Source organism: Nonomuraea sp. NPDC050663 (genome assembly GCF_044456985.1).
Taxonomy (GTDB): domain Bacteria; phylum Actinomycetota; class Actinomycetes; order Streptosporangiales; family Streptosporangiaceae; genus Nonomuraea.
This window is the reverse complement of sequence record NZ_JBITGL010000002.1, coordinates 484,718-707,508: the sequence shown is the minus strand read 5'-3', so window position 1 is coordinate 707,508 and position 222,791 is coordinate 484,718. Positions and strand designations below refer to the sequence as shown.

The 222,791-nt window shown below is 71.1% G+C and carries 215 protein-coding genes, 2 pseudogenes and 1 riboswitch (1 of these 218 cut by a window edge); of the genes and pseudogenes, 95 read left to right on the top strand and 122 right to left on the bottom strand.

The window, feature by feature from the left end; all coding sequences use genetic code 11:
- Positions 1-5: 5 nt before the first annotated feature.
- The 3 genes from ACIBH1_RS08030 to ACIBH1_RS08020 all read right to left on the bottom strand — a co-directional run bounded on the left by ACIBH1_RS08030 (position 6) and on the right by ACIBH1_RS08020 (position 4,407).
- Positions 6-1,511, bottom strand: coding sequence for a hypothetical protein (locus ACIBH1_RS08030; RefSeq protein ID WP_397312855.1), 1,506 nt, complete (start codon positions 1,509-1,511; stop codon positions 6-8).
- Between the two features lie 63 nt (positions 1,512-1,574).
- Entirely contained in the window at positions 1,575-2,942 is a 1,368-nt protein-coding gene (locus tag ACIBH1_RS08025; RefSeq protein WP_397312854.1) for a serine/threonine-protein kinase, read from the bottom strand.
- Complete coding sequence (locus tag ACIBH1_RS08020) at positions 2,932-4,407, bottom strand: serine/threonine-protein kinase (protein WP_397312853.1); 1,476 nt, start codon at positions 4,405-4,407, stop codon at positions 2,932-2,934. The genes ACIBH1_RS08025 and ACIBH1_RS08020 overlap by 11 nt, the downstream gene beginning before the upstream one ends.
- Before the next feature lie 60 nt (positions 4,408-4,467).
- Between ACIBH1_RS08020 and ACIBH1_RS08015 the strand changes: the two genes are divergently transcribed.
- Genes ACIBH1_RS08015 through ACIBH1_RS08000 form a run of 4 tightly spaced genes read left to right on the top strand, consistent with a single transcriptional unit; the run spans position 4,468 to position 7,386 of the window.
- A complete protein-coding gene (locus ACIBH1_RS08015) occupies positions 4,468-6,165 on the top strand; it encodes a DEDD exonuclease domain-containing protein (RefSeq protein WP_397312852.1) in 1,698 nt (565 codons plus the stop codon).
- Positions 6,166-6,191: 26 nt separating this feature from the next.
- Entirely contained in the window at positions 6,192-6,479 is a 288-nt protein-coding gene (locus ACIBH1_RS08010) for an Lrp/AsnC family transcriptional regulator (RefSeq protein WP_181608273.1), read from the top strand.
- Positions 6,480-6,530: 51 nt separating this feature from the next.
- On the top strand, positions 6,531-6,971 hold the full coding sequence (locus ACIBH1_RS08005; RefSeq protein ID WP_397312851.1) for a MarR family winged helix-turn-helix transcriptional regulator: 441 nt from the start codon (positions 6,531-6,533) through the stop codon (positions 6,969-6,971).
- A gap of 31 nt (positions 6,972-7,002) precedes the next feature.
- Complete coding sequence (locus ACIBH1_RS08000) at positions 7,003-7,386, top strand: PPOX class F420-dependent oxidoreductase (RefSeq protein ID WP_397312850.1); 384 nt, start codon at positions 7,003-7,005, stop codon at positions 7,384-7,386.
- Between the two features lie 29 nt (positions 7,387-7,415).
- Here ACIBH1_RS08000 and ACIBH1_RS07995 read toward each other — a convergent pair whose 3' ends face one another.
- The 9 genes from ACIBH1_RS07995 to ACIBH1_RS07955 are packed head-to-tail and all read right to left on the bottom strand — an operon-like array spanning position 7,416 to position 17,723.
- Positions 7,416-8,990, bottom strand: a complete 1,575-nt coding sequence (locus ACIBH1_RS07995) for a dipeptide ABC transporter ATP-binding protein (protein WP_397312849.1) — start codon at positions 8,988-8,990, stop codon at positions 7,416-7,418.
- Positions 8,987-9,841 (bottom strand): ABC transporter permease, encoded by an 855-nt coding sequence (locus ACIBH1_RS07990; RefSeq protein ID WP_397312848.1) that lies wholly within the window; start codon positions 9,839-9,841, stop codon positions 8,987-8,989. The genes ACIBH1_RS07995 and ACIBH1_RS07990 overlap by 4 nt, the downstream gene beginning before the upstream one ends.
- A complete protein-coding gene (locus ACIBH1_RS07985) occupies positions 9,841-10,758 on the bottom strand; it encodes an ABC transporter permease (protein WP_397312847.1) in 918 nt (305 codons plus the stop codon). The genes ACIBH1_RS07990 and ACIBH1_RS07985 overlap by 1 nt, the downstream gene beginning before the upstream one ends.
- Positions 10,755-12,371 carry an ABC transporter substrate-binding protein gene (locus ACIBH1_RS07980; protein WP_397312846.1) on the bottom strand — a complete coding sequence of 539 codons (1,617 nt, stop codon included), beginning with the start codon at positions 12,369-12,371 and terminating at the stop codon, positions 10,755-10,757. Before ACIBH1_RS07980 ends, ACIBH1_RS07985 begins: the two co-directional genes overlap by 4 nt.
- Positions 12,368-13,468 carry an LLM class flavin-dependent oxidoreductase gene (locus ACIBH1_RS07975; protein ID WP_397312845.1) on the bottom strand — a complete coding sequence of 367 codons (1,101 nt, stop codon included), beginning with the start codon at positions 13,466-13,468 and terminating at the stop codon, positions 12,368-12,370. The genes ACIBH1_RS07980 and ACIBH1_RS07975 overlap by 4 nt, the downstream gene beginning before the upstream one ends.
- Positions 13,465-14,484: an LLM class flavin-dependent oxidoreductase gene (locus ACIBH1_RS07970; RefSeq protein ID WP_397312844.1), complete on the bottom strand. Its 1,020-nt coding sequence runs from the start codon at positions 14,482-14,484 to the stop codon at positions 13,465-13,467. Before ACIBH1_RS07970 ends, ACIBH1_RS07975 begins: the two co-directional genes overlap by 4 nt.
- Positions 14,481-15,725: an LLM class flavin-dependent oxidoreductase gene (locus tag ACIBH1_RS07965; protein WP_397312843.1), complete on the bottom strand. Its 1,245-nt coding sequence runs from the start codon at positions 15,723-15,725 to the stop codon at positions 14,481-14,483. The genes ACIBH1_RS07970 and ACIBH1_RS07965 overlap by 4 nt, the downstream gene beginning before the upstream one ends.
- Positions 15,722-17,020: an NtaA/DmoA family FMN-dependent monooxygenase gene (locus ACIBH1_RS07960; RefSeq protein ID WP_397312842.1), complete on the bottom strand. Its 1,299-nt coding sequence runs from the start codon at positions 17,018-17,020 to the stop codon at positions 15,722-15,724. The genes ACIBH1_RS07965 and ACIBH1_RS07960 overlap by 4 nt, the downstream gene beginning before the upstream one ends.
- Complete coding sequence (locus ACIBH1_RS07955; protein ID WP_397312841.1) at positions 17,013-17,723, bottom strand: glutathione S-transferase C-terminal domain-containing protein; 711 nt, start codon at positions 17,721-17,723, stop codon at positions 17,013-17,015. The genes ACIBH1_RS07960 and ACIBH1_RS07955 overlap by 8 nt, the downstream gene beginning before the upstream one ends.
- Positions 17,724-17,842: 119 nt before the next feature.
- Between ACIBH1_RS07955 and ACIBH1_RS07950 the strand changes: the two genes are divergently transcribed.
- A complete protein-coding gene (locus tag ACIBH1_RS07950) occupies positions 17,843-19,126 on the top strand; it encodes a UDP-glucose dehydrogenase family protein (protein WP_397312840.1) in 1,284 nt (427 codons plus the stop codon).
- 1 nt (position 19,127) lies between these two features.
- Here the strand turns inward: ACIBH1_RS07950 and ACIBH1_RS07945 are convergent, their stop codons facing one another.
- Positions 19,128-19,823 (bottom strand): TetR/AcrR family transcriptional regulator, encoded by a 696-nt coding sequence (locus tag ACIBH1_RS07945; RefSeq protein ID WP_397312839.1) that lies wholly within the window; start codon positions 19,821-19,823, stop codon positions 19,128-19,130.
- Positions 19,824-19,889: 66 nt separating this feature from the next.
- On the opposite strand from ACIBH1_RS07945, the gene ACIBH1_RS07940 reads away from it, so the two are divergent.
- Positions 19,890-20,468 carry a hypothetical protein gene (locus tag ACIBH1_RS07940; RefSeq protein ID WP_397312838.1) on the top strand — a complete coding sequence of 193 codons (579 nt, stop codon included), beginning with the start codon at positions 19,890-19,892 and terminating at the stop codon, positions 20,466-20,468.
- A gap of 21 nt (positions 20,469-20,489) precedes the next feature.
- On the opposite strand, the gene ACIBH1_RS07935 is transcribed toward ACIBH1_RS07940, so the two are convergent.
- The 5 genes from ACIBH1_RS07935 to ACIBH1_RS07915 all read right to left on the bottom strand — a co-directional run bounded on the left by ACIBH1_RS07935 (position 20,490) and on the right by ACIBH1_RS07915 (position 25,440).
- Entirely contained in the window at positions 20,490-21,029 is a 540-nt protein-coding gene (locus ACIBH1_RS07935) for a DinB family protein (protein WP_397312837.1), read from the bottom strand.
- A 176-nt stretch (positions 21,030-21,205) separates the two neighbouring features.
- Entirely contained in the window at positions 21,206-22,864 is a 1,659-nt protein-coding gene (locus ACIBH1_RS07930; RefSeq protein WP_397312836.1) for a cytochrome bc complex cytochrome b subunit, read from the bottom strand.
- Entirely contained in the window at positions 22,861-23,976 is a 1,116-nt protein-coding gene (locus tag ACIBH1_RS07925; protein ID WP_397312835.1) for a Rieske 2Fe-2S domain-containing protein, read from the bottom strand. The genes ACIBH1_RS07930 and ACIBH1_RS07925 overlap by 4 nt, the downstream gene beginning before the upstream one ends.
- A complete protein-coding gene (locus tag ACIBH1_RS07920; protein WP_397312834.1) occupies positions 23,973-24,782 on the bottom strand; it encodes a c-type cytochrome in 810 nt (269 codons plus the stop codon). The genes ACIBH1_RS07925 and ACIBH1_RS07920 overlap by 4 nt, the downstream gene beginning before the upstream one ends.
- A gap of 13 nt (positions 24,783-24,795) precedes the next feature.
- On the bottom strand, positions 24,796-25,440 hold the full coding sequence (locus ACIBH1_RS07915) for a heme-copper oxidase subunit III (RefSeq protein ID WP_397312833.1): 645 nt from the start codon (positions 25,438-25,440) through the stop codon (positions 24,796-24,798).
- A 202-nt stretch (positions 25,441-25,642) separates the two neighbouring features.
- Between ACIBH1_RS07915 and ACIBH1_RS07910 the strand changes: the two genes are divergently transcribed.
- Together ACIBH1_RS07910 and trpD are read left to right on the top strand one after the other, a co-directional pair.
- Positions 25,643-26,038, top strand: a complete 396-nt coding sequence (locus tag ACIBH1_RS07910; RefSeq protein WP_397313104.1) for a hypothetical protein — start codon at positions 25,643-25,645, stop codon at positions 26,036-26,038.
- Positions 26,039-26,250: 212 nt separating this feature from the next.
- Entirely contained in the window at positions 26,251-27,300 is a 1,050-nt protein-coding gene (gene trpD, locus ACIBH1_RS07905) for an anthranilate phosphoribosyltransferase (protein ID WP_397312832.1), read from the top strand.
- 641 nt (positions 27,301-27,941) lie between these two features.
- On the opposite strand, the gene ACIBH1_RS07900 is transcribed toward trpD, so the two are convergent.
- The 4 genes from ACIBH1_RS07900 to coxB form a co-directional block, all read right to left on the bottom strand.
- Positions 27,942-29,129 carry an Ig-like domain-containing protein gene (locus ACIBH1_RS07900; protein ID WP_397312831.1) on the bottom strand — a complete coding sequence of 396 codons (1,188 nt, stop codon included), beginning with the start codon at positions 29,127-29,129 and terminating at the stop codon, positions 27,942-27,944.
- A 137-nt stretch (positions 29,130-29,266) separates the two neighbouring features.
- Positions 29,267-29,680 (bottom strand): cytochrome c oxidase subunit 4, encoded by a 414-nt coding sequence (locus ACIBH1_RS07895; RefSeq protein ID WP_397312830.1) that lies wholly within the window; start codon positions 29,678-29,680, stop codon positions 29,267-29,269.
- On the bottom strand, positions 29,680-31,353 hold the full coding sequence (gene ctaD, locus ACIBH1_RS07890; protein WP_397312829.1) for a cytochrome c oxidase subunit I: 1,674 nt from the start codon (positions 31,351-31,353) through the stop codon (positions 29,680-29,682). Before ctaD ends, ACIBH1_RS07895 begins: the two co-directional genes overlap by 1 nt.
- A complete protein-coding gene (gene coxB, locus ACIBH1_RS07885) occupies positions 31,350-32,126 on the bottom strand; it encodes a cytochrome c oxidase subunit II (RefSeq protein ID WP_397312828.1) in 777 nt (258 codons plus the stop codon). The genes ctaD and coxB overlap by 4 nt, the downstream gene beginning before the upstream one ends.
- A 199-nt stretch (positions 32,127-32,325) precedes the next feature.
- Here coxB and ACIBH1_RS07880 point away from each other — a divergent pair, with 199 nt between their 5' ends.
- The 4 genes from ACIBH1_RS07880 to ACIBH1_RS07865 all read left to right on the top strand — a co-directional run bounded on the left by ACIBH1_RS07880 (position 32,326) and on the right by ACIBH1_RS07865 (position 36,094).
- A complete protein-coding gene (locus ACIBH1_RS07880) occupies positions 32,326-33,504 on the top strand; it encodes a cysteine desulfurase family protein (RefSeq protein ID WP_397312827.1) in 1,179 nt (392 codons plus the stop codon).
- Complete coding sequence (locus ACIBH1_RS07875; protein WP_397312826.1) at positions 33,501-33,746, top strand: sulfurtransferase TusA family protein; 246 nt, start codon at positions 33,501-33,503, stop codon at positions 33,744-33,746. Before ACIBH1_RS07880 ends, ACIBH1_RS07875 begins: the two co-directional genes overlap by 4 nt.
- 73 nt (positions 33,747-33,819) lie before the next feature.
- On the top strand, positions 33,820-34,239 hold the full coding sequence (locus tag ACIBH1_RS07870) for a CBS domain-containing protein (RefSeq protein WP_397312825.1): 420 nt from the start codon (positions 33,820-33,822) through the stop codon (positions 34,237-34,239).
- 52 nt (positions 34,240-34,291) lie between these two features.
- A complete protein-coding gene (locus ACIBH1_RS07865) occupies positions 34,292-36,094 on the top strand; it encodes a serine/threonine protein kinase (RefSeq protein ID WP_397312824.1) in 1,803 nt (600 codons plus the stop codon).
- A gap of 4 nt (positions 36,095-36,098) precedes the next feature.
- Here the strand turns inward: ACIBH1_RS07865 and ACIBH1_RS07860 are convergent, their stop codons facing one another.
- Together ACIBH1_RS07860 and erpA are read right to left on the bottom strand one after the other, a co-directional pair.
- Positions 36,099-37,085 (bottom strand): carbohydrate kinase family protein, encoded by a 987-nt coding sequence (locus ACIBH1_RS07860; protein ID WP_397312822.1) that lies wholly within the window; start codon positions 37,083-37,085, stop codon positions 36,099-36,101.
- Positions 37,086-37,186: 101 nt separating this feature from the next.
- Positions 37,187-37,540 (bottom strand): iron-sulfur cluster insertion protein ErpA, encoded by a 354-nt coding sequence (erpA, locus tag ACIBH1_RS07855; RefSeq protein ID WP_181608244.1) that lies wholly within the window; start codon positions 37,538-37,540, stop codon positions 37,187-37,189.
- Between the two features lie 113 nt (positions 37,541-37,653).
- On the opposite strand from erpA, the gene nadA reads away from it, so the two are divergent.
- A complete protein-coding gene (gene nadA / locus ACIBH1_RS07850) occupies positions 37,654-38,784 on the top strand; it encodes a quinolinate synthase NadA (RefSeq protein WP_397312821.1) in 1,131 nt (376 codons plus the stop codon).
- Positions 38,785-38,859: 75 nt separating this feature from the next.
- Here nadA and ACIBH1_RS07845 read toward each other — a convergent pair whose 3' ends face one another.
- The 8 genes from ACIBH1_RS07845 to ACIBH1_RS07810 form a co-directional block, all read right to left on the bottom strand.
- The gene (locus ACIBH1_RS07845; protein WP_397312820.1) at positions 38,860-39,477 is read right to left on the bottom strand and encodes an SIMPL domain-containing protein; all 618 of its coding nucleotides are present in this window, start codon (positions 39,475-39,477) and stop codon (positions 38,860-38,862) included.
- Positions 39,478-39,584: 107 nt separating this feature from the next.
- Complete coding sequence (locus tag ACIBH1_RS07840; RefSeq protein WP_397312818.1) at positions 39,585-41,846, bottom strand: protein kinase; 2,262 nt, start codon at positions 41,844-41,846, stop codon at positions 39,585-39,587.
- Positions 41,847-41,850: 4 nt separating this feature from the next.
- The gene (locus ACIBH1_RS07835) at positions 41,851-43,200 is read right to left on the bottom strand and encodes a DUF998 domain-containing protein (RefSeq protein ID WP_397312817.1); all 1,350 of its coding nucleotides are present in this window, start codon (positions 43,198-43,200) and stop codon (positions 41,851-41,853) included.
- The gene (locus tag ACIBH1_RS07830) at positions 43,185-43,517 is read right to left on the bottom strand and encodes an NIPSNAP family protein (RefSeq protein WP_397312816.1); all 333 of its coding nucleotides are present in this window, start codon (positions 43,515-43,517) and stop codon (positions 43,185-43,187) included. Before ACIBH1_RS07830 ends, ACIBH1_RS07835 begins: the two co-directional genes overlap by 16 nt.
- Positions 43,518-43,553: 36 nt before the next feature.
- A complete protein-coding gene (locus ACIBH1_RS07825; RefSeq protein ID WP_397312815.1) occupies positions 43,554-44,099 on the bottom strand; it encodes a hypothetical protein in 546 nt (181 codons plus the stop codon).
- A gap of 16 nt (positions 44,100-44,115) precedes the next feature.
- Entirely contained in the window at positions 44,116-45,000 is an 885-nt protein-coding gene (locus ACIBH1_RS07820) for a M48 family metalloprotease (RefSeq protein ID WP_397312814.1), read from the bottom strand.
- Positions 45,001-45,010: 10 nt separating this feature from the next.
- Positions 45,011-45,289, bottom strand: coding sequence for a hypothetical protein (locus ACIBH1_RS07815; RefSeq protein WP_181608237.1), 279 nt, complete (start codon positions 45,287-45,289; stop codon positions 45,011-45,013).
- Positions 45,286-46,095 carry a PspA/IM30 family protein gene (locus ACIBH1_RS07810; RefSeq protein ID WP_397312813.1) on the bottom strand — a complete coding sequence of 270 codons (810 nt, stop codon included), beginning with the start codon at positions 46,093-46,095 and terminating at the stop codon, positions 45,286-45,288. Before ACIBH1_RS07810 ends, ACIBH1_RS07815 begins: the two co-directional genes overlap by 4 nt.
- A gap of 117 nt (positions 46,096-46,212) precedes the next feature.
- On the opposite strand from ACIBH1_RS07810, the gene ACIBH1_RS07805 reads away from it, so the two are divergent.
- Entirely contained in the window at positions 46,213-46,824 is a 612-nt protein-coding gene (locus ACIBH1_RS07805) for a DUF3043 domain-containing protein (RefSeq protein WP_397312812.1), read from the top strand.
- An 86-nt stretch (positions 46,825-46,910) separates the two neighbouring features.
- Here ACIBH1_RS07805 and ACIBH1_RS07800 read toward each other — a convergent pair whose 3' ends face one another.
- Positions 46,911-47,828: a hypothetical protein gene (locus ACIBH1_RS07800; protein WP_397312811.1), complete on the bottom strand. Its 918-nt coding sequence runs from the start codon at positions 47,826-47,828 to the stop codon at positions 46,911-46,913.
- A 63-nt stretch (positions 47,829-47,891) separates the two neighbouring features.
- Between ACIBH1_RS07800 and ACIBH1_RS07795 the strand changes: the two genes are divergently transcribed.
- Positions 47,892-48,890, top strand: coding sequence for an aldo/keto reductase family protein (locus tag ACIBH1_RS07795; RefSeq protein ID WP_397312809.1), 999 nt, complete (start codon positions 47,892-47,894; stop codon positions 48,888-48,890).
- Between the two features lie 54 nt (positions 48,891-48,944).
- Here ACIBH1_RS07795 and ACIBH1_RS07790 read toward each other — a convergent pair whose 3' ends face one another.
- Complete coding sequence (locus ACIBH1_RS07790; protein WP_397312808.1) at positions 48,945-49,151, bottom strand: hypothetical protein; 207 nt, start codon at positions 49,149-49,151, stop codon at positions 48,945-48,947.
- An 80-nt stretch (positions 49,152-49,231) separates the two neighbouring features.
- Between ACIBH1_RS07790 and ACIBH1_RS07785 the strand changes: the two genes are divergently transcribed.
- Together ACIBH1_RS07785 and ACIBH1_RS07780 are read left to right on the top strand one after the other, a co-directional pair.
- Positions 49,232-49,888 (top strand): SCO2322 family protein, encoded by a 657-nt coding sequence (locus ACIBH1_RS07785; RefSeq protein WP_397312807.1) that lies wholly within the window; start codon positions 49,232-49,234, stop codon positions 49,886-49,888.
- A gap of 76 nt (positions 49,889-49,964) precedes the next feature.
- Positions 49,965-50,810 (top strand): bifunctional adenosylcobinamide kinase/adenosylcobinamide-phosphate guanylyltransferase, encoded by an 846-nt coding sequence (locus ACIBH1_RS07780; protein ID WP_397312806.1) that lies wholly within the window; start codon positions 49,965-49,967, stop codon positions 50,808-50,810.
- A gap of 18 nt (positions 50,811-50,828) precedes the next feature.
- Here ACIBH1_RS07780 and ACIBH1_RS07775 read toward each other — a convergent pair whose 3' ends face one another.
- From ACIBH1_RS07775 to ACIBH1_RS07760, 4 genes are all read right to left on the bottom strand, one after another.
- Positions 50,829-51,524, bottom strand: coding sequence for an ABC transporter ATP-binding protein (locus ACIBH1_RS07775; RefSeq protein WP_397312805.1), 696 nt, complete (start codon positions 51,522-51,524; stop codon positions 50,829-50,831).
- Positions 51,500-52,366 carry an ABC transporter permease gene (locus ACIBH1_RS07770; RefSeq protein ID WP_397312804.1) on the bottom strand — a complete coding sequence of 289 codons (867 nt, stop codon included), beginning with the start codon at positions 52,364-52,366 and terminating at the stop codon, positions 51,500-51,502. Before ACIBH1_RS07770 ends, ACIBH1_RS07775 begins: the two co-directional genes overlap by 25 nt.
- Positions 52,367-52,487: 121 nt before the next feature.
- On the bottom strand, positions 52,488-53,531 hold the full coding sequence (locus ACIBH1_RS07765) for an ABC transporter substrate-binding protein (protein WP_397312803.1): 1,044 nt from the start codon (positions 53,529-53,531) through the stop codon (positions 52,488-52,490).
- A 159-nt stretch (positions 53,532-53,690) separates the two neighbouring features.
- On the bottom strand, positions 53,691-54,485 hold the full coding sequence (locus ACIBH1_RS07760; protein WP_397312802.1) for an ABC transporter ATP-binding protein: 795 nt from the start codon (positions 54,483-54,485) through the stop codon (positions 53,691-53,693).
- A gap of 76 nt (positions 54,486-54,561) precedes the next feature.
- Here ACIBH1_RS07760 and ACIBH1_RS07755 point away from each other — a divergent pair, with 76 nt between their 5' ends.
- Together ACIBH1_RS07755 and ACIBH1_RS07750 are read left to right on the top strand one after the other, a co-directional pair.
- Positions 54,562-55,740, top strand: a complete 1,179-nt coding sequence (locus ACIBH1_RS07755; protein WP_397312801.1) for a phosphotransferase — start codon at positions 54,562-54,564, stop codon at positions 55,738-55,740.
- A gap of 142 nt (positions 55,741-55,882) precedes the next feature.
- Positions 55,883-56,716 carry an adenosylcobinamide-GDP ribazoletransferase gene (locus ACIBH1_RS07750; RefSeq protein WP_397312800.1) on the top strand — a complete coding sequence of 278 codons (834 nt, stop codon included), beginning with the start codon at positions 55,883-55,885 and terminating at the stop codon, positions 56,714-56,716.
- Between the two features lie 286 nt (positions 56,717-57,002).
- On the opposite strand, the gene ACIBH1_RS07745 is transcribed toward ACIBH1_RS07750, so the two are convergent.
- The 3 genes from ACIBH1_RS07745 to ACIBH1_RS07735 all read right to left on the bottom strand — a co-directional run bounded on the left by ACIBH1_RS07745 (position 57,003) and on the right by ACIBH1_RS07735 (position 59,481).
- Complete coding sequence (locus tag ACIBH1_RS07745; protein WP_397312799.1) at positions 57,003-57,878, bottom strand: CPBP family intramembrane glutamic endopeptidase; 876 nt, start codon at positions 57,876-57,878, stop codon at positions 57,003-57,005.
- A 278-nt stretch (positions 57,879-58,156) separates the two neighbouring features.
- Entirely contained in the window at positions 58,157-59,137 is a 981-nt protein-coding gene (locus tag ACIBH1_RS07740; RefSeq protein ID WP_397312798.1) for a hypothetical protein, read from the bottom strand.
- Positions 59,134-59,481 carry a GntR family transcriptional regulator gene (locus ACIBH1_RS07735; protein WP_181608222.1) on the bottom strand — a complete coding sequence of 116 codons (348 nt, stop codon included), beginning with the start codon at positions 59,479-59,481 and terminating at the stop codon, positions 59,134-59,136. Before ACIBH1_RS07735 ends, ACIBH1_RS07740 begins: the two co-directional genes overlap by 4 nt.
- 77 nt (positions 59,482-59,558) lie before the next feature.
- Between ACIBH1_RS07735 and ACIBH1_RS07730 the strand changes: the two genes are divergently transcribed.
- Genes ACIBH1_RS07730 through sucB form a run of 3 tightly spaced genes read left to right on the top strand, consistent with a single transcriptional unit; the run spans position 59,559 to position 63,975 of the window.
- On the top strand, positions 59,559-61,052 hold the full coding sequence (locus ACIBH1_RS07730) for a leucyl aminopeptidase (protein WP_397312797.1): 1,494 nt from the start codon (positions 59,559-59,561) through the stop codon (positions 61,050-61,052).
- Between the two features lie 12 nt (positions 61,053-61,064).
- Positions 61,065-62,441 carry a dihydrolipoyl dehydrogenase gene (gene lpdA, locus ACIBH1_RS07725; protein WP_397312796.1) on the top strand — a complete coding sequence of 459 codons (1,377 nt, stop codon included), beginning with the start codon at positions 61,065-61,067 and terminating at the stop codon, positions 62,439-62,441.
- A 28-nt stretch (positions 62,442-62,469) separates the two neighbouring features.
- The gene (gene sucB, locus ACIBH1_RS07720) at positions 62,470-63,975 is read left to right on the top strand and encodes a 2-oxoglutarate dehydrogenase, E2 component, dihydrolipoamide succinyltransferase (RefSeq protein ID WP_397312795.1); all 1,506 of its coding nucleotides are present in this window, start codon (positions 62,470-62,472) and stop codon (positions 63,973-63,975) included.
- A gap of 73 nt (positions 63,976-64,048) precedes the next feature.
- Here sucB and ACIBH1_RS07715 read toward each other — a convergent pair whose 3' ends face one another.
- Complete coding sequence (locus ACIBH1_RS07715) at positions 64,049-64,639, bottom strand: TetR/AcrR family transcriptional regulator (RefSeq protein WP_397312794.1); 591 nt, start codon at positions 64,637-64,639, stop codon at positions 64,049-64,051.
- A gap of 50 nt (positions 64,640-64,689) precedes the next feature.
- Here ACIBH1_RS07715 and ACIBH1_RS07710 point away from each other — a divergent pair, with 50 nt between their 5' ends.
- Positions 64,690-65,649, top strand: a complete 960-nt coding sequence (locus ACIBH1_RS07710; RefSeq protein ID WP_397312793.1) for a GNAT family N-acetyltransferase — start codon at positions 64,690-64,692, stop codon at positions 65,647-65,649.
- Here ACIBH1_RS07710 and ACIBH1_RS07705 read toward each other — a convergent pair.
- Positions 65,646-66,209: a TetR/AcrR family transcriptional regulator gene (locus tag ACIBH1_RS07705; protein WP_397312792.1), complete on the bottom strand. Its 564-nt coding sequence runs from the start codon at positions 66,207-66,209 to the stop codon at positions 65,646-65,648. The genes ACIBH1_RS07710 and ACIBH1_RS07705 overlap by 4 nt on opposite strands.
- Before the next feature lie 82 nt (positions 66,210-66,291).
- On the opposite strand from ACIBH1_RS07705, the gene ACIBH1_RS07700 reads away from it, so the two are divergent.
- The 9 genes from ACIBH1_RS07700 to ACIBH1_RS07660 all read left to right on the top strand — a co-directional run bounded on the left by ACIBH1_RS07700 (position 66,292) and on the right by ACIBH1_RS07660 (position 74,868).
- On the top strand, positions 66,292-66,696 hold the full coding sequence (locus ACIBH1_RS07700) for an organic hydroperoxide resistance protein (protein ID WP_397312790.1): 405 nt from the start codon (positions 66,292-66,294) through the stop codon (positions 66,694-66,696).
- A gap of 9 nt (positions 66,697-66,705) precedes the next feature.
- Positions 66,706-67,587: a TIGR01777 family oxidoreductase gene (locus ACIBH1_RS07695; protein WP_397312789.1), complete on the top strand. Its 882-nt coding sequence runs from the start codon at positions 66,706-66,708 to the stop codon at positions 67,585-67,587.
- 68 nt (positions 67,588-67,655) lie between these two features.
- The gene (locus ACIBH1_RS07690; protein WP_397313103.1) at positions 67,656-68,375 is read left to right on the top strand and encodes a Type 1 glutamine amidotransferase-like domain-containing protein; all 720 of its coding nucleotides are present in this window, start codon (positions 67,656-67,658) and stop codon (positions 68,373-68,375) included.
- A 14-nt stretch (positions 68,376-68,389) separates the two neighbouring features.
- A complete protein-coding gene (gene lipB / locus ACIBH1_RS07685) occupies positions 68,390-69,070 on the top strand; it encodes a lipoyl(octanoyl) transferase LipB (RefSeq protein ID WP_397312788.1) in 681 nt (226 codons plus the stop codon).
- A gap of 13 nt (positions 69,071-69,083) precedes the next feature.
- Positions 69,084-69,941, top strand: a complete 858-nt coding sequence (locus ACIBH1_RS07680) for a hypothetical protein (RefSeq protein WP_397312787.1) — start codon at positions 69,084-69,086, stop codon at positions 69,939-69,941.
- A gap of 18 nt (positions 69,942-69,959) precedes the next feature.
- Positions 69,960-70,889, top strand: coding sequence for a lipoyl synthase (gene lipA / locus ACIBH1_RS07675; protein WP_397312786.1), 930 nt, complete (start codon positions 69,960-69,962; stop codon positions 70,887-70,889).
- A 92-nt stretch (positions 70,890-70,981) separates the two neighbouring features.
- The gene (locus tag ACIBH1_RS07670) at positions 70,982-73,369 is read left to right on the top strand and encodes a beta-glucosidase (protein WP_397312785.1); all 2,388 of its coding nucleotides are present in this window, start codon (positions 70,982-70,984) and stop codon (positions 73,367-73,369) included.
- Between the two features lie 63 nt (positions 73,370-73,432).
- Positions 73,433-74,107 (top strand): DUF4191 domain-containing protein, encoded by a 675-nt coding sequence (locus tag ACIBH1_RS07665; protein ID WP_397312784.1) that lies wholly within the window; start codon positions 73,433-73,435, stop codon positions 74,105-74,107.
- Complete coding sequence (locus ACIBH1_RS07660) at positions 74,107-74,868, top strand: class I SAM-dependent methyltransferase (RefSeq protein WP_397312783.1); 762 nt, start codon at positions 74,107-74,109, stop codon at positions 74,866-74,868. The genes ACIBH1_RS07665 and ACIBH1_RS07660 overlap by 1 nt, the downstream gene beginning before the upstream one ends.
- 9 nt (positions 74,869-74,877) lie before the next feature.
- Here ACIBH1_RS07660 and ACIBH1_RS07655 read toward each other — a convergent pair whose 3' ends face one another.
- Complete coding sequence (locus tag ACIBH1_RS07655) at positions 74,878-75,378, bottom strand: RDD family protein (protein WP_397312782.1); 501 nt, start codon at positions 75,376-75,378, stop codon at positions 74,878-74,880.
- A gap of 88 nt (positions 75,379-75,466) precedes the next feature.
- Here ACIBH1_RS07655 and ACIBH1_RS07650 point away from each other — a divergent pair, with 88 nt between their 5' ends.
- The 4 genes from ACIBH1_RS07650 to ACIBH1_RS07635 all read left to right on the top strand — a co-directional run bounded on the left by ACIBH1_RS07650 (position 75,467) and on the right by ACIBH1_RS07635 (position 79,867).
- Positions 75,467-76,546 carry a hypothetical protein gene (locus ACIBH1_RS07650; RefSeq protein ID WP_397312781.1) on the top strand — a complete coding sequence of 360 codons (1,080 nt, stop codon included), beginning with the start codon at positions 75,467-75,469 and terminating at the stop codon, positions 76,544-76,546.
- Positions 76,547-76,646: 100 nt separating this feature from the next.
- Entirely contained in the window at positions 76,647-78,071 is a 1,425-nt protein-coding gene (glnA, locus tag ACIBH1_RS07645; RefSeq protein ID WP_397312780.1) for a type I glutamate--ammonia ligase, read from the top strand.
- A 161-nt stretch (positions 78,072-78,232) separates the two neighbouring features.
- Positions 78,233-78,601 (top strand): hypothetical protein, encoded by a 369-nt coding sequence (locus ACIBH1_RS07640; protein WP_397312779.1) that lies wholly within the window; start codon positions 78,233-78,235, stop codon positions 78,599-78,601.
- A 588-nt stretch (positions 78,602-79,189) separates the two neighbouring features.
- Positions 79,190-79,867 (top strand): HIT domain-containing protein, encoded by a 678-nt coding sequence (locus ACIBH1_RS07635; RefSeq protein WP_397312778.1) that lies wholly within the window; start codon positions 79,190-79,192, stop codon positions 79,865-79,867.
- Between the two features lie 11 nt (positions 79,868-79,878).
- Here ACIBH1_RS07635 and ACIBH1_RS07630 read toward each other — a convergent pair whose 3' ends face one another.
- Positions 79,879-80,286: a RidA family protein gene (locus tag ACIBH1_RS07630; protein WP_397312777.1), complete on the bottom strand. Its 408-nt coding sequence runs from the start codon at positions 80,284-80,286 to the stop codon at positions 79,879-79,881.
- Between the two features lie 67 nt (positions 80,287-80,353).
- Here ACIBH1_RS07630 and ACIBH1_RS07625 point away from each other — a divergent pair, with 67 nt between their 5' ends.
- The gene (locus tag ACIBH1_RS07625) at positions 80,354-80,962 is read left to right on the top strand and encodes a TetR/AcrR family transcriptional regulator (protein ID WP_397312776.1); all 609 of its coding nucleotides are present in this window, start codon (positions 80,354-80,356) and stop codon (positions 80,960-80,962) included.
- Positions 80,963-81,167: 205 nt separating this feature from the next.
- On the opposite strand, the gene ACIBH1_RS07620 is transcribed toward ACIBH1_RS07625, so the two are convergent.
- A complete protein-coding gene (locus tag ACIBH1_RS07620) occupies positions 81,168-82,979 on the bottom strand; it encodes a bifunctional metallophosphatase/5'-nucleotidase (RefSeq protein ID WP_397312775.1) in 1,812 nt (603 codons plus the stop codon).
- Between the two features lie 222 nt (positions 82,980-83,201).
- Here ACIBH1_RS07620 and ACIBH1_RS07615 point away from each other — a divergent pair, with 222 nt between their 5' ends.
- Positions 83,202-84,539, top strand: coding sequence for a glycoside hydrolase family 16 protein (locus ACIBH1_RS07615; protein WP_397312774.1), 1,338 nt, complete (start codon positions 83,202-83,204; stop codon positions 84,537-84,539).
- A 69-nt stretch (positions 84,540-84,608) separates the two neighbouring features.
- Here the strand turns inward: ACIBH1_RS07615 and ACIBH1_RS07610 are convergent, their stop codons facing one another.
- The 9 genes from ACIBH1_RS07610 to ACIBH1_RS07570 form a co-directional block, all read right to left on the bottom strand.
- On the bottom strand, positions 84,609-85,508 hold the full coding sequence (locus ACIBH1_RS07610) for an ABC transporter substrate-binding protein (protein WP_397312773.1): 900 nt from the start codon (positions 85,506-85,508) through the stop codon (positions 84,609-84,611).
- Positions 85,505-86,620 carry an LLM class flavin-dependent oxidoreductase gene (locus ACIBH1_RS07605; RefSeq protein WP_397312772.1) on the bottom strand — a complete coding sequence of 372 codons (1,116 nt, stop codon included), beginning with the start codon at positions 86,618-86,620 and terminating at the stop codon, positions 85,505-85,507. Before ACIBH1_RS07605 ends, ACIBH1_RS07610 begins: the two co-directional genes overlap by 4 nt.
- On the bottom strand, positions 86,610-87,527 hold the full coding sequence (locus ACIBH1_RS07600; RefSeq protein ID WP_397312771.1) for an LLM class flavin-dependent oxidoreductase: 918 nt from the start codon (positions 87,525-87,527) through the stop codon (positions 86,610-86,612). Before ACIBH1_RS07600 ends, ACIBH1_RS07605 begins: the two co-directional genes overlap by 11 nt.
- Complete coding sequence (locus ACIBH1_RS07595; RefSeq protein ID WP_397312770.1) at positions 87,527-88,540, bottom strand: ABC transporter substrate-binding protein; 1,014 nt, start codon at positions 88,538-88,540, stop codon at positions 87,527-87,529. The genes ACIBH1_RS07600 and ACIBH1_RS07595 overlap by 1 nt, the downstream gene beginning before the upstream one ends.
- Positions 88,537-89,223: an ABC transporter ATP-binding protein gene (locus ACIBH1_RS07590; protein ID WP_397312769.1), complete on the bottom strand. Its 687-nt coding sequence runs from the start codon at positions 89,221-89,223 to the stop codon at positions 88,537-88,539. The genes ACIBH1_RS07595 and ACIBH1_RS07590 overlap by 4 nt, the downstream gene beginning before the upstream one ends.
- Positions 89,220-90,071, bottom strand: coding sequence for an ABC transporter permease (locus ACIBH1_RS07585; protein WP_397312768.1), 852 nt, complete (start codon positions 90,069-90,071; stop codon positions 89,220-89,222). Before ACIBH1_RS07585 ends, ACIBH1_RS07590 begins: the two co-directional genes overlap by 4 nt.
- Complete coding sequence (locus ACIBH1_RS07580) at positions 90,068-91,072, bottom strand: ABC transporter substrate-binding protein (RefSeq protein WP_397312767.1); 1,005 nt, start codon at positions 91,070-91,072, stop codon at positions 90,068-90,070. Before ACIBH1_RS07580 ends, ACIBH1_RS07585 begins: the two co-directional genes overlap by 4 nt.
- A 71-nt stretch (positions 91,073-91,143) precedes the next feature.
- Complete coding sequence (locus tag ACIBH1_RS07575; RefSeq protein WP_397312766.1) at positions 91,144-92,196, bottom strand: hypothetical protein; 1,053 nt, start codon at positions 92,194-92,196, stop codon at positions 91,144-91,146.
- A gap of 40 nt (positions 92,197-92,236) precedes the next feature.
- Positions 92,237-93,823 (bottom strand): alkaline phosphatase D family protein, encoded by a 1,587-nt coding sequence (locus ACIBH1_RS07570; protein ID WP_397312765.1) that lies wholly within the window; start codon positions 93,821-93,823, stop codon positions 92,237-92,239.
- Between the two features lie 144 nt (positions 93,824-93,967).
- Here ACIBH1_RS07570 and ACIBH1_RS07565 point away from each other — a divergent pair, with 144 nt between their 5' ends.
- Genes ACIBH1_RS07565 through ACIBH1_RS07545 form a run of 5 tightly spaced genes read left to right on the top strand, consistent with a single transcriptional unit; the run spans position 93,968 to position 99,556 of the window.
- A complete protein-coding gene (locus tag ACIBH1_RS07565; RefSeq protein ID WP_397312764.1) occupies positions 93,968-94,984 on the top strand; it encodes a LacI family DNA-binding transcriptional regulator in 1,017 nt (338 codons plus the stop codon).
- Between the two features lie 10 nt (positions 94,985-94,994).
- Entirely contained in the window at positions 94,995-96,287 is a 1,293-nt protein-coding gene (locus tag ACIBH1_RS07560) for an ABC transporter substrate-binding protein (RefSeq protein ID WP_397312763.1), read from the top strand.
- Positions 96,271-97,137 carry a carbohydrate ABC transporter permease gene (locus tag ACIBH1_RS07555; RefSeq protein WP_397312762.1) on the top strand — a complete coding sequence of 289 codons (867 nt, stop codon included), beginning with the start codon at positions 96,271-96,273 and terminating at the stop codon, positions 97,135-97,137. Before ACIBH1_RS07560 ends, ACIBH1_RS07555 begins: the two co-directional genes overlap by 17 nt.
- A complete protein-coding gene (locus tag ACIBH1_RS07550) occupies positions 97,134-97,964 on the top strand; it encodes a carbohydrate ABC transporter permease (protein ID WP_397312761.1) in 831 nt (276 codons plus the stop codon). Before ACIBH1_RS07555 ends, ACIBH1_RS07550 begins: the two co-directional genes overlap by 4 nt.
- Positions 97,965-97,966: 2 nt before the next feature.
- Positions 97,967-99,556 carry an FAD-dependent oxidoreductase gene (locus ACIBH1_RS07545; protein WP_397312760.1) on the top strand — a complete coding sequence of 530 codons (1,590 nt, stop codon included), beginning with the start codon at positions 97,967-97,969 and terminating at the stop codon, positions 99,554-99,556.
- 25 nt (positions 99,557-99,581) lie between these two features.
- Here the strand turns inward: ACIBH1_RS07545 and ACIBH1_RS07540 are convergent, their stop codons facing one another.
- The 3 genes from ACIBH1_RS07540 to ACIBH1_RS07530 all read right to left on the bottom strand — a co-directional run bounded on the left by ACIBH1_RS07540 (position 99,582) and on the right by ACIBH1_RS07530 (position 105,699).
- Positions 99,582-102,188, bottom strand: a complete 2,607-nt coding sequence (locus ACIBH1_RS07540; protein ID WP_397312759.1) for a DUF6493 family protein — start codon at positions 102,186-102,188, stop codon at positions 99,582-99,584.
- A gap of 65 nt (positions 102,189-102,253) precedes the next feature.
- Positions 102,254-105,124, bottom strand: coding sequence for a bifunctional [glutamine synthetase] adenylyltransferase/[glutamine synthetase]-adenylyl-L-tyrosine phosphorylase (locus ACIBH1_RS07535; RefSeq protein ID WP_397312758.1), 2,871 nt, complete (start codon positions 105,122-105,124; stop codon positions 102,254-102,256).
- An 11-nt stretch (positions 105,125-105,135) separates the two neighbouring features.
- A complete protein-coding gene (locus ACIBH1_RS07530; protein ID WP_397312757.1) occupies positions 105,136-105,699 on the bottom strand; it encodes a TetR/AcrR family transcriptional regulator in 564 nt (187 codons plus the stop codon).
- A 54-nt stretch (positions 105,700-105,753) separates the two neighbouring features.
- Here ACIBH1_RS07530 and ACIBH1_RS07525 point away from each other — a divergent pair, with 54 nt between their 5' ends.
- Positions 105,754-106,248 (top strand): HXXEE domain-containing protein, encoded by a 495-nt coding sequence (locus tag ACIBH1_RS07525; protein WP_397312756.1) that lies wholly within the window; start codon positions 105,754-105,756, stop codon positions 106,246-106,248.
- Positions 106,249-106,281: 33 nt separating this feature from the next.
- Here the strand turns inward: ACIBH1_RS07525 and ACIBH1_RS07520 are convergent, their stop codons facing one another.
- Positions 106,282-106,956: a type 1 glutamine amidotransferase gene (locus ACIBH1_RS07520; protein ID WP_397312755.1), complete on the bottom strand. Its 675-nt coding sequence runs from the start codon at positions 106,954-106,956 to the stop codon at positions 106,282-106,284.
- Between the two features lie 21 nt (positions 106,957-106,977).
- On the opposite strand from ACIBH1_RS07520, the gene ACIBH1_RS07515 reads away from it, so the two are divergent.
- Positions 106,978-107,808, top strand: a complete 831-nt coding sequence (locus tag ACIBH1_RS07515) for an alpha/beta hydrolase (protein ID WP_397312754.1) — start codon at positions 106,978-106,980, stop codon at positions 107,806-107,808.
- A gap of 37 nt (positions 107,809-107,845) precedes the next feature.
- Here ACIBH1_RS07515 and ACIBH1_RS07510 read toward each other — a convergent pair whose 3' ends face one another.
- From ACIBH1_RS07510 to ACIBH1_RS07500, 3 genes are all read right to left on the bottom strand, one after another.
- Positions 107,846-108,559 (bottom strand): PaaI family thioesterase, encoded by a 714-nt coding sequence (locus ACIBH1_RS07510; protein ID WP_397312753.1) that lies wholly within the window; start codon positions 108,557-108,559, stop codon positions 107,846-107,848.
- A 189-nt stretch (positions 108,560-108,748) separates the two neighbouring features.
- Positions 108,749-111,178 (bottom strand): collagenase, encoded by a 2,430-nt coding sequence (locus ACIBH1_RS07505; protein ID WP_397312752.1) that lies wholly within the window; start codon positions 111,176-111,178, stop codon positions 108,749-108,751.
- A gap of 87 nt (positions 111,179-111,265) precedes the next feature.
- Positions 111,266-111,610 (bottom strand): MerR family transcriptional regulator, encoded by a 345-nt coding sequence (locus ACIBH1_RS07500; RefSeq protein ID WP_397312751.1) that lies wholly within the window; start codon positions 111,608-111,610, stop codon positions 111,266-111,268.
- 62 nt (positions 111,611-111,672) lie between these two features.
- Here ACIBH1_RS07500 and ACIBH1_RS07495 point away from each other — a divergent pair, with 62 nt between their 5' ends.
- Together ACIBH1_RS07495 and ACIBH1_RS07490 are read left to right on the top strand one after the other, a co-directional pair.
- Positions 111,673-112,542 carry an aldo/keto reductase gene (locus ACIBH1_RS07495; RefSeq protein ID WP_397312750.1) on the top strand — a complete coding sequence of 290 codons (870 nt, stop codon included), beginning with the start codon at positions 111,673-111,675 and terminating at the stop codon, positions 112,540-112,542.
- 138 nt (positions 112,543-112,680) lie between these two features.
- Positions 112,681-113,823, top strand: coding sequence for a TIR domain-containing protein (locus ACIBH1_RS07490; RefSeq protein ID WP_397312749.1), 1,143 nt, complete (start codon positions 112,681-112,683; stop codon positions 113,821-113,823).
- Between the two features lie 29 nt (positions 113,824-113,852).
- Here ACIBH1_RS07490 and ACIBH1_RS07485 read toward each other — a convergent pair whose 3' ends face one another.
- Positions 113,853-115,214 (bottom strand): glutamine synthetase family protein, encoded by a 1,362-nt coding sequence (locus ACIBH1_RS07485; protein WP_397312748.1) that lies wholly within the window; start codon positions 115,212-115,214, stop codon positions 113,853-113,855.
- Positions 115,215-115,392: 178 nt separating this feature from the next.
- On the opposite strand from ACIBH1_RS07485, the gene ACIBH1_RS07480 reads away from it, so the two are divergent.
- On the top strand, positions 115,393-115,938 hold the full coding sequence (locus ACIBH1_RS07480) for an EF-hand domain-containing protein (RefSeq protein ID WP_397312747.1): 546 nt from the start codon (positions 115,393-115,395) through the stop codon (positions 115,936-115,938).
- 151 nt (positions 115,939-116,089) lie between these two features.
- Positions 116,090-116,953, top strand: coding sequence for a terpene synthase family protein (locus ACIBH1_RS07475; RefSeq protein ID WP_397312746.1), 864 nt, complete (start codon positions 116,090-116,092; stop codon positions 116,951-116,953).
- Here ACIBH1_RS07475 and ACIBH1_RS07470 read toward each other — a convergent pair.
- A complete protein-coding gene (locus tag ACIBH1_RS07470; protein WP_397312745.1) occupies positions 116,936-117,880 on the bottom strand; it encodes a DUF5937 family protein in 945 nt (314 codons plus the stop codon). The genes ACIBH1_RS07475 and ACIBH1_RS07470 overlap by 18 nt on opposite strands.
- A gap of 60 nt (positions 117,881-117,940) precedes the next feature.
- On the opposite strand from ACIBH1_RS07470, the gene ACIBH1_RS07465 reads away from it, so the two are divergent.
- The 6 genes from ACIBH1_RS07465 to ACIBH1_RS07440 all read left to right on the top strand — a co-directional run bounded on the left by ACIBH1_RS07465 (position 117,941) and on the right by ACIBH1_RS07440 (position 126,550).
- Positions 117,941-119,134: an MDR family MFS transporter gene (locus tag ACIBH1_RS07465; protein ID WP_397312744.1), complete on the top strand. Its 1,194-nt coding sequence runs from the start codon at positions 117,941-117,943 to the stop codon at positions 119,132-119,134.
- A gap of 66 nt (positions 119,135-119,200) precedes the next feature.
- A complete protein-coding gene (locus tag ACIBH1_RS07460; protein WP_397312743.1) occupies positions 119,201-121,015 on the top strand; it encodes a histidine kinase in 1,815 nt (604 codons plus the stop codon).
- Positions 120,990-122,447, top strand: coding sequence for a BTAD domain-containing putative transcriptional regulator (locus ACIBH1_RS07455; RefSeq protein WP_397312742.1), 1,458 nt, complete (start codon positions 120,990-120,992; stop codon positions 122,445-122,447). Before ACIBH1_RS07460 ends, ACIBH1_RS07455 begins: the two co-directional genes overlap by 26 nt.
- The gene (locus tag ACIBH1_RS07450; protein WP_397312741.1) at positions 122,444-124,135 is read left to right on the top strand and encodes a histidine kinase; all 1,692 of its coding nucleotides are present in this window, start codon (positions 122,444-122,446) and stop codon (positions 124,133-124,135) included. The genes ACIBH1_RS07455 and ACIBH1_RS07450 overlap by 4 nt, the downstream gene beginning before the upstream one ends.
- 13 nt (positions 124,136-124,148) lie before the next feature.
- Positions 124,149-125,918 (top strand): NAD+ synthase, encoded by a 1,770-nt coding sequence (locus ACIBH1_RS07445; RefSeq protein WP_397312740.1) that lies wholly within the window; start codon positions 124,149-124,151, stop codon positions 125,916-125,918.
- Positions 125,915-126,550, top strand: coding sequence for a phosphotransferase family protein (locus tag ACIBH1_RS07440; protein WP_397312739.1), 636 nt, complete (start codon positions 125,915-125,917; stop codon positions 126,548-126,550). Before ACIBH1_RS07445 ends, ACIBH1_RS07440 begins: the two co-directional genes overlap by 4 nt.
- Here the strand turns inward: ACIBH1_RS07440 and ACIBH1_RS07435 are convergent.
- The 7 genes from ACIBH1_RS07435 to ACIBH1_RS07405 are packed head-to-tail and all read right to left on the bottom strand — an operon-like array spanning position 126,531 to position 133,703.
- Complete coding sequence (locus ACIBH1_RS07435) at positions 126,531-127,451, bottom strand: DUF1152 domain-containing protein (RefSeq protein WP_397312738.1); 921 nt, start codon at positions 127,449-127,451, stop codon at positions 126,531-126,533. The two genes, ACIBH1_RS07440 and ACIBH1_RS07435, sit on opposite strands and share 20 nt — an antisense overlap.
- Positions 127,435-127,986 (bottom strand): TetR/AcrR family transcriptional regulator, encoded by a 552-nt coding sequence (locus ACIBH1_RS07430; RefSeq protein WP_397312737.1) that lies wholly within the window; start codon positions 127,984-127,986, stop codon positions 127,435-127,437. Before ACIBH1_RS07430 ends, ACIBH1_RS07435 begins: the two co-directional genes overlap by 17 nt.
- Positions 127,983-129,191, bottom strand: a complete 1,209-nt coding sequence (locus ACIBH1_RS07425) for a hypothetical protein (protein ID WP_397312736.1) — start codon at positions 129,189-129,191, stop codon at positions 127,983-127,985. The genes ACIBH1_RS07430 and ACIBH1_RS07425 overlap by 4 nt, the downstream gene beginning before the upstream one ends.
- Entirely contained in the window at positions 129,188-129,571 is a 384-nt protein-coding gene (locus ACIBH1_RS07420; protein WP_397312735.1) for a hypothetical protein, read from the bottom strand. Before ACIBH1_RS07420 ends, ACIBH1_RS07425 begins: the two co-directional genes overlap by 4 nt.
- Positions 129,568-131,532 carry a hypothetical protein gene (locus tag ACIBH1_RS07415; protein ID WP_397312734.1) on the bottom strand — a complete coding sequence of 655 codons (1,965 nt, stop codon included), beginning with the start codon at positions 131,530-131,532 and terminating at the stop codon, positions 129,568-129,570. Before ACIBH1_RS07415 ends, ACIBH1_RS07420 begins: the two co-directional genes overlap by 4 nt.
- Before the next feature lie 22 nt (positions 131,533-131,554).
- On the bottom strand, positions 131,555-132,160 hold the full coding sequence (locus ACIBH1_RS07410; protein WP_397312733.1) for a TetR/AcrR family transcriptional regulator: 606 nt from the start codon (positions 132,158-132,160) through the stop codon (positions 131,555-131,557).
- A gap of 7 nt (positions 132,161-132,167) precedes the next feature.
- Entirely contained in the window at positions 132,168-133,703 is a 1,536-nt protein-coding gene (locus tag ACIBH1_RS07405) for an MFS transporter (RefSeq protein WP_397312732.1), read from the bottom strand.
- 136 nt (positions 133,704-133,839) lie between these two features.
- Here ACIBH1_RS07405 and ACIBH1_RS07400 point away from each other — a divergent pair, with 136 nt between their 5' ends.
- Positions 133,840-134,652 (top strand): intradiol ring-cleavage dioxygenase, encoded by an 813-nt coding sequence (locus tag ACIBH1_RS07400; RefSeq protein ID WP_397312731.1) that lies wholly within the window; start codon positions 133,840-133,842, stop codon positions 134,650-134,652.
- 7 nt (positions 134,653-134,659) lie between these two features.
- Here the strand turns inward: ACIBH1_RS07400 and ACIBH1_RS07395 are convergent, their stop codons facing one another.
- A complete protein-coding gene (locus ACIBH1_RS07395) occupies positions 134,660-135,880 on the bottom strand; it encodes an MFS transporter (protein ID WP_397312730.1) in 1,221 nt (406 codons plus the stop codon).
- A gap of 165 nt (positions 135,881-136,045) precedes the next feature.
- Here ACIBH1_RS07395 and panB point away from each other — a divergent pair, with 165 nt between their 5' ends.
- Complete coding sequence (gene panB / locus ACIBH1_RS07390; protein WP_397312729.1) at positions 136,046-136,885, top strand: 3-methyl-2-oxobutanoate hydroxymethyltransferase; 840 nt, start codon at positions 136,046-136,048, stop codon at positions 136,883-136,885.
- Between the two features lie 58 nt (positions 136,886-136,943).
- Here the strand turns inward: panB and ACIBH1_RS07385 are convergent, their stop codons facing one another.
- The 3 genes from ACIBH1_RS07385 to ACIBH1_RS07375 are packed head-to-tail and all read right to left on the bottom strand — an operon-like array spanning position 136,944 to position 139,374.
- Entirely contained in the window at positions 136,944-137,216 is a 273-nt protein-coding gene (locus ACIBH1_RS07385; RefSeq protein WP_397312728.1) for a hypothetical protein, read from the bottom strand.
- Between the two features lie 59 nt (positions 137,217-137,275).
- Positions 137,276-138,208 (bottom strand): threonine/serine dehydratase, encoded by a 933-nt coding sequence (locus ACIBH1_RS07380; RefSeq protein WP_397312727.1) that lies wholly within the window; start codon positions 138,206-138,208, stop codon positions 137,276-137,278.
- A complete protein-coding gene (locus ACIBH1_RS07375; RefSeq protein WP_397312726.1) occupies positions 138,205-139,374 on the bottom strand; it encodes a trans-sulfuration enzyme family protein in 1,170 nt (389 codons plus the stop codon). The genes ACIBH1_RS07380 and ACIBH1_RS07375 overlap by 4 nt, the downstream gene beginning before the upstream one ends.
- A 29-nt stretch (positions 139,375-139,403) precedes the next feature.
- On the opposite strand from ACIBH1_RS07375, the pseudogene ACIBH1_RS07370 reads away from it, so the two are divergent.
- The 9 genes and pseudogenes from ACIBH1_RS07370 to ACIBH1_RS07330 form a co-directional block, all read left to right on the top strand.
- Positions 139,404-139,631 (top strand): annotated as a pseudogene (locus tag ACIBH1_RS07370) (GntR family transcriptional regulator); the annotation flags it as partial.
- Positions 139,632-140,064: 433 nt separating this feature from the next.
- Positions 140,065-140,817, top strand: coding sequence for an aminotransferase class I/II-fold pyridoxal phosphate-dependent enzyme (locus tag ACIBH1_RS07365; protein WP_397312725.1), 753 nt, complete (start codon positions 140,065-140,067; stop codon positions 140,815-140,817).
- A gap of 20 nt (positions 140,818-140,837) precedes the next feature.
- On the top strand, positions 140,838-141,479 hold the full coding sequence (locus ACIBH1_RS07360) for an alpha/beta fold hydrolase (RefSeq protein ID WP_397313102.1): 642 nt from the start codon (positions 140,838-140,840) through the stop codon (positions 141,477-141,479).
- Positions 141,480-141,524: 45 nt separating this feature from the next.
- Positions 141,525-142,409 carry an ATP-binding cassette domain-containing protein gene (locus ACIBH1_RS07355; protein WP_397312724.1) on the top strand — a complete coding sequence of 295 codons (885 nt, stop codon included), beginning with the start codon at positions 141,525-141,527 and terminating at the stop codon, positions 142,407-142,409.
- Positions 142,402-143,133 carry an ABC transporter permease gene (locus tag ACIBH1_RS07350; RefSeq protein ID WP_397312723.1) on the top strand — a complete coding sequence of 244 codons (732 nt, stop codon included), beginning with the start codon at positions 142,402-142,404 and terminating at the stop codon, positions 143,131-143,133. Before ACIBH1_RS07355 ends, ACIBH1_RS07350 begins: the two co-directional genes overlap by 8 nt.
- Positions 143,134-143,155: 22 nt before the next feature.
- Positions 143,156-144,631: a histidine kinase gene (locus tag ACIBH1_RS07345; protein WP_397312722.1), complete on the top strand. Its 1,476-nt coding sequence runs from the start codon at positions 143,156-143,158 to the stop codon at positions 144,629-144,631.
- A complete protein-coding gene (locus ACIBH1_RS07340; RefSeq protein ID WP_397312721.1) occupies positions 144,628-145,233 on the top strand; it encodes a DNA-binding response regulator in 606 nt (201 codons plus the stop codon). Before ACIBH1_RS07345 ends, ACIBH1_RS07340 begins: the two co-directional genes overlap by 4 nt.
- Positions 145,234-145,260: 27 nt before the next feature.
- Positions 145,261-145,434 (top strand): hypothetical protein, encoded by a 174-nt coding sequence (locus ACIBH1_RS07335; RefSeq protein ID WP_397312720.1) that lies wholly within the window; start codon positions 145,261-145,263, stop codon positions 145,432-145,434.
- Between the two features lie 77 nt (positions 145,435-145,511).
- Positions 145,512-145,799 (top strand): response regulator transcription factor, encoded by a 288-nt coding sequence (locus ACIBH1_RS07330; protein WP_397312719.1) that lies wholly within the window; start codon positions 145,512-145,514, stop codon positions 145,797-145,799.
- Between the two features lie 379 nt (positions 145,800-146,178).
- Here the strand turns inward: ACIBH1_RS07330 and ACIBH1_RS07325 are convergent, their stop codons facing one another.
- Positions 146,179-146,832 (bottom strand): cyclase family protein, encoded by a 654-nt coding sequence (locus ACIBH1_RS07325; protein ID WP_397312718.1) that lies wholly within the window; start codon positions 146,830-146,832, stop codon positions 146,179-146,181.
- Positions 146,829-147,080 carry a hypothetical protein gene (locus ACIBH1_RS07320; protein ID WP_397312717.1) on the bottom strand — a complete coding sequence of 84 codons (252 nt, stop codon included), beginning with the start codon at positions 147,078-147,080 and terminating at the stop codon, positions 146,829-146,831. The genes ACIBH1_RS07325 and ACIBH1_RS07320 overlap by 4 nt, the downstream gene beginning before the upstream one ends.
- Before the next feature lie 72 nt (positions 147,081-147,152).
- Between ACIBH1_RS07320 and ACIBH1_RS07315 the strand changes: the two genes are divergently transcribed.
- The gene (locus ACIBH1_RS07315) at positions 147,153-148,097 is read left to right on the top strand and encodes a LysR family transcriptional regulator (protein WP_397312716.1); all 945 of its coding nucleotides are present in this window, start codon (positions 147,153-147,155) and stop codon (positions 148,095-148,097) included.
- Positions 148,098-148,182: 85 nt separating this feature from the next.
- Here ACIBH1_RS07315 and ACIBH1_RS07310 read toward each other — a convergent pair whose 3' ends face one another.
- Complete coding sequence (locus ACIBH1_RS07310) at positions 148,183-148,758, bottom strand: hypothetical protein (RefSeq protein ID WP_397312715.1); 576 nt, start codon at positions 148,756-148,758, stop codon at positions 148,183-148,185.
- A gap of 106 nt (positions 148,759-148,864) precedes the next feature.
- Here ACIBH1_RS07310 and ACIBH1_RS07305 point away from each other — a divergent pair, with 106 nt between their 5' ends.
- The 4 genes and pseudogenes from ACIBH1_RS07305 to map all read left to right on the top strand — a co-directional run bounded on the left by ACIBH1_RS07305 (position 148,865) and on the right by map (position 152,944).
- Entirely contained in the window at positions 148,865-150,001 is a 1,137-nt protein-coding gene (locus ACIBH1_RS07305) for a lipase family protein (RefSeq protein ID WP_397312714.1), read from the top strand.
- 94 nt (positions 150,002-150,095) lie between these two features.
- Positions 150,096-150,782 (top strand): annotated as a pseudogene (gene npdG, locus ACIBH1_RS07300) (NADPH-dependent F420 reductase); the annotation flags it as partial.
- Positions 150,783-150,873: 91 nt separating this feature from the next.
- Positions 150,874-152,085, top strand: coding sequence for an esterase-like activity of phytase family protein (locus tag ACIBH1_RS07295; protein WP_397312713.1), 1,212 nt, complete (start codon positions 150,874-150,876; stop codon positions 152,083-152,085).
- Positions 152,086-152,095: 10 nt separating this feature from the next.
- Positions 152,096-152,944: a type I methionyl aminopeptidase gene (gene map, locus ACIBH1_RS07290; RefSeq protein WP_397312712.1), complete on the top strand. Its 849-nt coding sequence runs from the start codon at positions 152,096-152,098 to the stop codon at positions 152,942-152,944.
- Here the strand turns inward: map and ACIBH1_RS07285 are convergent.
- The 4 genes from ACIBH1_RS07285 to ACIBH1_RS07270 all read right to left on the bottom strand — a co-directional run bounded on the left by ACIBH1_RS07285 (position 152,931) and on the right by ACIBH1_RS07270 (position 157,330).
- Positions 152,931-153,305 (bottom strand): hypothetical protein, encoded by a 375-nt coding sequence (locus ACIBH1_RS07285; RefSeq protein WP_397312711.1) that lies wholly within the window; start codon positions 153,303-153,305, stop codon positions 152,931-152,933. The genes map and ACIBH1_RS07285 overlap by 14 nt on opposite strands.
- 100 nt (positions 153,306-153,405) lie before the next feature.
- Positions 153,406-155,370, bottom strand: a complete 1,965-nt coding sequence (locus ACIBH1_RS07280; RefSeq protein WP_397312710.1) for a cytochrome c oxidase assembly protein — start codon at positions 155,368-155,370, stop codon at positions 153,406-153,408.
- Positions 155,367-155,948 (bottom strand): copper resistance protein CopC, encoded by a 582-nt coding sequence (locus ACIBH1_RS07275; protein ID WP_397312709.1) that lies wholly within the window; start codon positions 155,946-155,948, stop codon positions 155,367-155,369. The genes ACIBH1_RS07280 and ACIBH1_RS07275 overlap by 4 nt, the downstream gene beginning before the upstream one ends.
- Positions 155,949-155,992: 44 nt before the next feature.
- Positions 155,993-157,330, bottom strand: a complete 1,338-nt coding sequence (locus ACIBH1_RS07270; protein ID WP_397313101.1) for a helix-turn-helix domain-containing protein — start codon at positions 157,328-157,330, stop codon at positions 155,993-155,995.
- A 317-nt stretch (positions 157,331-157,647) separates the two neighbouring features.
- On the opposite strand from ACIBH1_RS07270, the gene ACIBH1_RS07265 reads away from it, so the two are divergent.
- Positions 157,648-160,488, top strand: a complete 2,841-nt coding sequence (locus ACIBH1_RS07265; protein ID WP_397312708.1) for a BTAD domain-containing putative transcriptional regulator — start codon at positions 157,648-157,650, stop codon at positions 160,486-160,488.
- On the opposite strand, the gene ACIBH1_RS07260 is transcribed toward ACIBH1_RS07265, so the two are convergent.
- The gene (locus ACIBH1_RS07260) at positions 160,481-161,995 is read right to left on the bottom strand and encodes a PucR family transcriptional regulator (RefSeq protein WP_397312707.1); all 1,515 of its coding nucleotides are present in this window, start codon (positions 161,993-161,995) and stop codon (positions 160,481-160,483) included. The genes ACIBH1_RS07265 and ACIBH1_RS07260 overlap by 8 nt on opposite strands.
- A gap of 94 nt (positions 161,996-162,089) precedes the next feature.
- Here ACIBH1_RS07260 and ACIBH1_RS07255 point away from each other — a divergent pair, with 94 nt between their 5' ends.
- From ACIBH1_RS07255 to ACIBH1_RS07245, 3 genes are all read left to right on the top strand, one after another.
- Entirely contained in the window at positions 162,090-164,240 is a 2,151-nt protein-coding gene (locus tag ACIBH1_RS07255) for a xanthine dehydrogenase family protein molybdopterin-binding subunit (protein WP_397312706.1), read from the top strand.
- A gap of 35 nt (positions 164,241-164,275) precedes the next feature.
- The gene (locus ACIBH1_RS07250) at positions 164,276-164,509 is read left to right on the top strand and encodes an EF-hand domain-containing protein (protein WP_397312704.1); all 234 of its coding nucleotides are present in this window, start codon (positions 164,276-164,278) and stop codon (positions 164,507-164,509) included.
- A 61-nt stretch (positions 164,510-164,570) separates the two neighbouring features.
- Positions 164,571-165,935 (top strand): NCS2 family permease, encoded by a 1,365-nt coding sequence (locus tag ACIBH1_RS07245; protein WP_397312702.1) that lies wholly within the window; start codon positions 164,571-164,573, stop codon positions 165,933-165,935.
- Here the strand turns inward: ACIBH1_RS07245 and ACIBH1_RS07240 are convergent.
- On the bottom strand, positions 165,932-166,756 hold the full coding sequence (locus ACIBH1_RS07240; protein ID WP_397313099.1) for an excalibur calcium-binding domain-containing protein: 825 nt from the start codon (positions 166,754-166,756) through the stop codon (positions 165,932-165,934). The two genes, ACIBH1_RS07245 and ACIBH1_RS07240, sit on opposite strands and share 4 nt — an antisense overlap.
- Before the next feature lie 67 nt (positions 166,757-166,823).
- On the opposite strand from ACIBH1_RS07240, the gene ald reads away from it, so the two are divergent.
- On the top strand, positions 166,824-167,933 hold the full coding sequence (gene ald, locus ACIBH1_RS07235) for an alanine dehydrogenase (RefSeq protein ID WP_397312701.1): 1,110 nt from the start codon (positions 166,824-166,826) through the stop codon (positions 167,931-167,933).
- Here ald and ACIBH1_RS07230 read toward each other — a convergent pair whose 3' ends face one another.
- Positions 167,934-168,674 carry a DUF3105 domain-containing protein gene (locus ACIBH1_RS07230; protein WP_397312700.1) on the bottom strand — a complete coding sequence of 247 codons (741 nt, stop codon included), beginning with the start codon at positions 168,672-168,674 and terminating at the stop codon, positions 167,934-167,936.
- A gap of 101 nt (positions 168,675-168,775) precedes the next feature.
- Here ACIBH1_RS07230 and ACIBH1_RS07225 point away from each other — a divergent pair, with 101 nt between their 5' ends.
- From ACIBH1_RS07225 to ACIBH1_RS07215, 3 genes are read left to right on the top strand one after another with little or no spacing between them, the layout of a single operon-like run.
- Positions 168,776-169,384, top strand: a complete 609-nt coding sequence (locus tag ACIBH1_RS07225) for a DUF305 domain-containing protein (RefSeq protein WP_397312699.1) — start codon at positions 168,776-168,778, stop codon at positions 169,382-169,384.
- 17 nt (positions 169,385-169,401) lie between these two features.
- Complete coding sequence (locus tag ACIBH1_RS07220; protein ID WP_397312698.1) at positions 169,402-170,802, top strand: phytoene desaturase family protein; 1,401 nt, start codon at positions 169,402-169,404, stop codon at positions 170,800-170,802.
- A gap of 48 nt (positions 170,803-170,850) precedes the next feature.
- Entirely contained in the window at positions 170,851-172,230 is a 1,380-nt protein-coding gene (locus ACIBH1_RS07215; protein ID WP_397312697.1) for an MFS transporter, read from the top strand.
- Here ACIBH1_RS07215 and ACIBH1_RS07210 read toward each other — a convergent pair.
- Genes ACIBH1_RS07210 through ACIBH1_RS07200 form a run of 3 tightly spaced genes read right to left on the bottom strand, consistent with a single transcriptional unit; the run spans position 172,224 to position 175,899 of the window.
- The gene (locus tag ACIBH1_RS07210; RefSeq protein WP_397312696.1) at positions 172,224-173,270 is read right to left on the bottom strand and encodes a threonine aldolase family protein; all 1,047 of its coding nucleotides are present in this window, start codon (positions 173,268-173,270) and stop codon (positions 172,224-172,226) included. The two genes, ACIBH1_RS07215 and ACIBH1_RS07210, sit on opposite strands and share 7 nt — an antisense overlap.
- Positions 173,267-173,896 carry an SDR family NAD(P)-dependent oxidoreductase gene (locus tag ACIBH1_RS07205; protein ID WP_397312695.1) on the bottom strand — a complete coding sequence of 210 codons (630 nt, stop codon included), beginning with the start codon at positions 173,894-173,896 and terminating at the stop codon, positions 173,267-173,269. Before ACIBH1_RS07205 ends, ACIBH1_RS07210 begins: the two co-directional genes overlap by 4 nt.
- Positions 173,893-175,899 (bottom strand): DUF6421 family protein, encoded by a 2,007-nt coding sequence (locus tag ACIBH1_RS07200; protein WP_397312694.1) that lies wholly within the window; start codon positions 175,897-175,899, stop codon positions 173,893-173,895. The genes ACIBH1_RS07205 and ACIBH1_RS07200 overlap by 4 nt, the downstream gene beginning before the upstream one ends.
- Before the next feature lie 156 nt (positions 175,900-176,055).
- On the opposite strand from ACIBH1_RS07200, the gene ACIBH1_RS07195 reads away from it, so the two are divergent.
- Positions 176,056-176,751, top strand: a complete 696-nt coding sequence (locus ACIBH1_RS07195; RefSeq protein ID WP_397312693.1) for a hypothetical protein — start codon at positions 176,056-176,058, stop codon at positions 176,749-176,751.
- Here the strand turns inward: ACIBH1_RS07195 and ACIBH1_RS07190 are convergent.
- The 3 genes from ACIBH1_RS07190 to ACIBH1_RS07180 all read right to left on the bottom strand — a co-directional run bounded on the left by ACIBH1_RS07190 (position 176,700) and on the right by ACIBH1_RS07180 (position 180,440).
- Positions 176,700-177,353 (bottom strand): response regulator, encoded by a 654-nt coding sequence (locus tag ACIBH1_RS07190; protein WP_397312692.1) that lies wholly within the window; start codon positions 177,351-177,353, stop codon positions 176,700-176,702. The two genes, ACIBH1_RS07195 and ACIBH1_RS07190, sit on opposite strands and share 52 nt — an antisense overlap.
- A 79-nt stretch (positions 177,354-177,432) precedes the next feature.
- Positions 177,433-178,947 carry a serine/threonine-protein kinase gene (locus ACIBH1_RS07185; protein ID WP_397312691.1) on the bottom strand — a complete coding sequence of 505 codons (1,515 nt, stop codon included), beginning with the start codon at positions 178,945-178,947 and terminating at the stop codon, positions 177,433-177,435.
- Complete coding sequence (locus ACIBH1_RS07180) at positions 178,947-180,440, bottom strand: zinc ribbon domain-containing protein (RefSeq protein WP_397312690.1); 1,494 nt, start codon at positions 180,438-180,440, stop codon at positions 178,947-178,949. Before ACIBH1_RS07180 ends, ACIBH1_RS07185 begins: the two co-directional genes overlap by 1 nt.
- A gap of 94 nt (positions 180,441-180,534) precedes the next feature.
- Here ACIBH1_RS07180 and ACIBH1_RS07175 point away from each other — a divergent pair, with 94 nt between their 5' ends.
- Entirely contained in the window at positions 180,535-182,514 is a 1,980-nt protein-coding gene (locus tag ACIBH1_RS07175) for a hydantoinase/oxoprolinase family protein (protein ID WP_397312689.1), read from the top strand.
- Entirely contained in the window at positions 182,507-184,081 is a 1,575-nt protein-coding gene (locus tag ACIBH1_RS07170) for a hydantoinase B/oxoprolinase family protein (RefSeq protein ID WP_397312688.1), read from the top strand. Before ACIBH1_RS07175 ends, ACIBH1_RS07170 begins: the two co-directional genes overlap by 8 nt.
- Here ACIBH1_RS07170 and ACIBH1_RS07165 read toward each other — a convergent pair.
- The 5 genes from ACIBH1_RS07165 to ACIBH1_RS07145 form a co-directional block, all read right to left on the bottom strand.
- Positions 184,078-184,758, bottom strand: a complete 681-nt coding sequence (locus tag ACIBH1_RS07165; protein ID WP_397312687.1) for an adenosylcobinamide amidohydrolase — start codon at positions 184,756-184,758, stop codon at positions 184,078-184,080. The genes ACIBH1_RS07170 and ACIBH1_RS07165 overlap by 4 nt on opposite strands.
- Positions 184,755-185,528 carry an ABC transporter ATP-binding protein gene (locus tag ACIBH1_RS07160; protein WP_397312686.1) on the bottom strand — a complete coding sequence of 258 codons (774 nt, stop codon included), beginning with the start codon at positions 185,526-185,528 and terminating at the stop codon, positions 184,755-184,757. The genes ACIBH1_RS07165 and ACIBH1_RS07160 overlap by 4 nt, the downstream gene beginning before the upstream one ends.
- Positions 185,525-186,520: a FecCD family ABC transporter permease gene (locus tag ACIBH1_RS07155; RefSeq protein ID WP_397313098.1), complete on the bottom strand. Its 996-nt coding sequence runs from the start codon at positions 186,518-186,520 to the stop codon at positions 185,525-185,527. The genes ACIBH1_RS07160 and ACIBH1_RS07155 overlap by 4 nt, the downstream gene beginning before the upstream one ends.
- Positions 186,521-186,578: 58 nt before the next feature.
- The gene (locus ACIBH1_RS07150; protein WP_397312685.1) at positions 186,579-187,547 is read right to left on the bottom strand and encodes an ABC transporter substrate-binding protein; all 969 of its coding nucleotides are present in this window, start codon (positions 187,545-187,547) and stop codon (positions 186,579-186,581) included.
- A 70-nt stretch (positions 187,548-187,617) separates the two neighbouring features.
- Positions 187,618-187,738: riboswitch (cobalamin riboswitch) on the bottom strand.
- Between the two features lie 2 nt (positions 187,739-187,740).
- Complete coding sequence (locus ACIBH1_RS07145) at positions 187,741-188,589, bottom strand: Gfo/Idh/MocA family protein (protein WP_397312684.1); 849 nt, start codon at positions 188,587-188,589, stop codon at positions 187,741-187,743.
- A 57-nt stretch (positions 188,590-188,646) separates the two neighbouring features.
- On the opposite strand from ACIBH1_RS07145, the gene ACIBH1_RS07140 reads away from it, so the two are divergent.
- The gene (locus ACIBH1_RS07140; protein ID WP_397312683.1) at positions 188,647-189,300 is read left to right on the top strand and encodes a hypothetical protein; all 654 of its coding nucleotides are present in this window, start codon (positions 188,647-188,649) and stop codon (positions 189,298-189,300) included.
- Here the strand turns inward: ACIBH1_RS07140 and ACIBH1_RS07135 are convergent.
- The 3 genes from ACIBH1_RS07135 to ACIBH1_RS07125 are packed head-to-tail and all read right to left on the bottom strand — an operon-like array spanning position 189,297 to position 192,137.
- Positions 189,297-190,475 carry a cytochrome P450 gene (locus ACIBH1_RS07135; RefSeq protein ID WP_397312682.1) on the bottom strand — a complete coding sequence of 393 codons (1,179 nt, stop codon included), beginning with the start codon at positions 190,473-190,475 and terminating at the stop codon, positions 189,297-189,299. The two genes, ACIBH1_RS07140 and ACIBH1_RS07135, sit on opposite strands and share 4 nt — an antisense overlap.
- Complete coding sequence (locus tag ACIBH1_RS07130; protein ID WP_397312681.1) at positions 190,465-191,409, bottom strand: phosphotriesterase; 945 nt, start codon at positions 191,407-191,409, stop codon at positions 190,465-190,467. The genes ACIBH1_RS07135 and ACIBH1_RS07130 overlap by 11 nt, the downstream gene beginning before the upstream one ends.
- Positions 191,394-192,137, bottom strand: coding sequence for a phytanoyl-CoA dioxygenase family protein (locus tag ACIBH1_RS07125; protein ID WP_397312680.1), 744 nt, complete (start codon positions 192,135-192,137; stop codon positions 191,394-191,396). Before ACIBH1_RS07125 ends, ACIBH1_RS07130 begins: the two co-directional genes overlap by 16 nt.
- A gap of 44 nt (positions 192,138-192,181) precedes the next feature.
- On the opposite strand from ACIBH1_RS07125, the gene ACIBH1_RS07120 reads away from it, so the two are divergent.
- Entirely contained in the window at positions 192,182-193,060 is an 879-nt protein-coding gene (locus tag ACIBH1_RS07120; RefSeq protein WP_397312679.1) for a TIGR03621 family F420-dependent LLM class oxidoreductase, read from the top strand.
- Positions 193,061-193,071: 11 nt separating this feature from the next.
- On the top strand, positions 193,072-193,641 hold the full coding sequence (locus ACIBH1_RS07115) for a histidine phosphatase family protein (protein WP_397312678.1): 570 nt from the start codon (positions 193,072-193,074) through the stop codon (positions 193,639-193,641).
- Here ACIBH1_RS07115 and ACIBH1_RS07110 read toward each other — a convergent pair whose 3' ends face one another.
- The 6 genes from ACIBH1_RS07110 to ACIBH1_RS07085 all read right to left on the bottom strand — a co-directional run bounded on the left by ACIBH1_RS07110 (position 193,642) and on the right by ACIBH1_RS07085 (position 197,028).
- On the bottom strand, positions 193,642-193,905 hold the full coding sequence (locus tag ACIBH1_RS07110; protein WP_397312677.1) for a sigma factor: 264 nt from the start codon (positions 193,903-193,905) through the stop codon (positions 193,642-193,644).
- A complete protein-coding gene (locus ACIBH1_RS07105) occupies positions 193,905-194,789 on the bottom strand; it encodes a hypothetical protein (protein ID WP_397312676.1) in 885 nt (294 codons plus the stop codon). The genes ACIBH1_RS07110 and ACIBH1_RS07105 overlap by 1 nt, the downstream gene beginning before the upstream one ends.
- Before the next feature lie 28 nt (positions 194,790-194,817).
- The gene (locus ACIBH1_RS07100) at positions 194,818-195,561 is read right to left on the bottom strand and encodes a hypothetical protein (RefSeq protein ID WP_397312675.1); all 744 of its coding nucleotides are present in this window, start codon (positions 195,559-195,561) and stop codon (positions 194,818-194,820) included.
- A gap of 36 nt (positions 195,562-195,597) precedes the next feature.
- Positions 195,598-195,843 (bottom strand): hypothetical protein, encoded by a 246-nt coding sequence (locus ACIBH1_RS07095; protein ID WP_397312674.1) that lies wholly within the window; start codon positions 195,841-195,843, stop codon positions 195,598-195,600.
- A gap of 78 nt (positions 195,844-195,921) precedes the next feature.
- Positions 195,922-196,167, bottom strand: a complete 246-nt coding sequence (locus tag ACIBH1_RS07090) for a DUF397 domain-containing protein (protein WP_181608108.1) — start codon at positions 196,165-196,167, stop codon at positions 195,922-195,924.
- A complete protein-coding gene (locus ACIBH1_RS07085) occupies positions 196,168-197,028 on the bottom strand; it encodes a helix-turn-helix transcriptional regulator (RefSeq protein WP_246377123.1) in 861 nt (286 codons plus the stop codon).
- 162 nt (positions 197,029-197,190) lie between these two features.
- Here ACIBH1_RS07085 and ACIBH1_RS07080 point away from each other — a divergent pair, with 162 nt between their 5' ends.
- On the top strand, positions 197,191-197,670 hold the full coding sequence (locus tag ACIBH1_RS07080; RefSeq protein WP_397312673.1) for an ATP-binding protein: 480 nt from the start codon (positions 197,191-197,193) through the stop codon (positions 197,668-197,670).
- Between the two features lie 76 nt (positions 197,671-197,746).
- Complete coding sequence (locus ACIBH1_RS07075) at positions 197,747-200,137, top strand: helicase-associated domain-containing protein (protein WP_397312672.1); 2,391 nt, start codon at positions 197,747-197,749, stop codon at positions 200,135-200,137.
- 91 nt (positions 200,138-200,228) lie between these two features.
- On the opposite strand, the gene ACIBH1_RS07070 is transcribed toward ACIBH1_RS07075, so the two are convergent.
- Positions 200,229-200,837 (bottom strand): cysteine hydrolase family protein, encoded by a 609-nt coding sequence (locus ACIBH1_RS07070; RefSeq protein WP_397312671.1) that lies wholly within the window; start codon positions 200,835-200,837, stop codon positions 200,229-200,231.
- Between the two features lie 70 nt (positions 200,838-200,907).
- Positions 200,908-201,891 carry a GlxA family transcriptional regulator gene (locus ACIBH1_RS07065; protein ID WP_397312670.1) on the bottom strand — a complete coding sequence of 328 codons (984 nt, stop codon included), beginning with the start codon at positions 201,889-201,891 and terminating at the stop codon, positions 200,908-200,910.
- Between the two features lie 86 nt (positions 201,892-201,977).
- Here ACIBH1_RS07065 and ACIBH1_RS07060 point away from each other — a divergent pair, with 86 nt between their 5' ends.
- Entirely contained in the window at positions 201,978-202,514 is a 537-nt protein-coding gene (locus ACIBH1_RS07060; protein ID WP_397312669.1) for a cysteine hydrolase family protein, read from the top strand.
- A 44-nt stretch (positions 202,515-202,558) separates the two neighbouring features.
- Positions 202,559-203,467, top strand: coding sequence for a phosphotransferase enzyme family protein (locus ACIBH1_RS07055; protein WP_397312668.1), 909 nt, complete (start codon positions 202,559-202,561; stop codon positions 203,465-203,467).
- 8 nt (positions 203,468-203,475) lie between these two features.
- Here ACIBH1_RS07055 and ACIBH1_RS07050 read toward each other — a convergent pair whose 3' ends face one another.
- Positions 203,476-204,072: a TetR/AcrR family transcriptional regulator gene (locus tag ACIBH1_RS07050; protein ID WP_397312667.1), complete on the bottom strand. Its 597-nt coding sequence runs from the start codon at positions 204,070-204,072 to the stop codon at positions 203,476-203,478.
- A gap of 37 nt (positions 204,073-204,109) precedes the next feature.
- On the opposite strand from ACIBH1_RS07050, the gene ACIBH1_RS07045 reads away from it, so the two are divergent.
- The gene (locus tag ACIBH1_RS07045; RefSeq protein ID WP_397312666.1) at positions 204,110-204,445 is read left to right on the top strand and encodes a rhodanese-like domain-containing protein; all 336 of its coding nucleotides are present in this window, start codon (positions 204,110-204,112) and stop codon (positions 204,443-204,445) included.
- An 11-nt stretch (positions 204,446-204,456) separates the two neighbouring features.
- Here ACIBH1_RS07045 and ACIBH1_RS07040 read toward each other — a convergent pair whose 3' ends face one another.
- On the bottom strand, positions 204,457-205,710 hold the full coding sequence (locus ACIBH1_RS07040; protein ID WP_397312665.1) for an ArgE/DapE family deacylase: 1,254 nt from the start codon (positions 205,708-205,710) through the stop codon (positions 204,457-204,459).
- 52 nt (positions 205,711-205,762) lie between these two features.
- On the opposite strand from ACIBH1_RS07040, the gene ACIBH1_RS07035 reads away from it, so the two are divergent.
- Positions 205,763-206,677 (top strand): endonuclease/exonuclease/phosphatase family protein, encoded by a 915-nt coding sequence (locus ACIBH1_RS07035; protein ID WP_397312664.1) that lies wholly within the window; start codon positions 205,763-205,765, stop codon positions 206,675-206,677.
- Here ACIBH1_RS07035 and ACIBH1_RS07030 read toward each other — a convergent pair.
- From ACIBH1_RS07030 to ACIBH1_RS07005, 6 genes are all read right to left on the bottom strand, one after another.
- Positions 206,664-207,455, bottom strand: a complete 792-nt coding sequence (locus tag ACIBH1_RS07030) for an ABC transporter ATP-binding protein (RefSeq protein WP_397312663.1) — start codon at positions 207,453-207,455, stop codon at positions 206,664-206,666. The two genes, ACIBH1_RS07035 and ACIBH1_RS07030, sit on opposite strands and share 14 nt — an antisense overlap.
- Entirely contained in the window at positions 207,452-208,444 is a 993-nt protein-coding gene (locus ACIBH1_RS07025; RefSeq protein WP_397312662.1) for a FecCD family ABC transporter permease, read from the bottom strand. Before ACIBH1_RS07025 ends, ACIBH1_RS07030 begins: the two co-directional genes overlap by 4 nt.
- A complete protein-coding gene (locus tag ACIBH1_RS07020; protein WP_397313096.1) occupies positions 208,441-209,364 on the bottom strand; it encodes a FecCD family ABC transporter permease in 924 nt (307 codons plus the stop codon). The genes ACIBH1_RS07025 and ACIBH1_RS07020 overlap by 4 nt, the downstream gene beginning before the upstream one ends.
- Before the next feature lie 41 nt (positions 209,365-209,405).
- Positions 209,406-210,449 (bottom strand): iron-siderophore ABC transporter substrate-binding protein, encoded by a 1,044-nt coding sequence (locus ACIBH1_RS07015; RefSeq protein ID WP_397312661.1) that lies wholly within the window; start codon positions 210,447-210,449, stop codon positions 209,406-209,408.
- Between the two features lie 80 nt (positions 210,450-210,529).
- Positions 210,530-211,099, bottom strand: a complete 570-nt coding sequence (locus tag ACIBH1_RS07010; protein ID WP_397312660.1) for a DUF1349 domain-containing protein — start codon at positions 211,097-211,099, stop codon at positions 210,530-210,532.
- Positions 211,096-211,860, bottom strand: coding sequence for a spherulation-specific family 4 protein (locus tag ACIBH1_RS07005; protein WP_397312659.1), 765 nt, complete (start codon positions 211,858-211,860; stop codon positions 211,096-211,098). Before ACIBH1_RS07005 ends, ACIBH1_RS07010 begins: the two co-directional genes overlap by 4 nt.
- 129 nt (positions 211,861-211,989) lie before the next feature.
- On the opposite strand from ACIBH1_RS07005, the gene ACIBH1_RS07000 reads away from it, so the two are divergent.
- The gene (locus ACIBH1_RS07000) at positions 211,990-212,310 is read left to right on the top strand and encodes a GroES family chaperonin (protein WP_397312658.1); all 321 of its coding nucleotides are present in this window, start codon (positions 211,990-211,992) and stop codon (positions 212,308-212,310) included.
- Here ACIBH1_RS07000 and ACIBH1_RS06995 read toward each other — a convergent pair.
- Complete coding sequence (locus ACIBH1_RS06995; RefSeq protein ID WP_397312657.1) at positions 212,307-212,747, bottom strand: TIGR02611 family protein; 441 nt, start codon at positions 212,745-212,747, stop codon at positions 212,307-212,309. The genes ACIBH1_RS07000 and ACIBH1_RS06995 overlap by 4 nt on opposite strands.
- 131 nt (positions 212,748-212,878) lie before the next feature.
- Between ACIBH1_RS06995 and ACIBH1_RS06990 the strand changes: the two genes are divergently transcribed.
- The 3 genes from ACIBH1_RS06990 to ACIBH1_RS06980 are packed head-to-tail and all read left to right on the top strand — an operon-like array spanning position 212,879 to position 215,940.
- Complete coding sequence (locus ACIBH1_RS06990) at positions 212,879-213,769, top strand: phosphotriesterase (RefSeq protein ID WP_397312656.1); 891 nt, start codon at positions 212,879-212,881, stop codon at positions 213,767-213,769.
- A gap of 45 nt (positions 213,770-213,814) precedes the next feature.
- The gene (locus ACIBH1_RS06985) at positions 213,815-215,281 is read left to right on the top strand and encodes a histidine kinase (protein ID WP_397312655.1); all 1,467 of its coding nucleotides are present in this window, start codon (positions 213,815-213,817) and stop codon (positions 215,279-215,281) included.
- Positions 215,278-215,940 carry a response regulator gene (locus ACIBH1_RS06980; RefSeq protein ID WP_397312654.1) on the top strand — a complete coding sequence of 221 codons (663 nt, stop codon included), beginning with the start codon at positions 215,278-215,280 and terminating at the stop codon, positions 215,938-215,940. The genes ACIBH1_RS06985 and ACIBH1_RS06980 overlap by 4 nt, the downstream gene beginning before the upstream one ends.
- A gap of 1 nt (position 215,941) precedes the next feature.
- Here the strand turns inward: ACIBH1_RS06980 and secY are convergent, their stop codons facing one another.
- The 6 genes from secY to ACIBH1_RS06950 all read right to left on the bottom strand — a co-directional run.
- Positions 215,942-217,213, bottom strand: a complete 1,272-nt coding sequence (secY, locus tag ACIBH1_RS06975; RefSeq protein ID WP_397313095.1) for a preprotein translocase subunit SecY — start codon at positions 217,211-217,213, stop codon at positions 215,942-215,944.
- 92 nt (positions 217,214-217,305) lie between these two features.
- Positions 217,306-219,951, bottom strand: a complete 2,646-nt coding sequence (locus ACIBH1_RS06970) for a fumarate reductase/succinate dehydrogenase flavoprotein subunit (protein WP_397312653.1) — start codon at positions 219,949-219,951, stop codon at positions 217,306-217,308.
- Positions 219,952-220,617 carry an ABC transporter ATP-binding protein gene (locus ACIBH1_RS06965; RefSeq protein ID WP_397312652.1) on the bottom strand — a complete coding sequence of 222 codons (666 nt, stop codon included), beginning with the start codon at positions 220,615-220,617 and terminating at the stop codon, positions 219,952-219,954. It abuts the gene before it with no gap.
- Positions 220,614-221,384, bottom strand: coding sequence for an ABC transporter permease (locus ACIBH1_RS06960; RefSeq protein WP_397312651.1), 771 nt, complete (start codon positions 221,382-221,384; stop codon positions 220,614-220,616). The genes ACIBH1_RS06965 and ACIBH1_RS06960 overlap by 4 nt, the downstream gene beginning before the upstream one ends.
- The gene (locus tag ACIBH1_RS06955; protein ID WP_397312649.1) at positions 221,381-222,739 is read right to left on the bottom strand and encodes an ABC transporter substrate-binding protein; all 1,359 of its coding nucleotides are present in this window, start codon (positions 222,737-222,739) and stop codon (positions 221,381-221,383) included. The genes ACIBH1_RS06960 and ACIBH1_RS06955 overlap by 4 nt, the downstream gene beginning before the upstream one ends.
- A 12-nt stretch (positions 222,740-222,751) precedes the next feature.
- On the bottom strand, positions 222,752-222,791 hold the 3' end of the coding sequence (locus tag ACIBH1_RS06950; RefSeq protein WP_181608086.1) for a ferredoxin family protein. 188 nt of this gene lie beyond the right edge of the window; 40 of the gene's 228 nt are visible here — the last part of the coding sequence; the start codon falls outside the window, past its right edge; it ends in the stop codon at positions 222,752-222,754.

Sequence of the window (222,791 nt, the reverse complement as noted above, 5' to 3'; positions counted from 1 at the left end):
TGCTGTCAGCTGCCGGTGGCGCCGCCCTTGAGGTAGGCCTCCACGGCCTTGGCGATGGTCATGGCGCCCGCGTCAGCCTCCTTGGGCTCGAAGATCTTCACCTTCGGGCTGTTGTTGGCCGCGTCCACAGGCAGCACCGCCCCGGCGTACGAGATCTCGATCACCAGTGCCCCCTTCCTGACGAACAGGTTCGTGCCCCCGTTGAAGAACTCGTTCTTCCGGTCTCCCAGGTACTGCGAGAACGCCGCCTCTCCCAGCCCCTTGTGGTCGGTGAGGGGCCCCCAGGTCATGCGCTTGTCGCCGATGAAGTCCTGCATCAGCTTCGCCGAGCCGTACTTCTTGGTGTAGAAGCCCTTCGCCGACACGGGGTCGGCCGTGCCTGCGCGGTTGGCGAAGTCGTGGATGGTGATCATGACGGAGGCGAGGCGTTTCATCCCGGCGGAGGCGGGTCCGTTCTGGGTGAGCCAGCGGCATTCGGTCTGCCTGTCGTTGCCGTCCTCCAGGGCGCGGGTGCGCAGCTGGGCGTCGGGGACGAGGGCCGTGGCGGCCTCGGAGGCCGCCTGGCAGAGCGGGGGCATGGCGGCGAGCGTCGACTGCGAGGGGGTGGGGCGGGCGCTGGGCGAGGTGGTGGCGGCGGGTTTGGGTGAGGCGAGCGCGCCGGGGTGCTTGGCCTGCCAGTCGGCCAGGCCCTTGGCGACGTGCCCGATGATGCCGCTGACCTCGCGGACGGCGTTGGCCTCGGTGATGGACTGCTTGGTGTCGTTGGTGAGCACCAGGGCGTCCTTGCGCTGCTGGCCGGCCTGGAAGCGTACTTCGATCGTCATGTCGCCGACGCGGCCGAAGGCCTGGCCGTACGCGTAGGCGAGGACCTTGTCGCGGCGCCAGGTGTACTGCGCGTAGGCGCCGTCGCCGACGCCGGGGATGTCGGTGACGGAGGAGGAGTAGTCCTTCTCGCCCGGTTTGAGGGTGGGTTTGTGGGTCTCGCGGTAGCGGGCGGAGGTGTAGTCGAAGTCGTAGGACTGCTCGGCCATGGCGCGGCCGGTCTTGGCGCCGTCGGCCTTGTGCTGGTCGATCTTGACTTCGATGGTGCGCGAGCGCGTGTATTCGCCGAAGGAGATGTTGAGGTTCTCCCAGGTGCAGTCGAAGTTGACCGTGTAGTCGCTCTCGCGTGAGTCGCCGCGCACGGTGGCGTCGGGCACCAGGCGTTCGACTTCCTGCTTGGGCAGCATGGTGCAGACGTCGGGCGGGGCGGCGGCCACCGCGGCGGCGGGGGCCTGCGAGGTCTTGACGTCGACGACGTCGGGGGTGCCCGCCGGGCTGCTGGTGGAGCGGTTCTCGAGCCACAGGTAGCCGCCCACGCCCCCGCCGACCAGCACGACCACGACCGCGGCGCCAACGGGCAGGATCCAGCCGCGTCGCCGCTGCGGCTGCGGCTGGGTCGGCGGCTGGGTCGGCGGCTGGTAGTACGGCTGCTGCGGCATTCGGTAGGGGTTGGTGGGGGGTTCGGTCACTGAGACTCCCGAGGTAAGCCCATCAGATGGCGACACATGCTAGTAATGGCGCTTGCAGGATGCTTAAAGCTCCTTCGCGATGGTCTGGGCGGCCTTCTGGGCGATGTCGCGATCCTCCGGTGAGAGCCCGCTGTCGCGCCGTACGTCCAGGGAGACCTCGACCAGCAGGTTGCTCAGCCGGAAACGCACGGTGCTCCGCCCCCGGTTCCTGCCGGTCTGGTCGTCGTGCTGGATGTAGGCGGCCTCCCCGACTCCCTGCAGATCGGTCACGTCGCCCTGGTTGACCCGTTCGCCGTCGAAGACCCTCTTGGCCACCTCGGGACCGCTCACCTTGCCCGACGGCTGCTGCGGCCGCAGCCTGAGCGTCAGCGTGCGCTCCGCCGTACTGCGCACGAACCTCTTCCACCCGCACACCCCCGCGGCTCCGCGCGACAGCTCCACGTCGCCGCCGCCGAGCAGGCCCGCGGCCTGCTCGGCGGTGATCACCTCGCACGGATCGGGCGCCGTCGCGAACCGGCCGGTCTCGGCCGGCCGGTTCAGTACGGCGAAGCCGCCCCACGCCAGCCCGCCCGCCACCACGAGCGCGACGGGCGCCAGGAGCCACTTCTTGCTGATCGGCGCCCGCGACGGCCGCAGGGACAGCCTCCGCTCGACCTCCTCGGCGGCGGGCCGGCGCGCCGGATCCTTGGACAGCAGGTCCATGATGAGCGAGCCCAGTTCCCGCCCCGCCCGCTTGGGGAAGGGCGGATCCTGCATGATCACGGCGGCGACCACGGCGGCCGGGATCGGCCGCTCGAACGGGCCGCGCCCCTCGACCGCCGCGTAGAGGGCCGCGCCGAGCGACCACAGGTCGGAGGAGGGCCCGGCGGGCTGGCCGTTGAACCGCTCGGGCGCCATGTAGGCGGGCGAGCCGGCGCTGCTGAAGCCGTCGCTGCTGCCGTAGATGGGGGTGGCGATGCCGAAGTCGGTCAGCATCGCGGTGCCGTCGCTGTCGAGCAGGATGTTGCCGGGCTTGACGTCCTGGTGGAGCATGCCGTGCGCGTGCGCGACCCGCAGGGCCGACAGCACCCGCTGCCCGATGCGTGCCACGTGCTCGGCGGGGAGCGGGCCGTGCTCGGCGATGACCTTGTCAAGGGAGCGGCCGGTGGCCAGATCCATGACGATCCACGGCTGGCCCCCTCGGTCGGCGGGGTCGACGACCACGTCGTGCACGAGGACGATGGCCGGGTCGCGCAGCCGTCCCGCGGACTGGGCCTCGCGGATGGCGCGCTGGACGAACTCCGCCCGCTGGCGCGGGTCGGCGGGCATGCGGACCTGCTTGACGGCGACGAGCCGGTTGAGCATCACGTCGTGGGCGCGCCAGACGGTGCCGGCCCCGCCCTCGCCGAGCCGTTCGAGCAGCCGGTAGCGGCCCGCCAGCTCACCCTGCACGGTTCAGCGCCTGTTCTGTGGCCTTGGCGGCTCTGAGGGCGGTCTGCCGGATGTCGTCGTCGGTGGGCTTGGTCATGATGGTCGTGTAGTCGACGCGCACCACCAGGTTGGCCAGCCGGTAGTAGACGCGCCCGGTGTGCACGCGCCCGTCGGGGCCGGTCATCTCCATGGCGAAGGCCTCCTCGCCCACGCCCTGCAGCCACCGCGACTTGGTGAAGGCCGCCTTCTGCGCCTTGCCGACGCCGATCTCCGGCCAGGACCAGGTGCCCTTCGACTCGCTCCACTTGCGGTCCTGGGCGATCATCAGCGAGCGGGCGCGCTCGGGGGTCATCGCCCACGGGCTGGGCGCGTCGGAGTCCTTCTGCGCCTGCACCTGCAGGCCCATGTTGACCGCCGTCCACCCGCACGACGGCCCCTCGTCGTCGGTGTCGGCCACGCCCTTGGGAGGGTTCTTGGCCGGGAGCATGGCGCCGACCTGCTCGGGGGTGAGCAGCGTGCACAGGTCGACGGGCAGGGTGAAGGCGGTGGGCTTGGCGGGCGCGCGGTTCAGGTACAGGTAGCCGCCCACGCCCGCGGCCACCAGCACGGCGGCGGCCGTCGTCACGATCACGGCGGCTTTCGTACGGCGGGGCCTGCGGCTCAGCCGCGTCGCCTCGGGCAGGTCGACCTGCCGGCCCGCGGCGAGCTGCCGCAGAGCGTGCAGCGCCGCCTGCGTCGACGGGCGCGAGGCCGGGTGGGGCGCCATCATCGCGTTGAACAGCGGCACCCGGCAGGGCGGCGGCGGCCCGCTCAGGGTGGCGCGGATGCGGTCGGCCGCCTGGCCCTCGTAGGCCGGGCGCCCCTCGACCGCCGAGTAGAGCGTGGCGCCGAGCGACCACAGGTCGCTGCCGGGGCCGCCGAGCTCGCCCTCCAGGCGTTCGGGGGCGATGAAGCCGGGTGAGCCGATCATCATCCCGGCCTGGGTGAGCGTCGCCTGGCCCTCCTGGCGGGCGATGCCGAAGTCGGTGAGCACCACGCGGCCGGTGTCGGTGAGGAAGATGTTGCCCGGCTTGACGTCGCGGTGCTGCAGTCCTTGCGCGTGGGCGGCCATGAGCGCGTCGAGCACCTCGGCGCCGATGCGGGCGACCTGCTCGGGGGCCATCGGGCCGTGATCGCGTACGGCGTCGCCGAGGTTGCGGCCGCGCAGCAGCTCCATGACGAGCCACGGCCTGCCGTACTCCTCCACCACGTCGTGCAGCGCCACGATCGCCGGGTGGCGCAGGCTGCCGGTCACCTGGGCCTCGCGCACCGCCCTGGTGAGCATCTCGCGCCTGCTCGCCTCGTCCATGCCCTCGGGCAGGGTGAGCTCCTTGACCGCGACCTCACGGTCAAGGATCTCGTCGCGGGCGTGCCAGACGGTCCCCATACCGCCGGCGCCCAGCTGCCGGATGAAGGTGTAGCGCCCGGCCAGTCGTCCCCCAGACATAAAGGGCAGAGTAACGGACCTGCCAAGGAACTGTCGGTGGCCCCTTCTAAGGTCTTGGTCGTGGACGCGGTTCAGGGCACTCTCGACGAGTTGGGCACACCCCTTCAGGAGGTGACCTTCGTCGTCTTCGACCTCGAGACCACCGGGGGTTCCCACGCCGAGCACGCCATCACCGAGATCGGCGCGGTCAAGGTGCGCGGGGGCGAGGTGCTCGGGGAGTTCGCGACCCTGATCGACCCCGGCGGGCCGATCCCGCCGTTCATCTCCGTGCTGACGGGCATCACCGACGCGATGGTGGTCGCCGCCCCGCGCATCGAGGCGGTGCTGCCCTCCTTTCTCGAATTCATCTCCGGCACGGTGCTCGTGGCCCACAACGCCGGATTCGACACCGGTTTCGTCAAGGCCGCCTGCCAGAGACACGGCTACGCGCCGCCGAAGAACGCCGTGCTCGACACCGTCGACCTGGCGAGGCGGGTGCTGACGCGCGACGAGACCCCCAACCACAAGCTGAGCACGCTCGCGCGCTTCTTCCACAGCACCACCGAGCCGATCCACCGCGCCCTGCACGACGCGCGCGCCACCGTCGACGTGCTCCACGGCCTCATCGCCCGTTCGGGCTCCTTCCAGGTGCACACCTTCGAGGAGCTGAAGTCGTTCGTCCGCGCGCCCACGCCCGAGCAGCAGCGCAAGCGCCACCTGGCCGAGCACGTCCCCCACGCCCCCGGCGTCTACCTGTTCGAAGACAGCCGCGGCGAGGTGCTCTACATCGGCAAGTCGACCAACCTGCGCAACCGGGTGCGCTCCTACTTCACCGCCAGCGAGACCCGCCCCCGCATCCGCGAGATGATCGGCATCGCCGAGCGGGTGCGCCACGTGGTGTGCGCCACGACGCTCGAGGCCGAGGTGCGGGAGCTGCGGCTGATCGGCGGCGCCAAACCGCGCTACAACCGGCGGTCGAAATTCCCCGACAAGGTCGTCTGGCTCAAGCTCACCGACGAGCCGTTCCCGCGCCTGTCCATCGTGCGCGAGCTGCGCGGCGACTCCGCCACCTACCTCGGCCCCTTCCCCAACCAGCAGGCCGCCGACGACGCCCGCACCGCCCTCTACGACACCGTGCCGCTGCGCCAGTGCTCCGACCGCCTGTCGCTCACCGGCGGCCGCCGCGCGTGCGTGCTGTACGAAATGGGCCGCTGCGGCGCGCCCTGCGAGGGCAAGGAGTCGGTCGCCGATTACTCCGCCCACACCGACGTGGCCCGCCGCGCCATGCTCACCGACATCACGCCCGTCTACACCGCGCTGCTGGCCCGCATGGAACGCCTGTCGGTCGAGCAACGCTACGAAGAGGCCTCCCTCGACCGCGACCGCCTCGCCGTCTACGTCCGTACGGCGGCGCGCATGCAACGCCTGACCGCCCTCACCCGCATCCCCCACCTGGTGGCCGCCTCCCCCGCCTTCGACGGCGGCTGGGAGATCCACGTGGTGCGCCACGGCCGCCTGTGCGCCGCCGGCGTCATGCCCCGCGGCGCCCACCCGACCCCGTTCGTCGACTCCCTCATCGCCCGCGCCGAAACCGTCATCCCTGGCCACGGCCCCGTCCACGCCGCCACCGCCGAGGAGAGCGAGACCATCCTGCGCTGGCTGGAGTCACCCGGCGTGCGCCTCGTCCAGGTGGAGGGCGACTGGGCCCTGCCCGTGCACGGCGCGGCGCGTGTGAAGGCCCGGCTCGACCAGGCCTACCAAGGCGGGTATCCGCGCTGAGTCCGGGGGCCGATACAGTGTGGCTCATGGTCACGGCAATCGTTCACATCAACGCCGAGGTGGACCGCATCCCGGAGATCGCCCAGACGATCGCCGAGATCGGCGGGGTCAGCGAGGTGTACTCCATCACGGGCGAGTACGACCTGCTGGCGATGGTCCGCGTGCCCGCCTACGAGCAGATCGCCGAGGTCGTGCCGGGGCGCATCAACAAGGTGCCCGGGGTGCTGCACACCGAGACGCACATCGCGTTCCGGGCGTATTCGAAGCACGACCTCGACGCGGCGTTCTCCATCGGGCTGACGGAGTCCGACTGACCTCGTGTGACGGCGTAACCGTCAGGCCTCTGATGGCATAGCCTCGTCCCCATGGGCATCAAGGCGACCGAGTGGCGGCTCGGCGGTTACATCAAGCAGGCCGAGCAAGCCCTGATCGCCGAGAAGACGCGCGTCCTGCGTCCCTTCGGCCTGACCGTGCCGCAGTATGCCGCACTGCTGTCCCTCTGGCTGGTGCCCGGCGTCTCGGGGGCGCGCCTGGCCAGGTTGTGCCTGGTGACGCCGCAGAGCATGACCACGGTGCTGAAGACCCTGGAGGGCCGGGGGCTCATCGAGCGCACGCCTTCACCCGATCACGCGCAGGTGCTGGTCACCCGGCTCACCCCCGAGGGTGAGGCGCTGATCGAGCGGGCCGATGAGGCGGCGTCGGGCGTGGAGCGGCGGCTGTTCGACGCGTTCTCGGAGGCCGAGCGGGCGCAGGTGCGGGCGCTGCTGGAGAGGGCGACGGAGACCCTTGGAGCATACGAGGGTTGATAACCATCAAAGCTTTGATAGTTTGCTCGGCATGATTCCTGAGACTCATGCCGATCTGCTCGACCGTCCGCTCTTCGCTCACCTGGCCACGCTGATGCCCGACGGAAGCCCGCAGGTCACCCCTGTGTGGACGATCTGGGACGGCGAGTTCCTGCGTTTCACCACCACCCATGACCGGCAGAAGGGGCGCAACGCCGCCGAGCGGCCACAGGTGGCGATCTCGATCAACGATCCCGAGCAGCCCTACCGGTATCTGGAGGTGCGCGGCACGGTCGAGCGGGTGGAGGCCGATCCCGGCGGGGAGTTCTTCGACGTGCTCGCGCGACGCTACGGCCTGCCGTACGACAAGCCGGTGGGGGATGCCGAGCGGCGGGTGGTGCTGGTGGTGCGACCCACCAGGTTCACCCGGCAGTAGACGCCCGGCAGTAGGCGCCCGGCCGTCGTTCAGACCACCTCCCTGAGCGTCGCGGGGGCGGGGACGGCGGCCACGAGTTCGCGCGTGTACGGGTGGCCGGGGTCGAAGAAGATGTCGTCGGCCGGCCCGCTCTCCACGACCCGGCCGTCCTTCATGACCAGGACCCGGTCCGACACGTGATGCACCACCCCGAGGTCGTGGGAGATGAACACCATCGCCATCCCCAGCTCCGCCTGCAGGTCGGCGAGCAGGTCGAGGACCTGCGCCTGCACGGAGACGTCCAGCGCCGAGACGGGTTCGTCGCAGATCAGCACGTCGGGCCGGTAGCCGAGGGCCCTGGCGATGGCGACGCGCTGGCGCTGGCCGCCCGACAGGTCGCGGGGGCGGCGGGTGGCGAAGGACAGGTCGAGGCCGACGTACTCCAGGAGTTCCTCGATGCGCTCCTCAGGCAGGCGGCGGTGGTCGGAGATGAGGCGTGCGACGGTGTAGCGGGGGTCGAAGGAGTCCAGCGGGTTCTGGGAGATCACCTGGATGCGGGGGCGCAGGGGGCGGCGGGACTTCTCGGTCACGTCGCTCCACGGGCCGCCGAGGAGGGTGACGGTGCCCGAGGCAGGCTTCAGCAGGCCCAGGGCCAGGCGGGCGAGGGTGGTCTTGCCGCTGCCCGACTCGCCGACCACGCCGAGCGTTTCCGCGCGGTGGAGGACGAAGCCGATGTCCTGGGCGACCGTGCGCGTGCCGTACGAGAAGGAGAGGCCGGAGGCGGACAGGACGACCTCGTCGGAGCGGGGGCGCCGGGCGGGGACGCGGGTGCCGTCCGACAGGCGGTGGCCGCGGGATGCCGCGGAGGGCACCGCCGCCAGCAGGCGGCGGGTGTAGGGGTGCGTGGGCTCGCTCAGCACGCGGGCGGTGCTGCCCTGTTCGACGACGAGGCCGTCCTTCATGACCAGGATGCGGTCGGCGACGGAGGCGACCACGGCCAGGTCGTGGCTGATGAGCAGGAGTGCGGTGCCCGCGGCCTTGCGCTCGGCGAGCAGGCGCAGGATCTGGGCCTGGACGGTGACGTCCAGGGCGGTGGTGGGCTCGTCGGCGATGATCAGGGGCGGGTCGGCGGCGATGGCGGAGGCGATGAGGACCCGCTGGCGCAGGCCGCCGGAGAGCTGGTGGGGGTACTGGGGGAGCCGGGTGTCCGGGTCGGGGACGCCGACGGCGGTGAGGAGGTCGAGGACTCTGTGCCGTGTCGGCCCACCGGCGGAGCGCTCCTGGCGGCGCAGGGATTCGGCGATCTCCGCCTGGACCGTGCGCAGCGGGTCGAGGGAGACCAGGGCGTCCTGGAGCACGAGGCCGGCGAATCGCCCCCGCACCCCCCGCCACTCCCGCTCCCCGAACCCCAGCGCGTTCTTCCCGCCGAGCAGGAAGCGCGACGCCTCCACCCGGGACCCGGGACCGGCCAGGCCGAGCAGCGACCTGGCGGTCACGCTCTTGCCCGACCCCGACTCCCCCACGATCGCCACGCACTCGCCCGGCTCGATCGTCAGCGAGATCCCCCTGACCACCTGCGTCCCCGCGAACGAGACCCGCAGGTCGTCGATGCTGACCAGGCTCACCCCACGCTCCTCTCGGAAGGCCGGCCTTCGAAGCGCCGCTGCAGGCTCTGGCCGACGACGGTCAGGCTGATCACCGTCGCGGTGACAGCGAGCCCGGGGAAGAACGCCTCCCACCAGGCCACGCGCAGATAGTTGCGCGCCTCGGACAACATGGCGCCCCATTCGGCCGCGGGCGGCTGGGGTCCCATGCCGAGGAAGCTGAGCCCGGCCGCGGCCACGATGGCGGTGCCGAGCCCGATGGTGGCCAGCACCGGCAGCGGCCCGAGCACGTTGGGCAGGACGTGCCGGGTGGTGATCACCCATGGCCGGTGGCCGTGGGTGACGGCCTGCTCGACGTAGCCGGAGCGGCGCACGACGAAGGTCTGGGCGCGCACGACGCGGGCGTAGTTCGGGAGCTGGGCGATCGCGATGGCGACGACGACGTTGGCGGTGCCGGGACCGATGATCGCGATGACGAGCAGGGCGAACAGGATCTCCGGCAGTGTGGAGAGCACGTCGAAGGCGCGGGTCATCAGCTCGTCGAGCCAGCGGGGCGCCAGGCCCGCCGCGAGTCCGAGCAGCAGTCCCGCGGTCAGGGCGAGGAAGGTGGCGGCGACGGAGATGCCGAGCGAGAAGCGGGCGCCGTGGACCACCCGCGCGAGCAAGTCGCGGCCGAGGTGGTCGGTGCCGAACCAGTGTCCGGCGCTCGGCGGGGCGAGCGCCGCCAGGGGGTCGGCCTGGAGCGGGTCGACGGGGGTGAGCAGGGCGGGTACGGCGGCCGCCAGGGCCAGGAGCAGGAGGAACAGCTGGGCGATGACGATGCGGGCGACCGGGCGCGGCGCCCCCGGCCTAGCGGCGAGGACCCCGGCCATCACGCGCTCCGCAGTCTCGGGTCGATGACCCGGTAGAGCAGGTCGAGCACGGTGCTGATCAGCACGTACAGGGCGGCGGCGAGGATGACGATCGCCATCATCACCGGCAGGTCCTGGCCGGTCACCGCGGTCAGGGTGAGCTGGCCCAGCCCCGGCCTGCCGTACAGGGACTCGGTGATGATCGCGCCGCTCAGCAGGCTGCCGGTGAGCATGCCCGCCAGCGTGACGGCGGGCAGCGAGGCGTGCCGGAGCGTGTGGCGCACCACCAGGGCGCTCTCGGTCAGCCCGCGCGCCCGCGCGGTGACCGCGAACGGCTGTTCCTGCGCGCGTTCGAGCCCTTCCCTGAGCACCTGGCCGAGCGAGCCCGCGATGGGCAGTCCCAGCGTGAGCGCGGGCAGCACCAGGGCGGAGGTGTCCCGCGCGCCGGAGACGGGGAACCAGCCGAGCGTGAAGGAGAAGACGAACAGCAGCAGGATCCCCACCAGGAACGGCGGCACCGACACCCAGGCGAGCTGCACGCCGGAGACGGCGCCGCGCAGCCAGCGGCCCCGGCCGGCGGTCGCGACGGCCAGCAGGAGCGCCAGGACGATGCCGGTCGCGGTGGCGGCCAGCATGAGCTCGACGGTGGGGCCGAGCTGGCCCGCCAGGAGGTCGCCCACACCCTGCTGGAGGGTGTAGGAGCGGCCGAGGTCGCCCTGGAGGAGGCGGGCCAGGTAGGACAGGTACTGCACGATCTCGGGCTGGTCCAGGCCCCATTCGCGGGCGATGGCCGCGCGGATCTCGGGGGTGTCGGCGCCGTCGCCGAGCAGGATGGTGGTCACGTCGCCCGGCGCGACGAGCAGCGCCAGCCAGGAGGCGGTGGCGGCGGCCCACATGACGCCCACGGCTCCCGCGAGCCGTACGAGGACGGCCTTCACGTGCCGATCCGCACGTCGTAGGCACTGCGCGGCGTCCCCGACGACGGGTCGAAGCCCAGCCCGCTGACGCTCCGGTGGGCGGCGATCTGGTCGGCCGGCTGGTAGACCGGCAGCACGATCGCCTCCTCTGTCACGACCCGCTGCTGCACCTTCACGTACAGCTCCTTGCGCCGCGCGGGGTCGGACGTGGTCGACGCCTCGGCCAGCCACGCGTCGACCTCCGGGTCTGCGTGCCGGGTCCGGTTGATCGCGCCCTTGGCCGGCAGGATGAGGTTGAGCGCGGCGCCCACGTCGGAGTCGCCGCGCGAGTTCTCGAACAGCTCGTACTCGTTGTCCTCGACCGCCTTGGCGGCGGTTCCGGCATCGACGATCTTCACCTGGAAGTCGATCCCCGCGCTCTGCTTGACCTGCGCCTGGATGGCCTGGGCCAGCACGTCGCGGCGGTCGCGCACGAACGGGGCGGCGGCGACGGTCCTGACGGTGAGCCGCCTGCCGTCCTTGGTGCGGAAGCCCTCGGCGTCGCGCGCCGTCCAGCCCGCCTCGTCGAGCAGTGCGTTGGCCTTGGCGGTGTCGCCGCCGTAGCTCTTCTCCAGGGAGGCGTCGTAGAACGGGCTGCGGCTGCCGACCAGGCTCCAGGCGCGGCTGGCGCTGCCCTGGTAGACGGAGGCGAGCACCTTGTCGACGTCGACGGCTTCGCGGAAGGCCTGCCGTACCCGCTTGTCGTCGAAGGGGGCGCGGGAGACGTTGAAGTAGTAGGTGAAGGAGGTGCCGGTGTTCAGCTCGCTGGCGAACGTCAGCTCGGGGTCGGCCTTGATCAGGGGAATCTCGGTGGCCGGAACACCCTCGGCGACCTGGACCTGGCCGGAGGTGAGCGCGCCGACGCGCACGGAGGCCGTGGGCAGGATGCGGTAGGTCAGCGTCGACAGGTGCGCGGGTCCCTGGTGCGCTGCGGTGGCGGGCGGCCACGCGTAGGCGTCGTTGCGCCGGTAGCGGATCTCCTGGCCCGGCACGAACGCCTCCAGGACGAACGGCCCGGTCCCGACCAGGTCGGGGCCGCCCGCCTTGAGGTCCTTGGCGCTCTGCAGCGACTTCGGCGAGACCTGCCCTCCGTACGGCGAGGCGAGGAAGTCCAGCAGCAGCGCGTCGGGGGCCTTGAGCGTGAGCTCGACCGAGGTGGGCGACAGCACCTCGGTCCTGTCGAGGTTGCGCAGCTGGATGGCCTTGACGACGGCGTTGTAGTCGGCCTTGCCGAACTGGTCGAGGTTGGCCTTGACCGCGGCGGCGTCGAATTTCGTCCCGTCGTGGAAGGTGACGTCGTCGCGCAGCTCGAAGGTGTAGGTCAGGTGGTCGGGCGAGACCTGCCACGATTTCGCCAGCCACGGCACGAAATTTCCGGTCTTGTCGCGGGCGATCAGCGCGTCGAACTGGTTGAACACCAGCAGCCTGGCCTTGTTCTGCGCCCACTGGTGCGGGTTGAGCGTCACGGGTTGCGTCTCGATCGCCCAGGTCAGGCTCGTGCCGGTGACGGTGCCGGTGGCCGCCTCCTGCGGCGCCCCGGTCCCGCACGCGGCCGCCAGCACCATCAGGGGCAGCACTGCCCGCAGGATCTTCACTTTCGTCCTTCCCAGGCCTTGGCGAGCAGTTCGTAGGAGCGGACCCGGTCCGCGTGGTCGTGCGTGACGGTCGTGACGAGCAGCTCGTCGGCGCCGGTCACCCGGCGCAGGGTCTCCAGCCGCTCCACCACGGTCCCGGGCGAGCCGGTGAACTGGGTGTCGAGCCGGTCCTGGACCAGGGCCCGGTCCTGCTCGCTCCAGGTGAAGGCGGCGGCCTCCTCGGGAGTGGGGAACGGGATCGCGCCGTCGCCCCTGCGGATCGAGCGCACCCACAGCCCGTACGGCGAGGCCAGCTCGCGGGCCTGCTCGTCGGTGCCGGCCACGACCACGTCCGCCGAGACGATCACGTACGGCTCGGCGAGCGCGGCGGACGGCTTGAACGCCTCCCGGTAGGCCTCGACCGCCTCCAGGACCGAGGAGGGCGCGACGTGGTAGTTGGCCGCGAAGGGCAGCCCCCGCTCCCCTGCGACCCGCGCAGACTGCCCGCCGCTGCTGCCGAGGATCCACAGCTCTACCCGGGCGCCCTCGCCGGGGACGGCCGGCGCCTGGTGGGTGCCGTCGAGGAAGGCGACGACCTCGTCGATCTGGTCGGCGAAGTCGGGCGTCTGGGCTCCCGGCTGCTGCAGCAGGGCGATCTGGTGACGCAGCTGCGGGTGCTTGACCAGGAAGGAGTAGTCGAACGGCGGCGGGATGAGCAGCCCGTCGACCACCCTGGCCTCGGTGCTGGGCGGGGGCGGCGCCTCGGCCGCCAGTTCGGCGCGGCGCTGTCCTGAACGTCCGATGCCGAGGTCGACGCGCCCCGGATACAGCGCGTCCACCAGGCCGAACGACTCCACGACCGACAGCGGCGTCTGGTGTCCGAGCTGCACCGCGCCCGATCCCACCCGGATCCGGGAGGTCGCGGCGGCCACGAGGCCGATGAGCACGGCGGGGGCAGCGCTGGCCACGCCCCTGGCGAAGTGGTGCTCGGCCACCCAGTAGCGGCGGTAGCCGTACTGCTCGGCCTTGACGGCCAGGTCGATGCTGTTGCGCAGGGCCTGGCCCGCGGTGCCGCCCGAAGGGATGGGAGCCAGGTCGAGAATGGACAGAGCCGTCATGCGTTCACCGCCGGGATCTCGTCGCGCAGCACGGGGGCGATCTCGCTCTGGAAGAGCTCCAGGGTGCGGCGGTGCTGGGCCTCGGTGAGCCCTTCGCGGTCCGCCGGGATGTGGATCACCTCGTGGCCGAACCGTTTGTGGTAGCGCAGCACCTTGTCGATGATCTGCTGAGGGCTGCCGATGAGGGCGGAGCTGCGTTCGGCGAAGTCCTCCACGGTGGGGAAGACCGGGTCGAGCCCCGCCCGCTCGAACAGCTTCAGCCGCTCGGTGAAGATCGGCCGGTAGGTCTCGATGGCGTCCTGGGAGTTCTCGGCGGCGTAAAAGGCGGCCGTTCCGGCGCCTACCAGGGCCCTGACCGGGTCGTGGCCGTAGTGCGCCCAGCGTTCGCGGTAGTGGTCGACCAGCTCGGCGTAGGGCTCGATGGGGTTGGTGACGTTGGCGGAGAACAGCGGATCGCCGTACTTTGCGGCCAGCTCCACCGACTCCTTGCTGGTGGCGCTGCCGTGCCAGACGCGGACCGGCCTCTGCAGCGGCCTGGGCAGCACCTCGGCGTCCTGCAGCGGCGGGCGGTACTTCCCGCTCCAGGTGACCCTGTCCTCGCGCCAGAGCCGGCGGAACAGCTCGTAGCCCTCCCGGTTGCGCTCCCACTGGTCGTCGGGGGTGACGCTGAACAGCTCGCGCTGGGCGGCGCCGTTGCCCTTGCCGATGATCAGTTCGAGCCGCCCGCCCGACAGGTGGTCGAGCGTGGCGTAGTCCTCGTAGGCGCGCACCGGGTCGAGCAGCGACAACGTCGTCACCGCCGTGAAGAGCCTGATGTCGCGGGTCCTGGCGGCGATGTTGCTGAGCACGACGGGCGGCGAGGAGGAGATGAAGGGCCGCTCGTGCCGCTCCCCCACGCCGAAGCCGTCGAAGCCGAGCTCCTCGAAGAGCACCGCGGTGTCGACCACCTCGCGCAGGCGTTCGGTGGGGGTGGAGCCGTCCAGGTGGGTGATCAGGGTGATGCCGAGAAATTTCATGACACCTCCGCGTAGCGGCTGGCGGGCCGGGTCAGGCCGAGATGGCCGCGCAGCGTGCCGGCCGCGTAGGCGTCACGGAAGGCTCCGCGGGCGCGCAGGACGGCCGTCAGCTCGTGGGCGATGACCTTCAGGTCGTACGGCAGGGCGCCGGGGCGCAGCCTGAAGCCCTCGACACCCGCCTCCCGCCAGTCCAGGAGCAGGTCGGCGAGCTCCTCGGCGCTTCCGGTGAAGACGAGCGCGTCCGAGGTCAGCTCCCTGCCGTCCAGCGCGTCGAGGCGGGCCTTGCGCCCGGCGGCATCGTCGCCCAGGAAGACCAGCAGGTCGGCGAAGACCTTGACCGGCCCGCGTGGAGCGCCGGTCTCCAGCTCGCGGATCTCGGCGACCGTGGCCGCGGCCTGCTCGCGCGAGTGCGGCGTCACGAACACCACGTCGGCGTGCCGTACGGCGAACTCGTACGGCACCCGCGAGTGCGCCAGCGCGGCCACCACCGGCTGGCCCTGCGGCGGGCGCGGGGTGATCGACGGGCCTCTGACGCTGAAGAAGCGCCCCTCGAAGTCGATCGTGTGCAGCTTGTCCCGGTCGAGGAACCGGCCGGTGGCCTCGTCGCGGATCTCCGCGTCGTCCTCCCAGCTGTCCCACAGCCGCCTGGCCACCTCGACCGCGTCGCCCGCCTCCTCGAACAGGTCGCCGACATGCTTGCGGAAGTCGTCGTCCATGGCCGCCTCGAAGGCCGTCACACGCGCCTGGGCCGACCCCGTGCCCGCCGCCGGCTCCAGCTCGGCCCTGGTGCCCGCTCCGAGCGCCGGGAAGCGCCTGCGGCCGATCAGATCGGCCTCGAACGAGCGGGCCGAGATCCGCGGCTGCCAGCCGGCCCTGCCCTCGCTGGCGAAGTCGAGCGAGGCGATGCCGATCGCGACGTGGAACGGCTCGGTGTGCGTGGTCGTGGCCGTCGGGATCAGCCCGATGCGGCTGGTGGCGGGCGCGACGCGGGCGGCGAGCAGGACCGCGTCGAGCCGCCCGCGCACCTGGTCGGTGCGCGAGTCGAGGCCGTCGAGCAGGGTGGACTGCAGGCCGAAGGAGTCCTCGAAGGTCACGAAGTCGAGCATCCCCCGCTCGGCCTCGCGCACCAGCGCGGTCCAGTACTGCGCGTCGAACACCTCCGACGGGGTCAGCAGCCCCTCCCGCCAGGCCGCGGGATGCCATCCGGCGCCCTCCAGGGCCACCGCCAGGTGCAGGCTCATCGGGTCAGCCCCAGGTGCTCTCGGAGGGTCGAGCCGGTGTACGACTCGCGGAAGACGCCGCGCTCGCGCAGCAGCGGCACGACGGTGTCGACGAAGTCGTCGAGCCCGCCGGGCGTCAGGTGCGGCACGAGGATGAAGCCGTCGGCGGCGTCGGCCTGCACGTGCTCGTCGATCTGCCTGGCCACCTGCTCGGGCGTGCCGACGAAGGTCTGGCGGCCGGTGACCTCGATGACCAGCTCGCGGGTGGTCAGGCCGCGCTCCTCGGCCAGCGCGCGCCACTTGGCCGCGATCGCCTGCCGGTCGCCCAGCGGCACCCGGCCCTGCGTGACGCCCTCGCCGTCGTCGGGGTCGGTCTCGGGCAGCGGGCCGTCGGGGTCGTGCCCGGACAGGTCGCGCCCCCACACCTGCTCCAGGAAGGCCAGCGCCGTCTGCGGGCCGACCTGCTGGAGGCGGACGGCGGCGGCGTTGGCCCTGGCCTCCTCTTCGGTCCCGCCGAGGGCGAAGGTGGCGGCGGGCATGATCTTCAGCTCGTACGGCTTGCGCCCGTACCTGGCCAGCCTGGTCTTGACGTCGGTGTAGAACCGTTTGCCGTCCTCCAGCGTGCCGTGGCGGCTGAAGATGACGTCGGCGTTGCGCGCGGCGAACTCCCTGCCCTCGTCGGAGTCGCCCGCCTGGATGATCACCGGGCGGCCGCCGGGCAGCGTGGCGGTGCCGGTGACGCCGAAGTGCGTGCCCTCGTGGGTGACCTGCCTGATCGCGCCCTGCCGTACGAAGTCCGGACCTTGGAAGGGGTCGGGCGCCCAGGAGTCCCAGAAGGCGCGGGCCACCCGCAGGAACTCCTCCGCTCTGCGGTAGCGGTCGGCGCGGTCCAGGTAGCCGCCGCGCCGGAAGTTCTCGCCGGTGAAGGCGTCGGAGGTGGTGACGACGTTCCACGCGGCGCGGCCCGCGCTGAGGTGGTCGAGGCTGGCCAGGCGCCTGGCCAGCTCGTACGGCTCGTTGAAGGTGGCGTTGACGGTGCCGGCCAGTCCCAGGCGGTCGGTCACGGCGGCCAGCGCCGACAGCACGGTCAGCGCTTCGGGCCGCCCCGCGACGTCGAGGTCGTGGATGAGGCCCTTGTGCTCGCGTAACCGCAGGCCCTCGGCGAGGAAGAAGAAGTCGAAGCCGCCGCGCTCGGCCGTGCGGGCCAGGTGGACGAAGGAGGAGAAGGCGATCTGGCTCAGGGAGCGCGGATCGGCCCAGACGGTGGTGTTGTTGACGCCGGGGAAGTGCGCGGCGAGGTGGACCTGCTTACGCATGGGTCGGCCCGAAGGCGTCGTGCTCGCGCAGGCGGCCGGTGTAGTCCCACAGGTGCTTGTGCTCCGGGAAGGGCGCCAGGCGGACCAGCGACGGCCACAGCCGGACGTCGGACTCGGTGATCTCCTCGCCGAACAGGTACGGACGGTCCTTCAGCCGGTCGTCGAGCACCTCCAGGCTGCCGGGGGTGACGCCCTTGTTGACGTGGTGGAAGATCCAGTCGTTCAGCTCGTCGATCTCGGCGCGCCTGTCCTCGGGGTAGAGGTAGGGCCCGCTGCCCTCGAACCGGGTGGCCAGGTCGATCGTGATGTCCGGGTAGTTGTTGCTCACGATGACGCCCTGCTCCTTGTCCCAGAGCACCGGCACCGAGATGTGGCCCGGGTAGCCGGGCTCGGTGGCGTGGTAGGCCTGCTCCAGGAAGTCGAAGCCGTTGATCGGGTCGGCGCCGCGCCGTTCCCTGAAGGCCCAGCCCCTGCCGTCGCGCTCGTCGTCGACGTACGACAGGCTGACCACGTCCTGCAGGCCCCTGAGCCTGCGCACGATGACGGCGCGCTGCGCGTAGGGGCAGACCCAGGCGACGTACAGGTGGTAGCGGCCGGGCTCGGCGGGGAACCCGGCGGAGCCGATCCGTCCTTGGAAGGGGTAGGTCGGCGCGCCCCTGCCGTAGGGGCCGTAGGTGTCCAGGTCAACAGGGCTTGCGGTCATTCCGGTCCCTTTCTCCATATTACCTACATAGACAGTAGGAAAATAGGCTTTATATGTCAATGCATGAACTCGGCGGTAAGGTGGTTGACCTCCAGCGATCACATACAGGACGGGCTGCCATGCCACGCACCATCGCCGTCTTCGGAGCCGGATACATCGGCCTGGTCACCGCCGCCTGCCTGGCCGAGCTCGGGCACACCGTCGTGGTCCGCGACATCCAGCCCGAGCGTGTCCAGCGGCTGCAGGCGGGCGAGGTGCCCATCTTCGAGCCGGGCCTGGCCGAGATGATCGCCCGCAACACCGAGCGGCTCAGCTTCACCCTCGACGCCGCCACCGCCCTGGCGGCCGCGGAGGTCGCCTACGTCTGCGTCGACACCCCGCCAACCGTCTCAGGCGACGCCGACCTGTCACGCGTCTGGTCGGTCGTCGACTCCCTCAGGGGCGCGCCCGCCCTGCTGGCCGTGGTCGTCAAGAGCACGGTGCCGGTCGGCACCGGCAGGCGCATCCGCACGGTGCTCAACGAGTCGGGCCTGGAGCACGTCGCCTACGCCTCCAACCCCGAGTTCACCGCCGAGGGCCGCGCCGTCGCCGACTTCATGACCCCCGACCGCATCGTCATCGGCGGCTCCGACCAGGACGTCATCCGCCTCGTCGCCGACCTGCACCACGGCATCAACGCGCCCATCGAGGTCATGGACGTCGCCTCCGCCGAGATGACCAAGCTCGCCGCCAACGCCGCGCTCATGACCCGCATCAGCTTCATCAACGAGATCGCCGCCCTGTGCGAGCTGACCGGCGCCGACGTCGAGCTCGTCTCCAAGGCCATCGGGCTCGACCACCGCATCGGCGCCCACTTCCTGCAGGCCGGCATCGGCTGGGGCGGCAGCTGCTTCCCGAAGGACTCCGAGGCGCTCAAGCAGCTGGCCAGCAACACCGGCTACCACCCGCAGCTGCTCAACGCCGCCATCGAGGTGAACAACCTGCAGAAGCGGCGCGCCATCCAGACGCTCAAGCAGGCCCTGGGCAGCCTCGAGGGCACCGAGATCGCGCTGCTCGGCATGACCTTCAAGCCCAGCACCGACGACATGCGCGAGTCGCCCAGCACGGTCCTGGCGGCCCGGCTGCTCGCCGAGGGTGCCAGGGTGCGCTGCTGGGACCCGCTGGCGCCCCAGGAGCTGCCCGAGCCGTGGTCGCAGACCACCCGCCACCCGCGTGCCCTCGACGCCCTCGACGGCGCCGACGCGGTCATCCTGGCCACCGCCTGGCCGGAGCTGCGCGAGCTGCCGTGGCACGAGGCCCACGACCTCATGCGGCGGCCCGTCATGTTCGACGGGCGCAACCTGCTCGACCCGGCCAAGATGCGCGCGCTCGGCTTCACCTACATGAGCGTCGGACGGCCGTGACCTAAGGAGCGCCCCCGAGCTCCGTGGGGCCCAGCCCGAGCTCCGTGGCACCCAGCCCGAGCTCCGTGGCGCCCAGCCCGGTGAGCAGGGTCGCGACCCCCTCGGCCAGCACCCGCTCGCCCTCCTCGCGGGAGTCCAGGAACCAGCCGGGCAGGCGGGTCCTGACGCCGCACGTCAGCTCGATGCTGACGATCCCGTGGATCGTGGTCCACACCAGATAGCCCGCGCGCACCGGATCCGCCGGACGGAGCAAACCCGCCTGCGCCGCCGCCCCGATCGCCTCCGTGAGCAGGGCGAACGTGCGGTCGAGCGCGGCGCGGCGCACCTCGGGCGAGGGGTCGAAGCCGGCGAGCGGCCGCTCGAACATCAGGGCGTAGAGGCGCGGGTCCGCCAGGGCGAACTCCCGGTAGCCGTGCGCCACGGCCAGGATCCGGCCGATCGGGTCGGCCCGCCCGTCGAGCGAGGCCGTCAGCGATCCGTGGAGGGCGCGGAAGCCGTACTCGTAGACCGCCTCCAGGAGCCCTGCCCGGCCGCCGAACCCGGTGTAGATCCCCATCGTGGAGGTCCCGGCGGCGTCGGCGACGCGGCGGAGCGTCAGATGCGTGGCCCCCTCGTCGCGCAGCACGCGCACGGCGGCGTCGAGCAGGTCCCGGCGCAGCGAGCCGAGATCTTTCGAGGTGCTTACGTCTCGCGGCACGCTCTCACCATATCGCTCGATAACGCGCATCATAACAAGCGTTATCGCCCCTGGAAGGAGAGCACAGTGAGGATCTATCAGGTCAGCGCGGCAGCGGGTTTCGCCTGCGCCGCCCTCCTCGTCGTCAACGCCGCGCGGCGCGGCGGGTTCCTGCCGGAAACCGCCTTCACCCATGCCATCGCACCGTTCGCCGCACTCACCGGGTTATTCGCCATCGTCGGGATCTACCTGCTCATCCGCGACTCGGCCGGAGGACTCGGGCTCGCCGGGTTCGTCCTCAACGCGGCCGGGCTGACGGGCGCCTTCGCCGTGGAGTACATCCTCCACTTCGTCTTCCCCTACCTCGACCGGCCGGTCGTCACCGGACTGCTCGCCGCGACCACCGGCCGGGCGTTCCTGGTCACCTCGATGATCCTGATCCTGGGCGTGCTGGCCTTCAGCGCGGCCGCGATCCGCAGCCGCGCGATGGACGTGCCCGCCGTCGTCCTGTACGCGGCCGGGATGATGCCCGGGTCGCTGCGCAACCTGGTGCCGGAACCCGTCTACCTGGGCGGGCTCGTGGTCGCCGCCATCGGCGTCGCCTGGATGGCCCGGCGGCTGTGGCTCACCGGGCGCACCGTTCCGGCCCTCGCCCCCGCCGCCTGACGGACGGGGGGCGAGCTCACCTCACTCCCCCGTCCTGCCGTCCACGGACTCCCGGATCAGGTCCGCGTGACCGTTGTGGCGGGCGTACTCCTCGATCATGTGCACCAGCATCCAGCGCAGGCTCGGCGTCCTGCCGTCGGGCCACCCGCGCTGCGACAGGTACTCCAGGCCGCCCTCGGCCATCGCCTGCTGGGTCCTGACCCTCGAGCGCGCCACCGCCGCCTGCCAGAGCTCGCGCAGCTCCTGCGGCGAATCGTCGGCCGCGGAGTGCCAGTCCCAGTCGGGGTCGGCGTCCCAGTCGACCTTGTCCCACGGCGGTTGCAGCTCCAGGCCGCGCAGCCAGTGGCCGAACCAGTCGTCCTCGACGTAGGCCAGGTGCTTCATCATGCCGCCCAGCGTCATGGCGGAGGCGCCCACCGTCGCCCCCAGCCCCTCGGCGTCGAGGCCCTCGCACTTCCAGGCGAAGGTGGCGCGCTGGAAGTCGAGAAACGTCAGGAGTGTTCCGACCTCGTCCCCCGCGAGCGGCGGTTCCGGACGGCCGTGCTCGTCTACTTCGGTCATGAGGGGTGAGTGTAGGGCGGATCACCGGCAGACAACAGGCTCCACCGTACGGCGCCAGGCCCGTGGACGGCAAACGAAGACGACAGGCTCCGCCGTACGGCGCCGGGCCCCTGGCCGGTAAACGAAAGGGCCCGGGCGGTGAATCCCCGCCCGGGCCCCTCCTTCAAGCGATCAGGTCAGTGCGTGATCGACTTGTCGTCGCCACCCGCACCGATCGCGGCGTGGTCGTCGCCGTGACCGTCGTGCCCGTGACCGTCGTCCATGGGGATCTTCTCCCCGCCGTAGGCCCTGGACATCCGGGCCCGCAGCTTGCCGATGGGACCGCGCATGCCCTTGGGCGGGATGCCCGCGCTGTCGACCAGGACCGGCACCATCGGCACCGCCTCCTTGCCGCGCATGTGGGCCTCGATGTCGTCGGCCGGCGGCGTGTGGATCTCGATGAACTCACCGTGCGGCAGCCGCTTGATGACACCGGACTCCACGCCGTGCCCGATGATCGCGGCGTCGGAACGCTGCAGACCGAGGCAGATGCGGTAGGTCACGATGTAGGCGATCACCGGCAGGACGAACACCGCGACCCGGCCGATGTAGGTCGTCCAGTTCAGGCTGATCGAGAAGACCCACGAGAGCTCGTCGTTGGCGCCCAGCAGCCACAGCACGCCGTAGAAGGCGATCGCGGCCATACCGATCGAGGTGCGGTGCGGGTTGTTGCGCGGGCGGTCGGCGATGTGGTGCTCGCGCCGGTCGCCCGTGATCCACTGTTCCAGGAACGGATAGAGCGCCAGGCCCGTCATGATGATGCCCATCGGCACGAGCGCCGGGATGATCACGCTCAGTGGCAGCGTGCCCCAGGTGTTCGTGCCGCCGAGGTTGATCTCCCATGGCACCATCAGTCGCAGCGAGCCTTCGAGGAAGCCCATGTAGAAGTCAGGCTGCGAGCCGGCGGAGATGTCGGCCGGGTTGTACGGACCGAAGATCCAGATCGGGTTGATCTGGGCGAAGGTGCCCAGGCCGGCGATCACCGCGAAGGTGAACAGGAAGTACGCACCGGCCTTGAGCATGAACGCCGGGTAGAACGGCGCGCCCACCACGTTCTTGTTGTCGCGTCCCTTGCCCGGCATCTGGGTGTGCTTCTGCACCCACATGAGCACCATGTGGGCCGAGACCAGCGCCAGGATGATGCCGGGGATGAGCAGGATGTGCAGGGAGTAGAACCGGGAGATGATGTCGACACCCGGGTACTCGCCGCCGAACAGGAAGAACGTGATGTACGTGCCGACCAGCGGCAGCGAGATCGCCACGCCCTCGGTGATGCGCAGACCGGCGCCCGACAGCAGGTCGTCGGGCAGGGAGTAGCCCGTCAGACCCTCGGCCAGGGCCAGCGTCAGCAGCAGCACGCCGATGATCCAGTTGAGCTCGCGCGGCTTGCGGTATGCACCCGTGAAGAACACGCGGAGCATGTGCACCATCATGCCGGCGACGAACAGCAGGGCGGCCCAGTGGTGCATCTGCCGCATGAGCAGACCGCCACGGACCTCGAAGCTGAGCTCCAGCGCCGAGGCGTAGGCCTCGGACATCATGACGCCCTGCAGCGGCGCGTACGGGCCGGAGTACTCGACGTGGCCCATGCTCGGCTGGAACCAGAACGTCAGGAACGTACCGGTGAGCAGCAGGATGATGAAGGAGTAGAGCGCGATCTCACCCAGCAGGAACGACCAGTGGTCGGGAAAGATCTTGCGCATGTTGCGCTTGAGGAAGCTGCCCGCGCCGATGCGGTCGTCGATGAAGTTCGACGGGCCGGAGATCGCCTTGGGAGTCGCCTTCAGTTCGCTCATGCTGACTTACCTTCTTCCCGGGCCAGCTGCTCGGCGTCGCCGCGCTCCCAGTAGGACGGGCCGGGCGGCACCGCGAAGTCTCCCTGGGCGATGAGGTAGCCCTGCTCGTCGACGGCGATCGGCAGCTGCGGGAGCGGCCGGGCGGCCGGACCGAAGATGACCTTGGCGCCGTCGGCCGCGTCGAACGTCGACTGGTGGCAGGGGCACAGGATGTGATGGGTGGTCTGCTCGTACAGGGCCGCGGGGCAGCCCACGTGCGTGCAGATCTTGGAGTAGGCCACGATCCCGTCGTGCGTCCAGTTCTTGTTCACGCCCCCCTTGATCTCCTCGGGGCGGAACTTGATCAGGATGAGCGTGGCCTTGGCGAGCGCGTTGAGGTCGTGCTCGTAGCCTTCCGGCACGACCGACAGGATGCCGCCGGGCGAGTTGAAGTCGGCCGCCCTGATCGGCTGGCCGGTGCCCTCGACGACCAGGCGGAGGTTCTTGCCCTCCTTGGTCTTGGTGCCCCACACGGTGTGCCGGAGCGTCGTGTGGAACTTCGACGCGGGCAGCGGCGTGTTGTTGTCGAGGTCACGCAGCAGGACCAGAGGAAGCAGGCCCAGCGGCGCGGAGGCCAGCAGCAGGGTACGGCGCAGCATCTTGCGCTTGACGAAGCCGCTTTCGTTCGCGCCCTTGAGGAAGGTCTCCTCGACGTAGCCGCGGGTCTCCCCGTCGGTCGCCATCGGGTGACGCTCCTGGACCAGGTTGTACTTCGGCATGAGCTGGCGGACCCAGATCACGATGCCGGAGGCCAGGCCCAGCAGCGCCAGCGTCAGCGTGCCGCCCAGCGCCAGGTTGGACAGCGCCGTGTTGTCGAGGCTGTCGACCGGCAGGATGACGTAGAAGATCAGGAACGCGATCGCCGCGGCGAAGGTGACCATGAAGCACAGGGCCACGATCTTCTCGGCCTTGCGGGCCTTGACCTCGTCGGGGAGGATCACGCCCGGCTCGTCGTCGGAGTCTTGCCTGACCTCCTGGGCGCCGAGCATCGAGGTGCCCGGCGCAGGGGTGCCGATGACGCGCTTGGGAACGCGGCTTTCCGGCTGCTCGATCTCGTGCTCGTTGTCTGTCATGGCTTCTGTCGCTTCTTCGCGGTGATCCAGATGGCGGCGAGGGCGAGCACACTGATGCCCACGATCCACGCTACAAGGCCTTCGGTGACCGGGCCGATGCGCCCGAGACCGAAACCTCCCGGGTCGGTCTGCTCACGAACGCCCTTGACATAGGCGATGATGTCGCGCTTCTGCTCGGGCGTGATGGTGCTGTCGTTGAACACCGGCATCGCCTGCGGACCGGTGGCCATCGCCTCGTAGATCTGCTTCTCGGACGGGGCGTTGAGCGCCGGGGCGTACTTGCCCTGCGTCAGCGCGCCGCCGCCACCCGCCCAGTTGTGGCACTGGATGCAGTTGGCGCGGAACAGCTCGCCGCCCTTGGCCTCGCTGCCCAGCGAGGCGTCGAGCCACTTGTCCTCGGGCACGGTCGGACCGCCGCCCAGCGACTGCACGTAGGCGGCCAGCGCCTCGATCTTCTCCGGGGTCACCCACGGAGCCGTCGGCTTGCGCGGCGCCTGGGCGCCGGGGTTGGCGGCCGGCATGCGGCCGCTGCTGACCTGGAAGTCGACGGCGGCGGCGCCGACGCCGATCAGGGTCGGGCCGGTCGAGGTGCCCTCGGCGCTGAGGCCGTGGCAGCTGGAGCAGTGCGCCTGGAAGAGCGACTTGCCCTCGGCGACCGGGTCGGCCTTGCCGGAGGCGAGGGCCGCGTCGGCCGGACGCGAGAACTTGGCGATCGTGGTGTAACCCACACCGAAGATCGCCAAGGCGAAGATCAGGACGGCGTATCTCGCGAGGGGATGCCGCCGTCGAGCGGTGATCCTAGACACAGAGATCCCGTCCCTATCGGATGATGTAGATGGTCGCGAAAAGACCGATCCAGACGACGTCGACGAAGTGCCAGTAGTAGGACACGACGATCGCGCTGGTGGCCTGCTCATGCGTGAAGCGCTTCGCGGCGTACGTGCGTCCCAGCATGAACAGGAACGCGATCAGGCCACCGGTCACGTGCAGGCCGTGGAAGCCCGTCGTCAGGTAGAACACCGAGGTGTAGGCGTTCGCGGACAGGGTCGCGCCCTCGTGCGCCAGCTCCATGTACTCGTAGATCTGACCGGCGACGAAGACCGCGCCCATCAGGAAGCTGACGATGTACCAGAAGCGGAGCTTGGCGACCTGTCCCTTCTCCGCGGCCCACACGCCCAGCTGGCACGTCACGGAGGACAGCACCAGGATGATCGTGTTGACCGTCGCGAACGGGATGTTCAGGTGAGCCGTGCCCTCGGTGCCCGCGGGCGGGAGCGAAGGCTCCCACGCGAAGCCCTCGCCGAGGCTCACCGACCGGATGGTGAAGTACATCGCGAACAGCGCCGCGAAGAACATGAGCTCAGAGGACAGCCACACGATCGTCCCCACGCTGACCAGGTTCGGTCTGCGCGACGAGTGTGCTGTCGTCGAAGTTATTGCGGATGCTGTCGCCACGGGCAGCATTATTGCGGTTCCCATGGTCGGGTCGCTTCTCGACCCCCCGATAGTGGCAAGTGAGGTCGCACCAAGCAGGGATAATGGGAATAAATCACCTACCGGTACCGCCAGCCTCGGTATCCGACCTGGCACCCCGGTACGATCCTGATGACCAGACAAGCTACGACCGATAGTGAGCCGTGACGTGAGCACCACCGCCGACGACACGATGAAGGTCCTCGTCTACAGCGACGACGCCAACACCAGGGAGAAGGTGCGCCTGGCGATCGGCCGACGTCCCGCCGCGGACCTCCCCCTCGTGGAGATCGTGGAGTGCGCCACCGAGCCCAAGGTCCACCAGTGGCTCGCCTCCGGAGAGATCGACGTGGCCGTCCTCGACGGCGAGACCCAGCCCGCGGGCGGGATGGGCGTCTGCCGCCAGGCCAAGGACGAGGTGTACGACTGCCCGCCGGTGCTTCTGCTCATCGCGCGGCGCGACGACCGGTGGCTGGCCGACTGGTCCAAGGCCGACGCCGTGGTGGCGCAGCCGCTGGAGCCGGTGGCCGTGGCCGACGGGGTCGCCGAGCTGATGCGCAAGCGCACCGCCACCCGCCTGACCGCCTGACCGCACGTACGGCACGAACCGCGGGTACGGCACGAACCGCCGGTACGGCACGACGGCATGTACGGCCCGGCGCCCGTGATGGCGCGGGCCGCCTCCCCTCGTGGGACGGCCGGCCCGCCCGGATGGCCGCTCGGCAACCCTGTGACCAGGCCCGGCGACCGGCACCTCGCCCTCCTCCAGACGCCAGACGACGACGCGAAGTAGGTACTGCGATGGACTCCCGCACCACGTGGCCGGCGCTTCTGTCGGCCCTGCTCGCCGGCGAGCACCTGACGGCCGACGAGACCGCCTGGGCGATGCGCGAGATCATGTCGGGCACCGCGACCCCGGCCCAGATCGCCGGCTTCGCCATCGCGCTGCGCGCCAAGGGCGAGACCGTGGCCGAGGTCACGGGCCTGGCCCGCACCATGCTCGACCTGGCCACCCCGCTGAGCGTGCCCGGCCCGGTCGTCGACGTCGTCGGCACCGGCGGTGACCGCGCCCACACGGTGAACGTCTCCACGATGGCCGCCATCGTGGCCGCCGCGGCGGGCGCCCGCGTGGTCAAGCACGGCAACCGGGCCGCCTCGTCCTCGTGCGGCGCCGCCGACGTGCTGGAGCACCTCGGCATCGTGCTCGACCTGTCCCCCGAGCAGACCGCGCGGGTCGCGCAGGAGGCGGGCATCGCCTTCTGCTTCGCCCCCGTCTACCACCCCGCGCTGCGCTTCGCCGGACCGCCGCGCAAGGAGCTCGGCGTGCCGACGGTCTTCAACTTCCTCGGCCCGCTCACCAACCCCGCCCGCCCGGCCGCCCAGGCCATCGGCGTCTACGACCCCGTCATGCTGCCGGTGCTCGCGGGCGTCTTCGCCGAGCGCGGCGTCTCGGCGCTGGTGTTCCGCGGCGACGACGGGCTCGACGAGCTGACCATCGCGACGACCTCCACGGTGTGGGTGGTCCGCGACGGGCAGGCGACGCAGACGACGTTCGACCCGGCCGTGCTCGGCATCGCGCGCGCCGACGTGGGGGCGCTGCGCGGAGGCGACGTGACGTTCAACGCGCAGGCGGTGCACGACCTGCTGCGCGGCAAGCACGGGCCGGTGCGCGACGCGGTGCTGCTCAACGCGGCCGCGGCGCTGGTGTCGCTGGAGGGCGCGGGTGACGATCTCGACTCGGCGATGATCGACGGCTACTCGCGGGCCATTCAGGCTGTCGACTCCGGCCGGGCGGCCTCGACGCTCGACCGCTGGATCGAGGTCAGCCGCTCGTTCCGCCCGGCGGGCTGAGGCAGGTCCTTCAGCGCGCTCTGTGGGCTGCGGCAGAGTTTTCAGCGGCGCCCGGCGGGCTGAGGCAGGTCCCCGCAGCGGCGCCCTGTGGGCTGAGGCAGGTCCCCGCAGCGGCGCTCTGTGGGCTGCGGTCGAGCCGCAGGCGGCGCTGGGCCGCTTGGCGGCGCCCGGCGGCACCAGGGAGTGCGTCATGCTGCCGGAAGTCGCAGGCGGCCACATCAGGGCCGTTCATGGGGCATCGGCGGCCAAAGCCCCATGGAAGGACACCTGGGGCGCATCAGTACCGCCCGCGGGGATCGTGCGCGGCCACAGCGGCCGCCCGGCTAATAACGGGCGCGGCTTGTCGCCGGGCCGCGCGTGCTGCCCGGCCACCGCACACCGCCGCCTTCCACCCTGCTGTACGGCCGCGCTCACGGCGGGACGGTCCGCCCGGGGCGACGCAGGGGCGAACACCGCCCCCGAGCAGGCCACGCCCACCCTCCAGGCGGGTGCGTACCGTCGACTCGAAGCCGTCGCGTAGCGGCGCCCGGCCACGCACGCCGCAGTGGCGTCTCCCTGGACGGAGCCCGGCCCCGTACGGCGGGCGGGGGTGAGCCCGCGTGCCGTACAGGAGGCTCGTCCGTGCGCCCGCCGGCGCGTGACTACAGCGTGCCGGTGGGGAAGGACTTGGTGGAGCTCCACTTGAGCCACTGCTTCCAGTCCTCCTGCCAGTGCCCCCAACCGTTGGTCGGCTCCAACTTACGCGGTGTGCCGGTCAACACGATGGGGTCGCCGATCAAAGTGTTTCTAATGAACCACGAGGCGTTGCTTGGGCTGACGTTGACGCAGCCGTGGCTGACGTTCGCGTAGCCCTGCGACCCGACCGACCAGGGGGCGCTGTGCACGTACTCCCCCGAGTTGGAGATGCGCACGGTGTTGTAGACGGTCTTCCGGTAGTAGCCCGCCTGCCCCGGCCCGATCCCGGGCGAGATCATGATGGTCACCGGCTCGCGCGACATCGCCAGGTGCACGCCCGAGGTCGTGTAGTACTTCCACGCCCCGCCCTGCCCGGCGCTCATGGGGATCTCGCGGACCACCTTGCCGTTGCGGCGCACGGTCAGGTGGTGGTTGTCGATGTTGCCCTTGGTGATCTGCTCGCGGCCGATCTTGAAGTTGAGCACGTGGTCGCGTTTGCCGTACAGGCCGTCGCCGCCCGGCACGCCCGCGAGCCTGGCCTCCATCCTGACGCGCGTGTGCGCGGGCCAGTACGTCTTGGGGCGGAAGTCGATGTGCCGGTCGTCGAACCAGTGCCAGGCGCCCTCGACGGGCTTGGAACTGTGCACGGAGAGGTTGCGCTCGATGGCGACGCGGTCGGTGATGTCCCGGCTGAACTCGATCATGATGGGCATACCGACGCCGACCGTGAGGTCGGTCTCGTCCTTGTTCGGCAACATCCGCTCGATGTCGAACGTGCGCTCGGCGGGGTCGGTCTTGAACGTCGTCTTCGTCTCGGTCTTGCGCCCCTGCGGGTTCACCGCGACGGCGGTGACCGTGTAGGTGGTGCCCGGCCTGGCCGTGCGCACGCTGCGCCAGCGGGTGCCGTCGGCGCTCAGGTCACCGGCCAGCTCCCCGCTCGCCGCCCGCACCTTGACGCTCAGCAGCCTGCCGTCGACCGCGCCCACGGTCACCAGAGCGTCCGTATCGACGTTGTCCGCCTTGTTCAGCGGGAACACCGTCAGCTTCGCCTCGGCCACCGGGGCCGGACTGGCCGTTTCGCCGTCCGACGCACTCACCGCCGAGCAGGCGACCATCGAGGACAGGGCCAGTAGCCCGACCGTGCCGCGCACCATGGGAACTCCCCCACCGAAAGATCCAGCTTGTCACCGGGTTATTACCCTAAGTGATCGATTAGCCACATCCGGCGAGTGTCAAAACAACGAAAAAGCAGCCGGTACGGCAAGGCGTACCGGCTGCTGTCTCAAACCGCTCAGTGGGAGAAGTTCCCCCGGTAGTACTGGAACACGAAGCCGATCATGGCCATGATCACCATGAACGCGCCGATGATGAACATCCACAGGCCCACCGCGAAGCCGGCGAAGGCGAAGGCGGCGGCCAGGCAGACGAACAGCGGCCACCAGCTGCTCGGCGAGAAGAAGCCGATCTCACCGGCGCCCTCGCTGATGTCGGCCTGCTTGTCGTCCTCGGGCTGATGCCCGATGCGCTTGGCCGTGAACATCAGGTAGTAGCCGATCATGAAGGCGAAGGCCACCGAGATGGCCATCGCCGTCGTGCCGACCGGCTCGCCGACGCCGTTCTCCGCCTTGGTCCAGAACCAGTAGGCGATGTCCGCGGCTGCGAAGAAGACGCCGCAGAGCAGGAACAACCAACCCTGAACCTTCATCAGGCCTCACCCTCGACGGCAGCGACGGGACGCTTGGCGGACACGTGCGGGTAGTGCAGGTCGAACGCGGGGCGCTCGGAGCGGATCTGCGGCAGCGAGGTGAAGTTGTGCCGCGGCGGCGGGCAGGAGGTCGCCCACTCGAGCGAACCGCCGTAACCCCACGGGTCGTCGACCGTGACCTTCGGCGCCGTCTTCCAGGTCCGCCACACGTTGTAGAGGAACGGGATGGTGGAGGCGCCGAGCAGGAACGCGCCGACCGACGAGAACATGTTCAGCGTGCTGAAGCCGTCGATCACGCTGTAGTCGGCGTAGCGGCGGGAGAAGCCGATCGCGCCGAGCCAGTGCTGCACCAGGAAGGTGGCGTGGAAGCCGATGAACAGCAGCCAGAAGTGCAGCTTGCCGAGCTTGTCGTTGAGCATCTTGCCGGTGAACTTGGGCCACCAGAAGTAGAAGCCCGCGAACATCGCGAACACCACGGTGCCGAAGACCACGTAGTGGAAGTGCGCCACGACGAAGTAGGAGTCGGACAGCTGGAAGTCGAGCGGCGGGCTGGCGAGGATGACGCCGGTCAGACCACCGAGGAGGAAGGTGATCAGGAAGCCCACCGAGAACAGCATCGGCGACTCGAAGCTCAGATGGCCTCGCCACATCGTGCCGATCCAGTTGAAGAACTTCACACCGGTCGGGACCGCGATGAGGAAGGTCATGAACGCGAAGAACGGCAGCAGCACTTGTCCTGTGGCGTACATGTGGTGCGCCCACACGGTGATCGACAGACCCGCGATCGCGATGGTCGCGCCGACCAGGCCGATGTAGCCGAAGATCGGCTTACGGCTGAAGACCGGCAGGATCTCCGTGATGATGCCGAAGAACGGCAGGGCGATGATGTACACCTCTGGGTGCCCGAAGAACCAGAACAGGTGCTGCCAGAGCATCGCACCGCCGGTCTCCGAGGCGAAGATGTGGGTGCCGAACTTGCGGTCGGCCTCCAGCGCCAGCAGCGCGGCGGCCAGCACCGGGAAGGCCATGAGCACCAGGATGCTGGTGAGCAGGATGTTCCAGGTGAAGATCGACATGCGGAACATCGTCATGCCGGGAGCGCGCATGCAGATGATCGTGGTGATGAAGTTGACCGCGCCGAGGATGGTGCCCAGACCGGCCAGGGCCAGGCCCATGATCCACAGGTCGCCGCCGATGCCGGGCGAGTAGATCGCGTCGGACAGCGGGGCGTAGGCGAACCAGCCGAAGCTGGCCGCGCCGCCGGGGGTGAAGAAACCCGAGACGGTGATGATGCCGCCGAACAGGTAGAGCCAGTAGCTGACCATGTTCAGACGCGGGAAGGCCACGTCGGGGGCGCCGATCTGCAGCGGCATGAGCTCGTTGGCGAAGCCCGCGAACAGCGGGGTCGCGAAGAGCAGCAGCATGATCGTGCCGTGCATGGTGAACAGCTGGTTGAACTGCTCGTTGCTGACGAACTGCAGCCCCGGGCCCGCGAGCTCGGCTCGCATCACCAGGGCCATCACGCCGCCGATCAGGAAGAAGATGAACGACGTGATGAGGTACAGGTGGCCGATGACCTTGTGGTCGGTCGAGGACAGCCACTTGGCGATGATCTGTCCCTTGGTGACCGGCCGGACACCGGTGGTGCTGATGGGCTCCTGGATGGCGGTCACTGATCGCTCCCCGAGGCGAGGTCCTGCTCGAATTCCTGCTTCGAGACGAGCTTGACGTTGAAGAGCATCCGGCTGTGGTCGACACCGCACAGCTCGGCGCAACGCCCGGCGTAGACGCCCGGCTTGTTCAGCGTGGTGACCTCGAAGCGGTTCTTCTCCTTGGCGATGCCGGGAATGACGTCGCGCTTGAACAGGAAAGCGGGAACCCAGAACGAGTGGATGACGTCAGGCGACTCGAGCTGGAACTCGACCTTGGTGTCGACCGGCAGGACCAGCTGGGGTCCCTGACGGAAGTCGCTCACCGGCTTGCCCATCACCTGCTTGACCTTGCCACCCGACTCGGTGGTGAAGCGCCAGCTCCACTGGACCGCTTCCACCTTCACCTTGACGGTGGCGTCGTTGTTGACGGCCAGCATGGCGTTCTGGTCGCGGGCGGTGAAGAAGAAGAACACCGACACCATGACCAGCGGCACGAGAGTGTAGAAGATCTCGATCGGCAGGTTGTAGCGCACCTGCGCCGGAAGCGCGGCGGAGTTCTTGCGCTTACGGTGGAAGAAACACGCCCACAGGATCAGGACGATGACCACCGCGCCCGTGGCGAGAGCGGCGATCCAGGCGCCGTCCCACAGATTGCGGACGATGTCGGCCTCGGCCGTGATCCGCCCTTCCGGCGGGAGAAAACCCTCCTGCGCCGACTTGCTCAGGCTCGCGCCCTCATCACCACTACACGCCGTCGCGAGCATAAGCGGCAACGCCAAAGCGGCGGCGCTCATCACTCCACGCCGGGCCCACGGACGCCGCATCGAACGGCGGGTCGGACTCACGGATCGCCTACCCCACAGATGAAGCCCAGGAGTCCCTCCTGGGCGCTCGTATTCCAGTTACTCAAGTCATGCACAGCTGATAGCCAGACACATTAGCGTGCAGGCCCCCCGGCCTCCCGCGCGACCCCTCGATGGGACGATAACTATCGTGGCGTACCTTGACGCGGCCTCGACCGAGCCGCTCCACCCCGCGGCCCGCGAAGCACTCCTGACCACGCTCGACACCGGCTGGGCCGACCCCGCACGACTCTACGGATCGGCTCGCCGGGCGCAACTCCTGCTCGAACAGGCCCGCACGGAGATCGCCGAGGCGCTCGGCGCCCGGCCCGACGAGGTGTCGTTCACGGCCTCCGGCACCCAGGCCGTCCACCTCGGCGTGCTCGGTGCCCTGGGCGGCCGCCGCAGGGTCGGCTCCCGGGTGGTCGCGAGCGCGGTCGAGCATTCGAGCGTCCTGCACGCGGCCACGCTCGGATCCGCGCAGGCGGCCATGGCGGCATCCCCGGGACCGTCCACGTCTCCGCCCGCCTCGCCGGGGCTGGTGACCGTGCCCGTGTCGCTCACCGGACGCGTCGACCTGGCCGCCTTCGGCGCCGCCGTCTCCGCCGAGGGCACCGCGCTGGCCTGCCTCCAGACCGCCAACCACGAGGTCGGCACGCTCCAGCCCGTCGCCGAGGCGGCCGCCGCGTGCCGTACGGCAGGCGTGCCCCTCCTGGTCGACGCCTGCCAGACCGCGGGACGGCTGCCCGTCCCCGGCGGCTGGTCGGTGCTCGCCGCCAGCGCCCACAAGTGGGGCGGCCCGGCGGGCGTCGGGGTGCTGGCCGTGCGCAAGGGCACCCGCTTCCGCTCCGCCCTGCCCGAGGACGAGCGCGAGCGCGGCCGGGTGCCCGGTTTCGTCGACGTTCCCGCCATCGTCGCCTCCGCCGCCGCCCTGCGCGCCTGGCTCGCCGAGGCGGAGGCCGAGAACACCCGGTTGTCGGCCCTGGTCGACCTCGTCAGGCGCCGGGTCCCTGAGCTCGTCCCCGACGTCGAGGTCATCGGCGACCCGGTCGAGCGGGCCCCGCACATCGTCACGTTCTCGTGCCTGTACGTCGACGGCGAGGTGCTGCTGACCGAGCTCGACCGGCTCGGATTCGCCGTTTCGTCGGGCAGTTCATGCACCGCTAGTACGCTACGTCCATCGCACGTTTTGGAGGCGATGGGGGTGCTTACCCACGGCAACGTCCGGGTCTCGCTGCCGCGAGGCACGCAGGCCGCCGATGTGGAGCGTTTCCTGACGGTTCTCCCCGACGTGGTGCGCAGGATCCGTCTAGACGCAGGAGTCGCATGAGTTCGCCGGTTCAGCCCGCTCTGACGATCGACGCGCTCGGGAAGAAGTGCCCGATCCCGATCATCATGCTGGCCGAGCAGATCAATGCGGTGCCGCTCAACGCCGTGGTCGCCGTGCTCGCCGACGACCCCGCGGCCTACACGGACGTGCCGGCGTGGTGCAGGCTGAAGTCGCATCCGCACGTTGGAACGTACGAACTGCCGCAGGGCGGGTGGTCCATCCACGTGCGGCGGAATTACTGAGCACCCAGTTGCGGTCCGGACGAAATGGGTAAATCAACCTCGGAACATCAACGACATTCCGGGGGAGAATCCGATGAGCGAGACCGCTCGCGACCTGATGAGCTCGGGCGTGGAGTGCATCCCGTCCCACGAGACGCTCGACCGCGCCGCGCAGATGATGCGCGACCACGGGGTGGGTGCGCTGCCGATCTGCGGACCTGACGACCGGCTCCAGGGCATCATCACCGACCGCGACATCGTCGTGAAGTGCATCGCCGAGGGCAAGGACCCGTCTCAGGTCACCGCCGCGGACCTGGCCACCGGCCTGGTGTGGGTGCCGGCCGACGCCACGGTGCAGGAGGCGCTCACGCGGATGCAGGAGAACCAGATCCGCCGGCTCCCGGTCATCGAGGAGCACCGGATCATCGGGATGATCAGCGAGGCCGATCTGGCCAAGCATCTGCCGGACGACCAGCTCGCCGACTTCGTGCACCGGATCTACGCGGGCGCCTGACACACCTTCGACGGGGATACGATCATCCCCAGTCGAGGGAGTTGGAGGCGATGTGCCCAGCTTACGGCCATTGCTGCCGGAAGATCCGCCCAGCGTTGGGCCGTACCAGGTGCACGCGCGGCTCGGCTCCGGCGGGCAGGGCACGGTGTTCGCGGCTCGGGGGTCCGACGGGACCTCCGTCGCCGTGAAGCTGCTCGACCCGCCGGTCGAGGGCGCCCGCGACCGCTTCCTCGACGAGGTCGAGACCGCCAAGCGGGTGGCGCCGTTCTGCACGGCCCAGATGCTCGACTCGGGCTTCCACGGCTCCCGGCCGTACATCGTCAGCGAGTTCGTCGACGGGCCGTCGCTGCAGGAGTCGGTCCGCGACGCCGGGCCGCGCGGCGCGGGAGCGTTGCAGCGGCTGGCGATCAACACGGTGACCGCGCTGGCGGGCATCCACGCGGCGGGCGTGATCCACCTGGACTTCAAGCCGGGCAACGTGGTGCTCGGCCCCGACGGTCCGGTGGTGATCGACTTCGGCATCGCCCGCGCCGTGGACCTCACGCGGTCCTCGATCAGCAGCCAGATCGTCGGGACGCCCGCCTACATGGCTCCCGAGCAGTTCGCCGGCGAGCCCGTGGGACCGGCGGCGGACATGTTCGCCTGGGCGGCCACCATGGTCTACGCGGCCACCGGACGGCACGCCTTCGCCGGTGAGAAGATCCCGGCGCTCATGCACTCGATCCTGTACGGCGAGCCGGATCTGGGCACGCTGGAGGATCCGCTGCGGGGGATTCTGCTGGAGTGCCTGGTCAAGGATGCGAGCCGGCGGCCTTCCGCGGAGTCGGTCGCCGAGCGCCTGCGAGCGCTGCCCGCCCCGGCCTGGCAGGCGACGATCGAATCCGCCCGCCCGCCCGCCGCCCCGGCCCGCCCCACCCAGCCGTCACCGGCCGTCCCCAGCCCGCCCACGCGTCCCGGCACCGCCCCGCCGTCAGCCGCGCCGCCGCCGGCCGAGCAGGCTCCCGCCGCCTTCTCCCCCGCCTTCTCCCCCGGCTCGTCCTCGCCCGGCGCTCCTGCGGCCGGTGCTCCTGCGGCCGGTGCTCCTGCGGTCGGCGGGAGGGGCGTCGGTGGAAGCGCAGCCGGTGGAAGCGCAGCCGGTGGAAACGCAGCCGGTGGGATGGGCGGCGGCGACGGGTGGCGGTCCGACACCGCCGAGTCCCCGGCGCTTGGCCACCAGCCGCGGTCTCTGCGGCGGCGGCTGGCGTGGGCCGCGGCGGTGGTGGTCATCGCGACGGCCGGCACCGGCTACGCCCTGTGGCCCTCCGACCCGGGCACCGGCGCGATCACCGTGCCGCCGGTCTCGGCGGCCACCACGACCCCGCCCCCGACGACCAGCCCGGCTTCCCCCGACCCCACCACGACCCCGGCCCACCGAGACCGGCAGCGCCAGGAGCCCGGCAAGCGCAAGACCGCCGCCCCGGCGAACCCGACTCGCTCGCCGAAGCGCGACACGACCACCGAGCCGACGGCCAGAACCACGAAGGCCGCCGCCCAGCCCGAGCCCACCCCGGACAGGACCACAGACAAGCCGAGCACGAAGCCGAGCAGCAAACCGAGCACCAAGCCGCCCGCCACCCCGACGCCCACCCCGGAGCCGAAGGCGGCCGAGGGCGGGACGCTGGGATGGGCGGACGCCGAGGCGTTCTGCGCCGCCAAGGGAGGCACGGTCGCCGGGTCGTGGTACAACCTGGCCTGCATCACCTCGGGCGCCATGGACTTCTACAGCTCGAACCAGGTGTGCCAGTGGAAGTACCCGGGCACGACGGCCGGGGTGCCGAACGGGACGCAGGGTTCGGTCGACTGCAGGAAGAGCTAGCGCCTCACGCGTAGTGGCAGCGCACGTGCTCGGAGACCTCGGCGGCGGCGTCCTTGCCGTAGGCGGCGGTGAACCGCTCGAGGAAGACCTTCTGCCCCAGTTCGTACTCCTGGCCGCCGACGCGCTCCAGGACGTGGGTGGCGGTGAGGTTGCCGATCTGGGCGCAGCGCTCCAGCGACAGGTCCCAGCCGAGACCGGCCAGGAAGCCGGCGCGGAAGGCGTCGCCGACGCCGGTGGGGTCGACCTTGCCCAGCTCGGGCGAGGGGGTGACGTGGATGGACGGCTCGCCCTTGCGGTCGATGCGCGACCCCTTGGGCCCGAGCGTGGTCACCCGGACGCCGACCCGGTCGAGGACCTCCTCGTCGGACCAGCCGGTCTTCTGCTCGATGAGGCCCTTCTCGTAGTCGTTGGAGAAGAGGTAGGCGGCGCCGTCGATGAGCAGGCGGATCTGCTCGTCGCCCATGCGGGCCAGTTGCTGGGAGGGGTCGGCGGCGAACGGGATGCCGCGCTGGCGGCACTCGTCGGTGTGGCGCAGCATGGCGTCGGGGTCGTTCGGGCTGATCAGCACGAGGTCGAGGGCGCCCACGCGGTCGGCGATCGGGCCCAGTTCGATCTGACGGGCCTCGGCCATCGCCCCGGTGTAGAAGGAGGCGATCTGGTTGTGGTGCTCGTCGGTGGTGCACAGGAAGCGTGCGGTGTGGTGCACGTCGGAGGTGTGCACGGACGCGCAGTCGACGCCGTGGCGCTCGAGCCAGGAGCGGTAGTCGGCGAAGTCGTTGCCGACCGCCCCGACGAGGATCGGGCTCAGGCCCAGGCATCCCATGCCGAAGGCGATGTTCGCCGCGCACCCACCGCGACGTATCTGCAGGTCATCGACCAGGAACGACAGGGATACCCGGTCGAGCTGCTCGGCGATGAGCTGCTCCCCGAAACTGCCGGGGAAGGTCATCAGATGGTCTGTCGCGATTGAGCCGGTGACGGCGATGCGCACGGGATTCTTCTTCCTCGTTGTCAGCAGGCCAAAGTGAAGCCACACGAGGATACGCGAAGGCCCCGCTCACCCCAAAGGCGAACGAGGCCTCACCACTCCTTCTAGTTGAAGGAGTCGCCGCAGGCGCAGGAGCCGGTGGCGTTGGGGTTGTCGATCGTGAAGCCCTGCTTCTCGATCGTGTCGACGAAGTCGATCGTGGCGCCCATCAGGTAGGGGGCGCTCATCCTGTCGGTGACCACGCCGACGCCGCCGAAGTCGGTGACGACGTCGCCGTCCATCGACCGGTCGTCGAAGAAGAGCTGGTAGCGCAGGCCCGAACAGCCGCCCGGCTGCACGGCGACGCGCAGCTGCAGACCCTCTTCGCCCTGCTGCTCGAGCAGGCTCCTGACCTTGGCCGCGGCCGCGTCGGTCAGGTTCAGGCCCTGCGCCGTGGTCTCGCTGCTCTCAACCGTCATGTGCTGACTCCCGTTCTGAGGTCCTACTAAGACGCTACCAACACCGCGCCGGTGCCACACATTCCCCGGCGTGTAGACTCCATACTCGTCACTTCGACGATAAGGGGTACGCCATGGCGATTCCGCTGTACATCCTGGGCCAGGAGACCGATCCGCACAGCGAGAAGGGCGTCGACTGCCCGGGCGAGCTGCCCGCGGCCTCCGACCCCGGCCTGGTCGAGCGCGCACGCAAGGCCAAGGAGGCGCTCGGCGACCGGTTGTTCGTCCTGGGCCACCACTACCAGCGTGACGAGGTCATCCAGTTCGCCGACGTCACCGGTGACTCTTTCAAGCTCGCCCAGCAGGCGGCGGCCCGCCCCGAGGCGGAGTACATCGTCTTCTGCGGCGTGCATTTCATGGCCGAGTCGGCCGACATCCTGACCACGCCGGGGCAGAAGGTGGTCCTGCCCGACCTGGCTGCCGGTTGCTCGATGGCCGACATGGCGACCTTCGACCAGGTCGAGGAGGCGTGGGAGGCGCTGGAGGACGCGGGGATCGCCGACGATGTGATTCCCATCACATACATGAACTCCAGCGCCGACATCAAGGCCTTCTGCGGGCGGCACGGCGGCGCGGTGTGCACCTCGTCCAACGCCAAGCGGGCGCTGGAGTGGGCCTTCTCACAGAAGAAGCAGGTGCTGTTCCTGCCCGACCAGCACCTGGGACGCAACACCGCGGTGCTGGAGATGGGCATGTCGCTCGACGACTGCGTGCTCTACAGCCCGCACCGGCCGCCGAAGGCCGAGGAGCTGCGCGGCAAGAAGATGATCCTGTGGAAGGGCCACTGCTCGGTGCACGGCCGGTTCACCGCAGAGTCGGTCGACGACGTACGGCGGCGCGTGCCGGGCGTGAACGTCCTGGTCCACCCGGAGTGCCGCCACGAGGTGGTGACCAAGGCCGACCACGTGGGCTCGACGGAGTACATCATCAGGAAGCTCGAGGCGGCCGAGCCGGGCAGCAGCTGGGCGGTGGGCACCGAGCTCAACCTGGTCAAGCGCCTGGCCCAGCAGTTCCCCGACAAGAACGTCTCGTTCCTCGACAAGACGGTCTGCTACTGCTCGACCATGAACCGCATCGACCTGCCGCACCTGGTGTGGGCGCTGGAGTCGCTGGTGCTGGGCGAGGTGGTCAACCAGATCACGGTCGACGCCGACACCGCCCACTGGGCCAAGGTCGCGCTCGACCGCATGCTCGCCCTGCCGTAAGCGGGCACGATGCCGGAAGGGCCTCCTACGGGAGGCTCTCCCCGGCCGTGACCAGGGCGCCGGGGGCGGGCGGAATCAGTCCGCGAAGCCGTACACGACCCTGACCGTGACGGAGATCGTCTGGCGGCCCGGGCTCACCGACCCCTTGGCGTCGAACGCCTCGGCGGCGGCCATGAGCGGCTGGGGCGGGCCGTTGACCTCCTCGCTGACCGACACGACCCGGCCGAGCCGGCGTTCGGCGAGCGAGGCGTACTGCGCGGCCTTGGCGGCGGCGTTGCCGAACGCGCGCTCGCGCGCCTTCTCCAGAACCTCGTCGGGCTTCGACAGCTCGAAGGCGACGCCGTTGAGCCGCACCTCCTCGCCGACTCCCGCCACGGTGTCGATGATCTCGTCGGCTCTGGACAGGTCGCGGATGACCGCCTCGACCCCCTGCGCGGCGCGGTAGCCGGCGACCTTCGGGTAGGCCTCGTACTCCGGTCCCAGCGACAGCTCGTTGGTGCGCAGGTCCACCGCGTCGATGCCGGCCTCGACGAGCGTTTTCGTCAGTTTGGCGGCGGCCGTGCGGCTGGCGGAGAAGGCCTCTCCCGGCGTGGCGCGGCGCACCTCCACCCCGGCCATCAGCCGCATCAGGTCGGGGGCCGCGGTGATCGCGCCCTCTCCGACGACCGTGATCTGCTCGTGTGTGTGGTCCATCGTCTGCCTCGCAGCGTCAGCAGCGGCCGTGAGTCAACTTGATCATAGGTGTCATGTCACCACCCGTCCGGGCACGACCCGGATTCGACGCGGCGACTTGACCATCTCTAGGCACCGGTGAAGCGCAGGCCCATCTTCCCGAGAGCCACCGGGTCAGTCGTGGTGGCCAGCACCCGTTTGACGTCGCCGCGCAGGTCGACGATGACGGCCTTCTGCCCGGTGCCGTCGGCGACCCATCCGGCGATGTGATCGTCGCCGAACCATCCGATCAGGCGGGTGCTGGCCAGCGGGATCGTGACGGCCTCGCCGCCGCCCGACACGGGGTGGGCGCAGACCGCGGTGCCCGCGGGCGTGCAGTGGGACAGGAAATACTCACCTGACGGTGAGACCGTGCCGCTTTCGACCCAGAGCGGCGAGCCGACCGAGCCCTCGGAGCCCACGAGCTTGCCGTCGAGGTCGTAGAAGCGCATCTTGCCGCCCGCCCAGGTGGCCACACGATCGTCGCCCGCCCAGAAGTAGCGCCACTCCCCCGCGCCCTTCTCCTTGGCCGGGAAGATCCTGACGGTGCCGGTGGCGATGTCGATCGTGCCGAAGCCGTAGGCGACGCTGGTGTCGCCCTGCGCCTTGTACAGGGTGACCAGGCCGGTGCCGCCGTCGGGCGACCAGCGCGGGGTGGTCGGGTAGATCGGGGCCTTGCTCAGCGTGATGGCCTTCCTGGAGCCGGTGGCGTGCTGCACGATCGACACCTGGGCGTAGCTGGTGGTGGTGTAGTCGCGATCGGTGGCCAGGGCCTGCTTGCCGTCGGGGCTGAGGGCGTATTCGAAGTAGTCCGCGTTGGCTACGAAGGTCCTGCCCTGCCGTACGTAGAGCTTGGTGCCGCCGTCGACGCTGTAGCTGGCCAGCCTGATCGGGTCGGAGGCGTGCTCGGTCAGCGTGATGGGCGCGCCGGGCAGCTTGAGCGCGGTGCCGGTGGGGGCGATCTCGGGTGACGGCGGCGGCTGGGTGGTGGGGGTGAGGGACGGCATGGAGCCGGTGCCGCCGGTTCCCTGGGGCGGGCGCGTGAGCCGTACGGCCACGTAGATGACCGCGACGAGGACCACGACGGCGGCGACCACCGACACGACGATCGCCCACCGGCCCGACCGCCCGGGGGCCGGGCGGGTCGGCTGGCCGGGCTGGGCGTACGGCGCGGCGGGACGGCCCGGCGGGTGCGGGCCGGGGGTGTGGGGCTGCGACGGGTGGCCGCCGTGGTGGGACCCCGTGTAGGCGGGGCCGGGCGGCGGCGGTTGCGGCGCGGAGTGGCCGGGGCCGTGAGGGCCGGAGTAGGGCAGGCTCGGCGTCTGCGGCGCGGAGTAGGACGGGTTCGGGGTTTGGGGTGCCGAGTAGGACGGATTCGGCGTCTGCGGCGCCGAGTAAGACGGGTTCGGCGTCTGGGGGCCCGAGTAGGCCGGGTTCTGCGGCCCCGAGACGTGAGGCGGCAGCGACGTGGGCGTGGAGTGGGGCGGCGACGTCGGGTGGGGCGGCGAGGCGGAGGCGGCACTGCCCTGGGCCAGGAGCGCCGTGGAGCCCGTGTGGCCGAGCAGCCGCATCAGCGCCTGGCTGGCCGTGGGCCGCCGCGCGGGGTCCTTGGCCAGGCAGTCGGCCACCAGCGACCGCAGCGCCGGATCGGCCACCACTGCCAGGTCCGGCTCGACGTTCATGATGCGGTTGAACACCGCGGGCAGGCTGTCGGTCCCGAACGGCGCGTGCCCCGAGGCGGCGTACAGCAGCGTGCACGCCCACGCGAACAGGTCGGAGGCCGGCCCCGGCTGCCCTTCGACGAGCTGCTCAGGCGCCATGAACGACGGCGTGCCGATGGCGGCGGCGGTCAGCGACGAGGTCAGGTCGAGCGCGCGGGCGATGCCGAAGTCGATGACGCGCGGCCCGTCGGGGGCCAGCACGACGTTGGAGGGCTTGAAGTCGCGGTGCACGATCCCGGCCTGGTGGATGGCGACCAGCGCGGTGACGGTGCCGATGGCCAGGCGGTGCAGAGAGGAGCCCGAGCGCGGGCCTTCGGCCCGGACCACTTCACCCAGCGTGGGCCCGGCGACGTATTCGCTGACGATGTACGGCCGCTGCCCGAACATGCCCGTCTCGATGACCTGGGCGGTGCAGAAGGGCGCGACGCGGCGGGCCAGGGAGACCTCGCGGACGAACCGTTCTGAGGCCTCGCGGTCTCCCGCGAGGTCGGCGCGCATCAGTTTGACGGCGACCTTGCCGCCGGTCTTGGCCTCGGCCAGGTAGACGGTACCCTGCCCGCCTTCGCCTAAGCGGGCGGTCAGGGCGTACTCCCCCACCCAGGAGGGGTCGCCCGGCCTCAGGTCCAACATGCCCCTATTGTGCCTGTGGCGCGCATGCCCGGACGACGACATCGGGCTGTCGCAGCTGAACCCGTTGCTCGGCGCGCACGATGCGGGCGCCGAGCGAGCGGGCCAGGACCTCCTGCCCGGCGTCCGGACGGCCGGCGTTGATGATCACGACGGGGATCGCGGGGAAGTCGTGCTCCTCGCGGACCTTCCACAGCTCGGCGCACATGTCGCGGCCCGCCAGCCACTCCCCCATCGTCGCCGCGAGGACCCGTCCCGAGCGGTACAGGCCGCTGCGGTCGTTCGCGCCGGTGACCGCGCGGTGCAGGGCCGGCCCGGCGACCACGGCCGCCGCGTGCGCTCCCCACGTGCCGCCCATGGCGGGCAGCCAGCGGCCCACCGTACGGCCCAGCTGGCTGGTGCCGCGTTTGCGGGCGATCTGCACGACCGGGTCGACCAGGACCAGGCTCCTGATGCGCAGGGGGTGCAGGCGGGCGAAGGCCTCGGCGTGCCAGGCGGAGGTCGCGTGGGCGACCACGGTGACCAGTTCCGGGTGGGCGGGCGCCAACGCGGCGAGCCTGGCCGCTTCGCCGTACAGGGTGGGAGGGAGCTCCTCGCAGGCGCTCAGGCCCAGGCCGGGCCGGTCGAAGCGGATCACGCGGTGCCGTACGGCCAGCTCGTCGGCGACCCGGTCCCAGTGGTACCAGGCGCCGGAGGGCCCCGAGGTGATCAGGACGGCCGGTCCGTCGCCCGCGCGGACCACGTGCTGGACGCCCGGGTCGACGACCGGGCGATGCGTGACCAGCCGCAGCGCGATGTAGAGCAGCCACAGGGCGATCATGGCCAGCTGCGCCCGCTGGGCCAAGCCGGCCAGGGTGCCGGCGGCGATGGCCGCCAGCTCGGCCACGGTGGTCAGCAGGGCGGCCGTGGTCACGGCCCACGCGAGTCTCGTACGGCTCAGCAGCAGCATCGAGACGGTCACCGAGGCGATGGCCAGGGCCGCGGTGACGTAGTGCGCGTGGTGCGAGAACGATCGTTCGCCCCGCTCGCAGGCGGGGTCGCTGAGCGCCGCGCAGTCGAGCGGGAAGAGCGCCTCCCCGAAGGTGAACAGGCCGAACAGGCTCAGGGCCAGCCAGCCCGCCCACTCGTGCGCGACCCTGGGCACCAGCGCCACGCCGATGAGCGTGGCCAGCCCGGCGACGGCGGTGGTCAGCCTGAACATCGCCGACCACGACTGGTCGCGCGCGGCGAGTTCGCTGACGAAGCCGCTGCTGCGGTCGACCGCCGGGTCGGCGAACTGGCCGGTCACCCAGGCGCTGTAGAAGATCGCCGCGATGACGAAGGCCCAGGCGGCGGCGATGATCAGTCTTCGCTCCACGTGATCATTAGATCACTGTCCGGAATCACTACGGTGTGGTAGTGCTCGATTCGCTCCAGAACGGCGCTTCGTGGGCCGTTGTGCCATTCCGGGCTGCCGTAGAAGGCCTCCTCCAGGCGGTCACGCTCGTCGGCGTCGGCGAAGGCCCTGATGATGTAGGCCTCCTCCCAGTCACCCTCCTTGACCAGGGAGGGCCCGGCGGCGACGACGGTGATGCCGAAGCTGCGCAGCAGGGGCACGCCCTGGGTCCGCATGACGTGGACGAAGTCGTCGAGGGTGCCCGGCTTGAGCCGGTAGGTACGGATCTCGTAGATCATGGGCGCACTCTAGGCGGCGAACACTGACATCCTCTGTCACGCCATCGGGCTGTCCCACAGCGCGAACCAGCGGGCCTCGTCGGGCTCGACGGGCAGGTCGTCCGCGAGCGTCGCGGCGACCTTGCGCTCCAGCTCGGTGTCGCGCCCGCGTCCGGGCAGCGGGGCGAAGGGGTAGAAGCTGCCGCGACGGTAGAGGTAGACCATGGCCAGGCGCCCGGAGCCGCCGGCGAAGGCGACGGCCGAGCACAGCAGCGAGGGGGCGAAGTCGGCGCCCTCCAGGGTGGCGTTGACCGAGTGGAGCTCGGCGACCAGCTTGTCGAGAGGATGGCTGACCGTCAGCCATGTGTAGCCGTAGGGGTCGGAGGTTTCCTCGACCCGGCTGCCCAGCAGCGCCTTGGCGTCCTTCTGCACCCGCGTGAAGGCCCTGCCCTCGGCGGCTCGAAAGCAGACGGCCCCCTGGCCGGTGGGCGCCAGGCCGGTGGCGCCCTCCAGATGGGGCGCCGCCTGCGGCAGGGCGAACAGCGCGTCGAGGTCGGGCTCCGCCGGGGCCTGGCGCCCCAGCAGAGCGTCGAGCCATCTCATGGGCGGCCCAGGAGGGTCATGTGCCCAGCTCGGTGGAGATCCATCGCAGCTGTTCCAGGCGGCGGGCGGTCGGCGGATGGGTGGACAGCAGGGCGTTGACGCGATCGCCCGACAGGCCGGGGGCGAACATGGCGCCGTTGAGCGCGTGGGAGCCGCGCAGCGCGTGGGCCGGTCGCGCCGACAGATCTTCGGTGATCTTGGTCAGCGCGGAGGCCAGGGCCGAGGGCTGCTGGGTGAGCAGGGCGCCGTCACGGTCGGCGGCCAGCTCGCGATAGCGGGAGAAGGCCCGCGTGAGCAGCAGGCTGATGACGTGGACGACGGCGGCGACCGCGGCCACGACCAGGCCGAGCGGGATCAGGAAGCGACGGCGCGGCCCGAGGCCGAGCCCGACCGCCATGCCCCACAGCAGGCCGGCGGCCACGCCGAAGACCGACACAATCGTGCCGAGCGCCACGTCGCGGTGGGCCACATGGCTCAGCTCGTGGGCCAGGACCCCTTCGAGCTCGCGCCGGTCGACCCGGTCGAGCAGGCCCCTGGTCACGCAGACGACCGCCCGGCGCGAGGTGTGCCCGGCGGCGAAGGCGTTGGGCTCGGCCGACTCGGAGACGGCCAGGCGAGGTTTGGGCAGGTCGGCCAGGGCACACAGGCGGTCGAGCATGGCATGCAGCTCGGGAGCCTCGGCCGGGGATACCTCGCGCGCACCCATCGCCGCCACGACCATCCGGTCGCCGGCCAGGTGGAGCACCACGAGGACGGCCACCACGACCGCGGTGGCGATGGCCGCCCCCACGCCTAAGGCGATGAGGGCGGCCGCGAAGGCGACATAGAGCACCGACAGCAGCGCCAGCGTCACCAGCATGCGCCGGATCAGGCGAGCGTCGGGGGCGAACCGCGAACGCACGGCCGCTGACCTAACCGGGGATGAGACCCTGGTCGGTCAGCATCTCCCGGACTTCCTCGATCGAGGCGTCGGCGGGAGGGAGGATCAGCTCGGACGGCTCGAGACTCTCGTCGGGGAGAGACTTGCCGACGTGGCGGACCTTGTCGAGCAGCGCGTGGAGCTTGGTGCGGAACTCGTCTTCGTTGTCGGCGACGATGGCCGCCTCGAGCTCGCTGTCGAGGTCGTTGAGCACCGCGATGTCATCGGGTGCGACCTCCACCTGCCCCTCGCCCATGATCCTGATGATCATACGCCCTCCCCCGGCTGGCGCTGTGGCTGCTGCTGCGTGTGGTTCTGCTGGGTCGGCTGCGCCTGGCCCTCGGCCTGACCCTGCTCGATCGACTGCTGCGGCTGCGAGCCCATGCCGAGCTCGGCCTTCATCTTGGCCAGCTCCAGCTCGACGTCGCGCCCGCCCATGCGGTCGAGCTCCAGCTGGATGTCGTCGCCACGGCTGCCGCTGAAGTCGTCGAGCACGCCGCTGGCCAGCAGCTCGTCGATGGCGCCCGCGCGGGCCTGCATCTGCGCGGTCTTGTCCTCGGCGCGCTGGATCGCCAGACCCACGTCGCCCATCTCCTCGGAGATGCCGGAGAAGGCCTCGTTGATGCGGGTCTGCGCCTCGGCCGCGGTGTAGGTGGCCTTGATGGTCTCCTTCTTGGTCCGGAAGGCGTCGACCTTGGCCTGCAGGCGGTGCGAGGCCGTGGTGAGCTTCTCCTCCTCGGCCTGGAGGTTGTCGTGCTGGACCCGCAGGTCGGCGATCTGCGTGTTCAGACTGCCACGGCGCGTCAGCGCCTCACGGGCCAGGTCTTCGCGGCCCACGGACAGCGCCTTGCGGCCCTGGTCCTCCAGCTTCCTGGCCTGCGCCTCGATCTGGTTGATCTGAAGCTCCACGCGCTTGCGCGAGGTCGCCACGTCGGCGACGCCACGGCGCACCTTCTGCAGCAGCTCGAGCTGTCGCTGGTAGGAGTAGTCCAGCGTCTCGCGCGGATCCTCCATCTTGTCCAGGGCCTTGTTGGCCTTGGACTTGAAGATCATGGAAAGTCTCTTCATCACGCTCATGCGCGTCGGCCATCCCCTTCTTAGGTTGTGCTGTCGGTCACCCAAGCCGCCTTGGGATTACCCTACGCATAACGCACGGGGGCGTCACTAAGTTGCAGTCCAGGTAGGGTTGACGTCGTGTTGCGACGCCGTTCCCAGACCACCGCGGACTCCCCCGTCCCCGCTGACGATCCTAAGCCCCAGGGTAAAGGACGACCCACTCCCAAGCGCCGAGACGCCGAAGGGCGCCGGCGCCAGCCCGTGAGCGCGCCCAAGGACCGCAAAGAGGCCTACCGGCAGCTGCGGGCCAAGCAGGCCACCGAGCGCACGCGGGCCCGCGAGGGCATGATGCGCGGCGAGGAGAAGTACTTCCCCGTCCGCGACCGCGGCCCGGTGCGCAAGTTCGCCCGTGACTGGGTCGACTCGCGTCGCCTGCCCTCGCAGTACTTCCTGCCGTTCTCGCTGCTCATCCTGCTGCTCACCTGGATCCCGTGGGGCAACCCGCAGACCCAGGGCCTCGTCTACACCTACGTGATCACGGTCGGCTGGCCGATCATGATGGTGGGCGTGCTCTTCACCTCGATCTACGTCTCGTGGAAGGTGAAGAAGGAGGCGCTGGCGAAGTTCCCCGGCGAGTCCATGAAGGGCGTCGGCTTCTACGCCGCCATGCGGGCGCTGCAGATCCGCAAGCTGCGCTTCCCGCCGCCCCAGCTCGCGCCCGGCGGCAAGCCCGTTCAGCCCAAGCGCTGAGATTTTGCCCTTTTCTGGGGATTGTTTGATCGTGGTGCCTGAGCCGGGGGCCGCGGGCGCGTGCCGCCCGCGGCCCTCGGCGCATCTCAGCTCGACGGTTCCCAGCGCAGGCGCCCGGCGACCACGCGCGGCTCGACGCCCGCCAGAGGGCTGCCCCGCTCCAGGGCCACGGCGACGGAGCGCAGGGTGTGCAGCCAGGAGGCGCCCAGCGGCCTGGGGAAGGAGCTGGAGCTCGCCGGGTGGCTGTAGCCCACCGCTCCGGTGGCCGGGTCGAGCCAGGCGAACGGCGCCACCGGGATGGTGCGACGCAGCGTCGCGCCATCGGCCTGTCCGGTGCTCTGTCGCGTGACCAGGACCCCGCCCTGGCCGGCGCAGGCCTCGCGCCACGCGCCCAGGATCTGCCTGGCGCCGTAGGCGGGGCCGAAGCCCGGCGGCAGCGGCAAGCCGCCATCGTGGCGCAGCAGCGAGGCCCTGAGGTCGTCCGGCAGGCCGATGCCCATGCGCGCCTCCGCGACGGCCACGGTGCGAGCCCTCCCCTGCCGTCCCAGCCCGTCGAACGTGCGCGGCGCGTTGGCCGCCGTCCAGCGCTCGATGCGCCGCCACTGCCGCGCGACCGCCTGCCGTACCCGAGGGGAGATCGGGCGGACCGTCACCGCCTCGCGCGGGGCCGGGCAGGCGACGACGGCCTGCGGCGTGAGAGCGGGCGTGGCGGTGGGCGTGGGGATGGGCGTGGCGGCCGCGGTGGCCCCGACCTGCCACGGGAGAGCCGGGGCGGCCTGCTGTTCGCCGCGTGAGGCCGACGGGGTGAACACCACCGAGAGCGTGACCACCAGGGCCGCGGCGACGACCGCGGCGGGCACCCACAGGCGCACCCGACGCTCCGCGGGCACGGGCGCGGGCGACGGGAGGGGCTCGGCTTTCGTACGGCGTCCGCGGCGGCGCAGCCGCACCACGATCGCGGCCAGGACGGCGGCGGTGAGCAACGCCCGCAGGATGTTCGCCACGGCGACGACCCTATCGCCAGGCCGTGGCGGCAGCGGTTGTCCCAAGCCCCTAAGGTCGGATGTATGGAATTTCGTCACCTCGGCCGTAGCGGCCTGCTCGTCAGCGAGATCAGCTACGGCAACTGGATCACCCACGGCTCCCAGGTAGAGGAGGACGCCGCGAAGGCCTGCGTTCAGGCGGCGCTGGAGGAGGGCATCACCACCTTCGACACAGCCGACGTCTACGCGGGCACGAAGGCCGAAGAGGTCCTGGGCCGGGCCCTGAAGGGCCAGCGCCGCGAAGGCCTGGAGATCTTCACGAAGGTCTTCTGGCCGACGGGTCCCGGCAAGAACGACCGCGGGCTGTCGCGCAAGCACATCACCGAGTCGATCAACGGCTCCCTGCGCCGCCTGCAGACCGACTACGTCGACCTGTACCAGGCGCACCGCTTCGACAACGCCACGCCGCTCGAGGAGACCCTCAAGACCTTCGACGACCTGGTCCGCCAGGGCAAGGTCCTCTACGTCGGCGTCAGCGAGTGGAACGCCGAGCAGATCGCCGCCGCGCTGAAGATCGCCGACGAGATGGGCTTCGACCGCATCGTCTCCAACCAGCCGCAGTACTCCATGCTGTGGCGGGTCATCGAGTCGGAGATCGTGCCGCTGAGCGAGAAGGAGGGCGTCAGCCAGATCGTCTGGTCGCCCATCGCGCAGGGCGTGCTGACCGGCAAGTACCTTCCCGGCCAGGCGCCGCCCGAGGGTTCGCGCGCGACCTCGGAGGCGGGTGCGGGCTTCATCAACCGCATGCTCAACGACGACGTGCTCACCCGCGTGCAGGAGCTCAGGCCCGTCGCCGCCGACCTGGGCCTGACGATGGCGCAGCTGGCGGTGGCGTGGGTGCTGCAGAACCCGAACGTGGCCTCGGCCATCGTCGGCGCGACCCGGCCCGAGCAGGTCCGCGACAACGTCAAGGCCGCGGGCGTCAAGCTCGACTCCGAGGTCATGAAGAAGATCGACGCGATCCTCGACCCGATCGTGGAGCGCGACCCGGCCAAGACCGTCAGCCCGGCGACGCGTCCGTAGCCCCGGAATTGAGCGAACCCCTTGAGTCACATTCGACTCAAGGGGTTTTCTCATTCACTCGGGGCGCAATGACATACCGGTGTATTCAATTCTGTCGTCCTCGAGGAGCGCGACCTGTTCTACGCCGGATTCCAGCAGCTCACGCCAGTTCTCGCCGAGCCAGGATTCCGCATCCGCCTGGCTCGGAAAGACCTCTCTGGGCAAAGGGCGATCCGTTACCTCACCACCATTGGCGTTTTCATAACGCCACCGCCATGTCATGAATTACGCTCCTCTTTCACACCGGTTCGCGCGGACCATCATTCAGGCTGCACCCTACTCCCGAGCATGGAGGCCGATCGATGCTGCGCGCATTTCGTGTCGCCACCTTTTCCGCTGTCACAACCTCACTCGTCACCGCACTGACCCTGTCCTCCCCCGCTCTGGCCGACCCCAACGCTCCGCGGAGCTGGAGTTTCTGGCAGAGCGACGGCACCGCCTGGTTGTCGGCATCGTCCGCCGAGTCGCCCCCTGAGGGCTCGGTGATCGGCTGGCGCTTCTCCGCCGGCGCCGACACCGAGCCACCCGGAGGCGAGGTGCCCGACTTCGCCACCGTGTGCGGCAAGCAGGCCGCCGCACCGGCGGGCAGCAAGCGCGTGGTGATCGCCGTGGACTTCGGCGACGCCGAGGTCGACGCGCACCCCGGCGAGCAGCCGCCCACGCAGGGCGTGCTGACCTGCGCCACGGGCTCCGCCGACGCCACCGCCCTGCAGTTGCTCGCCACCGCCGCCAAAGCGCGCGTGGACGGGTCGCAGCAGGTGGTGGCGGTCAACGGGTACCCGGCTCGCGCCCAGGGCACCGACCTGGCCGCCCCGGCTGCGGCCGCGGGCGAGCAGAGCACCGCCGCCGCGTCTGACGGGCTGCCGTGGGGCTGGATCCTCGGCGGGGCGGGCGCGGTCGTGCTGGTGGCGGGAGGCGCGATCCTCGCGACCCGCCGCCGCACGCCTGCCAGGCACTGACCTGGCCACCGGGCGCCGCTCGCCCCCAGGAGGGCCCCGTGCCTCTCTCCCCGCCGTCACTGGGAGACTGGCCGCCGTGGAGGTCGTTTTCCTGGGTACGGCGGCGCCGGACGGCTGGGCGGCGCCCGGTTGCGCGTGCAGGTCATGTCTGGCCCCGCCGCAGCACCACCGGGCGCCGCTGGCGACGGTCCCGGCCGAGCTGCCCCCCGATGTGGTGCTGCTCGACGTCGCTACGTTGCCCGAGCGCCTGGCGGAGCTGCGGCGGGCCGGGCTCGACGGCTCCGCCCACGTGGTGGCCGTCGGCCTGGACCACCGGGTGCGCTCCCTCGACGAGCTGGAGCGCCGCCTGGCCCTGTGGGGTGCGCGTGCCGTACCTGACGGGTTCGTCCTCGACACCAGCGCCCCCTCGGCACGGCGGCCGATGCCTCGGCGCACCCTCGTCCTGGGCGGGTCGCGGTCGGGCAAGTCGGCCGAGGCCGAGCTGAGGCTGGCCGCCGAGCCGTACGTCACCTATGTCGCGACCGGCCCGTCCGGCGACGACGACCCGGAGTGGGCGGCCAGGGTCGCCGCCCACCGCGAGCGCAGGCCCGCGCACTGGCGCACGGTGGAGAGCACCGACCTGGCCGAGGTGATCGCCGGGGCCGAGACACCGCTGCTGATCGACGGGATCGGCACGTGGGTGTCGACCGTGCAGTGGCTCGACCCCGACGGGTTCGAGTCCCGCTGCGACGACCTCGTGGAGGCCTGGAGGCAGGCGCGGCGGCCGGTCGTGGCCGTCTCCGACGAGGTCGGGCTGGGGGTGGTGCCCGCCACGACCAGCGGACGCCGTTTCCGCGACGCGCTGGGACGCGTGAACCAGCGCCTCGCGGCGGAGTCCGAGGAGGTCTGCCTGGTCGTGGCGGGACGTGTCATGCGGCTGTGAGCCCGTTTCCGGGGACCGTCAGCCTGCGGTCACCCCGAGCGCCTCGAGCAGGTCGTCCCTGATGCCCTGCTCGTCGCTGCGCCGCTCGGCCGCGATGCGGCCGTTGTCGAGCACGAGCACCCGGTCGGCCAGCGCGATCGCCTCGTCCACGTCGTGCGTGACCAGCAGCACCGCCGGACTGTGCGCGAGGCACAACTTCTTCAGCAGCGCGTGCATCCTGAGCCTGGTCAGCGCGTCCAGCGCGCCGAACGGCTCGTCGGCCAGCAGCAGCTCCGGCTCCCTGACCAGCGACCTGGCCAGCGCGACACGCTGCTGCTCGCCGCCGGACAGCTCATTGGGCCAGGCGTTCTCGCGCCCCTTGAGCCCCACCTCCTCCAGGGCCCGCCTGCCCCTGTCCTCCGCGCCGGACAGGCCCAGGACGACGTTGTCGAGGACCTTCTGCCACGGCAGCAGGCGGGCGTCCTGGAAGACGACCGACACCTGGGTCGGCACGTCCAGCTCCCCGTGGCCGCTCACGTCGTAGTCGAGCCCGGCCAGCGCGCGCAGCAGGGTGCTCTTGCCCGAGCCGCTGTGCCCCAGCAGGGCGACGAACTCGCCCGGACGGATGTCGAGATCGAGGTCGTCCAGGACCGCGCGCTCGCCGTACGTCCTGGTCAGGTTCCTGATCCGGACGGCAGGCGCCTGCGTGATCAGTCCGCCAGCGTCTTGCGCCACGACAGGGCCTTTCTTTCGACCAGCCGCACGGCGGCGTCGGAGAACAGTCCCAGCAGGCCGTACAGGACCAGGCCCACCAGGATGATGTCGGTCTGGCCGTAGGTCCTGGCCAGGTCCATCATGTAGCCGATGCCGGCGGTCGAGTTGATCAGCTCGGCGACCACCAGGAACAGCCACGAGATCGTCACCGCGAACCGCATGCCCAGCAGGAAGCCGGGCAGCGCCCCCGGGAGCACCACCGTGCGGATGAACTGCACCCTGCTCAGCGAGACCGTCTCGGCCAGCTCGATGTAGCGGCTGTCGATGCTGCGCAGGCCGTTGTGGGTGTGGATGTAGATCGGGATCATCACGCCCAGGGCGATGATGGTGACCTTCATGCCCTCGCCGATGCCGAGCCACAGGATCAGCAACGGCAGCAGCGCCAGCGACGGGATCGAGCGCTTGAGCTGGATCGGGCCGTCGATCAGGGCCTCGCCCACCCGGCTCAGGCCGCTGACGACGGCCAGGGCGACGCCGATCGGCACGCCGAAGCCCAGGCCCAGGGCGACGCGCTGCACCGAGGCGAGCAGGTTCTGCTGCAGGCGCCCGCTCTCGACCAGCTCGACGGTGGTGGCGACGACCTGCCAGGGGGCGGACAGGAACCTGGGGTCGATCAGGCCCGCGGCGGATCCGATCACCCAGGCGGCCAGGATCAGGCCGGGGCCGATGAGGAAGCCGAACCTGATCGGGGCGCCGGGCCGCAGGGTGCCGCGCCGGGCCCGCCGTACGGGGGCGGGCAGCGGCGGCCCGGCCGGCGAGAGCGCGCTCGCCGCGGCGGCCGCGGACTCCTGGAGTGTCGTCATCAGGCACCTGCCCCTTCGGTCACGGGCGCATGGACGGTCGTCATCCCTGCCGTTTCGGTCAGGGGCGCGTGGACGGTCGTCATCCCTGCCGTTTCGGTCAGGGGCGCGTGGACGGTCGTCATCAGGCACCTGCCTTGATCGCGTCGGCTCCCACGGACTGGTACCGCAGGTCGTACAGGTCGGCCGCCTTGAGCGGCTTGTTGCCCAGTTCCGCGGCGAGCAGGTCGATGGTCTCCTGGTGCCGCGTGATCGCCTCGCTCCAGTCGGCGGGCAGCTCGGGCTCGCCTGCCGCGTCGACCAGGTACTGCCCGTCCTCGGCGGTCAGCCCCTGGTCCTTGACGTAGTAGCCGTCGATCCACTCCTTCGGGTGCTCGTAGACCCACTTGACGGCGCGCGCCCAGGCGGCGACGTACTCCTTGACCGCGGCGGCCTTGGCCGGGTCCTGCAGCACCTCGGTCGGCACGTAGAGGTGGCCGGGATCGTCGCGGATGCCGTGGTTGACCGTGGTCGCGCCGTCCTTGCCGAACTGGGCGAGATAGCGCTTGATCTGCACGCCGCCGATCGGCGCCACGTCGACCTGCTTGGAGGCCAGGGCCTTGGCGTAGACGTCTCCGGTGCTGGGCAGCTCGATCAGGGTGACGTCGTCCTTGGTCAGTCCCGCCTTCTTGAGCACCTTGAGGATCAGGGCGCCCTGGGCCTGGCCGGGGCTGAAGGCGATCTTCTTGCCGCGCAGCTCCTGCAGGGTGGTGACGGCGGTGCCGGGCGCCACGCCCAGGACGTAGGTCGGGTGGTTGAGCGCGTCCTTGCGGTAGCGGGAGGCGACGATCTTGGTCGGCAGACCGGTCCAGGCGGCGTGGATGGGCGGGATCTCGGCGACCGCGCCCACGTCGAGCGCCTTGGCGCGGAAGGCCTCGGAGGTCTGCGGGCCTCCGCTGAGGTTGGCCCACTCGATCTTGAAGGAGAACGAGTCGATCTGGCCCGACAACGTCAGCGCCACCTTGGTGGAGGGGTCGCCCACCCTCAGGACGGTGCCCTGCGGGACCGTCGTCGGCAGGGGGTCGGTGGGCTTGAGCTGAGCGGTCGCCGCCTCGGAGCCGGAGCCGCAGGCGGCGCTCAGGGCCAGAAGGAGGGCAGGCAGAACGTACCTGAGTGAACGGGGGGACATGGCTAACCCTTCAACGTGAACGGAATGAGTGGCGCGAAGGGGCCGAAAAGGGCCGCCTCAGGAGCGGCAACAGCACGTCATGCCCTCAACGGTAAGGAGAGCATGGGGTTAAGTCAACATTTCCTACTGGTTTTATATGAAATTATCCCCCGCCCCTGCTCAGGCGCGTCTCGCGTACCAGCGTCCCCCGTCGCTCTCCACCCGCAGCGGGCGGCCGAAGCACTCCGACAGCAGCTCCCCGGTCAGCACCTGCTCGACCTCTCCCTGCGCCAGGACCCTGCCGTCCTGCATCAGCAGCGCGTGCGTGGTCGTCGCGGGGATCTCCTCCAGATGGTGGGTCACCGTCACGGTGGTCAGCATCGGCCGGTTGCCCGCCAGCTCCTCCACCGCCTCGATCAGGTCCTCCCTGGCCGGCAGGTCCAGCCCGGCGAACGGCTCGTCCAGGAAGATGACGGACGGCTCGGGCATCAGCGCGCGGGCTACCCTGATGCGCGCCCGCTCCCCCTGCGAGCAGACACGGAACGGCCGCTCGCCCAGCTCCTTGCAGCCCAGATCGGCCAGCATGCGGGTGGCACGCTCACGCTCGGCGGGGCCGTACCTGTCCCACAGCGGCGCGCTCGTGCCGGTGTGGCCGGTCAACACGACGGTGTGCGCGGTCGCACCCTCCTCCTCCAGGAGCTCCTCGTCGATCAGGTGCTGGCTGGCGCTGACCAGGCCGAGGTGGCGGCGCAGCTCTCGCATGTCGACGCGGCCGAGGCGGTGCCCGAGGACGGTGACCGTCCCCTCGCTCGGGTGCCGTACGGCGGCCGCGAGCGAGAGCATCGTCGTCTTGCCCGCTCCGTTCGGGCCCAGCACCACCCAGTGCTCGCCGTACCCCACCTGCCAGTCGACTCCCGCCAGGAGAGTCCTGCCCACCACGTTGACTGTGACCCCGGTCAGCTCAAGCGCATACACGCAGCTCACGATAACGTGCGTAAACGTGCTACAAGAGCAGATAAATCAACTGATCACGTATGACGCTCGGCAGCGGATGATCCCGGACGATCGTGACGCCCTCGCCGCTCTGGTGGCACAGCCGCCCACGACACCCACCGCTTTCGCCGACCTGCGGGCCGCCGGAATAGGCCACCTGGCCCTGGGCTCCCACGACCAGGCCCTCGACCTGCTGGACCAGGCGATGGAACTCGCCGACACCCCGGCACGCGTGATCGCCGTGACGATCAACCTCGCCGACGTGTACCGCTACGCGGGCGACGCCCCCACGGCCGAGACCCTCTACCGCCGCGCCCTCGACCTGGCGCGCGCTCAGGCCCCCGCCTACCTGTCCTTCGCGCTGCAGCACCTCGGCAAGGCCCTGGGCGAACAGGGCCGCCTCGACGAGGCCCGCGACCTGCTCACCGAAGCCCTCGCCCTGCGTGAGGCCGCCCAGGGCGACCCGTCGCTCGCGGCCGGTACCCGCGCCGCGCTGGCCGCACTCGACGACCCCGCCTTCGTCCTGCCCCTGCCGCCCTCCGTGACCGCCCTGCTCGGCCCCTCCCCCTCGTGGTCACACGCCCACGAGGGGCTCAGCGGCACCGTGGCGCTCGTCAACGACGCGTACTACGTCAAGCGCGGCCCCCACGCCCGGCGCGAGCACGAGCGCCTCACCTGGCTCGGCGCGCGCGGCATCGCCGTGCCCGACGTCGCCGCGTTCGAGGACGACGTGCTCGTCCTCGCCGACGCCGCCACCCCCAGCCTCGCCGCCTCCCCACCCCCCGGGATCGGGACGGTCATGGGAACGGTGCTGAAGCACCTCCACACGCTGCCCACCGCCGCCTGCCCCTTCGACGAGCGCCTCGACGTCCAGCTCGCACGGGCGCGCCGTCAGGTGGTCGAAGGGCTGGTCGACGTCGAGGACTTCGACGAGGACAACCTCGGCCTCACCGCCCGCCAGGTCCTCGACCGCCTCCTCGCCGAGCGGCCCGGCGAGGAGGACCTGGTGGTCACGCACGGCGACTTCACGCCGTCGAACGTCCTGAACGGCGGAATGCTCATCGACCTCGGACGCGTCGGGGTCGGCGACCGGTACCGCGACCTCGCACTCGCCACCCGCGACCTGCACGAGGACTTCGGAAAGGGAGCGGTCGACGAGTTCTTCACGGCGTACGGCCTTCCTGCGCCGGATTCAGAAAGGCTCACGTACTACCGCCTACTCGACGAGCTCTTCTAACCGCGCCTCGCGATCGCCGCCCCGTGATCACCGCCTCGTCCATCCGAGCCCCGTGATCACCGCCTCGTCCGTCCCAGCCTCATCATCGCCGCCTCGTCCATCCGACCAGGGCGAACACAGAACCCACCTAGGATCAACCATCATGTCCTGGAGTCCGGGTGCCCGATTCGCGATCGGCACGCTGAGCATCTTCCCGGTCCACGTGACCGTCGTGAACCGCGACGTCGCGGGCCGGGCGATGACCCTCGCCCCAGCGGTCGGCCTCCTCCTCGGCCTGATCGCCGCCCTCCCCCTGTGGTGGCGCCCCGACCTGCTCGGAGCCGCCCTCAGCCTCGGCCTCCTCGCCCTGCTCACCCGAGGCCTCCACCTCGACGGCCTCACCGACCTCGCGGACGGCCTCGGCAGCGCCAAACCCGCCGAGCAGGCGCTGCAGATCATGAAGAAATCCGACATCGGCCCCTTCGGCGTGATGTCACTCGTCTTCCTCCTCCTCACCCAGGCCGCCGCCCTCTCCACCCTCGGCCCCGCCCTCGCTCCCGCCGCCCTGATGACAGCCACCATCTCCGGCCGCCTAGCCCTCACCTGGGCCTGCCGGACCGGCATCCCCAGCGCCCGCCCAGACGGCCTCGGCGCCATGGTGGCCGGCACCGTACGGCGAAGCTGGGCGCTCGTCGTCACCCTGGTCACTGTCGGTGCCGTGCTGCTCGTAGGCGTGGGGGCCCAGTGGATCGCGTCGGCGATGGCTTCGGCTCACATCACCGGGCAGGGCTGGCTCAACGGGCAGAGCCTACTCACGGAGCAGGACTGGCTCGCCGTCCTTACACCCCCGTTGGCCGCACTGGCCGGGTTGGCGGTGGCGCTGCTCCTGCTCCGTCACGCCCGGCGGCGGCTGGGCGGCGTCACGGGCGACGTGCTCGGCGCCCTCGTCGAGACCGCCACCACGGCGACTCTTGTTGCCTTCGTCGCACTCGTGTGACACCGACACGATCCTCTCAGGGCTCTGCCACGGTCGCCCGACTTCCCGAACCCTCGCCGTCTCCCCGCCAGGAACGACACCAGCACGCCTCGCCCGCCGCCCCGGAGTTGGCCCGGCGCCCTCGCCCCCTCATGTGCCCATGCCCACCACGCCTTGTCCGCTGCCGCCATGCGCTCCACTCAGCTGCCGCCATGCGCCCCGCTTCATTGCTGCCATGCGGACGCCCCGCGCAGCTGCGCCATGCGCCCCGCCTCGTTGCTGCCATATGCTCGGATCCGCCACGGCCTCAGGCGCCGGTCACCTGCGCCTGCCGTACCGGGAACGCGCGGAACAGCACCGCCGTCACGACTGCCAGGACCACCCACCCGGCCACCCCCGCGACGCCGACGAGCGCGGCGTTGGGAGAGCCGCCGAAAACCAGCACCACAGGCCCCACCGCGTTAAGCGATCCATGCGCCACCACGGCGGGCCAGACACTTCCCGAGCGCAGCCTGAGCCATCCGAACAGAGCGCCGATCAGCACCGTGGCTCCGACGAACATGAGCGCGGCCCAGGCCCCCAGGTCGGGGTAGTTGTAGCCGAGCAAGGTCAGCGGTGCGTGCCAGGCGCCCCAGATCACCCCGGAGACGAGCACGCCGAACAACACGCCGCGCTCCGCCACGAGCCGGGGCAGGAGCCAGCCGCGCCAGCCCCACTCCTCGCCGAAGCTCTGGACGGCGTTGACGACCGGGCCGATCAGCGTGGCGCCGGCCACCTGGGCGATGAAGGCCGGCGTGAGGTCGGCGGGGACCGGGAGGCCGGCCGAGCGCAGGGTGGTGGCCAGGCCGGACAGGTCGGGCTGGAGCCAGCCGAGCAGCAGGCTGAGTGCGATCGAGATGAGGATGATGGCGGGGATGCCCAGCCAGGCGGCCAGGATGAGCCGGGCCGTACGGCCTTGTGCGGGGCCGATGGTGAGGCCTGTCTCGGCGGCGAAGTGGCGGAACGGGGTCCGGCGCGTGAGCCAGACGGCGAGGACACCCAGCGTGGGCGTGAGCATCAGGAGAGAGCCCCAGAGGAGGAACTGGGAGGACTCCAGCCCGTCGCCCAGCCACAGGGGCAGGGCGACGAGCCATGACAGGCCGAAGGACACCGCCAGGAACACGATGATGTCGCGCTTGGGCACGGACGCGGGTTGGGTTCTGGGCTGGCGAGGGGCGGGGCCGGGCCCCGCGCCGCCCTCGTCGGGCAGGGGTGCGGAGCGGGTTCCGGGCTCCTTGGACGTGGACGCCGCGCTGGCTTCAGCCTCGCCAGACGCAGAGGCCTGGCGAGAGCCGGACGCAGAGGACAGATGAGAGCCGGACGCGAGGGACGGGCGTGAACCAGGCTCGCCGGGCGTGGAGGACGGGCGAGGGTCGGCCGTGCCCGACCCGGAGGGTGGGCCGGGGTCGGGGTGGTGGTTGGTCATGACACGCGCTCCTGGATGAGGGCGTTGAGGAGCGAGGCTCCCCGCGTCGCGTCGTCGATGCTGACCACCAGTTGCCCGCCGGAGTGGTAGCGCAGCACCAGGCACTCCCCGCCCCTGATCATGATCGCGGCCATGCCCGGCACTCCGCGGAAGCCCCAGCCCCCGACCTGGCTGGGGAAGCGCTCCTCCGCCCACGCGGACTCGATCTTGGAGAGCCTGATCCTCCGCACCGGCCACCCGAAGGGGCCGAAGCCGATCGCGACGCCGTCGTCGCTGACGCGGACGGTGACGGCGCAGGTGGCGATGCCGGCGGCCGTGGCGACGAACATGAGCGGCACCACGATGGCTGCGGTCTGCGGCGGCATGACGCCGGTCAGCCAGAGGACGGCGGCGACGACGGCGACCGCGAGGGGGACGACGGACAGGGGGTAGAGCCACGCGTTGGCCACCCGGCTGACCCAGACGGAGCGCTGGCCGGCGCGGAGGCGGAGCTGGGGCGGGGCCTCGCCGGTGGGGGTGGGCTGGTCGGGTTCGCCGCGGCCGAGGAAGCCGGCGAGTGCGCCGAGGGCGAACGGAAGGGTGACGACGGCGGCGACGCTCCAGGCGGACAGGCGGGCGTCGGTCCAGGCGGGGGCGTCGAGGTTGGCCAGGATGGTCGACAGGTGCATCACGGCGACGAAGGCGCCGCTCCAGATCAGCGCGGCCCACCAGTAGGCGCGGGACAGCCGCCTGGCGAAGGCGCGGCCGTCGACGGCGATGCCCATGAGGACCACCCAGAACAGCGCCCACATGCCCAGCACCGACAGCAGGATGGCGGTGAAGGTCGAGTTTCCGTCGGGCTGCATGCCCGAGCCCCAGTGGGTGGCCAGCGGTGAGGGCAGTCGATCGCGGAAGGCGAAGGAGACGGCGAGGATGGCGGCGGCGATGAGCACGCCCCAGGCGGCGCCGGCCAGCAGGGCCCGGTTGCGGGAGGTCATGGCAACTCCTTCACGATCTCGATCAGGTCATCACGGCTGTAGCCGTAGCGTCGGGCCTCTTCCAGCAGCTCGCGTGCCTTGGTGAGGATGGCGAGCCGGCCCTCGACCACGCTGGCGACGCTGACCCCGCGCCCGCGGCGGAACTCCAGCACGCCCTCGTCGCGCAGCTCACGCAGCGCCCGCAGGACGGTGTTGGCGTTGATGCCGAGGGCGTCGGCCAGGTCGCGGGCGGGTGGCAGCCGGTCTCCTGCGGAGTAGGAGCCCTCGGCGATCGCGTGGCGGATCGCCGAGGCCACCTGCTCGTGGAGCGGCCGCGGGTCGTTCAGGTTCAACGTCAGCAGCATGATGCCAATGAAACTAGCACCATCCGGCGGATGGTGCTACCCCGGGTGGCTTCATATTGATGGGATGACCCTGTGTTATGCATAGGGACAAACCCTGGATAGCATCGGTTTACGTGACCACTGTGCGGCTGAACTCAGCAGACCCTGTCTCGTACGACACCGACGCACTCATCGTCGGGTTCCACCCGGGTTCCGACGCCCCCACGACGGGCGTCGAGGGCTTGGAGCAGGCTTTCGGCGGCAAGCTCGCCCAGACACTGAAGTCTCTGGGCTTCAAGGGCAAGGCCGGCGAAGTCGCCAAGGTGCCGACCTTCGGCTCCATCACCGCACCGGTCCTGGTCGCCGTCGGCCTGGGCGAGTCGGCCGACTCCGAGGGCCTGCGCCGCGCGGCCGGCGCCGCCGTACGCTCGCTGGCCGGCACGAAGCGCGCGGCGCTCGCGCTGCCCGCGGGCAGCCCCGAGCAGGCCGAGGCGGTCGCGCTGGGCGCGCTGCTGGGCGCCTACACCTTCAACCGCTACCGCGCCGACAAGCACGAGAGCGTCGAGGCGCTCGACGTGCTCACCGACGGCGACACCGAGCGCGCCAAGACGCTCGCCGACGCGGTCAACCTGGTGCGCGACCTGGTCAACACGCCGCCGTCCGACCTGTGGCCCGGCAAGTTCGCCGAGATCGCCGAGGAGACCGGCGGCCAGGCGGGCCTGAAGGTCGAGGTGCTCGACGAGAAGCAGCTCAAGGAGGGCGGCTACGGCGGCATCCTCGGCGTCGGCCAGGGCTCGGCCCGCCCGCCGCGGCTGGTGCGCCTGTCCTACACCCACCCCGAGGCCGACAAGACGGTCGCGTACGTCGGCAAGGGCATCACCTTCGACTCGGGCGGCCTGTCGATCAAGCCGAGCGCCGGAATGGACTGGATGAAGTCCGACATGGGCGGCGCGGGCGCGGTCTTCGGCGCCATGGTCGGCATCGCCAGGCTGGGCCTGAAGGTCAACGCCGTCGGCTACCTCTGCCTGGCCGAGAACATGCCCTCCGGTACGGCCCAGCGCCCTAGCGACGTGCTCCACAGCTACAGCGGCAAGACCGTCGAGGTGCTCGACACCGACGCCGAGGGCCGCCTGGTGCTCATGGACGGCATCGCCCGCGCCGCCGAGGACGACCCCGATCTGATCGTCGACGTCGCGACCCTGACCGGCGCGCAGATCGTCGCGCTCGGCTGGCGTACGGCAGGCGTCATGTCCAACGACGACGCCATCAGGGACCTCGTGGTCGCCACCGCCGCCGAGCAGGGCGAGGGCGCCTGGGGCATGCCGCTGCCCGAGGAGCTGCGCAAGGGCCTCGACTCCCCCACCGCCGACATCGCCAACCTGCAGCCTGAGCGCTGGGGCAGCATGCTGGCCGCGGGCATCTTCCTCAAGGAGTTCGTGCCCGACGGCGTCAAGTGGGCGCACATCGACATGGCGGGACCCGCCTTCAACCGGGGCGAGCCCCACGGCTACACCCCCAAGGGCGGCACCGGCGCCTTCGTGCGCACCCTCATCGGACTGGCCGAGCGGCACGCATCCGGCCTTGCCAAGTGAAAAGATGACGTCATGAGCAATCCTGTGGCCTATGACATCGTCGTCCTGGGTGGCGGAAGTGGCGGCTATGCCTGCGCTCTGCGAGCGGCCGAGCTGGGCAAGTCCGTCGCGCTGATCGAGCGTGACAAGATCGGCGGCACCTGCCTCCACCGCGGGTGCATCCCCACCAAGGCGCTGCTGCACTCGGCCGAGGTGGCCGACGAGACGCGCGAGAGCGAGGCGTACGGCGTCAAGGCCCGTTTCGAGGGCATCGACCTGCCGGGCGTGCACGCCTTCAAGGACAAGATCATCACTCGCGCCTGGAAGGGCGTGCAGGGCCTGCTCAAGTCCGCCGGCGTCACCGTCATCGAGGGCGAGGGCCGGATGGTCGGCCAGCGGCAGATCCAGGTCAACGGCGAGATCGTCGAGGGCGCCAACGTCGTGCTGGCCACGGGGTCGGCGCCGAAGTCGCTGCCCGGTCTGGAGATCGACGGCTCGAGGGTGATCACCAGCGAGCACGTCCTGACCATGGACCGCCTGCCCGCTTCGGTGATCGTGCTGGGCGGCGGCGTGATCGGCGTCGAGCTGGCCAGCGTCTACCGCTCCTTCGGCGCCGAGGTGACCATCGTCGAGGCGCTGCCGCACCTGCTGCCGACCGAGGAGGAGTCCAGCTCCAAGCTGCTGGAGCGGGCCTTCCGCCGCCGTGGCATCAAGTTCGAGCTTGGCGTCTTCTTCGAGGGCGTCAAGACGACCGACACCGGCGTCGTGGTGACGCTCGCCAACGGCAAGACGTTCGAGGCCGACCAGCTCCTGGTGGCGGTCGGCCGCGGCTCGGTGAGCGCGGGGCTGGGCTTCGAGGAGCAGGGTGTCACGGTCGAGCGGGGTTCCGTCGTGGTCGACGACCACTGCCAGACCTCGGTGCCAGGCGTCTACGCCATCGGCGACCTGATCCCGACCCTGCAGCTGGCGCACGCCGGTTTCGCCGAGGGCATCCTGGTCGCCGAGCACATCGCGGGACTCGACCCGGCGCCGATCGACTACGCGGGCGTGCCTCGTATCACCTACTCCGACCCCGAGGTGGCCTCGGTGGGCATCACCTCGGCCCAGGCGCGCGAGCGCGGCATGGAGATCGTCGAGCAGGTCTACGACCTGGCCGGCAACCCCAAGAGCCAGATTCTCGGTACGGCTGGCGCGGTCAAGGTCATCGCGCAGAAGGACGGACCGGTCGTCGGTGTCCACATGGTGGGGCGCCGCATCGGCGAGCTCGTCACCGAGGGGCAGCTGATCTACAACTGGGAGGCGCTCCCTTCGGAGGTCGCCCAGCTGATCCACGCCCATCCGACCCAGTCGGAGGCTGTCGGCGAGGCCATGCTGGCTCTCGCGGGCAAGCCGCTCCACGTACACAACTAACAGGCCCTCGATAGCGAGAGATAAAACGATGCCGGTTTCTGTACAGATGCCCCAGCTCGGTGAGAGCGTGACCGAGGGCACGGTCACCCGTTGGCTGAAGAAGGAGGGCGAGCGCGTCGAGGCCGACGAGCCGCTCCTCGAAGTCTCGACCGACAAGGTCGACACGGAGATCCCGTCTCCGGCCGCCGGTGTGATCACCAAGATCGTGGTCCAGGAGGACGAGACCGTCGAGGTCGGCGCCGAGCTCGCCATCATTGACGAGAACGGCACCGCCGGCGCCTCCGCTCCGGCGCAGGAGCAGGCCCCGGCCGCGCAGCCTGAGCCCGAGCCCCAGCCGGAGCCCGAGCCCGCTCCCGCGGCCTCCTCGATCCCGCAGCCCGCGCCGGAGCAGGCCCAGGCTCCCGCGCCGCAGCAGGAGGCCCCGCAGCAGCAGGCTCAGCAGCAGCCCGCCCCGCAGCAGGCCCAGCAGCAGGAGCAGTCCTCGCCGATCGCGACGACTCCGGCCAGCGCGCCGGCTCCGCTGCCGTCGTCCGGTGAGAGCCCGTACGTCACGCCGCTGGTGCGCAAGCTCGCCAGCGAGCACGGCGTCGACCTCAACTCGCTGACCGGCACCGGCGTGGGTGGCCGCATCCGCAAGCAGGACGTCCTGGAGGCCGCCAACGCCCAGCGTGAGCAGGCCGCTCCGGCCGCCGCTCCCGCCGCGCAGGCCCCCGCTGCCCAGGCTCCGGCTCCGGCCGCCCAGGAGCAGGCTCCGGCTCCGGCCGCCGCCCAGGCGTCCGCGGCTCCCGAGTCGGTCGAGGTCGACACCACGCTGCGTGGCCGCACCGAGAAGATGACCCGCCTGCGGGCCACGATCGCCAAGCGCATGCTGGAGTCGCTGCAGACCTCCGCGCAGCTCACCACGGTGGTCGAGGTCGACGTGACCAAGATCGCTCGCCTGCGCGACCGGGCCAAGGCCGACTTCCAGCGCCGTGAGGGCGCCAAGCTGTCGTTCCTGCCGTTCTTCGCGATGGCCGCGGTCGAGGCGCTCAAGCAGCACCCGAAGCTCAACGCCACGATCAACGACGAGACCAACGAGGTGACCTACTTCGACGTCGAGAACCTCGGCATCGCGGTCGACACCGAGAAGGGTCTCATCGTCCCGGTCGTCAAGGGCGCCGGTGACCTGAACCTGGCCGGTCTGGCCAGGAAGATCGCCGACGTGGCCGACCGCACCCGCACCAACAAGATCAGCCCGGACGACCTGGCCGGCGGCACGTTCACGCTGACCAACACCGGCAGCCGCGGCGCCCTGTTCGACACCCCGATCCTCAACAAGCCGCAGGTCGGCATGCTGGGCACCGGTGGCGTCGTCAAGCGTCCCGTCGTGGTCGACACCCCCGAGGGCGAGGTCATCGCCGTGCGGTCGATGGTCTACCTGGCGCTCACCTACGACCACCGCCTGGTCGACGGCGCCGACGCCGCGCGTTTCCTGACCACCATCAAGAAGCGCCTCGAGGAGGGCCGCTTCGAGGCCCAGCTCGGGCTCGCGTAACACCGCCTGACGACGAGAGGCCGGGTGCGACCTTCGTGGTCGTGCCCGGCTTTTCCGTTGTTCGGGGAGCGGCTCAGGGGCGCAGGGACGCCAGGTGGTCGTCCAGGAGCCGCAGTTGCCGTTCCGGGGGGAAGGCCTCGCCCTCCAGCAGGACCTGGACGATGAGGCCGAGCACGAACGACTGCAGCCCCGCCGCCACCTCTCCCGGGTCGCCCTGCGCCACCTCGCCTCGTTGCTGCGCCACTTCCACGTGCCGCTGGAGCCGTTCGCGCGAGCGCCGGTAGCGGGCCGCGTGCCCGGCGGCCAGCTCGGGGTCGCCCAGCGCCGCGTCCCAGGAGCTGACCCAGACCCGGTTGGAGGCCACGGACTGCGCCGTGGTCGGCAGGATGTCGGCGAGCATCGCGCGCACCCCCGCCAGGCCCTCCCCCGCGTCGGGCGAGGGCCGGGGCCGGCTGGTGCGCTGCTCGTCGAGCACCTCGAGCGCGTAGGCCACCAGGTCCCGCTTGCTCGGGAAATAGTGCGTGAGCAGCCCGGTCGTGGCCCCCATCTCGGCGGCGACCGCGCGCAGGGTCAGGCCGCCGAAGCCGTGCGCGGCCAGCACCCTCATGACGGCTCCCGACACCTCGCGGCGGCGGGCGTCGTGGTCTCCCTTGTGGCGCGGCATGCCGGAAGGATACATTCGCACAACGCTTGTTATGTAAACGGAAGGCCGCCATGTTCGCCCTGTCCCTGCCGGGCCACGCCCAGCTGCGCCCGCTTGAGCCGTACCACGCCGAGGAGTTCGCCGCCCACCTCGACCGCGCCCGCGCCCACATCGCGCCGTGGGTCGGCGAGAGCTTCGTCGCGACCGGCCTCGACGGCGCCCGCGGGGTGCTGCAGCGCTATGCCGACGACCAGGCGGCCGACCGGCGGCGGCTGTTCGGCATCTGGCTCGACGGGGTCCTGGTCGGCGGCACGATGTTCGTCTCGTTCGACGCCGTGTCCGGGGTGTGCGAGCTGGGCTGCTGGCTGGAGCCGGCGGCCGAGGGGCGCGGGCTGATCACGCCGGTGACGCGCATGATGATCGACTGGGCGTTCCGCGAGCGCGGGCTGAGCCGGGCCGAGTGGCGCACGCTGCCTGACAACGCGCGCAGCGTCGCCGTGGCCAAGCGCCTGGGCATGAGCCTGGACGGCACCCTGCGCCAGGTGCTGCCCGGCAGGGAAGGGCCGCGACGCGACGTGCAGATCTGGTCGGTGCTGGCCTCGGAGTGGCCGCACGACGACGGCCGCTCAGCGGACAAGGACGAGCTCGACCGGCTCGCCGCCGCCTTCCTGGGCGCGTTCGACAACACCGGCGGCAGGCGGCCGGATCTGGAGCGCCTTCGCGAGGTGTTCATGCCGGAGGCCAGGATCATCAAGAACCTCGGGGCGCGGCCGGTCGTCCAGGACCTCGACGCGTTCATCGAGCCCCGCCGGCGCATGCTCACCGATGGGACGCTGACGGACTTCTCCGAGTGGGAGGTCGCCGAGCGCACCGAGATCCACGGGAACGTCGCCCACCGCTTCAGCCACTACCGCAAGGCGGGCCGCCTCGACGGCGAGGCGTTCGAGGGGGCGGGGCACAAGACCACCCAGTTCGTCCGGACGGCGGACGGCTGGCGGATCAGCTCCATGGCCTGGGACGACGAGGCCTAGGAGACCGGGCCGAGGAGCCGGGTGACGGCCTGGCGCACGATGGCGCGCACGTCGGCCGGGTCGTCGAGGTTGGCGCCGACGGCGATGCCGTCGCGCACCAGCATCAGCATCGAGGCCGTCGCCACGGGGTCGGGGTCGCCCATGGCGGCGAGCGCCGAGCGGAACTCCTCGTGGAACCACCGGCGGTGGGCGTCGACCGCCTGCCGTACGGGATGGTCGCGTTCGGGGTACTCGGCGGCGACGTTGATGAACTGGCACCCGCGGAAGCCGGGCAGCGCGCCGATCTCGCCCATGGCGTCGAAGACGCGCAGCAGCCGCTCGCGCGGCGCGGTCTCGGCGACCAGCGCCATGGCCTCCCGCTGGGTGCGGGCCTGCTCCTCGACGTAGGCGTGGACCAGGGCGTCCTTGCTCGGGAAGTGGTGGTAGAAGGTGGCCTTCGCCACCGCCGCCTCGGCGATGATCCGGTCGATCCCGACCGCGTGGATGCCCTCGGCGTAGAACAGCGCGCTGGCCGTTGACAGGACCCGCCGGCGGGCCGGGGACGCGATTCGAGTGGACACACCTTGACGATACCAGACAGATCTGTCTATTGTGGGCGCATAGCCAGACAGACCTGTCTGTTCAATTCTTCAGGGAGACTACATGTACACGGCGATCGGCACGGCGAACGGGCGCGAAGGCCGCGGAGTGACCTCGGACGGCAAGCTCGACGTCAAGCTCTCACTCCCGGCCGAGCTGGGCGGCGACGGCTCGGGCACCAACCCCGAGCAGCTGTTCGCGGTCGGCTACGCATCCTGCTTCACCAGCGCGATGCAGCTGGTGGCCAAGCAGCAGTCGCTGGAGATCGGCGACGCGTCGGTGACCGCCGAGATCGAGCTGAACAGCAACGGCAAGGGCGGCTTCGGGCTGGCGGCCACGCTCCGGGTGGAACTGCCCGACCACATCACCGCCGAGCAGGGCCACGCTCTCGTCGAGGCCACCCACCAGGTGTGCCCGTACTCCAACGCGACGCGTGGCAACATCCCGGTCGAGCTGGTGATCGAGTAGAAAGGTCGTATGGCGATCGTTGTGGCCGGGGCCTCTGGCCTGCTCGGCACCGCGCTGATCGGCGGCCTGCGGGCCGCCGGCCTGCAGGTGACCAGACTCGTACGGCAGGCGCCGGCATCCCCTGACGAGGCACGCTGGGATCCGGAGAGCGGGCACGTCGGCGACGACGTCCTGCGCGGCGCCGAGGGGGTGGTGTGCCTATCGGGCACGCCGATCAACCGGCGCTGGAGCGAGGACGCCAAGCGCGACATCGTCCAGAGCCGCCTGCGCAGCGTGGGCACGCTCAGGCAGGCGATCGAACGGCTCGACGACCCGCCCGGCGTCTTCGTCACCGCGTCGGGCGTCGACTTCTACGGCGACACCGGCGAGCTGACCATCGACGAGAGCGCGCCCAAGGGGCGCGGCTTCCTGGCCGACCTGTGCGAGCAGTGGGAGGCCGCGGGCGACACCCCAGCGGCGAGGAACGCCCAGCTGCGCACCGGGCTGGTGCTCACCGGGAAGGGCGGAGCGCTCAAGCCCATGCTGCCGATCTTCAAGATGGGGCTGGGAGCGCCGCTGGGCGACGGAAAGCAGTGGTGGTCGTGGATCACCGTCGACGATTGGGTCCAGTCAACCCTGCATATCCTGAAAAATCCGGAAATAAGCGGCCCTGTCAATCTCACCGGCGTCAATCCGGTCACCAATCGGGAATTCTCGCAAATCCTGGCCAAAGCGCTAAAACGCCCCATGATGCCGATCGCTGTGCCGAAAACCGCGCTCAAACTGGGCCTGGGCGACTTCGGCGACGAGGCCCTGCTGTCCAGCCACCGCATTATCCCGAAAAAGCTGGTTGACAGCGGCTACACGTTCGCCCATACCCACCTCGATCAGGCGCTGGCCGCCGTACTCTAACCAGGCGGGCGAGGCGAGGCGGTAGGGTGCGCCTGTTCTACGAGCACTACCAGTGGGAGTTCCAAACGATGAGCAGCGGCCAGTCTCACATTCTCGCCATCGGCGGAGGATCCTTCCGCCCCAGTGAGCGATACGGCTTCATCGAGGCCAGTCCCCTGCTGCGCTACGCCCTCGACCTGACCGGCCAGGACCGCCCCAAGCTCGGCCTGCTCGCCACCGCCACCGGCGACAACGCCGACTGGCTGCTGAAGATGTACGGCGCGTTCGCCGGATGGGACGTCGAGGTCAGCCACCTGACCGTCTTCCCGATGCCCAACGTCGCCGACCCCCGGCAGTGGATCCTCGAGCAGGACATGATCTACGTCAGCGGCGGCAGCGTGGCCAACCTGGCTGCGCTGTGGCGGCTGCACGGTCTCGACGAGGCGTTCGCCGAGGCCTGGAAGGCGGGCGTGGTGTTGTCAGGGCAGAGCGCGGGAGCGCTGTGCTGGCACGTGGGAGGCAACACCGACTCCTTCGGGCCCACGCTGCAGGTCTGGGCCGAGGGCCTGGGCTTCCTGCCCTACTCCTGCGGCGTCCACTACAACTCCGACCCGCAGCGGCGCGAGCTGCTGCAGGCGTCGGTGGCCAGCGGCGAACTGCCCGAGGGCTACGCCGCAGACGAGGGTGTGGGGCTGCACTACGTCGGCACGGAGTTCATCCAGGCCGTCACGGTCGACCCCGAGGGCTACGCATACAAGATCGAAAGGGACAAGGAGTTCAGGATCGAGCCTCGGCTCCTTACGGGCTGACTTACCCTTGATATGTGCACACCGGTCCCTCCCGTCTCGCGATTGTCCGCCTTGGGGTTGACGTCCCCTTCGAGCAGGCTTGGCAGTTGCAGCGCACCGTCCACGCCCAGCGCGTGGCCGGTGAGGTGACCGACACGGTCCTGTTCCTGGAGCACGCGCCCGTCTACACCGCGGGCAGGCGCACCGCCGGGCACGAGCGGCCCGACGACGGCACGCCCGTCGTCGACGTCGACCGGGGCGGGCGCATCACCTGGCACGGCCCCGGACAGCTCGTCGCCTATCCGATCATGCGGGTCACCGACGCGCGCGACTACGTCGGGCGGCTCGAGGAGACGATGATCCAGGTCTGCGCCGACTTCGGGGTGACCGCCCGGCGCATCCTCGGACGCGCCGGCGTCTGGGCGACCGGCGACGCCGCGCTCGGCCTGCCCGACCGGCAGCTGGGCGCGGTCGGGGTGCGCCTGGTCAAGGGCGTGTCGATGCACGGCATGGCGCTCAACTGCGCCAACGATCCCCGCTGGTTCAACCGCATCGACCCGTGCGGCATCGCGGGGGCCGGGGTGTCGAGCCTGTCGGCGGAGACCGGTCGGCGCATCGTGGTCGACGAGGTGATGCCGATCGCCGAGAAGCGGCTGGCGGAGATGCTCGGGCGCGAGCCGTACGAAATGCACGAAGAAGACCTGAGGCGGGTGTAGTTATCATCGCGCTGTGAAGCGCGTCACAACCGTCGTCCTGGCCTTATCCGTCCATCTCACGACTCTCGCCTTCCTGCTGCTCGGCCTCTGGGTGATCCTGGTCAACCGCACGTTGTGGCCCGCCTGGCTGCTGGGCGGGCTGCTGATCGCCGTCGGCGTGCTGCTGCGGCCCAGGCGGCAGCGGGTGCCCGCCGACGCCGAAGTGCTCGACCGGGCGCTGGCGCAAGTGCTGTACGGCACGGCGGAACGGGTGGCGCACGCGTGCGGCGCGCTCCAGCCGAAGGCGGTGGCGATCAGGGACCTGGGCACCACCAGCGAGTACGTGCGCGGCGTGCTGGTCATCGGCCTGCCCGCCTGGCTGACCCTCTCCCCCGCCGAACGGGCCGAGCACCTGAGCGAGGTCTTCCGCCGCCGCGACCGCGGCCTGCTGGTCGAGAGCGCCCTGGCGACGCTGGAGGCCTGGCGTGACGCGCTGCTGCACTCCGCTCCGCTGAGCAGCCGCGTCGAGGCCAACACGCAGATGAGCTCCACCATCAGCCTGGGAGCGCCCGACACCACCTACGAGGTGACCGGCATGCTGGGCCGTACGCTGGGCCGGGTGTTCGCCGGCCCGGTGCTGCTGGCCGAGCGGGGGCTCACCGCGCTGGCCGGCCCGCCCGCGGCGCCGCGCCCGCTCGACTCGCGCAGGATCGCCCCCATCCAGGCCGCGGCGCTGCGGGGCGAGAGCGTGGAGGCCATCAGGCGGGGCGTGCTGGAGCGGGTTCCCGAGGGGACGAACGCCCTGCTCACGGACGAAACGTCGGCCGCGATAGATCACGAGCTGAGCAGGCATTACGTCCGGGCGGTACGCGGGTTCGGCCTGATCTCGTGATGGACGTAAGCTGAGAACGTGACAGTTGCTCCTGATGGTCGCAAGCTCCTCAGGCTTGAGGTGCGCAACGCCCAGACCCCTATCGAGCGCAAGCCCCCGTGGATCAAGACCAAGCTGAAGACGGGTCCCGAGTACACCGAGCTGAAATCCTTGGTGCGCCGCGAGGGCCTGCACACGGTCTGTGAAGAGGCGGGCTGTCCGAATATCTACGAGTGTTGGGAAGACCGCGAGGCGACCTTCCTCATCGGCGGAGACCAGTGCACGCGGCGCTGCGACTTCTGCCAGATCGACACCGGCAAGCCCAAGGAGTACGACAAGGACGAGCCCCGCCGGGTCGCCGAGTCGGTCCAGCAGATGGGCCTGAAGTACGCCACGGTGACCGGTGTCGCCCGCGACGACCTGCCCGACGGCGGCGCGTGGCTCTACGCCGAGACCGCGCGCCAGATCCACGAGCTGCTGCCCGGTTGCGGCGTCGAGCTGCTGGTCCCCGACTTCAACAATGTCGACGAGCAGCTGGAGGAGGTCTTCTCCAGCAAGCCCGAGGTGTTCGCGCACAACATCGAGACGGTTCCGCGGATCTTCAAGCGCATCCGGCCCGCGTTCCGTTACGAGCGCAGCCTCGAGGTGATCACCAAGGCCCGCCGCGCCGGGCTGGTCACCAAGTCGAACCTGATCCTCGGCATGGGCGAGACGCGCGAGGAGATCGTCGAGGCGATGCGCGACCTGCACGAGGCCGGCACCGACCTGCTGACGATCACGCAGTACCTCCGCCCGACGCCGCGCCACCATCCGGTGGAGCGCTGGGTCAAGCCGGAGGAGTTCGTGGAGCTCCAGGCGGAGGCCGAGGCGATCGGGTTCGCCGGGGTGTTGTCGGGGCCGCTGGTCCGCAGCTCCTACCGGGCGGGCAAGCTCTACAAGCAGGCGATCGAAGCCAGACAGAACGTCTGAGAACAGGCCGCTCCCCAAGGGGAGCGGCCTTTTTTATAACCTGAAGGTAACAAACCTAGCTAGTACTCGGTTAGACGTATAACACTGGTCGCGTGGATTTCGACGCACTCATCTCCAAACTGGACCTCGCTACCAAGGTCAACCTGCTCACCGGCGCCGACATGTGGTCGCTGCCCGCCGTCCCCGACATCGGGCTCAAGCGCCTGGTGATGAGCGACGGCCCCATCGGCGTGCGCGGCGAGCAGTGGAGCTCGGCCGACCCGTCGATCGCCATGCCCAGCCCGACCGCGCTGGCCGCCACCTGGGACGTGGACCTGGTCAGGCAGGTCGGCGGCCTGCTGGCCCAGGAGGCCAGGCGCAAGGGCGTGCAGGTGCTGCTCGCGCCCACCATCAACCTGCACCGCAGCCCGCTGGGCGGGCGGCACTTCGAGTGCTTCTCCGAGGACGTGCACCTGACCGGCGAGATCGGCGCGGCGTACGTGGAGGGCGTGCAGGGCGGCGGGGTGGCCACCACGCCCAAGCACTTCGTGGCCAACGACTTCGAGACCGACCGCTTCACGGTCGACGTCAAGGTGACAGACAAGGTGCTGCGCGAGGTCTACCTGCGCCCCTTCGAGCGGGTGGTGGGAGCCGGGGCCTGGGGTCTGATGACCTCCTACAACTCCGTGAACGGCACGACCATGTCTGAGCACTCCGACCTGGTCAACGGGGTGCTGAAGCAGGAGTGGGGCTTCGACGGCTTCGTCGTGTCCGACTGGACCGCGGTGCGCAGCACCGAGCCGGCGGCGGTCGGCGGCACCGACGTCGCCATGCCGGGGCCCCACGGTCCCTGGGGGGAGAAGCTGGAGGAAGCGGTCCGCGAAGGCCGGGTGCCGGAATCGGTGATCGACGAGAAGGTCCGCCGGATCCTGCGCCTGGCGCACCGCACCGGGGCCCTGGGCGATCTCGACGAGCCGGTCCGCGACGAGATCGACGGCATCGCGCTCGCCCGGGAGGTGGCGGCCCGCTCCTTCACCCTTCTCAAGAACGACGGCGGCGTGCTGCCGCTCGCCGGGGTCAGCAGCCTGGCCCTGATCGGCTCGGCCGCCGACGAGGCCCGCATCATGGGCGGCGGCAGCGCCCAGGTCTTCCCCGACAGGATCGTCTCGCCGCTGCAGGGCCTCAGCGAGCGCGCCGTCGAGGTGCGCTACGCGCTGGGCACCGACCCGCGCGTCAAGCTCTCCCCCATCGCCGCCGAGAGCCGCGCGTTCTTCCTCGACGCCTCCGGCGAGGTGCTGGCCGAGCACGCGGTGCCCAACTCCGAGGCGCGCTGGGTCGGCCAGGCCCCCTCGGACGTCGACGTGGAACGCCTGGCCGCGGTCGAGATCCGCACCCGCTACGCCGCCGACGTCGCGGGCGAGCACCAGTTCTCGATCTCCGGCGTGGGCCGCTTCACCCTCACCGCGGGCGACACGGTCGTCTTCGACGACTCCATCGCGCCCGACGGCGACGACCCGGCGGTGGCGTTCCTGCACGCGCCGGAGCGGCGTTTCCCCGTCACGCTCGACGAGGGCCAGAGCATCGAGCTGACCCTGCGCCAGCACTCGGTCTCGAGCTTCAACGGCATGGTGTTGATCATGTTCACGCTCGGCCACGCCAACCCGACGCTCGGCGAGGACGAGCTCATCGCGCAGGCGGTCGCCACCGCGGCCTCCAGTGACGTGGCCGTCGTGGTCGCCTCCACCACGCTGGAGGTCGAGAGCGAGGGCTTCGACCGCAAGAACCTCAAGCTGCCCGGCCGCCAGGACGAGCTGATCAAGGCCGTCGCCGCGGCCAACCCGCGCACGATCGTCGTGGTCAACGCGGGCTCGCCGGTCGAGATGCCGTGGTTGTCCGACGTCGCCGCGGTGCTGCTCACGTGGTTCCCCGGGCAGGAGGCCGGGCTCGCGCTGGCCGACGTGCTGTACGGCGACGCCGAGCCGGGCGGGCGCCTGCCCACGACCTGGCCGGTGACGCTGGAGGACTGCCCCGTCGTGGACGTCACCCCTGTCGACGGCGCCGTGCCGTACACCGAGGGGGTGTTCATCGGCTACCGCGCCTGGGCGCGGGCCGACGTCGCGCCCGCTTTCTGGTTCGGTCACGGGCTGGGATACACCGAGTGGAGCTACAACGCCGTGGAGGCGGGCACCCGAGCGCAGGAGCTCCCCGGGCACGTCCATCAACACATTTCTGTCACGGTCTCGGTGACCAACAGCGGCTCGCGGCGGGGTCGTGAGGTCGTCCAGGCCTACGTCTCGGGAGAGGGACGCGACCGTACGCTGGCCGCATTCGACGTGATCGAGGCCGGTCCGGGCGAAACGGTCGTCACCACGCTTTTCCTGCCTGAGCGGGCCTTCCAGGAGTGGGAGGACGGCGCCTGGCGCACGGTGAACGGCTCGTACACGGTCGAGGTGGGGCGTTCCTACGCCGACACCCGCCTCAGCGACCAGATCACCCTCTAGTACGGCACGACGGGCCTGCTCCCAATGCAGGAGCAGGCCCGCTTTCTCGATATCCTTCAGAGTATGGCGACGTCCGACGAGAAGCCGGGGCGCATCAAGCAGCTCCGCATGATCGCGAAGATCATCCAGCAGGCCAATCCCAAAGGGATGCCCATCGTCTTCCTTTCGGCGGTGGCCACGCTGGCTGTCGTCGTCGTGCTCGGCCTCGTGCTCGGGTTCATCTGGTATGCGATCCCGCTGGGTCTCATGCTCGCCGTCCTGGTCGGCCTGATCGTCTTCGGCCAGCTCGCCCAGAAGGCGCAGTACTCCATCCTCCACGGCCAGACCGGCGCCGCCGCCGCGGTGCTCCAGGGCATGCGCGGCAACTGGCAGGTCACCCCGGCCATCGCGGTCAACCGCGACCAGGACCTCATCCACATGGTGGTCGGCTTCCCGGGCGTCATCCTCGTCTCCGAGGGCCCCAAGAGCCGGGTGGGCAAGATGCTCGCCTCCGAGAAGAAGCGCGTGGCCCGCGTGGTGCTCGGCGTCGAGATCTACGACATCCAGTGCGGCGACGAAGAGGGCCAGGTGCCCATCGCCAAGCTGCAGCGCCACATCATGAAGCTGCCGCGCAACCTCAAGAAGCCCTCGGTCAACGAGGTCAAGGACCGGCTGCGCTCCCTGCCCAAGAACCTCCCGATGCCCAAGGGTCCGATGCCGAAGGGCACGCGCATGCCGCGCGGCCCGAAGATGCGGTAGTGCGGGTCTCCAGCGCCGCCAACCGGCACTGGTGGGACGGCAACGCCGACGACTACCAGGTCGAACACGGCGAGTTCCTCGGCGACTCCACCTTCATCTGGGGTCCCGAGGGCCTCGACGAGGCCTCCGTCGGCCTGCTCGGCGAGGTCAAGGACCGCGACGTCCTCGAGATCGGCTGCGGGGCCGCGCAGTGCGGGCGATGGCTGGTCTCCCAGGGCGCCCGCGTGGCCGCCTTCGACATCTCCCACCGCCAGCTGCGCCACTCCCAGCGCATCGACCTCGACAGCGGCCTGACGGTGCCGGTCGTCCAGGCCGACGCCGAGCAGCTCCCCTTCTCGACGGCCTCGTTCGACCTGGGCTGCTCCGCCTACGGGGCCATGCCGTTCGTCGCCGACCCGGCGGCCGTGCTGTCGGAGGTGCGGCGGGTGCTGCGGCCCGGTGGCCGCTTCGTCTTCTCCACCAGCCATCCGATCCGGTGGGCCTTCCCCGACGATCCCGGGCCTCGCGGTCTGACCTCCGACCGCTCCTACTTCGACCGCACGCCGTACACCGAGCGCGACGGTTCGCAGGTCACCTACATCGAGCACCACCACACGCTCGGCGACTGGATCGCGTTGATCGTCGCGTCGGGGCTGCGGCTGGAAGGCCTGGTGGAGCCGGAGTGGCCGGAGGGTCACACGGGCGTGTGGGGCGGCTGGAGCCCGCTGCGCGGCCGCCACCTGCCGGGCACCGCGATCTTCATCTGCGCCGCCCCGTCCTGACGGCGCCTTTCAGCTCCGCACGACCATCGTGTTGGAGGCGCGGTCGTGGATGCCGCGCTGGTCACGGTCGAAGATCAGGGCGGGTACGGCCAGGCAGAGCAGCACCGTGCGCACCAGCGTCGGGAACCAGGCGGGGCGCCCGCCGTCCATCGCGGCCACCCGGATGCCGAGCAGGCGGTGGCCGAAGGTCTGGCCGGTCAGGCCCACCAGAAGGAGATACTGCACGCCGAAGACGACCACCGGCACCCAGGGCGACTCGCCGGGGCTGATCCGCAGCAGCGCCTGGGTGATCGCCCACGTGCAGATCATCCAGTCGATGACCAGCGCGCCGATGCGCCGGCCGAACCGCGCGATCGACTCAAGGCCCTCCTCGGGCAGGCCCAGCCGCTCGCCCGGGTAGCCGAGATCCACCCCGGCCGATCGCACCCCGCCCAGCCAGGTCTGCGTCCATCGCGGACTGACCGGCTCGGACTTCTTCCGGGGTTTCTTGGACTGGGGGCCCTTGCTCATGTACTAACGGTATCCGGCCTGGTGGCCGGTCGGGATCGTGACCCAACCGCGCTTCACCCTGATATGCGCCGTCTGCATCATTGTCCCCATGTCGCACGGGGATGACATCGACGCACGATTTGCCGAGTTGATGGAGCAGTTCGACCAGGGGGATCGCCGCCGCATGCAGGCGGCGGCCACCAAGGCTGCCTCCAAGGCGTCGCGTCAGCGGCATCCCAGCGTGCGAGGCCATCGCCGGCGGAGGGCCTGGCTCGCGGTCTGGTCCGTGGTGGCGATCGTCACCGTGGCGGGGGTGATGGTCACGCTGCAGCCGGACTGGCTGGGCGCGGCCTCGCTGGAGGCCACCGGGCCGGTGCCGGAGGAGACCGCACCCGTGAGGATGGGGCCGCCGTCCGACGGGGAGGGTGCGGCGGAAGGCACGGCTGAGGGCACGGTGGAGGCGTCGGCGACGCCCACGGTCGCCCAGACCCCGGCCGGGCCGTTCGCCGGCTCGCCCGCAGAACAGTACGCCGACGGCGAGGCGGGACTGGTCCTGCCGAAGGCCAAGGCGATGGGCGGATTGTCGAAGAAGCAGGTGGCGGCCGGGATCGACCGGGTGCGAGAACTGCTCGCCGCCGCCCACCTGGACCGGCCCACGCTGATGGGAGGCAAGCCCAAGGCCTTCATGAAGCTGCTGGACCCCGCCCAGCGCGCCTGGTTCACCGAACATCTCGACCGGCGCAAGGGCGACCAGGCACGCAGGTGGGTCACCAGCTTCGCCCCCAAGACCGCCGAGTTGGTGACCGACGTGATCAAGGTGCACGGCAAGTCGAGTCTCGCCGCCTTCAAGGACCAGGCCGGGCGACGGGGCGTGAAGATCAAGACCAACTTCCTCTTCGTCTACGCCATCCAGCGCCCCGGCCAGCCCCACACCTCGACCCGGCTGATCGCACACGACATCGGCGAGGTCCTCCTCTACGCCAACGACGTGCGCTGGCTCCGCCTCTGGAACAACGGCGGGGTCACCGGCGCCCGATGCGACGCCAAGGACGGTTTCGTCCATCCCGCCTACGTCGACTCGGTGCCCGACGAGGAACAGCGCAAGGGCCGGGACAAGCCGCGCATCGACCCCTACGACCTCGACCGGGAGCGCCACCCGGGCGAGTGCCGGAAGGCCAGCAGGGTGTGACGCAAGTCTCCTTAACAACCTCGAAACAAACGAGACACGGTCCGGAAACCCCAGGGCTCTAGCGTCGGGCTGATAGCCCGTCCCTTGGGAGGTTTCGAGAGTGTTCAACTCCGCCGACGAGGTCCTTAAATTCATCGGGCAAGAAGAGGTGCAGTTCGTCGACGTCAGGTTCACCGACCTGCCCGGAACGACCCACCACTTCACCTTTCCCGTGGAGAATTTCAGCGCCAGCGTCTTCAGCGACGGCCTCATGTTCGACGGCTCGTCGATTCGCGGCTTCCAGGCCATCCACGAGTCGGACATGCTCCTGCTGCCCGACCCCAGCACGGCCGTGATCGACCCGTTCCGCCAGCACAAGACGCTGAACATCAACTTCTTCGTGCACGACCCGCTGACCGGCGAGGCCTACAGCCGCGACCCGCGCAACGTCGCCCGCAAGGCGGAGGAGTTCCTCAAGGGCACCGGCATCGCCGACACGGTCTACTTCGGGCCCGAGGCCGAGTTCTACATCTTCGACGACGTGCGCTTCGAGACGAAGCAGAACGCCTCGTTCTACTCCATCGACTCCATCGAGGGCGCCTGGAACACCGGCAAGGCCTCGGAGGGCGGCAACCTCGGCTACAAGCCCCGCTACAAGGGCGGCTACTTCCCGGTCCCGCCGATGGACCACTTCACCGACCTGCGCAGCGAGATGGTCCGCAACCTCATCGAGTGCGGCATCGACGTCGAGATGCAGCACCACGAGGTGGGCACCGCCGGCCAGGCCGAGATCGACTTCAAGTTCGGCACGCTGCTCAAGACCGCCGACAACTTGATGTTGTACAAGTACATCATCAAGTCCACGGCGCTGGAGTACGGTCACACGGTCACGTTCATGCCCAAGCCGATCTTCGGCGACAACGGGTCGGGCATGCACTGCCACCAGTCGCTGTGGAAGGACGGCGCGCCGCTCTTCTACGACGAGGTCGGCTACGCGGGCCTGTCCGACACGGCGCGCTACTACATCGGCGGCCTGCTCAAGCACGCCCCGTCGCTGCTGGCCTTCACCAACCCGACCGTGAACTCCTACCACCGACTGGTGCCGGGGTACGAAGCGCCGGTCAACCTCGTCTACTCCCAGCGCAACCGCTCGGCCTGCGTGCGCATCCCGATCACCGGGTCCAACCCGAAGGCCAAGCGCATCGAGTTCCGCGTGCCGGACCCGTCGTGCAACCCGTACTTCGCCTTCGCCGCGATGCTGATGGCGGGCATCGACGGCATCCGCAACAAGATCGAGCCGCCGGAGCCGGTCGACAAGGACCTGTACGAGCTTCCCCCGGAGGAGGCGCGCAACATCCCGCAGGTGCCCGGGTCGCTGGACAAGGTGCTCGACAACCTCGAGGCCGACCACGACTACCTGCTCGAGGGCGGGGTGTTCACCTCGGACCTGATCGAGACGTGGATCGACTACAAGCGCGTCAACGAGGTCGACCCGATCCGGCTGCGGCCGCACCCGCACGAGTTCGAGCTGTACTACGACGTGTGACGAGTAAGCATCCGGACACCCCCTACACCACGGTTGGTGTAGGGGGTTTCTGCTGCCCGAATGTCCGGCGCTCCGGCCGCATGCTCTCCCTCGGCGGCGCATGGACGTGCAGGTGGACGATCGCCTGTTCACTTCCGTCACTCCAGGGCAGGGGCTCCGTCATGACGAACGAGACCGATCTGACCGTTCGCGGCACAGCGCGCGCCCTGATCACCGCAGCGTTCACCGGGGAGAAGGAGCTGCTGGACTACGTCTTCGACACGATCGCCGACGACGTGGACCTTCCGTCCCTCGCCGACCACGTCATCGATCTGCACGTGATGATCGTCGGCATCATCTCCGATGAGCCGGGATTGAGAGGCATCGCGGCATCCGACGATCCCCCCGTGAGACCGGACCATGACCTCATGAGCGAACTCCTCGTCCTGGCGTTCTACTCGGCCGAGCTGCTGCGCATGCGATTCAGCGATGAGGCGGTCGCCTGGAAGGAGCTGCGGTCGCTCCTGCTTCTTGACGCAGATCAGGACTAGCAGGACTTGGAACCTCACGGAGCCATGATCACGCCTGCGGGAATCGGCGCCCGACATCGAGCCCGAAGTACATCACCCTCGTCTTGCCCAGCACCCTGACCGGTGTTGGCGCTGCGCTCGGCGACCACCACGAGAGCTGCCCTCGTGCACGGCTGTGGCGCCTTCACCGGAACCATGGTGCCGCTCCGCGCGCAGGTCGGTGGTACGCCGGCATGAGCGCCTGATCATCCAGGCGCGTCGGAGGTCGTGGGGGGAGCCCTGCCCCGGACATGCCCGGATCTCCGGCACCGCACGAGGTCTGTCAACCCGAGGCGACCAACCCGAGGCGACCAACCCGGCGCGACCAACCCGAGGCGACCGAGGACCGGGGCGACCGAGGACCGGGGCGCGGCCGGTGGCCTTTCAGGTGGACGGGCGTCTGTCGTGCTTGCCCGCCGTCGCAGCGCCCCGGTGCAAAACGTCGGGGGCGTCGCAGGCAAGCAGGACCTCGCAGACGAGGGCGTCCGCAGCTCGCCGGAGCGCCCGCTTGATCACCATTGTCGTGACTACTCACAGAGGCGAGCCCCCGGCGTCCATCACCATGGTGGGATGGAAGACTGCGCGTTCTGCCTGCCGAGGATCAAGCCCGACATCGTGCTCTCCGACCAGCTCTGCTACGCGATCTGGACCAAGCAGCTACCGGAGGGATCGGCGATGGTCATGCCCTTCGCCCATCGGCCGACCATGTTCGACCTGACGCCCGACGAGTGGAGCTCGACCCAACGGCTGCTGGACGAGATGAAGAGCCTGATCCTGCGCCACCATGACCCGCACGGCTGGAACGTGGGATGGAACGTCGGGGCGATCGGTGGCCAGTCCGTCTTCCACGCCCACTGCCACCTCGTTCCGAGGTATAGCGATGAGAGGTACGCGGGCCGTGGCATCCGCGCGTGGATCAAGGACCCGTCCAACCATCCTGGCGCCGACCACCGGGCCGATAGCGCAGCCGATTCCGCAGCCGACCACGGGGCCGGCCACAGGGCCGGTCGCGGCGCTAGCCACGCGTCCGACCACGGGGCCGGTCGCGGCGTTAGCCACGGCGCCGGTCACGACGCCGGTCACGACGCCGGTCACGACGCCGGTCACGACGCCAGTCACGACGCCAGTCACGACGCCAGTCACAGACCCGGTCGCGGCGTTAGCCACGGACCCGGTTACGACGCCGGTCGCGTGGCCGGTCGCGTGGCCCGTCACGGCGCCAGTCACGGACCCGGTCGCGGGGTCTGACGGCTCATCGCTCAGTCGAGCACCGCGGTGGCCTCGACCTCGACCATGAGGTCGGGCTCACCCAAGGCCGCGACGCCCAGGAGGGTGATCGGCTTGACCGGATCGACCCCCATCTTCTGCGCCGCCCGAGCGACCCCCTCCCCCAGCAGCGGGAACTTGTCCTCGCTCCAGTCGACGACATAGATCGTCAGCTTGGCCACGTCATCGAACGAGCCGCCGATCTCGGTCAGTGCGGTGCCCACGTTCAGATACGCCTGCTCGACCTGGGCCGCGAAGTCCCCTTCGCCGACCTTTCGCCCCTCGGCGTCCCTGGCGACCTGTCCGGCCAGGAACACCAGCCTCGAGCCGGTGGCGATCGAAAGCTGCCGGTACACGTCGGGCTTCGGCAGTCCGTCGGGGTTGATCAGTGTCACAGCCATGACAGCACTCACTCCTCTTCGTCGGTGCCTGTCCCCAAAACATAGCATTGCTATGTAATGTAGGGCTATGCCCCGGACGAAGGATCCCGCCATCCGCGCCCTGCTGATCGAGCGCGCCGCCCAGATGCTGAGTGCCCGCCAGCCGATCAGCCTCCGCTCGCTCGTCGCGGGCACCGAGGTGTCGACCATGGCCGTGTACACCTACTTCGGCGGCATGGACGGCTTGTGGAAGGCGATGCGCCAGGAAGGATTCACGCGCCTGGCGGCCAGGCTCTCCCGGGTCGCGATGTCCGACGACCCCGTCCAGGACCTCACCGCCCTCGGGTCGGCATATCTGGCCAACGCTCTGGACGAGCCCGACCTGTATCGCGTGATGTTCGACGCGACCTTCGACCTCGAAGACCCGCAGGCGGCGGACGACAGCCTGCACACGCTCGTCCACGCGGTCGAGCGGGCCAAGGCCGCCGGGCGCTTCCGTGACGACGTCCAGCCGCTGGAGCTGGCGACCCAGAGCTGGGTCATCGGGCATGGGCTGGTGTCGCTGGTCGCCACCGGGCCGCTGCCTCGGGAGGTGCTTGCCTACGGGGTTCCCATGATGATCGCGCTGTTCGTCAGCGCGGGTGACGAGCCCGGCCGGTGCCGGAGCTCGGTGGAGCGGGGGTGGGGGGTGGCTTGAGTGGTGACACACGGACCCGGCCGTGGAAGCCCCCCTCAAAGCCCGGCGCACCCGAAGCGGAACACCGGGCCACACGCGCGGGTTGCCGATGGCCCCCAGACCATCGGCCGCAAGCGTGGGGGTGGCCCGAAGGACCACCCTCCATAACCAGGCACAGCCCGAGCCCACCGGCGCCGAAAGCGCCCGACAAGCGGGGCCTGAGCCGTTAGAAGACGGGCACCCCTTCACGCACGAGCTTCCAGTTGGACACCGCGAACGTCGAAGGGTCGATCACGCCCTCGGCCACCGCCGTGTCGATCATCGCCTGCCGGATCTCCACCTGCTTGTTGTAGATCGTCGGCGCCCCCGCGATGTGCCTGAACTGCCCCGCCCCCGTGGCCCGGTAGTTGTTCACCGCGATGACGAACCGCTGCGCCGGGTCGACGGGTGCGCCGTCGAAGGTGAGGTTGACGATGCGCGCCCCCGCCGGCTTGGAGATGTCGATGTCGTAGGAGACCCCTGACATGTGGTCGTAGTTGTAGTCGGGCGTAGCCTGCCCGTTCACGACCGCGTTGGTGAGGGTCGCGACGTCGACCGGGGCGCCCACCGGCACGGTGTTGAAGTAGTCGGCGCTGTCCTCCAGGTAGTCCTTGATCTGCGCCCCGGTGATGACCTTCGCCATGAGGGTGTTGTCGAAGATGTACAACCCGGCGATGTTCTTGATCGAGACCTCCCCGGCGGGGAAGGCGGCGGTGCGGCTGAAGGGGGCGGCGATCGAGACGATGGGCAGGGAGGCGTACTCCGTGCCGGCGATCGCCTCCTTGACGACCTTGGTCTGCACGTACTGGATGTAGTCGATGATCGGCGCGTCCTTGTAGGTGGCCTCGGCGGCCGACATGGCCTCGGTGGAGGTGGCGACGACCGTGTTGACGTACTTCTTGGTGACCTCGTGCTGGGCGTCGACGGCGGCGACGATCTCGGGGTCCTCGGCCACGGTGTTGGCGTTGACGGTGGTGGAGGTCTTGGTGGTGACCGTCCAGCGGCCGCGCTTCCAGGTGAGGGTGAGGTCGACGACGGCCAGGCGCATGCCCCACTTGCTGGGCGAGCAGACGAGGACCTGCTCGCCGTTCGGGCCGGGGGTGAGGTAGCCCTTCTCCTCCTTGTGCGCGTGGCCGAAGATGATCACGTCGATGCCGGGGACCTGCTGGGCGACGAGCTTGGAGGCGTTCTCGACGGGGATGGTGCCGCCGTTGTTGACGTCGAGGTAGGAGGAGAAGCCGTCGTCGCCGGCGTGGGCGGTGACGATGACGACGTCGCAGCGTTCGCGGTCCTTGAGGACCTTGACCCACTTCTTGGCCGAGACGACGATGTCCTCGAAGTCGAGCTTGCCGTCGACGTTGTCCTTGTCCCAGACGGCGGAGCCGGGGTTGGTCAGGCCGAGCACGCCGACGCGGATGGGCCTGCCCTGGCCGGGGACCCGCATCTGCTTGACGATGTAGGGGCGGAAGGCGGGCTTGCCGGTGCCGTGGACGAGGGCGTTGGCGCCGAGCACGGGGGCCTTCATCTGCTCGACCCAGGCGTTCAGCAGCGGGATGCCGTAGTTGAACTCGTGGTTTCCGAGGGTGACGGCGTCGTACCTGAGCGGGTTCATGGCCCGCGCCATCGGGTGGAGCTCGCCGGTCTCGGTGATCGGCTTGATCTTGGCGTAGTAGGTGGTGAGCGGCGTGCCCTGGATGGTGTCGCCCGAGTCGAACAGCAGGGTGTACTTCTCGCCGCGGTCCTTGCGGATCTGCTTGACCAGCGAGGAGACCTTGGCGACGCCGATGTGGTTGCCGGCGGAGTCCTTGTAGACGTCGTCGTTGAAGTAGTTCCAGTTCCGGCAGTTGCCGTGCAGGTCCGAGGTGCCCATCACGGTGATGGTGACGGGCCCGCCGGGCGAGGCGTGGGCGGCGCCGGGCCAGCCGGCGAGGGCGAGGGCGGCGGTGGCGCTCAGGCCGCCGAGGGCCTGACGGCGGCTGATCTCGGGAAACTGCTGCATGCGGGGGTCACCTTACTCAGGGAGGACGATCCCCAGAAAGATAGCGATCCGCCCTGGTGACCGATTCGGCGGGGACCCGCCGGCCGCCGTTCTCCCGCCGCCGTCGAGAACGCGCTCTCACGATGCACGAAACCCACGGTTGACACGGAGTAAAGGGCATGTTCACATCACTCTCAGAGAGCGCTCTCTAGCCCTGCACCCCCCAAAGGAGAGAGCCTGCCGATGCCACGCTTAGTCCTGATTGTTATGGCCGCGGCCGCCCTGGTGCTGTCCGCGGCGCCCGTGTCGGCCGCCGTGCCGCCGACGCCGAGCGGCTGGTCCCTGGTCTGGTCCGACGATTTCAACGGTACGGCGGGCAGCCTGCCGAGCTCGGCCAACTGGATCATCGACACCGGCCACAACTACCCCGGCGGCCCCGCCAACTGGGGCACCGGTGAGATCCAGAACTACACCAACAGCACCCAGAACGTGAGCCTCGACGGCTCGGGCAACCTGCGCATCACCCCGCTGGGCAGCGGCCAGAGCTGGACCAGCGCCCGCATCGAGACCGTGCGCTCGAACTTCAAGCCCGCCGACGGGCGGATCCTGCGCATCGAGGGCCGCATCCAGATGCCGAACGTGACGGGCAACCAGGCCCTCGGCTACTGGCCGGCGTTCTGGGCCCTGGGCTCGCCGTACCGCGGGAACTACTGGAACTGGCCGGCCATCGGCGAGTTCGACATCATGGAGAACGTCAACGGCATCAACTCCGTCTGGGCGGTGCTGCACTGCGGCGTGGCGCCGGGCGGGCCGTGCAACGAGAACAACGGTCTGGGCGCCAGCCGTGCCTGCCCCGGCTCGACGTGCCAGTCGGCCTTCCACACCTACCGCTTCGAGTGGGACCGCAGCGTCAGCCCCAACCAGCTGCGCTGGTACGTCGACGGCCAGCAGTTCCACAGCGTGAGCCAGAGCCAGTTCGACGCCACGACCTGGTCGAACATGACGGGCCACGCCGGCTACTTCATCCTGCTCAACGTCGCGATGGGCGGCGCCTTCCCCAACGGGGTCGCGGGTTTCGCCACGCCGACCGCGCAGACCGTCTCCGGCCGCCCGATGGTGGTCGACTACGTGGCCGTGTGGCAGTCGAACGGCGGCGGGAGCAACCCCGGCGGCGTCGACGCGCGTTCCACGATCCAGGCCGAGAGCTACCAGGCGCAGTCGGGCACGGCCCTGGAGGCGACCTCCGACACCGGCGGAGGGCAGAACGTCGGCTGGATCGCCAACGGCGACTGGCTGCGCTTCGACAACGTCAACTTCGGCTCCACAGCCGCCACCCAGTTCAGGGTCCGGGTGGCCTCCGGCGCGGCGGGCGGCGTGTCGGGGCTGGTCCAGGTGCGGCTGGGCAGTCCGACGGCGACGCCCGTCGGTGACTTCGCCGTGGGCAACACAGGGGGCTGGCAGAACTGGACGACGGTGCCGGGCGCCCTCGCAGCGACCACCGGCACCCATACCGTCTATCTGACCTTCAGCAGCGGCCAGCCGGCCGACTTCGTCAACGTGAACTGGTTGACCTTCAGCTAGCCGAACGAGAGCCGAAGGAGAAGGAAGGCCGGGGCGCGCGCCATCGCCCCGGCCTGGCTCACGTCACCCTCAGCGGGCCACCAGCTCGTTGATCTCCGGGAGCACCGCGTCGGCGACGACGACCTTCCTGTCGATGAGCCCCGCCGCGTGGAACAGGTCGGCGGCACGCTGCTGCTCGGCGACGAACTGCTCGGTCACCGGCTCCAGCCCGAACGGCCGGTGCCGCAGCGCGTGCTCCCACCGCTCGACGTCGCCGCCGTCGTCGGCGGCGAACAGCTCGGCGGCCTCGCGGTAGTTCCCGGTGATCCAGGAGTCCGACTCCTTCAGCGCCGCGACGATGGCCGACAGCTCCTCGAAGTGCTTCTCGGCGAAGTCACGCCGGGTGAACCAGAGCGAGCGGTGGCTGAACAGCCCGTCGGTCCGCACCAGCGTGCGGGTCTGCTCCTCGACCCCGCCGAGCGACGGGTAGGAGCCCACCCAGGCGTCGACCTCGCCGTCGATCAGCAGCTGGGCCGCGTTGACCCCGGCGTCGACCGGCTCGATGTCCTTCCACGACAACCCGGCGTCGTCAAGGGCGAACAGCAGCAGCGTCGTCTGCCACGACCCGTGGCCGAGCGCGACGCGCCGTCCCTTCAGGTCGGCGACCGACTGCACGGGCGAGTCGGCCCGCACGACAAGCCGGCCGTTCTCGTGCCGGGAGCCCGACACGGCGACGTAGACGACGTCGTGTCCCTGCCCCTGCGCGGTGACCGGAGGGGTCGAACCGGTGCCGATGAAGTCGTATCCGCCGTCGAACAGGTGATCACCGTGCGCGGTGGGCAGACCCTCCTGCGGGGAGGGACGCTCGCCCGCGGGCAGCGAGCGGAAGTCCACCCACTCGACCGACGGCAGGCTCTTCTCCAGGATCCCGCGGTGCCGCAGCACCCACAGGGAGTTGTTGTGGGGGAAATATCCGACACGGACCGTCATGCTGTGCTCCTCTTCAACAAGGGCAGGACGTTCTCGCCCACCCGGTAGGCCTCCTCCAGGTGCGGGACACCGGCGAGGATGAATGATCCGACTCCGAGCTCGATCAGCTCGTCGAGCCGCTGCGCGACCTGCTGGTAGCTGCCGACCAGCCCGAACGCGGGCCCTCCGCGCAGGAGGTGGAAGCCGCCCCAGACGTTCGGCTCGACCTCCAGGTCCCGGTGGCCGGTGACCTTGCCGGTGACGAAGGAGCGGCTGCGCTGCCAGCCGATGGAGTCGCCGGTGGCGTCCCGCAGCACGGAGGGGTCGATGTTGTCCCATCCGCGGCGGATCTCGTCCCAGGCCTCCTCCTCGCTCTCGCGGGCGACCACGTCGATGCGCACGGCGAAACGCGGGTCCCGGTCGGAGGCCTCGCGTACCTGGGTGAACTTCTCCGCCAGCGGCTCGAACGGCTCCAGCCACGACAGGTAGTAGTCGGCGTGCCGCCCGGCCGCGTCGATCGCGGCCTTGGAGGAGCCGGAGAAGTAGATCTCCGGGAAGGGCTGCGCGGCCAGCTCCTCGGGAAGCGCGGCGCCGTCGACCTGGTAGAAGCGGCCCTTGTGCCGGTACGGCTCGGCGCTCCAGACGCCGCGCAGCACGTCCAGGAACTCCGAGGTGCGCGCGTAGCGGTCGTCGTGGTCGACCTTGTCGCCCCACCACAGCTGCTGGGGGCCTCCGCCGCCGGAGATGATGTTGTAGACGACGCGCCCTCCGGTGGCCCGCTGGAGCGAGGCCGACATGCGCGCGGCCTGCACCGGGTGGAGGAAGCCGGGCTGGAAGGCGATCATGAACCGGTAGGTGGAGGTCTCCCTGGCCAGGGTCGCGGCGGCCGACCAGGGGTCGTCGGTGAACGGGAAGGACGGCAGCAGCCCGCCCACGAAGCCGGCGCTCTCGGAGGCCCTCGCGACGTCGCCCATGTGCTCGACGTGGCTGTAGCCGTCCGGGCGTCCGTCGCGCAGCCCGGGAGCCAGGCTGCCGGGCCCGACCGGCGCCCAGCCGCCCCGGCTGGGCACGCGGCGGCGCAGCGACGGCTGGTCGCCGTGGGTGCCGATGCGCCAGTACACGTCAATGGACATCGGCACTCTCCTTGGTCAGCAGCGGGAGCAGGTGCTCGCCGATCCGGTAGGTCTCCTCCAGGTGCGGCGAGGCGTCCAGGTGGAAGATCGTGATGCCGCGCGAGACGAACTCCCTGATGCCGGCGGCGACGTTGTCGTAGCTGCCGACCAGGTCTCCTTCCAGCCCTCTGGCCTCGGCGGCGTCCTCGCGGGCCGCGACCCGCAGGCGCACGCCGTACTTCAGGCCGGGCAGGCGCTCGACGGCCGACTCGATGTCGTCCCACGGGTCGAACAGGTGCACGTCGGCGTGCTCGGCCGACAGGTCGAGCTCCTCGGGCGAGGTGCCCGCCAGGTGCACGCGCGGGAAGGGCCGCCCGCCGAGCGGCGAGGGCACGCCGTCGTCGAGCACGGAGGCGAACCCGCCCTCCAGCACCTGGAAGTAGCGGCCCTCGTAGGTGAAGCCGCTCTGGGACCACACGCCCTTGGCGATGGTGAGGAACTCGGCCGCGCGGCGGTGGCGCTCGGGGCCGTCGAGGAAGTCGCCGTGGGCGCGGGCGGTCAGCGGGTCGAGGTCGCCGAGCTTCCAGTCGAGCCGGTCGCCGGAGAAGCGGGCCAGGGAGACGGAGAGCTTGGCGGCGTAGACGGGGGTGGCGATGGCCGGGTGGAACTCGGCCACGACGCGCAGGTAGCGCGAGCGGCGCAGCACTCCCCCGGCGACGATGAAGCTCTCCTCGCCGTCGGGGTCGAACGGCACCACGGCGCCGCTCAGCCCGGCGAGCTCGGCGGCGCGCGCGACCTGGGCGATGTGGTCGTAGGGGTCGGCGGGCGCGTGCCCGGGAACCGGGCGGGCCGGGTCGGTGAGGTGCTCGGGGAAGGTCCGCCGGCGACGGGCGCGGGTGGGCAGGGTGATGTGGAATTCGACGGCCATCACGCGGCCTGCCTGTCCGCCAGGAGGGCGCGGGCCTGCTCCAGCGGCTCGGGCGCGACCCACGACTCCAGGTCGAAGTCGGCGGCCAGGAAGCCGTGGGTGAGCAGGAACCGCTTCTGGATGCCCAGCAGCTCCAGCCGCCCGGCCGACAGGTCCGGGTGGAGGTCGAGGTGGAAGTCGTTGCGGTAGGCGGTGCGCCCGCCGTCCAGGCCGGAGTTGGTCTCGCCAGCGAGGATCTCCTGCACGCTCCCCAGGTTGGAGGCGGCCCAGTCGCCGGCGCGCAGCGACTGCGCGAGGAACTTGACGACCAGTTCGGGCTGCTCCTTCAGGAGCTGCTCGTGCACGGTGATCGGGCGGGGCGTGCCGTTGTTGACGCGGGTGCGCGGGTCGGGGTGCGCGTCGAGGTCGACGGCGACGACGGCGCCGATCTCGGCGGCCTGCTCGGCGGCCCGCGCGCCCTTGACGTAGACGGCGTCGACCTGGCCGGAGGCGAGCTCGGTGATGCCGGGCCACGACCAGGCTCCCCCGCGAGGAGCGCCGGGCTCGGCGCGACCGATGCGCGAGGGCGGCTGCTCGACCTCGACCAGGGTGACGTCGTCGAGGGTCAGCCCGGCCTGGGAGAGCGCCCCCTTGGCGCCGTGCAGCGCCATGGCGCGCGGGAAGCTCTCGCCGCGCGTGGCCGCCCACCGCGGCAGCGCGAAGCGCGCGCCCTTCAGCCCGGCGGCATCGGTGATGCCCGAATCGGGGCGCACCAGGACCGACTGCCACTCCTCGATCCAGGTGAGCCCGATCAGCCGGGTCGGCGCGCCCTCCGAGCGGGCCGCCAGCGCGGGCACGTTGCCGCCCTCGCGGAACAGGCCGAGCAGCTGGTGGTCGAAGTGGTGCCTGGCGATCTCGGGCGGCGCGTCCTGCAGGACCCCCACCTGCCCGAGCTCGTCGGCCAGCCAGCCGAGCCGGTGTGCCAGGCCGCTGGCCGTAGGCACCGGGCAGCGGGTGTACCAGATCTGAGTCATGACACTCCAAGAGTCGAGAGGAACAGGCGGCGGTGGGCGATGAAGTCGGGGTCGTCGCGGTCGCGCGGGTGCGGCAGCTCGATCGGCTGCTCGACGGCGAAGCGGCCGTCGCGCAACACGGCGACGCGGTCGGCCAGCCGTACGGCCTCGTCCACGTCGTGGGTCACCAGGACGACGGCGGGCCGGTGGCGGGCGCACAGCTCGGCGACCAGCTCCTGCATCTGCAGGCGGGTGAGGGCGTCCAGGGCGGCGAACGGCTCGTCGAGCAGGAGCAGCTCGGGCTCGCGCACCAGCGCGCGGGCCAGGGCGACGCGCTGGGCCTCGCCGCCCGACAAGGTGGCGGGCCAGGCTGCGCCGTACCCCTCCAGTCCCACCTCGGCCAGCGCCTGCGCGCCCTTGGCGCGCGAGCCGCGCGGCAGGCCGATCGTGACGTTCGGCAGCGTACGGCGGGCTTGCACGAGGCGGGGTTCCTGGTAGACGGTCGTACGGCGCGGCGGGGCGAGCACGGTGCCCGCGTCCGGCAGTTCGAGTCCGGCCAGGATGCGCAGCAGGGTGGTCTTGCCGGTGCCGCTGGGCCCGAGCAGGGCGAAGAACTCCCCGCGCCGGATCTCCAGGTCGACCCCGTCGAGGACGGTCTTGGGCCCGAAGCTCTTGCGTAGCCCGCTGATCCTGACGGCGCTCATCGGGCCGCCAGGTGCGCGCGCCAGGGCATCGCCAGCCGCTCGACCCCGCGGATGGCCAGGTCGATGGCGAGGCCCAGCACCGCGTAGATGGCGATGCACAACACCATGTAGTCGCTGCGGTAGTACTGCTGGGCGAGGGTGACCAGGTAGCCGATGCCCTCGGTGGCGCCGATCTGCTCGGCGGCGATGAGGCCGGTGAGCGAGATCGACAGGCAGATGCGCAGCGCCATGAGGATGTTCGGCAGCGCGCTGGGGATGATCACGCCGAAGGCCAGGCGGGCGCCGCTGAGCCCGAAGCCGCGGGCGGCCTCGACGACCTTGCGGTCGACGCCGCGCACGCCCAGGTAGACGTAGGCGTACATGGGCCCGGCGGCGGCCACGGCGATGAGCACGACCTTGAAGGTCTCCTGGACGCCGAACCAGGAGATGAACAGCGGCACGAGCGCCAGGAACGGCACCGCGCGCTTCATCTGCATGGTCGGGTCGATCAGCTCCTCGCCGAGCGCCGACAGCCCGGACAGCACGCCCAGAAGCAGGCCGAGTCCCGCGCCGACGGCGACGCCGAGTCCGGCGCGCACCGCCGAGGCGGCCAGGTACTCCCCGAGCTGGCCGGTGGCGATCAGCTCGCCCAGCGCGCCGAGGACGGCGCCGGGTCCGGCCAGGACGTCGGGCGACAGGGCTCCCGACGCCGAGCCGTACCACCAGCCCAGCAGGAGCAGCACGGGAACGCTGAGGCGCAGGGTCAGAGAGAGGGCGGCGGGCCGGCGTCGCACGCCGAGGTGGCGCGGGGTCTCCAGCGTGCCGGCCGCCTCCGCCGGCAGCGCCGGGCTCTGCGCGACCGCGCTCACGCCGCCGCCTTCTTGAACTCGTGGATCACCGCGGCCGGGTCGACGGCGGAGGGCAGCACGCCGTACTTGGTGAAGATCGAGGCGACGTCGGTCACGAACGCTCCGTCGGCGGCGGTCGCCGGGCGGGGCGGGTTGACGTAGCGCGACTTCTCGAGCTCGATCTGCAGCCGCTCCCCGCTGAGCGCGGTCGGGCCCTGCTGGAGGAAGACGTTCTGGAACTTCTCCGGGCTCTTCTTCGCCTCCTCGGTCAGCTCCCGCACCACGTCGAGGTAGGTCCTGACCGCCTCGGGGTGCCGGTCGAGCAGTTCGTTGCGCGCGGCGTAGATGCTGATGTCCTGGTCGGGCAGGGCGTTGCTGTGCACGAGCACCCGGGCGCCCTTGGCGATCACCTCGGGGTAGGCGCGCACGATCGCCCACCAGGCGTCGACCTTGCCGGTGGCGAAGGCGGAGGCGGCCTGGTCGGGGTTGAGGTAGACGCGCTTGACCTGGTCGACGGGGACTCCGGCCTGCTCCAGGGCGAGCAGCAGCAGGTATTCGCCGCGTCCGCCCTTGTTGACCGCGACCTGCTTGCCGGCCAGCTCCTTGATGTCCTTGACGGGGCTGCCGGCCGGGACCACCAGCCCGTCGGTCTTGGGAGCGGCCGGGTCGGTCACCCGGTCGGTGAAGGAGAAGATCTTGATGTCCTTGCTGTTGGCCAGGTAGCCGAGGACCGGGGAGATGGCGCCCTGCAGGACGTTGACGGAGCCGGAGCGCACGGCGTCGATCGTGGCGGTGAAGGAGGCGTAGCTGCCGCCCCACTCGACCTTGGCGCCGACCTTGGCCAGGCGCTGTTCGAGGATGCCGGTCTTCTTGGCGTAGGCGAGGGGTCCGGCGTTGCCGGGGTCCTGGAGCTTGAGCACCGCCGTGTCAGCGGCCCCCTGGCTGGCTCCCGCGGACGAACAGGCGGTGACGGTGACGACGAGGGCGGTCAGGACGGGCAGGAGACGATGGGGAATCCGCATATTCCCCATAATCCCGGTAGGAATTTAGGTAGTCAAGTCAGGCGATCTCTACACAAGGTGGTCGTGATGGGTCAGGATCGCTTGAAACCGGTGATTCGCCGCAGGATGTCCCACCAGAACGGCGCCCCGAACAGCAGCGCGACGTAAGTGAGCAGGAATCCGGGCCAGTGGGTCCAGGTGGTCAGGCGATCCCACCAGGCGCCGCCGTTCCACTGGACGCTGGGGTCGCCCTCGGCGGGCACCGACACGCTCACGACGGCGTTGCCGAGCGCCTGGATGAGCGCGGGCGAACTGAGGGTCTCGGTGATGCAGCCCGCCAGGTCGGCCGACTCTCCCGGCTGGGTGCACTTGACCTTGAGCTGCTCGACCACCTCGGGCCCTCCCGAGGCGGCCGCGGCCACGGCGGCGCGGTAGCCGTTGTCGCGCAGCACCGACTTGGCGAACTCCACCCCGTCGAGGCTGAAGATCAGCGTGATCACCAGGCCGAGCACGGCCACGACCCACTTGACGTACCTCTTGTAGAGCATCGACAGGCGCTGCATCTCGGCGTCGAACCAGATCTCGACGCCCTGGCGGAAGCGGTCCATGTCGCGCTGGGCGCCCTCCCAGACGCCCTTGAGGTGGCCGTGCAGCGGGCTCTTGAGCTCCTGGAGCTTGCCGAGCAGGCCTTCGACGCCTTCCGGCTCGGCCGCGGCCATCTCCACGACCGCGACCGCGAACCGCTCGGGCGGGATGTTGGCGATGCTGGTCCGGCCGGTCTTGGGGTGGTCGATCTCCTGCACGCGCTCGTAGAGGCGCTCGGTCATGGGCGCCGGCGCCTCCTCCGCGGCCGTCGGCGCGGGGGCTGCGTCGCTGGGCGCGGGCTGGTCGCTGAACTCCGGCCGCGGGTCACGCTGGAAGGGCAGCGCGGCGAAGACGTCGCGCACCTTGGCGGGCAGCCACGACTTGCCCTGCTCGTCGCTGCCGTCCATGGTGTCGCGCAGGTAGGCCCACAGGAACTTGGAACGGATCGACAGCAGCCTGACGAAGGCCTCGTTGAGGCCGCTCACCAGGAGCGACATGAGCAGGAAGAGCATCACCAGGCCGACGGCCAGGTCCGCGTAAAGCGACAGCAAAGCGATCACCCCCGCGCCTTGATACACCCGCGGCGGGGAGCGCGCAACACTACACGCTGGCCGCCTGCGCACCTGGCACACCGTGCTGTACGACGAAGGTGGCCTTGGTGCTGACGCGGCCCCCTGTGACCTCGATGTAGGGCACGGTGCGGAACTCGTTGGTCAGCTGGGCCGCCGTCACCGTCACCCGGCTGTAGCCGTGGAGCATGTCGCACCACTTCATATGCGGGTTGGCCCGCCTGTACGTCGCCGCGATCGCGGCCATCGCGGCCGGGTCGCGGTCGCCCATGGTCGAGATCGCGGTGCCGACGAACTCGGTGCCCACCTTCACGCCGCGGGTGTTCTCGTAGGTGGTCTCGAGGTCCATGACGTAGTTGGTGTGCCGGTCGCCGGTGACCACGACCAGGTTCTTCACCCCCGCGGTGCGCGCCTGCCCGAGGATGGCGTTGCGTTCGGCCACGTAGCCGTCCCACGGGTCGGTCCAGACCACCTTGGCCGCGGTGTCGTCGCGGTCGGTCTCGGCCATGGGCAGCTGGTTGCCGACGATCTTCCAGCGGGCCTGCGAGGTGGTCAGCCCGTCCATCAGCCACTGCTTCTGGGCGGCGCCAAGCATGGTGGCGCCCGGGTCGAACCGCTCGGGGCACGCGGGCGTCGAGCAGACCGGCTGGTCGGTGCGGTACTGCCGGGTGTCGAGCATCGTGAAGTCCGCCAGCAGGCCGTACTGCAGGCGCCGGTGGATGCCGATGGAGGGTCCGGAGGGCACCTGGCTCTGGCGTAACGGCAGATTCTCGTACATCGCCTGGTAGGCCTCCGCGCGCATCTGCCGGAACACCGCGGGATCGGTGCCGTACTTGGACAGGTCGGCGGCGAAGCCGTCCTCCACCTCGTGGTCGTCGTAGGTCATGATCCAGGCCGCGTTGGCGTGCGCGTTGCGCAGGTTCGGATCCAGCTTGTGGAGGGCGTACTGCAGGCGGAAGCGGGCCAGGTCGGTGCACTTGGCGGCCATGTATGACGGCAGTGGGATGTCGTAGTGGTGCGCCGTGCTGGTGACGCCGTACTCGTAGATGTAGTCGCCCAGGAAGACCACCAGGTCGATGTCCTCCTTGGCCAGGTAGTAGTAGGCGGTGTAGCGCCCGCCCTCGTAGCTGGCGCAGGAGGCGAAGGCGAACCTCAGCTGCAGCGCCATGGTGTTCGCGGCCGGCGCGGTCTTGAACTTGCCGGCCTGCGAGATGTGTCCGCCGGACCTGAAGCGGTACCAGTACAGGCGCCACGGCCGCAGCCCGGAGATCTCGGGGTGCACCGACCAGCCCAGTTCCCTGGTGGCGTGGACCGTGCCCCGCTGGACGACGACGGTGAAGGCGGAGTCCTCGGCCACCTCGTACTCCACGGCGATGGGCGCGGTGCCAGCCACGCCGCCCAGGCCGTCGGCGGCCAGCGGGTCGGGGGCGAGCCTGGTCCAGAGCACCGCCCCGTCGGGCGAGGGGTCGCCCGAGGCGACGCCGAGCGTGAAGGGCGTGCCGGCGAAGACGGCGGCCCTGGCCGCGTTCGTCGACCACGCGCCGGTGCCGAGCATGACGGCGGCGGCGCTCGCGGCGGAGTAGCCGAGGAATCGGCGTCGGGCGATATTTCCAGACATGCTCGAACAGTTGCCGTCGCCTCGGTCGCCGTCAAGGCGTCTAATACAAATTAGATTCGCTCCAGAGCCAGCCGACGGGACGTTGACAGGTATGGGGCAGCTGTCTACGATCCCGTCTAATTCCAATTAGAGAGGCCTCCAACCGTGACACGCAGACCACGTCAGAGAGACATCGCCAAACTGGCGGGCGTCTCCCAGACCACGGTCTCGCTCGTGCTCAACGGCAAGACCGCCGAGCTCGGCATCAACAGGGAGACCGAGCAGAAGATCCTCGACGCCATCCAAGAGCTCGGCTACGTGCCCAACGTCACCGCCCGGGCCCTGCGCGGCGGACGCAACGGCCTGCTCGGGGTGCACACCTTCGAGCCGCTGTTCCCGACCGGCAGCCGCGAGTCCTACTACGACGAATTCATGATCGGCATCGAGCAGCAGGCCATTCGCTCGGGGCAGGACCTGGTGTTGTTCACCTCCATGCACCAGGCAGGCGACCCCAGCGTCTTCCGCGGCGGCCAGAACCGGCTGCGCATCGCCGACGGCGCGATCATCCTCGGTTTCGAGCAGCACGACGACGAGCTGGAGCGGCTCGCCGCCGAGGGCTTCCCCTTCGTCTTCATCGGGCGCAGGGAGCGCGCCGCCGCGCTGATGCCGTACGTCACCGCCGACTACGCCCAGGCGATGGCGGGTCTCGTGGCCATGCTCCACGAGCACGGCCACCGCCGCGTCGCCTACCTGGGCCTGGCCGACCGGGCCGAGCCCCGCGTGGAGCGCCGCGAGTCCTTCGCCGCGGCCTGCGCCGCGCTCGGGCTCACCGTCACCGGGGAGCGTTTCGCCGGCCACGGCGAGCTCGACCGGGCCTGGATGGACGGCCTGCTCGCCCGCGAGACCACCGTGCTGCTGGTCGAGAGCCCCGATCACCTGGAGGAGGTGGCCGCGTTCGGCGTCGACATCCCCGGCACGCTGTCGGCCGTCGGCCTCGACTCCATCAACGAGTCCACCCCGGTCACCCACGACTGGACCCATCTGGTCGTCGCCCGGCGGGCCATGGGCGCCCGCGCCGTCGAGCTGCTGCTCGAGGTCCTCGACGGCCGGCGGGACCTGCATTACCACGAACGGCTGCCCTGCGGCTTCGCACCCGGCGCCACGCTGAACCGCATCTTCTAGGGGGTCCCCCATGCGCACCTTATTCACCGCAGGGTTCACCGCGGGCCTGCTCGCCCTGGCCCTGGCCGCCTGCTCCTCCGCCACCCCCTCCGACCAGCAGACGCCCGGCCCGCTGACGGTGTGGTTCCCCGGCAACAGCGAGGCGGAGATGAAGCTGGTCAAGGAGGGCATCGTGCCCGCCTTCGAGAAGGCCAGCGGCGCCGACGTCGAGGTCACCTACGTCGACTGGGCCGAGCTCTCGCCCAAGCTGAACGCCGCCTTCGCCGCGGGCACCGCCCCCGACGTGATCGGCCACGGCGTGGCCGCCACCGCCGACCTGGCGGCCAACGACCGCATCGAGGACCTGACCTCCTACGTGGCAAAGCTGGAAGGGCGCGCCGACCTGGCCGCCGCGCTGCCCGGCGGCCAGGTCGGCGGCAAGCAGTACATCGTGCCGCTCATCATGACGCTGCGCATGATCGTCTACAGCGGCGCCGACTTCAAGTCGGCCGGGCTCGACCCGGAGGAGCCGCCCAAGACCTGGGAGGAGGTCAGGGCCGCCGCCGAGGAACTGACCGAACGCGAGGGCGACACGATCGCCAAGGCGGGGCTGGTGCTGCCCAGCAACCCGATCGGCATCCAGCAGTCGTACGGCACGCTCCTGTGGTCCAACGGCGGCGAGTTCCTCTCCCCCGACGGCAAGAAGGCCAACCTCGACACCCCGGAGGCACGGGCGTCGCTGGAGTTCTTCGCCGGGCTCTACCAGGGCGCGGGCGCCGTCGACAACACCCTCGGGGGCACCTGGGCGAACTCGCCGCCCGCCGAGCAGCCGATCGTCACCGGCGCGGCCGCGATGCAGTTGTCGAACGCCGGCGACATCGTCAAGTACCAGGCCGCCGCCCCCGACCGCGACCTGCGTCTGATGGCGCCGCCCGGCTTCGCGGGACACGACGCCAAGGCGTTCGGCGGTCCGGCCAACGGGCTGATGATCAACAAGGACAGCAGGCAGAAGGACAGGGCCTGGCAGTTCATCGCCCACATGATGGGCGCCGACACCAGCCTGAGCTACGCCGAGGCGCTCGGCGCCCTGCCCGTGCGCGCCTCCTCGGTCGACTCGCCCTACGTCAGCAAGAACGCCGAGCTGCGCAAGGCCGTCGAGTCGCTGCCCGCCAACCACGCCAACCCGAACGTGCCCGGCTGGGTGCGCATGCGCGACGCCATGGGCAAGAGCCTGGAGATGGCACTGCACGGTAAGCTGTCGGCCGCCGAGGCGCTGAAGCGGGCCACCGCCGACGTGGACAAGATCATTGCGACGGGCTCCTGACCGACGCAGGCTCTTCGGCCTGCTGTTCGTCCTCCCGGCCGCGCTGTACGTGGCAATCTTCCAGCTCGGCCCGGTGCTCTATGGCCTGGTGCTCAGCTTCAGCCGCTACAGCCCGCTCAGCCGGGAGGGCGCCGTCTTCGTCGGCCTCGCCAACTACGCCGCCCTGCTCGACGACCCGGAGTTCGCTCAGGCGCTGCTGGTCACCGGGCGCTACGTGCTCCAGGTGCTGCCCTTCACCATCGGCATCGCGCTCGGCCTGGCCCTGCTGGCCGGCAAGGCCTTCCGCGGCGTCGGGTTCTTCCGCACCGCCCTGTACGTCCCGCACATCGTCTCGCTGACCGCCGTCAGCATGATCTGGTTGTGGATCTACTCCGAGCAGGGCCTGGTCAACGACGTGCTGGCGGTGTTCGGATTGCCCGAGCAGCGCTGGCTGGTCAGCGAGGACGCCGCGCTCAACGCCGCGTCGGCGATGCGCGTGTGGAAGGCCCTCGGGAGCAACATGGTGCTGTTGCTGGCCGGGCTGCACACCGTCCCGCGTGAGCTCTACGAGGCGGCCAAGGTCGACGGCGCCGGACGGTGGGCGCGCTTGCGCCATGTCACCCTGCCGGGCATCCGGCCGATCCTCACCTACGTGGTCGCGATGGACGTCATCTACCTCGCCCAAGGCTTCCCGGAGATCTTCGTGCTCACCCAGGGCGGGCCGTACGGCAGCACCACCACGGTCAACTACCTGATCTACACCGAGGCCTTCCAGTACAACGAGATGGGCAGCGCCTCGGCCATGGCGTTCGTGCTGTTCGCCTTCATCGCCGGCTTCACCGTGCTGGTCATCAGGGGAAGGAAGTCATGAGGCGCGCGCTCGTCCTGGCCGCGGTGACCGCCGTGGTGCTGCTGCCGTTCTGGTGGATGATCAGCCTGGCCCTCACCCCCGAGGGCGACCCGATCAGCTTCGTGCCCGACCGGCCCACCCTGGACAACTTCGGAACCGCCGTCCAGGCAGCCGACCTCGACCGCGCTTTCGCCAACTCCTCCATCGTCACGATCATCGCGGTGGCGGCCAACTGCGTGGTGCCGGTCCTGGCCGGCTACGCCTTCGCCCACCTGCCGTTCCGCGGCAGCAAGGTGATCTTCTACGCGCTGATCTCCACCGCGGCCATCCCGGTCTCGGTCACCCTCATCCCGCTCTTCCTGATGGCCAAGCACTTCCCCCTGAGCGGCGGCAACGACGTGCTCGGGCAGGGCGGGAGCGGGCTGCTCGACTCGCTCGGCGGCCTGCTCCTGCCGTACCTCGTGGGGACCATGAACATCTTCCTGTCCCGTCAGTACTTCTCGGGGCTCGACCGCGGCTATGCCGAGGCGGCGCGCATGGACGGCGCCGGCGAGCTGCGCATCTTCTTCAGTGTCTACCTACCGCTGGCGCGGCCGCTGCTGGCCCTGGTGGCCGTCTTCTCCTTCACCGGGGTGTGGGACGACTTCCTGTGGCCGCTGGTGGTCTCCACCTCGGAGCGGAGCACCACGGTGCAGCTGGCGATCACCGTCTTCGCCTCCACCGGCAACGTCAAATACGGCGCCCTCATGGCAGCGACCATTCTGGTCAGCCTCCCGGTCATGATCGTCTTCCTGGTCAACCAGCGGGGATTCATCGCCGGGCTCTCCGAGGGCGGGATCAAGGGATGAACGTGATCAAGCATTCTGCAGACGTCGTCATCGTGGGCGGCGGGCTCGGCGGGGTCGCCGCCGCCCGCGCCGCGCTCCTCCTGGGCCGCAGCGTCATCCTCACCGAGGCCACCGACTGGCTCGGCGGCCAGCTCACCAGCCAGGGCGTGCCGCCCGACGAGCACCCGTGGATCGAGCAGCACGGCTCGCGCGGCTACCGCGCCTTACGCGAGGGCATCCGCGAGCACTACCGGCGTGCCTACCCGCTCATCCCGTCGGCCCTCGGCGACCCGCTGCTCAACCCCGGCCGCGGCTTCGTCTCCGCGCTCTGCCACGAGCCGCGCGTGGCCGCCGCCGTCCTGGACGAGATGCTCTCGTCGTGGGTGGCGCAGAGGCGCCTGCTGATCCTGCGCGAGCACGAGCCGGTGGCCGCCGCCCGCGACGGCGACCGGCTGACCTCGGTGACCGTGCGGCGCCGCGACGGCTCCACCGTACGGCTCGGCGGAGGGTTCATCCTGGACGCCACGGAACTGGGCGACCTGCTCGAGCTGGCCGGCATCCCGTACGTCATGGGCGCGGAGTCGCGCGCGCAGACCGGCGAGCTGCACGCGCCCGAGCGGGCCGACCCCCTCGACCAGCAGGCGATCACCTGGTGCGCCGCGGTCGAGTACCGGGCGGGCGAGTCGCATGTGATCGAGGAGCCCGCCGGATACCGGCACTGGCGCGACACGGTCGACAAACGCTGGCCGGGGTCGCAGCTGTCGTGGCTCGACGTGCACCCGATCACCCTGGAGGAGCGTGACAGGCCGCTGTTCCTGCGCGACCCCGACGAAGCGGCCGTCCACGACGATCGGGGGTTGTGGCACTACCGCCGGATCCTGTCGCGCGCGCTCCTGGACCGGCCGGGGTTCGCCGACATCTCGCTGATCAACTGGCCGCAGACCGACTACTGGGAGCTGCCGCTGCTCGGCGTCGACGCCGAGACCCGGCAGGCGGCGCTGCGGGGGGCGCGGGACCTGACGCTCTCCTTCGTGCACTGGATGCAGACCGAGGCGCCGCGGCACGACGGCGGCAGGGGCTACCCGGAGCTGCAGCTGCGCGGCGACGTGCTGGGCACCCTCGACGGGCTGGCCAAGTCCGCCTACATCCGGGAGTCGCGACGCATGAAGGCGCTGTTCACGGTCACCGAGGAGCACGTCGGACACGCCATGCGCGGACCCGGCGCCGGGTCCGCGATCTTCGACGACAGCGTGGGCATCGGCTACTACCGCATCGACCTGCACCCCTCGACGTCCGGGCGTACGTACGTGGACATCGCGTCCTATCCGTTCCAGATCCCGCTGGGAGCGCTGGTGTCGCCGGACGTGGCCAACTTCGTGCCCGCGAACAAGAACATCGGCACCACGCACATCTCCAACGGCGCCTACCGGCTGCACCCGGTGGAGTGGTCGATCGGCGAGGCAGCGGGGGCCCTCGCCGTTCACTGCCTCGACCGGGGCCTGACCCCGGCCGAGGTGCGGGCGGAACCGCGGGAGTTCCAGGAGTTGCTGAGCGGCGCGCTGGGAGTCCCGCTGGCCTGGCCGGACGGGATCCGCCGCGCGACGGTCGACTGAGGGCGGCGGATCCCGCCTGGTCGTGCTACCTCATCGCGACCAGGCGGCGGGCCTCCTTGATCATGCGGCTCGATCCCTTGCGCGCCGCGAGCTCCGCCAGCCCCGGCACCGCCGCGACCGCGTCAGGGTGCGCGCCCCGCACGCCCAGCGCGATCAGGTCGGCCAGTCCGGCGGCAGGGCGCTCCCCCTCGTCCGGGATCAGCCACGCCAGCGCCCCCGCCACCACCGGCCAGAGGTCGGCGCCCAGCCTGTCGAGCTCCTGCAGCACCGGGACGATCCTGCTGAGGGTGACCTTCTCGATCCACACCAGCCTGCCCAGCTGTTCGCCCAGTTCGGCGGCGGGCAGCACGCCGCGGGCGGCCAGGGCGAGCAGCACGTCGGCCACGGGACCCCGCTCCTCGGGGTCGTCGTGGCCGAGCTGCGCCAGCAGGACGACGGCGCACGCCGGCCCGAGCCCGCCGTCTGCGCCGGCCAGCCCGCGCAGCGCCACCGCCCCGGGCGAGGCCAGGCCGCCGTTGAAGAAGAAGTCGGGCATCAGATGCGCGGCCACCACCTCCGGGTGGGACGGCGCCACGCACGCCCACCACGCCGCGAACCTGCTGCGGCTGTAGCCGTGGCGCTGCGGCTCGTGGAACAGGCCGTCGATCAGGTCGAGTCCTGTCGGTGCCGCGGCCAGGTCGGCCCAGGGTGCGGGCGGGGTGAAGGTGGGGCGTCTCGGCGACGACGGGTCCGCGAGCTGCTCGCGCCCGTCGCTCATGTAGCGGACCGTGCTCGCGGCCCGCAGCCCGTCGCCCGCCATCCACGCGGCGACGACGCGGCCCGCCTCGCTCCCGAGCCCGGCCGCCCGCTCCGCGTCGGCGGGGTCGATGTGGAGCGGCAGGCGCAGCAGCGCCTGCTGCAGGTCGGCGGGCAGGGGCTCGGCGCCCGCCGCCTCCGTGGCCTCCAGGCGGGTGAGCAGCACGGCGGGGTCGACGTGACCGCTCGGCCGGGTGGGCGTGGCCAGCAGGACGGGCGGCAGGCCGGGCCTGGTGAGCCGCCTGCGCAGCTCGGCCACCCGGTGCATGATCAGCCGGTCGAGGCCGACGGCACTCGAGGGCATCGCGAACTCGGGCACGTGCCCGGTCGCCAGGTCGCGGCAGGCGGAGGTGATCCAGGCCAGCGGGGAGTCGCCGCCCAGGCGGCCGACGCGCCCCAGCTCGGCGCGGGCGGTCTCGTCGCCGGACCGGGCGACGGCGACGAGGGCGGCCATCAGGTGTTCGACGAGGAGCCACTCCAGGGCGGGGTCGATGTCGGCGCGGCGGGGAAGCAGCCACCACTCCTCGGGCATCGGGTTCAGGTCGCGGGGGTCGGTCAGGCGCTCGATCGTGGCCACGATCTCGCCGGGGGTGGTGAGGGGAGGCGGCATCGGGGGGAGGACGGCGGGCGAATGGAGCGGCGCGTCGCCGGGCGCCGTGACCGCCGGGGGCGATTCGTTCTCTTCGTCGCCGTCGATCCCGAGCTCGGTGATCGCCGCCGTGAACTCGCGTCTCAGGTCCGGCGGCAGCTCGTGCGCCGCGCTCGACACCGCCTCCACCAGGCCGTGCCTGCGCGCCAGCCGTACCGCGCGGTCCTGCAGCTCGTAGGCCGGGTGGGCGAAGGCGGTCATGAGCGCCGCGGCCGCCTCCTCGCGGTGCGACGGCGACAGGCGGGCCGAGCGGTCGAGCCATCCGAGCGCGGCCCTGGCCAGTTTCTTCTCCTGCCGGAACAACAATGCCTGCCACGCCTGGCCCAGGTCGGCGGCGCTCAGCCCGTCGTGGCCGCGCAGATGCTCCAGGGCCAGTTCGACGACCGGCCCCGGCGCGACGGGCAGCAGGCACAGGTAGTCGGGCAGGAACGCCTCGTTCGAGGCGGGCTGCAACGCGTGGTGCAGCCGGACGAAGAAGCGCAGCTCCAGGGCGGTGCCTCCGCGCAGGAACCGCGCGACGCACTCCCCCAGCAGCGCCTGACGGTCGAGCCGCCCCCGCTCCACCAGGCGGCACAGCCCGCCGAGCAGGCTCATGGAGTTGGCCGGGTCGTTCTCCCATTGCAGGATCTCGGCGACGCCCTGCGCGCGGAAGACGCGCGGCAGCAGCACGTCGAGCAGCGGATCGGCGTCGAGCACGGCGGCGACGTCGCGCTCCTGGGCACAGGCGGCGACCCATCCGGTCACGAAGCCGTCGCCGTCGGGCGGGTCGATGCCGGTGTCGCGGATGAGCACGGCGGCCAGCTCGTAGCTGGAGTCGCGGCCGCGCAGGCGGCCGGCCAGCTCCTGCGCGAGGGTGACCTGCCAGGCCGGGTCGCGCCTGCGTACCAGGGCGAGCAGGCGGCCGGAGTCGGCGACCCGCTCCCTCGCGCCGATCAGCCCGCGCCTGGTCAGCCACGAGGCGACGGAGCTGGCGCTCTCGATCGTGCCGGCGCCCGCCGCGCGCAGCGCCTCGGCGTGGTCACCCGCGCCGCGCCAGCTGTCGTGGAGCTGGCGCAGCTCCTTGAGCCTCCCGGGTAACTGCTTGGCGACCTCCCGCCGCTCGTCGGCGGTGAGGGTGGCGACCCTGGCCGCGACGGAGTCGGCGTCGTGCCGGTCGATGAGGTCGCGGATGTCGGTCCAGGCGCTCATGATGGGGCAGGATATCGGCCCGAGCCGACAGAAATCGCGTCAGTGAACGAGCCCGCCCGGCCCGATCAGTCGCCGTAGAAGACCCGTTCCACGACCTGGCGGGCTCGACGGGTGACGCGGCGGTAGTCGTCGAGGAAGTCCTCCGACCCGTCGGGCGGGTAGCCGAGCGTGCGGGCGATCAGGCGGCGCTCACGGCCGTCTGCGGGCACCATGTCGCCGGCCCTGCCCTTGACGAGCATGATCGCGTCGCGGATGCGGGAGGCGAAACGCCACGCCTCGGCCAGCACCGCCTCGTCGGCGGCGTCGAGCAGCCCCGCGGCGACGGCGGCGCGCAGGGTCTGCAGAGTTCTGGTGGTGCGCAGCCCTTCGTGCTCAGCCGCGTGCCGCAGCTGCAGGAGCTGGGCGACCCACTCCACGTCGGACAGCCCGCCGCGGCCCAGTTTGGTGTGAAGGGCGGGGTCGGCGCCGCGGGGCAGCCGCTCGGCCTCCATGCGGGCCTTGAGCCGCCTGATCTCGCGCACCGACGTCTCGGGCAGGCCGCCCTTCGGGTAGCGCAGCTCGTCGACCATCGCGACGAAGTGCGCGCCGAGGGCGGCGTCGCCCGCGCAGAAGCGGGCGCGCAGGAGCGCCTGCGACTCCCACGGCGACGACCAGCGCGCGTAGTAGGCCCGGTAGGAGGCCAAAGTGCGCACCAGGGGGCCCTGGCGCCCTTCGGGCCGCAGGTCGGGGTCGATGAGCAGGGGCGGGTCGGGCGCGGGCAGGGCCAGGAGGCGGCGCAGCTCGTTGGCGACCGCGAAGGCGGCCTCGCTCTCGTCGCCCTCGGCGTGCACGAACATCACGTCGGCGTCGCTGGCGTAGGAGCACTCCATCCCGCCGAGCCGGCCCATGGCGATCACGGCGAAGCGGGGCGGGCGGTGGCGTTCGAGGCAGACCTTGGCGATGGCGGCGTCGAGCGCGGCCTGGAGGGTGACGTCGTTGAGGTCGGAGAGGGTGACGCCGACCTGTTCGATGTCGAGTTCGCCGCCGAGGTCGGCCACGGCCGTACGGAACAGTTCGCGTCGGCGCAGCGAGCGGACGGCGGCCACCGCGCTCTCGGCCTCCTCGTGGCGGTTCACGGCGGCGGCGGCCTCGGCCGCCCACTCGGAGGGTCCGCGCCGCTCGGCGCCGGAGCCGAGCAGCGCGACCGCTTCGGGCGCGTGCAGGAGCAGGCCGGTGGCGTAGCGGCTGCTGCCGAGAACGTGCGCCATACGTTCGGCGACGGCGGTGTCGTCGCGCAGCAGCCGTAGGTACCAGGGGGTGGTGCCGAGCTTGTCGCTGACCTGGCGGAAGCCGAGCAGGCCGGCGTCGGGGTCAGGGGTGTCGGCGAACCAGCCGAGCATGACCGGCAGCAGGGTGCGCTGGATGGCGGCGCGCCTGGTCACGCCGGTGGCCAGGGCGGCGATGTGGCGCAGCGCGCCCTGCGGGTCCTCGTAGCCCAGCGCGCGCAGCCGGGCCGCCGCGGCGGTCGGCGACAGCCGGTCCTCCGATTCGGGCAGCCGGGCGACGGCCTGGAGCAGGGGGCGGTAGAACAGCTTCTCGTGCAGGCGGCGGGCCTCCCTGGCGTGCTGCCTCCAGCGCCGGGTGAACTCCCCCACCGGGTCGGTGTACTGCCCGAACGCGCGGCCCAGCCGCCGCAGGTCGGCCTCGCCCTCGGGCACGAGGTGCGTACGGCGCAGCCGGTGGAGCTGCAGCAGGTGCTCGATGCGGCGCAGGTAGGTGTAGGCCTCGGCCAGGGCCTTGGCGTCGTCCCTGCCGATGTAGCCGCCCCTGGACAGCGCGTTGAGCGCGGGCAGCGTGCCGCGACGGCGCAGCAACGGGTCCAGGCGCCCGTGCACGAGCTGGAGCAGCTGCACCGCGAACTCGATGTCGCGCAGCCCGCCGGGTCCGAGCTTGAGCTGCCGCTCGCCCTCGCGCTTGACGTGTTCCTCGACGCGGCGGCGCATCGCCTGCACGTCCTCGACGAAGTTCTCCCTGGTCGCCGCCGACCACACCAGCTCGCTCGTCTCCTCGACGTAGGCGGCGCCCAGCTCCAGGTCGCCGGCGACGGGCCGGGCCTTGAGGAGCGCCTGGAACTCCCAGGTCTTGGCCCAGCGCCGGTAGTAGGCCAGGTGGCTGGCGAGGGTGCGCACGAGAGGTCCCGCGTTGCCCTCGGGGCGAAGCCCGGCGTCGACCTCCCACAGCGCGCCCTCGGCGGTGACGGCCGAGCAGGCGCGCATCATCGCCTGCGCCAGGCGGGTGCCCTGGCGCAGCGCCTCGACCTCGTCGGCGCCCTCGACCGGCTCGGCGACGAAGATCACGTCGACGTCGCTGATGTAGTTGAGCTCCCTCGCGCCGCACTTGCCCATGCCCACGACCGCCAGCCGTACGGCGTCGGCGCCTGTCTCGGCGCGGCCGATCGCCAGCGAGGCCTCCAGCGCGGCCGCGGCGAGGTCGGACAGCTCGGCGGTGACCTCGGCGAAGGTGGCCTCGCCCGACAGGTCGCGGGCCGCCAGGGCCAGCAGGCGCCCGCGGTAGGCCACCCGGAGCCTGGCCAGGGCCTGCGGTTCCGTGGCTCGTCCGTCGCGGGCGCCGACCGCCTCCAGCAGCTCGTCCCTGGCGTTGCCGTGGGGGCGGGCGAGGCGGCCGAGGTCGTCCGGGTGCCGGACCAGGTGCTCGCCCAGGGCGGCGCTCACGCCCAGCACGCGCAGCAGGCGCCCGTCGATGTCCGCCGCCTCGGGCGCGCGCTCGGCGATCCTGGTCAGCGAGGTCAGGGCCAGGTCGGGGTCGGCGACCTCGGTCAGCGTCTCCATGACCGGGCCGGGCAGCCCGCCGATTTCGGCGAGCAGGCGTTCGGCCCGCGCTGCGTCGGCGAAGCCGAGCTTGGCCAACCGGGCGGCGGTGGACTCGATCCTGGGCACCCGTCCATTGTCTACGCCGAGTGATGAGATCCAGGAGAGCCCCCGAGTACCAGATCCACGGCGCGGGCGGCGAAGGCGTCGCCGAGGGGCTCCTGGCGCAGCAGCAGCCTGGTCCAGACGGCTCCGGCCAGGAGGTCGACCACGAGCATCGGGTCGGCTCCCGGTGGCAGCTCCCCGCGTTCGCGCGCCCGGTCGAAGATGGCCCGCTCGCGGTCGAAGCGGTCGGCGAAGAAGGCCTTGGCGGTCTCGGCGAGCTCGCCGTTGCCCGCGGCCCCGGCCATCGCGGCGACGACGGCGCGCACGCTCGGCAGCGTGAGCAGGCCGATCACGTGCTCGGTGAGGGCGATCAGGTCGCCGCGCAGGCTGCCGGTGTCGGACGGGTCGAGGGCGAGCAGCTCGCTGTGCAGCAGGGCGTCCCTGGCGAGGGCGGCCTTCGAGCTCCACCAGCGGTAGAGGGTCGTCTTGTTGACGCCGGACTCCTTGGCGACGCCCTCGACGGTGAGGCCGTCGTAGCCGTGTTCGGCCAGGAGACGGAGGGTCGTCTCGAAGATGCGCTCTTGTGCTCTGGGTGCCATGGTGGACAATAATACAACGCAACGTTGCGTTGCATTCTTCCGGAAGGGGATCTCATGTCACCCTGGGGTCTGCTGGTCGCCTGGGCCGTCCACGACGCCGAGGAGCTGGCGACGATGGCCGGATGGGTCGAGCGCGAACGGCCGCGGCTCGAGCGCATGTACCCATGGATCCGGTGGGATCTGCTGCAGGTCTCGCAGCGCCATGTGAACATCGCGATCGGGCTGATGGGGCTCTTCATGACCGCCGCGTGCGCCGCCGGGCCGCGCAGCCGCCTCTTCCAGGCCGCGCTGGCGGGGTTCGGGCTGCACGGGGTGATCCACCTGGCGCAGGGGTTGCTCACGCGGGGGTACACGCCGGGACTGTTCACCGCGCCGACCGTGGTCCTGCCGTACTCCGTCTGGGCCTGGCGCAGGCTCAAGGCCGAGGGCGTGCAGGTGCCGGGCGGCCGGTCGGCGATCTCGGGCGTGGCGCTCTTCCTGGTCGCGGTCGGCGGCGTGCACGGCGTCGCCAAGCTGCTCAGCGCGCCGCCCGCCGACCGCTGGTTCTAGCGTCGGACTCCGGCCGGCCGGCGGTTCCAGGCGTCAGACTCCGGCCCCTTCGCGGACCACGGCGGCGAAGCGCACCGCGACCGGCTGCCAGGCCGCTACGAGGGCGGGCTCGGCCGCCTTGACGGCCGCGTCGAGCTCCTGCTTGCCGGTGGCCGCCGTCCACGAGGAGAAGATCTCGGGGGTGGCCTCGGGGTGGAACTGCACCGCCCAGGCCGACGCGCCGATCCGGTAGGCCTGGTGGGGGTACTGCGCGCCGGTCATGAGCAGCACCGCGCCCTCGGGCAGCCGGGTCATGGCGTCCTGGTGGTACTGCACCGCGACGGCGGTGCCGAGGCCCCGCAGGAGCCGGTCGGCGTCGGCGGCGGGCAGGGCGGTGACCGGGCAGGCGCCGACCTCCAGGCCCGCCTCGCCGCGCTCGACGGTCCCGCCGAGGGCGAGGGTCATGAGCTGCGCGCCGAGGCAGATGCCGAGGGTGGGCACGCCGTCCTCGACAGAACGGCGCAGCAGGTCACGCGTGGCGGGCAGCCAGGGGTAGCCGGCGTCGTCCCAGGCGGAGGCCTCGCCGCCGAGCACGATCAGGCCGTCCGCGGCCCGCTCCGGCACGGGGTCGCCCAGGTAGGGGCGGACCACGTCGCAGGGGATGCCGAGCCAGGAGTCCAGATAGCCGAGGCCCGCGTCGGCCTCGTGCTCGATGACGGTGATGCGCATAGTGGCTCATAGGGTATGCGCATGGACATCGATTCGGTGAACGGCCTGCGCGTGGCCAGGTTCGGGACGGGCGAGCGCACGATCGTCGCCGTCCACGGCATCACCGCCTCGCTCATGGCCTGGCAGGCGGTGGCCAGGCGGTTGCCGGACGACTGGTCGCTGGTCGCGATGGATCTGCGCGGGCGAGGGCACAGCCGCGAGCTGCCCGGGCCGTACGGCTTGCCGCGGCACGCGCAGGACGTGCTGGCCGTCGCGGAGCGCTACCGCCCCGAGGTGCTGACCGGGCACTCGATGGGCGCCTTCGTCGCCGTGCTGGCGGCGGCGGAGCGCGCGTTCGGCAGGGTCGTCCTGGTCGACGGCGGGCTGCCGATGCCGCCGCTTCCTCCGGAGGCCGACGTCGACGCGGTGATGGAGGAGACACTCGGCCCGGCCATCGCCCGCCTGGGGCTGACCTTCCCCGACGAGGACGCCTACGTCGGCTTCTTCAAGCGGCACCCCGCCTTCGCGGGCGGCTGGAACCAGGACGCCGAGGACTACGTGACCTACGACCTGGTCGGCCCCGAGGGCGCCCTGCGCTCGCGCGCGGTCGAGGAGGCGGTACGGCAGGACGGCCGCTGGCTGCGCACCCAGGGCGAGGCGCTCGCCGGGGCGCTGGAGAGCGTCTCCGCGCCGATCACGCTGCTGCGCGCTCCGCGGGGGCTGCTGGACCAGCCGGCGCCCTTCGTGCCCGATGCGCTCGTCGCGCCGTGGGCCTCGCGGGTGACCGACGAGATCGTGGACGACTGCAACCACTACACGATCCTGCTCGACCCCCGCTGCGCCGCGCTGGTCGCCGACCGGCTGACAGCATGAAGGGCGGCCCCCGCCCGGGGGCCGCCCTTCATGCTGTCTAGCGGGGAACGATCCAAACGGCCTTGGCGGCGGCCACCAGGGAGCCGTCGACCTCGTAGATGGCGCTCTGGCCGAAGAGCTTGCGCCCCTCGCGGCCGGTGGCCTTGCCGACGACCGAGTAGCTGCCGCCGGGGCTGACCGGGCGGTGCATCTGCAGGGTCAGGCGTCCTAGCAGCGCCGACTCGCCCGGCGCGAAGTGCGCCCAGCCGGTGACGCAGTCGAGGACCGCGCCGATGATCGAGTTGGGCACGACGCCGTTCTCGACGACGGAGTGCGGCACCCGCCAGCCGGCGGCGACCACGTCGGCGCCCTCCACCGGGCCGGGGAAGATGCGCAGGCCGTCGCCCGGCTCGCGCAGGCCGCAGACGAAGCACTCGGGGAAGGCGTGGCCCTGCAGCCCGGCGAAGCCGGCCTCGGCGCGGGCGGCGTCGATGAGCGGCACGAACGCCGGGGCCTCCAGGTCCTCGGCGACCGGGATGGCCTCGACCAGCAGCTCCTCGCCGTGCGAGAGCGAGGCGGTGTTGGCGACCTGCGACAGGCACAGGGAGGTCTCCAGCGGGGTGGGCGCGTGGAGGGTGACCTCGACGGTGGAGTGCTCGCCCAGATGCGCGTCGGCCACCGTCCCCGCGATCCAGCCGCCGTTGGCGATCCCGGCAGGGCCGCGGAACCGCTCGGGCACCGTGAGCGAGGTCTGAAGGGCAGCCGTCGTCATGCCACACCACTCCTGAAGGGGGTCAAGTCCGGAAATATCGGTTTTGAGCGGACCGATTTTACCGGATCCCTGGTTCGTCCAGCCAAACAGGGGGTGATTGCCAAGCCGTTATGCCTGGGTAACGCCACTGTGCACACGAGACTTCCGGGCCGCCGAGTGATTTGTGACACACGGCGGCCCGGACTGTTCCTAGTAGGTCGTCGTCACGGTGACCCCGGAGAAGGCCGCCGTGCCGTACAGGCTGATGTAGCGGTATCCGGCCGCCGGGTTGGTGATCGTCAGGGTGTGGTTGTTGCCCGCGCCCGTGGCGCGCTGGGTGTAGGAGCCCGTCGTCGCCCAGGAGGCGGCGTTGTAGTACAGGTCGGCGTCACCGGTGCCGCCGGAGACGGTGACGGTCAGGCTCGAGACGCCCGACGGGATCAGGATGTAGAAGTAGGCGTAGTTGCCCTGGGAGTGGGCGACGTTGCTGCGCTTGCAGTTCTTGCCCAGGGTGCGCGTGTCGGAGCCCGGGCACTCCGGCGTGCTGGTCACGGTGACGCTCCTGGTCGTCGTCGCGCTCGCGCCGTCGTCATCGGTGACGGTGAGCCTGACCGTGTAGGTGCCCGCGCCGCCGTACGTCTTGGACGGGTTGGCGGTGGTCGCGGTGGTGCCGTCGCCGAAGTCCCACCGGCGCGAGGCGATGGTGCCGTCGGCGTCGGTCGAGGTGTCGGCCAGCGCCACGGTGAGGCCGTTGACCGCCGCGGTGAAGCTCGCGACGGGCGCCTGGTTGGTGCCGCCACCGCCGCCGAGGGTGCCCAGCCACGCGGCGAAGTCGGCGTCGTAGTTGCGCGACTTGAGCAGGGTGCGGGCGGCGTTCCAGTTGCCGGAGCGGTAGTGGCCGAGCACGGCGTCCATGTCACTGCGCCGCTTCTCGATCATGTAGCGGCTGGCCAGGTAGCCCCAGCGGTAGACGCGGGTGGTGTCGTGGTCGTAGGTGGTGTCGAAGAGCGTCGACAGGGCGTAGGTCTTCTTGGCCGCCTCGGTGAGCGCGGCGTCGTAGACGACGTGGCGGTAGCCGTACGAGACGTACTCCGCGAAGCCCTCGATCCACCAGATGGTCGGCGTGCTCACCCCGGCGCCGAAGTCGCCGTACATGTTGAAGCGGCCGTCGAGGTAGTGGGTGTACTCGTGGTTGAGGTTCCAGATCTGGAAGTCGGGGCGCAGCCACTCGGCCTCGTAGGCGATGAAGCGGGCCTGGTTGCCGGCCGCGCCCGGGTCGCCCTCCAGGTACATGCCGCCGTTGTTGGTGTCGATGCCGAAGATCGCCCCGGCGTAGGTCTGGTAGTCGGTGCTGGAGTCGAAGACGTTGACCTCCAGCGCCGTGTTGTTGTCGCCGCTGACCGGGCCGCTGTCGCGGGCGATGCCGTGGAAGTAGGAGTCCTGCCCGGCCAGGCTGGAGCAGGTGGCGGACAGTTCGGAGGAGCTCATCTGCTGGGCGCGGATCTTCAGGGTGGCGCCGCAGGTGTGGGTGATGGGCAGCGCGGCGGCGGTCAGGCGGCCGGCCAGATCGCACAGACCGTAGTAGGCGCAGTCGTCGTAGTAGGCGGCCATCTCGGCGACGCCGACCCACAGCGGCGCGGTCGGCCCGGTGATCTGGGTGCGCTGCAGCAGGTCGGTCAGCATCGGGCGGACCGTCGGGCGCAGGGCCGCGTGCTGGACGAAGCGGGCGAGCTCGCGTCCGGCGTTCGAGGGCAGGAAGCTGCTGTCGGTGCCGAGCAGGTTCAGGTGGCGGATGGCGAAGTCGCGCAGCGTGGTCAGCACCGCGGTGTCGCTCTGGACGGCGGCGACGAAGCCGGTCGTCTGGTGGCCGCGGAACAGCACGGTGAAGACGTTGTTGACGGCGTTGCGCATGTACCAGCCGTGGCTGCCGGTGTAGCCGTTGAGGAGACGCTTGACGACGCCGAGGTAGCGGGCGTTCTCCTGGGCGCTGTCGATCAGGGTGACGGCCTCGCCGAGGACCTCGCCGTTGGCCTCGGTCACGCGCGCCGCGCCCGAGCTGTTGTGGAAGGCGTCCAGGCCCGCCTGGATGGCGGTCTTGAGCGTCTGGCCGTAGGAACCGACGTCCGACGGGTGATACCACTGCACGAAGTAGCCGGCGCGCAGGTACATCACCAGCTGGAGGGTCTGGGTGCTGTTGTCACCCGGGTAGGACTGGCCGTTGTCCCGCAGGGCCCAAGCCACGGTGGCCATCTGGGATTCCTTGAAGGCCTGGTTGGCCTGGGTGCCGGTGAGCGAGAACAGCGTGTTCACGCAGGCGCTGTCGGCGGCCTTGATCGCCGCGACGAGGGCGGAGCCGGTGTTGCCGGTGAAGTTCGCGACGTCGCAGGCGGCGGCCGCCGTCGAGCGCGATCGGGGTCCGGCGTCGTTCTGGTCGTCATACTCGCGGCGCAGCTCCTGCTTGCTGTCGGCGGACAGCGGCGGGCGGTCCTCCGGCTTGAGCTGCTTGTGGGCGTGGTCGTGGTCGTGGTCGTGCGCGGTGGCGGCGGGCCTGGGCGGCGGTTCCTGGGCCGCGGCCGTCGCCGCCTGGGCCGGTACGGCTAAGCCGAACAGGGTGAGGAGGGTGACTAGCACGATTCGCATGGGAACACTCCCGGGGGGCTATGGAATGTGATGTGTAAAATTTCACATAGCTTCACCAGGAGGCAAGGCCCAATTTTCCGCGAAATGTCAGGCGGTCAGAATGCCGGTCAGGGCCTTCCGCGACTGCTGCAGCTCGGCGATCTGCCGCTCCATCGACTCCAGATGATCCTGAAGCAGGCCCGACACGCACGCGTTGATGCGCGGACCCGCCGGACCCTCACCCTCCACACACGGCAGGAGCTCCCGGATCGTCCTCGTCGGCACCTTCGCATCGAGCAACGCCCGGATGTGCGCCACCGTCGCCGGCGCGTCGGCGCCGTAATGCCGGTGACCGCCCTCGGTCCTGACGGACGCGAGCAGACCCTGCTCCTCGTAGTAGCGCAGCAGGCGCGGACTCACCCCGGTGCGCTGGGACAACTCCCCGATCTTCACCGTGTGACGCTCCTCACATCCCCTTGAATCTCACATCAGTGAGAAGTCCTAGCTTCTCACCCATGACAACTCACGAGATCGACCAGACCTTCCTCCTCGGCGGCGACCTGCGCGTCAACCGCATCGGCTACGGCACCATGCGGCTCAGCGACGACCCCAGGACCCGCCCCGCCGACCAGGCCCACATCTGGCGCACCCCCGCCGACCGCGCCGCCGCCGTCACCCTCCTGCGCCGCGCCGTCGAACTCGGCGTCACCCTCATCGACACCGCCGACTCCTACGCCCTCGGCGGCACCGAGGAACTCCTCGCCGAAGCCCTGCACCCCTTCACCGGCGTCGCCGTCGCCACCAAGGTCGGCGTCGTACGGCCCAGCCCTACCGAATGGGTGCCGCTCGGGCGCCCCGAATACCTTCGCCAGCAGACCGAACTCAGCCTCCGGCGCCTGCGCGTCGACCGCATCGACCTCCTGCAGCTGCACCGCATCGACCCCACGGTGCCGCTCGCCGACCAGATCGGCGCCCTCCACCGGCTCCGCGAAGAGGGCAAGGTGCGGCACATCGGCCTCTCCGAGGTCACCGTCGCGGAGCTGACGGCCGCCGCCGCCATCACACCCATCGCCGCCGTGCAGAACCTGTACAACCTCGCCGCCCGCGGCCACGACGACGTCGTCGACCACGCGGCGCGCGAGGGAATCGCGTTCCTGCCGTTCTTCCCCATCGCCATGGGCGACCACGCGGGGGCGGGGTCGCCGGTGGCGGAGGTGGCGGCGGAGGTGGGTGCCACAGCGGCGCAGACGGCGCTGGCGTGGTTGTTGCATCGGTCGCCTACGATCATCCCGATTCCGGGGACGACGTCTGTGGGGCATCTGGAGGAGAACGTGGGAGCGCTGGGGGTAAGGCTCAGCGCGGAACAGGTTGCGAGGATTCGGTGAGCGCGTGGAGCCGCAGCGATCTTCAGCGCGCTCTGCCCAGCGAACGCGTTTTCATCGCATATCTGCCATGACGGGATTTAGTAGTGCATAAATCCGACCGTCTGCGGGCGGCACCGCCGCTCCACTAATCTGCGCTGAATGGTCACCAATAACGCCGCCGGATTCTGGAGCTACACACACCGAGACAACGAGGCAGAGGGTGGACGCCTCCAGCGCCTCGCCCTGCGAGTTCGAGAGGAGTTCGATCTCCTCACCGGGGAGGAACTCAACATATTCGTTGACCGGGAAGGCATAGCGTGGGGCGACCAGTGGCGGCAGCGGATCGATCAAGCACTGCAATCCACCACCTTCTTCATCCCCGTCATCACCCCTAGATATCTCCAGAGCTCGGAATGCCGCAGAGAGCTCCTGCACTTCGTCGGCAAGGCCGAGAGCCTGGGCCTGAAGGAACTCTTCCTGCCCATCGTTTACGCGCCCATCAAACAACTCGACGACAAGTCGGACAGCGACGACGAGATCGTCAATCTCCTCCGCCGCACCCTGTATTCCGACTGGCGCAAGCTCCGCCTGCTGGACGAGAACTCGGCAGCCTACCGGGAGGCGATCAATACCTTGGCGACCCGCCTCGTCGACATCGCCCACGAATTGGAGGAGAACCCCCCAGAACTTCCCACCGCGGAAGAACTCGCCAACGCACATCCCGCGGATACCCCGGGGATCGTCGACGTCATGGCCGACGCGGAGGGCGCCATGCCGGCGTGGGCGCAGTCGATGGAGGACCTCATCAAGTTGATGACCGAACTCAAGGAAGTCGTGGAGCCGGTGGCCGCACGGCTCCAGGAGAGTGACCGGGAGGGAAAAGGTTTCGCTGGTCGGCTTCTCCTCCTGAGAGATCTCGCAGGAGAGATGGATCCCCTGGCTGATCGCCTGATGTTCACGGCGAACCGCTACGCCGACCAGGTGGTGACGATCAACCCGGCGGTGCTCGCCGCCATTCGCGAGCTCGAGGAGGAGTCGGCCACCTCAACCTCCACTCCGGAGGAGCGGGCCGCATTCGTCGCGATCCTGAACGAGTTCGCCAACGCCATGGGACCGGTCGTCGGTGCGCTGGATGAGCTGGTCCAGCATCTCGATCAGAGCAAGGGGCTCAGCCGAGACCTGGCCAAGCCCGTGAACAAGATGACCCGCGCTGTGAGTTTCCTGCGCGACAGCCATTCACTCATGGAGCAGTGGACGACCTCCCCGAGCATCGGCAGAGCACCCGACTCCGTGCTTGCCTGATCTGCGGGGTCATGGCGTGGGCAGAAGGGTCACAGGACGGGCAGGTAGCGCCCCAGCTCGTACTCGGTGACCTGGCGCCGGTACTCCGACCACTCGCTGCGCTTGTTGCGCAGGAAGAAGTCGAACACGTGCTCCCCCAGCGTCTCCGCCACCAGTTCGCTCTGTTCCATGATGCCGATCGCCTCGTCGAGCGACTGCGGCAGCGGCCGGATGCCGAGGGCGCGGCGCTCGGAGCTGGTCAGTGCCCACACGTTGTCCTCGGCCGCGGCGGGCATCTCGTAGCCCTCCTCGATGCCCTTCAGGCCCGCCGCCAGGATGACCGCGAAGGCGAGGTAGGGGTTGCACGCGGAGTCGAGCGAGCGGAACTCGATGCGTGTCGAGCCGCCCTTGTGCGGCTTGTACATGGGCACGCGCACGAGGGCCGAGCGGTTGTTGTGTCCCCAGCAGACGTACGAGGGCGCCTCGCCGCCCATGCCCGCGATGGCCTCGGCGCCGCCCCACAGGCGCTTGTAGGAGTTGACCCACTGGTTGGTGATCGCGGTGATCTCGGCGGCGTGCTTGAGGAGTCCGGCGATGAAGGAGCGGCCGATCTTGGAGAGCTGGTATTCGGCGCCCGGCTCGTGGAAGGCGTTGCGGTCGCCCTCGAAGAGCGACATGTGGGTGTGCATGCCGGAGCCGGGGTGCTCGGTGAAGGGCTTGGGCATGAAGGAGGCCCAGATGCCCTGCTCCAGCGCGACCTCCTTCATGACCAGGCGGAAGGTCATGATGTTGTCGGCGGTGGTGAGGGCGTCGGCGTAGCGCAGGTCGATCTCCTGCTGGCCGGGGGCGCCCTCGTGGTGGCTGAACTCGACGGAGATGCCCATCGACTCAAGCATCATGATCGCCTGGCGGCGGAAGTCGTGGCCGGCGCTGTGCGGGGTGTGGTCGAAGTAGCCGCCCGCGTCGATCGGCTCGGGCTTGATGCCGGGCGCGGGGCGCTGCTTGAGCAGGAAGAACTCGATCTCGGGGTGGGTGTAGAAGGTGAAGCCCATGTCGGCGGCCTTGGCCAGGGCGCGCTTGAGGACCCAGCGGGGGTCGGCGTGCGAGGGCGAGCCGTCGGGCATGAGGATGTCGCAGAAGATGCGGGCCGCGCCGGGGATCTCGCTGCGCCAGGGCAGGATCTGGAAGGTGGCCGGGTCGGGCTTGGCCAGCATGTCGGACTCGTAGACGCGGGCGAAGCCCTCGATGGCCGAGCCGTCGAAGCCGATGCCCTCGGCGAAGGCGCCTTCCAGTTCCGCGGGGGCGATGGCGACGGACTTGAGGAAGCCGAGCACGTCCGTGAACCACAGCCGGATGAACCGGATGTCACGCTCTTCCAGCGTGCGCAGCACGAACTCCTGCTGACGGTCCACGGGTTCCCCTTGCGAAATAGACGGCGGTGTCTCCATACCAGCATGCCGTGTCCGTGTTTCGCACACGTTACGAGGGGGTTCTGTGAAAGACCCGGCGAAGCCGCTGACGACGCGCCTCGCTGACAAACCTCGCCCAGTGCCCCTAATGTGATCCAAGCAGAGTCTCGGGGGAGGCAAAATGCCTATTGACCTGCGCGATCACAAGCTCGATCGTGCGTTTGGTCATCTCGACGTGAGCGGCACGGGCGAGATCGATCGCGAGGATGTGCTGGGCCTGGGCGCCCGGCTCCTCGTGGGTTTCGGCGAGTCTCCCACCTCGCTGATCGGGCGCAGGCTCGTCGACGGTTTCGACGGGATCTGGACGGCCCTGGCGCGGTCGCTGGAGCGTGACAACGACGCCCGGCTGTCGCCCGAGGATTTCCGCAAGGGCATGACGGCCGCCTTCGTCGAGGGCGCCGACTACGACGCGGTGTTCCGCCCGGCGGTCGAGGCGGTGGCGGAGCTGTGCGACCAGAACCGCGACGGCACGATCGGCATGCGGGAGTTCCGCCTGATGCTGGCCGCGTTCGGCACCGCCTACGACGACGTGGACGAGGCGTTCGACCGGCTCGACCGTGATCACGACGGCACCTTGACGGTCTCCGAGCTGGTGCTGGCGGTCAGGGAGTACTACACGGGCGACGACCCCCACGCCCCGGGCAACTGGCTTTTCGGACCCCTGTGAGGGTCCCCGTGAGGGTCCTGTCGCGGACCCCCGTGAAGGTCAGCGTGGAAGAGTCGAGGTCGTTGTGAGGTCGGTCCTGAAATCCCTGTCCAGTCTCATCCCGCGTAGCCGCGTCCCGGCGAGGATCGCGGCGCAGGATCTGTTGCCGCTGGTGGAGCGGGTTCCCGCGATGGCGGCGCCGTGCCGGATGCACCCTGCGGTGTACGCGATCGAGGCGGCCGTCATCGACTGGGCCCGCCGTACGGGCCTGCGCGCCGATCCCGGGGTGGGCTTCCATCGCATGGCGGGCCGGGCGTTCGCCGAGTTCGACGCTGCGGCGGCGGCGCTGTTCGCGCAGTGGCTGACGTGGCTGTTCCATCTCGACGACGAGCTGGACGAGGGTCCGTGCCCGCTGGACATCTTCCACGGGCTGCTCAACGGTTCGGCGGAGCATCCGCTGGAGTCGTCGTTCGCGGATCTGTGGCGGGTGACGAGTGGCAGGATGAGCGATCACTGGCGTTCGCGGTTCGCCGGCCACCTGAAGATCCAGTACGACGCGTGCCGTACGGAGGCGGAGAACCGGCTGACCGGCCGCACCCCGACGCTCACGGAGTATCCGGCGCTGCGGAGGGGCACGGTCGGGCCGTACCTGTTCGACCTGGTGGAGCCGTGCCTGCGGGTGGAGGTCCCGGCCTGGCTGCACAGCAGCGAGCCGTGGCAGGACCTGGTCGAGGCGTGCAGCGACGTGACGGCGTGGTGCAACGACGTGGCGAGCAAGCCGAAGGAGCACGGCGACCCGCACAACCTGGTGGTCTTGGCGACCAGGGAGTACGGCCTGGACGAGCAGGCGGCCACCGCCTGGGTGCTGGACCGGATCGCCGAGCGTTGCTACGACATGCACGTGGCGGCCAAGACGCTGCCGCTCGGCGACGTCGACCCGAAGACCGCCCGCGACGTCAGCAAGGTGGCCTGCGCCTTCCTGGCGGCTCCGCGCGCGCACCTCGACTGGCTGCTCGAATCAACCAGGTACGCCTGACAGGGCGTTGCCCATGGAGGTGCGGCGGTAGAGCACGCGCTTGCCGTCGCGGATGCCGACCGTCAGCCCGCTGCCGGTCAGGACGGCCAGGTGCTGGCTGACGGCGCCGGGGGTGAGCTCGACGCGGCGGGCCAGCGAGGAGGTGGTCGCGGGCTCGCCGAGCGCGAGGAGGATCTGCGCCCGGCTGCGTCCGATGAGCGAGGCGAGCGCGTCGGGGGCGGGCGGCGGGCCCTGCTCCCACAGGGTGCCCACGCCCTGCACGGGGTAGATGACGGTCGCCTGGTAGGGCATCGACATGACGGCGACGGCGGGCCAGTAGAAGGCGCTGGGCACCAGGAGCACGCCCTCGCCGCCGAGGGCCTCGCGGTTGCAGTGGGGCCGGTCGATGAGCAGCCGCTCCCCCGTCCACACCACGGCGGGGTCGAGCGAGCCGAACAGCTCCTGCGCGCCGCCTTCGGCGAGCTGGCGTGAGCGGCGCAGGACGTCGCGTTCGAGCAGGGAGTAGATGCGCGGCCAGTATTCGGCGAAGCAGCCCTGCCAGTAGGTCTCCAGGGTGTCGGCGACGCGTTGCACTCCCGCGACGGGGTCGGCCCTGAAGCGCTCCAGCCCTGGCAGCTTCTCGATCTCGGCGATCGCCTGCTCGGGCGGCGTGCGCCGTACTCTGGCCAGTTCCTCGCGGAAGTCGGGCAGCGGCGTGTCGGGCGGCGGGGTGATGAAGTCGGCGATGTAGCCCTCGCGCGGCACCAGCTCGACGAGCTCCGACAGGTCGGGCAGGCGGGTGCGCACGGCCTTGATCCACGGCAGGTGGATCGACTGGCGCGCCGGGTCCTGGAGGGTGCGCACGCTGGCGACGAGTTCCCACAGCGGGGAGAAGGCGAAGCGGATGCGCGCCACGTCCTCCGCGGTCAGCACCCATTCGATGGCCATACCTTTTAATCTAGGCTAAATCGATCGCAGCGGCGACGGGCGTTTCCGCATGATGCGGGCATGAGTGCGACGACTTTCATGCAAGCAAAAGTGGGCGGGCTGCCGAAACCCTTCTGGGCGCTGTGGGGCGGCACCCTGGTCAACCGCCTGGGCACGGTGGTCTCGCCGTTCATCGGCGTGTACCTGACGCAGGGCCGCGGCATGTCCGTGGCGGCCGCGGGCCTGGTGATGGGCGTGTACGGCGCGGGCGCGCTGCTGTCGCAGCTGGTGGCCGGGGTGCTGACCGATCGGATCGGCCGCCGTGCCACGTTGACCGGGGGCATGCTCGCCACCGCCGTGACGATGGTCGCCCTTGGCTACAGCACGACGTTGCCCGCCTTGCTGACCGCGATGTTCCTGCTGGGCCTGGTGATCGACGCCTACCGGCCGGCGTCGAACGCGATGGTGGCCGACCTGATCTCGCCGCACGACCGGCCCAGGGCGTACGGCCTGCTGTTCTGGGCGATCAACCTGGGCTACGCGGTGGGTATGACGGCCGGGGGGCGCCTGGCCGAGATGGGGTTCAGCTGGCTGTTCTGGATCAACGCCGCGACCAGCCTGGTCTTCGCGGTGCTGGTGTGGCGGGCCGTCCCCGAGACCCGGCCGGAGTCGGCGGCCAAGGGCACGGGCTTCGCGGTCGTGCTGAAGGACCGGCTGATGGTCGCCTTCACGCTGGTGGTGCTCGGCAACGCCCTCGTCTACATGCAGACGGTCACGATGCTCCCGGTGGCGATGACGGAGGCCGGGCTGACGACCGGGCAGTTCGGCCTGGCCATGGCACTGAACGGCGTGCTCATCGTGGTCGTCCAGCCGCTGGTCTCCGACCTGATCGCGCGGCTCGACTGGGCCAGGACGATGGCGCTGGGCATCGCGGTGATGTCGGTCGGCTTCGGCCTGACGGCGTTCGTCACCTCGACGATGGGCCTGGCGCTGACGATCGTGGTGTGGACCGTCGGCGAGATCGCGACCGCGGGCATCGCCGGCACGGTGGTCGCCGCGCTGGCCCCCTCCCACCTGCGGGGCAGCTACTCCGGACTGTTCGGTTTCGCCTGGGCGCTGGCCGCGGTCCTGGCGCCGCTGATCGGCGGCGCGCTCCTGGAGATCAGCCCGATGGCCCTGTGGTTCACCGTGGCCGCGGTGGGCCTGGTCTCGGCCGCCGCCCTGCTCACGCTCGGCCCGGCGATCCGCAAGCGGGCCGCGTTGAACGAGTTTTGATCGGTTGTTGGCAAATGTCCGCTAAGTTCCCCATCAATCATGGGACGAACACAGTGGGCTCGCAGCGTGGCGATCGGCATCGCCACGCTCGCCGTCGTGCTCGAACTGGGCGACATCTGGATCACCGCCCAGCTGCCCCCCTCTCCCTACACCCCGCTGCCCCTGCAGCCCGAGGACATGGCGGGCACCGCCTTCCCGATCTTCGGCGCGATCCTGGTCTACCACCGCCCGCGCCTGGTGATCGGATGGCTGCTGTCCCTGGGCGGGCTGGCGGCGGCGGTCAACATCGTCTCGGCCAACGCCGCCTGGCTGGCCGGCTCGCACCCGGCACGCTGGCCGATCGTGGCCCTGTCGTGGCAGCTGTTCATGTTCCTGTGCGGGCTGCTGCTGCCCCTGCTCTACCCGAACGGCAGGCTGCCGTCGCCGCGCTGGCGCTGGCTGATCATCGCCGCGCCGGTGTTGTCGGCGGCGTACTGGTTCGGCACGCCCGAGTGGCGCCCCCTGCTCGACCAGGCCTACCGGCCGGTACTGGCGGTGGCCTTCCTGTCGCTGGTGCTGCGCTTCCGCAAGTCCGACGAGGCCGAGCGCAGGCAGATCCTCTGGCTTCTGGTCGCCCTGCCGTTCGTCATCGTGCCGTGGATCATCGGCGATCCGGTGTGGTGGGTCTCGACGCTGACCATCCCGCTCATCCCCGCGGCGATCGCGGTGGCGATCCTGCGCTACCGCCTGTTCGGCATCGACACCCTGATCAGCCGGGCGCTGATCGGCATCGCCCTGGCGATCGTGATCGTGGGCGTGTACTTCGCCGGCGTCGCCGCCTCCAGCGTCCTGCTGTCGGGCGTCGACCAGGTCGCCGGCCTGGGCGCCGCGCTGCTGGCCGGGGTGTTCTTCCAGCCGATGCGCAAGCTCGTGCAGCGCGGCGTCGACCGCATGCTGTACGGCAGCACGGGCGACCCTGCCGCGCTCGCCGAGGAGATCAAGCGCCGCCTCCAGCAGGCCGAGCCCGCCGACGGCCTGCTCGCCACGCTGGAGGTGCTGCGCGAGGGCCTGGCGGTGACCGGCGCCGCCGTACGCCTGGACGGCGCCACCACGACCAGCGGCGATCTCACCCACGCCGCCAGGGAGGTGCCGCTGACCTGGCACGGCGAGCCGGTTGGAACGCTCCTCATCGGGCCGCCCGGCAAGCGGCGTTTCCCTGCCGCGCACGACGAGCGGGTGCTGGCCACGCTCACCCCGTATCTGGCCGACGCGGCGCATGCCGTACGGCTGACCACGGCCCTGCAACGTTCGCGCGAGCGCATCCTGACCGCGCGCGAGGAGGAACGCCGCCGCCTGCGCCGCGACCTGCACGACGGCCTGGGCCAGTCGCTGACCGGCATGGCGATGTCGATCAACCTGGCCAGGATGACCATGCGCGACTCCCCCGACACCGCCGAGGAGCTGCTGGGCCGCCTGCGCACCGGCATGGCCGAGGTCAGCGACGACATCAGAACCCTGGTGTACGGCCTGCGCCCGCCCGCGCTCGACGAGCTCGGCCTGGCCGGAGCTGCCGAGCAGCTCCTGGACGCGCCCGTGCGCACCGAGGGCGAGCTGGCGGGCCTGCCCGCCGCGACCGAGGTCGCGGCCTACCGCATCCTGCAGGAGGCGATCACCAACGCGCGCAAGCACGCGGCCGCGCGGACGATCGAGGTGAGCCTGGTGCGCGAACAGGACCGCCTGCGGGTGAGCGTCAGCGACGACGGATGTGGGCTGCCCCTACGGCCACAGGCCGGCGTGGGACTAGGCTCCATGCGCGAGCGTGCCGCCGAACTCGGCGGCACCTGCACGGTACGGCCCGCAGAAGGGGGCGGAACGGTTGTCCACGCCGACCTACCACTCTGAGAAGCTCCTGAGCTTCCACACGCTCGGCCCCTTCCAGGTGCGCCTGCGTGACGAGACGCTCGATCTGGGCGGGCTGCGCCAGATGGCGGTGCTGGCGCGGCTGCTGGTGGCGCGCGGGCGTGCCGTACCCGTGGGCATGCTGATCGACGAGTTGTGGCCGGGCAGCCCGCCCGCGCAGGCCCTGTCGACCATCCAGGGCTACGTGTCGCGGCTGCGGCGCTCGCTGGAGCCCGAGCGCGCCCCGCGCGAGGAGGCCGCGGTGCTGGTGTCGGCGCCGCCCGGCTACGCCATCAGGGTGCCCGCCGACCAGGTCGACTCCTGGCGGCTGGAGAGCCTGGTGGTCCGTACGGCAGGCGGCCCGGAGGCCGTGTGGACGGCGATGGAGCAGGCGTTGTCGCTGTGGCGCGGCCCGGCGCTGGCGGAGTTCGCCGACCTGCCGTGGGCGGCCAGCGAGGCGGCCAGGCTCGAGGAGCTGCGGCTGATGGCGGTCGAGCGGCGCGCCGACGCCGGCATCCAGCTGGGCAAGGCGGGCTCCCTGGTCCCTGACCTGGAGTCGCACGCCTCGGCGCACCCGCTGCGCGAGGAGGCCTGGCGGCTGCTGGCGCTGGCGCTGTATCGCACGGGACGCCAGGGCGACGCGCTCGGCGCGTTGCGGCGTGCCCGCCACGCCTGGCGCGAGGAGCTCGGCCTCGACCTGTCGGCCGCGCTGCAGCAGCTCGAAGGCGACATGCTGGCCCAGCGGCTCGACGTGCCGCCCGCGCCGGCCGCCCCGACGGCCGCGGGGCTGCGGGTGCTCGTCGCCGACGACCAGGCGCTGGTCCGCACCGGGATGCGGGTGGTGCTGGAGTCGGAGCCCGGCCTGGAGTTCGCCGGCGAGGCGTCCGACGGCGAGCAGGCCATCGCCGCGGTCCGCGCGCACCGGCCCGACCTGGTGCTGCTCGACATCCAGATGCCGAACGTCGACGGGCTCACCGCGGCGCGGCGCATCCTGTCGCAGCCGGACCCGCCGAAGGTCGTCATGATGACCACGTTCGGCACCGACGACAACCTCTACTCGGCGCTGCGGGCCGGGGTCAGCGGGTTCATCCTCAAGACCTCGCCGCCCGAGCAGCTCATCGCGGCCATGCGCGCCGCCGCCGCGGGCGACGCCCTGATCGACCCGGCGGTCACGACGCGGCTGATCGCCTCCTTCGCCGGGCGCAGCGACCCCACCGCTCCCCCGGCGCTGGCCGGATTCGGCGACGAGGAGCTCGACCTGGTCAGGCTGGTGGCGCGCGGGCTCACCAACGCGCAGATCGCCGCCACCCTGCACCTCGACGAGCCCGACGTGGGCACGGCGATCGCCGGGCTGCTGGGGCGGCTCGGGCTGATCGAGCGGGCCCAGCTGGTCGTGCTGGCCTACGAGTCGGGCCTGGTGAAGCCCTCGTCGTGACCACACGTTCTCGCGCGGGTCTCGCGCTGCGGCTCCTCGACGGCCGGGCGCTGCGCGACATCACCTGGTGCGGGCCGGCGCCCACGGCTGCCGTGCTGCTGACGGCCCTGTCGACGGTGCTGGCCGTCTGGGGGCTGGTCTACGGCTACCTGCTGCCGGAGGGCTGGCAACCGTCGCGGAGCAACGAGGGTGCGCCCGTCGTCCCTGACTTCGCGGCGGCGCTGGCCTTCCCCGCCATCGGCGCCTTCATCCTGGCCCAGCGGCCCACCTACCGGCTGGCCTGGCTGGCGGTGGCGGGCGGCCTGGGCTGCGCGGTGAAGATCTCCATGACCACGGCGATGCTGGCCGCCGCGGCCTCGGGCGACATGGAGCTCGCGGCGGCGCTGCGCTGGCCCGCGCACATCGGCTGGGTGGTCGGCGGGGTGCTGCTGGCCGGGCTGCTGCCGCTCTACCTGCCCGACGGGAAGCTGCCCTCGCGGCGGTGGCGGTGGGTGGTGCCCTTCGCGATCCTGCTGATGGTGGTCGAGATCGTGCGCAACCTGGTGCGCCCGAACCCGCCGGACATGTCGCGATATCCCTGGCCGGAGGTGATCCCCAACCCGTACTCCTTCCACCTGTTCGGCCTCAGCGAGCCGATCCGCATGTTCTACGTGGTCTCCATGCAGGGCCTGCTGGTCCTGGCGCTGATCGCCTTCGTGGTGCGCGCCAGGCGCGGAGACGCGCTGGTCAGGCGGCAGATCGCCTGGCCCGCGGCCGGCTACGTGCTCTACGTCGCCGGGATCCTCGCGGGCCCCTCGTTCTGGCTGCCCGCCCAGCTCGGGGTGATCTTCACGGCGACGTCGATCGCCTTCTCCGTGCTCAAGCACCGCCTTTTCGACATCGACGTCCTGGTCGGCCGGGCCGTGGTCGGCGGCGGGATCTTCGCCGCCGTCGCCGCCGTCTACCTGGGCGTCTCCGCGCTGGCCGGCCTGCTCGTCTCGGAGTACGACTCGCTCGCCGGGCTCGCGGCGGCGATGATCGCGGGCATCTTCTTCCAGCCCCTGCGCCGCCGCCTGCGGAGCCTGGTCGACCAGGCCATGTACGGCACGCACGGCGATCCGCGCCGCCTGGCCGGGCGCCTGGCCGCCGAGGTGGGCGCGGCCGATCCGATGCGGGCGCTCGGAGCGGTCGCCGAGGTGACGATGGACGGGCTGGGCACCGCCGGTCTGGCGATCCGGGTGCGCGACGGGCGCAGCGTCGAGGTGGGGCGCGAGGGACCGTGGTCGCGGGAGGTGCCGCTCGTCTGGCACGGCGAGCCGGTGGGCACGCTCCTGGTCGGGCCGCCCGGGGCACGCCACTTCCCCGCCGACTACGTGGAGCGCCTGATCGCCGCCGCCGTGCCGTACGCGGCCGACGTGGCGCACGCCGTACGCGTCTCGACCGACCTGCAGCGTTCGCGCGAGCACATCCTGGCCACCCGCGAGGAGGAGCGGCGGCGGCTGCGCGGCGACCTGCACGACGGCCTGGCCCCCGCGCTCGCCAGGATGGCCGGGACGGTCGACGTCGCCGTGGCGGGACTGCGCGGCGCGCCCGCCGACACCGAGCGGCTCCTGACCGATCTGCACGCGGGCATGGACCAGGTCGCGCGCGAGGTGAGGGAGCTGGTCCACGGACTGCACCCTACTTATCGTCACTCTGACGAGAGGTGATAGGGTTCATGGTGTGGGACAGCTGCGCATTGCCCTGGCACAGACCAATCCGGTGGTCGGCGACTTCGCCGCCAACACCGCCAAGCTGATCGAGTGGAGCCGCGAGGCCGCCTCACAAGGCGCGCACCTCGCGGTCTTCACCGAGATGTTCCTCACCGGTTACCCCGTCGAGGACCTGGTGCTCCGCGCCTCCTTCGTGGAGGCCTCCATCGCCGCGCTGGAATCGGCCGCCACCGAACTGGCCGAGGCCGGGCTGGGCTCGCTGCCCGTGGTCGTCGGCTACGTCGACCGGGCCGGCCTGGCGCCCCGCGTCGGCCAGCCCAAGGGCGCGCCGCTCGACGCCGTCGCCCTGCTCCACGAGGGCCGCGTCGTCACCCGCAGCGCCAAGCACCACCTGCCCAACTACGGCGTCTTCGACGAGTTCCGCTACTTCGTGCGCGGCGACCGGCTGCCGATCTTCCGGCTGCACGGCGTCGACGTCGCCATCGCGGTCTGCGAGGACCTGTGGCAGCAGGGCGGTCCCGTCTCGGTCGTCGGCCAGGCGGGAGCCGGGCTGCTGATCGTCCCCAACGCCTCGCCGTACGAGCGCGAGAAGGACGACGCGCGGCTGCGGCTGTGCGCCGAGCGTGCCCGCGAGGCCGGCTGCGCGCTCGTCTACTGCAACGCGGTCGGCGGCCAGGACGAACTGGTCTTCGACGGCGACTCCATCGTGGTCTCGGCCACCGGCGAGCTCGTCGCCCGCGCGGGACAGTTCCAGGAGGAGCTGCTCGTGGTCGACCTCGACCTGCCCGAGGGTACGGCGGAGCCGGGCCGGACCCCGTTCGACGCGGGCGACGGCTCCACGATCACCGTGGACCGCTTCGTGCTGTCGTCCGAGCCCGTCCCCGCCTACCCGCCGAACCCTCCGGCCATCGCGCCGCGCATGGACGACGTCGGCGAGGTCTACGCCGCCCTGGTGCTCGGCGTGCGCGACTACGTCGCCAAGAACGGCTTCGACTCCGTCATCCTGGGCCTGTCGGGCGGCATCGACTCGGCGCTGACCGCCACGATCGCCTCCGACGCCATCGGGCCCTCGCGGGTGAACGTGATCCTCATGCCCTCGCGCTACTCCTCCGACCACTCCATCACCGACGCCGAGGAACTCGTGCGCCGCCAGGGCGTCACCTCGCAGATCGTGCCGGTCGGCGACATCGTCGAGGCCTTCGAGAAGGAGATCTCCATCTCCGGGCTCGCGGCCGAGAACCTCCAGGCCCGCGTGCGCGGCATGCTGCTGATGTCGCTGTCGAACCAGCACGGGCACCTGGTGCTCACCACCGGCAACAAGAGCGAGCTCGCGACCGGCTACTCCACGCTCTACGGCGACTCGGCGGGCGGCTACGCGCCCATCAAGGACGTGCTCAAGACCATGGTGTGGGAGCTGTCGCGCTGGCGTAACACCCACTCCTACGACTGGTTCATGCTCGACGCCGCCGAACCCATCCCGGCCAACTCCATCACCAAGGAGCCCAGCGCCGAACTACGGCCCGACCAGCGCGACACCGACTCTCTGCCGCCGTACGAGATCCTCGACCGGCTGCTCGACGACTACGTCGAGAAGGACATGGGCTCGGCCGAGCTGATCGCCGCCGGGCACGACCCGGCGCTGGTGGCGCGCGTGATCCGGCTGGTCGACCTGGCCGAGTACAAGCGGCGGCAGTATCCGCCGGGGCCGAAGATCACGCCGAAGAACTTCGGCCGTGACCGACGCCTGCCGATCACCAACCGGTGGCGCGAGACTCTGTGACGCCCTTCGTCAAGGAGTTCCCTGACGATCCCGGCGGCGCGGAGCGAGAGTGGCGGACCCTGACGTTCCTGGCCGAACACGCACCCGGCCTGGCCCCGGAGCCGATCGAGTTCGACGGCGAGCGGGTCGTCATGACCCGCCTGCAGGGGGTGCCGCTGCGCTCCCTGCGGGTCACACCCGAGCACGTCACCGCCATGGCGGCCGCGGTCGAGACCCTGCACGCCTGCCCGGCCGCAGGGGTGCCCAGACGTTCCGGCGAGCCGCTGGAGATGGTCGCCTGGCTGCGCGAACGCTGCACGGACCCGGCGGTGCTCGCATGGCTGGAGTCGCCGGGCCTGGAGCACCTGCTCGACGCCGAACCCGACCCGGTGATCGGCACCGGCGACGGGAACCTGGCCAACTTCCTGTGGGACGGCGAGCGGATCCGGCTCATCGACTTCGAGCACGCGGGGCGCTGCGACCGCGCCTACGACCTGGCCGAGATCGCCGAACACGTCTCCCTGTCGTTCCCGTCCTCGTGGTTCCTGTCGCACTTCTCCTACTCCGCGGAGCGGGTCCTGGAGTTCCGGCGCCTGCTGGCGGCCTACTGGTCGGTACGCACGGGGCGACCGTTCAGTGCGGAAAGGCCCTAGGCGCGCGCGGCACGATCTCGCGGCGGAACGCCTCGATGACGGCGCTGATCTGCAGCATCGTCTCGGTGACCGCGAGCCGCTCCAGGTAGAGCGAGCGGCGCGCCAGCGCGGTCGCGTCCACGGCGAAGTAGACCGACATGAGCGGATTGACGAACAACTCGCCCGTGCGGTCGGTGAAGCGCACGTCGCCGAAGCCGCCCCGCAACGCGGCGGCGATGGAACCGTTGACGATGCTCGGCCGCGCCGCCGTATCGGCCTGGGCCCGCTCGACGGCGGCGAGATACGCGGCGCCCTCGCGGCTGTCACGCGGGATCGACAGGGCGCCCAGGTAGGCTCCCTCCCGCTCCAGGGCGGCAAGGTTCTCGAGCACCTGCGTGTGGTTGACGCCGTGGAAGGCGTCGACGCCGAAGCCGAGGCAGACGACGGTCTTGGAGGGCACGTCCAGGCCGTGCACCGCGGCGAGGGAGGCCATGTCCTCCTCCGGGGTGCCCAGGCCGGCCTCGTCGCCGCGCATGAGAATGTCGGTGCCGCCGTCGACGAGCACGACGGCGTCGACGCCCAGGCGCTCGACGAGCGCGCGGTAGGCGGCGCTCAGGGGGCGCACACCGACCTTCGGGAAGGCGTGCACGGTCGAGGGCAGGCCCTGCGAGTCGAGCCACCGCGACAGCGACAACTCGGGGAAGTACCAGGACCGCGCCACGGTGGCCGGGGTCACCACCGTGGGCTCGTCGATGGCGCTGAACGACAGGTTCGCCAAGGTCACCCGCCGCCCCTGCCCCCACAACGCGACGGCCAGCGGCAGCCCCGCGAACACGTCGAACCCACCGCCCGCGCCCGCGATCAGAACGTGGCGCGCATCTCTCAGCCGGGTGAACAGCGGGGGCTCAGGGAGGGAGAACAATCGACAGCCGCCTTCCCAGGTAGGCGCGGAGCAGTTCCTTCGTCTCCTCGATCATCTCCGGATCGTCGTGGTGCGCGCGCAGCAACGCGTCGGCCGCCTCGACGGCCGCGAGCACCGTACGGCGGAGCCGGTCGTCGAGCGGAACCCCCAGCAGCGCCGACACCATGCCCGCCAGCTCCCCCGCGACCTCGCTGTTATCGCCGAAGTCCATGACGGCGAAGCCCGGCACCTTCGCCTTCATGTCGAGGTATTCGGCGACGACCACGTCGATCATCGTATCGAGGCGGGTGACACCCTCCAGCCGCTGCTCCAGCCGCAGGCGGAAGCGCTCCAGGTTGCGCCGCGTGAGCGCCTCGGCCAGGGCGCGCTTGTCGGAGAAGTAGCGGTAGATGGAGCCGATCGGCAACCCGGTGCGCGCGGCCAGGGCACGGGTGCTGAGGGCGTCGTAGCCGCCTTCCTCGAGCAGTTCGGCGGCGGCGTCGAGCATCTGGTTGACGCGCTCGACGCTGCGCTGCTGGACCGGTGTTCGCCTCATGCCGCAAAGAGTAGGGTCAGCCCGCCGAGGGTGTAGCACAGCATCAGCACGAACAGCGGGATCTGCCCGGCGACCGCGCGGTCGGCGGGTAGCAGGCGCACTGAGCGGTCGTGGGCGGCCACGACGCCGAGGACGTGGCCGGCGATGATGGACAGCACCTGGACGGTGGCGATCACGCCGGGCGAGACGGGTTCCTGGTTGACCTGGGCGTCGAGGCCGAGGGCGAGGATCACCGCCCGCTGGCCCTCGATGACGAGCAGCGAGAAGTAGTGCGCCACCAGGTAGCCGATCGCGATGGGCACCAGGGAATGGGCGAAGCGCGGGGTCAGGCCGCGGGCGCCGCCGATCAGGCCGGCCAGGCGCAGGCAGGCGCCGTACAGGAGGGCGACGAGGGCGATGGCGGCGAGCAGGCCGGCGGTGCCGAGGCCGACGCGGCCGAGGGGGCCTGACTGGAGGGCGTCGACCCAGGCGGGCGCGGTGGAGATTCCGTCGTAGCCGGTGCTGCCGAGCAGGACGCAGACGGTGGCGACCAGGCCGGGCGCCGGGGTGATGGCGTCGAGGTTGTCGAGGGGGTTGCGCAGGACGAGCGCCCCGTCGCGTCTACCGACGGGTGACAGGTGGCCGATGAGCGTCGAGTAGGCCTCGAACGGGTCGCCGTGCCGCAGCCACGCGTGGCCGTAGCGCAGCACGCCGGTGACCTGCGCCGTGCCGTACAGCAGGAGGAAGGCCAGGAGGGTGCCGGGGGCGGCGGGTTCCGGGGCGACCAGTTCCATCCAGGTGAAGGCGAGCAGGCCCGCGGCGGCGGGCCAGTAGCCGAGGCGGGCGGGCAGGGGTGCGCGCGGGCGGTCGGGCAGGAGCCTGAAGGGGCTCAGGCCGCGCCATACCGGCCCGAGGAGCAGCGACAGCGGGACGAGGCCGACCCAGAAGAGCACGTAGATGAGGTACGGCGCGGCGTTGTCGTCGGCGGGTCCGAGGATCAGCCAGCCGAGGGTGTAGAGCAGGGCTGCCAGGGTCAGCCATCGCAGCGGCCGCACCGGGGGCCGCATCCGCAGGACGCGGCCGCGGTCGGCGTCGAAGCGCGAGTCGGCCCACAGCAGTCCCAGCGCCAGGAAGGAGATGACCAGGGCCGCGAAGGCCCCGGCGTAGGCGTAGAACAGCGGGATCGGCAGATCGCTGCGGCTGCCGACCCCGTGCGCGAAGATCATTTGACGGCCACCTGGACGAGCACCAGTTTGCTGCCGTGCGTCTCGACCTCGAAGACGCCGGTGAGGTCGGCGGTGAAGGTGATCGTCACGGCCTGCCCGGCGGGCAGCGCGGCGGTGACGTCGTAGCCGTGCACGTGCAGTTCGTCGGCGACGTCGCTGGTGACGGTGAGGCTGACCTGCTGCCCCTTGGCCACCGACAGCCAGCCGGGCGGCGGCGAGACCTTGCCGCCGCTCACGGTGACCGTGGCCCTGGCGTCGGCGGCGCCCGTCGGTGTGCCGGTGACCACCTGGTGGCTGGTGCCGGGCCGGTGGTGGGTGTCGGACAGCGGCCCGCACGCCGCCAGGGCGAGGCAGGCCGCGAGGGCGAGCCAGGCCCTCATGCGGCCTCCTTGACCGTACGGCGGGGCCGGGGCGCCAGCACGACGACCGCCCACAACACCCAGATGCCGGTGAACAGTCCCCTGAACCAGCCCGGCCCGAGCGGGATCAGCGGGATGAGGTAGATCAGCCGGTCGACGGCGTCGGCCAGCGTGAGCACGCCCAGCAGCAGCGTGAACCACCCGAACACCGGCCGTTCGCCGCGCAGCACCACGCCGAGGAGCGTGAGCCAGGCGCCCATCAGGGCCACCGCCGCCCCGGTGAGCAGCGTGGAGCCCGTGGCCGCCGCGACGACGTCGAGGGCCAGGCCCACTATCCCGGCGGCCGCGGCGACGATCACCAGGCCGCGCCGTACACGGACCGCGAAGAGCACGGCCAGCAGCGCGAGCACGAGCGAGCCGCCGAGCGCGACCTGGGTCTCGACCATGCCGATCCCGGACGCCCCGAACCAGTCGCAGCCCGCGGGCAGCCGGACGTCGCGGGCGCTGAAGTCGGAGCACAGGTAGAGCTTCATGACCTTCATCGGCTCGGCCAGCACGCGGCTGGAGCCGCCGGTGAGCCCTTCGGGGGTGCAGACGGGCAGCGCGGCCGGGCTGGAGGCGCCGGTGTCGCCCTGGAAGCAGTTGCCGGTGCCCTGGCCGTCCCACCACACGTCCAGGGCGTTGCCGGTGAAGACGTTGCCCTCGTAGCGGTTGTGGTTGGAGGTGTCGGCCTGCTTGGCCAGGTCCTCCTCGCCGCGGATGAAGGCGGGCACGCCGAACAGGTGGAATCCGGTGGTGCGGTGGCCGCTGACCTGATTGCCCTTGAAGACGTTGTAGTTGCCGCCCGCGACCAGCAGGCCGACGCCTGTCGGCACGCCGACCTGGGGACAGACCACGCCGTTCTCGTAGCCGCGCTCGGCGGGCGGCTTGGAGCAGGTGCCGTCGCGCAGGTGGCCGTAGTAGTCGGCGTTGTTGTTGTAGATCTTGTTGTTCTCGAACTTGGCGTGGTTCTGCGGGAGTCCGGGGTGGTCGGGCCAGAGGCTGTCCATCGTGGCGCCGACCATGTTGTCGTAGAACTCGTTGTCGTGCGCCCAGACCGAGTCGCCCGCCGTGCCCGAGTAGCCGAGGGCGTTGTGGTGCGACTTGCAGCGGCGGATCTCCACCGCGTAGCGCTCGACGTCGTGGCCCTTGCCGTCGTTGAGGTTGGAGGCGCTGCCCGGGTACAGCCCGCCGTCTCCGTTGCCGTAGGCCTCGCAGTCGGTGTAGAGGCCGTGGTCGGTGGCGAAGGTGAGGAAGCCGTACTCGTCGGTCCAGCGGCCGAGCACCCGGTCGATGACGAATCCGTCGGTCTCGAGCACGTAGACGCCGTTGAAGGTGGTGCGCTGGGCGGTGAAGTTGCGGAAGTAGATCCCGTCGGCGCGGTCGGCGCGCACGGCGTTGAGCTTGCGGTACTCCGCGTCGATGATCACGTCGGTGGGGTCGGCGCCGGTGCCCTCGATCTGCAGATCCCGCTTGCCGAGGATGGCGACCAGGTTCTGGTTGTGCGGGCACTTCTGCTGCTCTTCGAAGGAGAGGATCTGGTAGCCCCAGTCCGACCAGCGGGCGGGCAGCTTCGCGCAGTCTCCCGCGGGCGCGGCCTGGCTGGGCTCCTCCAGGTAGAGGCCGGGCAGGATGGCGATCGCCATGCCAGGACGGTCGACCTTGTCGACGGCTTCCTGCAGGTGCCGGGTGCCGTCCTGCTGGCAGCGTTCCCACAGCTGGAGGTTGCGGGCCTTGAGGTCGGCGGGGAAGTCGGCGACGGCCCGCTCGAACGCGGCCTTGTCGCTCTTGCAGACGAGCAGGTCCGGCTCGGCCTGCCGGTGGGCGGGGACCGAGCCGGAGCCGTCGGGGATGGTGATCTCCCGCTCCTCGTGCGCGAAGGCGGCGCTCGCGGGTAGGAGCAGGCCCAGGGTCAGACCGACCAGGGCGAGTAATCGGCGCATGCGGCGGAGACTAGAGCATTGTTCACTTTCTGCCTAGACCGGCGAGCACCTGATCGACGATCCGCTGCGGCAGGTCTTCGGTCAGGTCCTCGGGGTCGGCCCAGCGGGTGAACATCACCATCGGGCCGCTCACGATCTGCATGGCCAGGTCGATGTCGAGGTCGGGCTGGAGCTCGCCGTTGGCCACGCCCCTGCGCAGCACCTTCCGCATCGCCTCGCGCCGCGGCTCGATGGCGATGCGGCGGAACTTCTCGAACAGGTGGGGATAGCGGTCCGACTCGCTCATCGCGATGTTCATCACGCACCGGCGGTCGCTCTGCAGGGCGTCGAGCCGCATCGCCTCCATGAGCACGATGAGATCGCCGCGCACCGAGTCCCCCGGCAGGTCGGGCACCGGCGACTTCAGCGTGGCCAGGGCGTCGACGACCAGGTCCTCCTTGTTGGACCAGCGCCGGTAGATCGTCGTCTTGCCCACGCCGGCTCTGGCCGCGATCGCCTCGATCGTGAGCTCGGTGACGCCGCTGCCCTCGCCGATGAGGTCGAGGGTGGCCTCCAGGATGGCCTTCTCGGCCTTCTCGCTGCGCGGACGGCCCGCGGGGCGGGCCGTACCGGTCTCTGTCGTGCTCATCGCGGCCTCACACTACCGCTGGTTCCTTGGTTTCCTGCTGCTTCGGCGCGGCAGGCTCCTTGCCGGGCATCCACTTGAGCACCATCAGCACGCCCAGGAGCGTGATGCCGGCCGAGACCAGGGTGGTCAGGTGCATGCCGTCGAGGAAGGCGTTGAAGGCCGGCGTCATCAGCGCCGGGTCTCCAGTGGCCACGGTCGCCATCAGCGACTCGCCCGCCGCGTGCTGGACGTCCTGCGGGAGCCCCGCCAGCGCCGGGGCGATCTCGCCGCGGTAGGTGGACGACAGCAGCGAGCCGAGCACCGCCACGCCCATCGCGCCGGCGACCTGCCGGACGGTGTTGCTCATGGCCGAGCCGACGCCCGCCTTCTCCCTGGGCAGCGACTCCATGATCGCGGTGGTCGCGGGCGGCATGATGTTGGCCATCGCCGCGCCCTGGAGGAAGAAGAGCACCTCCATCAGCACGATGTTGGTGGTCAGGTCGAGCGTGGCGTACGAGGCCAGGATGCCGGTGACCACGAGCAGGCTGACGGTGGCGGTGAGCTTGGCGCCGAAGCGCTCGTTCACGCGCTGGCTGAGCGGAGCGAAGATCAGCTGGGCGGCGGCGAACGGGATCATGAGCGCGCCCGCCTCGATCGGGCTGAAACCCCTGACGATCTGGATGTAGAAGGTCAGGAAGAACATCCCGCCCATCATGGCGAAGAAGACGATGCCCATCATGCCGATGGCGGTCGAGAACCGCACGTTGCCGAAGCTGCGCACGTCGAACATGGGGTTCGGGACGCGCCGCTCCCACCACACGAAGGCGGCCAGCACCGCGACACCGGCGATCGTGGGCACCAGCACCTCGGCGCTCGCCAGCGTGGCCAGCTCGCCCGCGCGGATGATGCCGTAGGTCAGCGCGATGAGTCCGATGATCGACAGGAGCACACCCACGAGGTCCAGCTTGGACGGCTTGGGGTCACGCGACTCCGGCACGATCGTGCCGATGAGGATCATGCTGATCAGCACGATCGGCACGTTGATCAGGAAGACCGAGCCCCACCAGAAGTGCTCGATCAGGAAACCGCCGGTGATCGGGCCGATCGCCACGGCGAGGCCGACGCCGCCAGCCCAGATGCCGATCGCCTTGCCGCGTTCCCTGGCGGGGAAGACGTTGGAGATGATCGCCAAGGTCGCCGGCATGATCGCGGCTCCGCCGATGCCCATCGCCGCCCTGGCCAGGATCAGCTGCATGGGATCCTGCGCGTAGGCGCTGGCCAGGCTCGCCAGGCCGAACAGGGCCATGCCGATGAACAACATGCGCTTGCGGCCGGTTCTGTCGCCGATCACGCCGAAGGTGAACAGCAGGCCGGCGAAGACCAGCGTGTAGGAGTTGATCGCCCACTCGAGCTCGGCCTGGGTCGCGCCCAGGCCTTCGACGGGATCGGCGATCGTTTTCATCGCGACGTTCAAGATCGTGTTGTCGAGCACGACCGCCAGCAGGCTGAAGACCAGCACTCCCAGGATGGTCCAGCGTTTCGGGTGTCCAGCTTCCTCAGACATGGTCCTGCCTCACTCCTCATTTCGATACGCTTGAGTTTCGCAACGTGAGCGTATCGCAAGGTATTCCGATACGCAACGGTCTCGTTTCGTAAAGTCGGGAACGCCACGGGACCGGCCTTTGCCCGATCATGGATCCATGCTGGTCAGAGTGGGTTTCGTGACGGACGACACCGCTCCAAGCCGCCGCAACGTCCTGGCCGCCGGCCTGGCCATCGGCCTGACCGCCGCGTGCGGCACCTCCCGCGAGACCGGCTCGGCCGCGGGATCCGCGACCGCCACCTCCGGCACGGTCTGCGTCATGACCCCCGAGGTAACCCAGGGGCCCTACTACCTCGACAACCAGCTCGTACGGCAGGACATCGCCGAGGGCAAACCCGGCTTCCCGCTCACCCTCACGCTCACCGTGGTCGACCTGACCGACGGGTGCGCACCCGTCTCCAACGCGCCCGTGGAGATCTGGCACTGCGACGCGTGGGGGTACTACTCGGGCTACACCGACAGGTCACCCGGTGGGCAGGTGCCCGCCGAGGACGGGACCGGCGACGAGAAGACGTTCCTGCGCGGCGTCCAGGTCACCGACGCGTCCGGAGTGGTGACCTTCACCAGCATCGTGCCCGGGTGGTACAGCCCCCGGGTCACCCACATCCACGTCAAGGTGCACCAGGGCGGGGACATCGGCAGGACCTACGACAGCGGGACGACGGTGCAGACGACACAGATGCTCTTCCCCGACGACGTGGTCGCGGCCTACCGCCGGCTGGAGCCGTACGCGCGGCACGTGCTGGAGCCGACGAAGCTCGCCGACGACCAGGTGTACGGCGAGGCGGAGGAGTCGGGGGGCGACCCGAAGGCGATGGTGCCCACGTTGGCGCTCGTCACGCCGTCGGTGGTGGAGGACGGCTACACGCTGGCCATGACGCTGGGCGTCGGCGCGCCCTCCGCTTCATAGAGGGACCTCAGGCGGGGACGCCCTCCTGCACCAGCTCCTCCTCCGCCGTCGCGCCCGACTGGCCGCGGCGCCGCCAGAACGGCAGGGCCAGCAGCACCATGCCCGCCCCAACGCCGCCCGCCATCGCGAAGGCCCAGGCCGGGCCGGCCGAGTCGATGATGGCCCCCGCGATCGGCGCCGACGCCGCGCCGCCGATGAGCAGCGCCGTGCCGTGGAAGCCCATCGCCTCGCCACGCGCCCGCGCCGGCACCCACCGGCTGAGCACGTCGACCGTCGAGGTCAGCGACGGCGCGCAGAAGAGCCCCGCGGGCACCAGCGCCAGCACCACCAGCCGCCAGTCGTGCGCGAGCAGGGCCACCGGGATCGTGAGCACCCCCATCGCGCCGACCAGGAACAGCGGCGAGAACCCTCGCGGCAGCCCGCCGTAGATGAACCCGCCCGCCAGGGAGTAGACGCACCAGATCGGCACCGCCAGCGCCACCCACTGCAGCGCCCCGGTGTGCTCCATCGTCGCCACCAGCGACAGCTCCGTGGCGGTGAGCACGAAGGTGGCGGCGGCGGTCGTGCCGAGCAACGCCACGAAGGCCGGCGTGAACCAGCTGCGGCGCGACACGGCGACCGCCGCCTCCCGCTGCTCGGCGGCCGAGCGCACCGGCGGGTTGAGGATGAGCAGCGCCACGCCGGAACCAGTCATCCCCACGGCGATCACCGCCATCGTCCACGTGCTGCCCAGGATGGTGGAGCCGAGCACGGCCAGGGCCGGGCCCGCCATGTAGGACAACTCCACCGACATCGAGTCGAAGGAGAAGCCCACGCGCCGCTGCTCGACGGGGACCATCGCGGTCAGGCTCTGCCTGATCACCGAGAACACCGGCAGGGCCAGCAGACCGGCCAGCCCGGAGGCGACCACGAGCACCCAGTACGGCATGAGCCACGCGGTGCCCCAGAAGAGCGCCTGCGCCAGGGTCGTGGTGAGCAGGACGGGACGCATGCCGTAACGGTCGACGAACCTTCCCGACAGCGGCGAGCCGACGGCCATGCCGATCGTGCTGGCCATGCCCACGACTCCCGCCGCCGCGAAGCCCATGTCGAGGCCGGACGCGGGCGCGACGTGCAGGGTCAGGGCCATCGCCGTGGCGGTGGCCGGGATGCGCGCGAGCAGCCCCACCAGGAGCAGGGTGCGCACACCGGGCAGTTGCAGCAGACGCCGGTAAGGTTCGATAGCCATGTTGATTGCTTACCTCCACTTCTATTGTGACGGGAGGCACTGACAGTTTCGCCACCGGATTACCAGCGCACCCAGGGGTGTTGAATCCTGTGCGACGCGTGCAATCATCAGAAACGTCCGGGTACGCCACTAGGGGCGCCTCGAGACTCATCTGGAGGGATAGTTATGTCCTCAACCAGCCAGCCGACCACCCTCTACGGCGGCAAGGCAGGGCGCAGGATCACCGTCCGCGACATCGCGGCGGCCAAGGACCGCGGCGAGAAGTGGCCCATGGTCACCGCCTACGACGCCATGACGGCGCGGGTGTTCGACGAGGCCGGCATCCCGGTCATGCTCGTCGGCGACTCCGCCGCGATGGTCGTCTACGGCTACGACTCCACCCTTCCCGTCACGATCGACGACCTGATGCCGCTCACCGCCGCCGTCGTCCGGGGCTCCAGCCGGGCGATGGTCGTGGCCGACCTGCCCTTCGGCTCCTACCAGTCCTCTCCCCAGCAGGCTCTCGAGACCGCAGCGCGCTTCATGAAGGAGGCGGGCGCGCACGCGGTGAAGCTCGAAGGCGGCCGCCGGGTCCTGCCCCAGGTCGAAGCCCTGGTCAGCGCAGGAATCCCGGTGATGGCGCACCTCGGGCTGACTCCCCAGTCGGTCAACGCCTTCGGCGGCTATCGCGTGCAGGGCCGCGGCCAGGCAGGCGAAGAGCTGATGTCCGACGCCAAGGACCTCCAGGCGGCGGGCGCCTTCTCCGTCGTGCTCGAATGCGTGCCGTTCGAGCTCGCCGAGCGGGTGACCACGTCGCTGTCGATCCCCACCATCGGCATCGGCGCCGGCCCCTCGACCGACGCGCAGGTGCTCGTATGGCAGGACCTCATGGGGCTCACGCCGCAGCCCGCCAAGTTCGTCAAGCAGTACTTCAACATGCATGAGGCGATGGACCAGGCTGTGCGCTCGTTCGCGGACGAGGTCGTGAGCGGGGCGTTCCCGACGCGGGAGCACAGCTACAGCTGATCCGGGCTTGCGTAGTCCGGGCGCTGGGTCGCCCGGACTTCGTGAGTGACCTGTTCCGTTACTTCGACGGGAGACGGTCGAGGATCTCCCTCAGGAGCACGCCGTGCTCCTGCTGAATCGCCGTGACCACTCTCTCGAGCGATGTCATTCTGCCTTCCATCGAAGACATCCTGCTCTCGATCTTCGTCATGCGACCCTTGATGTCGGAGACATCTGTGCGCGTGCTTCTGATCGTCTGAGCCAGGGCCTCGGCTTGGCCGGGGCCCGCCCAGGTCTCGAGCACTTCCACTCGTTCGACCAAGGCGTTGAATTCCTCTCTAGGTACGCTCACCCCTCCATGCTAGCGAGCCCCCTACCGGCACACATGTGGATCACATTGACTCAGAGTTGTCAATTGATTACCAGCGTGCCCGGATCGGTGTTGGAGCCGCAGATCACCACAACCACCCTCTCCCCCGGCGCCGGCACGTACGCACCCGACAGCAGCGCCGCGTAGGCCGTCGCCCCCGAGTGCTCGGCGGCGATCCGGTGGTCGCGCCAGAGCGTGCGGCGAGCGTCCTCGATGGCCTCGTCGGTCACCAGCACGCTGGTCACTCCCGTACGGCTGAGCAGGCCGAACGCCAGCGCCCCCAGCTTGGAGGCCCCCAGGGCGTCGGCCGCCACCCCGCTGACGGGCACCTGCACCGGCTCGCCCGCCTTGAGGGCGGCGTTGAGTGTCGGGATGAGCTCGGGCTCCACGGCGACGATCTTCGGCCCCCCGTCGCCCGCCGTGCCCGGAACGGACCCCGCGCCCAGGGAGACGCCGGCGGCGAAGCCGCCGCCTCCCACGGCCACGAGGACGGTGTCCGCGTCGGGCGCCTGCTCCATCAGCTCCACGCCCATCGTCGCCTGCCCGGCGATGACCTCGGGCTGGTCGTAGGCGTGCACCTGCAGCGCCCCGGTCTCGGCGGCCCGTTTGGCCGCGGCCTCGGCGGCCTCCGAGTAGATGGAGCCGGTCTGGGTGATCTCGGCCCCCAGGGCCCGCAGCCCCGCCACCTTGACGGGGCTGGTCACGGTCGGCACGAAGATCTCGGCTCGCACGCCGAGCCGCCGGGCGGCGTAGGCGACGGCGAGGCCGTGGTTGCCGCCGCTGGCCGCGATGACGCCCGTGTCAGGGACGTCGCCGGTGAGGATGCGGTTGAAGGCCCCGCGCGCCTTGAAGGATCCGGAGTGCTGCAGCAGCTCCAGCTTGAAGGTCAGCGTCGGCGTCACCTGGAGGATCGGGGTGCGCAGGACGTATCCCGAGATCCGCTCGGCCGCGTCGAGCGCGTCCTGAAATTTCATGCGTTGTCCAATGCCTGGGCGATGTCCTCCCACAAGTCTTCCGCGTGTTCGATACCCACCGCGAGCCGTACCGTGCCTTGCGAGATCCCCGTGCGGGCCAGTTCGGCCTCGTCGAGCGCCCGGTGCGAGGTGCTGGCCGGGTGGAGCATCAGCGTCTCGACGCCGCCGAGCGAGGGCGCCAGGAGCACCAGCCGCGTCGATCGCATGAACGCCTCGGCCGCCTGCCTGCCTCCGGCCAGGTCGAAGGCGAGCACGCCGCCGGAGCCCGACAGGAGCTTGGCCGCCAGCTCGTGGGAGGCGTGGCCGGGCAGTCCCGCGTAGTGCACCTTGGTGACCTTGGGGTGGTCGGCCAGGCGCTCGGCGACGAGCTGGGCGTTGGCGCAGTGGCGTTCCATGCGCAGCGCGAGGGTCTGCAGCCCGCGCAGGGTGAGCCAGGCGGCGAAGGGGTCGGCGGAGGCGCCGAGTTCGACGGCGAAGTGCCAGGCCTTCCGGTAGAGGGCGTCGTCGGCGAAGACCGCGATGCCGCCGACCACGTCGGTGTGGCCGGAGATGTACTTGGTCAGCGAGTGCACCACGATGTCCGCGCCGTGCTCGATGGGGCGGCACAGGACGGGGGTGGCGAAGGTGTTGTCGACGACGGTGGTCAGGCCGAGCTCGCGGGCGGCGGCGCACATGGCGGGCAGGTCGGCCACCTGGCCGACGGGGTTGGCGATGGTCTCCAGGTAGACGAGCCTGGTCGCGGGGGTGGCGGCGGCGCGCAGCGCGGCGGGGTCGGTCTCGGGCACGTAGGTGACGGTCACGCCGAATCTGGCCACCAGCTCGTTGATCATCGCGGCGGTGCCGCCGTACAGGGCCTCCTGGGCGATCAGGTGGTCCCCGGGCTTGAGCAGCCCGAGCAGCACGGTGTTGATCGCGCCCATGCCTGATCCGGTGGCGATCGCGGCGACGCCGCCCTCCAGGCCCGCCACGGCCTCCTCCAGGGAGCGCACGGTGGGGTTGGAGTAGCGGCCGTACACGAAAGCCCCGTCGGGGCGGCTCATGCCCTCGGCCATGGCCTGCGCGTCGTCGAAGACGAAACCCGAGGTCTGGTAGAGGGGGACGGTGATCGGCGTGCTGCCGGTGACGGGAGGCTGGGGCAGGCGGACGGTACGGGTCTCAGGTCGCATGTCTCAAGGATTTCTCGCCAAATGGCCCGATGTCAGAGCCAATCATGCAAAATTGGTCCATGAATGGAGCCAATCTGGATGACCTGGTGGACCTGCTGGGCCGCTGGGCCTCCGGCCGCGGGCCGCTCTACCTGCTGCTGGCCGCCCGCCTGCGCGCGCTGATCGACGACGGCGTGCTCGGCTCCGGCGCGCAACTGCCGCCCGACCGGATGCTGGCCGAGCGGCTCGCGGTCGGCCGCGGCACCGTGGTGTCCGCCTACGACCTGCTCCAGCAGGAGGGACGCGTGGTGCGGCGGCAGGGCAGCGGCACACGGGTGGCTGAGGTCGACTCCGCGCCGTCGGCGAACAAGGAGGTCATCCCCAATCCCCTGCTCATGCACATCCTCAACCCGCCGGACGGCGTGCGCCTGCTGACCTGCGCCGCGCCCGAGGAGCCACCGTCGATCCTGGCCGAGGCCTACCATCACGCGGCCTCCACGATCGCCCACACCCGCCACGACCTCGGATACCTGCCCGCCGGGCATCCGCTGCTGCGCGAGGCGATCGCCGCCGCCTACCGCCGCCGCGACCTGCCCACGAGTGCCGAGCAGATCATCGTGACCACCGGCGCGCAGCAGGCGCTCACGCTGCTCACGGCGCTGCTGGTGAGCCCGGGCGACACCGTGCTGACCGAGTCGCCGACCCAGCGCGGTGATCAGGCCGGTCGACACCGATCCCCTGAGCGGCGCGCTCAGGGGCGAGCGACCCGCGCTGCTGTACGTCATCCCGACCGCCAGCAACCCCGGCGGAGCGATCATGGACACCGCGACCCGGCGATACCTCGCCGGGCAGGACTTCCCCGTGATCGACGACGAGGTCTGCGCCGAGCTGTGCTTCGACGGCGAGGTGCCCCCTCCCCTGGCCGCCTTCGACGAGCGCGCGATCACGATCTCGTCCATGAGCAAGTCCGTCTGGGGCGGGATGCGGCTGGGATGGATCCGCGCCTCCACGCCGCTCGTCTCGCGCCTGGCCAGGCTGCGGGCCATCCACGACCTCGGCGGCGAGGTCGCCTCCCAGCTCGCCGCGGCCTTTCTGCTGGAGCGAATGGAGGAGGTACGGCGCAGCAGGATCGAGCTGCTGAAGGACCGCCACGACCACCTGTGCCGCGAGCTGGCGACGCACCTGCCCGACTGGGAGTTCAGGCCCGCGCTGGGCGGCCAGACGTTGTGGGTGCGCATCCCCCGCGGCGACGTCGACGCCTTCGCCCAGCTCGCCCAGCGTCACGGCGTGGCGATCGCCCCCGGGCGCGGGTTCGACCCCCAGGGGGCCGTGGTCGACCGCATGCGCCTGCACTTCCTGTTCGCCCGCGAGGAGCTCAGCGCCGCCGTACGGGATCTCGCCCGCGCCTGGGCCGCCTACGACGGCAGCACCGCCAGGAGCCCGCGCCATGCACTGATCGTGTGAAATCTGGGAACGTCACTGGCATGACCGTGGTCCTGCTCCACAGCCCCCTGCTCGGTCCCGCCAGTTGGTCCCCCGTCGCCGCGCTGCTGCCGGGCGCCGTCGTGCCGGATCTGCGGCGCATCGCCAGGCAGGCTCCGCCGTACTGGAACAGCGTCGTCGAGACGGTCGCGGCGCAGGTGCCCGCGGGTCCGCTGACGCTCGTGCCGCACAGCAACGCCGGGCTCTTCGTGCCGCTGCTGTGCCAGGCCCTGGAGGTCGAGCGGTGCGTCTTCGTCGACGCGCTGCTGCCTCCCGCGGAGGGCTCCGTCTCGTCGGGCAAGGACGAGCAGGTGGCCTTCCTGCGCAAGCTCGCCGACGTCGACGGGGTGCTCCCGCGCTGGACCGACTGGTGGATGGAACCCGACGTGGCGGCGCTCTTCCCGTCGAAGGAGATCAGGCAGCGCGTGAGCGAGGAGCAGCCGCGGGTGCCGCTCGACTACTTCGAGCAGACGGTGCCCGTGCCCCCCGGTTGGGACGCGCGTCCCTGCACCTACCTCTGGTACGGCCCGCCGTACGGTGACGACGCCCGCGAGGCCCAGGCACGTGGCTGGACCGTGGAGCAGATCCCCGGCCACCACCTGCACCACCTGGCCGACCCGGAGGCGGTCGCCGCGAGATTGTGAATTCCTCACTGCCGCCCGCGCCGCCGATCGCCAACCATCGAAGGCATGACAGCGATCACGGTTCGGGACCTGAGCAGGTCCTACGCAGGCTTCGAGGCGGTCAGGCGCGTCTCGTTCGAGGTGGCGCAGGGCGAGATCTTCGCCCTGCTCGGGCGTAACGGCGCGGGCAAGACCACCACGCTGGAGCTGCTGGCCGGCTTCCAGAGGCCCGACGCGGGCCAGGTGCGCGTGCTCGGCCTCGACCCCGTCAAGGACCGGCGTGCCGTACGGCGGAGCACGGGCATCATGCTGCAGGAGGCCGGGTTCTTCCCCGACCTGACGGTGAACCAGACGGCCGAGTCGTGGCGCGCCTTCGTGCCCTCGGCGCGGCCGGCGTTCGAGGCACTGGAGCTGGCCGGGCTGCTGCAGAAGGCCGCGGTGAAGGTGCGGCAGCTGTCGGGCGGCGAGAAGCGGCGGCTCGACCTGGCGCTGGCGCTCCTGGGACGGCCCAAGGTGCTGTTCCTGGACGAGCCGACCACCGGCATGGACCCCGAGGGCCGCCGCGCCACGTGGGAGGTCGTGCGCTCCCTGGCGGACGAGGGCACGGCGATCGTGCTCACCACCCACTACCTGGACGAGGCTCAGCACCTCGCCCGCTCCCTGGCGATCATGGACAGGGGCGAGATCGTCACCACAGGCGGCATGGCCGAGATCCTGGCCGCCGGCACCGGGCGGGTGATCTTCGAGGCGCTGCCCGGGATCGATCCCGCATCGCTGCCGCTGCCGGTGCGCGCCGAGGGCGGGCGCTGGGTGTGCTCGGCCGACGACCCCGACCTGGCCGCCCAGACCCTGCTGGGCTGGGCCGCCGCGCAGGGCGTGCGGCTGCGCGGCCTCGAGGTGCGTACGGCGTCGCTGGAGGAGCTCTTCCTGGAGGTGGGAACCGATGCGTGAGACCCTGACCGTGGCCCGGTTCGCCGGGCGGCTGTACTGGCGTGACCGGGTGGTGCTCACCGTGGGCCTGGCGCTGCCCCTCGGACTCGGCATCGGGCTGCCGGTCATGATGCACAGGCTCGGCGCGACGGCCGACACGCGCACCCACCTCGGCGTGCTGGCGATGGTGTTCACGATCATCGCCTTCCAGCAGGCCGCCATCACCCTGACGGCCAGGCGCGACCAGCTCGTGGCCAAGCGCATGCGCGCCACCGGCCTGGGCGACGGCTCGATCCTCGCCGGGGAGATCGTCAACATCGCCTTCCAGGCGGTCGTCCAAGTCATGATCATCTCGGCCGCGCTCTGGGCGATGGGAGTGCTGCCCCCGCCCGCCCATCCGGTGCTGTTCGTGACGTGGGTGGTCGTGGGCGCGATCGTGCTGGCGGCGCTCGGGGCTGCCTTCACCGTGGTGGTGCCGCGGGCCGAGCTCGCCCCGGTGCTGGCCATGCCGTTCTTCATGCTGGCCGGGCTGGGCTCGGGCGGGTTCGGGCCGCTGATCGAGCTTCTGCCCGGCTGGGTGGCGCAGGTGCTGGGCTGGTGGCCCGGCATCGCCGTCGCCGACGCCCTCGGCGAGACCTACACCGGCGGCACCGACTACCTTCCCGCCGTCCTGCGGGTCGGGGCGGGCGCGCTCCTGGCCGCCCTGGTTATCCACAGGGCGTTCCGCTGGGAACCCCGGCGATGACCACCCTGGCTACCATCCCGGCATGAGCATCACCGCCCGCAGGCTCGCGATCACCGTCATCGCCGGCTTCTCCCTCCTGTATCTCACCTGGGCGACGGTCCTCTACCTCGGGCGCGGCATCCCCTGGCTGAGCGTGACCGTGGCCCTGGCGGTGACCGGCGTCTGCGTGCCCCACTTCCTCAACATGCGGGCCGCGCTCGCCGGCGCCCGCCCGCCGCTCCACCCGCTCCCCCTGCTCGTGCAGGCGGTGGCGACCTTCCTGCCCGACGCCTACCTGCCCGACGGCTGGTCAGGGGTCACCGCGCCGCTGCTGGGCGGCGCCCTGCTGGCCCTCGTGCCGCTCCGGTTCTCGATCCCGCTGACGCTGGCCATGTCGGGCTACCACTTCGCCGTCCTGCTCGACAGCGCGGCCGCGTCGATGCTGCCGACCGGCGTCGCGATCATCACGCTCACCACCAACGCGCTCAACCTGTTCCTCGGCTCCACGGCCATCTACGCCCTGATCCGGCTCGTGCGCGTCACCACCGAGCTCGAACAGGCCCGCGCCGACCTCGCCGAGGCGGCCGTGCTCGGCGAGCGGCTGCGCATCTCGCGCGACCTGCACGACGGTCTCGGGCGCAGCCTGACGGCCATCGCCCTCAAGGGCGACCTGGCCTCGCGGCTCCTCGACCGCGACCCGAGGGCCGCGCGGGTGGAGGTGACCGAGCTCGTCACCGTCGCCCGCGAGGCCGCGCAGGACGTGCGGCAGGTGGCCAGGGGGTACCGGGAGATCTCGCTGGCCGGGGAGACGCATCGGGCGGTGGCGCTGCTGGAGGCCTCGGGGGTGGAGTGCCAGGTCAACCTGGCTGCGGCGGTGCTGCCGCGGGCCTCGGAGGAGGCGCTGGCGTGGGCTGTGCGGGAGGCGGTGACCAACGTGCTGCGCCACAGCCGCGCCACGACGTGCTCGATCACCACGGTGGTGGGGGGTGGATCGGCGCAGCTGGAGGTGGTCAACGACGGCGTGCCGGGCGGTGAGGGGGCACCGGGGATCGGGGGTGCTCGCGGGGAACCGGCCAGCGTCTCGCTCGGGGGAATCGCGGTGCCCACCACTGGCGTCGCGACCCTGGCAGCCGGTGGCTCCGCCATACCCACCGTCGACGGCGCGACCGAGGTGGGCGGCACCTCCCCCGGTCTCGGCCACGACGGCGCGCCCGAGGTGGGCAGCCCTTCCCACGACGGCTCGGCTGAGGCAGGCGGCACCTCCCACGACCGCTCGGCCAAGGTGGGCGGCGCCTCCCCCGGTATCACCCACGATGGCGGAGCCGAGGCGGACGATCCTTCTCCCGGCCCCTCCCGGGACGGTGCGGCCGGGGCGAACAAGAGCCCCGCCGATCATCACTCGGTTGTGGCGGGCGGTGGGCTCACGGGGTTGCGTGAACGGGCCGAGCAAGCGGGCGGCCGGTCGTCGGCCTGCCGCGACGGGGGCGCGTTCCGTGTGCGCGTGGAGGTGCCCGCGTGATCAAGGTGCTCCTGGCCGAGGACATGCACATGATCCGCGCCGCCCTCACCGCCCTGCTCCGCCTGGAGAACGACATCCATGTGATCGCCGAGGTGACCCGCGGCGACGAGATCGTGCCCCGAGCCCTGGAGACCGAGCCCGACGTCGCCATCGTCGACATCGATCTGCCCGTGGTCGACGGCATCACCGCCGCCGCCGAACTGCGGGTCAGGCGCCCCCAGACCCGCATCCTGGTGCTCACCGCCATGGGCCAGCCCGGCCAGGTCCGCCGCGCACTGAGCCACGGCATCGAGGCGTTCCTGGTCAAGGACGCCCCAGGCGACCGGCTCGCCGACGCGATCCGCCGCACCGCCGCGGGCCTGCGCGTGCTCGACCCCGAGCTGGTCGCCGCGGCCATGGAGTACGGCGAGAGCCCGCTGACCCAGCGGGAGACGACGGTGCTGCGCGAGGCCGCGCGAGGCGCCTCCGCCGAGGAGATCGCCCAGCGGCTCCACCTGTCGACGGGCACCGTGCGCAACTACCTGACAGGAGCGATCACCAAGACAGGAGCCAGAAACAAGATCGACGCCATCCGCATCGCTCAGGACGCCGGCTGGTTGTGATGCTGCTCGCGGGGCAGAATCCACCGCATGAGCACTAACCAGTGGTGGTTCTGCCTCAAGCACCAGCGGGTCGAGCCCGAACAGGGCTGCCCGAACAAGGACCGCATGGGACCCTACGCCTCCGAGCAGGAGGCCGCAGGGGCGCTGCAGCGCGCCAAGGAGCGCAACGAGGCCTACGACGGGAGAGACGACGACGAGTGAGTACAGGGGTACTCATGCCAACTGCAACCGACACCCGCACACTCGGAGATGGTCCGCCCCTTAAGAGAGGTCGCGTCATGTCGAGGTTGCGAGCTTTGCTGGAGTCGCTTCCGGAAGGTCTGGTGGTACGAGCGGTGTCGCCGCACGCCATCTTGATCGCCGACCCGGACGCCGACGAGTTCCTCACCAAGCGGGAGAGCGCGGTTCTCGGCCTGGTGGCGCAGGGGCTGACGAACGTGCAGATCGCCAGGAGGCTGGAGATCAGCCCGCGCACGGTCGAGAAGCACGTCGAGAACGCGCGGGGCAAGCTCGGCGCCGCCAACCGCACCGAGGCCGCCCTGCTCGCCTACGGCATCACGGCCTGAGGCACCACGGCCCGAGGCACCAACGGCCTGAGGCACCACGGCACACAGCATCACGGCCCGAGACACCCCGCCACGCCCGTCACCGGCCGCCCGCCTGATCCCGCACACCACGGATCACCGGGCGGCCGACGGCTGTAAGCGCACGAGGGGCTACGGCAGGGCGGCGTAGGGCGAGGAGCTAGGGCCGGACGGCGTTGGACGGGAGGGGATACGGCCGGACGGCGTGGGCGGGAGAGGATACCGCACGAGGGGCTTCAGCACGATGGCGTAGGCGCGAGGCGCTACGGCACGACGGCGTAGGTGCGTGGCCTAGGCACGATGGCGTAGGCACGATGGCCTAGGCGCGAAGGGCTGCGGCACGACGGGTAAGCGCGAAGGGCTACGGCACGATGGCGTAGGCGCGGACTGGGAAGGTGCCCATGCCGACGATCATCGGCGGTGCCGCGTGGAAGCGGAACCCGGTGTCCGGCAGCGCGTCCAGCCCCGTGAGGTGCTCCACCAGCGCCACCCCCGCCCCCAGCAGCACCGTGTGCGCCGGCCGCTCCCCCCGGGGCGGCGTGTCGTCGATGTTGAGCGAGTCGATCCCCACCAGCGCCACCTCCCGCTCCGCGAGCCAGGCCGCCGCCTCGGGGGCCAGGTAGGGGTGCTCGGAGAAGTACCGGTCGGTGGAGAAGTGCCGGTCCCACCCGGTGTGGATGAGCACCGCGTGCCCGCGCACGTCGAGTCCCTCGAAGAGCTCCACCCCCACCTCCCGCACGTCGGGCTTGGCGCGGACGACGAGCCCCGGCAGGTCGGCCATGCGTTCCAGCGGCAGCCGTGCCAGGTCCTGCCCGTCGGGGTAGCGGTGGAAGGGTGTGTCCAGGTAGGTGCCGGTGTTGGCGGCCAGGCTGATCGTGCCGATGTGGAACTCGGTGCCGGGGGCGTAGACCTCCCTGGAGTCCTCGCGGCTGAGGTGGGTGCCGAGCACCGGCCCGGGCACGCCAGGGTAGGTGGTCATGCCGTCCGTGATGCGGTGGCTCAGCTCGACGATCATCGTGGTGCCTTCACTCTCGACAGTTTGATCAATGCGGCGACCCCGATCCCGGTCCAGACGACGTTGAGGATGGCCGAGGGCCAGGCGCCCTGATAGGCCGAGTTGATCATCAGGCCGAGCGCGCCGGCGAGGTTGATCAGCTGGTACGGCGTGCCGTCGCCCGACATGCGGGAACTGGAGACCATGGCGTAGCCGTACAGCAGCAGGGCCGCGCCGGCCCAGCCGATGACCGCCATCAGGATGCTCATGCCCTGATTTTTCCGAGCTCGTCAGGTCAAGCGCAAATAAAGTTATCTAAATCCAAGCGTAAGCTGAGCTGCATGGACATCGACCCCCGGCGGCTGCGGGTGCTGCATGAGGTGGCGCGGCGCGGCGGGGTCATGCGCGCCGCCGAGGCGCTGCACCTCACCCCCTCCGCGGTCTCCCAGCAACTGGCCCAGCTGGAGCGCGAGGTGGGCCTGGCGCTCATCGACCGCTCCCAGCGCACGGTCTCCCTGACGCCGGCGGGGCGGGTGCTGGCCGGGTACGCGGAGCGGGTGGAGGAGGAACTCGCCGAGGCCAGGCAGGAGCTCACCCGCTTCACCGAGCGGCTGGCCGGGCCGGTGTCGATCGCGGCCTTCAACACCGCGATCAAGCACGTGCTGGTACCGGCGATGAGGACGCTGGCGACGGAGCATCCGAAGATCATCCCGTTGATCCACGAGATCGAGGGCGCCTCGGCCTTGCAGGAGCTGCGGCTGGGCGCGGTCGACGTGCTGATCACCGAGCAGGACATGTCGCTGCCCGCGCTCTCGCAGCCCTCGCTGGCCAGCCGGACGATCCACATCGATGAGTACCGCATCGTCACCCCGCCCTCGTGGACCGACAGCTTCCACTCGGTGGAGCAGCTGGCCGAGGTGCCGTGGGTGGCGGGCGGGCCGTCGCAGGCCTGCGGGCAGGCGCTCGAGCGGCTGGCGGCGCACCACCGGTTCGTGCCGCGCAGGGTGCATGTGATCACGGAGTTCGCGCCGGTGCTGGCGCTGGTGGCGGCGGGGCACGGGGTGGCGATCGTGCCCTCGCTGGCGCTGCTCGACGTGCCGGAGGGCGAGGTGCGGGTGAGCTCGATCGCGGACGTGGGGGCGCGGCGGCTCGACGTCGTCACGCGCGTGAGCCGTACGCGCTCCGGGGAGCCGGATCCGGTGCAGGCGGTGGTGATCGGCGCGATCGAGGAGGCCACGCAGGCGCTCGACGCGACCCTGAAGCACCTGACGCGGACGACGGTCTAGAAACGCAGGCGAAGAGCGAGGTCCAAGAGGGCAGACCTAGGAACGCAGGTCCAGCGGCGACCGGTTCAAGGCCGCCGCCCAAGAGTCAGTCCACCTGCGGTCCGCTGACCCGCTCCAGCAGGCGGGCCAGCCGGTCCCTCAGCTTGGGTCGCTTGGGCACCTCGCCGGCGGCCGCGCTCACCAGGTGCTGGGCCCCGTCGAACGACACCGGCGCGTCCAGGGGCACGACGATCGCGTCGTGCGCCAGCCCCGCCAGCTCCCTGTCGCCACCCTCCAGCGCCAGGATGGTGGCACCGGTGCGCCGGGCGTCGTCGACGCGCTCCAGCAGCGGCACGGGCGCCTCCTGCTCGGCGACCACCAGGAGCGTCTCCCCCCGCCTGGCGGCTTCCAGCCGTTCGAGCCCGATGGCCAGGTGCGGCGGCGCGCCCGGTGGCGGGCTCCAGCGCACGAGGGTGGGTGTCAGCTGCGGGAGGTCGGCGTAGCGGGCCTCGTCGGTCAGGTGCGCGGTGAGGTGCCATGGCTCATCGAGCGGCGTGCCGACGAGCAGGAGCCCGCCCGGCGAGCGGGTGGTCCGCAGGGCCAGTCCGAACTCCCTGGTGCGCTCGAGCCAGCCGGAGCCGGCGAGCAGGTCACGCAGGACTTCCACAGAGCCTGAGTCCATCAACCTATCGTGCCTGACCGAACCCTCCTCCGTGGGTCATTTGGGTCTTGACGAGGAGTTACCAGCGAGTAACCATCGGCTCACAATTACATGAGAGGGGCTCAACATGCGCCGCAGCGTCCTGTTCCTCGTCGCGTTCCTCATCGCCGCCCTGGGCCTGGCCCCACCGGCGCGGGCCGCCTCTCCCGGCACCGTGGTCTCGGCCCAGCCGACCACCGTCTACCTGCTGCCGGGCCAGCTCCTCAAGGTCCCGGTCAACGCCTGGAGCCTGCACTACAACTCGACCTCGGCCATCGGGCAGATCAACACCGTCAGCGGCACCCTGCTGGTCCCGAAGGCGTCCTGGCTGATCGGCCGCCGCCCGGTCATCGGCTACGCGGTCGGCACCCACGGGCTGGGCGACCAGTGCGCTCCGTCGGCCAGCATGCGCGAGGGACGCGAGGCGGAGCTGGCGCTCGTGAGCCTCTTCCTGCTGAAGGGCTTCGCGGTCGTGGTCACCGACTACGAGGGGCTCGGCACGCCGGGCACGCACACGTACATGGCGGGCATCTCGCAGGGCCACGCCGTCCTCGACTCGGTCCGCGCGGCGATGCGGGTGCCGGGCGCCGGGCTGTCGACGGCCGCGCCCGTCGGGATCATGGGCTATTCCCAGGGCGGCGCCTCGGCGGCGTGGGCCGCGCAGCTCCAGCCGTCGTACGCGCCTGACCTGCGCCTGCGAGGCGTCGCCGCGGGCGGCGTGCCCGCCGACCTCAAGGCCGTCGCCGAGCACCTGGACGGCACCGCGAACTTCGGCCTGGGAGCCGCGGCGGGCGTCGGCTTCGACGCCGCCTACCCCGAGCTGGACCTGGAGGCCGACCTCAACGACCGCGGGCGGGCGCTGCTGGCCGACGCGAGCGACGACTGCGTGGGCGAGCTGAGCAAGCTGGCGGGGCTGCGCTTCTCCGACCTGTCGCCGATCGACCTGCTCAACCAGCCCAAGTGGGTCGCCAGGCTCACCGAGAACCGGCTCGGCGCGACGGCGCCCAGGGTGCCGATGTTCCTCTACCACGCCCAGGGCGACGAGATCATCCCGCACGCGGTCGGCGCCGCGCTGCGCTCGCAGTACTGCTCGGCGGGGGTGACGGTGCGCTGGGCGAGCTTCCCCGGCGGCAACCACGTCATCGGCGCGGTCGAGGGAGGACCCCTGGCCATCGAGTGGCTGGCGCTGCGCGTGATCGGCGTGCCGGCGCTCTCGACCTGCTGAACCACCCGCTCCGCCGTACAGCCCCCGTGTCCACCCGGCTCCGCCGTACAGCCCCCGTGCCCACCCGGCTCCGCCGTACAGCCCCCGTGTACGGCGGGGCCGGGGCCGTCCTGGCATGATCTGGCCTATGACAGACGTGACAGGACTTTCCATCGGCATCCTCGGCGGCACCGGCGACCAGGGCAAGGGTCTGGCACGGCGCTTCGCCCTCGCGGGGCACCCGGTGATCATCGGCTCGCGCAACGCGCAGCGGGCGCAGGAGGCGGCCGAGAGCATCGGCGAGGGCGCCACCGGCGCCGAGAACGCCGAGGTGGCGGCCAGTGCCGACATCGTGATCGTCGCGGTGCCGTGGGACGGGCACAAGGAGCTCCTGGAGTCGCTGCGCGAGCCGCTGTCCGGCAAGATCGTGGTCGACTGCGTGAACCCGCTCGGCTTCGACAAGCAGGGCCCCTTCCCCCTGCCGGTCGAGGAGGGCAGCGCGGCCCAGCAGGCGGCGGCGGTCCTGCCCGGCAGCCGCGTCGTGGGCGCCTTCCACCACGTCTCCGCCGTGCTGCTGCTCGACCCCGCGGTCGAGAAGGTCGACCTCGACGTGCTGGTGCTGGGCGACGACCGCGAGGCGACCGACCTGGTGCAGGCGCTGGCCGAGCGCATCCCCGGCGTCAGGGGTGTGTACGGCGGGCGGCTGCGCAACGCTCACCAGGTCGAGGCCTTCACCGCCAACCTGATCGCCATCAACCGCCGCTACAAGGCGCACGCGGGCCTGCGGATCACCGACATCTGATCTCAGCCGTTCGTTCACGCTGCCGCCATCTCCGGGACCAGAAGCCTCACTACGTTTCGAGCCGTATGTCCCTTTTGGTGCAGGAGAGAACGTGAAACGCTTTCTGGCCGCCGGGGTCGCGGTGATCGCCGCGACCCTCGCCGTCCCCGACGCCCACGCGGCCCCCGCCGCGAAGATCATCGCTGACGTGGAGCTGCCCGCCCCCGCACTGGCCGCCTTCCAGCCGGTCGCCGACGACCGCGGCGTCAAGCTGGGCGGCGTGGGCAGCGGCCTGTTCCCCGCCAACCGCAGCGGCGCCTTCTGGATGGTCACCGACCGCGGCCCCAACGGGGAACTGGGCGACAAGCGCACCTTCCCGGTCGCCGACTTCGCGCCCGCGATCGTCAGGGTCGAGGTCAAGAAGGGCAAGGCGGTCATCGCCAGGTCCATCACGATCAAGCAGAGCGACGGCACCCCCGTGACCGGCCTGCCCAACAAGGAAGGCCACGAGAAGCCGTACAGCTGGGACGGCCAGGACGTCCTGCCGTACGACCCCAACGGCGTCGACACCGAGGACATCGTCCGCGACAGGAGCGGGAACTTCTGGGTGGTCGAGGAGTACGGGCCCTCGCTGCTGAAGATCGCCGGCGACGGCCGGGTGCTGGCCCGCTACGTTCCCAAGGGCATGGGGCTCAAGGGCGCCGGCTACCCCGTGATCGAGACCCTGCCCGAGATCCTGCTCAAGCGGCAGGACAACCGCGGCTTCGAGGGCCTGGCGATCGACGGCGACCGGCTCTACCTGGCCGTGCAGAGCCCGCTGGCCAACCCCGACGCCAAGACCGGCAAGTCGTCGAAGACCGGCCGCCTGCTCGTCGTGGACCTGCGCACCGGCAAGCCGACCGCCGAGCACGTCTACCGGTTCGAGGACGCCGCGAGCTTCAAGGCCGAGCAGAAGGACCTGAAGATCTCCGGCCTGGTCGCGCTGGGCAAGGGCCGGCTGCTGGTCGAGGAGCGCACCGACGCCGTCGCCCGCCTCTACACGGTCGACCTGCGCAAGGCCACCGACGTGCTCGGCAAGAACCTCCCGCTGGAGACCGGCACCGAGGGCGTCACCCCGGTCGCCAAGCGGCTCGCCGTCGACCTGGAGGCCATCCCCGGCGTCCCCGACAAGATCGAGGGCGTGGCCCTGCTCGACGCCCGCACGCTGGTCATCGCCAACGACAACGACTTCGGGGTGGGCGAGTTCGGCCAGGACGGAAGGCTGAAGGACTCCGGCGTGAGGAGCCGTATCCTGACGATCCGGCTTGCCGAGTCGCTCCACTAAACTCGATCCCATGACGACAGTGCTCCAGCCAGGGCGGATCTCGCCCACGCGGAAGGTCCCCGCCCACATCGAGCGGCCGGAGTATGTCGGCAAGAAGCGGCCCAAGACCGGCGAATCCGACGTCAAGTCGCCCGAGATCATCGAGCGCATGCGGATCGCCGGTCGCATCGCCGCCCAGGCGCTGCAGGAGGTCGGCAAGCACGTCGCGCCCGGCGTGACCACCGACGAGCTCGACCGCATCGGCCACGAGTTCCTGCTCGACCACGACGCCTACCCCAGCACGCTGGGCTACCGGGGCTACCCCAAGTCGCTGTGCACCTCGATCAACGAGGTGATCTGCCACGGCATCCCCGACGACACCGTGCTCAACGACGGCGACATCGTCAACGTCGACATCACCGCCTTCATCGGCGGCGTCCACGGCGACACCGACGCCACCTTCCTGGTGGGCGAGGTCGACGAGGAGTCACGGCTGCTCGTCGAGCGCACCGAGGAGGCGATGAACCGCGCCATCAGGGCGGTCGCGCCCGGCCGCCAGCTCAACGTCGTCGGCCGCGTGATCGAGGCCTACGCCAAGCGCTTCGGCTACGGCGTCGTGCGCGACTTCACCGGCCACGGCATCGGCACCACCTTCCACTCCGGCCTCATGGTGCCCCACTACGACGACCCGTCGCTGCAGGTCACGCTGCTGCCGGGGATGACCTTCACGATCGAGCCCATGCTGACGCTCGGCACGATCGACTACGACATGTGGGCCGACGGCTGGACCGCCGTCACCAAGGACCGCAAGCGCACCGCGCAGTTCGAGCACACCATCCTGGTGACCGACTCGGGCAGCGAGATCCTCACCGCGCCCTAGCCACGACCCCGGTCAGGGTGGTGCCCTGGCCGGGCACGTGGTTGGCCGAGACCCGACCGCCGAGCTCGGCGAAGACGGCGCGCAGTCCGGCGAGCTCCCAACCGGTGCCCTCGCCGTCGTCGGCCACGGTCATGCGCAGGCCGCTGGGCGACACCGTGATCGCGACCGAGACGACGCGGGCGCGGCTGAAACGTTCCACATTGGCCAGCGCCTCGCGCAACGCCCGCCTGATCCCGTCGGCCAGCCTCGGAGGGACGTCATGGTCGGGCAGAGCCCACGTCTCGACCGAGATGCCCGTGCGCGCGGACCACTCGTCGAGATCATCCCCCAAGGTTTCGGCCAGGCTCCGCCCCCCGCGCATGCGCGTCTCATCCACCAATCGCTCGCCTTCCGTAGGTGGCGATGCCCCTCCCCCACTTTCCAGGCTACCCGCGCACCGGAAAAAGGGGAGGTCTTCGTGGCTACTCTCCCTTGTCGGCCTTGTTGAGCCTGGCGAGGTAGGCGTTATAGGCGTCGAGTTCGACGTCGCCCTTCTCAGCGCGGCGGTCGGAGCGCCGCGCCTTGCGCTCCTCGTCGTGGTACCACTGGTAGGCCAGGGCGATCAGCACGATCAGCGTCGGGATCTCGCCGAAGCCCCAGGCGATCGCCCCGCCGTTGTTCTGGTCCTCCAGCAGCGTGCCGCCCCAGGTACGGCCCAGCTGTTCGTACCAGTCCTGCGCGATCACCGTGCCGAACATCATCAGCGCGATGCCGAAGAACGCGTGGAAGGGCATGGTGACGAAGAGCGTCAGGAGCCGCCCCACGTACGGCAGGCGGTGCGGAGCCGGGTCGACGCCGATGATCACCCAGAAGAACAGGCACCCGCTGGCCAGGAAGTGCACGGTCATCACGATGTGACCCAGGTGCTCCTCCATGGCCGACTGGAACAGCGGCGTGAAGTACAGCGCGTAGGTCGAGGCGATGAAGATCGCCGTCGCGATCGCCGGGTGCGAGATCACCTTGACGAAGCCGCTGTTGAGGATCACCGTCAGCCATTCGCGCGGCCCCCGGTCGCCCCGCTTGGCGGCGGGCTTCAGCGCCCGCAGCGCCAGCGTCACCGGGGCGCCCAGCACCAGGAAGATCGGCACCACCATGGTCAGCGTCATGTGCTCGACCATGTGGGCGCTGAACATCACCATCGCGTAGCGGGCCAGGCCGCTCTGCGTGGCGACGATCAGGATGGCCACGCCGACGAACCACGAGATCGTGCGGCCCCACGGCCACTTGTCGCCCCGCCTGATCAGCCTGGCGACGCCCGCTGCGTACAGGCCGCCGAGCAGCACCGCGATCGAGGCCGTGAACAGGTCGAAGCGCCACAGGCTCGCCAGGTTGGCCACCGAGATCTCCGGCGGCATCAGGAAGCCCAGCAGCTCGAACGCGCGGTCGGCGGGCAGGTCGACCACCGGCGGAGGGGTGCGCGACAACACCACCGCCAGGCCCATCGTCGCCGCCATCAGCACGACCTCGCCGACCGCCAGCCTGACGAACGCCTGCTGCGAGCCCTTGCCGAGCTGGACGAGCGTCGAACGACGATGCCACCACCCGGCATAACCCAGCAGGACGAAAGCGGCGATCTTGGCGACGATCAGCATGCCGTACGAGGAAGTCCAGAGGTCGTCGATCGCCGCGAGCCTGGCCAGCACGCTGAACAGTCCCGACAGCCCGACGAGGATGTAGGCCCACAACGCCATGCGGGAGAAACGGTCGGCCGCGATCTCCAGCTGCGGCCCCTTGCGCAGCGCATGGAACGACAACACCGCCAGGCCGCCCACCCACAACGCGATGCCCACGACGTGCGCGGCCAGGCCGGAGATGGCCATGTCGTGGTTGGGCGAACTGGCCGCGTGGCCCGTCAGCGACGGCGGCAACATCGTCGCGATCGCCAGCACCAGCAGCCCGCCCGCCGCGCCCACGGTGATCGCGCCGCGCGAGAACAAGGCGATGGCCAGCGCGAACAGCACCACGAGCGTCAGCCCGATGCCCTGCGGCGTCTGACTGGCGTAGCTGGTCAGATAGTCCTGCACCACGACCGGCAGCGGGTCGGGGAAGGTGTCGGCCGCCCCGAACAACAACGTCGCCGCCGCGCCCGCCGCCCACACGACGGCCGACCACGAGGCCGCCTTCACATATCCCTGCGCCGTGGCGCCGAGCATGCCCTTGTCGCTGGTGAAGAACGCGGCCGCCGCCATCAGCAGGCCCACCGTGAGCGCGCCGGCCACATCCATGACCAGCTTCGAGACCGGCAGAGCCCACCGCACGAAGGCGTCGGCCGTCGGCAGTCCGGGGATGATCCTCGGGAAAGCCGCGCCGCCCAGGACCATCGCCAGCGCCAGACCGGCCAGCGCGGCCGCCGCCGCGACCAGTCCCAGCCGCGCCGCCCGGCTCATGGCTTGGCTTTCCGCGCGCTGATCAGGAAGCCGATGCCGATCCCCACGAGCCCGCCGACCACGACGATCAGCCACACCGGGAACCCGCCGCCCTCCTGCCCCTGCTCGGCATCCGCCTGCTCGGTCGCCGCCACCTGCGCCTGCGTCGGCGTGCCGACCGGCGTCGCCGCCGCGCTCGACTCCGGAGTGGCGCTCTCGCTCGTCTCCGCCTTGGGCGCGCCCTTCACCGTGAACGGCACCTCACCCTCGATCGGGTGACCGTCGGAGGAGACGACGCGGTAGGCGATGGTGTACGCGCCGTCGGGCAGCGTCTCCGTCAGCGCCTGCGTGACCCACCGGCCGTCGAGCTCCGGCTTGCCGTCCTGGAACGCCTTGCCGCCCGCGTCGCGCACGATCACGTACGGCATGCGGACCCGGGCGTTGAACTCGAGCTTGACCTGCTCCACCTTCTCGACGGTGGAGTCCTTCTTGGGGTCGCTGCCCTTGAGCGTGTCGTGCGCCAGCGCGGGGGTGGCGACGCCGAGGGCCAGCAGGGCAGCGAGAAGCGCGGTGAGTGCCGCGAGCGGGGATCTCTTCATGGCACCCCCAAGGCTACCCACGGCACCACCCGGTCTGGACGCCGCTACAGGCCTGCGGCGGCCAGCGCCTTCTGGTAGGCGTCGACGGCACCGTCGGTGTCGCCGAGCAGTTCGCAGGTCTCGGCGGCGCCGTACCAGTATTCGACGGCGATGTCGGCCTTCTCCATCGTGACCAGGACGTCGCGGGCCAGGTCGAGCTCGCGGGCCGCCTCCTCCGCGTGGTTCTGCAGGCCGTAGGCGCGGCTCTTCAGCAGATGCGCCTCGGTCGCCAGGATCTGTGCCGAGTCGGGCAGCAGGGTCAGGCCTTCCTCGGCGAAGCTGATCGCCGTGTCGAGGCGGCCGGACATGATCTCGGCGCGCGACCGCTCCAGCCGGGCGTTGGCCTGCTCGAAGGCGGTGGCCGGCGACTCGGAGAAGATCTGCATGGCCCGCTCGAGGAACTCGACCGCGCGAGCCGTCTGCTCCGGCCGCAACCGGAGGTAGAGGTTGGCGACGGTCACGTGCATGGCGCCGGAGAAGCGGGAGGGCCCGTTCTCCACCTGCACGGCCAGCGCCTTCTCGGCGAAGTTCAGCGCCTCGCCGCCGTGCCCGGTGCGCCGGGCGGTGTAGGCGGCGTTCCAATTCGCCGCGACCAGCGCGCGCGGTGAGCCCAGCGCCTCGGCGGCGTCGAGCAGTTCGGCGACGAACTGCCTGGCGCGCAGCAGGTCGCCCCGCTCCCAGTAGGCCGCCAGCAGGGTGGCGCCGAGCTCGACGTACGCGTCGGACCACGCCGAGCGGGACGCCAGGGTGGACTCGGCCACCTCGACCGACTCAGTCAGACGTCCGCTGACCCTGTAAAGGCGGCACAGCGACTTGGCGAGTTCGATCTGCTGCTCGTCGGAAAGCTGCTCGCCCTGAAGCCTGCGGAAGATGACGATGGCCTCTTCCTGCTCTCCACATGCCTCGTGTGCACGGGCGAGCCCGAATTCCGCGGATTGACGCAGGGCAGTCAGACCTGTCAGATTACTGTCCGCCAAAAGCTCCACGAATCGGACACGAGCTTCGAAGGCTTCGCCATTCTCCAGGGCGAGATCGGCATAGCCCAGTGCCAGTTCGAGGTCGCGCATCTGCTCGGCGGTCACGCCGTTGAGCAGGTACGACAACGAGCAATCGAGCTTCTGGGCCAGCAGTTCGAGGACGGAGGGAGTCGGAGTGCGCTTACCGCTTTCGATCAAAGAGATATAGCTGTCGGACAGTTCGGGATGAGCGAGTTGCGCCTGAGACAGACCGCGCTGGCGCCGAACCGTCTTAATTCGCAGTCCGACCAAGTCAGATGTGGCCACCGCTTCCACTCCCTGAGAAGATAGTCCCAGCAACTCACCTGGCGAGGGAGAACCCCCCATGCGCAAGCGCATTGCCCTGTCCGCGCTCATTGCCGCCATTGCGGCCCTGGTAACACTTGGTGGCAATAGTACGACCGCACACGCCACCGTGTCCCCCCTCAGTGCATTCGCGGACTCGCCCTGCTGCTGACCACCGCTTGGCGCACCCCGTGAAGGTGCGCCAAGCGAACCTGGCGGTCCCGGCTCTGACCAAGCCGAGACCGGCCAGGGTAGGCGGGCGCTCTACATTTCGACTACATGACCGCAGGCACTTAACTGTGGTCTGTAATGCCGTTAGGCTGCGGTTCCGATCTCCCCCAGCCTCGCGGAGCACCTCGTTGACCGGCACCGTCTTCGTACGACTCCTGGGTCAGGTCACCGCACTCAGGAAGTCGGCCGACGTCGAACTGGGCTCTCCCCGCCAGCGCGCGGTCTTGGCGATCCTGGCGACGAACGCGGGCCAGGTCGTCCCCAACGATCGCCTGATCGATGACCTCTGGGGCGAGCGTGCGCCCAGAAGCGCCGTCCAGAACCTCCACACCTACGTGGCCGGCCTGAGGCGCGCGCTGGAGCCCGACCGCGGGCCGCGGGCGCCCGCCTCGTTGCTCATCGCGGTCCCGCAGGGATACCGGCTCGACCTCGACCCGCACGGCGTCGACTCGCTCCTGTACGACACCTACTTCCACCAGGCCAGGCAGCTCCCGGCCGAAGCCGCCCTCGCCCTGGTGGAACGCGCCAGACACCTGTGGCGCGGCACCCCCCTCTGCGGCTTACCCGGCCCCTTCGCCGAGGCCGAGCGCACGCGTCTCGAGGAACTCCACCTGCGCATGGCCGAGACACGGGGACAACTCCTGCTGGATCTGCAGCGTCCCGACGACGCCATCGACGATCTCAGCGGGCGCATCCGCCTGCACCCCCTGCGCGAGCGGCTGCGAGAGCTGCTCATGGTGGCGTTGCACCGGGCGGGCAGGACCGCCGACGCCCTCGGCGTCTACGAGGAGGGCCGCCGGATCCTGGCCGACGAGCTGGGGGTGGTGCCGGGCGAGCGCCTGGTGCGCTGCTACGACCTCATCCGCCGGGCGGCGCCCCCGGCCGTCCTGCGCGAGGATCGGGTGCCGCCGAACCAGCTCCCCCGCGATCTGCAGAGCTTCGTGGGCCGGCACGCCGAGACGATCCGGCTGCGGTCCTTCCTGGCTCCATGGGACGGCTCCCCTCCGCCCGCCGTCGTGGCGATCTCCGGGCCTCCCGGCGCCGGGAAGTCAGCCCTGGCCGTTCACGCCGCGCATCTGGCAGGCGACGGGTTCGCCGGCGGGCGGCTGTTCGTGAACCTCCAGGGAGCGACTCCCGGAGTCGAACCGCTGCGCCCCCTGGACGTGATCAACCGGCTTCTGAGGGCTCTCGGCGCGGAGCGGGAGGAGATCGCGCGGGAGACCGACGAGGCCGCCCAGCGCCTGCACGAGGTCATGGCCCGGCAGCGCATCCTGGTGGTCCTCGACGGGGCGGCGGGGGCGGCGCAGATCCGCCCGCTGTTGCCGTTGCCGGCCGGATGCAGCGTCCTCGTCACCAGCCGCGAGTCCCTGTCGCACGTCGACGACTGCGTCCAGATCCGGCTCGGGCGCATGCCGGAGACGGAGGCCTTCACCATGCTGGCCAAGCTGGTGGGAGCCGCGCGGTGCGCGGCCAGTCCCGAGCAGGCCGGACGCATCGTACGGCTGTGCGACGGCCTGCCCCTCGCCCTGCGCATCGCGGGCGCCAGGCTCGCCGATCAGCCCGGATGGGACATGTCCGTGCTGGCGGACCGGCTGACCGACGAGCGCCGGCGGCTGCAGGAGCTGCAGGCCGGAGACTTAGCCGTGCGCACGAGCTTCGCGACAAGCTGGTCGGCGCTCGCTTCCAGCGACAACGCACTCGATCGGAGCGCGGCGCGGGCCCTGTCCCTGCTCGGCCAGCTCCACGTGCCCGACGTGACCACGGACGCGGCAGCCGCCGTGCTGGGCGGCACGTGGGCGGATGCCGACCTGGCGCTCGATCGGCTGGCCTCGGCGCACCTGCTGGAGCGGGGCACGAGCGGCCGCTTTCATATGCACGATCTGATCAGGCTGTTCGCGGCCGAGCTGTCCCCCGCCAAACGCCGGTCCGTCCTGCTCCGGGCGCTGGGACACTACGCCGCCACCGCCCGCTCCGCCGCCGTGTTGTCCGACCCGCACCGGGTGCAGGCCGTGGCTCCCGAGGTCCGCAGCGCACCGCTCCCCTTGGCCGACGCCGCGGCGGCCCTCGAATGGCTCGCGCGCGAGGACACCAACCTGGTGGCGGCGGCCTCCCAGGCGCTGGTGGAGCCCGACGACGAGGTCGCGCGGCTCGGCGTGGCCGTGGTGTTCGGCCTGCAGTGGCACCTGCACATCAGCAGCCGCGCCTGGGACATGCTGCGGCTGAACGAGCGGGTCCTGGAGTTCGGCCGGCGACTGGACGACGTCCGGATGGCGCTGGAGGCGCACAACCACGTCGCGACGGCGCTGAACGCGCTGGACCGCGCCGAAGAGTCGGTCGTCCACCACCGGCACCAGCTGGAGCTCGCCCGACTGCTGGGTGATCGTTTCTGCGAGCAGCGAGCGCACGCGAACATGGCCGCGGCCCTGGAGACCGCGCAGCGTTACGACGAGGTGCTGGAACACTCGACCGAGCAACTGCGCATCGCCACCGAGATCGGGTCGGAGGTCGGCAGGCGCTACGCGCTTCTGAGCATCGGGCTGGGACACCTGGGTCTCGGCCGCCCGGAGCAGGCCAGGGCTTCCATGGAGCAAGCCCTGGAGGCGGCGCACCAGGCCGGAGACCGCTGGCACGTGAGCATCATGACGACCAAGCTCGGGCGCATCCACCTCAGCCTCGGCGACTACGACGTGGCGCTGCGCCTGCTGAAGGAGGGCCAGGACCTGGCGCAGGCCATCCAGTCGAAGATCACTGCTTTCGAGTGCGCCCTCGGCCTGGCCGCGGCCCACCGGCTCGTCGGCGACCTGCCGGCGGCCCGCCACCACCTGAACGAGGCCGCCGCGATCCTGGGCCGCAGGTCGGTGAGCGGCATCTGGGAGAAGGAGTTCCACGAGGAGGAGACCCTCCTGGCCCAGGCCGAAGAACTCGCCGAGGGACCGGACGACGGGCCGCGGCTGGCGAAGATCATCTAGCGCGTAGTGCCAGGTAGAGGTCGACCCGGTCCGCCATCGACGACAGGTCCCTGCCCGTCAGCTCCTCCACCCGCCGGATCCGGTACCTGACCGTGTTCACGTGCACGTGCATGCGCTCCCCGCACACCTGCCAGGAGCCGGCGCTGTCGAGGAAGACCTCCAGGGTGCGCACGAGCTCCGACTGGTGGGCCGCGTCGTAGGCGATCAGGGGGCCCAGCAGGTGGCCGGTGAACGAGCGCCGCACGTCGCCCGGCAGGGTGGCCAGGAGGAGGGCGTGGGTGTAGATCTCGTCGCTGGTGACCACGCCACCTGAGCGTGACTCGGCCAGGCCTCGGGCATGGCCTGCCTCCTCCAGGCCTCCGCGGAGGGCGGGGGCGCCGGTGAGGCGGCCGCTGAGTCCGACGGACAGGGGCGGGTCGGACAGGACGGCGACGGCGGAGCGGAGGCGGGCGGCCACGGCGTCCCAGGCGACCCGGTCGGGGGTGGAGACGACGGCGACGGAGGGTGCGGGGGGCGTGGCTGGGGCGATGGCGACCACGCGGCGGTCGAGGAGTTCTTCGAGGACCTCGGGTGAGCAGTTCGCCGAGACGACGCAGTAGCCGCCGTCACGAGGCAGCCCGCAGGTCTCCAGGCGGGCGTCGGAGGGGGCGTCGAGGAGCTCGGCCAGCAGGCGGCGCTCGACCAGGCGGCCCTCGTCGAGGCGGCGGCGTACGAGGGCGACGCAGGAGGCGAGCTCGTAGCCGATGTCGGCCCGGTCGGTGAAGTCACCGTCGACGACCAGCACCCAGCCGGCGGCGCGCGGCATGCGGCCCACGGCGAAGAGGGTGCGGCCGGAGACGAGGTACGGCAGGCGAGGAGCGGTGAGGTATGCCTGGGCCAGACGGACGGGGTCGGCGAGGGCGGCGCCCGGCGAGACGGGGGCGATGGTGGTCCCGGAAGCGGGGGCGGCGGGAGAGGCGGGGGCGGGGCCAGAGGCGGGGCCAGAGGCGGGGTCGCTGATCTCTGCCGCAGAATCCGTGGCGCTGATGACGGTGCCCGTGGCCGAGATGACCGCCCCCGTGACCCCCATCGCCGCGAACAGCTCCGGCAGGTCCGCGCCCTCCGCGACGGCGGCGACGAGGCGCCGGTGGCGGCCGAGGGCTTCCCTGACGTCGCCCGCCAGCCGCCGCGCCGTGAGGTCGAGCACCGCCCTGAACGACACGTCAGCCGGGATCTCGATCAGCGGCAGCCCCGCCGCAGCGCACGCGGTCACCAGGTCGTCGGGCACGTGCCCGAGCCACCCTTGCCCCGCCCCCAGGGCGGCGACGCCCGCCGCGAGCAGCCGCCGTACGAAGACCTCCGAGTCGCCGGGCGCGTGCCACCACATGAGCCCGGTGAGCACCAGTTCGCCGCCCGACAGGTAGCGCCCCGGGTCGGGCAGGTCGGTGACGTAGACGGAGGTGAACTCCCGCTCCGCGTCTCCGGCCAGGAGCTTGACGCGCAGCGGGGACAGGTCGCTGAGCCGCACTTGGAGGAATATACAAGCAGCATGTTGCCGAGATATGTCGTTATTTAACGGTAGTGACATAGGAGTGACCATCGCGTAGTGCTGTACTCGGTAGATGACGCACACCGCCGTTTCGCAGGGCGTCGGCGCCAGCACGACCAGGCCGGACGCCGCCATGAAGGTCACCGGGGAGTTCGCCTACGCCTCCGACCTGTGGCTCGACGGCATGGTCTGGGGCGTCACGCTGCGCAGCCCGCACCCGTCGGCCAGGATCAGGTCGATCGACGTCGGCCCCGCCCTGAAGATCCCCGGCGTGCTGGCCGTCCTGACGCACGAGGACGTGCCGGGCGAGAAGTTCTACGGCCTGGAGCACAAGGACCAGCCGGTCCTGGCCATCGACGAGGTCAACTTCCAGGGCGAGCCGGTGGCGCTGGTCGCGGCGGAGCATCCGGAGACGGCCAGGCGCGCGGCGGCGGCGATCGTCGTCGACTACGAGGTGCGGCAGGCGGTCACCGATCCCGCCGAGGCCACCCGGATCCTGCGCAGGCAGCCGGTCGCCAAGGGCGAGATCTTCAGCGCCGACGTGGTCGTCACGGGCGAGTACGAGGTCGGCATGCAGGACCAGGCGCCGCTCGGCCCGGAGTCTGGCCTGGCGGTGCCCGCCGAGGACGGCGGCGTCGACCTCTACATCGCCACCCAGTGGCTGCACGTCGACCGCGACCAGCTGGCGCCGTGCCTGGGGCTGGCGCCGGAGAAGGTACGGCTGACGCTGGCGGGGGTGGGCGGCGCGTTCGGGGCACGCGAGGACCTGTCGATGCAGGTGCACGCCTGCATGCTGGCGCTCAGGCTGAACCGGCCTGTCAAGATCTCCTACAGCCGCGAGGAGTCGTTCTTCGGCCACGTGCACCGCCATCCCGCGCGCATGCGCTACGAGCACGGGGCGACGCGCGAGGGCAGGCTCGTCTACGTCAGGGCGGAGATCCTGCTCGACGGCGGCGCCTACTGCTCCTCCTCCCCCGCCGTGGTGGGCAACGCGGCCTCGCTGGGCGTCGGGCCGTACGAATGCGACAACGTCGACGTCACCGCGGTCGGGGTGTACACCAACAACCCGCCGTGCGGCGCGATGCGCGGGTTCGGCGCGGTGCAGGCGTGCTTCGCCTACGAGTCGCAGATGGACAAGCTGGCCGCGGCGTGCGGCCTGTCGCCGCTGGAGATCCGCCGCAGGAACGCCGTCAGGCAGGGCTCGCGCCTGGCCACGGGCCAGCTGCTCGACTCCCCCGCGCCGCTGGCCGAGCTCCTGGAGCGGCTGGAGGCGCTGCCGCTGCCCGGCCCTGCCGACGACGACCTGCGCTCGATGCCGGGCGGCGTCTCGCAGACGACCCACGGCGAGTCCGTACGGCGGGGCGTCGGCTACGGCGTGGGCATCAAGAACATCTGCTTCTCCGAGGGCTTCGACGACTTCTCGACGGCCCGCGTGCGCCTGGAGCTGCTCAACGGCGAGCCCCACGTGACCGTGCACACCGCCGCCGCCGAGGTGGGTCAGGGCCTGGTGACCGTCCAGGCGCAGATCGCCCGCACCGAGCTGGGCGTCGAGCGGGTGACGGTGGCCACCGCGGACACCTCGGTGGGCTCGGCGGGTTCCTCCAGCGCCTCGCGGCAGTCGTACGTGACGGGCGGGGCGGTGCGTGCGGCCTGCCAGGCCGTGCGGGAGCGGTGCAAGGGCCTGGCTCCGGCGCAGGCCGTGGAGAGGTTCGGCCCGATCGAGGAGACGCGGGAGTACCGTCACCGTCCGACCGTGCCGCTGGACCCGGTGACCGGGCAGGGCGACTCGCACACGCAGCTGGCGTTGTGCGTGCACCGCGCGGTGGTCGACGTGGACACCGAGCTGGGCCTGGTCAAGGTCGTCGCGCTCGACGCGGTGCAGGATGTGGGCAGGGCGCTCAACCCGATCGCGCTGGAGGGCCAGATCCACGGCGGCTCGGCCCAGGGGCTGGGGCTGGCGCTGATGGAGGAGATCCAGGTGCGCGACGGCAAGGTGCTCAATCCCTCGTTCACGGACTACCTCATACCGACCGTTCTCGACATGCCTCCCATGCAGGTCGAGGTCATGGAATTCCCTGATCCGAACGCCCCGTACGGCCTGCGCGGAGCGGGCGAGCCGCCCACCCTGTCCTCGACCCCGGCGGTGATGGCGGCCGTGCGCGACGCCACCGGACTGGACCTGCACCGCGTCCCCCTGCGCCCGCAGGACATCGCACTTCGGTAGATTGACCCCCGCATTACTAACGGGAGGATTGTGCGATGTCTGATGTGCAGGCCGCGGCCAAGGCGGAGTTCGAGCGGTTCGACAGCGACGGCGACGGCCGGATCTCCGCCGAGGAGATCCGCAAGGTGAACGAGGCGCTGGGCACCGACGGGCTGTCCGACGCCGAGATCGAGGGCGCCATCGGCGCCGCCGACAGCGACGGCGACGGCCTCATCGGCCTCGACGAGTTCGTCGCCCTGATCGGTGGCGGCAAGCACGAGCGCGCGTAGGCGCTCGCCGTAACGGGTAGGACGACGATCATCCCCCTCGCACGCTGGAGGGGGATGATCGATGGACAGGTTCTTCGAGCTGTCAGCACGGGGCACGACCGTCGCGCGCGAGGTGCGCGGCGGCCTGACCACGTTCATGGCGATGGCCTACATCATCCTGCTCAACCCGATCATCCTGGGCGGGGCGACCGACGTCACCGGCGCCAAGCTGGACCTGGCCCAGCTCACCACCTCCACCGCCCTGGCGGCGGCGCTGTGCACGCTGCTGATGGCCCTGATCGGCAACGCGCCCTTCGGGGTGGCCGCCGGGCTGGGGCTGAACGCCGTCGTGGCCTACCAGGCCGCGCCGACCATGACGTGGGCCCAGGCGATGGGCCTGGTGGTCCTGGAGGGTCTCGTCATCATCGTGCTGGCGGTCTCGGGACTGCGCCAGCTGATCATGAACGCCATCCCGCTCGCGCTCAAGCACGCGATCGGGGTCGGCATCGGCCTGTTCATCGCGCTGATCGGCCTGGTCGACTCGGGCTTCGTGGGCAAGGGCACGGGCACCCCCCTGCAACTGGGCGCGACCGGGCACCTGACGGGCTGGCCGGTGGCGATCTTCTGCTTCGGCCTGCTCCTCATGATCATTCTCTACGTGCGCAGGATCCCGGGCGCGATCCTCATCAGCATCGTCGTGACCGCCGTGGTCGCGATCGTCGTCAACTCCGTCGCCACGATCGATCCGGCCACGTGGGGCCTGGTGGTGCCGCGGGTGCCCGACGCGCTCATCGCCTGGCCGGACTTCGGGCTGGTCGGGCAGTTCGACCTGTTCGGCGGCTTCGCCAGGGCCGGCGCGATCACCGCCACCGTCGTGCTGTTCACCCTGGTGCTGTCGGGCTTCTTCGACGCGATGGGCACCATCATCGGCGTCAGCGACGAGGCGGGCCTGATCGACGAGCGGGGCCGGGTGCCGCGCCTGGGCAGGATCCTGACCGTGGACGGTGTCGCGGGCATGGTGGGCGGCATGGCGAGCGCCTCGTCCAACACCGTCTTCGTGGAGTCGGCGGCGGGCGTCGGCGAGGGCGCGCGCACGGGTCTGGCCAGCGTGGTCACCGGTGGCATGTTCTGTCTCACGCTGCTGTTCACGCCGCTGGCCACGGTCGTGCCCGCCGCCGCCGCGGCGCCCGCCCTGGTGCTCGTGGGCGCGCTGATGATGACGCAGAGCCGAGCGATCCCCTGGACCGACCTGGAGATGGCCGTGCCGGCGTTCCTGACGATCGCCCTGATGCCGTTCACCTACAGCATCACCAACGGCGTGGCGGCGGGCGTGATCTCCTACACGGTCATCAAGGTCGCGTCCGGCAAGGTGCGCGAGATCCCGGTGCTGCTGTGGGTGACGTCGCTGGTCTTCGTCGTGTACTTCCTGGTGGGACAGTTCGGCTAGAAGTCGCCCGGGTTGCAGGCCACGCCGTTGTTGTCCTTGTCCTGGTACCAGGTGTACTCCGGGTGCACGCCCTTGGTGTACGGCCCGCCGTACCCGTTGTCGATGGCCTCCTGGCAGCTGGCGAACCTGCGGTCGAGGCCCCCGGCGGGGACGGTGACCTGGACGGACGGCGCCGCCGGGGACGGCGACGGCATGAACGTGGGCGTGGGCAGGGGCGTGGGTAGGGGCGGGGACGTGGCGGCAGCGGAGCCGAGGAGGGAGTCGCGCAGCACGTCGGCCTCGGCCTTGGTGAAGCCGGTGATCATGAGGCTGTCGCCCTTGAGCGCCTGGGTGACCAGGGGCGCGGCCAGCACGCTCTGCGGGTTGTCGACCAGCACGACCGCCAGCTGCTGCTGCGCGCGAGCCAGTTCCTCGGTCAGGTTGGTCATGCGCTCGAGGAAGGCGGGGGCGAAGGCGATGCGCACGCCGTAGGTGCCCCCGGCGAGCGAGACCGTCTCGATCTTCTGCACGGCGGTGACGGTGACGCCCTCGGCCAGGAAGTAGCACACGCTCTTGGCGTCCGTCGCCGCCTGCTCGCCGGGGCACGTGGGCTTGGTCTCGGTGACCGGGGCGAAGTGGATGCCCTGCGCGAGCTGGACGGGCTTCTTGCCGCCCAGCAGAGGGCTGTCGGGGTTGCGGGTCATCAGGACGGCCACGGTGCCGAGGACGCCCGCGGTGACGATCACGAGGACGAGCGCGGAAAGCAGCACGATGGTGGTGAACTTGCTCGCCTGGTTCGCGTCTTCGGCCTCATCGACCTGGACGGGCGGGGGGTTCTCCATCGTCGACACGCGCCCGAGCCTATCGAGGAGAGGCGAATGCCGGGTAATCGCGGGTAGGGGAGGTTTTATGAAGGTCGGAGTCCCACGCGAGGTCAAAAACCACGAGTATCGGGTCGCCCTCACCCCCGCCGGCGCCCACGAATTGGTCCGCCACGGCCACCAGGTGTTCGTCGAACACGACGCCGGAGCCGGCTCGGCCATCCCCGACACCTACTTCGAGCAGGCGGGCGCCGTCATCCTGCCCGGCCCCGACGAGGTGTGGTCCGAGGGCGACCTGATCCTGAAGGTCAAGGAGCCCATCGCCGAGGAGTACCACCGCCTGCGCAAGGACCAGGTGCTCTTCACCTACCTGCACCTGGCCGCCTCCGAGGCGTGCACCAGGGCGCTGCTCGACTCGGGCGTCACCGCCGTCGCCTACGAGACCGTCCAGACCGGCGACGGGCGGCTGCCGCTGCTGGCGCCCATGTCGGAGGTCGCCGGGCGGCTCGCGCCGCAGGTCGGCGCCTACCACCTGATGCGTCCCGAGGGCGGGCGCGGCGTCCTGATGGGCGGCGTGTCGGGCGTGCGGGCCGCGCACGTCGTGGTCATCGGCGCGGGCGTCTCGGGCATGAACGCCGCCGCCATCGCGCTCGGCATGCAGGCCGAGGTCCTGCTCATCGACCGCGACATCGACAAGCTCCGCCACGCCGACGCCATCTACCAGGGCCACTGCCAGACGGTCGCCTCCAACGCGCTGGAGATCCAGAAGGCGGTCATGGAGGCCGATCTGGTCATCGGCGCGGTGCTGGTGCCGGGCGCCAAGGCGCCGACGCTGGTGAGCAACGAGCTCGTGTCGCACATGAAGCCCGGCTCGGTGCTGGTCGACATCTCCATCGACCAGGGCGGCTGCTTCGAGGACTCGCGTCCCACCACGCACGCCGAGCCCACCTACCGGGTGCACGAGTCGCTGTTCTACTGCGTGGCCAACATGCCGGGAGCGGTGCCGCACACCTCGACGTACGCGCTCACCAACGTGACGCTGCCGTACGCGCTGGCCATCGCGGACCTGGGCTGGCGCCAGGCGCTGGGCGAGGACCAGGCGCTGGCCAGGGGGCTGAGCACGCACGAAGGGCACCTCACCAGCGAGCCGGTCGCGCAGGCGCACGGACTCGGGTGGGTGCCCTTCGAAGAGCTCTAGCTACCTCGACTCGGACGGCGACGGCGAGGCGGAGGCCTCGGCGGACGGCTGGGCCGACGGCTGGGCGCTCGGCGACGTGGTCGCCTCCGGCTGCGGCTGCGGCGGCAGCGGCGCCTGGTCGGCGGTCGTGGTCACCGCGTACTGGCCGCCACAGGTGGCGCCGGGCTCAGGCGTGTCGGGGCCGTTCTGGAACTTCTTGATGAACGCCGCCAGGCGCTCCTCCTCCAGCGACTCGAACTTCAGCTGGTGACCCCACGAGCTGGCCACGATGGGCGAGGGCAGGTCCTGGACCGGGCTGACGAGCATGAAGTCCTGCTGGCCGGTGGTGGAGGCGATCTCCTTGATCTTGTCCACCTGGGCCTTGGGCAGGTCGGAGCGGTAGGTGATCCAGACCGCGCCGTGCTCCAGGGAGTGCACGCCGTGCTCGTTGTGGATGGGCTTGTCGTAGACGTCGCACTGCTGCCAGTAGTTGTTGTGCGGGCCGCCGATCGGCGGGTTCTCCTCGTACTTGACGGCTTCCCAGACGTGCTGGCTGCCTTCGTACTTCTTGGAGACGGCGGCGTCGAGGTTCGTGAGCTGCGACTGCCTCACCAGGTAGAAACCGACCAATCCAACGAGAAGCACGATGACGAGGCCGCCTGCTCCCCACATGAGCATCGCGCCACGGCGATCCTTGGCCCTCTGCTGGGCGCGCATCTTGGCGAGCTGATCGCGCCGCTGCTGCGCCTTCTCCTTCGTCATCGTTCCTCCATCGGCGTACCAAACAGGGGTCACCCTATGCCCTTGGGGCGTATATGGAGAATAAGTGCGCCTTATACGTGGGTCGGTACGCTGGACGTGTCATGCAAAAGTCCAGAACCCTCATCGCCGCCGCCGTCGCCCTGCTGCTCGCCGCGGGCGCGTTCGTGCTGTTCAGCTCCCTGCGGCCGCCGTCCGACACCTCGCCTGAGGCGGGGTTCGCCCGCGACATGGGCGTGCACCACGGCCAGGCCGTCGAGATGTCGTGGCTCGTCTACGACCGGGCGACCGCGCCGGACGTGCGCAACCTCGCCTTCGACATCATCAACACCCAGTCCAGCCAGCGCGGCCGGTTCTCCGGATGGCTGGAGCAGTGGGGCCTGTCCGAGAACGGCGGGCGCTGGCCCATGGCGTGGATGGTGGGACACGGGCACGGCGGCACCGTCGACGCCCCCGCCGCGATGCCCGGCATGGCCACCAAGGAGGAGCTGGCCAGGCTGAAGGGCCTCAAGGGGCAGGAGGCGGAGGTCCTCTTCCTGCAGCTCATGATCCGTCACCACCAGGGCGGCGTCGACATGGCCAAGGGCCTGCTCGCGCTGTCCGACCGCGACGAGGTGGTGCGCATGGCGCAGAAGATCGTCGGCGGGCAGAGCGGCGAGATCAAGCTCATGACCGACCTGCTGCGACACCGCGGAGCGGCCCCTCTCACCTAGCCGTCTAGGCTGATCGGATGGCCCACGACGTGACGGTGGTCGGCTCCGGCCCCAACGGGCTGGTGGCGGCGATCCTGCTGGCCCGTTCCGGCCGCAGCGTGCTGCTCGTCGAGGCGGCCGACGCTCTCGGCGGCGGGCTGCGCAGCGACGAGCTGACCCTCCCCGGCGTCGTGCACGACGTCTGCGCCACCGTCGTGCCGATGGCGCTGGCCTCGCCCGCGATGCGCGCGCTGCGTCCCGGCGTGGAGTTCGTCCACCCTCCCGTCGCCGCCGCGCATCCCCTCGACGACGGCCCCGCCGTCCTCCTGCACCGCGATCTGGAGCGCACGGTCGCCGAGCTCGGCCCCGACGGCCGGGCGTGGCGGGCGACCGTGGGCACGAGCGCCCATCAGGACCTGATCGACACGCTCCTGTCGCCGCTCGGCCTCCCGCGTGCCCCGCTGCGGGCCGCCAGGTTCGGCCTGTACGGCGCGCCGCCCGCGACCACGCTCGCCCGCCTGTTCCCCACAGGCCGCGCCCGCGCCGCCTTCGCGGGCATGGCCGCCCACTCCATGATCGACCTGCGCCTGCCCATCACCGCGGGCTACGGCCTGGTGCTCGCCTCCCTGGTCCACCTGGTCGGCTGGCCGGTGGTGCGGGGCGGCAGCGCCCGCCTGGCCGGCGCGCTGGTCGCCGCCTTCCGCGAGCTGGGCGGCGAGACCGTGACCGGCCACCGGGTGCGCTCGCTGCGTGAGGTCGAGTCGCTCACGGTGGTGCTCGACGCCGAGCCGGTGCAGTTCGCCGCCGACTTCCCCGAGCCGTACGGCAGGCGGCTGCGTGACTTCAGGCACGGCCCCGGGGTGTTCAAGCTCGACTGGGCGCTCGACGGCCCGGTGCCGTGGCGCGATCCGGAGGTGGCGAGGGCGGGCACCGTGCACCTGGGCGGCAGCCTGGAGGAGATCGTCACGAGTGAGGCGGAGACGTTCCGCGGACGCCACTCCCCCAGGCCGTTCGTCCTGCTCGTGCAGCCGTACGCCGCCGACCCCACGCGCGGCGGCCATCCGCTGTACGCCTACTGCCACGTCCCCAACGGCTCCACGCGCGACATGACGGCGGAGATCGAGGCGCAGATCGAGCGGTTCGCGCCGGGTTTCCGCGACCGGATCCTGGCGCGGCACGCCATGAACACCGCCGACCTGGCGGCGCACAACGCCAACTACGTCGGCGGCGACATCGGCGGCGGCCTGGCCACGCTGGGGCAGTTCGTCAAGCGCCCGGTGTGGTCCGCCACGCCGTGGCGCACCCCGCTGCCCGGCGTCTACCTCTGCTCGGCCTCGACCCCGCCCGGTGGGAGCGTGCACGGCATGGGCGGGTGGCAGGCGGCGCGGCTGATCACCCAGGGTGATCAGCCGTCGGCGCGGTCGCGCGGCCAGGCCTAGGGACTTTACGGGGTTTTCCTTGCCGGAATGGCGGGGAGCTGCGCACATGTGGACGACAGGAGACGGTGGCGCGCGCTGGCGGTGGCGCTGGTCGCGACCTTCATGACCTTGATCGACGTCAGCATCGTCAACGTCGCCCTGCCCTCGATCCAGGACGCGCTGCACGCCAGCGACGCCGGCGTGCAGTGGATCCTGTCGGGTTACGCGCTGACCTTCGGCCTGATGCTGGTGCCCGCGGGCCGGGTCGGCGACGCCCGCAGCCGCCGGGCCGTGTTCATGTTCGGCCTGGCGGCCTTCACGGTTGCCAGCGCCCTGTGCGGCATCGCGCCCACGATCGAGCTGCTCATCGTCGCGCGGCTGGTGCAGGGCGCCGCGGGCGGCATCCTCACCCCGCAGGTCTCCGGCCTGATCCAGCAGCAGTTCCAGGGAGCCGAGCGCGGCAGGGCCTTCGGCGTGCTCGGCTCGGTCGTGGGCGTCGCGACCGCCGTCGGCCCGCTGCTCGGCGGCCTGCTCATCGAGGTGGCAGACTGGCGCTGGATCTTCTACGTCAACGTGCCGGTCGGCCTCATCGCCCTGCCGCTGGCCAGGCGGCTGCTGCCCGAGCCGATCTACGGCGAGCAGAAGGGCCTCGACCCGGTCGGCGTCACGCTGCTGGGCGTCGGCGTCGTCTGCCTGATGCTGCCGTTCCTGCAGGAGCAGGCGTGGGAGGGTCCGTACAAGTGGCTGCTGCTGCCGCTCGGGGCCGCCGTGTTGTGGGTGTTCGTGGCGTGGGAGCGCCGTGTGGAGTCGCCGCTGGTCGACCTCACCCTGTTCAGGCTGCGGTCCTACGCGCTGGGCTCGCTGCTGGGCCTGGTGTACTTCGCGGGCTTCACCGCGATCTTCTTCATCTTCACCGTCTACCTGCAGAGCGGCCTGTCCTACACCGCGCTGCAGGCGGGCGTCGCCGTGACGCCGTTCGCGCTCGGCTCGGCGATCGCCGCGTTCGTGGGCGGCCGCCTGGTGGCCAGGTACGGCCGGGCGCTGATCGTCTTCGGACTCGTCGTCGTCTGCGCCGGCCTGCTGGCCTCCTGGCTGGCCGTCGAGCTGGTGCCGGGCCACTCGGCGGCCTACGCCACCGCCCTGCCCCTGCTGGTCGCGGGGCTGGGCAGCGGCCTGGTGATCGCGCCGAACCAGACCCTCGCGCTGGCCCAGGTGCCCTTCCAGCAGGGAGGCACGGCGGGCGGGGTGCTGCAGACGGGCCAGCGCATGGGCAACGCGGTGGGCATCGCCGCGGTCGGTTCCGCCTTCTTCGCGGCGGTGGCCCGCGACCACGGCGACTTCGCCGCCGCCTTCAGGTTCAGCCTGCTCGTCGTGCTCGTCTTCGTGCTGGGCGCCCTGGTGGTCGCGCTGGTGGACCTGCGGCTAGGCGCGCGCGAACGAGCTCACTGAAGCTCCTCGGCCACCGCCGCCGCGAAGGCGTCGATGTCGTCGGGGGTGGTGTCGAACGAGCACATCCACCGCACCTCGCCCGTCGCCGGATTCCAGGTGTAGAAGCGGAAGCGCTTCTGCAGCCGCTCGGTCACCTCGGCGGGCAGGACCGCGAAGACGGCGTTGGCCTGCACCGGGCGGACCACGGCCAGCCCCGGCAGGTCGCGCACGGCCTCGTGGAGCCGCCGGGCCATGGCGTTGGCGTGCCTGGCGTTGCGCTGCCACAGGTCGCCACCGAGCAGCGCCTCGAACTGCGCCGAGACGAAGCGCATCTTCGACGACAGCTGCATGAACGACTTGCGGATGTAGTCGACGCCCTTGGCCGCCGACGGGTTGAGCACCACGACCGCCTCGCCGTACAGCAGGCCGATCTTGGTGCCGCCGAAGGAGACCACGTCGACGCCCGCGTCGGTGGTCAGCGCAGCCATCGGCACGTCGAGGGCGGCCGCCGCGTTGGTGAGGCGGGAGCCGTCGAGGTGCACGGTGAGCCCGAGGGAGTGGGCGTGGTCGCACAGGGCGCGGATCTCGTCGGGGGTGTAGACGGTGCCGAGCTCGGTGCTGTTGGAGATCGACACCACGCCCGGCTGGGCGCGGTGCACGTCGCCGAAGCCCCACGCCTGCCGGTCGATCAGCCCGGGCGTGAGCTTGCCGTCGGGCGTGGCGACGGTGTGCAGCTTGATGCCGCCGACGACCTCGGGCGCGCCGCCTTCGTCGCAGTTGATGTGGGCGGTCTCGGCGCAGATGACCGCCTCCCAGTGGGAGGTCATCGAGCGCAGCGACACCACGTTGGCGGCGGTACCGTTGAAGACCGGGTAGGCCACCGCCGCGGGGCCGAAGTGCCGCTTGAAGACGTCCTGGAGCGCCTCGGTGTAGACGTCGTCGCCGTAGGAGACCTGGTGGCCGCCGTTGGCGGTGACGATCGCCTGGAGGATCTCCGGGTGCACGCCGGCGTAGTTGTCGCTGGCGAAGGCCTTCAGGTCGGGGTCGTGCCGGGGAATCACTGCGTGAGGTCCAATCGCGTGCCGTTGATCTGCGTGCCGGGCCGGTCGTACAGTCCGGCCACCGCATCGGCCAGCGTATTCACGTGCGTGAAGCCGGCGAACGCCGCCCCCGGCTTGGCGGCGATCATCGCGTCGTTCAGGAGCGCCTTGACGACGAGGATCGTCGCGGCGGCCGGGGAGTCGCGCAGCCCGTCGGCCAGCGACATGACCCAGGCCTCCGAGGCGGCCTTGGCCGCGGCGTAGCAGGCGCCGCCCGCGGTGGGCCGCTCGGCGGCCTTGGCGGAGACGATGACGAAGCGGCCCTTCTCGGACTTGCGCAGCAGCGGCTCGAAGGCCAGCGACACGTGCTGCAGGGTGCGCACCAGCAGGTCGTGCAGGGCGGTCCAGTCGTCCAGGTCGGTCTCGGCGAAGGTCTTGCCACCGCGCCAGCCGCCGACCAGGTGCACCACGCCGTCGACGCGGCCGTGCTCGGCTTCGATGCGCGAGGCCAGCTCCTGTACGGCGGAGCGGTCCAGCAGGTCGACGTCATCCTTGTCGACCGAGATGACCGTGTGCCCGTCCTTGGAGAAACGCGCCGCCACGGCCTGCCCGGTGGGGCCCGCCCCACCCGTGATGAGAATGATCATGCCCGGATCCCTCGCGTCGACTCCACCACTGCGGCGAGCTTACGACGCAGCGCGTCGTAGAACATGCTCAGGGGGAACTCGTCGGACAATACGGCGTCGACCATGGCCTTGTTCTCCGCGGGCAGTTCGCGCCGCTTCCATGCCGACATCGGGTGCGGCTCGACGTATTCGGCGACCAGCTCGTAGGCGGCCAGCCAGTGAGCGACCTTGGCCCGGTCGATGCCGTCGCGGTACAGCTTCTCGACCTCGCCGCGCAGGTCGGCGACGCCGTCGGCCACGCGCGCCCAGTCGATGGTCAGGCTGTTGTCGGTCCAGCGCACGATGTCGTTGCGGTGCAGGTAGGCGAAGAGCAGCTGCCCGCCGAGCCCGTCGTAGTTGCGCACCCGCTCGCCGGTGATCGGGAAGCGGAAGAGCCGGTCGAACAGGATCGCCAGCTGCACGAAGCGGGCGTGCGCCACGCCCTCGGCCTCCAGCTTGACCGCCTCGCCGTACGCGGTCAGGTCACAGCGCAGCTCCTCCAGGGCGTACATCCAGTACGGCTGGCGCTGCTTGATCATGAAGGGGTCGAAGGGCAGGTCGCCGTGGCTGTGGGTGCGGTCGTGGATGAGGTCCCACATCACGAAGACGTCCTGGGCGAGCTGCTGGGAGGCCAGCAGGCGCTCGGCGTCGGGCGGCAGGTCGAGCTTGAGGGTCTTCGCGGCGGCCTCGGACACGACGCGGAAGCGGGCGGCCTCGCGGTCGGCGAAGATGCCGCCCCACGAGAACTTCTCGGGCTTGGCCGCCACCGAGACGGTCTCGGGGAACAGCACCGCGGAGTGGGTGTCGTACCCGGCGGTGAAGTCCTCGAAGGCGATCGGGACGAACATCGGGTTGTCGTAGCCGGACGACTCCAGCTCGGCGATCCAGTCCGGCCAGATGGTGCGCAGCCAGACGGCCTCGAAGTTGCGGTCGGGGTTGCCGTTCTGGGTGTACATCGGGAAGAGCACGAGGTGCTCCAGCCCGTCGACGCGCTGGGTGTCGGGGTGGAACAGGTCGAGCGAGCGCAGGAAGTCGGGCACGCCCAGGTCCCAGTCGGCCAGGTCGGCGCGCACCTGCGCCAGGTAGGCCGCGTCGTGCGGGAAGTGGGGGGCCAGCTTCTCGACCGTGGCGGAGATGCGTCCGACGAGCTCGCGCGCCTGGCCATGGAGGGCGGGCTCGACGGAGCCGTCCTTGGCCTGCAGCGGGCGCAGTTCCTCGATCGCGGCCTTCAGCTCGCCGAACAGCGCCGCCTTGGCCGCGTCCTGCGAGCGGCCCGAGGTGCCGCCGGGCGTGCGCGCCGCCCAGGTCACGACGTTGCCCCAGAGGGCGAGGTGGTCGTAGTCGTCGATCGAGTCGTCGCCGAACAGGTCGGAGTCGGCGAACACCACGACCCGGCCCTGGCCGTACGGCAGGGCGACGGCCAGGGGCGCGCCCGCGGGCGAGGCCGTCGGTGAGGAGGCGAACAGGACCTGGGCCGACGGCGGCGCGACGAGTGTGCCGGCGCGGTAGAAGCAGGCCCGCGACGCCCCGGCGAGCAGGCCGCCGGAGCCGGGCGTGCCGAGCACCCAGGTGGCCACCTCACGGTGGGAGCGGGCGACGTCGCGCACGGTGGTGTGCTCGACGCCCACCCCGAACCGCTCCAGCAGCTCGCGCAGGTTGTTGCCGTACTTGTCCTGCTCCTCCTCGGCCAGCACGACCAGTCCGCCGCCGAGCCTGACGAACTCCTCGATGGAGTCGAGCTCGGCGGCCGTGTAGACGGGGCTGCCCGGCAGCACCTTCTCGAAGCGGGGGCCGGAGGGGTGGGTGATGACCAGGACGTCCTGGCCGTCCAGGTCGAGGCCGCCGGCGGTGACGCGGTGGCCCAGGCGGCGCAGGTGTCCCGCCGCGCGCGCGTAGCTGCTGTCGTCCGGGTGGCCGGGGTTCAGCTGCTCGGCCAGCTCGCGCCTGATGGTCCAGGCCTGACCGTGTGTCTCGTCGAACAACACGCGCGGAAACATAAATCCTCCTGCCAAATACGTCCAATGACGGAAAATATACACACAAAGAGGGGGTGGTCCGCCAGGTGTCCACCTGGTGGACGATGCCGAATAGGCCGGACGGGGGACGACGGCGCGGCGCCGGCGCGGCTACGGTCGCGCTCTATGTTTTCCGACCACATCACCTTCCGCCGGATCGCCTCCGGCACCCTGCTGATCGTCTCCCCGCTCCTGCAGGCGGTGGCCGTCACCGTCGACCCCGGAACGTGGGGCGACGACCGCGAGGCCGTCAGCTTCGGCGACAACCCCGCCCTGGCCCAGCTGCAGTCGGTGCTCTACCACTGGAGCTGGCTGCTCATGGGCATCGCCGTCATCGGGCTGGTCCACCTCACCCGGCGCACCCACACCAGGAGCGGCCACATCCTCGGCTCGATCACCGTGATCGGCTACCTGAGCCTGTCCGGCCTGCTGACCGTCGACCCGGTCGAATGGTGGCTCGGGCAGCACCACTCGCCCGAGGAGGCGGCGCGGATCTTCGAGGAGATGATGGCCCTGCCCGGTCCGACCTACGGCTTCCAGCTGCCGTGGATCTTCCTGGGCATGATCGGCCTACCCCTGCTGCTGGTGGTCGTCTGGCGGACCGGCTTCGTCGGCTGGTGGGTGCCGCTGCTGGCCGCCGTGGGCTACCTGGGCAGCTTCGCGGTGTCGTACGGCCCCGCGACGGTGCCCCTGTGGTGGGCTCCCGTCGTGGCCATGGGCTGGATCGGCGTGCGGATCCTGCGCATGGGCGACGAGGCCTGGGCCGCCCTCTACGCGCCCGGCCGCACCACGCCGGCCTCGTACGCGAAGACCACCGCCTGAGCCCGGTCGCGCAGGTGCAGCTTCATCAGCACCCGTGCCACATGGGTCTTGACCGTGGCGTCGCCGACGAACAGCTCCTGGGCGATCTCGGCATTGGTCAGCCCGCGCGCCAGCAGCGTCAGCACCTCCAGCTCGCGCGGCGTGAGGTCGTCGAGCTCGGGCGGCGGGGCGACCTCCGCCCGTCCGGCGAAGGAGGCGATGACGCGGCCCGTCACCGCCGGGTCCAGCAGCGCCTCGCCGGTGTGCACGACCCTGATCGACTCGATGAGCTGCTCCGGCGGCGAGACCTTCAGCAGGAACCCGCTGATGCCGGCGCGCAGCGCGGCGTAGAGGTTCTCGTCGGTGTCGAACGTGGTCAGGATGATGACGCGGGGCGCGCCCGGCTCGTCGAGGATCTGCGCGGCCGCGGAGATGCCGTCCAGGCGCGGCATCGTGATGTCCATGAGCACGATGTCGGGCCGGGTGCGGCGCACGAGGGAGACGGCCTCCAGGCCGTCGGAGGCCTCACCGACCACGGTCATGTCCGGCTCGTTGTCCACGACCATGCGCAGGCCCACCCGGACCATGGCCTGATCGTCTGCGATGACGACGCGAATACCCACGTAGGGAGGGTATTCGGGCGCGAGGCGCGGCGACAGGGCCGACGAGGCGCCGCCAAGCCCGCCACAAGTCAACCGCAAGTCAGATCAACCGGGAGCTGCTCCTGATCCGCTCCTGGGTGGTGTCGCTGCAGGCCGTCCCCGCGCAGAAGTACAGCATGAGCAGCCGCTTGCCCGGCCGGTCGACGACGTAGCCGGTGAACGACAGCGAGGAGGTGCGGCTCTTGCGGTCGACCATCGTGCCCTCGAAGCGGCGGGCCGCGGTCGTGGTGCCGAGGCTGTCGGTGACCGGCTTGACGCCGATCTCCACCTCGCCCGGCAGGATCGCGTCGAGCGCCCCCTTCAGCTGGGCCGCGTCGGCGTTGTAGTCGATGCCGTCGGCCAGCTGCACGTAGAGCCCGGTGACCGACTCCGGCTCCGACTTCATCAGCGCGGAGACGGGGGTCCAGTCGGCGCCCACACCGGCGAAGAAGAGCGTCTCGAACTCCTGCGCCTTCGGCGAGGCCACCGAGAACAGGTCCTCGTGGGTGCGGACGGTCCAGTCGGCCGGATGCTCGTAGGCCACCGGCGCGCCCGGATTGCCGGCGTAGGCGGTCCACTCGGGTTCTGAGCCGCCGCCGAGCCCGCCCAGGGCCAGCAGCAGGATGAGCGCCACCGCCGCCAGCGCGCCCACGACGGAGACCAGGATGATCGGTAGCCTGCCCGGCGGCTTGCGCACCGCGGGCACCGTCCCGAGGGTGGGGGCGGTGGCGGGGGCGATGCCGCTGATGGCGTCGCGCAGCGCCGTGACGAACGCGCTGCAGCTGGAGTAGCGCTGCTCGGGGGCCTTGGCCAGGGCCCTCATCATCACCGCGTCGACGGCCGGGGGCAGCTCGGGCCGCAGCTGCGACAGCGGCGCGGGCGACTCGGCCAGGTGCGCCCAGAGCAGGGCGATGTCGTTGTCGCGCTCGAACGGTAAGCGGCCGGTGAGGCACTCGTAGACCACGCAGGCCAGGGCGTACTGGTCGCAGCGGCCGTCGATGACCTCCTTGTTGATCTGCTCGGGCGCCATGTATCGGGGGGTCCCGATGAACTGGTCGGTCTGGGTCAGCCCGGAGATCGAGGTGCGGTGCTTGGTGATGCCGAAGTCGGTGAGGTAGACGTGGTCGCCCGCGACGAGGATGTTGGCGGGCTTGACGTCGCGGTGGATCAGGTCGTGGCGGTGGGCGACGTCGAGCGCCGCCGCCATCTGGGCGAACAGCGGCAGCGCGTGGCCCACCGGCAGCGGGCCGCGCTCGTGGATGAAGCGCCTCAGGTCGAGGCCCTCCACGTAGCGCATCGCGATGTACAGCACGCCGCCGGCGTCGGCGTTGGCCTCGTAGATCGGGATGATGTTGGGGTGTTCGATGCTGGCGACCGTGCGCGACTCCAGGATGAAGCGCTGGCGGAAGCGGTCGTCGACGCTGAGGATCGGGTTGAGGATCTTCAACGCGACCCGGCGGCTGAGCCGGGGATCGAGGGCCAGGTAGACGACGGCCATGCCGCCCTTGCCGATGACGTCCTCGATGTAGTAGCCAGCCACCTCCTGGCCGATGAGGGAGCGCTCGTTCACATGCATCACGTCTCGCTGGGGTGACCGCAGAACCCGCAGAACCGGTGTCCCCGGCCCAGCTTCGCCCCGCAGGCCGTACAGAAGATGGCCTCTTGCGCGGTGAGGACGGGCTGTGGCTGCTGCTGCAGAGCCTCCTGCAGCTGCGAACGGCGAACCACGACCGTCTCGTGCGCACCCTCATCGTAGGGCACCGGCGTGTGCGCCAGGGGTGGTGGAGGCGTGGTGACCGCGGAGGGCGGCACGGGCTGATCGGGGGTGCGCCGCCTGCGCCACAGCAGGAAGGCCCCGGCCAGGGCGGCCAGCAGCAGGACGGCGGCGGCCGCGGCGATGTAGGGCCACAGCGGCGTCGCGGCCTTGACCGGCTGGGCGGCGACCCGCTTGGTGCCGGCGTCCTCGGCGGTGCCGCGCTTGGCCAGCGAGGTCTTCAGGTGCTCGGCGGCCACCGTGTGGCCGGGGTAGAGCTCGAGCACGTGCTGGAAGCCGGGGGTGGCCTCGGCGTAGTACTTGGTGTGGAAGCGGGCCAGGGCGTGCTCGAAGGCCGCGTCGACCACGCCGCGCCTGGGCGGGACGTTGGCCTTGGTGAGGGTCGCGGAGATCTCGCGCACGCCGATCATGCGGGCGTCCTTGCCGCCGCCGATCAGCATGCCGACCACGTGGCCGTCCTTGTCGCCGATCACCGGCGCGCCGAGCAGGCCCTTGTCGGCGAGCGCGCCCAGTTTGACCGGCTCGTCGACCTTCTTCTGCGGGTCGGAGAAGGGCCGTCCGCCCTCGCCGGCGGCGCCGCCCTTGCCCAGGTGGGCGATCTCGGTGGTGATCTTCACATCGGCGGCGGGCTTGCCGAGGAAGCCGGCGATCGAGGTGGGGGCGCCCTCCTGGTCGGGCACCTTGTCGGCCAGCGGCGCGGTGGGCAGGCCCACGCCTCCGTCGGCGCGGCCGACCGGGGTCAGCACGGCGGGGGCGTCGGGCTTGTCGCCGGCCAGCGTGAGCACGGCGCCGTAGCCCTTGGGGTCGGGCGGGTTGATGTTGGGGAAGATCGTGATGGTCGGGGTGACCTCGACGATGCACGCCGAGGTGTCCTTCTCCGGCGTGTAGCACGACTGCAGGTGGTGGTTGAGTATGTCGTTCTTCACCGTGTGCTTGGCGAAGTCGGCCGGCACCTTCACCTTGTGGTGGTCGGCGAAGATCCGGTTGGCCGCGTAGATCGCGGCGTTCTGCTCGCTCTGGACGATCCTCGTCAGCGTGACGACGGCGCCCTCGGGGTTGACGATGAGGCCGGTGCCGGAACCCACGGGCACGTCGTAGCTGCGTTTGACCTTGACCACTTCGCTCACGTGGTCGAGGAGGGTGATGTCGACGCGTTGGCTGGCCTCGACGCGCACCACCGACGGGGTCACCAGGTCGGTGATCCCGCTGGGATGCTCGTGAGCCGTCGCGGGAAGCGCTCCCGTGGCAAGGAGCACGACCGCCAATGCGGTGGCTGACGCGGTGACTCGGACCATCTCTGTCTCCCCTGCAGAGCCTAGGACCAGGGTCCCAAGCGCCAAGCGTAAGTCAAGGGAGACAAGCGCTTGGTACGTGTTTTACCTTACTGCGATGGGTTCCCTGGCCATCGACGTGGGCGGCACCTTCACCGACGTTGTGTACAGCGCCGGCGCCGTCCGAGTCGCGAAAGTGCTTACCACTCACGACGACCCCATCGCCGGAATAGTTCACGGTGTTACCCAACTGGGCCCGATCGACGTCTCCCGGGTGGTCCACGCGACCACGCTGGCGACCAACGCCATCCTGGAGGGCAAGGGGGCACGCGTCGCCTTCGTCACCACCCGGGGCTTCCGTTCCCTGATCCCCCTGGGACGCTACGCCCGCGTCGAGGAGGACCGCTACGACCTGCGCTTCACTCCCCCGCGGCTCGACGTGGAGTGCTTCGAGGTGACCGAGCGCGTCGGGCCGCGCGGCGAGGTGCTCACGGAGCTCGACCACGACTCGGTGCGGCAGGCGGCCCGCGCCATCGTGGAGCGCGGCCTGACCTCGGCCGCGGTCTGCCTGCTGCACTCCTACGCCAATCCCGCCCACGAGCAGCGGGTCGCGCGGGTGCTGCGCGAGCATCTGCCCTCCGTCGTCGCCTCGTGCGAGATCTGGCCGGAGATCCGAGAGTACGAGCGCGCCACGACCACGATCGTCTCCGCGCAGATCGGCCCGCTCATGACCGCGTACCTGTCGCGGCTGCGCTCGGCGCTGGCCGGGCTCGGGATCACCGCCCCGGTCTACGTGATGGACTCGGCGGGCGGCGTCGTCTCGGCCGACCTGGCCGCGCGGCGCGCCGTCTCCACCGTCGAGTCTGGCCCGGCCGCCGGGGCGCTGGCTGCTGTGCCGTACGGGCCGGCCATCGCCTTCGACATGGGCGGCACCACCGCCAAGGCCTGCGTGGTGCGCGACGGGCGGCCCGCGATCACCCACGAGTTCCACGTCGGCGGCAAGGGCAGCTTCGGCGGGCGCCGGGCGGGCACCGGCCTGCCCATCAAGACGCCCGCGGTCGACCTGGCCGAGGTCGGCGCGGGAGGCGGCAGCATCGCCTGGTTGTCGTCGGGCACGCTGCGGGTCGGGCCGCTCTCGGCCGGTTCGTCCCCCGGGCCCGCCTGCTACGGCCTGGGCGGCGCCGAGCCCACGGTCACCGACGCCAACCTGGTGCTCGGCTACCTCGGCACGGCCTGCCTGCCCCTGGACCCCGCCCAGGCGCACAAGGCCGTGGACCGCATCGCCGGGCCGCTCGGGGTCTCGCGCGAGGAGGCGGCGCTGGCCGTCTACGACATCGTCTGCGCCTCCATGGCCTCGGCGGTCGAGGTCGTCACCGTGCAGCGGGGCGTCGACCCGCGCGGCCTGTCCCTGGTCGCCACCGGCGGCGCCGGGCCCATGCACGCGTGCCGGGTCGCGGAGCGCTTCGGGATCTCGCACGTCATCGTGCCCGCGCACTGCGGCGTCGCCTCGGCGGCCGGCCTGCTGGCGGGGTCGTTGTCGACCTCGCGGGTGCGCACGCAGCTCGGGGTCGAGGACCCGTCCGCGATCTTCGCCTCGCTCGCCGCCTCGGCCGCCGACGACCTCGGCGTCTCGCTCGGCGACCCGTCCGTCTCCGTGGGCCGCTCCGCCGACGTGCGCTTCGCCGGGCAGTCGCACGACCTGACCGTCGACTGGTCGCAGGCGCCGGAGGAGCTGGCGCGCAGGTTCTTCGCCCGCTACGAGGAGGTGTACGGCATCGCGCAGGAGGGCGCCGTGGAGGTCGTGTCGTACCGGGTGCGGCTGACGCGCCACTTCGACGAGCCGCCCGCCGAGCCGCCAGCCGAGCCACCGGCACAGCCGCCCGACGCCGCCCCGCCCGTCCCCGCGACCAGGCCCGCCTTCTTCCCCGAGCTCGGCGGCACCGTCGACGTCCCGGTGCTGGCCAGGGAGCACCTGACCGTCATCACGGGCCCGGCCGTCGTCGAGGACCCCGAGTCCACCATCGTCGTCCCGCCCGGCTGGACGGCGGCCACCGACCGGACGCGTGCCGTCCACCTGAGAAGAGGCGGCGATGCCTGACGCCCTGACCGCGCAGGTCCTGCGCAACGCCCTGGTGGTCGCCGCCGAGGAGGCGAGCATCGTGGTCGTGCGCTCGGCCTACTCGACCTTCATCGTCGAGGGCTCCGACGCCTCGGCCGCCGTCCTCGACGCAGGCGGGCGCCTGATCGCCCAGTCGATGGCCACCACGCTGATGAACAGCATGGCCCTGGCCACCGCGCTGCCCGAGGTGCTCAAGGACATCCCCGCGCACACGATGGCCGAGGGCGAGGTCTACGCGCTCAACGACGCCTACCGGGGCGGCGTGCACACCAACGACCTGCTCGTCTACCGCCCCGTCTTCGTCGGCGGCAGCCCGCGCTACTTCACCGCCACGATGATCCACGTCTCCGACCTGGGCGGGCTGTCGGCGGGCGGCATGGCGCCGCTGGCCACCGACATCTTCCTGGAGGGGCTGCAGCTCCCGCCGGTCAGGCTGGCCACCTCGCGCGGGGTGGAGCGCGAGATCGAGGCGATCCTGCGCGCCAACAGCCGCACGCCCGACAAGGTGATGGGCGACGTGCGGGCGCTGATCGCGGGCACGGCCGTCGCGGCCAGGCGGCTGGAGCGGCTCATCGACGAGTACGGCGAGGCGGGCCTGGAGGAGGGCGTCGACGACTACCTGCGCCACACCGAGGAGCGCACGCGGGAGGCGATCGCGCTGCTGCCCGAGGGGCGGTTCGAGTCGAGCTACCTCATCGACGACGACGGCATCGACCACGACAGGCCGCATGCCGTACGGCTCGCGCTGGAGATCGGGGGCGGGCGTGTCCTGGCCGACTTCACGGGCACCGATCCCCAGGTCCCGGCGGCGATCAACGCCTCGGCCTCGCAGTCGCTGGCCGCCGCCGTGTTCGGGGTGCGCTGCTTCCTCGACCCCACGATCCCGATGAACGACGGGTGCCTGCGCGCGATCGACATCCACCTGCCGCGCGGCTCGCTGCTGAACGCCACTCCCCCGCACCCGTGCGGCGGGCGGTTCGTCCCCATCTACGCGGCCATGGAGGCCATCTTCCAGGCCCTGTCGCAGGCGGTGCCCGAGCGGGCCATCGCGCCCAGCGGCATCCTGCAGCCGTTCTCGATCGCGGCGGTGGGCGCGCCGTACTGGATCCACCTCGCCTACGACTTCGGCGGAGTCGGCGCCAGGCCTGGACTCGACGGGCCCGACGCGACGGGCGTGCACTTCGGGATCGGGCGCAACTCGGTGCCGCAGGTGGAGCCGGTCGAGAGCCGCTGCCCGCTGATCGTGGAGTCGATCGAGATCATCGAGGGCTCCGGCGGCGAGGGACTCCACCGGGGCGGGCGCGGGTCGCGCACGGTCTACCGCTTCCTGGCCGACGCGCACGTGACCACCCGGGGCGACCGGCTCAGGCACGCGCCGCCGGGACGTGACGGCGGCTCCCCTGGTCGCCTCGGCGGCTTCTTCAAGCGGCATCTCGACGGCACGCTGGAGCGGCTGCCGTCGAAGGCCAACAACGTGCGCTTCGCGGCCGGCGAGGCCTTCGTGGTGGAGACGACGGGCGGAGGCGGGCTCGGCACTCCCCGCTAGGGGGCGGGCTCGATCGGGCGGGCGAGCGGCTCGTAGTCGATGCGCTGGGCCACCCTGCGCCAGTCGTCGGCGCCCTGGCGCACCGCCCGGTGGACCGCGCGGGCCAGGCGCGCGCCCCACACCGAGCGCGGGCCGCCGAACAGCTCCTGCTCCCCCTCGGCCCGCACCGCGACGCACACCGCGTCGGAGGCGGTGCCGGTGCCCGGATAGCCGACCTCGGCCAGCGCCTGGCACTTGGCCTCCGTCACCGTCATCACGGTGTTGACCAGCGCGGCGTCCGACATCGCGACGGGCAGGAAGGCCACGATGTTGATCGTCCCCACCCGTGTCGGGCGCAGCTCGGGGTCGGCCGTCCCGGCGGGCGCGGCCGCCCAGGTGGGCACCCGCAGCCCGACCGTGGCCACGACGGAGACGTCCTCGTCGTCGACCGCCACGTAGCGCGAGACGTACGCGGCGGTCATCATGCCGACGCCCGGCCCGCCGGGCGCGAGCGACAGCAGGTGGTCGACCGGGTCCATGCGCGAGTAACCGGCGACGACCTGGGCGTTCAGCACCCACGACACCGGCCCGATGCCGCCGCCGACCATGGCCGACGAGATCGCCCGCCAGCCCGGCTCCAGCTCCCACAGCAGCGCGCCGAGCTCGGCGCCGTCCTCGTCGCGGTACGACAGGTTCACGGTCCTCCCCTGACCAGGTGGACGACGGGCCGCCCGTCGGGGCCCGGCTCGATCTTCACATGGGCGCCGAAGTGCCGCGAGACCAGCGCCTCGGTGAGCACCTGGGCGGGCCGTCCAGAGGCGGCCGCGCGCCCGGAGGCGACCAGCAGCAGCGAGTCGGCGTACTGCGCGGCCACGCTGAGGTCGTGCAGCGTGGTGAGCACGGTCAGCCCGTCGGCCAGCCGCAGCCGGTCGACCAGCTCCAGCACCTGCTGCTGGTGTCCCAGGTCGAGAGCGGTGGTCGGCTCGTCGAGCAGCAGGATCGGCGCCTGCTGGGCCAGCGCCCTGGCCAGCACCACCCGCTGGCGCTCGCCGCCCGACAGGTGCGCCAGCGGCCGGGCGGCCAGCTCGGTCAGGTCCAGGCGCTCCAGCACCGAGCCGGTGACCTCGCGGTCGTGGCGGCTCTCCCGCCCGAGATAGGGGATGTACGGCGTGCGGCCCAGCAGGGCGTAGTCGAAGACGGTCATGTCGGGCGGCAGCAGCGGCGACTGGGGCGCGTAGGCGATGAGCCTGGCCCGGCGGCGCGGCTTGATCGTCTCAGTCTCCAGGCCGTCGAGCGTGACGGTGCCGCCGTGCCGTACCAGGCCCATGATCGCCCGCAGCAGCGTGGACTTGCCCGCGCCGTTGGGCCCGATGACCGCCAGCCACTCCCCGCGCGCCACGTCGGCCCGCACGTCGTGCAGGACCTCGCGGGACCCGAGCGTCACCGACAGCCCCTGGACGGAGATCACACCGACACCTTCCTGGTCGTACGGAGCACGGCGACGAAGAAGGGCGCTCCCACGAACATGGTGACGACGCCGATGGGCAGCTCGGCGGGCGCCATGACGGTCCGCGCGAACAGGTCGGCGACCACCAGGAAGGCGGCGCCGACGATGAGCGACATCGGGAGCACGACGCGGTAGCTGCCCCCGAACACGCGGCGCACCGCGTGCGGGATGACGATGCCGACGAAGCCGATCAGCCCGCTCACCGCGACCGCGGCGGCGGTGGCCAGCGAGGCGGCCAGCAGCACCACCAGCCGCACCCGCGAGGCGCGCACGCCGAGGCTGACGGCCTCCTCCTCGCCCACCGACAGCACGTCGAGCATGCGGCCGTGCAGCAGCATCACGACCGCCGAGACCAGGGCGTACGGCAGGACGAGGGCCAGCTGGTCCCAGCCGCCGCCGAGATCGCCCATGATCCACGCGTAGATGCGCTGCAGCTCCTCGACCTTCAGCTGCTGGACGAAGGTCTGGATGGCGGTCAGGAACGAGGTGACCGCGACTCCGGCCAGCACCAGGGTGGCGGTGCCGCCGGACCGCCCGGCGGTGTTGCCGAGCGCGTAGGCGAGCATGACGCCGCCGATGGCGCCGGCGAAGGCCGCCACCGGGATCGACAGGGGCGCGCCGGGGAAGGCGACGATGACGAGGGTGACGGTCAGCCCGGCCCCGGCCGCCGCGCCCAGCAGGTAGGGGTCGGCGAGCGGGTTGCGGAAGACGCCCTGGTAGCCGGCTCCCGCGATCGCCAGCAGGCCGCCGACGGCGGCGGCGATGAGCACCCTGGGCAGCCGCAGCTCCCACAGCAGGCCCTGCTCGACCGGGGCCAGGCCGGAGTCGACGTCGACGAAGGGCAGCCAGTCCAGGCATTGCAGGACCACCTGCCAGGGGGAGATGTCCGCCGCGCCTCCGAGCAGCCCGGCGATCATCGAGGCGGCCAGGACCACGACGGCCCCGGCCGCCATCAGCGGCCGGACCCGGCTCACCGCGGCTCCCGCTGGCGGGGCCGGTCGGCCGCGAGCATCAGGCGGCCTTCCCCACCGCGTCGGCGATGTTCTTGGCCAGGTCGACGATGCGCGGGCCCCAGCGGGAGGCGATGTCGTCGTCGAGCTGGATCACCTGGTCGTTCTTGATCGCCGACAGCTTCGACCAGCCGGGCCGCTTGGCCAGGGTCTCCTTGCTCTGCTGGCAGCACTTGACGTCGGCCAGGAAGATCAGCTGCGGGTCGGCCTGGGCGACGAACTCGGCCGACAGCTTGGGGTAGCCGCCCGCGGCGTCGGGCGCCTTGTCGGCGATGTTCTCCAGGCCGAACAGGGAGTAGATCTGGCCGATGAAGGTGGTCGACGTCGCGGCGTAGGGGGTCTGGTCGAGCTCGTGGTAGTAGGTGAGCTTCTTGTCCTTCTGCGCGGCCTGGGCGAGCTCGGTGAGCTGGCTCTTCATGGTGTTGACGAGCTCCTCCGCCTGGTCGCCGTTGCCGGTGGCGGCGCCGAGGTCGAGGATCTCGTCGTAGGCCTCCTCCAGTTTCATGGCGGCCGGCTCCAGCAGCACGGGCACGTTGAGCTTGCCCAGCTCGGCGACGATCTTGTCGGTGTCGTTGGCGACGACGACGAGGTCGGGCTTGTGCGCGACGATCGCCTCGACGTTCGGCTTGTAGCCCGACAGCGCGGTCTTGGGTGCCTCGGCGGGGAAGTTCGACTGGTCGTCGGCGGCGACGACCTGGGCGCCCGCGCCGATGGCGAAGAGGGTCTCGGTCGCGGTGGGCGACAGCGAGACGATCCGCTCGGGCTTCTTGGCGATGGAGACCGAGCCGTTGCCCGCCTCGACCGTCACGGGGAAGGCGGCGGCCGGGGCCTCGCTGGAGGGGGCGGGGGCCGGGGCGGAAGTGGCGGCGGAGGCCGACGGGCTGGGCGCGCTCGCGCTGTTCTGGCCGCAACCGGCCAGAGCGAGGGCACCCAGCATCAGGCCCGCGAAGACCTTTCCTACGGGTCTCACGAGTAGTCCTTTCACTGCTGGAACCGAGAGACCCGCGTTGAAGCGACGGATCACCCTTTTCCACGAGGGTTGATGACGTCAGCGCGGAGGCAGGCGACCTGGCTATGACAGTTGCGGGACAGCGCCGGATTCGCACCGGACTTCGCTGCAGCTCTGCGCGTCAGACAAACGCTATCAATTCTCCGAAGTGGTCTTACGTCAAGAGCTGCCTCTCGGCGTCGGCGAGGATGCGCTGCAGGTGCAGACCGCGCCGGGCGTCGAGCTCGTGGCCGCCGCCCTGCCGCACGGTCTGGGCGAACTCCTCGGCGACGACGTCGAGCGGGTCGTCGTCGGAGTGCCCGAGGGTGACCAGTCCTTCGCGGCCGACGATGACGAATCGTTGCGTCTCCGCCTTGGACGCCTGGCACAACGACACCTCGGAGACCGCGCCGGACTCGTGCTCCAGCAGCAGGCCCACCCAGCGCAGCGGGTCGCCGTGAGCGCGCACCGAGGTGATCGTGCCGAGCGCGGCGTCCATGAGGTCGACCACGTGCGGCGCCACGTCGAGGATCGCGCCGCGCTCCAGCCGCCACGGGGTGGCGAAGTCGCCGCCGAGCAGGGCGCCGGAGACGCTGATCGCCTGGCCGCCGAGCGGCTCGATGGACCGGCAGGCGGCCAGGAACTCCCTGGTCGCCCGCGCGTAGCGCATGGTGAGGATCATCTGCGAGGCGACGCCCGTCTCGGCGATCACCCCGGCCAGCCGCTCGGCGTTCTCCAGCGAGTCGGCCAGCGGCTTCTCCAGCAGCAGGGCCTTGCCCGCCCTGGCCGCCCGCTCCGCCAGCTCCGCCTGCACGCCGGGCGGCACGCAGAACGCGACCGCCTCGCAGACCTCGAACAGCTCCTCGATCCGCTCGTAGACCGGCACGCCCAGCCGCGCGGCCACCTCGGGCCTGCGCGCCCACACGCCCGCCAGGCGGGTGTGCGGACCGGCCTTCAACATCGGCGCGTGCGCGAGCTCAGCCCACGGACCCGCCCCCACCAAACCCACAGATACTGGCTCCACGAGTTTTGAGTATGGCGTACTCATGTCCGCGGCCCCCGACCGAGTGACCTTGATGCCATGACGAGTCTCGACACCACGTCCAGGTCGGGCGCCGACACCTTCGCCCGCTACGCCATGGTCGCCTCGGCGTTCCTGATGCCGCTGCTGTTCGTGCTGCTCCTGGTCACCGCCCCGCCCGGGGTGACCGAGGAGGGGCAGCCGTACGTCCAGAACTTCTACGACAACCTCGGCTCCTACCCCATGCAGTCGTGGATCAGCGCCCTGGCGATGGTCCTGACCGTTCCCGCGCTCTTCGGGGTCGCCCGCGTGGCGCGCGCGGGCAGGCCGGCGCTCGGGCTGGTCGGCATGATCATGGCCTTCTCCCTGGCGCTCCCGCTGTCGGGCAACACCGACGACACCCTCTACGCGGCCAGCAAGGCGGGGCTGGACGTGACGACCGCGACCCGGCTCTACAACGCCGAGATGAACGACCTGCCCACCTCGCCCCTGGGCCTGGTGTGGTTCGCCGGGCTGCTCGGCCTGGTGATCCTCGGTGTGGCCGTACTGCTCGGCAGGACGGGTCCCGCCTGGGCGGCGATCACGCTGATCGTGGCGCCCTTCCTGGTCCCCGTCGCCTGGTTCGCCGGGCTCGGCAACGTGTTCGCCGCGATCGCCTGGGCCGCGCTGGCGGCCGGCATGGGCGGCGTCTCCCTGGGACTGCTCAAGCGTTAGGCCCACTCCACCGGCAGGGCGGCGAGCGCCCGCCCGACGAGGGAGGTGCGGTAGACGACCGGCTGCTCGACCAGTCTCAGACCGGGCAGCCGGTCGCCGAGCACCTCCAGGGCGGTGCGCAGTTGCAGGCGGCCGAGCGCGGCGCCCACGCAGAAGTGGATGCCGTAGCCGAAGACCAGGTGGGCGTCGGCGTTGGGCCGGTCGATCACGAACCGTCCCGGCTCGGGGAAGACGGTCTCGTCGTGGGCGGCCGAGTCGGTCGACAGCAGCACCAGCGAGCCACGCGGGATCGTGACGCCGTGCAGCTCGATGTCCTCCGTCGCGTAGCGGAAGGAGCCGAGCGAGGCGCCGTCGATGCGCATGCACTCCTCGACCGCTCCCGCCAGCCGCTCGCCCGGCACCGGCCAGACGCCCTCGCGCAGCAGCCGCAGCACGCTGTTGCCGAGCTGGTTGGGGACGGTGTCGTTGCCGCCCAGCAGGATCGTGGAGATCAGCTCCACCACCTCGCGGTGCGACAGCTCGCTGCCGGTCATCAGGGTGACGAAGTCGTCGCGCGGGTCGTCGCGGCGGGCGGCGACCAGGCGGTCGACGTAGGCGAGGTAGGTCAGGAAGCCGTCGGCGAGTTCGAGCTGGCGCTCGGGCGGCTGCGGCGACAGGAACAGCTGGAACCAGTCCTTCACCCTGGCCTGGACGAAGGCCTCGTCCTCCTCCGGCACGCCGATGAAGCGGGCGGTGAGCTTGACCGAGGGCTCGTGTCCGAGCTCGGTCACGAAGTCGGCCTTGCCCTGCGGTGCGACGCGGTCGAGCAGCCGCTCGTTGAGCTCGCGGAACCGCCGTTCCAGGTTGGCGACCGCGCGCGGGGTGAAGGCGCGCGAGACCGAACGGCGCAGCCGGGTGTGGTCGGGCGGGTCGACGTTGGCGACGAAGCTCGACAGGAACGAGCCGTGCTCGCCCAGCCTGGCCTTGGTCTCCTCGGTGAGGCTGCGCGAGATCGTCAGCGAGCCCTTGGAGGAGAAGCGGCGCGGATCGGCGTAGGCGCCGCGCACGTCGCTGTAGCGGCTCAGCACGTAGGCGCCCAGGTGCTCGCTGCGGAAGACCGGGTGCTCGTGGCGCAGCGTGCGCAGGAAGTCGTACGGCGCGGCGACGTGCCAGTCCGAGGAGACGTCAAAGTCCACCGAGGATCCTCCGGGGGTTGTCGACGAGCATCTGGGTGATCTGCTCCTCCGTGACGCCGCGCTTGCGCAGCTCCGGGAGCACGTCGCGGGAGATGTGCAGCAGGTGGTAGTCCGGATGGCGCCGCCGCACGACGTCGGCGTCGAAGCGGTCGTTGAAGCAGTAGGAGTCGTGGCCCAGCACCAGGCGTCCCGCGTGGCCGCGCTCGCACAGGGTCACCAGCGTCGACACGCGGTCCTCGAAGGAGCAGAAGGTGTCGATGCCGAAGCGGTCCATGCCGAGCGAGGAGCCGGCCGCGAGCAGCTCCTCCAGGTAGGCCAGGTTCGTGGAGTCGCCCGCGTGGCCGATCACCACGTTCGCCAGGTCGACGCCGCACTCGGCCAGCAGCCGCTGCTGCTCCAGGCCGCCCGGCTCGCTGCTGTGGGTGGTGATCGGCGCCCCGGTCTCCAGGTGCGCCTCGGCCACCGCGCGGAAGACCCGCTCGCAGCCGCGCGTCATGCCGGGCTTGTCGGTGGCGCACTTGAGGATGGCCGCCTTGACCCCGGTGCGGCCGATGCCCTCGGCGATGTCGCGCACGAAGAACTCCGCCAGCCGGTCGGGGCCGCCGAACAGCGAGCCTGGACCGCGGTTGCCGAAGTAGGGGGGCAGCGCGTCGTAGGTGTACAGGCCGGTCGCGGCCACGATGTTGACCTCGGTGAGCGCGGCGACCTCCTGCACGGCGGGGACGTAGCGCCCCAGCCCGACCACGGTCAGGTCGACGATGGTGTCGATGCCCTCCGCCTTGAGGGCGTCGAGCTTGGCGGCGGCCTGCCGTACGTCGCGCCGCTCGGGGATGTCGGGCCAGTTCCACAGGATCTCGGGGCTGAGGCCGAAGACGTGCTCGTGCATGAGCGTGGCGCCGAGGTCGGCGACGGGGCCCCTCACGGTCTCAGGCACGGGAACCTCGGGTGGTCGAAGGGCTGGTTGACCTTGAGCTCCAGCTCGTCGGTCTGCTTGTACGGCGCGCCGGTGTAGAGGGTCTCGGCGTCGAAGTAGGTCGCGGTGAACGACAGGCGGGTCCCGCTGCCCCGGTTGGCGGGGGCGCCGTGCACGGTGAGGCTGTGGTGCACGGTGGCGTCGCCCGCGGCCAGGTCGAGCGGCGACGAGAGGGCGAGGTCCCGCAGCCACGGGTGGGCGGTGAGCTGGTCGTCGCCTTCGCGCACGAAGCTGCGCCCGAGCAGGCCGTGGGCGTGCGAGCCGGTGTAGAAGCGCAGCGACCCCATCGCGGCCGGCACGTCCACGAGCGCCACCCAGAGGGTGAGCATGGCCGAGCGGTCCATCGGCATCCACGGGAAGTCCTGGTGGAACTCGGTGGCGCCGTGTTCGCCCGGCTCCTTGACGAGCAGGTTGGTGACCTGGACCCGCACCGCCTCCACGCCGCGCAGCAGCCGGACGGCGTTGGGGCCGAAGGAGGTCATCAGCCCGGCGAAGCGCTGCTCCTCCAGCGCCACGTCGCGGCTCTGGCCGAAGGCCTCGTCCACCAGCGTGACGTGGGCCGTGGAGCGGGCACGGAGCCGTTCGATCGCGCGTTCGCGCAGCTCGCCCACCTCCTCGACCAGTCCGGGCAGGTGCACCCAGCCGTCGCGCCTGAAGGCGGCGACCTCGTGGTCGGTGACATCGCGCATGGCGTCCAGTGTTGCGCGTAGCAAGCGCTTGGTAAAGTCCGGGCATGCGGCGCTTCCGATTCGCGGCGGTCCTGCGTTCAGCGGCCTCCGCCAAGCAGTGGTCCGAGCAGGCGAGGCGGCTGGAGTCGACCGGCTTCGACGCCCTCTACGTGCCCGACCACCTCGTCGGCGACCGGCTGGCGCCGATGGTCGCCCTCACCGCGGCCGCCTGCGCCACGACCACGCTGCGCGTCGGCACGCTGGTGCTGGCCAACGACTTCCACCATCCCGCCGTGCTGGCCAAGGAGGCCGCCACCCTGCACCTGCTCTCGGAGGGCCGCCTGGACCTGGGGCTGGGCACCGGCTGGCTCGCGCAGGACTACGCGGGCTCCGGGCTGGCCTTCGACCCTCCCGGCGTGCGGATCTCGCGCCTGGCCGAGGCGATCACCGTGCTCAAGGGACTGTGGTCGGGCGAGCCGCTCACCTTCCACGGCGAGCACTACCGAATCGAGGCGCTGCGCCAGCAGCCGTCGGGGCGGCCCAGGCTGCTGCTCGGCGGGGGCGGCCGCCGCCTGCTGGAGCTCGCCGCCCGCGAGGCCGACGTGATCAACCTCGCCTCGCGGGTGCTGCCCGACGGCAGCGGGCCCGACCCGGCCGACACCGGCTTCGCGGCCAAGGTCGACCTGCTGCGTACGGCGGAGCGCTACGACGAGCTGGAGCTCGGCACCAGCGTGCTCCAGGTCGGCGACGCCCGGCCAGGACGGTCGTGGAGCTTCGCCCAGGGGTCGGCCGGCTCGCCGCAGGTCCTGCCCGGCACCACGCGGGACGTCGCCGACAAGCTCCGTCACTGGCGCTCGGAGCACGACATCTCCACCTACGTGCTGCACTACGACGACGACCTGGACAGGTTCACCCCCGTCGTGGAAGAGCTGAGCGGCACGTAGATGATGGAGCCATGAACGAGATGTTGCTGCTCAGGCATGGTGAGACCGAGTGGAGCAAGAACGGGCGCCACACCGGCCGCACCGACCTGCCCCTGACCGCCAACGGCGAGTCGCAGGCCAAGCTGCTGAGGCCGGTGGCGCGGGCGCACGATTTCGCCCTGGTGCTGGTGAGTCCCGCTGCACGTGCACGCCGCACGGCGGACCTGGCCGGGCTGACCGATTACGAGATCGAGCCCGACCTGTGGGAGTGGGACTACGGCGACTACGAGGGCATCACCACCCCGGTGATCAGGGAGTCCAGGCCCGGGTGGTACCTGTGGGACGACGGCGTGCCGGGCGGTGAGAGTGCCGACGACGTCGGTGCACGTGCAGATCGGGTGATCGCCCGCGTGAAGGACGTGGAGGGTGACGTCGCCGTCGTGGCGCACGGTCATTTCCTGCGGGTCTTCACCGCGCGCTGGCTGGGGCTGCCCGCTGCCGACGGCCGGTTCTTCCGCCTCGACACCGGCACCTACTCCCGGCTGGGCCACGAGCACGCCAGGGAGGTCGTGCTGACCTGGAACGCCCCCGTGACGAGCTGATCAGCTGACCTCGATGCGGGTGGCCGCGTCGTGCAGGCTGCGCGAGACCAGCCAGCCGCGCAGCGAGCCGAGCGCGGGGTCGAACTGACCGGGCCGCTCCCACAGGTGCGCGAACAGCTCCTGGGTGATCGTCTCGGCCAGTCCCTCGCTGCCGGTGACCCGCAGGGCCACGCCGTACACGAAGGGGCTGTGCAGGTCGTACAGCTCGGCCAGGGCGTCGAGGTCGCCCGCCACCAGGCGGATGTGCAGCGCGTGGTCGTCCATCAGTCACATCCCAGCCTGGAGGCGGCCCAGACCACCTCGTGGGCGAGCGCGGCGCGGCCCTCCGCCTCGTAGGGGAAGTCGTCGGGCGGCACGCGGCCGGCCATCAGGCGGCAGAATCCGACGGCGTCGGCCCTGAGCGTGAGTGCCAGCGGCACCCTCCGGCCGGGCACCTCCGACAGCGAGACCGTCCAGGTGCCGCCGCCGGGACCGAGCAGCGAGATCATCACCGCGACGTCGCGCGGCGGACCCTGGCGGGCCCTGGGCAGCTTCGGGATCGCGAAGCCGGCGATGCGGCGCACGTGATCGGGATCGGGCGCCGTCAGCGGCCGGGCGAGCGCGGTGCGGATGTCGTCGGCGTGGGTCCACGTCTCGAAGGCCCGCTGCACCATCGCCGCGCGCAGGGAGCCGCGGGCGGGCGAGCGGCCCGCCAGATCCACCTCGACCTCCAGGAGCGGCCCGGCGTTGCGGGAGAAACGTTCGAGCAGCGTGGTGGCCTGGCCGCGCCACAACCGGGGCCACGGGCCGTCGGGCACGCCCATGAGCGCGGCCACCGGGCGGTCGTTGGCGGCCAGGTGCTCGACCATGCCGCGCACCGTGCCGTGCTTGACGACCGGCGCGCTCCACTCGTCGTCGCTCAGCTCCGTGAGCAGTTCGTCCATGAGGGCGAGCTGGGCGGCGTACGGCACCGCGGCCTCGACGACCTCGGGCCTGGCCGGCGGCCTGACGCGCCTGGCCTTGGACAGCACCGCCTCGCGCAGGCGCGGCGGCGGGGCTGCCTCCTGCTCCAGGACCCCTATCGACGCCAGCGCGAGAGCGCACTCCGGGCAGTCGGGGCCGTGCCGCGGCGGCTGCGGCTGCCCGTTCCGCCAGTATTCGTCGGCCATGTGTGCCTCCGCCTGCCGACGCTACCCGCTAGCCGGGCGCAAGGCGAGAGCCGGGGAAGGGCGCGAGCAGGGTCTCGCGCCACGGGCCCTCCAGGTAGTCGCGGGCACGCTTGGACCAGTCGAGCAGGCGGGGGTCGGCCGCCACCTCGTCGTCGAGCCCGAGCGCGGCGTCGCGGGCGCGCTGCACGGCCAGGTGGGCGTCGATGGTGGTGCCCCACAGCGTGACGACCTCGTTGTCGCACATCAGCACCTCGTACAGGCCCACCAGGTCGTGGCCGTGCTCGCGCAGCACCGGCAGCCGTTCCTCGCGCACGGCGGCCAGGTAGTCGAGCGCGGCGCCCGGCCGGACGGTGGCGCTCTCGTAGAGGTAGAGGGGCCTGACGGTGTCGCCCAGCCCCGGGGTGCCGTGCACGGCGCCGAGCGGCCGGGAGAAGGCGGAGAAGCGCAGGTCGTCGATGTCGGACAGGAACAGCTTGTCGTCGACGCCGTCGTAGATCTCCAGCATCTGGCGCCAGCCTCCGTCCCAGCCCCCGTGGCAGTGCCAGAGCGTGACGGCCTTGAACTGCTGGTGCCCGGTGATGCCGACGGCGTAGAAGGCTCCCACCAGGTCGATCTCGCGGGATCTGATGGACATGCCCTCGGTGAGCGTGTGGCGCTGGAGGTTCTCGTCCTCGCGTTTGTAGCGGGTGAGCCAGGTCAGGTATTCGAGGGGCCTGCGGGAGTTCATGGGCCGGAAGTCGACTTCTTCGATCAGGTAGATCCCGCGGCGCATCGGCGGCCCTCCTCGCTGGATTTGACCAAGCGATTGCTAGGCTACCATCGGCTGCGGCCCCCGTCCGGTCAGCCACTCGAGCACCTTGCGGTGGCCGCTGGCGGCCTCCTCGTACTGTCCCCAGTGCCAGTAGCGCGGCTGGTCGCGCAGGCCGGTGACCCAGGTGCGATAGGAGACCCGCTCGGAGTCTGAGGCGATGCCGTAGGTGCGGACCACGACCTTGCCGCCGGGGGCGATCAGGACGTCGTCGGCTATGGGATAGAGCGTCATCTGGTCGAGCATGGACTCGATTGTGCCGCTGACCTGTTACGCGACCGGCGCACCCGCGTTAAGCGGATGCGCCGGGCTGTTAACACGCAGTTACACCAGGAGGGTGTCGAACTCCCCGTCCTTGACCCCGAGCACCAGGGCCCGCATCTCTGCTCGGGTGTAGATCAGCGCGGGACCGTCGGGGAAGCGCGAGTTGCGGACCGCGATCGCCCCGTCGGGGAGCTCGGCGAGCTCCACGCAGTTGCCCTGGGAGTTGCTGTAGCGGCTCTTGCGCCACGCGGCCCCGGTGAGCTCCGTGAGGTCGCGGGCGGGCATGCCGTTGTAGGTGTGGTCCATCTACATCTTTCTGAGATGAGCGTCGATGAGCTCGACGGTGCCGCCGGGCGTGGTGCTCTCCACGCACAGCTGGTCCATGGCGGTGAGGTACGGGTCGATGTCCTCACGCTTGTCCAGGTAGAGAGCACCCCAGAGCTGTTCGACATAGACGACGTCCGACAGGTCGGACTCGGGAAACCGCAGAATGCTGAACGCGCCACCCTCCGCGGCGTGCGAGCCGTACTTGAACGGCATCACCTGGATGGTGATGTGCGGAAGGGTCGCGACGTGCAGCAGATGCTGAAGCTGCTCGGCCATGATCTCCGTACCGCCGATGATCCTCCTGAGCGCGGCCTCGTCGATGACCGCCCAGAGGCGGGGGCCGTCTTTCTGGGTGAAACGTTGCTGGCGCTGCAGACGTGAGCGCACGCGCCGTTCTACGTCCTCGGGAGTTGCATCGGGGTTGCCCAGGCGGTAGACGGCCCGCGCGTAGTTGGCCGTCTGGAGCAGTCCGGGCACGAACTGGACCTCGTAGGTGCGGATGAGGGTCGCCGCCTCTTCCAGGCCCACGTAGGTCGTGAACCAGCCGGGCAGGACGTCTGAGTACTTGTGCCACCACCCGGGGGTGTTGGCCTCTCGCACCATCTCCAGCAGGGCACGGCGCTCGGCGTTGTCGCTGACGCCGTAGAGCGTGAGCAGATCCTCCACGTCACGTGTCTTGAAGCCGACGCGGCCGAGCTCCATGCGGCTGATCTTGGACGCGGACGCGCGGATATGGAACCCGGCCGCATCGCGCTCCAGCCCCACGTTCTCGCGCAGCCGGCGCAGGCTCGCTCCGAGCATGATGCGCCGGACGGTCGACCCCGATCCAGGTGGATCCATGGACACGTGCTGCTCCTTAGTCGGTTCCTAACTCATAGTCTGACAGGAAGGTTCCTTTCCCCCGGAGTACCTTTTTTCATCCGTAACCGTAGCGAATGCACGCCTTCTCTGCACGTGCATTCGCTCTTGCACATGCACGACATTCTGCCTCAGAATGATCATGTGCAGTCCACAAAGACTTGGACCACCTTCGACTGGTGGCCCCCGGTCGGCTGGTGGCCCGACGCGGCCCGTGACCTCCTCGAAGGCGGCCCCACCTCCAGCGCCACGTTCGCCCTTCCCCCCGCGGCGTCGTCCGTGCACTCGGCGCGGAGCTTCACCTCCGGCGCGCTCGCCGCATGGGGACTGACCGAGCTCGTGGACAACATGGAGCTGGTCGTCTCCGAGCTGGCGACCAACGCGTTACGGCACGGGCTGGCGCTGGGCGGGGTGCCGCCTGCCGTACAGATGTCCCTCGTACGGCGGGGCAGGCTCGTGACCTGCGCCTTCACCGACCCCGGCCCATCGGTCCCGGTGCTGCGCTACGCAGGACCGCTCGACGTCGGCGGGCTCGGGCTGCACATCGTCGACACACTCAGCCTCCGCTGGGGGTGGTCGGCACTCTCACCAAAAGGGAAGATCGTCTGGGCAGTCCTCTCCTGACAACGGTGATCTGCACTACCGTGGATGGTCATGGCTCACGGCGAGTCCCGCGCGCGACCCCTGAGAGTGCTGACCGATGGATGATCACCTGCTCGGCTGGCTGCGAACACTCGACGAAGACCGACTTGCCCGCGTCCTCACCAACCGGCAGGACGCGATCGCGGCACCCTGGCCCCGGCGGCTGGAGTCGCTCGCGCAGCGGCTGACCAACGGCTTCGCCGTGATGGAGGCGATGCGCAGCCTGCCCCAGCCGTGCCTGGAGCTCGCGCAGACCTGCCTCGTGCTCGACTCCCCCACCGTCCCCGCCCTCGCGGAGTTCCTCGACGCCACCGCCGACGACGTGCGCCACTGGCTCGACGGCCTCTACGACCACGCCCTGGCCTGGCCCGACCGCGACGGCCACATCCACCTCGCCGAGGCGGTCTCGCGCTGGTGGACCGCTCCGCTCGGACTGGGCGAGCCGCTCGACCACTACCTGAACTCCTGGACGATCAGCAACGACACGCTGCGCCTGCTCTCGCGCAACCTCGGACTCCCGCCGCACGGCAACCGGCGGCGCACGATCGCCCGCGTCGCCGAGGTGCTCGGCGACGCCACCCGCCTGACCGGCCTGCTGTCCAACGCCCCGGAGGGCACCCGCCAGTTCCTGGAGGAGTTCGCCTGGGACGGCCCGCTGCGCGACGTCGACGGCAACCGCTTCGTCCTGCCCGGCACCCCCGAGCGCTGGGCCGCCGACCACGGCCTGCTCTACCGCCCCAACTGGCACGTCGCCGAGATGCCGCGCGAGGTGGCGCTGAGCCTGCGCGGCCCCGACTACCACCCGCCCTTCACCCCCGTCGCCCCCGAGATCCCGGGCATCCCGGTCGATCCGGAAGAGGTCGACCACCTGATGACGTTGGCCGCGCCGCACCTCGTCGAACGCTGCGCCGCCCTGCTCGACAACACCGCCAAGACGCCGCTGCCCCTGCTGAAGACCGGCGGCGTGGGCGTGCGCGAGGTGCGCAGGCTCGCCAAGGAGACCGGCTGCGACGAGGACGAGGCCCGGCTGCTCCTGGAGATCTGCGCCGTCGCGCGCCTGCTGGCCCTCGACGACAAGTCGGGCGGCATGGTGCCCACCGACCGGTTCGACCGCTGGCGGCTCGACGAGGGCTCGGTCCGGCTGCGCGTGCTGCTGTCGGCGTGGTGGCGCATGGAACGCTCGTCCCTGCGCAAGATCGACGGCAAGTACCCCACCGCGCTCGGCGACGAGCAGTCGGGCGCCGCCATCGCCCGCGTACGCCGCGCCGTCGTGCAGGTGCTGTGCTCGCTGCCCTCGGGCATCGCCTTCGCCGAACGCGGCGCGCTGGTCCGCGCGGTCCACTGGCACGCCCCGCTGCTCGACCAGGCCCTGCTCGCCGAGTGCGCCCCCGCGGTGCTCGACGAGGCCAGGCTGCTCGGCGTCCTGGCCAACAACGCCCTGACCGACCTGGGCCGGGCGCTGGCGGGCCTGGCCGCCAAGGCGGGCGACGAGAACGACGACTGCGTGCCGGTCGTCGAACACGACCCCCACCTGGTCGAGGTCTCCACCCGCGCCCTGGCCAGCGTGCGGCGCAGCGCCCTGTTCGGCCCCGACCTGACCGCCGTGGTGACCGGGCCGCCCTCCGCCGAACTGGCCGCCCTGCTCGACCGCTCGGCCGACCGCGAGTCGCGCGGCGCCGCCTCGGTCTGGCGTTTCTCGGCCGAGAGCGTGCGCCGCGCGCTCGACGACGGCTACGACTGCGACGAGTTGCTGGAGGAGCTGGCCTCCGTGGGCGCGATCCCGCAGCCCCTGGAGTACCTGGTGCGCGACGTGGCCCGCCGCCACGGCGAGGTCACCGTGACCACCGTCGGCTGCATCGTGCAGGCCTCCGATCCCGGGCTGCTGGCCGAGATCGCCGGCCACCGCCGCCTGTCGCGCCTGGGCCTGCGGCTGCTGGCCCCCACGGTGCTGGTCAGCTCCGCCCCGGCCGAGCGCACGCTCGCCCTGCTGCGCGAGAACGGCTACGCGCCCGTCACCGTCGCCGACACCGGCGAGGTCGAGATCCGGCGGCGCACCAGGGTCGAGGAGCCGCAGAACGGCAAGCTCATCCTGCTGCCCGGCGGCCAGGTCGCCGAGCTGCCGCCACCCTACGTGCTCACCGAGCCCACCCCCGATCCGCACGAACACGCCAAGCGCCTGGTCACCGCCCACGAGAACGTCGAGGTGGGCGCCCGCACGTGGGCGGTCATCGGGCGCACGGCCACCCGGCTGCCCACGGCCCAGCAGTCGCTGCTGGGGTTCGTGGTCGACCGGGGGGTGCGGGCGGGCATCCGCCTCACCGACGGGCTCACCGCGACCATCAGTCACGGCGAGCTCCGGGGCGGCGTGCTCGACGCCTGGTGCGAGGAGGCGGGCGACTACCTGGAGTTCCCGCTCGCCGAGATCGTCGAGGTCCGCGCGACCTTCTGACGAGCACGCCCGGAGGACCGGTCAGGCCTCCAGGGCGGTGTCGGCCGGAGGGCCGGTCAGGCCTCCAGAGCGGTGTCGGCCGGAGGGCCGGTCAGGCCTCCAGGGCGGCGGCGGTCGGCACCACGAGGCCGAACAGGTCGCCGATGGTCGTCAGCGCGGCCCGGTGCAGCGCGTCGTGGTCCAGCGGCGCGCCGTCAGGGCCGGCCAGCGAGCGCGAGGCGCAGGCGTCGGCGACGACCACCGGCCGGTAGCCCCGCAGGAACGCGCCCTCCGCCGTGAACGTGACGCACATGTGGGTCATGAACCCCGCCAGAACCAGGTCCGTCCCGGCTCCCAGGTCCTTGAGCACCCGGTCGAGCTCGGTCTCGTGGAAGGCGTTGGGCGCCGTCTTGACGACCACGGGCTCGCCGTCGCGCGGCGCGACCTGCGGGCTGATGGAGCCGATCTCCTCGCGGATGTCGTACGGCGAGCCCGGCCCGCCGTCGTTGACGATGTGGACGACGCGCGCGCCGGCTGCACGTGCACGCTCCAGCAGCCGGGCCCCCGCCTGGAGCGCGGCCTCGGCGCCGGGCAGCGCCATGACGCCGGTGCGGTAGGTGTTCTGGTAGTCGATCATGACGAGGGTGGTGTCGGCCAGGCGCGGCAGGTCCGCGGGCAGGCCGACGACTTCGCGCAGCGTCCGGGAGAGCGTGGTGCTCATGTCGGGTTCCTTTCGGTTTTCTGCATGCTCGCGCCGCCGCGGGACGGCGGCTGGGACGAGCGAGGTGAGATCAGGCCACCGTGTGGAAACGGCGGCGGTAGGTGCCTGGCCCGGCGCCCAGGCGGCGGCGGAAGGCGCGGTGCAGGGTCTCCACCGACCCGAGCCCGCTGTCGGCCGCCACCCGGGCCAGGGGCAGGTCGGTGGTCTCCAGCAGGCGTCTGGCCACCTCCACCCGCGCGGACTCGATGTAGGCCGCCGGGGTGGTGCCGGTCTGCTGGCGGAAGACCCGGGCGAACTGGCGCTGGCTGAGCCCCATCCTGGCGGCCAGCTCGACGAGGGTGAGCTCCTCACCGAGGTGCTCGGCGATCCACAGGCGCAGCTCGTCGATGTCGCGGCGCCCGGTGGCGGCATGCGCGAGCGGCACGCTGAACTGGCTCTGGCCTCCCTGGCGTTTGAGGTACATGACCAGCTCGCGGGCGACGGCCAGGGCCGTCTCCTCGCCGTGGTCCTCGGCGACCAGGGCGAGCGTCAGGTCGAGGCAGGCGCTGATGCCCGCCCCCGTCCACACCCGGGCGCTGGAGCGCACGAAGATGGGGTCGGGATCGACCGTGACCTCGGGATGGTCGGCCGCCAGCTGGGCGGCGGTCGACCAGTGGGTGGTGGCGGTCAGGCCCGCGAGGAGCCCGGCCTCGGCCAGGATGTGGGCGCCGACGCACACCGACGCCACCCGGCGCGCGGCGGGTGCCGCGTGCCGTACCCAGGCCACCACGCCGGGATCCGTCAGGGCGCGCGGCCCGTCGGGCGTGACCTCCACCGCGCCGGGCACCAGCAGGGTGTCGACCTGGTCGCCGACCTCGTCGAAGCTGAGGTCGGCGACCAGCCGTACCCCTGCCGAGGTGGTGACGTGGCCGCCCTCGGGCCCGGCCAGCCGCACGTCGTACAGCGCTCGCCCGGCGATCCGGTTGGCCAGGGCGAACACCTCGGCCGGGCCGGTGACGTCGAGCAGGTCGACGTCCGGGAAGAGCGCGATCACGACGCGATGTGCGGTGGACATGTCTTGATTGTCACCGAACGCACCGAATGACCGCAACGACAGTTATCTGTCACATACGGACACGCGGGCCTGGGTAGGGGACCAGGATGAACGTCACCGCGCTGGTCGTCATGGACATGCTCAACAGCTACGACCACGACGACGCCGACCTGCTGGCCAAGAGCGTCGAGGAGGTCGTCGGCCCGATGGCGGCCCTGATCCGGCAGGCAGAGGAACGCGACGACGTCGAGCTCGTCTACGTCAATGACAACCACGGCGACTTCACCGCCGGACCGGCGGAGCTCACGCGGCGCGCCCTGGAGGGGCGGCGGCCCGACCTCGTGGAGCCGATCGTGCCGCCCGAGGGCTGCCCGTTCCTGCCCAAGGTGCGCCACAGCGCCTTCTTCGGCACCTCTCTGGAGTACCTCCTGCACAGGAAGCGGGTGGACACGGTGGTGCTGGCCGGACAGGTGACCGAGCAGTGCGTGCTCTACAGCGCCCTTGACGCCTACGTGCGGGAGTTCGACGTCCGGGTGGCCGCCGACTGCGTCGCCCACATCCACGCCGACCTGGCCGAGGCGGCGATGCGGATGATGACCTGCAACATGCGCGCCGAGGCCCTGCCGGGCGCGCGCTGCCTCTGAAATCCGGTGGACCGCCGGCGGGGCGGGCGGGCAGGCTGCGTGCCATGTCGATGGCGTGGGTGTTCGCGGAGTACGGCCTGGCGGAGGGCACCATGAGCGTGGCCGGCCGCGGCGCGATGGGCAGGATCTGGCGTCTCGGCAGCGGCGGCAGGAGCTACGCGATGAAGGAGTTCTTCTGGGCGGGCCTCGACGAGGCAGTCGTCCGCGAGGAGGCCGCCCTGCGCGATCGCGCCGTGGAGCTGGGCCTGCGCGCCCCGCTGAACCTGCCCACGACGAGCGGCGCCTACCTGGCCGAGCGCGACGGCACGCAGGTGCGGCTCTACTCCTGGGCCGACGGCGTCCCCGGAAGCCCGGCCGACGCCGAGGAGGCCGGCACGATCCTCGGCACCCTGCACGCGACCGCGATGGTCACCGGGCGGCCCGTCGATCCCTGGTACGACCGGGTGGCGGCGCCGGGGCGGTGGAGCGAGATCCCCGAGGCCGCGCCGTACGAAGAGCGGCTCGCCGAGCTGGCCGCCCTGGTCCGGCCCGCCGACTCGGGCAGCGCCCGGCTGTGCCACCTGGACATGAAGCAGTCGAACCTGATGCGCGCCCCCGACGGCGGCCTGGTGGTGCTCGACTGGGACAACACCGGCCCCGGCGTGCCCGAACGGGAGCTGGCGGGCACGCTGCTGCGCTGGCACCACCACGACGGGGTGGTGGACGGCGAGGGCGTGAAGGCGACCGTGGCCGCCTACCGGCGCGCCTGCGGCCTGGAGCCGCCCAGCGGGCTGGGGGCGTTCTCCATGGAGGCGGCCGTCCTGCTCAACTACCTCGACGCCCAGGCGAGGCTCGCCGCCGACGAGGGCGCCGACCCCGAGCACCGGCGCTTCGCCGTCGAGGCCGTCACGGACGTGCTGGCGCACCTGCCGGATGTGGAGGCCTTCGAGCGGGTCCTGGACGCCGCCGCCTAGCGCCCGGGTCAGACGAGAGCCTCGACCAGGGCGGTGATCCCGGCCCGCGTCCGCTCCCTGCCGTACTCCTCCCCCAGCACCCCGGCGAGCTCGCCCGACACGCCTGCCAGCAGCAGGTGCGCGAGCACCGCCGCGTCGCCCTGCGGCCTGCCCTCCTCCAGCAGCACCGTCACGTGCCGGTGCCAGAACCGGTAGGCGCCGATGCGGTAGCGGGCGCCCGGGCTGGCGGTCTCCGACATCCGGACCAGGTCCAGGTGGTCGAAGAGGTAGTCGAGGTAGGCGTCGAAGAAGGCGCCCAGGCGCTCGCGCGCGGGCGCGCCGGGACCGAGCGGCGGCGGCCCCGACAGGACCCCCTCCTGCAGAAGCGTCTCCTGCGTGTCGAGCAGGGCCACGGCCAGTCCCGACTTGTCGCCGAAGGCGCGGAAGATCGTGCCCTTCCCGACTCCCGCCTCGGCGGCGACGGCGTCCATCGAGACGGCCGCGACGCCCTTCTCGCGGAACAGCCGGGCCGCGGCCGCCAGCACCTTCTCGCGATTGCGCGCGGCGTCCGCACGGACCCGCCTTGACGAACCGGACTGCGGTCCGGTAATTTCCAAGCCATCCACAAAACGGACTGTAGTCCACTTGATCTGGAGGCTGCAAATGACCGAGCTCATCTCGCGCGCCGACCTCGAGGCCGCCATCGCCGCGGGCACCGTGACCGTCGTCGACGCCCTCGGCGGCGACTACTACGCCCAGCAGCACCTGCCGGGCGCGATCGCACTCGTGGAGAGCGAGGTGGCCGCGCGCGCCGCCGAGCTGCTGCCCGACCGGCACGCCGCCATCGTCACCTACTGCTCCAACCCGGCGTGCGCCAACAGCGAGGCCGTCGCGGTCAGGCTGGCCGGGCTGGGATACACCAACGTGCGCAAGTACCGCGAGGGCATCCAGGACTGGGTGGAGGCCGGGCTGCCCGTCGAGACCGGCGTCAGCGTGTAACCCGCGGGCGGCTAGCGCACCCCGCACCGCCGTACGGCCAGCAGGGCCAGCGCCCGCGTGACCTCGCGCAGCTCGCCCAGCGCCACCTGCTCGCGCGGCGCGTGCGCGAAACGCACGTCGCCCGGCCCGTAGTGCAGCGCCGGGATCCCGCCGCCGTTGTACAACCGCAGATCGCTGCCGTACGGCGCGGCCGTCTCCGCGGGGACGCCGCCCCGCACGGCGGCCACGGCGGCGTTCACCTCCCCCAGCAGCGGATGCGCCGCCGGCAGCCGTCCGCTGGCGAACTGCCCGCCCGGCCAGGTCACCGTCACCGGGTGTGCCCGCAGCCACGGATGCGCGACGTCGTCCACGGCCTCCTCGAAGGCGGCACGCGCCTCGGCCGGATCCTCGTCGAGACGCACCCCCAGGCGGCCCTCCGCCACCAGCAGGTCGGGCACGGTGCTGGCCCAGTCGCCCGACCTGACGGTGCCGATCTCGATCGGGTACGGCAGGACGTTGCCGTCGAACAGCGCGGGCAGATCACGGTTGCGCGAGGCCTCCAGGCGCCTGAGGGTCTCGAACACCGGCCAGAACATCTCGATCGCGCTGACACCCTCCGCGCGGGTGGCGCCGTGGGCCGCCATCCCGGCCACCTCCAGCCGGAAGGTCAGCGCCCCGGCGTTCGCGGTGATCACGGTGCCGCTGGTCGGCTCCGTGATCACCGCCGCCTCGCCCGAGTGCCCGCGCGCCAGGGTCGCGAAGGCCCCCAGGCCGCCGTCCTCCTCGCTGACCACGCAGTGCACCGCCAGGGGCCGCACCAGCCGCACCCCGGCCCGGCGCAGCGCGCGCACCACCGCCACGTTCGCCACCAGGCCCGCCTTCATGTCGCAGGCGCCGCGCCCGTGCAGGGTGTCACCGGTGATCCGCGCCGCGAACGGGTCGCTGCCCTGCCACTTGGCCAAGTCGCCGGTCGGCACCACGTCGACGTGCCCCTGCAACACCAGCGCCGGCTCACCCTCGCCCGGCGTCACCCCGACCACGCCGTAGCCCTCGACCCGCTCGGCCTCGGTGCCGGGAAAACCCTCGGCGGCGCGCAACGCGCCGAGGTCGAGCTTCCAGACGTCGACGTCGAGATCCGCCTCGGTCAGCAGCCGGGCGAAGCGGTGCTGCAGGTCGGACTCGGCATCGGTGCCGGTCACGCTGGGCACCCTCACCGCCTCGGCCAGCAGCTCGACCGTCCCGGCGTCATCGATCGCGTTCAGCACCCGCGCTTCCACATCATGCATGAGGCTTACCTTCGCAGGCGAACTCCTGATCGCGCGAGTGGAGATACCAGGTGTGAAGTGGATCCTCCATGCCGTCACCGGCATCTTCGTGACCTGGGCGGTTCTCCGCCACTCCCCGCTCGACCACGTGTGGTTGTGGGTGGCGCTGGTGGCCTACACCCCGTACGTCGCCCTGGCGTCGGCGCTGGGGCTGTTCGTGGCGGTGCTGGCGCGGCGGCGGGTGGCGATCGGGGCGATGCTGGTGGCCTCGCTCGCGCTGGCCGCGGCGGTGCTGCCGCGCCACTTCTCCGACGCGGGCGCCGAGCCAGGAGGGCAGCCGTTGCGGGTGCTGGCGATGAACCTGCGGCTGGGAGGCGCCGACGCCGCGGCGGTGCTGGAACTGGTCGAGCGGGTGCGGCCCGACGTGGTGACGGTGCAGGAGCTGACCCCGGCGTCCAAGCGGCGGCTGGGCAGGCTGCTGCCGTACGCGATCGAGCGGGAGACCGGCGGGGCGGTCGGCTCGGCGATCTACGCGCGCCATCCGCTGACGGAGCTGCCGCTGATCGAGTACGGGCACTTCCGCCAGGTCAGGGCGGTGCTCACGCTGCCGGCGGGCCGCCAGGTGGAGGTCGTCTCGGTGCATCCGTGCGCGCCGCACCGGGGTGACCGGCTGCCCTGCTGGCGCACGGGACTGGAGGCGCTGCCGCGGGCGGGCGGCGAGAGACCGGTGGTGCTCGCGGGCGACTTCAACGCGACGCTGGACCATCCGCTGATGCGCGACCTGCTCGACGGCGGATACCGGGACGCGGGTGACGTCACCGGCCGGGGGCTGACGGCGACGTGGCCGATGATGGGCTACGGGGCGGTGCCCGGCGTGACGATCGACCACGTGCTGGCCGACCGCCGCCTGGGCGTGCGCGGCTTCGAGGTGCTCCCGCTGGCGGGCACCGACCACCGGCCGGTCATGGCCGACCTCACGGTGCCGTGATCACCCGCCCGGCGTGGGGCACCACCATCGGCGTCGCGGTGCGCGGGTCGGGCAGCACGTCGCACTCCAGGCGGAAGACCTCGCGCACCAGCTCCGAGGTGACGATCCGCGACGGCGGGCCCTGCGCCACGACCTTGCCGCCGTCCATGACGATCAGGTGCGTGGCGAAGCGGGCGGCCTGGTTGAGGTCGTGCAGCACGGCCACGATGGTCTTGCCCTCGTCGTGCAGGTCGCGACAGAGCTCGAGCAGCTCGTACTGGTGGGAGATGTCGAGGAAGGTCGTCGGCTCGTCGAGCAGCAGCAGGCCGGTCTGCTGGGCCAGCACCATGGCGATCCAGGCGCGCTGGCGCTGCCCGCCGGACAGCTGCCCGGCCTGGGCGTCGGCCAGCTCGGTGAGGCCGGTGCGCTCCAGCGCGGCGGCGATGGCGCCCTCGTCGTCGCGCGACCACTGACGCAGCAGCGTGTGGTGGGGGTACCTGCCGCGCCTCACCAGGCCGGAGACGGTGATGCCCTCGGGGGCGACCGGGTTCTGCGGCAGCAGCGCGACCTTGCGCGCCGCCTCCCTGCCGCGGTAGGACCACAGGTCCCTGCCGTCGAGCTCCACCGTGCCGGAGTCGGGCTTGAGCACCCGGCCGAGCGCCTTGACCAGGGTCGACTTGCCGCAACCGTTCGGTCCGATGATCATCGTGAACTCGCCCTCGGGGATGTCGAGGGTGAGGTCGCCCACGACCGGGGCCGCGCCGTACGAGATCGTCAGGTTCCGGGTGGCCAGCTTCACAGGGTGCCCTTCTTCCACTCGCGGATCAGCAGGTAGCCGAGGTAGAGGCCGCCGAGGGCCAGGGTGTAGATGCCGACGGGCAGGCTGACCGGGATCGGCGCCTGCTGGGCGGCCAGGTCGGCGAGCACCAGCAGGACCGCGCCGGTCAGCGCCGACAGCGTCAGGTGCGGTCCCGGCAGCCGGGTCAGCCTGCGCGCGATCTGGGGCGCGGTCAGCGCGATGAAGGAGATCGGCCCGGCGACGGCGACCGCGCCGGCGCTCAGCACGATCGACAGGGCCACGGCGGCCACGCGCGCCTGCTGCGGCTCCGCGCCGAGCCCGGCGGCGAGTTCGTCGCCGAGCTCCGACATCGTCAGGCGGCGCGACAGCAGCATCACGAAGGGGACGACGACCAGCAGGACCAGCCAGATCGTCGCCGCCTGCTCCCAGGAGCGGGTGTTGAGGCTGCCGTTGACGTAGGCGGTCAGCACGCTGGCCTTGTCGCGTTCGACGGCGTAGACGACGTACTGGATGATCGCGGTGCCGATCGCGAAGACGCCGATGCCCGCGACGATGAGCCGTCCGGGGTGGCGGAAGCCCGTGCCGGTGGAAAAGTAGACCAGGGCCATGGCGGCGACCGCGCCGGCCAGCGCGCCGACCGGCGTCGGGAGCACGCCGGGGAACAGCAGCGCGGCGATGGCGGCGCCGGCTCCCGCCCCGGTGCTGAGCCCGATGACGTCGGGGCTGCCGAGCGGGTTGCGGGTGACGTTCTGGAAGAGCGCGCCCGACAGGCCCAGGGCGGCGCCGACGCCGGCCGCCACGACCAGGCGGGGGCCGCGCAGCCGTTCGAGCACGAACTTCGACTTGCCCGTGGGCGGCCAGCTCGTCAGGTCGGCCGGCGAGACGCCCAGCCGGCCGAGGGTGAGCGTGGCGACTCCTGCGGCCAGCAGCAGCACGACCAGTCCTGCCGCGACGGCCACGGCCCTGCGCGCGATGGGGATGCGGATCATGCGGCCGCCTTCATTCTCCGTACGGCCAGCAGCAGCGCGGGCGCGCCCACGAAGGCGGTCACCACGCCGACCATCAGCTCCGTCGGCGCCAGCACCAGCCGGCCCACGACGTCGGCGAGCAGCAGCAGGGCGGGCCCGACGAGGGCCGAGAAGAGGAGCTGGGCGCGGCTGTCGGTGCCGGCCAGCCAGCGCGAGATGTGAGGCACGGCGAGTCCCACGAAGGCGATGGGGCCCACCGCGGCGGTGGCGGCGGTGCTGAGGAGCACCGCGGCCAGCATGCCGAGCGCGCGGGTCAGCCCGGGGTTGGCGCCCAGCGCCGCCGCCGACTCCTCGCCCAGCGCGAGGGTGTTCAGGCCGGAGCCGAGCACGGCGGCCAGCAGCAGCCCGGCGACGGCCACGGGCAGCACGGAGGTGAGCACGTCGAAGCCGCGCCCGCCGAGCGCGCCCACCACCCAGTAGCGGTAGCTGTCGAAGACCTTGGGCAGGCTGAGCGTGACCGCCTGCACGTAGGCGGTGAGCACGGCGCTGACGACGGCGCCCGCAAGCACCAGCCTGGCCACCCCTGAACCGCCGCCGGACGAGCCGATCACGTGGACCAGGAGTCCGGCCAGCAGGCCGCCGGGCAGCGCCCACCAGACGGCGTTGCCCGACATGCCGAGGAAGGCGATCGAGGTGACGATCGCGGCCGAGGCGCCCGCGGTGACGCCCAGGAGGCCGGGGTCGGCCAGCGGGTTGCGCGTCACGCCCTGCATCAGGGTGCCGGCCACGGCCAGGCAGATCCCGGCGAGCACGCCGAGCGCGGTGCGCGGGTAGCGGCTCTCGATGACGGTGGCGATGTTCGGGTCGGCCGTGCCGGAGAGCACGTCCAGGACGTCGCCGAAGGAGGTGGGGTGGCTGCCGAAGGCGATGCTCGCCAGCATGGCCCCCGCCAGGACGGCGAGGGCCACGATGAGGCGCTTGATCACTTCTTGACGGTGGCGACGGCCTTGTCGATCAGCGGCAGGTACTTGTCCACCACCCACGGGACGGTCAGCGGGTTGATGATCGAGGAGGCGGTGACGAAGGCGGTGTCGTGGCTGTAGACGATGCCGCCTCGCTTGACCGCGGGGATCTCGGCGTAGAGCTTCTGCGCCTCGACCGTCTTGCGGGCCTTCTCGTCCATGTAGAAGGTGAACAGGACGTCGCTGCCCGCGAGCTTCTGGGCGTTCTCCAGGCCGATCAGCGCCGAGTCCGTGCCCTCGGTCTCCTTGAACTCGTCGACGACCGGGTCGACCTTCAGGCCGAGCATCGACAGGAAGGCCACACGCTGCTCGTCGGGCTTGAAGATGCCGAGCGTGCCGGGGCCGGTGTTGTAGATGTAGGAGAAGGAGACGTCCTTGTACTGCGGGCGGGTCGCGCCGGCGTCGGCCAGCTGCTTCTTGACCTGCTCGATGAGCTCGGGACCCTCGGCGGGCTTGCCCAGCGCGGTGGCGACGGTCTCGATCTGCTGGTCCCAGTTGGTGGACCAGGGCAGGTCGGGATAGGCGACCGTGGGCGCGATGTCCTTCAGGACGTCGTACTGCTCCTTGGTGATGCCCGACCACGGGGCGAGGATCACGTCGGGGTCGAGCTCGACGATGGACTCGACGTCGAGGTTCTCCATTCCGGCGAACTGCTTGGGCAGCGTGCCACCGGCCTTGGTGACCGCCTCGTGGATCCACGGCAGGTAGCCGGTCTTGGGGTCGGCGCCCCAGGTGTACTCCTCGATGCCGACGGGGACGACGCCCAGCGCGATCGAGGTCTCCGCGGAGCCCTGTCCGAGCGTGACGACCCGCTTGGGCTCCTCGTTGATCACCGCTTCGCCCAGGGCGTGCTTGATCGTGACGGGGAAGGCGGCCGCTGCCGCGCTGGACTGCGCGGGCGTCGGCGCGGCCGAGGTGGTGGCCTCGGGAGTCGACGAGCAGGCGGTCAGGGAGAGGGCCGCGACGGCGGCAGCGGCCACGTAGCGGTGGAACCTGGGCGACATGAAGATCCTTGCAGTGGGTCAGCCGAACTTAGGGAAGCCTAACGTAGGCAAGGCTTACCTTTGACCCAGAGTGGTCCATATCACCCAGAAATGGACAACTCGCGAAACCGTACGGAGAACCCCTTGCCGACCGGCGCCGCCGCCATGACGCCCGCCAGCGCGGGCTCGCCGGGCGGGAAGTAGGCCAGGCGCAGCATCGTCTCGGCGGGCTCGTCGTCGAGCCCGTAACGCACCGTCACGGCGTCGCCGGTGCGCTCGACGTCGAAGGTCACGCGCTCGGCCATCCGCCCCAGCGGCAGCACCGACCAGTCGGAGAAGTCGCGGGTGACGACGGTGCTCAGGTGCAGGCCGCCGTCGACGTACTCCACCCCCGCCTTGATCCACGAGCGCTCGTCGATGCGCAGAACCACGCCCGCCTGGTCGTACTGCTCGGCGAACTCGCCGGAGAAGGTGGTGCTCAGGCGCAGGTCGCCCGCGCAGACCCGGCCGAACAGGTGGGCCGAGTCGTAGGTGTAGCCGTAGTGGGTGACGCGCCACATGTCGGTGGCGGGATCGCAGAACAGGCGCAGGCCGTCGTCGGCGGCCCACTCTCGCGGCGGATTGACCCATTGCCACCCGGATGCGCCGAACGCCGTGATCATGCGGATCATCCTGCCACGATCGGCCTGCCGTGGTAAGCCGGAAGTTCGCCCCAGGGCCGGGATCCGGTGCGGTCGGTGACGTAGACGGTGGCGGCGTGGCCGAGGGCGCGGCGCAGGGTGCGCTCCAGCGCCCGCGAGGGCACGTCGTGAACGAGATGGCAGAACCGGCCACGCGCCAGCTCGCTCGCCCAGGCGGGCTCGCTCATCGCCTGGTAGGCCGCCAGCGGCCCCTCGAAGGTGACCAGCACGTCGGCGAGGTCGGCGTAGCCGGGATCGGGGTAGACGCCCGGATTCAGGACGATCGTGCCCCGCACCCCCTCGACCAGGTCGCGGTAGTGGTCGAGGCTGTCCTCGTCGGCCGCCGCCTGGTCGAGGAAGACGCCGCGCAGGCCGTACCAGGCGCGGTAGCTGCGCAGATCGGCGCGCACGTCGGACGGCGAGCGCACGCCGAAGTCGGTGTCGACGTAGCCGAGCACCTCGGTGCCCGCGGCCATCAGGCGGCCGATCAGCGGGGCCAGCTCCGGATCCTTGGCGCGCCCCGGGCCGCCGTCGAGGTTGACGACCACCATCCTGGGCGGGTTGGCCAGCAGCCGGCGCCAGGAGTCCGAGGCGGTCGCGGGATGGAAGTAGGCCGGCACGAGAGCGGGCACGGGGGTCGCCGGCGCCTGCCGGGCGCCGCCCCGCTGCCCGGACGGGCGGCTGCCCGGCGCGGTGCCGAGCCGTACGGCCGGCGTGCCTGTCACGTCGTTCCCGTCGGCGAGCTCAGTCATCGGCGACGGATCCCGGGGCGCCCAGCAGCACAATCATCGAACGGTTATAGCGCGCCCGCCTGATCGACCACCGGCGAAGACGGTTACCTGGGGAAATGTCCAAGGGATCATCGGCGCTAGACTGCGCGTGTGCCAGATCCGAAGTTCGAGATCCAGATGTTGCACGACCGGGTCATGATCCGGTTGGAGCAGGAGGCCGAAGAGCGCAGGAGCGGCGCCGGCATCGTGATCCCGGCGACCGTCAAGACGCCCAACCGCCTGGTCTGGGGTGAGGTGTGCGGCACCGGCAACAACGTGCGCCTGGTCAAGGTGGGCGACAAGGTGCTGCTCAACGCGGAGGACCAGCTCGAGGTCGACGTGCACGGCAAGAGCTATCTGGTGATGCGCGAGCGCGACCTGCACGCCGTGGCCACCCAGGAGACCGACCACGGCACGGGCCTGTACCTCTAGCGCTCCAGGAACGTGCGGCCCACCTCGATCAGGTCGATGCCGATGCTCTTCATGCCCAGGTAGATGATCCCGGCCATGGCCGCGAGGGTGACGATGAGCACGAGGATGCGCACGGTCCAGCCCTGCCGCTTGTACCACTCGGTCCAGGCGTGCAGCACGCGCCTGCCGAACGCCAGCACCTTGTGCGCCCAGTCGAACTCCGTGGCCAGCACGGCCAGCCCGGCGAAGACCACCAGCCAGCCGGGGCCGGGGAAGGGCACCATGATGAGCCCGCCCACCACCATGATCGCGCCGATCGTCCCGATCACGATCTTGAGTGTCAGCGCGCCGGTGCGGGTGGAGCGCACGCCGTCGAGCCACGACTGCAGGGGCGAGCGCCGCGCGGCTTCTTCCTTCAGCTCGTCCGCGTTGCCTGTCTCCGAGTTCTTCACGTCCACGCCCCCAGGATACGGGCGAGGCTTGCGGATGGGTTGAGGACGGCTTGGCCGGGTAAAGCTTTCCGCCCTAACCATGGTTTTCGCCCAAATATCGGTTAATGTCTGGCATGCCCCAGGTCAGGATGGAGCCCATGCTCCGCGCCGTCACCGGCCCGATTCGCGTCGCCGCCATCACCGGCGCCGTACTCCCCCACGAGCACCTGCGCACCGACCTGCGCTGGGGCGTGGGCGTCGACTCCGACCCGCACCGCTGGCTCGACGAAGAGCAGGCCGTCACCGGCGAGCTGCGCGACCTTCGCCACTCCGACCAGCTCGGCCTCGTCGTCGAACTCAGCTGCATCGGCATGGGCCGCGACGCCGCCGCCCTCACCCGCATCTCCACCGGCAGCCGCGTCCCCGTCGTCGCCGCCACCGGCCTGTTCACCGAGCCCTTCACCCGGGTCGGCGCCACCGACGTCGACGAGCTCACCGCCCGCCTCATGCACGAGATCACCTCCGGCCTCGACGGCACCGGCGTCTTCCCAGGCGTCATCGGCGAGGTCGGCTGCTGGGGCCCCGAGCTGACCGGCACCGAGGAACGCTGCCTCGTCGCCGCCGCCCGCGCCTCCCGCTCCTCCCAGCTGCCCGTCGCCACCTACGGCCGCGACGGCCTCGGCATCCTCGAGATCCTCCTCGGCGAAGGCCTGCCCGGCTCGCGCGTCAGCGTCTCGTACGCGGGCAACGACCCCGCCGTCCTGCGCAAGATCGCCGAAGCGGGCGCCTACGTCTCGCTCGCCAGCCTCGCCCTCGGCTCCGACCAGGCCGTACGGCTCGCGCTCGACCTCATCGCCGACGGCCACGCCGAACGCCTGCTGCTCAGCAGCGGCGTGAACCGGATGGCGCACATCCAGCGCTACTCCGGCGGCGGATACGCCCACATCTTCCACATCCTGCTGCCGCGCCTGCGCGAGGCCGGGGTGGACGAGGAGCTCATCCGCACCCTCGTGCACGACAACCCGCTGCGGTGGCTGGCCGGGGCCTGACGGCGCGCCGCGGGGGCGGTCGGGAGTGACTAAACTCAAGGCATCATGAGGGCCGCGCGCACCAAGCCGGACGGCCGCCTGCGCACGTCGCTGGCGGCCCTCTCGCGCCTGGGCGACCTTCCCGCCGTCGCCCTGCTCGCCTGGGCGGGCTGGCTGGCCATGCCGTGGTCGTTCAGCGCCCTCGCCCAGGCCCACACCGCCACCGAGACGACCGGCGGCCAGGGAGCCCACGAGACATCGGCCACAGCGGGCGGAACGGGGGCCACAGAGGCGCCCCGCGTCGCCGCCCCGCCCTCGACACACGAGACGGCCCGCGTCACCGCCTCGCCTTCGCCACACGAGACGGCCCTCGTCGCCGCCCGGCCATCGACGTCTGCGACGGCACGCGTCACCTCCCTGCCCTCGACGCACGAGATCGCCCGAGTCCACGCCGTCCCCGCGACGCACGAGATCGGCCGTGCCGCCAACCTCCCCGCGACGCACGAGATCGGCCGTGCCGCCAACCTCCCCGCGACGCACGAGATCGGCCGTGCCGCCAGCCTCCCCGCGACGCACGAGATCGGCCGTGCCGCCGCCCTCCCCGTGACGCACGAGATCGGCCGTGCCGTCGCCCTCCCCGTGGGGGCGTTCCCTGTCGCCCAGCACCCCTCCGTCGGGTCGGTGGGCGGTGGTACGGCGGAGCCCGGCGGGACGGCGGCGGTGCTCAGCGCGGAGCGGGCCAAGCTGGCCGCCGAGGTGCACGACGCGGCCGGTCACGGGTTCGCCGCGATCGCCATGCAGGCCAACATCGCCCTGCGCCTCCTGGAGCAGAACCCCGACCAGGCCCGCGCCTCCCTGGAAGCGATCCGCGACACCAGCACCGACGCCCTGACGAGACTCCGGGGCGCCCTCGACGCCATGGACCCGGCGCCCGGCTCCCGCGTCCCGGACGCCCTCGCCGCCCACGCCGAGCCGGGCGCTCGCGCGGTGCCCGCCGCCCATGCCGTGCCAGGCGTTCACGCCGTGCCCGCCGCCCAAGCCGTGCTCGGTGCCCATGCCGCTCCCGGCGACGCCATCCCCGGCGGCCCCGTGCCCGGCACCGACCTCGCTCGGCTGATCGCCGGGGTGCGCGCGGCCGGGCTGGTGGTGGCCGTCGCGCCCGACGACCCCGTGCCCGCCCACCTCGCCACCCCCGTCTACGGCGTCGTCCGCGAGTCGCTCACCAATGTCCTGCGTCACGCCGGTACGGCAGGCGTCTCCGTCAAGCTGGCTGCCACCCTGGGCGAGTTCGTCGTCGAGGTGGCCGACCAGGGCTGGGCGCTCGTGCCCGCTCCCGAGGGCCGGGGCTTGGCGGGCATGCGTGCTCAGGTCGCCGCGGCGGGCGGGGTCTTCACGGCGGGCCCGCGCCAGGGCGGCGGCTTCCAGGTGATCGCCCGCTTCCCGGCGAAGCCCGCACCCACCCCGACGCCCGCGACCGCCGAGACGAACACCGGGAAGCCCGCACCCATCGCCTCCCCCACGATCTCCACGTGAGCAGTGCCCCCGGCGAGATCACGATCGCCATCGCCGACGATCAGGCCGTCGTGCGGATGGGGCTGCGAGCACTGATCGACAGCGAGCCCGGCCTGCGGGTCGTCGGTGAGGCGGCCGACGGTGGGGCGGCGCTCGACCTGGTGAGGCGGCTGTCGCCGGACGTGCTTCTGCTCGACATCCAGATGCCCGGCAAGGACGGCATCCAGACGCTGCGCGACATCGCCGCCGAGGCGGGTGTGTCGACGCGGGTGGTCATGCTCACGACGTTCGCCCTCGACGAGTACGTCTTCGCCGCGCTGCAGGCGGGTGCGAGCGGTTTCGTGCTGAAGGACAGCCCGCCCGACGAGCTGGTGAACGCGGTGCGGGTGGTGGCGGCGGGTGAGGCGCTGTTGTCGCCGTCGATCACCCGGCGGGTGATCGACAGGTTCGGGGGGCACGGCGCGGCCCCCGTGGACGGGGTCGGCACGTTGACGCCGCGCGAGCGGGAGATGGTCGCCTGGGTGGCCACGGGCCGGTCGAACGAGGAGATCGCCAGGGAGCTGGTGATCAGCCCTGACACGGTGCGCACCCACGTGAGCCGGGCGATGCTGAAGCTTCATGCCCGTGATCGGGCGCAGCTGGTGGTGTTCGCGATCAGGTCGGGCCTGGTGCTGCCGTGACTCAGCGCAGGAAGCCCTCGTAGTTGCGCTGCTGCAGCTGCGCTTCGACCTGCTTGACGGTGTCGAGTCCGACGCTGACCATGATCAGCACCGTGGCCCCGCCGAAGGGGAAGTTCTGCTGGGTCGAGGGGTCGCGCAGGATCGCCATCGCGACGAGCGGCAGCAGCGACAGGATTCCCAGGTAGAGCGCGCCGGGTGCGGTGAGCCGTGACAGGACGTGCGACAGGTAGAGCGCGGTGGGGCGGCCGGGCCTGATGCCGGGGACGAAGCCGCCGAACTTGCGGATGTTGTCGGACACCTCGACCGGGTTGAAGGTGATGGAGACGTAGAAGTAGGTGAATCCGACGATGAGGGTGACGTAGACGGCCATGTAGACGGGGTGGTCGCCGCGTGTCAGGTACAACGCGACCCAGTCGCCGAGCACCGGCTGCAGCAGCACCGGCAGGTAGAGCAGCGACGAGGCGAAGATGACGGGCACGATCCCGGCCTGGTTGACCTTGAGCGGGATGTAGGTGCTGCTCCCGCCGTACATGCGCCGGCCGACCATGCGCTTGGCGTATTGCACGGGGATGCGCCGCTGCGCCTGCTCGACGTAGACGACGGCTGCGACGAGGAAGACGCCGGTGCCCAGCAGCACCACCAGGGCGAACGGGCTGGCGACGTAGATGCTGGCGAGGTAGGACGGGAAGACGGCCACCACCTGGGTGAAGATGAGCAGCGACATGCCGTTGCCGACGCCGCGCTCGGTGATCAGCTCGCCGAGCCACATCACCGCGCAGGCTCCGGCGACCATGGTGACGATGATGACGGCGATCGCCAGCAGGCCGGTGTCGTGCAGGAGCGGCTGGGGGCAGTTCGACAGCAGTTGCCCGCTCTGGGCCATGGTGACGATCGTGGTGGCGTTCAGGACGGCCAGGGCGACGGTCAGGTAGCGGGTGTACTGCGTGATCTTGCGCTGTTCGCCCGCCTTGCGGAGCTGGTCGAGCCTGGGGACGACGGTCGACAGGAGCTGCATGACGATGCTCGCGGTGATGTAGGGCATCACCCCGAGGGCGAACACCGACAGTTTGAGCATCGCGCCGCCGCTGAAGAGCTGGACGATGTCGTAGAAGCCGCCCGACGCCCCGGCCAGGCACTGCCGTACGACCACCACGTCGACGCCCGGAGCGGGGAGCACCTGGCCGAGGCGGAACAGCACGATGATCCCCGCGGTGAAGAGGATCTTCTTGCGCAGGTCGGGCAGGCGCAGGGCACGCATCAGCATGCCGGACAGCCTGGCTTCCCGCCCGGTCGCGGGCGTCCGCCGAGCCGCGGCTTCGCCGTACGCAGATCAGCGTACGGCGGGCCGCGACCAGCGAAGGGACGTCAGGCGGCGAGGGCGCGGCGGGCGTAGGCGCGCACGTCGGCGTCGGGGTCGGCGAGCACGCCGCGCAGGGCGTCGGCCACCTCGGCGCGGTCGGCCCAGCCCGCGAGCGCCTGGACGGCGGCCTTGCGCACGTCGAGGTTGGCGTCGGCGAGCACGGCCGTCAGCGCTCCGGCGGCCAGTGCCGGGTCGGCGGCGGCCAGGCATCGTGCGGCGCCGACCCGTACCTGCCAGCTGCCGTCGGCCAGGGCGGCGACGGCGGCGTCCGCGTCGGGCCTGGACACCGCGCCGAGCGCCTCGAAGGCGGCGGCGCGCACCAGCGGGTCGGCGTCGGCGGTGAGCGTGGTGAGCACCCCGGCCGATTCGGGCTTGCCGATGGTGCCCAGCCCTTTGGCCGCCCAGACGCGGACCTCGCGGGAGGCGTCGGCGGAGGCGGTGGCGACGGCGTCCCAGGCGTCGTGGGAGACCAGGCCGCGCACCGCCTCGATGCGCACCCGGTGGTCGCCGTCGCCCAGGGCGGCGGCGAACAGGGAGGGGAGGCCGAGCCGCAGGGCGCGCAGCACGTCGAGGGCGGTGGCGCGCACCACGGGATCGGCGCCGCCGGTGCCGGCGAGCTCCCGCAGCCCGTCGGCGACGTCGGGGGTGAGCACCTCGACGAGCTCCCGCAGCCCCGAGGCCGCCGCCCGCCGTACCGTGCCGTGGGTGTCGGACAGGGCTCGCACCAGGGCGGGGCCGACCCCGGCCGGGGTGGTCTCGGTGAGGGTGGCGATGGCGGCGCGGCGCACGTTCGGGTCGGCGTCGGTCAGGAAGGGGCGGATCTGCTCCAGGGAGGGCTGTGCTTCGGCGAGGCGGAGCAGCTCCAGGATGCGCGGCGAGCGCGCGACCGGCCCGGTCGAGGAGCCGCGCGCGGTGGCCTGACGGACGGCGACGGCGCTGAAGCTGCCGATGACCTCGGGCTCGGCGGCCACGGGCGTGAACTCGGGCACGGGCACGAGGTACGGCTCGACGGGCCGCTTGATGAACTCCATGCCGGTGTCGCTCTTGCGCAGGTTGAGGTGGAACATCCAGCCGGAGTCGTCGCGCTCGGGCAGGTCGGCCCTGGCGTGGTAGAGCCCCCACCGGCTCTCGGTGCGCACCAGGGAGGAGCGCGCGGCCATCTCGGCGCAGTCGCGGATGAAGCTGACCTCGGCGCAGCGCATGAGCTCGTGCGGGGTCGTGGCGCCCATCGCGGCGATCTCGTCCTTCATGCGCTCGAAGGACTCCAGCGCGATCTCCAGCTTGGCCGAGCTCTTGGGTGGGGCGACGTAGTCGTTGACGAACCGGCGCAGCTTGTACTCCACCTGCTGCTGCGGCGGCCCGCCGGGGTTGCGCAGCGGCCGGTAGATCAGCTCGTGCGCCTCGTCGATCTGGTCCTCCGGCAGATCGCCGCAGGCCTGGAAGTGGGCGGCGGCGTGCTCGCCGGCGAGGTCGCCGTAGACGAACGCGCCGATCATGTAGTTGTGCGGGACGCAGGCCAGGTCGCCCGCGGCGTAGAGGCCGGGCACGGTGGTCTGGCCGTGCTCGTCGACCCACACGCCCGAGGCGGAGTGGCCGCCGCACAACCCGATCTCGGAGATGTGCATCTCCACGTCGTGGGTGCGGTAGTCGTGTCCGCGTCCGGCGTGGAAGGTGCCGCGGGTGGGCCGCTCGGTGGAGTGCAGGATGGTCTCGACCGCGCTGACGGTCTCCTCGGGCAGGTGCGACAGTTTGAGGTAGATGGGCCCGCGCGCGGAGGCGATCTCCTCGGCGACCTCGGCCATCATCTGCCCCGACCAGTAGTCGGAGTCGACGAACCGCTCGCCCCGGTTGTTGACCTGGTAGCCGCCGAACGGGTTGGCGACGTAGGCGCAGGCGGGGCCGTTGTAGTCCTTGATCAGCGGGTTGATCTGGAAGCACTCGATGCCGCTGAGCTCGGCCCCGGCGTGGTAGGCCATCGAGTGGCCGTCGCCGGCGTTGGTGGGGTTCTCGTAGGTGCCGTAGAGGTAGCCGCTGGCGGGCAGGCCCAGCCGTCCGGCCGCGCCGGTGGCCAGGATGACGGCCCCGGCCCTGACCACGACGAAGCGGCCGGAGCGGGTGTCGAACCCGGCCACGCCCACCGCCCGGCCGCCGGAGACGAGGACCCTGACCGGCATGACGCGGTTCTCGATCGTCACCTTCGACCGGATGTCGCGCCGCCGCAGCACCCGGTAGAGCACCTTCTTGATGTCGCGGCCCTCGGGCATCGGCAGCACGTAGCTGCCCGAGCGGTGCACCCGGCGCACGGCGTACTCGCCGTACTCGTCCTTCTCGAACTTGACGCCGTAGCTCTCCAGGCGCTGCACCATGGCGTGGCCGCGCTCGGCGGTCTGGCGGACGGTCTTCTGGTTGACGATGCCGTCGTTGGCGCGGGTGATCTCGGCGATGTAGTCCTCGGGGGTGGCCTTGCCGGGGATGACCGCGTTGTTCACCCCGTCCATGCCCATCGCCAGCGCGCCGCTGTGCCGTACGTGGGCCTTCTCCAGGAGCAGGACCCGCGCGCCGCGCTCGGCGGCGGTGATGGCGGCCATGGTGCCGGCCGTGCCGCCGCCGACCACCAGCACCTCGCACTCCAGCTCGAGCCGGTCGTCCATCTACAACTCCTCCAGGATGCGTTCGCGGGTGGCCGAGGTGAGCACGGTCTTGATGCCGCCGCGCCCGAGGACCGCGACGCGGTCGCCGAGCAGGAGCGCCTCGTCCACGTCGTGGGTGACGAAGACGACGGTGGCGGCGGTGTCGCGCAGCACGTCGAGGAGCAGGCGCTGCATGTCGGCGCGGGTCTGGGCGTCCAGGGCGCCGAACGGCTCGTCCATGAGCACCGCGCGCGGCCCGCCGACCAGCGCGCGGGCCAGCTGGACGCGCTGGCGCTGGCCGCCGGACAGCTCGCGCGGCAGCCGGTCCTCGCGCCCGGCCAGGCCCACGCGCTCGATCCAGGCGCTCACGTCGAGGGGCTTGCGGCGGATGCGCAGCGGCAGCTCGACGTTGCGGCGCACGGTGCGCCAGGGCAGCAGCCCGTCCTCCTGGAAGATCATCGCCCGGTCGGGCGAGGTGCCGCGGATCTCCTCGCCGTCGGCGAGGATCTTGCCCTGGTACGGCTGCAGCAGCCCGGCCAGGGCGCGCAGCAGGGTGGACTTGCCCGAGCCCGAGGAGCCGACGACGGCCAGCAGCTCGCCCGGGGCGACGTCGAGGTCGATGCCGTCGAGCACCGCGCCGTGGCCGTAGCCGAGCCGTACCCCGTCAAGTCTGAACGACAGGCTCATCGGGCCCCCTCCGCTCGCGGCAGCCAGCGGGTGGCGCGGCGGCCGGTCAGCTCGATGGCGGCCGAGGCGAGCCACCCCAGCGCGCCGATGGTGATCATGCCGACGATGACCGCCGGGTAGTCGACGATCGTGTAGGCGTGCCAGGTGCGGTAGCCGACGCCGAAGTCGCCGGAGATCATCTCGGCGGAGATGACGCAGATCCACGCCACGCCCATGCCGACCGACAGGCCGCCGAAGACGCCCGGCAGCGCGCCGGGCAGGATGACGTTGCGCAGCACGTGCAGCCGCCCGCCGCCCATGGTCCTGACGGCGTCCTCCCACAGGGTCGGCAGGGCGCGTACGGCATGGCGGGTGCTGACCATGATGGGGAAGAACGCGGCGGCGCAGGTGATGAAGACGATGCCCTGCTCGTCCTGCGGGAAGAGCAGGATCGCGATCGGCACCAGGGCGATGGCGGGGATCGGGCGGACCGCCTCCAGCACGGGTGTGAGCACGTCGGAGGCCTTGGGCGAGCGGGCGATCAGGATGCCGACGGTGATGCCGGCCGCGGAGGCCAGCGCGAAGCCGGTCAGGATGCGGATGACGCTCTGCAGGAGGTCGAGGTAGTAGATCGGGGTGGTCACCTGCTGGAGCAGTTCGGCGGCGATCTCGCCGAGCGTGGGCAGGCGGTCGAAGCGCAGCCAGAGCACGGCGTCGGTGACGGTCAGCAGCTGCCATGTCCCGGCGGCGGCGAGCAGCGCGAGGATGCGGCGCGCCCAGGCGCTCATCGGCCGTCCCCGCTCGCCTTGAGCGCGTCGGCGTAGGTGATCTCGGTGGCCTCGGGGTGCGCCTTGAGGTGGGCGGCGGCGCCGTCCTGGGTGGTGAACGGCAGGAAGTCGGCGCCGTCGCGCACCCAGACCGCCTTGTCGGCGAACCATCGGGTGCCGGTGGCGGCGTCGGGCACGTAGGCGGCGCGCACCTTGCCGGTGGCCGCGGCGATCTGGCGGAGCAGGCAGGTGGGGCCGGCGGCGGGCTGGGTGTCGGCGGCGCCCTCGATCCACAGCTCCGAGGCCAGGGCCGGGTCGGAGACGGCGGTGCCGCAGACGGGGTCGGTGCCGGTGATCGCGGCCGGGTTCTTCGTGGAGGCGGTGTCGGCGTCGTAGGCCTGGCCGTAGGCCTTGCGCAGGTAGCTGTCGTCGTAGAAGGCGGCCAGGTCGACGGAGCCGAAGTCGGCGCTGATCTGCTTCAGGTACGGCACGTCGTGCTCGTGGGCGGCGCGCAGTTGCGGCTTGAGCGTGGTGTCGAAGGTGGCGATGCCGTTGCGCCCGTTGTAGAGGTAGACGACCTCGGCGGGCAGCCCGGTCTCCTTGGCGACCAGCTCGGCGGACTTGAGGGGATTCTCGTGCAGGTAACGCGTGGCCTCGATCTGCGCCTTGAGGAAGGCGTCGACGACGTCGGGCCGCTCCTTGGCGTAGGCCTTGCGCACGACGGTGCCGTGGAAGGTCGGCACGTCCAGCGCGGAGCCGTCGTAGATCAGCCGCCCCTGCCCCTGGAAGGCCAGCAGCCCCGGCCAGGCGACGAACTGCGCGTAGGCCTGGACGGCGCCCGACTGCAGCGCGGAGGCGCCGACGGGCGGCTGGTGGTTGACGACCTCGACGCCGGTGACGCCCGCCTTCTCCAGCGCCTGGACCAGGGTGCCGTGGCCGGCGGAGCCGACGCTGGCCGAGACCTTGGCTCCCTTGAGGTCGGCGAGGGTCCTGACCGCCGAGTCCGGCGGGACGACGACCATGTTGAGCCCGCCGCGCAGGTTGTAGCCGGTGATCGCGACCACCTGGGTGCTGCCGCCGGAGCGGGAGGCGTTGATCAGCAGCGGGTAGTCGCCCATCGAGCCGATGTCGATCTTCCCGGCGATCATCTGGGCGGTGATGGGAGCGCCGGTGTCGTAGTCCTGCCACGTGATCCGGTAGCCGGGCAGGCGCCTTTCCAGGTAGCCGAGCGAGCGCAGCAGCGTCCCCGCGGTGACGGTGTTGATGGTCTTGGACTGGTAGCCGACGACCAGGGTGGGCTTGTCGGGCTGCGCGGCCTGGGAGACCGAGCAGCCGGTCGCCAGCAGGAGGAGGGCGAGCGTGGTCCGGAGCTTCATGGCGGGGGTCCTTCAGCGCAGCAGGTAGGGGATGTTCACGGTGACGGCGTCG

Bases quoted from the DNA above. Each gene is read 5' to 3' on its own strand.
- ACIBH1_RS07845 (WP_397312820.1), bottom strand. From the start codon at position 39,477: ATGGACCACACACACGAGCAGATCACGGTCGTCGGAGAGGGCGCGATC.
- ACIBH1_RS07180 (WP_397312690.1), bottom strand. From the start codon at position 180,440: ATGGTCCGAGTCACCGCGTCAGCCACCGCATTGGCGGTCGTGCTCCTT.
- ACIBH1_RS07910 (WP_397313104.1), top strand. From the start codon at position 25,643: ATGAAGGTCCTCGTCTACAGCGACGACGCCAACACCAGGGAGAAGGTG.
- ACIBH1_RS07765 (WP_397312803.1), bottom strand. From the start codon at position 53,531: ATGTCCCCCCGTTCACTCAGGTACGTTCTGCCTGCCCTCCTTCTGGCC.
- ACIBH1_RS07120 (WP_397312679.1), top strand. From the start codon at position 192,182: ATGCGGCGCTTCCGATTCGCGGCGGTCCTGCGTTCAGCGGCCTCCGCC.
- ACIBH1_RS07400 (WP_397312731.1), top strand. From the start codon at position 133,840: ATGCTGGTCAGAGTGGGTTTCGTGACGGACGACACCGCTCCAAGCCGC.
- ACIBH1_RS07105 (WP_397312676.1), bottom strand. From the start codon at position 194,789: ATGGCCGACGAATACTGGCGGAACGGGCAGCCGCAGCCGCCGCGGCAC.
- ACIBH1_RS06970 (WP_397312653.1), bottom strand. From the start codon at position 219,951: ATGGACGACCGGCTCGAGCTGGAGTGCGAGGTGCTGGTGGTCGGCGGC.
- map (WP_397312712.1), top strand. From the start codon at position 152,096: ATGACGACAGTGCTCCAGCCAGGGCGGATCTCGCCCACGCGGAAGGTC.
- ACIBH1_RS07810 (WP_397312813.1), bottom strand. From the start codon at position 46,095: ATGAGCGTGATGAAGAGACTTTCCATGATCTTCAAGTCCAAGGCCAAC.
- ACIBH1_RS07070 (WP_397312671.1), bottom strand. From the start codon at position 200,837: ATGAGCACCACGCTCTCCCGGACGCTGCGCGAAGTCGTCGGCCTGCCC.
- ACIBH1_RS07010 (WP_397312660.1), bottom strand. From the start codon at position 211,099: ATGATCCGCATGATCACGGCGTTCGGCGCATCCGGGTGGCAATGGGTC.
- ACIBH1_RS07425 (WP_397312736.1), bottom strand. From the start codon at position 129,191: ATGATCTTCGCGCACGGGGTCGGCAGCCGCAGCGATCTGCCGATCCCG.
- lpdA (WP_397312796.1), top strand. From the start codon at position 61,065: ATGAGCAATCCTGTGGCCTATGACATCGTCGTCCTGGGTGGCGGAAGT.
- ACIBH1_RS07830 (WP_397312816.1), bottom strand. From the start codon at position 43,517: ATGATCTACGAGATCCGTACCTACCGGCTCAAGCCGGGCACCCTCGAC.
- ACIBH1_RS07750 (WP_397312800.1), top strand. From the start codon at position 55,883: ATGTCCTGGAGTCCGGGTGCCCGATTCGCGATCGGCACGCTGAGCATC.
- ACIBH1_RS07790 (WP_397312808.1), bottom strand. From the start codon at position 49,151: ATGACATGGCGGTGGCGTTATGAAAACGCCAATGGTGGTGAGGTAACG.
- ACIBH1_RS07020 (WP_397313096.1), bottom strand. From the start codon at position 209,364: ATGCTGGCGAGCATCGCCTTCGGCAGCCACCCCACCTCCTTCGGCGAC.
- ACIBH1_RS07225 (WP_397312699.1), top strand. From the start codon at position 168,776: ATGCAAAAGTCCAGAACCCTCATCGCCGCCGCCGTCGCCCTGCTGCTC.
- ACIBH1_RS06955 (WP_397312649.1), bottom strand. From the start codon at position 222,739: ATGAAGCTCCGGACCACGCTCGCCCTCCTCCTGCTGGCGACCGGCTGC.
- ACIBH1_RS07480 (WP_397312747.1), top strand. From the start codon at position 115,393: ATGCCTATTGACCTGCGCGATCACAAGCTCGATCGTGCGTTTGGTCAT.
- ACIBH1_RS07280 (WP_397312710.1), bottom strand. From the start codon at position 155,370: ATGAGCCGGGCGGCGCGGCTGGGACTGGTCGCGGCGGCGGCCGCGCTG.
- ACIBH1_RS07990 (WP_397312848.1), bottom strand. From the start codon at position 9,841: ATGGCCGGGGTCCTCGCCGCTAGGCCGGGGGCGCCGCGCCCGGTCGCC.
- ACIBH1_RS07560 (WP_397312763.1), top strand. From the start codon at position 94,995: ATGCGCACCTTATTCACCGCAGGGTTCACCGCGGGCCTGCTCGCCCTG.
- ACIBH1_RS07110 (WP_397312677.1), bottom strand. From the start codon at position 193,905: ATGGACGACCACGCGCTGCACATCCGCCTGGTGGCGGGCGACCTCGAC.
- ACIBH1_RS07915 (WP_397312833.1), bottom strand. From the start codon at position 25,440: ATGCTGCCCGTGGCGACAGCATCCGCAATAACTTCGACGACAGCACAC.
- ACIBH1_RS07950 (WP_397312840.1), top strand. From the start codon at position 17,843: ATGCCACGCACCATCGCCGTCTTCGGAGCCGGATACATCGGCCTGGTC.
- ACIBH1_RS07495 (WP_397312750.1), top strand. From the start codon at position 111,673: ATGACAACTCACGAGATCGACCAGACCTTCCTCCTCGGCGGCGACCTG.
- ACIBH1_RS07175 (WP_397312689.1), top strand. From the start codon at position 180,535: ATGGGTTCCCTGGCCATCGACGTGGGCGGCACCTTCACCGACGTTGTG.
- ACIBH1_RS07060 (WP_397312669.1), top strand. From the start codon at position 201,978: ATGAACGTCACCGCGCTGGTCGTCATGGACATGCTCAACAGCTACGAC.
- ald (WP_397312701.1), top strand. From the start codon at position 166,824: ATGAAGGTCGGAGTCCCACGCGAGGTCAAAAACCACGAGTATCGGGTC.
- ACIBH1_RS07025 (WP_397312662.1), bottom strand. From the start codon at position 208,444: ATGATCCGCATCCCCATCGCGCGCAGGGCCGTGGCCGTCGCGGCAGGA.
- ACIBH1_RS07785 (WP_397312807.1), top strand. From the start codon at position 49,232: ATGCTGCGCGCATTTCGTGTCGCCACCTTTTCCGCTGTCACAACCTCA.
- ACIBH1_RS07755 (WP_397312801.1), top strand. From the start codon at position 54,562: ATGATCCCGGACGATCGTGACGCCCTCGCCGCTCTGGTGGCACAGCCG.
- ACIBH1_RS07005 (WP_397312659.1), bottom strand. From the start codon at position 211,860: ATGACTGAGCTCGCCGACGGGAACGACGTGACAGGCACGCCGGCCGTA.
- ACIBH1_RS07155 (WP_397313098.1), bottom strand. From the start codon at position 186,520: ATGGCGGCCGGGGCCGTCGTGGTCCTGGCCGCCTCGATGATCGCCGGG.
- ACIBH1_RS07600 (WP_397312771.1), bottom strand. From the start codon at position 87,527: ATGGCCGTCGAATTCCACATCACCCTGCCCACCCGCGCCCGTCGCCGG.
- ACIBH1_RS06985 (WP_397312655.1), top strand. From the start codon at position 213,815: ATGAGGGCCGCGCGCACCAAGCCGGACGGCCGCCTGCGCACGTCGCTG.
- ACIBH1_RS07605 (WP_397312772.1), bottom strand. From the start codon at position 86,620: ATGTCCATTGACGTGTACTGGCGCATCGGCACCCACGGCGACCAGCCG.
- ACIBH1_RS07795 (WP_397312809.1), top strand. From the start codon at position 47,892: ATGGAATTTCGTCACCTCGGCCGTAGCGGCCTGCTCGTCAGCGAGATC.
- coxB (WP_397312828.1), bottom strand. From the start codon at position 32,126: ATGAGCGCCGCCGCTTTGGCGTTGCCGCTTATGCTCGCGACGGCGTGT.
- ACIBH1_RS07650 (WP_397312781.1), top strand. From the start codon at position 75,467: ATGTCGCACGGGGATGACATCGACGCACGATTTGCCGAGTTGATGGAG.
- ACIBH1_RS07125 (WP_397312680.1), bottom strand. From the start codon at position 192,137: ATGCGCGATGTCACCGACCACGAGGTCGCCGCCTTCAGGCGCGACGGC.
- ACIBH1_RS07700 (WP_397312790.1), top strand. From the start codon at position 66,292: ATGTACACGGCGATCGGCACGGCGAACGGGCGCGAAGGCCGCGGAGTG.
- ACIBH1_RS07610 (WP_397312773.1), bottom strand. From the start codon at position 85,508: ATGACGGTCCGTGTCGGATATTTCCCCCACAACAACTCCCTGTGGGTG.
- ACIBH1_RS07570 (WP_397312765.1), bottom strand. From the start codon at position 93,823: ATGTCTGGAAATATCGCCCGACGCCGATTCCTCGGCTACTCCGCCGCG.
- ACIBH1_RS07380 (WP_397312727.1), bottom strand. From the start codon at position 138,208: ATGAAATTTCAGGACGCGCTCGACGCGGCCGAGCGGATCTCGGGATAC.
- ACIBH1_RS07520 (WP_397312755.1), bottom strand. From the start codon at position 106,956: ATGCGCATCACCGTCATCGAGCACGAGGCCGACGCGGGCCTCGGCTAT.
- ACIBH1_RS07695 (WP_397312789.1), top strand. From the start codon at position 66,706: ATGGCGATCGTTGTGGCCGGGGCCTCTGGCCTGCTCGGCACCGCGCTG.
- ACIBH1_RS07895 (WP_397312830.1), bottom strand. From the start codon at position 29,680: ATGAAGGTTCAGGGTTGGTTGTTCCTGCTCTGCGGCGTCTTCTTCGCA.
- ACIBH1_RS07470 (WP_397312745.1), bottom strand. From the start codon at position 117,880: ATGGCCATCGAATGGGTGCTGACCGCGGAGGACGTGGCGCGCATCCGC.
- ACIBH1_RS07220 (WP_397312698.1), top strand. From the start codon at position 169,402: ATGGCCCACGACGTGACGGTGGTCGGCTCCGGCCCCAACGGGCTGGTG.
- ACIBH1_RS07065 (WP_397312670.1), bottom strand. From the start codon at position 201,891: ATGTCCACCGCACATCGCGTCGTGATCGCGCTCTTCCCGGACGTCGAC.
- ACIBH1_RS07140 (WP_397312683.1), top strand. From the start codon at position 188,647: ATGACGAGTCTCGACACCACGTCCAGGTCGGGCGCCGACACCTTCGCC.
- ACIBH1_RS07710 (WP_397312793.1), top strand. From the start codon at position 64,690: ATGTTCGCCCTGTCCCTGCCGGGCCACGCCCAGCTGCGCCCGCTTGAG.
- ACIBH1_RS07955 (WP_397312841.1), bottom strand. From the start codon at position 17,723: ATGACCGCAAGCCCTGTTGACCTGGACACCTACGGCCCCTACGGCAGG.
- ACIBH1_RS07195 (WP_397312693.1), top strand. From the start codon at position 176,056: ATGTTTTCCGACCACATCACCTTCCGCCGGATCGCCTCCGGCACCCTG.
- ACIBH1_RS07185 (WP_397312691.1), bottom strand. From the start codon at position 178,947: ATGCATGTGAACGAGCGCTCCCTCATCGGCCAGGAGGTGGCTGGCTAC.
- ACIBH1_RS06965 (WP_397312652.1), bottom strand. From the start codon at position 220,617: ATGAGCCTGTCGTTCAGACTTGACGGGGTACGGCTCGGCTACGGCCAC.
- ACIBH1_RS07345 (WP_397312722.1), top strand. From the start codon at position 143,156: ATGAGCATCACCGCCCGCAGGCTCGCGATCACCGTCATCGCCGGCTTC.
- ACIBH1_RS07415 (WP_397312734.1), bottom strand. From the start codon at position 131,532: ATGCGCCGATTACTCGCCCTGGTCGGTCTGACCCTGGGCCTGCTCCTA.
- ACIBH1_RS07730 (WP_397312797.1), top strand. From the start codon at position 59,559: ATGCATAGGGACAAACCCTGGATAGCATCGGTTTACGTGACCACTGTG.
- ACIBH1_RS08010 (WP_181608273.1), top strand. From the start codon at position 6,192: ATGGTCACGGCAATCGTTCACATCAACGCCGAGGTGGACCGCATCCCG.
- ACIBH1_RS07245 (WP_397312702.1), top strand. From the start codon at position 164,571: ATGGACAGGTTCTTCGAGCTGTCAGCACGGGGCACGACCGTCGCGCGC.
- trpD (WP_397312832.1), top strand. From the start codon at position 26,251: ATGGACTCCCGCACCACGTGGCCGGCGCTTCTGTCGGCCCTGCTCGCC.
- ACIBH1_RS07355 (WP_397312724.1), top strand. From the start codon at position 141,525: ATGACAGCGATCACGGTTCGGGACCTGAGCAGGTCCTACGCAGGCTTC.
- ACIBH1_RS07960 (WP_397312842.1), bottom strand. From the start codon at position 17,020: ATGCGTAAGCAGGTCCACCTCGCCGCGCACTTCCCCGGCGTCAACAAC.
- ACIBH1_RS07040 (WP_397312665.1), bottom strand. From the start codon at position 205,710: ATGCATGATGTGGAAGCGCGGGTGCTGAACGCGATCGATGACGCCGGG.
- ACIBH1_RS07965 (WP_397312843.1), bottom strand. From the start codon at position 15,725: ATGAGCCTGCACCTGGCGGTGGCCCTGGAGGGCGCCGGATGGCATCCC.
- ACIBH1_RS07055 (WP_397312668.1), top strand. From the start codon at position 202,559: ATGTCGATGGCGTGGGTGTTCGCGGAGTACGGCCTGGCGGAGGGCACC.
- ACIBH1_RS07630 (WP_397312777.1), bottom strand. From the start codon at position 80,286: ATGGCTGTGACACTGATCAACCCCGACGGACTGCCGAAGCCCGACGTG.
- ACIBH1_RS07325 (WP_397312718.1), bottom strand. From the start codon at position 146,832: ATGATCGTCGAGCTGAGCCACCGCATCACGGACGGCATGACCACCTAC.
- ACIBH1_RS07715 (WP_397312794.1), bottom strand. From the start codon at position 64,639: ATGCCGCGCCACAAGGGAGACCACGACGCCCGCCGCCGCGAGGTGTCG.
- ACIBH1_RS07595 (WP_397312770.1), bottom strand. From the start codon at position 88,540: ATGACTCAGATCTGGTACACCCGCTGCCCGGTGCCTACGGCCAGCGGC.
- ACIBH1_RS07740 (WP_397312798.1), bottom strand. From the start codon at position 59,137: ATGACCTCCCGCAACCGGGCCCTGCTGGCCGGCGCCGCCTGGGGCGTG.
- ACIBH1_RS07615 (WP_397312774.1), top strand. From the start codon at position 83,202: ATGCCACGCTTAGTCCTGATTGTTATGGCCGCGGCCGCCCTGGTGCTG.
- ACIBH1_RS06990 (WP_397312656.1), top strand. From the start codon at position 212,879: ATGCTCCGCGCCGTCACCGGCCCGATTCGCGTCGCCGCCATCACCGGC.
- ACIBH1_RS07420 (WP_397312735.1), bottom strand. From the start codon at position 129,571: ATGAGGGCCTGGCTCGCCCTCGCGGCCTGCCTCGCCCTGGCGGCGTGC.
- ACIBH1_RS07590 (WP_397312769.1), bottom strand. From the start codon at position 89,223: ATGAGCGCCGTCAGGATCAGCGGGCTACGCAAGAGCTTCGGGCCCAAG.
- ACIBH1_RS07620 (WP_397312775.1), bottom strand. From the start codon at position 82,979: ATGCAGCAGTTTCCCGAGATCAGCCGCCGTCAGGCCCTCGGCGGCCTG.
- ACIBH1_RS07360 (WP_397313102.1), top strand. From the start codon at position 140,838: ATGACCGTGGTCCTGCTCCACAGCCCCCTGCTCGGTCCCGCCAGTTGG.
- ACIBH1_RS07075 (WP_397312672.1), top strand. From the start codon at position 197,747: ATGGATGATCACCTGCTCGGCTGGCTGCGAACACTCGACGAAGACCGA.
- ACIBH1_RS07285 (WP_397312711.1), bottom strand. From the start codon at position 153,305: ATGCGCGGGGGGCGGAGCCTGGCCGAAACCTTGGGGGATGATCTCGAC.
- ACIBH1_RS07395 (WP_397312730.1), bottom strand. From the start codon at position 135,880: ATGGCTATCGAACCTTACCGGCGTCTGCTGCAACTGCCCGGTGTGCGC.
- ACIBH1_RS08005 (WP_397312851.1), top strand. From the start codon at position 6,531: ATGGGCATCAAGGCGACCGAGTGGCGGCTCGGCGGTTACATCAAGCAG.
- ACIBH1_RS07770 (WP_397312804.1), bottom strand. From the start codon at position 52,366: ATGACGACACTCCAGGAGTCCGCGGCCGCCGCGGCGAGCGCGCTCTCG.
- ACIBH1_RS07505 (WP_397312752.1), bottom strand. From the start codon at position 111,178: ATGCGAATCGTGCTAGTCACCCTCCTCACCCTGTTCGGCTTAGCCGTA.
- ACIBH1_RS07935 (WP_397312837.1), bottom strand. From the start codon at position 21,029: ATGACCGAAGTAGACGAGCACGGCCGTCCGGAACCGCCGCTCGCGGGG.
- ACIBH1_RS08020 (WP_397312853.1), bottom strand. From the start codon at position 4,407: ATGTCTGGGGGACGACTGGCCGGGCGCTACACCTTCATCCGGCAGCTG.
- ACIBH1_RS07665 (WP_397312784.1), top strand. From the start codon at position 73,433: ATGGCGACGTCCGACGAGAAGCCGGGGCGCATCAAGCAGCTCCGCATG.
- ACIBH1_RS07100 (WP_397312675.1), bottom strand. From the start codon at position 195,561: ATGCGCCGCGGGATCTACCTGATCGAAGAAGTCGACTTCCGGCCCATG.
- ACIBH1_RS07640 (WP_397312779.1), top strand. From the start codon at position 78,233: ATGACGAACGAGACCGATCTGACCGTTCGCGGCACAGCGCGCGCCCTG.
- ACIBH1_RS07515 (WP_397312754.1), top strand. From the start codon at position 106,978: ATGGACATCGATTCGGTGAACGGCCTGCGCGTGGCCAGGTTCGGGACG.
- ACIBH1_RS07490 (WP_397312749.1), top strand. From the start codon at position 112,681: ATGGTCACCAATAACGCCGCCGGATTCTGGAGCTACACACACCGAGAC.
- erpA (WP_181608244.1), bottom strand. From the start codon at position 37,540: ATGACGGTTGAGAGCAGCGAGACCACGGCGCAGGGCCTGAACCTGACC.
- ACIBH1_RS07250 (WP_397312704.1), top strand. From the start codon at position 164,276: ATGTCTGATGTGCAGGCCGCGGCCAAGGCGGAGTTCGAGCGGTTCGAC.
- ACIBH1_RS07530 (WP_397312757.1), bottom strand. From the start codon at position 105,699: ATGGCACCCAGAGCACAAGAGCGCATCTTCGAGACGACCCTCCGTCTC.
- ACIBH1_RS07580 (WP_397312767.1), bottom strand. From the start codon at position 91,072: ATGCGGATTCCCCATCGTCTCCTGCCCGTCCTGACCGCCCTCGTCGTC.
- ACIBH1_RS07090 (WP_181608108.1), bottom strand. From the start codon at position 196,167: ATGGACCACACCTACAACGGCATGCCCGCCCGCGACCTCACGGAGCTC.
- ACIBH1_RS07045 (WP_397312666.1), top strand. From the start codon at position 204,110: ATGACCGAGCTCATCTCGCGCGCCGACCTCGAGGCCGCCATCGCCGCG.
- ACIBH1_RS07170 (WP_397312688.1), top strand. From the start codon at position 182,507: ATGCCTGACGCCCTGACCGCGCAGGTCCTGCGCAACGCCCTGGTGGTC.
- ACIBH1_RS07095 (WP_397312674.1), bottom strand. From the start codon at position 195,843: ATGCTCGACCAGATGACGCTCTATCCCATAGCCGACGACGTCCTGATC.
- ACIBH1_RS07270 (WP_397313101.1), bottom strand. From the start codon at position 157,330: ATGGGGGGTTCTCCCTCGCCAGGTGAGTTGCTGGGACTATCTTCTCAG.
- ACIBH1_RS07330 (WP_397312719.1), top strand. From the start codon at position 145,512: ATGTCGAGGTTGCGAGCTTTGCTGGAGTCGCTTCCGGAAGGTCTGGTG.
- ACIBH1_RS07975 (WP_397312845.1), bottom strand. From the start codon at position 13,468: ATGACGGCTCTGTCCATTCTCGACCTGGCTCCCATCCCTTCGGGCGGC.
- ACIBH1_RS07875 (WP_397312826.1), top strand. From the start codon at position 33,501: ATGAGTTCGCCGGTTCAGCCCGCTCTGACGATCGACGCGCTCGGGAAG.
- ACIBH1_RS07970 (WP_397312844.1), bottom strand. From the start codon at position 14,484: ATGAAATTTCTCGGCATCACCCTGATCACCCACCTGGACGGCTCCACC.
- ACIBH1_RS07815 (WP_181608237.1), bottom strand. From the start codon at position 45,289: ATGATCATCAGGATCATGGGCGAGGGGCAGGTGGAGGTCGCACCCGAT.
- ACIBH1_RS07625 (WP_397312776.1), top strand. From the start codon at position 80,354: ATGCCCCGGACGAAGGATCCCGCCATCCGCGCCCTGCTGATCGAGCGC.
- ACIBH1_RS07375 (WP_397312726.1), bottom strand. From the start codon at position 139,374: ATGCGACCTGAGACCCGTACCGTCCGCCTGCCCCAGCCTCCCGTCACC.
- ACIBH1_RS07690 (WP_397313103.1), top strand. From the start codon at position 67,656: ATGAGCAGCGGCCAGTCTCACATTCTCGCCATCGGCGGAGGATCCTTC.
- ACIBH1_RS07465 (WP_397312744.1), top strand. From the start codon at position 117,941: ATGAGTGCGACGACTTTCATGCAAGCAAAAGTGGGCGGGCTGCCGAAA.
- ACIBH1_RS07900 (WP_397312831.1), bottom strand. From the start codon at position 29,129: ATGGTGCGCGGCACGGTCGGGCTACTGGCCCTGTCCTCGATGGTCGCC.
- ACIBH1_RS07240 (WP_397313099.1), bottom strand. From the start codon at position 166,756: ATGGAGAACCCCCCGCCCGTCCAGGTCGATGAGGCCGAAGACGCGAAC.
- ACIBH1_RS08000 (WP_397312850.1), top strand. From the start codon at position 7,003: ATGATTCCTGAGACTCATGCCGATCTGCTCGACCGTCCGCTCTTCGCT.
- ACIBH1_RS07305 (WP_397312714.1), top strand. From the start codon at position 148,865: ATGCGCCGCAGCGTCCTGTTCCTCGTCGCGTTCCTCATCGCCGCCCTG.
- ACIBH1_RS07525 (WP_397312756.1), top strand. From the start codon at position 105,754: ATGTCACCCTGGGGTCTGCTGGTCGCCTGGGCCGTCCACGACGCCGAG.
- ACIBH1_RS07315 (WP_397312716.1), top strand. From the start codon at position 147,153: ATGGACATCGACCCCCGGCGGCTGCGGGTGCTGCATGAGGTGGCGCGG.
- ACIBH1_RS07840 (WP_397312818.1), bottom strand. From the start codon at position 41,846: ATGTTGGACCTGAGGCCGGGCGACCCCTCCTGGGTGGGGGAGTACGCC.
- nadA (WP_397312821.1), top strand. From the start codon at position 37,654: ATGGCGATTCCGCTGTACATCCTGGGCCAGGAGACCGATCCGCACAGC.
- ACIBH1_RS07870 (WP_397312825.1), top strand. From the start codon at position 33,820: ATGAGCGAGACCGCTCGCGACCTGATGAGCTCGGGCGTGGAGTGCATC.
- ACIBH1_RS07310 (WP_397312715.1), bottom strand. From the start codon at position 148,758: ATGGACTCAGGCTCTGTGGAAGTCCTGCGTGACCTGCTCGCCGGCTCC.
- ACIBH1_RS07930 (WP_397312836.1), bottom strand. From the start codon at position 22,864: ATGAGCGAACTGAAGGCGACTCCCAAGGCGATCTCCGGCCCGTCGAAC.
- ACIBH1_RS07430 (WP_397312737.1), bottom strand. From the start codon at position 127,986: ATGAGGCGAACACCGGTCCAGCAGCGCAGCGTCGAGCGCGTCAACCAG.
- ACIBH1_RS07410 (WP_397312733.1), bottom strand. From the start codon at position 132,160: ATGAGCACGACAGAGACCGGTACGGCCCGCCCCGCGGGCCGTCCGCGC.
- ACIBH1_RS07550 (WP_397312761.1), top strand. From the start codon at position 97,134: ATGAGGCGCGCGCTCGTCCTGGCCGCGGTGACCGCCGTGGTGCTGCTG.
- ACIBH1_RS07540 (WP_397312759.1), bottom strand. From the start codon at position 102,188: ATGAGCGCCTGGACCGACATCCGCGACCTCATCGACCGGCACGACGCC.
- ACIBH1_RS07230 (WP_397312700.1), bottom strand. From the start codon at position 168,674: ATGACGAAGGAGAAGGCGCAGCAGCGGCGCGATCAGCTCGCCAAGATG.
- ACIBH1_RS07925 (WP_397312835.1), bottom strand. From the start codon at position 23,976: ATGACAGACAACGAGCACGAGATCGAGCAGCCGGAAAGCCGCGTTCCC.
- ACIBH1_RS07335 (WP_397312720.1), top strand. From the start codon at position 145,261: ATGAGCACTAACCAGTGGTGGTTCTGCCTCAAGCACCAGCGGGTCGAG.
- ACIBH1_RS07405 (WP_397312732.1), bottom strand. From the start codon at position 133,703: ATGTCTGAGGAAGCTGGACACCCGAAACGCTGGACCATCCTGGGAGTG.
- ACIBH1_RS07205 (WP_397312695.1), bottom strand. From the start codon at position 173,896: ATGATCATTCTCATCACGGGTGGGGCGGGCCCCACCGGGCAGGCCGTG.
- ACIBH1_RS07255 (WP_397312706.1), top strand. From the start codon at position 162,090: ATGACGCACACCGCCGTTTCGCAGGGCGTCGGCGCCAGCACGACCAGG.
- ACIBH1_RS06960 (WP_397312651.1), bottom strand. From the start codon at position 221,384: ATGAGCGCCTGGGCGCGCCGCATCCTCGCGCTGCTCGCCGCCGCCGGG.
- sucB (WP_397312795.1), top strand. From the start codon at position 62,470: ATGCCGGTTTCTGTACAGATGCCCCAGCTCGGTGAGAGCGTGACCGAG.
- ACIBH1_RS07655 (WP_397312782.1), bottom strand. From the start codon at position 75,378: ATGAGCAAGGGCCCCCAGTCCAAGAAACCCCGGAAGAAGTCCGAGCCG.
- ACIBH1_RS07510 (WP_397312753.1), bottom strand. From the start codon at position 108,559: ATGACGACGGCTGCCCTTCAGACCTCGCTCACGGTGCCCGAGCGGTTC.
- panB (WP_397312729.1), top strand. From the start codon at position 136,046: ATGTCCTCAACCAGCCAGCCGACCACCCTCTACGGCGGCAAGGCAGGG.
- ACIBH1_RS07015 (WP_397312661.1), bottom strand. From the start codon at position 210,449: ATGTCGCCCAGGTTCCACCGCTACGTGGCCGCTGCCGCCGTCGCGGCC.
- ACIBH1_RS07275 (WP_397312709.1), bottom strand. From the start codon at position 155,948: ATGAAGAGATCCCCGCTCGCGGCACTCACCGCGCTTCTCGCTGCCCTG.
- ACIBH1_RS07085 (WP_246377123.1), bottom strand. From the start codon at position 197,028: ATGGATCCACCTGGATCGGGGTCGACCGTCCGGCGCATCATGCTCGGA.
- ACIBH1_RS07635 (WP_397312778.1), top strand. From the start codon at position 79,190: ATGGAAGACTGCGCGTTCTGCCTGCCGAGGATCAAGCCCGACATCGTG.
- ACIBH1_RS07350 (WP_397312723.1), top strand. From the start codon at position 142,402: ATGCGTGAGACCCTGACCGTGGCCCGGTTCGCCGGGCGGCTGTACTGG.
- ACIBH1_RS07115 (WP_397312678.1), top strand. From the start codon at position 193,072: ATGAACGAGATGTTGCTGCTCAGGCATGGTGAGACCGAGTGGAGCAAG.
- ACIBH1_RS07735 (WP_181608222.1), bottom strand. From the start codon at position 59,481: ATGCTGCTGACGTTGAACCTGAACGACCCGCGGCCGCTCCACGAGCAG.
- ACIBH1_RS07320 (WP_397312717.1), bottom strand. From the start codon at position 147,080: ATGAGCATCCTGATGGCGGTCATCGGCTGGGCCGGCGCGGCCCTGCTG.
- ACIBH1_RS07825 (WP_397312815.1), bottom strand. From the start codon at position 44,099: ATGAGATGGCTCGACGCTCTGCTGGGGCGCCAGGCCCCGGCGGAGCCC.